This window comes from Caulobacter segnis (genome assembly GCF_023935105.1).
Classification (GTDB): Bacteria; Pseudomonadota; Alphaproteobacteria; order Caulobacterales; family Caulobacteraceae; genus Caulobacter; species Caulobacter segnis_B.
Map to the genome: position 1 here is coordinate 4,135,001 of NZ_CP096040.1, position 226,318 is coordinate 4,361,318.

The window sequence follows — 226,318 nt, forward strand, 5'->3', positions numbered from 1 at the left end:
GCCATGACGGAGCGCCGCAAGCCCGAAAGGATTCGATTGAGGCTGCGGAACTTAGCGGTCCACTTTCCGAAACGCAAGCCCCGAAGGCCAAGGTTTCGTCCGGCGGGCCGTGGCCCCGAAGCGAGGGGCGGCTTCTAGAGGTCGATTTCCCACCTCGCAAGCAGGGAATCTCGATTCCATCCCCAGACGGCCCATTCCCCTGTGCATGAACGGCGTCACATGGACCCTTGCATAGAGGCCGCGCCTCCCTCAGAAGGCTGAGCACTCCACGAAGCGTCGCCTGGGCGTGGCGCTTATATAAGGTGACCCATCCAAAGGTAGCTGGCGTCCATGTTGTCCCAGAAGGCGCGCTACGCTCTGCGCGCGATGATCGAACTGGCCCGCGAAGACGGTCAGGTCACCGCCGGCGAACTGGCCGAACGCGCCGACGCTCCGCGCAAGTTCCTGGAAGCCATTCTGCTGTCGCTGTCGCGCGAAGGCCTGGTGGTCAGCCGGCGAGGCAAGTTCGGCGGCTATGTTCTGGGTCGTCCGGCGGAGCAGATCAGCTTCGCCGAGATCATCCGTCTGGTCGACGGCCCCCTGGCCCTGACCCCCTGCGTCAGCCGCACGGCGTTCCGCCGCTGCGAGGACTGTCGCGACCTGGCGACCTGCGCCTTGCGCGAAGCCTTGCTGCGCGCGCGCGACGCCACGGCCGCGGTGCTGGAAGGCTACAGCGTCGCCGACGCAGCCCAGGGCGCGGGCGCAGAGCTGATAGAGGGCTGATCGCTCTCTCTATAGAGACGCCCCTTCACGTGATCCTCGCTCAAGCAGCGAAGCGATAGCGAGGATCACACGGCGTGCGTCAGCCCGCCGCGATATAAGCCTTGAGGCCGTCGGCCTCGGCCTGGGTCTCGCTGATCTTGTACTTCACCAGGTCGCCGATCGAGACGATCCCGGCCAGGCGTTCGCCCTTCACCACCGGCAGGTGGCGGATGCGTCGGTCGGTCATGCGCTCAAGCAGGACATCGATCGACTCGTCCGGCTGGGCGAAGACGACGCTGGACGTCATGCATCCGGCGATCGGCTTGGACAGGGCCGAGGCCCCTTCCTTGGCGATGACCCGGACGATGTCGCGTTCGGAAAGAATCCCGACCACCGCCTCCTTGTCGTCGACCACCACCATGGCCCCGACACGCCTTGTATGAAGCAACGCCGCCGCGGCGCCGACGGTCTCCTGCGGGGAGGCCGTGAACACGAGATCGCCCTTGTCCTTGAGGATCTGAGAAACCAGCACTGCGCTTCTCCCTTGTTCTTTAGGGAACGAGGGTCTCGCAAAGCGGCGACTTGATCAATGGGGATCGATCGTCCGCGACGACGGACCGGCCCAGCGCGCGAACGGTCTGATCAGCAGGACGCCGACGACGAAGCCCACGAGATGCGCTTCCCAGGCCACCGCGCCGGTTCCCATGGTCAAGAGCCCGCCGGCCACGGCCATGACCAGATTGACCACCAGCCATCCCAGGCCCAGCGAGATCACGCGCGGCCCCAGGATCGGTCCGACCTGTCCCGGATAGTCCATGGTCCGGGCCGCCGCGCCCATCAGCCCGGAGATCGCGCCCGAGGCGCCGATCACCGCGCCGGCTGAGTCCGGATGGATGGCCGCGTAACCAACGCCCGACAGCGCGCCGCACGCCAGATAGAACAGCCAGAAGATCGCCCCTCCCCGGCCGTTCAGCCCCAGCAGCCGCGCCACCGGCGCGCCGAAGGCCAGGGCGAAGGCGGCGTTCATCACGGCGTGGACCCAGCCGCCATGCACGAACATCATGGTGATCGCGCCGGTCCAGCGGCCGGCCCAGAACTCGCGCGGGATCAGGGCCAGGGACTCGATCGTCGCGTCGCCGGCCTTCAGCAGGAGGACATGCGGCACGATCACGGCCGCCGCCGCCAGCAGGGCCGGCCAGGGGGCGTTGAAGATCGGCTCGGGACGCTGGTCGGTCATGGCCCCTATCTAGGGTCTTTCGCGACGATTCGGACCACGGCCGCGCGCCGGGTCCCTTTTTCTTGGCGATCCGAGCTTCACGGCGCCCCGACGACGATGGGCGGGATCGTCCCGAGGGCGTTCAGTCCGCGCCCGCGAACAGGATCAGGTTTCCGTCCGGATCGCCGACGATGAAGGTGCGCGCCCCCCAGGGCTCCGCCCGCAACGTCTGATGAAAGCTCACGCCGGCGTTCTGGAATTCCAGGAACAGCGGCTTGGCGTCGGCGAGCGTCAGGGTCGCGGACAGGGCGTCCGGTTCGCGCGCGCGGAAGTCCTCGGTGAACACGGGGCTCTCGACCCGACGCAGGTTCAGTTTCGCGCCGTCGCGCGCGACCTGGGCGTAGAAGACGGGGTCGCCCGAGACGAACACGCGACGGAAACCGAGCTTCTCTTCATAGAACGCGAGCGCACGCGCCATGTCGGACACGAAGAGCTGCGGTTCGGCGGTGATGAGTGTCGCGCCTGACGCGGACGCGGTGTTTGCCATCGGCATGGATGAAAGGCCCTGTTTGAGCGCCAGCCAGCTCTCGAACCCCGATTTCCTTGCGACGAGATCCTGGGCGTCCTTCAACTTGAAGGGCGCGGCCAGGATCTCGTGATCCGACAGGTCGCGATAACGCGGCAGCAGCGACCTGATCTGGCTCGCGACCGGGAAATACCGTTCACGATGCCAGCGAAGGTGGAGCTTGGCCTGTTTCCGCAGATTTTCGAGATTCAGCATGGGCGCGTTACGATCGAGGTGTCGTAGGCGGGCTTGGCCCTTCCGGTCTCTGACCGATGCGCCCTACAGCAACTCCTGAAGTCTATGGCCGCGCATTTCGCGGGTCAACGTCCGCGATGGGCCCCACATTCCTAGGCCCGCTCGGCCGGCGCGGACCGGCCGTCGAAACGGCCTTCGCTCCAGAGCGCGACCTTCAGCAGCAGTTCACGCGGGCTGATCGGCTTGCCCACGTGGTCGTCCATGCCGCTGGCGCGATAGAAGGCGATCTGGTCGGGCAGGACGTTGGCGGTCAGGGCGATGATCGGTGTCGCCGCGGCCTCGCCCGCCAGGCCTCGGATCGCGCGGGTGGCGGCCAGGCCGTCCATGCGGGGCATCCGCACATCCATCAGGACCAGGTCGTAACCGCCCGAGGCGGCCGCCTCGACGGCGGCATGACCATCGGCCACCACGTCGACCTCATGGCCCATGGCGCGGATCAGGGTTCCGATCAGCTCGCGATTGGCCTCATTGTCGTCGGCGACTAGCAGCTTCAGCGGCCGGGCGAGCGCTTGCGCCTCCTCGGCCTCGGCCTGTTCGGGGGGGACGGCCAGCGGCAGGTCCAGCACGCACCAGAAGCGCGCGCCTTGCCCGGCGATACTGTCGACGCCAATCTCTCCGCCCATCAGCTCGACGATCTCCTTGCTGATCGCCAGGCCAAGCCCGGTCCCGCCGAACTTGCGCGAAACCTCCGGTCCCGCTTGGGCGAAACGGTCGAAGACCGTGTCCAGCATGGCCGCCGGCACGCCGACGCCGGTGTCCGACACGGCCAGTTCGAGACGCGCGAAGCCGGGCGCGGCGCCATCCCGATGCTTGACGCCGAGGGTCACCGAGCCCGTCCCCGTGAACTTGACGGCGTTGCCCAGGAAATTGACCAGCACCTGGCGCAGGCGATCTCCATCGCCCTCCAGCCATTCGGGACAGGTCGGGTCGACGCGCAGGCTCAGGTCCAGACCCTTGGCCAGGGCCTGGGCCTCGAACATGCCGGCCACCTTGTTCAACAGCGTCCGCAACGCGAACGGCCGGCGGTCCAGGTCAACGCCGCCCGCCTCCAGCTTGGCGAAGTCGAGGACGTCGTTCAGCGTCTCCAGCAGCACCGTCCCGGCGTCGTGGATGCGGCCCAGGCGTCGCTGTTGCTCGCCGTTCAGCGGCGAGGCCGCCAGCAGATCGGTGAAGCCCAGGATGCTGGTCAGCGGCGTGCGCAGCTCGTGGGACATGTTGGCCAGGAAATCCTGGCGCGCCGCCATGGCCGCCTCGGCCCGCTCGCGCGCGTCGGCCAGGGCCGACTGGGCCTCGACCTCTTCGGTGATGTCGGTCTCGTTGACCAGCACGCACAGCTCGCCGGTGACGGGATCGGGGGTGCGGCGGGCGGTCAGGCCGTGCCAGCGCTCGCCCTCGAGGGTGATCACCCGGTAGGCGCCCTCGACCGCCTCGCCGGCCAGGGCCGAACTCCACAGCGCGCCGGCGGCGTCGCCATTGGCGAAGATATCGACGAACCGCACGGTCTCGCCTGGATAGGCGGCCAGGGACGCGGGATTGCCGAACACGCGGAAGCCATCGGCGTCATAGAGGGAGACGAGAGCACTGGTGTGTCGCAGCGCCTCGATGGCGCGTTGCTGCTCGGCCTCGGTCTCGATCCGCGCGCCTTCGAACAGCATGGCGTGACCACCGCCCGGCAGGGCGATGCGCGAAATGGCCGTCTGGACGACGACGGGCACGCCGTTCGGATAGAAGGTCCAACGCTCCTCGACAGACGCCCCGCCCTCGATGCGGCCGGCGATGTCGTCCATGCGCGTGCGCACGGCGGTCGACTGGTCGGCGAAGTCCCGCGCCAACAGCTCTTCCAGCGTCTCCGCGCCCCACAGGTCCAGCGCCGCGCGGTTCGCATAGACCTTGCGCTTGCGGGCGTCGTCGAACACCCAGATCGGCCGGCGCAATTGATCGAAACCCAGGCCCAGAAGGCCGGGAATATCAGAAGCAGCAATCTTCTCCGGGCTCGACGTCAAGGCGAGTACTTGTGCTCCGTCAGGTCAAGTTTGCAGCAGGCGCGCGCTTGGCGAGCCGTTAACAAGCCAAATTGTCGCCGTCGCGGACCAACGTTCCTCGACCGGACTCTCGTCAATCTGCGCCGTGATTTTGACGTTTCCTCGGCGCGTCGCCTGCTATACGCCCCACACCTCCGCGACATTCCGCCGCCTAGCTTCGAAGACCAATGGCCTCTCCCACTCGCGCGCCCGTTCTCGCCCTCAAGGACGTCCGTCTGGCCGACGGCGCCAAGCCGCTGTTCGACGGCGTCGACCTGGCCCTGGAGCCGCGGGTGCGCGCCTGTCTAGTCGGCCGCAACGGCGCGGGCAAGAGCACCCTACTGAAGGTCCTGGCCGGCCAGGGCGTCGAGGCCGACAGCGGCGAACGCTCGGTCCAGCCCGGCGCCAGGATCGTCTATGTCAGCCAGGAGCCCGAAATCATCGGCGAGACGCTGCTGGACTACTGCACCGCCGGCGGCGCCCAGGACTACGAGGCCCAAGCCGCCCTCGCCGACTTTGGCCTGGATCCCGAGAAGGGCACGCAAGGTCTGTCGGGCGGCGAGAAGCGTCGCGCCGCCCTGTCCCGGGCTTTCGCCGAACAGCCCGACGTCCTGCTGCTGGACGAGCCGACCAACCACCTGGACATCTTCGCGATCCAGACGCTGGAAGAGGAACTGGCCGGCTCCAAGTGCGCGGCGCTGATCGTCAGCCACGACCGCGCCTTCCTGAACCGAGTCACTCAGCGCACCTTCTGGCTGGAGCACCGCAAGGTGCGGCGCCTGGACAAGGGGTTCGGCGAGTTCGAGACCTGGAGCGAACAGGTGCTGGCCGCCGAGGCCGACGAGGAGCGTCGCCTCAACAAGGTGCTGGAGCGCGAGAACGCCTGGCTGGCCCGCGGCGTACAGGGGCGCCGGGCGCGCAACGAGGGCCGTCGCCGCGCCCTGATGGACCTGCGCGCGCAGAAGAAGGACCTGCAGGGCGACAAGCGCGGCGCGATGTACATGGCCATCGAGAGCGCCGCGACCTCGGGCAAGAAGGTCGTCGAGGCCAAGCATGTCACCAAGAAGTTCGGCGAGCGCGTGATCGTCGAGGACTTCTCGACCCGAATTATGCGCGGTGATCGCGTGGCGCTGGTCGGCCCCAACGGCGCCGGCAAGACCACCCTGGTGCGCATGCTGCTGGGCGAGCTCGCGCTGGACGCCGGCACGGTCACCTTGGGGACCAATCTGGAGGTCTCGTATATCGACCAGGGCCGCATGGCGCTGTCGGACAAGATCACCCTGTGGGATTTCCTGACGCCAGGCGGCGGCGACTCCATCATCGTGCGCGGCCAGGCCAAGCACGTGGCCGGCTACGCCAAGGAGTTCCTGTTCACCGAGGCCCAGCTGCGCCAGCCCGTCACCAGCCTGTCGGGCGGCGAGCGCAATCGCCTACTCTTGGCCAGGGCGTTGGCCAATCCCACCAACCTGATGGTGCTGGACGAACCGACCAACGACCTGGACATGGATACGCTGGACCTCCTGGAGGACCTGCTGGCCGACTTCGACGGCACGCTGATCCTGGTCAGCCACGACCGCGACTTCATCGACCGTCTGGCCACCTCGACCATCGCCATGAACGGGCACGGCAAGGTGCTGGAGACTCCGGGCGGCTGGACCGACCTGATCGACCAGAGCCCCGACTTCTTCAAGGGCGCGCGCGGCGCGGCGGCGGGCTCCTCCTTCACGCCGGTGGCCCGCGACACCAAGGCCTCCGCCCCGGTCGCACCGCCACCGCCCAAGAAGGCCGGCAAGCTGACCTTCAAGGACCAGCGTCGTCTGGAAGAGTGCGAGGCCCTGATCGCCAAGAGCCCGGCCATCATCGCCAAGTTCGAGCAGACCCTGGCCGACCCCAATCTCTACAGCCGCGATCCGGCGACCTTCGACAAGACCATGAAGGCCTTGGACAAGGCCCGCGCCGACCTCGAGCAGGCCGAGATGGAATGGCTGGAGCTGGAAGAGAAGAAGGAAAGCCTGGCCAACGGCTAGAGCCTTTGGCATTCAGCATCCCGTCGGCCTCTACCCCGCTTCCCACCTCCCCCGCTTTTGCCGGGCGAGAGCGGATTTGGCGTCGCTTTAAGGCCGAATGTCGATCCGCCCCAAGCCTGCGACAGAACGCCGCATAGCGGGCTCGCGAGCCGGCTTTGGCCCTTCTTTTTGGTCGCTTAGCGGTGGATCGCGCTACGCGGGCGTCCCCTTGAATTGTGAACGTGGCCATGCATTGTCAGCGCGTCACAACGTAAGCGCGATGAGAATACAATCGCTTAGGCGTCGGTGCGCGGCGGAGGCGTCCTGCGGCGAAACGACACAGAGGCCGGTAACCCGGCAACCGGGTCGCGCGCGTACGGATTGAAGGTGACGTCGTTCCGGCGATCAAGGCGCGCGGAGCGAAGCGAGTGGCGATGTGGTCGTTCGGCGCTTCCGCGTCTGGTCGCCGCATGCGCGCGCACGGCGTATTGGGGGACGGAAACGGTATGCCGCACAGGCTGGCCGCACAGGAACGGAGACGGCAGGCCGCCTTGTTGCTGGGCCTGTCCGCCGCCGTCGTCGTCAGCCTGGCCTTCAGCGAATATCTGACCCGCACCGCCCTGGGCGTCGCCGCCTTCTGGCCCGCCAACGCCCTGCTGGCCGCCGGCCTGATCACCCTGACGGGATCGCGCGGCCTGTCCCTGACCATCGTCTTCGTGGTCTTCCATCTGATCGTCGACCTGCTGGTCGGCGACAGTCCCGTGCGGGCCCTGCTCTACACGGCGGTCGACACCGGCGAGGCCTTGGCCATCTGGGGCCTGTGCCAGAGGTTCTGGCGCGGAGCCCCGCGCATCCGCACGATGCGCTCGCTGGCGCTGCTGCCGGCCGTCACCACGCCGGTCGCGGCGATCGTCGCCCTGCTGGTCGCCTGGGTCCTGCATCTGGTCGACGGCGAACCGCTGGTGCGCGGCCTGACGGACTGGTTCCTGCGCTGCGCCCTGGGCATGGCCGTCGCTTTGCCCGCGACCCTGGTGCTGATCGACGCGGAGCATCGCCGCTCGTTCCACCGCCCCTGGCCTGAACAGCTGATGCTGCTGTTCGCGGTGTTCGCCGTGACCCTGCTGTGCGCCCACCCGGCGTCGGGCGCGCCGCCGTTCCTGATCTTCCCGATCGCCCTGGCCACCGCCTATCGTCTGGGAGCCCGCGGGGCAGCCATGGCCTCGGTGATCGTGGCCGTGGTCACCCTGCCGATCGCCATGTCCGGCGCCTCGCCGCGCTTCAACGCTATCCTGGGTCCCGTCGCCCAGGCGCGGACCATCCAGGTGTTCATCACGGTGCTGTTCTATACCAGCCTGGCCGCCGGCCTGGCCCTGGCCCAGCAGGATCGCCTCAAGCGCCTGTTGCTGCGTCGCGAACAGCTGACCCGCGCCGCCCGCAGCCGCGCCCTGGCCGCCACCGAGGCCAAGACCGAGTTCCTGGCCACCATGAGCCATGAGATCCGCACGCCGCTGAATAGCGTGCTGGGCTTCGCCCAATTGCTGGCGACCCGTCAGGACCTGCCGCCGGACGTGCGCCGTCAGGTCAATCTGATCGACAGCGCCGGCGCGGCCCTGCTGACCGTGGTCAATGACATCCTGGACTTCTCGCGAGTCGAGACCGGCCAGATCGAACTGCTGCCCCAGCCGACCTCGGCCGCGGCCCTCCTTCGCGACACCGTGGCGATCATGGCCCCCGAGGCGCGCGCCAAGGGCCTGTCGCTGGACGTGGAGATCATCGATCCGGTCGACGCCCTGCACGACCTGGACGCCGACCGCCTGCGCCAGGTGCTGATCAACCTCCTCAACAACGCCGTGAAGTTCACCGAGGAAGGCCGCATCGACGCGCGCCTGATCGTCGAGCCCGGCGACGTCGAGGACCGCCTGCGTTTCGAAATCATCGACACCGGTGTCGGCATCGACCTGGACAAGCAGTCCCTGCTGTTCCAGCGCTTCTCGCAGGCCGACAGTTCGGTGAGCCGGCTGCACGGCGGCGCGGGGCTTGGCTTGGCTATCTGCCGGGCCCTGGTCGAGGTGATGGGCGGCAGGATCGGCGCCGACAGCGTGCCAGGACGCGGCTCGTGCTTCTGGGTCGAGCTGTCGGCCCCCACCGCCGAGCCGATCGTCGTTCCCGAACGGCCCAAGGCTTCGGCGCCCGGCGCGGCCAAGGTGCTGATCGTCGATGACCATCCGGTCAATCTGGAGATCGGCGAAGCGCTGCTGACCCTGGTCGGGTGCGAGGTCGACGTCGCCGAGAACGGTAAGCAGGCCGTCGAGAAGGCCACCAGCGGTCGCTACGACGTGATCCTGATGGACATCCACATGCCGCAGATGGACGGACTGCAGGCGACCAGGGCGATCAAGGCCCTGCGCGGCGAGGCCGGCAAGGTCCCGATCATCGCCATGAGCGCCGACGCCCTGCCCCGCCAGGTCGAGCGCTGCTACGCCGCCGGCATGGTCGACCATATCGCCAAGCCCATTCAGCGCGATGTGCTGTACGCCAAGGTCGAACGCTGGATGAACCACGGGCGCGGCGCCGAGACAGCCTCTCTCTAACCCGTCTCGGGTTCTCGCTTGGAACTCTCCTCGCTCCCCCCTAACTTGACCGCGATCAAAGGGAGCCTCTTCCGATGCAGCGCCGCGCTTTTGTCGCCCTGGCCGTCACGGCCCTGCTCGCCGCCTGTTCGCCCGCGAAGAAGGAGGCCACACCCGCTGGCGTCACCAAGCTGAAGCTGGCCACCGACTGGCGGGCCGAGGCCGAACTGGGCGGCTACTACCAGGCGCTGGCGACAGGCGAGTACAAGAAGCGTGGCCTGGACGTCACCCTGATCCAGGGCGGGCCGGCCGTGAACGTGCCCCAGTTGCTGGCCACCGGCGCGGTCGACGTTGGCGTCGGCTCCAACAGCTTCATCGTCATGAACCTGGCCAAGGAGAACGCGCCGGTCAAAGCCGTGGCGGCCTTCATGCAGAAGGACCCGCAGGTCCTGATCGCCCACCCGGATCAAGGGATCAACGGCATCGCCGACATGAGGGGCCGGCCGATCCTGCTGTCCGACGCCTCGATCACCGCCTTCTGGGTCTGGCTGAAGGCCAAGTACCAGTTCACCGACGACCAGGTGCGCAAGTACAACTACTCGTCCGCGCCGTTCCTGGCCGACAAGCGGGTGATCCAGCAGGGCTACGCGACCAGCGAGCCGTACCTCATCGAGAAGGAAGGCAAGATCAAGCCGGCGGTCTTCCTGCTGGCCGACAGCGGCTATCCGGCCTACGGCTCGATGGCCCTGGTCCCCGACAGCCTGATCGCCAAGAATCCCGCGGCCGTGCAGGCCTTCGTCCAGGCGACGGCGGCGGGCTGGAAGTCCTATCTGTACGGCGATCCCAAGCCCGGCGACGCGGCGATCCTGAAGGACAATCCCGAGATGACCCAGGACGTCCTGGACCAGGCCCGCGAAAAGATGCGGTCCTACGGCATCGTCGGCAAGGACGGCGAGATCGGCCAGATGTCCGACGCCCGTTGGGCCGAGTTCTTCAAGGTCGCCTCGGAGCAGGGCGTCTATCCCAAGGCCATGGACTTCAAGAAGGCCTACACGCTGCAGTTTCTGCCCAAGGGCCAATGAGTCCCTCAAGCAAAATGGAATATGTCGCCAGCCTGTCCGGCGTCGAGGTCGACTACGCCCGGGGACGCGCCTTGGGGCCTGTCGACCTGACCCTCGCGCCCGGCGAGATCGTCGCCCTGGTCGGACCGTCGGGCTGCGGCAAGTCCACGGCTCTGCGGCTGCTGGCCGGGCTTGAAGCGCCGACGCGCGGAAGCGTGACCCGCGCCGCCGGCAAGGGCGAGACCTCGGTCGTCTTCCAGTCCCACACCCTGGCCCCGTGGCTGGCGGCGCGCGACAACGTCGCCCTGCCGCTGGAGCTGGCCGGCGTCGGCAAGCGCGAGGCCCTCGCCTCGGCCGACGAAGCGCTGCGCAAGGTCGGCCTTGGCCAAGCCCTGACCGCCCGCCCCGCCCAGCTGTCGGGCGGCATGGCCATGCGCGCCGCCCTGGCTCGCGCCCTGGTCACCCGGCCGCTCCTGCTGTTGCTGGACGAGCCTTTCGCGGCTCTCGACGAGATCACCCGCCGCGCCCTGGCCGATGACGTCCTGGCCTTGGCCGATGAACTGCGCCCCGCCGTCGTCTTCGTGACCCACAATGTCGAGGAGGCCGTCTACATGGCCCGCCGCGTGGTGGTCATGACCCCGGGTCCCGGCCGCATCGCCGGCGAGGTCGCCATCGACGGTCCGCTGGTCCGCCCGCCGGATTTCCGCTCGACCGAAGCCTTCCGCGCCGCCGTGGAGATGGTCTCTGGCCTGCTCGCGCGGGCGACGGAGCGGGCGGCGTGAAACGCGTCCTCGCGCCCCTGATCCTGATCGCCGTCCTGCTGGGCGGCTGGGAGATGGCCTGCCGCGCCCTGGCCGTCCCCGCCTACTTGCTGCCTGCGCCGAGCGCGATCGGGTCGGCGTTCCTGGCCAACTGGCCTCTGCTGCTGGGTTCGGCCTGGGCGACGCTGTCGACGGCCCTGCTGGCCCTGGTCATCGCCAGCCTAGTCGCCTGCGCCTTGGCCCTGACCGTCAGCCTGAACAGCCTGCTGGAAGACGCCATCCGGCCGATCGCGGTAACCTTGCAGGTCACGCCCCTGGTCGCCATCGCACCGCTGGTCACCATCTGGGCCGGCATCGAGCATCCCGAACGGGCGGTGATCGGCCTGGCGGCCGTCGTCGCCTTCTTCCCGATCTTCTCGGGCGCCCTGACGGGCCTGAAGGCGGTCGATCCCGACCTCGCCCGGCTGTTCGATCTTTATGGGGCGACGCCGTGGCAGCGCCTGATCCGCCTACGCCTGCCCTCGGCCGTCCCCGCCCTGCTGGAAGGACACAAGGTCGCGGCGGGCCTGGCCGTGATCGGCGCCGTGGTGGCCGAGTTCGTGGCCGGCTCGGGTGGAGCGCAAGGCCTGGCCTGGCGGATCCTTGAGGCCTACAATCGTTTGCAGACCGCCAAGGTGTTCGCGGCTCTCGTGACCCTGGCCGTTCTGGGCGTCGTCCTGCACGCGGCGATGGAGTGGATCGAGCGTCGCCTTCTGGACACTTGGCGCGGCCGTTAGCCCAAGATTAAGCGCCGCCAGCTAGGACAGGAGCCAGAAGATTCCGTCCGGGACCGCCCATGCGCCGCGTCGCCCTCACCGCCGCCCTTGCCCGCGCCAACGCCGCGCCGGGCGCGCGCGACGTCCGGCCGGCCAGACTCCACAGGGGCGGTTCGTGAGCCAATCGCGCCTGCATGACCTGATCGCGCTCGCCAACGAGCCGTCCAGCGCCAAGCGCCGCGAACTGCTGCGCGGCGTCACCGACATGCTGTTCGCCGCCGACAGCGGCAACGCCGTCGAGATGGCCCTGTTCGACCAGATCCTGAGCCAGTTGGCCGACGACATGGAAGAGGCCGTGCAGGTCGAGCTGGCCCAGCGCCTGGGCGCGGCGCCCGCCGCGCCGCGCGGCGTGTCGCGCACCCTGGCCTTTGGCTCGATCGTCGTGGCCGAGCCCATCCTGCGCGGGTCCACGGCTCTGACCGACGAAGACCTGCTGCACGTGGCCCGCACCCAGGGCCAGGACCACCTGCGCGCCATCTCGCAACGCTCCAGCGTGTCCAGCGTCGTGTCCGACGCCATCGTGGCGCGCGGCGACGACGACACCCTTGGCGTCCTGCTGCGCAACGAAGGCGCGGTGCTGTCGCGCGCCGCGCACGAGACCGTCGTCGACCGCGCCGCCGCCAACCCGGCCCTGCACGAGGCCGTCATCGACCGTCACAGCCTGCCGGTCGACCTGCTGAACGAGATGTACTTCGTGGTTGAGGCGCGCCTGCGCGAGCGGATCATGGAGAAGAACGCCGGCGTCGATCCCGCGACCCTGGAAGCCGCCCTGGCCGCCGGCCGCAAGCGCGTGGCCACCCAGGACGGCGCCCTGCCGCCCGACCACGCCGAGGTCGAGGCCGAGTTCCGCGCCTTGCGCGCCAGATCCCAGGTCTCGCCGCAGATGCTGGCCAACATGCTGCGCGGCAAGAAGACCACCCTGTTCCTGGTGGCCCTGGCCGACATGGCCGGCGTCGACTTCCATACCGCCCGCCGCATCCTGGAGCGGCGCGAGATGGACGCCCTGTCGGTGATCTGCAAGGCGGCGGACTTCGACCGCTCGCTGTTCCTGACCTTCGCCCTGCTGATCCTCGAGCCGACCGACGACGTCATGCTGAAGGCCAAGACCTATGGCGAGCTCTACGCGGCCCTGCCGCGCGAGTCGGCCATGCGCACGATCCGCTTCTGGCGCCTGCGCCGTCAGACCGGCGACGTCGCCGCCGCCTGACGCTCCACTCTCGCGGGAATAAGGCGCAAACCCGCCTCTCTCGCGCCTTGCGTGCGCCATGCCGGACGGTCAAGGTGCCGCCCTCTTAATTCCTCCTGCCCTGGATTCTCGATGATCAGCGCTTCGCGCTTGGCGCTCGTCGCCGCCGCCGGCCTTTCGCTCGCCGCCTGCTCGCATCTTCCCAAGACTCCGTCCCTGCCCCTGCTAAACAAGGAAGCGTCCGCGCCGAGGATCCCGGAGCCGCCGCCGCTGGCGGGCCCGAAGATCACCGACCTGAAGCCGGGTCAGTGGGCGCAGGAGATCTCGGACATCGCGCCCGATCCGGCCTGGCGCTTCGGCGTGCTGCCCAACGGCATGCGCTATGCGATCCGCAAGAACGCCACCCCGCCCGGCCAAGCCTCGTTGCGCCTGTGGTTCGACGCCGGCTCCCTGATGGAGACCGACGACCAGCAGGGCCTGGCCCACTTCCTGGAGCACATGGCCTTCAACGGCTCCAAGAACGTGCCCGAAGGCGAGATGATCAAGATCCTGGAACGTCACGGCCTGGCCTTCGGCGCCGACACCAACGCCCAGACCAGCTTCGACGAGACGTCTTACCAGCTGGACCTGCCCAAGACCGACGATCCCACGGTCAACGACTCGCTGATGCTGCTGCGCGAGGCCGCAGGCGAGTTGACCATCGCCCCCGAGGCGGTCGACCGCGAGCGCGGCGTGGTGCTATCGGAGGAGCGCGCCCGCGACACGCCAGGCTATCGCGTCGCCATCGCTACCTTGTCGGCCCAGATGGAAGGCCAGCTGCCGCCCAAGCGGATCCCGATCGGCAAGACCGACGTCCTGAAGACCGCCCCCGCCCAGCGCATCCGCGACTTCTACGAGGCCTACTACCGTCCCGAGCGAGCAGTGTTGGTGGCCGTCGGCGACTTCGACGTCGACGCCATGGAAGCCAAGATCAAGGGCAAGTTCGGCGACTGGGTCGGCAAGGGCGCGAACGGCAAGAACCCGGACGTTGGCCCCGTCGCCAAGCGCGGCCCGACCGCCAAGCTGATCGTCGAGGCCGGCGCGCCGTGGTCGGTGCAGATGACCTGGACCCGCAAGCCCGACGGCTTGGTGGAGACCAAGGCCGTCGACGAGCGCGACATGCTGGAGAACCTGGCCTTCGCCGTGGTGAACCGCCGCCTGCAGGCCATCGGCCGCTCGGCCGAGCCGCCCTTCATCGCCGGCGGCGCCTTCAAGGGCGACCAGTACGGCGCGGTGCGGGTCAGCACCTTCGCCGCGACCGCCCAGCCCACCCGCTGGCGCGAGGCCCTGGCCGCCCTGGACGCCGAGCAGCGCCGCGCCGTCCAGTACGGCGTGCGCCAGGACGAACTGGACCGTGAGATCGCCAGCATGCGCGCCGGCCTGGTCGCCGCCGCGGCCGGCGAGGCGACCCAGCGCACGCCCCAACTGGCCAACCAACTGGTCGGCACCCTCGGCGACGCCGAGGTGATCACCTCGCCCAGCCAGAACCTGGCGTTCTTCGACCAGCTGGTGAAAGGCCTGACCGCCGACAAGGTCAACGCCGTGCTGAAGACGTCCTTCGCCGGCTCGGGTCCGCTGATGGTCATCGCCGCGCCCAGCGCCATCGACGGCGGCGAGCCGGCGATCCTCAAGGCCTATGACGAACTCAAGAGCCAGCCCGTCACTCCGCCGGCCGCGCCGGGCGTGACCGTCTGGCCGTATTCCAGCTTCGGCCCGACCGGCAAGGTCGCCGAGCAGAAGGACGTCACGGATCTGGACACCGTCTTCATCCGCTTCGAGAACGGCGTGAAGCTGACGGTCAAGCCGACCAAGTTCCGCGACGACCAGGTGCTGGTGAAGGTTCGCGCCGGCCACGGCCTGCTGGACATGCCGTCCGACGCCCAGAGCCCGCTGTGGTCGGGCTCGGCCTTCGTCGAGGGCGGCCTCAAGCAGATCTCGTCCCAGGACATGGAGCGGGTGCTGACCGGCAAGATCTGGAACGCCAACCTGGGTGTCGAGGACGACGCCTTCGTCCTCAGCGGCCGCACGCGCCCCGAGGACCTGTCCACCGAATTGCAGGTGCTGGCCGCTTTCGCCACCGAACCCGGCTGGCGTCCCGAGGCTTTCACCCGCATCAAGACCGCCTATGCCACGGTCCACGACCAGCTGCAGAGCACGACCGGCGGCGTCCTTAGCCGCGACCTGGGCGGGCTGATGCACAATGGCGACCAGCGCTGGACCTTCCCGTCGCGCGAGCAGATCGCCGGTGCGTCGCTGGACCAGTTGAAGGCCGCCGTCGCCAACCCGCTGGCCAAGGGCGACCTGGAGGTCGTCATCGTCGGCGACACCACGGTCGACAAGGCCATCGCCGCCGTCGCCGACACCTTCGGCGCCCTGCCCGCTCGTCCGGGCGACCCCGCCCTGCCCGGGGCCGAGAAGGCGCCCTTCCCCGCCCCGGCCGCCCAACCGGTGCTGCGCACGCACAAGGGTCGCGCCGATCAGGCGGCTCTGTTCATGGTCTGGCGCACGGACGACCTGTTCTCGAACCTGCAGCGCTCGCGCGACGTCTCGATCCTGGGACAGGTCGTACAGCTGCGGCTGATCGACGAACTGCGCGAGAAGCAAGGCGCGACCTATTCGCCGAACGCTTCGTCGACCGCCAGCGTCACCTTCAAGAACTGGGGCTATCTTGGCGTCAGCATGGAAGTGCCGCCTGAAAAGCTGGACGGCGTGGTCGCCTCGATCCGCAAGATCGCGGCCGACCTGCGCGACAAGCCGATCACCGCCGACGAACTGGAGCGGGCCAAGAAGCCGCGCATCGACCAGATCGAGAAGGCCCGCGTCACCAACGAATACTGGCTGGGCGCGCTGTCAGGCGCCCAGACCGATCCGCGCCTGTTGGACGCCACCCGCTCGGTGCTGGCGGGCCTCGAGCGCGTGAGCCCCGCCGACGTCCAGAAGGCCGCCAGGACCTATCTGGGCGACGATCAGTCGTGGCTGCTGCTGGTGAAACCAGAGGCTACAGCCGCCAAGTAGAGCGCCAAAAGCAGGACGCCGAAAAGAAGGCCCTCCCTAACGGGAGGGCCTTTTAAGTTTCCAGGCTCCCCCTTTCCGTGTGTCGGAATGGGACAGCCCGGCCTCTGGCCCGCTTCTCCCAGCAAGCTTCGTGCGGTCGAAGAAGCGGCCGCGAATGGCCCGCCAGGGGACGACCATGTTCCATCCCAGCACGGAACGGCTGATAGACTATTGGCGAGACAAGCGGGGCGCCGCCGCCCTGCCTCGCCGCGCGGACGTCGATCCAGGTGACTTCCTGGAACTTCTGCCGCAGGTGTTCGTCCTGGGCCGAGACGCCGGCAAGATGCCGTTCCGCCTGGCCGGCGGCTTCGTCACCGACCTGCACGCCCGCGACCTGCGTGGCCACGACGCCCTGTCTCTATGGGCCCTGGCCCACAGGCTGGACCTGAAGAGCGCCCTGGACGTGGCGCGCAAGCGCCGCACGCCGGTGGTGGTCGCCGCCGACATCCGCGCTCATGGCGTGCCGTCGGTGGGCATGGAGGTGCTGTTCGCGCCGCTACAGGGCGCCTCGGGCGAGACCGACCGCTTCCTGGGCCTCTACCAGCCGACCGCCATGATCAACCGCCTGATGGGCCGGCCGGCCTATGAGCTGGGCGTTCGCGAGATCAAGCCGCTGGGCGATGGCAACGAGGACCAGCCGCGCCTGCGCCTGGCCACGCTGGACGGCCGGCGGATCGCCTAGCGTCCCGCCTCGTCCAGCCGCTTCCACACCTCGGCCGGCAATTCCAATCGCGCCGCCCCCATCAGCTCGTCCAGTTGCGCCACCGAGGTGGCGCTGGCCAGCGGCGCGGTGATAGCCGGATGGGCCATGATCCAGGCGAGCGCCACCTGCGCCTGGGACGCGCCGACGGTCTCGGCCGCCTCGTCCAGCGCCGCCAGCACGGCCCGTCCCTTGTCGTTCCAATAGTCGCGCCGGATGGTGCTCGCCCGCGCCTTGCCCTCGAAATCGGCCTCGGTGCGGTACTTGCCGCTCAGGAAACCCGCGCCCAGGCCGTAATAGGGAATGATCCCTAGCCCCTCGGCGGCGGTCAGGTTCGCCAGCGCCCCCTCGACCTGGTCGCGATCGACCAGATTGAACTTCGGCTGGATCGTCTCGTAGCGCCGCGAGCCCTTGGCCTTCGAGGTCTCCAGGCTGGCCCTGAGCCGCTCGGGCGAGAAGTTCGACGCCCCGATCGCCCGCGCCTTGCCGGCCTTCACCAGGCGATCGAAGGCCTCCAGCGTCTCGTCGATCGGCGTCTCGGCATCGTCCTGGTGCGACTGATAGAGGTCGATGTAGTCGGTCCGCAGCCGCTTCAGCGAGCCCTCGACCGCCGCCTCGATGTTGGCGGCCGACAGGCCCGGCTGCCTGGGCCACATGGCGACCTTGGTCAGGATCAGCACCTTGTCGCGCTTGCCGCTCGCCGTTAGCCAGCGGCCAATCACGCTTTCCGACTCGCCGCCCTCGTGGCCCGGAACCCAGGCCGAATAGACGTCGGCCGTATCGATGGCGTTGAAGCCGCCGTCGACGAAGGCGTCCAGCAGGCGGTGCGAGGTCGTTTCGTCCGCCGTCCAGCCGAACACATTGCCGCCGAACACCAGCGGCGCAGTCGAGAGGCCGGAACGGCCGAGGGGGCGATGCTTCATGCGCTTCCTCTATTCGGCCGCCACCGCGCGATCGTCCTCGAACACCGGGACGTCCAAGGCCGGCAGCGTCGCCTTGCCCCTTATCAGGTCGGAGGCCCGCTCGGCGATCATGATCGTGGGGGCGTTGGTGTTGCCGCCGATCAGGTTGGGCATGACCGAGGCGTCGATGACGCGCAGGCCCTGCAGGCCCTGCACCTTCAACTGGTCGTCGACCACCGCCAGCGGATCCCCCGCCACGCCCATGCGGCAGGTCCCGACCGGGTGGTAGATCGTCTCGGCGTTGGCGCGGATCCAGGCGTCCAGCTCAGCGTCGGTGCGGACATCCGCCCCCGGCGCGTATTCGGCGTCGCGATAGGGATCGAAGGCGGCCTGGGCCACGGTCTCGCGGGCGATGCGGACGCCTTCGCGGATGGCGCGGCGGTCCTCGTCCGTGGCCAGATAGTTGCCCAGGATGGTCGGATCCGCGAACGGATCGGCCGAGCGCAGTCCGACCTTGCCCCGGCTCTCCGGGCGCAGCTGACAGACGTGCAGGGTGAAGCCGTCCTTCTCGACCACGACCTTGCCGTGGTCCTGCATGATGGCCAGCACGCCGTGGATCTGCAGGTCGGGCCGGTCGAGGTCGGGCCGCGACTTCAGGAACGCCCCACTCTCCAGGAACTGCTGCCGACCCAGCCCCTTGCCGAAGATCATGTAATTGAGGCCCACGCCCAGCTTGTTCAGCCCCTTGTTGGCCGAGAAGGCGGTCTTGAGGTTCTTGCTGGTCCAAGAGACACAGACGTCCAGGTGGTCCTGCAGATTGGCGCCGACGCCCTTGGATTCGTGGACGACCGCGATTCCGTGGGCCTTCAGGTCCTCCGGCGCGCCGATGCCCGATAGCTGGAGAATATGGGGCGACTGGACCGCGCCGGCGCTCAGCAGCACTTCGGCGTCGGCATAGGCGATCTTGCGCTCGCCGCCCTTGCCGACGGCGTATTCGACCCCCACCGCGCGGCGCTTCTCGACCAGGATCCGGGTGGTGCGCGCCTCGGTCACGCAGGTCAGGTTCGGACGCGCGAGCGCTTGGGACAGATAGGCCATGGCCGCGCTCCAGCGCTGGCCATCGCGGATGGTCAGGTCATAGGGTCCGAACCCCTCCTGCTGGAAGCCATTGAAGTCCTTGGTGGTCTTGTGGCCCGCCTGGCGGCCGGCCTCGACCAGGGCGCCGTAGAAGGGGCTGTCGCTTTCGCCCTTCGAAACATGCAGCGGACCCTTGTCGCCATGATAGGCGTCGCCGCCGCCGTGGTGATGTTCCGAGCGCTTGAAGTACGGCAGCACCTCGGCATAGGACCAGCCGGTCAGGCCCATCTGGCGCCACTGGTCGTAGTCGCGGGCATGGCCGCGGATGTAGATCATGCCGTTGATGGCCGAAGAGCCGCCCAGGCCCTTGCCGCGCGGCCACCAAAGTTTGCGATTGTCGAGATGGGGTTCGGCCTCGGTCCAGAAGCCCCAGTTCTGGTCGCCCTTGTCCTTGATCAGTTGACCGACGCCCGCCGGCATCTTGACCAGCACCGAGGTGTTCTTGCCGCCGGCCTCCAGCAGCAGGACCTTGATGTTGGGGTCCTCGGTCAGGCGCGCGGCCAAGACGCAGCCGGCGGATCCCGCGCCGATGACGACGTAATCATAGCGTTCGCTGGCCATGGCCCCGACGCCCTCCCTCGAAGGTTATCGTTGTTAAGGAGAACAGTGATCCGGCTTCGAGGCCCGCGCAAGCTTCGCGCGACGTCATGCCGGAAAACGCGAGTTGCACATTCCAATGCAACTCGAAACGCGATAATACTACCTATGGACGAAACGGAATGCGGCGAGGCCGCATCGTCTCGCCGTGGACCGGACGCCTCCTCCCGGCGAGTCCTTCTCGTGCATGTGCCCCGCGCGAGGAGCGGGAGCGCCGCCTCGCATCCCCCCAAGCAGCAGGCGGCGCTCCCGAGAGGGGCCAGGACGACGTCAGGTCTCGGCGATCGCCTTCAGATCGCGGACGTAGCGCTTCCAGTTCTCGACATAGTGCAGGGCCGAGCCCTGCAGGATCATCGTGTGGTGCTCGGAAACCTCGCGCACCACCTTGCCCGGCGCGCCCATCACCATCGAATTGTCCGGGATCTCCTTGCCCTCGGTGATCAGGGCTCCGGCCCCGATCAGGCAGTTCTTCCCGATCTTGGCTCCGTTCAGGACAACCGCCCCGATGCCGATCAACGAGCCGTCACCGATTGTGCAGCCATGCAGCATCACCATGTGACCGATGGTCACGTTCGCGCCGATGGTCAGGGGAACGCCAGCATCCGTGTGAAGAACAGATCCGTCCTGCACATTACTATTCTCGCCGATCGTGATCGGATCGTTGTCTCCGCGCGCCACCGCGCCCCACCAAATACTCGCGTTCTTCTTGAGAATCACACTGCCTATCACGCTTGCCGTGGGCGCGATCCAGTATTCGCCTTGCGCCGGAAGCGTGGGCGCCACGGCGCCCAGGGAATAGACAGTCATCCGTATGCCTCGTTTTCTTGGGCGCGATTTTCCGGTTAACCACCCGGAAACCATGATGCCCCATTGTAGTCAGGCGATTCGAGAGGGAACATTCCCCAAGCGGGAATCATTCTTCTCTCGTTCGGGTCGGGGGCGACCTTACGCCATCGGCCCACCCGCTGACGAAGACGAGGTGTCGCTCTTGGCGTTCAGGCGTACAGCACCGCCCTCCCCAAGCTCTCAAGGGGGAAGCTCTCCGGAGCCGCCCCGCGCACGCGACTTCGTTGTGTCAATCCAGCTCACCGACAAGGACGACGCCTTTTGGCCTCGTCCTTTTTTCATGCCCGAATGGAGGCTTTGATGACCAAGCGAGCCCTGAAGCGGATGGCGCGCGAAGGCGCGTACGAGACCGGCCACTACGGTGATGACGCCAAGGTGCGTCGCCTGCCGATCGATGTTCGCGACCGGGGAAACAGCTGGAACCCGCTGGGCCACGATGGAGCGCCAAGCAATCCGGAGCGTGATCAGAGCTACCTCAAGACGATAAAACCGAAATCGCCAGGCCAGGCCCAGTTGATGGAAGCCATCGACGAGAAGAACCTGGTCATGGCCCTGGGTCCGGCCGGCACCGGCAAGACCTACATCGCCATCTCCAAGGCCGTGGAGGCGCTGGAGGCCGGTCGCGTCAGCCGCATCGTGCTGTCGCGCCCCGCGGTCGAGGCCGGGGAATCGATCGGCTACCTGCCGGGCGACATGGAGGACAAGCTGGCGCCGTATCTGCGCCCGCTCTACGACGCCCTGACCGATCGCCTGTCGGTCAAGCGCATGCGGGCCCTGATGGCCGAAGGCGCCATCGAGATCGCCCCGGTCGGCTTCATGCGCGGCCGGACCCTGAACAACGCCTTCGTGGTGATCGACGAGGCCCAGAACTGCACCTACATGCAGCTGAAGATGCTGCTGACCCGCCTGGGCTGGCACTCGACCATGGTCGTCACCGGCGACCCGAACCAGTCGGACCTGCTGCCGGGCATCTCGGGCCTGGCCGACGTCGCCGCCCGGTTCGAGGAGGTCGCCAACATCGCCGTCGTCCGCCTGGCCGACCGCGACATCGTCCGCCACCCGCTGGTCGCGGAGATGCTGGGCGTGCTGTAATTTGGTAACAGCGGTTTGAACTGAAGACTTGAGTTTGGGGCGGTCGGATGTGCAAGGTCCGACCGCCTTAATACTTTTTTGGACACGTTCATGGCCGACCTATCCGCGCCGCGCACGGAATTGACCCTCAGGGGCATCCTCCTCGGCGTCGCCATCACCCTCGTCTTCACCGCCGCCCAGGTCTATCTGGGCCTCAAGGTCGGCCTGACCTTCGCCACCTCGATCCCCGCCGCCGTCATCTCGATGGCCCTGCTGCGGGCGTTCAAGACCTCGACCATCCAGGAAAACAACATCGTCCAGACGATCGCCTCGGCGGCGGGGACGCTGTCGTCGGTGATCTTCGTCCTGCCGGGCCTGCTGATGATTGGCTGGTGGTCGAACGTGCCGTTCTTGCCCACCTTCGGCGCCTGCGCCGTCGGCGGCATCCTGGGCGTGATGTACACCATCCCCCTGCGCCGGGCCCTGGTGACCAACTCCAACCTGCCCTACCCCGAAGGCGTCGCCGCCGCCGAGGTGCTGAAGGTCGGCACCGGCTCGCGCGAGGGCGCTGCCGAGGGCAAGGCGGGCCTAGCCGCCGTCAGCATGGGCGCGATCGCCTCGGCCCTGTTCGGCGCCCTGGCCGCCGCCAAGCTGTTCGCCGCCGAGGTCGCGGGCTACTTCAAATTCAAGGCTGGCGCCGGCGCGTCGGGCCTGGGCGCCTCAAGCTCGCTGGCCCTGATGGGCGCGGGTCATCTGATGGGCATCACCGTCGGCGTCGCCATGTTCGCCGGCCTGTTCATCGCCTGGGCCATTCTGGTGCCGATCCTCACGCTCGCCACTCCGATGCCGGACGCCGACGCGGCCACCCACGCCCTGACCGTCTGGAAGACCCAGGTGCGCTTCCTGGGCGCGGGCGTCATCGGCGCGGCCGCCATCTGGACCCTGGCCAAGCTGGTCGCCCCTATCATCGCCGGCCTGAAGTCGGCGCTGGAAGCCGCCAAGGCCCGCAAGAGCGGCGGCGGCGAACTACCCCGCGTCGAGCAGGACATCCCGATCGGCATCGTCGGCATCGTCTCGCTGATCCTGATGGCCCCGGCCGGTTGGTTCCTGGCCCACTTCCTGGCCGGCGGCCCGATCGTCAGCCTGACCGCCCCGCTGGTCGCCATCGGCATCGGCTATCTGATCGTCGCCGGCCTGCTGGCCGCCGCCGTCTGCGGCTACATGGCCGGCCTGATCGGCTCGTCCAACAGCCCGGTCTCCGGCATCGCCATCCTGACCGTGCTGGGCGCCTCGCTGATGGTCGGCGTGGTCGGCCGCGGCGTGGTCGGCCCCGACGTCACCAAGGCCCTGGTCGCCTTCGCCCTCTACGCCACCACCTGCGTCCTGGCCGTGGCCGTGGTCGCCAACGACAACCTGCAGGACCTGAAGACCGGCCAGCTGGTCGACGCCACCCCGTGGAAGCAGCAGGTCGGCCTGGTGATCGGCGTCATCTCGGGCGCTGTGGTCATCCCGTTCGTGCTGGAACTGCTGAACCGTTCGAACGGCTTCGCCGGCGCGCCGAACCTGCAGGCCATCTCGGACCAGCCTCTGGCCGCGCCGCAAGCGACGCTGATCTCGACCCTGGCCAAGGGCGTGCTGGGCGGTGACCTGAACTGGACCCTGCTGGGCGTCGGCGCCCTGATCGGCCTGGCCCTGGTCGCCGTCGACACCATCCTGCGCAAGACCAGCAACGACCGCTATAGCCTGCCGCCGCTGGGCGTGGGCTTGGCCATCTACCTGCCCAGTTCCGTCACGGCCCCGGTCGTGGTCGGCGCCGTGGCCGGCTGGTTGTTCGAGAAGATCGTCGCCAAAGACCGCGCGGCCGAGCCGGCCAAGCGCCTGGGCGTGCTGATCGCCTCGGGCTTCATCGTCGGCGAGAGCCTGTTCAACGTGGCCCTGGCCCTGCTGATCGTCACCACCAACAAGGGCGAGCCCTTGGCCCTGCCCTTCGCGCCGCCCGAGCACGTCGGCATGATCCTGTCGCTGATCGCCGCCGCCATCGTGGTGGTCGGCCTCTACCGCTGGGCCCGCAAGGCCGGGGCGAAGGCGCTGGAGGCGTAAAAGGCGATGTTGAAGGTCTGGGGTCGCCGCTCCGCCTTCAACGTCCAGAAGGTGTTGTGGCTGGTGGGGGAGCTTGGCCTTCCCCACCAGCACATTCCCGCCGGCGGCGATCACGGCGGCCTCGACGATCCCGACTTTCTGGCCATGAACCCGCACGGACGGGTCCCGGTCATCGACGACGACGGCGTGGTCGTCTGGGAATCCCACGCCATCCTCCGCTATCTGGCCGCGCGACATGGCGGCCCCGCCTGGTGGCCCGAAGCCGCAGCCGATCGCGCCGAGGCCGATGGCTGGATGGACTGGGCCCAGACCAGCCTGCAGCGCGATTTCCTCAGCGGCGTCTTCTGGAGCTGGTACCGCACGCCGCCCGAGCGACGCGACAATCAAGCCATCGAGATCGCCCTCGCCGCCTGCGCTCGTCACTTTCGATTGCTCGACAGGGTGCTGACCGACCGGCCGTTCCTGGGCGGCGACGCGCTTGGCCTGGCCGACATCCCAGCTGGCGCGCACCTCTATCGCTATTTCGAACTCGAGATTGACCGACCAGCGACGCCGAATGTCGAGGCTTGGTATGCGCGGCTGTACGAGCGCCGAGCCTATCAGGAGGCCATCATGGTTCCGTTCGGGGAGATGAAGGGCCGGTTGGCGTATTAGCGCCCCCTCCGTCTCGCCGCGTATTCGCGGCGATCCACCTCCCCCGCAGGCGGGGGAGGATGAGCGGCTTCCTCCTCACCCGTGAAACGGGGGGAGGTGGCGCGATGCGGATACGCATCGCGACGGAGGGGGCGCTCCCTACTCCACCGCCCCCAAAATCGTAAATCGCACCTCGGCCCGCCCGCGATAGCCCAGCGACTCGTAGAGTCCGATCGCCGTGGCGTTGTCGGCGTAGCTGTGCAGGAAGGCCTTCTCGCCCCGCGCCAGGATCTTGGCCGTCACCTCGCGCAGCAGGCGGGCGGCGTAGCCCTTGCCCCGGTGATCCGGATGGACGCAGACGCCGCTGGCCTCGGTATAGCCGTCGGGCCGCATCCGCTCGCCGGCCATGGCGACCAGTTGGCCGTCCACCCGCACGCCGATGAACGCGCCCAGCTGGTGAGTGCGGGCGAAGAACGGGCCGGGCTTGGTCAGGCTGGCGAGGGCCAGCATCTCGGCCGCGTCGGCGTCATCCAGGACCAGCATGTCGAACCCGACGTCCCAGGCGGGGGCGACGGTCTCGGCGACCATCTGCAGGCACAGGGCGCTGGACAGGATCTCGGTCCCGGGCGGCGGAGGAGGCGTGAAGGTCTCGACCAAGCCCACCGTCCCCTTGTCGCTAACCAGTTCGCCCAGGGCGGCCAGGCTCTCGGGATTCTGGTCGACCGTCGCGGCGAAAAGGCCGTAGGCCGGGTCCATCCGCACGGCGCCGCCGTGGCGCAAGGCCAGATGGCCCTGGCGGCCGCCCAGGGTGGCGAAGACGGGACGGTCGAGGATGTGGGCGCTCATCCGCCCATTCAAGCGGGGCAATAGGCCGCGATCAACGCCTTCACGGCGCCGACGGCCGCCTTGGCAGGCTTATCGTCGCCGTCGAACATCTGGCTGGAGGTGAAGATCCCCTCGATCAGCAGCATCATGGCGTCGCCCATGGCCTTGGGATCACTCGCGCCCATCTCGGCGGCCTTGGCGTGCAGGCGTTCGCGCAGCTGCTGCTTGTGCGCCTGAGAGACCTGGCGGCCGGCGTGCTGGCGATCGGGATATTCGACCACCGCGTTGGAGAGGTTGCAGCCGCGATAGTCATCGCCATCCGAACGGTCGGCCAGCCCCTGGAAATAGGCGACCATCTGGGCCTTGGGATCGTCCGGATACAGCGCCTCGGCCGCCTCGTAACGGTCCCAGAAGCCCGCCTCGACCTCGCGCAGCACGGCGGCCACGAGCTCGTCCTTGGACTTGTAGCTGCGATAGAGGCTGGGCTTGGTGACACCGGCCTTGGTGACGATCTCGTCGACGCCCACCGCGCGGATGCCCTCGCGATAGAACAGCTCCCGCGCCGTGTCGAAGATGCGCTCGGCGGCGCGCGGACCCGGGCCGTAGGGCCCCTTCAGAATGTCTTCCGGCGATCGTTCGGACATTTTCAGACTTTACGCTTGACGATGTTACTTACCGGTACGTATGTAGCCAATCAAGACCGTACCGATCGGTTACATCGCGAGGCCGCATGACGACCGCCAGCCGCCAGACCAGCCGCCGCCCCTTCGGCCAGAACTACGCCTTCGTGGTGGCCGGGGCGATCTTCCTGGCCCTGCTGGCCGCCGCCGCCCTGCGCGCCGCGCCCGGGGTGCTGATGCTGCCGCTGGAGAAGGCGTTCGGCTGGGATCGGGCCTCGATCTCGCTGGCCGCCGCCGTCGGCATCTTCCTCTACGGCCTGACCGGACCCTTCGCCGCGGCGCTGATGAACTCGTTCGGACTGCGTCGGACCGTGACCCTGGCCTTGCTGCTGATGGCGGCCTCCACGGGCCTGTCGGCCTTCATGAGCGCTTCGTGGCAGTACGTGGCCACCTGGGGCGTGCTGGCGGGCTTTGGCAGCGGCGCGGTGGCCATGGTGCTGGGGGCGACGGTGGTGAACCGCTGGTTCGTCGCCCGGCGCGGCCTGATGCTGGGCCTGCTGACCGCCTCCACCGCCACCGGCTCGCTGATCTTCCTGCCCGCCATGGCCTTCATCGCCGAGCACGGCGGCTGGAAGCCGGTCGTCATCACCATCGCGACCGTCTGCCTGGTCCTGGCGCCGCTGATGTGGCTGCTGATCCCCGAACGCCCCTCTGACGTGGGCCTGAGGCCCTTCGGCGCGCCGGACGACTACGAGCCTCCCGCCCCGATCAACGCCGGCAGCGCCTTGACCTACGCCTTCGCGGCCCTGGGTCGGGCCGCCAAGACCCGGACCTTCTGGCTGCTGTTCCTGGGCTTCTTCATCTGCGGCCTGACCACCAACGGCCTGGTGGGCGTGCACATGATCGCCTTTTGTGGCGACCGGGGCATGCCCGAGGTCAAGGCCGCCGGCCTGCTGGCGCTGATGGGCCTGTTCGACCTGTTCGGCACGACGGCGTCGGGCTGGCTGACCGACCGCTATGACAGCCGCAAGCTGCTCTTCGTCTACTACGTGCTGCGCGGGCTCTCGCTGATCTACCTGCCCTTCTCGGACTTCTCGGTGATCAGCCTGTCGGCGTTCGCGGTGTTCTATGGGCTGGACTGGATCGCCACCGTGCCGCCGACGGTGCGCCTGGCCACCGAGGCGTTCGGGGACCGCGACGGGCCCATCGTGTTCGGCTGGATCGCGGCCGGCCACCAGCTGGGCGCGGCCACGGCGGCCATCGGGGCGGGCGTCATCCGCGCCACGCAAGGCCAGTACGTCGAGGCGTTCATCATCGCCGGGACCGCGGGTCTGGTCGCCGGCGTCGCCTCGCTGATGATCCGCCGCGCGGTCCCCAGGCCAGCGATGGCCTGAGGCGCGCGACGATCAAGCGGAGCCTAGTCCAGGTCTTCGCCGAGGATGGCCATCTCGAACATGAACGAGCCGTCCTCGTCCTCGTCCTGGAAGACCACGCCGATGAACTCACCAGCCACCTCGACCTCGGCCGAGTCCTTCTGCTTGGGACGCGGCTTCACGGCGATGTGCGGGTTGCCGAAGGTGCGCTTCAGGTGCTTTTCGAGCTTGGCGACGGTCGTGGCGTCCACGGGGGGCCTCTTTCTCAGCTGAGCGCCCGGGAGCGCCTTGTTCGCGCGAAACTAGCGTCCGGGGCGAGAGTCGCAAGCAGGTTCCGGCGGATGAGGTGTGGACGCCCCTTCTTGCAGCAGCCAGTCGCGGAAAAGGACAGCCGCTTTCGTGGCGCCGTCGCGCGGCGTCAGGGCCACGATCAGGGTCTGTCCAAGGGCAAAGCCCAGGGGCGCCACCAGCCGCCCGCTGGCTAGGTCGCGCTGCACGAAGGCCCACGGACCGACCGCGACGCCCAGGCCGGCGGCGGCGGCTTCCAGCATGTAGAAATAATGGTCGAACTCCTGCTCGCTGACCGCCGGCGGCAAGCTTTCGGCGCCGCTGTCCTGCACCCAGTCGGACCAGCTCTGCGCATAGGTGCGGGTCAGCAGCCGCGGCAGGCCGCAGATGCGATCGAACGTCGCCGGCCCGGCCGCGGCCAGTTCCGGCGCCATCACCGGCCCGTGGAAGTGGCGCAGGAACGGCGCGGCGATCGAGTCCGAATAGTCAGGCTCGCCGGCGCGGCGCATGCGGATGGCCAGGTCGATCCCGTCGTCCTTGAAGTCGAAGGGCCCGTTGGACTCGGCCACTCGCACTGGGATGTCAGGATAGGCGGCCTGGAAGTTCGGCAGCCGCGGGATCAGCCACTTCATGGCGAAGGTCGGCAGGCACGAGACGACCAACGGCCGAGGACCGGCCTGGACGGGACGCGGCACCGCCGCCTCGATCTGGTCGAAGGCCGGCGACAGGGCCTGGGCCAGCTTCAGGCCGGCCTCGGTCATGCGAAGGCGCGAGCGCGGCCCTTCGGTCAGGGCCACGCCCAGATGCTCCTCCAGCTGGCGGATCTGGCGGCTGACGGCGCCGTGGGTCACGCACAGCTCATCGGCGGCGAGCGTCATGCGCCCGTGCCGGCCGAACGCCTCGAAGGCGCGCAGGGCGTTGAGCGACGGCAGGTGGCGGCGGGCCATGTGAAGAAATCTCACAGAAGGCCGACCGATAAGTCGTTATTCCGAGCGGCGCAACCGGGGGATAGTCGCGCGCATGCCGCTTCCCGCTCCTCGCTCCGACGGCCAGAAGGTCACCCTGCCCCAGGTCCTGGCGCTGATGGCGATCTGGACCGCCGTCATCTACGGGCTGACCGCCAAACGGCCGCCGGATGTCGAGCAAATCTCACTGAAGAGCAGAACCCCCGCCTGCGCCCCCAACGAAGGCTAGGCTCCAGATAAGGTTTGGGCCCCGGCGGCGTCTCGCGGCCGGGGCCCAAGGTCCGCCCACTAGGTCGGGGGGGCGTAGAGGGGCGGACGTGAGGTAAACGCCAGCCCCCGAACGTGGTTCCGCCACCTACTTCGGCGGGAGCAATTTTATTTCGAACAGCTTGGGCCAGAGCTTGCCGGTGACGAACAACCGATCCCTGGCGGCATCGTAGGCGATGCCGTTCAGCACGTCGTCGCGCTGGCCGGTGACGCCAGCCTCCTTCAGCAGGCCCGCCAGTTCCACCCAGCCGGTGACTTCCCCCGTGGCCAGATTGATGCGGGCGATGCGGGTGGTCTGCCAGACATTGGCCAGCAGCTCGCCCTTCACATATTCCAGCTCGTTGAGGTTTCGCACCGGCACGCCGTGGTCGGTGACCTCGATGCGGCCGGTCTCCTTCAGGGTCTCCGGATCCAGGAAGCGGATGAACGAGGTGCCGTCGCTCATGATCAGCCGCTTGTCGTCGCGGGTCAGGGCCCAGCCCTCGCCCGGATAGCTGAACTCGCCGATCTTCTCGAAGGTGTCGATGTCGTAGATGAAGCCGATCTCGTCGGTCCAGGTCAGCTCGTAGAGGCGGTTCTTCCAGTCGACGATGCCCTCGCCGAAATAGCGGCTGTCCAGCAGGCGCTCCTGCTCGGAAAAGCCTGTCTCGAGGTTCCACTTGCGGATGAACGAGCGGTCCTTCAGGCCCGTGCTCTCGAACATGAAGCCGTCGCGATAGAACAGGCCCTCGGTGAAGGCGTTGGCGTCGTGCGGATAGGCCTTCACGACCGTATATCCGCCAACGGGCGCGGTGGCGGCGCGCGAGACAGGCGCGCAGGCGGTCAGGGCGACCGCCAGCAGGGCGCCGCTCAGACGACGAAGCAGGCGCACCTAGATTTCGTACGAATAGACGGTTTCGGCCAGGGTGTGGTCCATGGTCCGGGCCGGCTCCTCGCAGGTCGGGCAGTTGACCAGGCGGGCGGGCACGCCGGCGGCCGTGCAATGGGCCGGCACCGGGCGCAGCACCACAGAGCCGGAGGCTATCTTGGCGTAGTCGCCGACCGTGATGTTGCCCAGCACCTTGGCGCCCGCGCCCAGCAGGACGCCGTTGCCGATCTTGGGATGACGATCGCCGCGATCGGCGCCGGTGCCGCCCAGGGTCACGCCGTGCAGCATCGAGACGTCGTCGCCGACCACCGCGGTCTCGCCGATGACGATGCCGGTGCCGTGGTCGATGAACACGCCCTTGCCGATGCGGGCGGCCGGATTGATGTCGACCTGGAAGACCTCGCTGGCCCGGCTCTGCAGGTAGAAGGCCAGGGTCTCGCGCCCTTGCGTCCACAGCCAGTGCGAGACGCGGTGGGTCTGCAGGGCGGCGAAGCCCTTGAAGAACAGGAACGGCTGGACATAGCCCTTGCAGGCCGGATCGCGCTCGAACACCGCCTTGAGGTCGGCCTCGGCCGCCTCGACGATCGAGGGATCGTTCTTGAACGCGTCGGCGGCGAACTCGCGCGCGGTCATGGCTCGCAGTTCCTGGTCGCCCAGCTTGCGCGCCAGCTGGAAGCTCAGCGCGTCGGCCAGGTTGTCGTGGCTCAGCACCACGGCGTTCAGCAGCGAAGCCAGGGCCGGCTCGGCCTTGGCGGCGTGTTCGGCCTGGTTGCGCAGCGCCACCCAGACCGGGGTCTCGGTGTCAGGCGTCACGACTTCCAAAGGCTTGGCCATCGGGCTCTCCCTTCCCAGAAGGCTAGCGGATAGAGCATCCTTATACGAAATGCTCCACAAATCCCTCACGGAAGTTCGGCGTCCAAGGACGCCGCGCCAAACATGCGGACATCGCTCAGATCAGGGCTGAAGCGCCGGCGTCAAGGTCTCGACGAAGAAAGAAACGATCTCGCCGGTGCGTTCCAGCGGGTTCAAGCCCTCGCCGCCGCCGGCCAGCATGGCCGAAAGCGTGCTGCTGGACTTCGTGTCAGGGCCCATCGGAACGACGTCTGAAATCACCCCGCACTGCATCGTCCGCATCGCTCGCCCCGACGAATTGATCCGCGCGGCGGCGTAGAGGTGGGCGCAGTCCAGGTTGACGATATCGCACCCTTCCAGCCGATAGGCGTCCAGCGTGGCGTCATATTCGCGATAGATCGCATCGCCCGTGGCCACGCGCACCGGGTGCAATGGGGCCGAGCCAGGCCATGCGGCCATCGTCGCGTCGATCAGTCTCTGGTCCGCTCGCAGGATGCGCGCGCCGGTGTAATGCGGGGTCGTGCCGTCCGCCGCCAGAGTGTCCTCGGCCAGATAGAAGTCGCCCATGCCCAGGTCGCGGGTCCCCAAGCCTCCGGCCAGGCCATAGGCCAGGATCAGCTCGATCCCGTAATAGGCCAGTTCCTCGGCCGTCGAGCTGGACACCGGTCCGCCATAGACGTGGGCAAGGGACAGGAACCGTCGCCCGCCGTGGCTCAGCAGCCGGACGCTGTCGGGCGACACGTGAATGAAGTGCTGGTCCTCGACCCGTTCCGGATTATAGCGGTCCAGGGCCGAAGGCGGCGGGCAGTAGCCGACCAGGGCCACCTTGACGTCGCCGAAGACATCGGGCGCGAACCGGCGACCGACCAGGGATTGTGGCGTCAGGTGGGGCGTCTTGGAGATCTGCATGGCCGCGCTTCTGGCCGAAAACGCGGCCAGCAAACACGATCAGGATCAATTCCGCGCCTAAAGGATCAGGGCCGCCAGTTCGGCGGGCAGGTCGCCGCGCACCGCCATCAGGTGGACCCGCAGCAGCAGCGCCACGGTGATGGCGTCGGGCATGTGGCCGTCGACCGCCGCGTCCAGCGCCTCGCGGAACGGCACGCGGGCCACGGCCAGGTCCTCGGTCTCGTCCGGCGCGGTTTCGGTGGGCGACAGATCCATCGCCAGGAAGCCGGTCGCGATCTCATCGGTGACCGAATTGGACAGCTCCATGCGCAGGATCTGGCGCCAGTCGGCGGCTCGCAGCCCCACCTCCTCGGCCAGCTCACGTCTGGCGCCGTCCAGCGGATCTTCGCCATGCGGCGCGCCGCCCTCGGGCAGCTCCCAGCTGTAGTTGGCGAGGCTGAAACGGTTCTGGCCGACCAGGGTCACTGTGCCGTCGGCGTGCAAAGGCAGAACGCCGATCGCCTGGTTCTTGAAGCCGATCTTGCCGTACAGCGCCGGGCGCCCCGTTGGCGCGATCGCCTGGTATTCGGTCACGGTGATCCAGGGATTGTCGTACACGACTTGACTGGACGAGACTCCCCACGGCCTTCCGTGCGGCTTCAACCAGGCGGGCTTTTCGGACATCGGGCGCTCGCGACTTGTGGCGGCCGGGGCGCGGCCATAGGTGTGCGGTCTATAACGCTTCGGAGATGACGTCTTGGCAGGTTCCGTTCCCCCCGCCCCCGAATTTGGCGAAACGCTGCCGGTCGAGGCGTCGCCCGAGGTTGTCGCCTTCCTGGCGCGCCGCCGCTCGGCCAGCGCCATGGCCCTGGCCGCGCCGGGTCCGGACGCGGACCAGCTGGCCGACATCCTGCGCCTGGCCGCCCGCGTGCCCGACCACGGCAAGCTGGCCCCCTGGCGGTTCGTGATCCTGCAAGGCCCGGCCAAGGACGTCTTCGCCGAGCGGATCACCCAGCTGGCCGACAGCCAGGCCAACCCGACCAAGGCCAAGGCCGCCCTGCGCAAGCTGACCCGACCGCCTGTCGCGGTGGCCGTGATCTCGCGCTTCATTCCCGGCGAGATCCCCGAGTGGGAGCAGCGCCAGAGCGCCTCGGCGGTCTGCCACCAGATGCTGCTGGCCGCCGCCGCGCTGGGCTGGGGCGCCAACTGGATTACCGACTGGTACAGCTATGACCCGCGCGCCACGACGATCCTGGGCCTGGCCGAGGGCGAGCAGGTCGCCGGCTATCTCTACCTGGGCACGACCACCGAGCAGCCGCAGGAACGCGTGCGTCCCGACGTGGCGGCGATCACCAGCGAATGGAGCCCAGCCTGAGGCTGGAGCGTTCGTTCTTCGACAGACGCAGGAGACCAAGATGGCGCGACGCAAGGATCCCTGGACCAGCCTGGCCTTCGACACATGGGCCTTGGGACTGGAGGCCTCCAGCGTCATCGGCCTGCGCATGATGAAGCTGGCGGCCGGCGGCGCGGCCGCCCAGGCCGAGGCCCAGCTGATGGTCGGCGAAAAGGTGACGGCCGCCATGACCCTGCCGATGATGGCCATGACCGGCCAACTGGGCGCCTCGGCCCCGGCCATAGCTTCGGGATCGCTGGCGCATCTGCGCAGGAAGGTGCGGGCCAATAGGCGTCGGCTGGCGAAGAGCTAGGCGCCCTCCAGGCACCCCAGCCCCAGCCGCGCCTGCACCGCCTTCACATAGGTCGGCCCCACAGGTACGGCGACGCCGTCGCGCAGCACCAGGGCGATCAGGCCCTTGCCCAGGCGGTTGACCGCCTCGACCCGATCCGGACTGACGAAGGCGGAGCGGTGGACGCGGATCATCTTGGCCGGATCCAGGGCCTGTTCCAGCGCGCTCATGGTGATGCGGTGGATGTGGCTGCGGGTAGCTGTATGCAGCAGGACGTAGTCCTTGGCCGCCTCGATCCAGTCGATCTCGGCGACCGCGACGCGCACATGACCCTGGCGCGTGGCGACCCAGATGCCGTCCAGATCGTTCTCGCGCACCGGCGCGGCCTCTGCCAGCTCGAAGGCCTTCCGCAGGGTGCGGCGACGGCGCGCCCGCTCGACGGCCTGGCGCAGCCGGTCGAACCGCACGGGTTTCAGCAGGTAGTCGGCGGCCTCCACCGCGAAGGCGTCGGCGGCGTAGACCTCGAAGGCGGTCACGAAGACGATCTCCGGCCGGGTCTCGGTCGCCAGCTCGGAGGCCAGGGCCAGACCGCTCAGTTCGGGCATCTGGATGTCCAGCATGACCAGGTCCGGCGCCAGTTCGGCGATCGCCTGGCCAGCCTCGCGGCCGTTCCGGGCCACGCCGACCAGCCGGGTGTCGGGGATCTGGGCGAACAAGGCCGACAGTCGTTCCAGCGCCGCAGGCTCGTCGTCGACCAGCAGGACCTTCAGCTCCATCACGCCGCCCTCGCCCGGGTCGTGGCGTCCAGTTGCAAGGGAATACGGACCAGCACCAGGAAGCCGCGCTCGCGCGGGGCCGCCTGCAGCACGCCCCGCGCGCCGTACAGCGCTTCCAGCCGCTGACGGACATTGGTCAGACCCACGCCCATACCCTCGGCTTTCCGGCCCTCCGCTTGATGCGTCAGGACCTCGCCGTCGTCCTCGACGATCACCACCAGATCCTCGCCGTCGCGCGAGACCTCCAGCCGGATGGTCACCGGCCGGCTGGTCGGGGCCACGCCGTGCTTGACCGCGTTCTCGATCAGCGGCTGCAGGATGAAGCTGGGCACGACCGCCACGCTCAGCGCGTCGGGGCACGAAAACTCCAGCCCCAGGCGGTCACGGAAGCGCACGCTTTCGATCTCCAGATAGGCCTGCAGGGTGGCCAGTTCGTCCTCCAGCGGGATCATCGCCTGGGGATCGGCCGCCAGGGTCAGGCGCAGGAACTCGGCCAGGCGCGCCAGCATCGACTCGGCCTCGTCGTTACGGCCGGTGATCACCGACGCGGAAACGGCGTTCAGCGTGTTGAACAGGAAGTGCGGATTGAGCTGGTAGCGCAGCGCCGCCAGACGCGCGGCGCTGGCCTGGGCCTCGGCGGCCAGGGCCTGGGCGCGGGCGTCGGCCAGCTGTCGTTCGCGCTCGCGGGTCACCCGCACGGCGATCATCATCAGATACAGCGCGCCCAGTAGGGCGAACATCCAGGCGCCGATCATGAACTCGCTGGCGGCGCGCGCGGCCACAACCCGCCAGGTCGGATGGGCCCCATCCAGCACCGCCCGCAGGCGTCCGCCGATCAGCAGGTCCGACACGGCGAGCACCAGGCCCAGCCCCACCACGGCCGGCGCCAGGGCCGCGAAGCGCACGGGCTGGTCGGCCTCCAGCGTGCGGCGGGCGCGGATATAGATCACCCCCGAGAGCAGCGCCCCCAAGGCCATGAATAGCAAATGGCTGGCCAGGACGCCCGGCGGCGGCGCCTTGCCGCTGGCCAGGTACGGCAAGCCAAACAGCAGCGTGTCCAGCCCCCATACGCCCAGCGTAAGGGGCAGCGCCTGCCTGAAAAGGTCCGACTTCAGCCCGACGTCGACGTCTTTCATGAACGCAGTCTAGCCGAAGCGCGGCCGCGCGCAGCCCCCGCCCGACGCGCCGTCGTCCCGTTTCGTCGCTTCGCCGCCGCTTCGCGCTTGCTGGTCGCACGACCGCTGACGGCGCGAACCGGGCGGGCGATGAGAATGAAGTCCTTCCGGACGTTGGCGCGCTGCCCTCATGCGCGCCCTACCGCTTCCAAGCCAATTTTGGAGATGGGCGTGCGGAAGGACGCTCCTCACTCGCGCGTCGCGACCCCATCTGCGACCGCAATCCTTGGCGCGGCCAAGGAAAAAGGGCGCGCCGGGGAGGCGCGCCCTTCTTTTTGGTCCATCAGCCTCGGCCGCGGTACGGGGCCACGCCCTGGTCGGGGACCCACAGGCCTTCCGGCGCCGGTCCGGTCTGCCAGAAGACGTCGATCGGGATGCCGCCGCGCGGATACCAGTAGCCGCCAATGCGCAGCCAGCGGGGAGCCGCGATTTCGACGATCTTGCGGGCGACCTTGACGGTGCAGTCCTCGTGGAACGAGCCGTGGTTGCGGAAGCTGGTCAGATACAGCTTCAGCGACTTGCTCTCGATCAGCCAGTCGCCCGGCGCGTAGTCGATCACCAGATGAGCGAAGTCGGGTTGCCCCGTCACGGGGCACAAGGACGTGAACTCCGGCGCGACGAAGCGGGCCAGATAGAGCACGTCGCTCTGTGGATTGGGCACGCGCTCGAGGACGGCGGCCTCGGGGGTCTCCGGGGCGTCGACGACGCGGCCCAGCTGGGTGACGTTCAGATCGGTCATCGCCGCGATTTAGGCCTCCCCGCTCCGCGAGACAAGAAGGGGCCCGCGAGACAAGCCGCGCACGCCTCGCTACAACATCGCGAACAGTTGTTCGGGAGAGCGGCGATGCGGGACTTCGACGGTTACACGGTGGTGGTCACGGGGGCCTCGACGGGCTTGGGCCGCGCGATCGCGGTCGAGGTGGCCCGGCGCGGCGCGGCTCTGGTGGTCGTCAACTACGCCAGCAGCGCCCAGGAAGCCGAGGAGACCGCTCGTCTCGTCGAGGCCGAGGGCGCCAAGGCCGCGCTGGTCCAGGGCGATGTCGCCATCGACGAAGACTGCAAGAAGATCGTCGCGGCCGCCGCGAGCACGGGCCGGATCGACGCCCTGTTCAACAACGCCGGCGTCACCAAGTTCGCCCCGAACCACGCCGACCTCGACGCGGTGAACGCCGACGACTTCCTGCGGCTCTATTCGGTCAATGTGGTCGGCGCCTTCCAGATGGTCCGCGCGGCCCGCGCGCTGCTGGAGGCCGCGCCGCAGCCAGGGGCCGTGGTCAACACCGCCTCGATCGCGGGCGTTGTCGGCAATGGCTCGTCCGTGCCCTATGCCGCCTCCAAGGGCGCGATGACCACCATGACCCTGTCCCTGGCCAGGGCGCTGGGTCCGAACATCCGCGTGAACGCCATATGCCCGGGCTTCATCGACACGCCTTGGTTCAGCAAGGTGATGGACGATGAACGCACCGAGCGCCTGCGAGCCGCCTCGAAGGCCGCCACGCCGCTGAAAGTCGCCTCGACGGCCGAGGACGTCGCCGCTTCGGCGGTGTTCTTCGCCTCGCCGGCCTCGCGCCACGTCACCGGCGAGACCTTGCTGATCGACGGGGGCCTGCACTTGGGCGGGGCGAGTCTGCGGCTGCGCTAGCCCCGCCACAGCCAAGCTGAATTCGACTTTCCGGCGCCTGTGGCCGAACTGCGTGCGTTCTGAAGCAAAATCGTCACACTACGCCCAAATCTTGGGCGGTAGGCGCCCTTCTCGCTGGCGTTCGGATTCCCTTGATTGCAACTAGAAGCGCGCCCTCGACTAATCGACCGGGGACGCAACGCGCTTGCAGGCGCCGTCGGGGCTCGGGAACCAACCCGGGAGACGACACAGAAAAGGGGATAGAATTTATGAAAGCCATGAAGATCGCGCTGGCCGCCGCCGCCGCCACGGTCGCCCTGAGCGGCGCCGCGATGGCCGAGGAGCTGAAGCTCTCGTACAACGTCGGCGTCACCAGCGACTACGTGTTCCGCGGCGTGAGCCAGACCCAGGAAGATCCGGCCATCCAGGGCGGCGTCGACGCCACCTACGGCATCGGCTACGCGGGCGTCTGGGCCTCGAACGTCGACTTCGGCGCCAATGATCCGAGCGCCGAGATCGACCTGTACGCCGGCGTCCGCCCGACCATCGGCGACACCTCGCTGGACCTGGGCGTCCTGTACTATGGCTACAGCAAGGACAAGGGCCTGACCCCGGGTTCGTACAGCTACGTCGAGCTGAAGGCCGCCGCTTCGCGCGCCGTCGGCCCCGCCACCTTCGGCCTGGCCGTGTACTACTCGCCCGAGTTCCCGGGCAAGACCGGCGACGCCGTCTATTATGAAGTCAACGGCGCTGTGCCCGTGATGAAGAAGCTGACGCTGAGCGGCGCCCTGGGCCACCAGGAAATCGACAAGGCCGGAGACTACGCCACCTGGAACCTGGGCCTGACCTACGCCGTCACCGACCGGCTTGGCCTGGATGTCCGCTACTCGGACACCGACGAGCATGGCTACGGCAAGATCTACGGCAGCCGCGTCGCCGTCGGTCTGAAGGCCGCGTTCTAAGTCTTACGACTTGGGTAGACGAGATCAGCCGCTCCGGTTCGCCGGAGCGGCTTTTCTTTTGTCTGTCAGGTCACCGGGGTCTTCGGCGGGCGCATGGCCAGCACGGCCACGAACACTACCGCCGTGACGGCCGCGAACAGCTGGAAGGTCGGGGCGAAGCCGCCCAGACGATCGCGCATGGCCCCGGCGATGAACGGCCCCGCCGCCGACACCGCGCCGACCAGGCAGGTCAGCGAGAAGAGCTCAAGATTGCTCTGGCGTCCGTAGTAGTTCAGCAGCAATACCGTGACGGCCAGGACGGTCAGGCCGAAGCCGACGCCCGTGCCGATGGCGTAGACCAGCATCAGCACCGGCGTGGCCGCGTGGGCCAGGGCCAGCAGGCCGACCACTAGCATCCCTTGCGCCAGGACCAGCAGCCAGCGCGGATCGACACGATCGCCCAGCGCGCCGCCAGCCAGCCGCGCCAAGGTCTGCATCAGCGATTCCAGACTCAACATCTTGGCGGCCAGCGCGCCAGCCGCGACGACCGCGACACTGGCGGCGACGCCCAGTTCGGTCAGGTGGGTCACCGAGACGCTGGCCACGGTCACCCCAACCAGCAAGTGGCTGAAATAGGCGGCGACCAGGATGTAGAACTGCGGTGTGCGCAAGGCTTGCTGGACGGTCCACTCGTGGGCCGTGCGATAGACGCGGGCGTTGGCGGGCGCCTCGCGAGCTTCCTGCTCCACCTCCAGATCGACCTCGTGGGCGGCGCGCGCCAGCCACTTCGAGCCGCCGACCATCACCGCGCAGACCAGACCCACCCCGGCGGCCAGCGCGGCCTGGACGATCCAGTAGTGCCGCCAGTCGTTCCCGCTGCCGCCCATCAGGGTCAGGGCCATCCACGGTCCCGCCGCTCCGCCCAGCGAGCCAAAGGTGAAGTAGATCCCGAAGGGGAGCGCGCGCTTGCGAAACAGCGACGACAGCACGTGGGTGCCGGGGATCAGCGCCGCCATCTGGAAGCCGACGCCGCACGCGGCCGCGCCGGCGTAGTAGCTGAGCAGGCTCTCGGAATTGGCCAGCCCCACGAACCCGCCCGCCAGCACCGCCGCGCCCGCCAGCAGCGTGCCCCGCACGCCGATCTTGCGGATCAGGATAGCCGGCAGCCACGATGAGGCGCCGGTGAAGACGCCCAGCACCGAGAAACCCAGGAACGCCTTCTCGAAGCTCCATTTCAACTCGCCGATCATGGCCGGCAGAACCACGCCCAGCGAGCCGTAGGTCGAGGCGGTGATCAGAAACAGCAGCAGGCTGAAGGCGGCCAGCAGCACCCAGGGGCGGAAGCGGTCTTCGGAAGGCGTGATCACGATCAGAACGTCCGCTTCAGGGTGGCTCGCCATTCCCGGCCCCTGCCGGGCAGGGCGCCGAGGTTGGCGTAGGTGTCGGCGTCGGGAGTGAAATAGAACGTGTCGAACAGGTTATCGACATTGACCGACAGGGTGTAAGGCCCGCGCTGCACGAATGCCGAGGCGTTGACCAGGCTGTAGGCCGGATAATGCACCCCGTTCTGCACCGTGCCCGCCGTGCGGCTGACGTGGCTGACGCCGACCGTCGCCCCCGCCTGGCCCCAGTCGTAGCCCTTGCTGGTGTAGGTTCCATACAGGCTGACCACCGACTTCGGCGTCAGGGTGTAGGCGTAGTCGCCGCTCCGCCCCGGCAAGGACGCGAAGCTCCACACCACGTACGAGCCGCCATAGCCCTGCGCGCCCGTCACCCCGGCGGCGTAGGCCGGGATGTACTGGAACGACGCGTCGGGCCCCTTCACGGTCGTGCGCTGGCTGTTGCCGGCGAAGGTGAAGGACAGGCGCTCGGACGCCAGCCAGCGGACCTCCAACTCGACGCCCTTGGCGCGCGTGCCCTGCACGGCCGGCGGCGCGATGGCGCCGGCGATCTGGGTGCGGTTCTGCCGGTACGCCGCTAGCGAGCCGATCAGCGTCCCGTGCAGCAGCTGGAATTTCACGCCGGCCTCGGTCAGGTCGGAGCCCGAGAGCCACGAGCCGTCGGCCACCAGGTTTGGCGCGACGTCGCCCGCCTGACTCATCTCCAGCGCCGCGGCCTTGGCGTAGCTGATGTACGGCATCAGCCCGATCGGCAGCTTGTAGGTCAGGCTGGCGCTGTAGGTGGCCTTGTCACGGTCGCCCGTCTGAAGTCCGGCCGGAACGAAGCTGAGGATCCCCGTGTCCTGACTCTCGACGCTGTAGTGGTCCCAGCGGCCGCCCAGAACGAGGTTCAGGCGGCCGACATCGATGTCGGAGGTGACGAAGACGCCCGACTGCTTCCACTTGGAGCGGTTGTCGTTCTCCCACTGCACGCCGACCCCGCCGGGCTCGTCGTCGAACGGGCTGTCGATGGTGTCGGTGGCGGTCGCGCCGAAGCTGATGTCGCGGCGGTCCAGGGTGATCAGGCCGCTGTTGTAGCTCTCGCGCCGGCGGCCCTCGAACCAGCGGTGCGAGCCACCGACCAGGGTCCTGGCGTGCACAATCCCGACATCGGTCGGGAAGGCGTAGGTCAGGCGAACCTCGCTGACCTTGGCGTCGACGGCCGAAGGATAGCCGTAAGAGACGAACCGCTTGTTGTCCTGGCGGTCGTGGAACAGCTGCAGCTTGATCGAACGGTCGCCGCCCAGGTCCTTGGCCAGGTCGAAATAGAGGGTCTGGGTGTTGGTCTTCGAGAAGTCGGCCGGGCTGATATAGACCGTGCGCCGATCCAGCTTGGTCACGCCGACGCCGGTGTCCAGGGTGTGGACCGCGTCCGTGCTGGGAAAGCCGTAATAGGCCAGGTAGAGGGCGCTGGCGTAGGGGTACGATCCGATCTCGTTGGGCGTGAGCTTGCCGTTGCCGTCCAGGTCCCGCAGCGTCGTGTCGCGGCCCGTGACATAGGTGCGATTGTCGATCAGATCCTGGGTCAGGCGGTTCCAGCCCGGCGTCTGCACGTCGCCGTCCGAATGGAACGCCATGCCGCCGAAGGCCGTGCTCCAGCCGTTCCCCAGGTCGAAGTCGGACGAGATCTCCAGCGTCTGGTGACGCGGATAGATCCCACGATAGTAGCTGTGGCTGTCCTCGGCCTCGCCATAGACCCAGACGCCGCCCTCGGCCTTGCCCAGGCTAACGGGCGCGCCGAACTGGCCGGTGACCAGCTTCTTGTTGTAGCTGCCGAAGGTAGCGGTGACCTCGCCCTCCGGCTGGGCCAGGAAGCGACCCTCGTCACGGGCCGACTTGGGGATGAAGTTGACCAGGCCGCCGACCTTGCCGGCGCCATAGACCGGGGTCGGCGGACCGCGCAGGATCTCGATGCGCGCCGCCCCGCCGATCGGGGTCGAATAGGTGCCGCGGTTCTCCACCCGCTTGAAACCGCGGAAGTAGTTCTCGGCCAGGGTGCCGCGGATGTTGAGCGCGCCCGGCACCCCGTAGAAGCTGGCCGTGTGGGTCCCCGGCGAGACCTTGGTCGCCCCGTCCAGGGTCAGGACGCCGTAGCGTTCCAGGGTCAGGTCGCTGACCAGGCTGGCCGAGCGCGGGGTCTCGATCAGCGGCTTGTCGATCCCGAACACCGTGTCGCTGGGCCGTTTTTCCAGCAGACCCGCCTTGTCGCGCGCCACGATCACCACCGCGTCCACCTGATCGGCAACCTGGGTCTCGGCATGGGCGGCGAGCCCGCTCAGGGTCGAGAACGCCAGGGCGCTGGCGGAGAGCAGGACGTGTCTAAGCGGCATCGCGATCGGACCTTCACGCCGCCAGACAGGACTCCCCGGCGGTTCGGTCGCCGATATCTGGTGATCCCTTGATGTTCGTCAAAATGCCTTCTGACATTTTACAGGAGATTGCGAAGAGGCTGTGGCGGGGAAGCCTCACCTTACGTAGGGTCTAGGCGGCCCCGACGTGGGGCCGTGTCTGCGCCTCGGGCTGGACGTTCAGAATGCGCAGCATGGCCTGGCGCGAGGCCTCGGCGTCGCCGCCGGCGATGACGCGGGCCACTTGGCGGTGCTCCTCGATCTCGTCCATCAACTCCTGCTCGGTGGCGCCGTTGAACGAGAACACCCAGAAACGGGCCGCCTTGTGCTGCAGAGGGATCAGGATCCGCGCCAGGGCCAGGTTGCCCGAGGCCCGCGCCACGTGGGCGTGGAAGCGCAGGTCCATGGCCACCAGGGCCGGCAGGTCGCAAGTGCGGGCGGCCTCCTCGCCATCGGCGAAGACCTCGTACATCGCCTGGGCTTCGGCCTTGCTGGCGTTTCGGGCCGCCAGGGCCGCGCAGTGCGGCTCGATCAGCACCCGCGCCTCGTAGCCTTGGCGCAGCTCGACCAGGTCCAGCGGCGAGACCAGGGTGCCCGAGCGGGCGCGGCGCACGACCAGGCCCTCCAGCGCCAGGCGGCCCAGGGCGTCGCGGACCCCGGCCAGTCCTGTCTCGTAGCGCGCGGCCAGCGACTGCTCGTCCAGCCGCGCCCCGGCCGGCAGCTCGCCCAGGATCAGATCGAGCAGAATGCGTTCGTAGACCTTGGTCTTCTGCAGGTCGGGCGCCCAGTCTTCCAGGCCCGACGAATTGGCCACGTCCAGCACCAGCATGCGGCCGGCGGTCGATTTCAGCGAAGGCGAGGCCATGCGGGCTCCGAGGCGTGCGGTCGCTGATAGGTACGGTGAAATGTCAGGAGTAGCGAGTCCCCCTTCTCCCCTTGCGGGAGAAGGTGTCGCTGAAAGCGACGGATGAGGGGTCGCACAAACGCAAACCGCCGCGACGGCGGATAGGCCGGTCGCGGCGGATCTCGTCTTCACCCCCTCACCCGACCGCCTTCGGCGGCCCCCCTCTCCCGCAAGGGGAGAGGGAAATCCCTAGAACGCCGGGACCACCGCGCCGGCGTACTTCTTCTCGATGAACGCCTTGACCTCCGGCGTGGTCAGGGCCGCCTCCAGCTTCTTGACGCGCGGGTCGTCCTTGTTGTCCGCCCGGCCGACCAGATAGTTCACGTACGGGCTGGTCTTGTCCTCGATGACTAGGGCGTCCTTGGCCGGGTTCAGCTTGGCGTCGAGGGCGTAGTTGGTGTTGATCACCGCCAGGTCGACCTGGTTCAGCACGCGCGGCAGGGCCGGCGCCTCCAGCTCCTTGAACTTCAGGTTCTTGGGGTTGCTGGTGATGTCCTTGACGGTCGACAGGGCGTTGCTGGGGTCCTTGAGGCCGATGACGCCGTTCTTGGCCAGCAGGATCAGCGCGCGGCCCTCGGTGCTGCCGTCGTTGGGGATGGCCACCGTGGCGCCGTTCGGCACCTCGCCGATGGTCTTCCACTTGGCCGAATAGGCGCCGATCGGCTCGACGTGGACGCCCAGCAGCGGGATCAGGGCCGTGCCCTTCTGGCGGTTGAAGTCCTCCAGATAGGGCAGCGTCTGGAAGTAGTTCACGTCGATGCGCTTCTCGGCGACCTGGGTGTTGGGCTGGACGTAGTCGTTGAAGACCTTGATCTCCAGCTTCAGCCCCTCGGCGGCCAGCTTCGGCTTGATGAACTCCAGGACTTCGGCGTGTGGGATCGCGGTCGCGGCGATGGTCAGGGTGTCGGGCGCGCTAGCCTTGGGCTCCTTGGGACCGCAGGCGGCCAAGGTCAGGGCGGCGAGGCCGAGAACGAGAATAGCGCGGCGGGCGACCATGAACGGCTCCATAAGGCGATCGAACGGGTAGGCTTTTGCCCGGTTAGCGCCCCCGGAGGAAATCAGATTTCCTGGGGAGAGGTCGAGAAGAGTCCGAACTTCGCCCGCGCCCCAACCCGCCCTTCCTAGGCCTTGCGCCTGGAGGCGAAGAAGGCTTACGCGTCGTCGTTGGCCGCATCCGGAACGTCCGGCAGGCCGTGGATGATCCAGTTGGCCACGAAGTCGGGCTTCTCGCCCTCGAGGGTGGTCACGCCCGGCTCGGCAGGCTCGATGGCCGAGGTCTGGGGCGGCAGGGTGTAGGTGTCGCCGTCGTGCTCGCCCAGGAGGTCCAGCACGATGCCCTCGTCCTCGGTCGCGTCGATGACCACGCCGAAGAACTGCTGGCGCTCGCTCACCTCGCCGTCGTCATCGAGGAAGGTCAGGTTCATCAGCAGGGTCTTGCCCAGCAGGGTCTTGGCGAAGGCGGCGTCCCAGTGGCGATCTTCGTTCTCGTCGGTCATTTGTGAGACACCTTTCGCACCACCGTGTCGCCGATCATCTGCAGCACCTGCACCAGCACCAGCATCAGGACGACGGTGACGATCATCACGTCGGTCTGGAAGCGCTGGTAGCCGAAGCGGATGGCGAGGTCCCCGAGGCCGCCGGCCCCGACCACGCCGGCCATGGCAGTGTAGGAGACCAGGGCGATGGCGGTCACCGTCGCCGCGGCGATCAGGCCCGGCAGGGCCTCAGGCAGCAGCGCGCCCAGCACCACCTGACGCCGCTTGGCGCCCATGGCGAAGCTGGCCTCGATCACGCCCTTGTCGACCTCGCGCAGGGCGGTCTCGACCAGGCGGGCGAAGAACGGCGCGGCGCCCGCCACCAGCGGCGGGATGGCGCCGGCCACGCCCAGCGAGGTGCCGACCAGGGCCACGGTCAGCGGGATCATCACGATCAGCAGGATCACGAACGGCACCGAGCGCAGCACGTTGACCAGCAGAGACAGCGCGCCGTTGGCCAGGCGGTTCTCGAGCATTTGGCCCTTGCCGGTCAGGAACAGGATCACGCCCAGCGGCAAGCCCAGCAGGACGGTCAGGACCATCGATCCACCCAGCATCGCCAGGGTGTCGAGCGTGGCCTGGCCGATTTCGCTCCAGTCTATGTTTTCCATCACCGGCCCTCCCCTGCCCCATGGGGTGCGCCGAGATCATCGACGCGGACGTCGGCCGCCTGGAACTGGGCGATGGCGGCGTTCACGTCGCCGCCGGTCAGGGCCAGGGTCAGCTGGCCGTAAGGCGTCTCGCGCAGGCGGTGGATGCGGCCGCCCAGGATCGAATAGTCGACGCCGGTGGCGCGGGCGACCTCGCCCAGCACCGGCTTGTAGGTCGCCTCGCCCTTGAAGGTCAGGCGCACGACGCGGCCCTCGAAGCCCGGCGCGCTGGCCACTTCGCCATCCGCCTCGCTGACGAAGCGGCGGGCGGTGTCGCTGGCCGGATGCAGGAAGACGTCCTCCACCGGCCCCTCCTCGACCACGCGGCCGGCCTCCAGCACGGCGACGCGGTCGCAGACGCGGCGAACCACGTCCATCTCATGGGTGATCAGCACGATGGTCAGGCCCAGCTCGCGGTTCAGGCCCGAGACGAGGTCCAGGATCTGCTCGGTCGTCTCGGGGTCGAGGGCGCTGGTGGCCTCGTCGCACAGCAGGATCTTGGGGCCGGTGGCCAGGGCGCGGGCGATGCCCACCCGCTGCTTCTGGCCGCCCGACAGCTGGGCCGGATACTTGGCCGCGTGATCGGAGAGGCCGACGCGCGCCAGCAGCTCGGCCGTGCGCGCCTTAACCTCGGAGGCGGGTCGGCCGGCCAACTTCAGCGGGAAGGCGACGTTCTGGGCGACCGTCTTGCCCGACAAGAGGTTGAAGTGCTGGAAGATCATCCCTACCCGCCGACGCAGGGCCCGCAGGCCCTCAACGCCCAGGGCCGCCACGTCGTCGCCGTCCACCACCACCCGACCGCCGGTCGGGGTTTCGAGCCCGTTGATCAGCCGGATCAGGGTCGACTTGCCCGCGCCCGAGGCGCCGATCACGCCGAACACCTCGCCGGCCTTCACCGATAGGGTGACCTCGCTCAGGGCGGCATGCGCGCCGGCGGCATAGGTCTTGGAAACGGCCTCGAAGGCGATCACGTCGAAGGTCCTGTGAAGGGGGAGCGCTGCATCTAGGCGCTCCGCGCCCGATAGTCGAGACCGGCGCGCCCTAAGGCTGCTTCACCACGTCGCCGCCCTTCATCACGAACACCGGCCTCTCCAGAGTCGTCACGTCGGCCAGCGGGTCGCCCGCCACCGCGATGATGTCGCCATAGCGGCCGACGGCGACTTGGCCGACGTCCTTGGACTGGCCCAGGGCCTCGGCGGCGGTGATCGTCGCGGTCTGGATCGCCTGCAGCGGCGTGGCCCCATAGCGGACCATGATCGCGAACTGCTTGGCGTTGTCGCCGTGCGGATAGACCCCGGCGTCGGTGCCGTAGATCATCTTCACCCCGGCTTTCAGCGCCTTCTTGAAGTTCTGGCGCTGGATCTCGCCGATGTCGCGGTCCTTGCGCAGATTGTCTTCCAGCACGCCGTTCTTCTTGCCCTCGGCCTGGGTGTAGTCGGTGTTGTAGATGTCCATCGAGAAGTAGGTCCCGTGCTGGACCGCCAGCTTGATGCCCTCGTCGTCGACCAGGCTGGCGTGCTCGATGGTGTCGATGCCGGCCTTGATGGCCTCGCGGATGCCCGCCGCGCCGTGGGCGTGGGCGGCGACCTTCAGCCCGGCCATGTGGGCCTCGTCGGCCACGGCGTGCATCTCGTCATAGGTCAGCTGCTGCTGGCCCGGCTCGTCACCGCGCGAGAACACCCCGCCGGTCGCGCAGATCTTGATCACCTGCGCGCCGTACTTCTTCAGCGTCCGGACGACCTTCCGCGCCTCGTCCGGGCTGTCGATGTTGTAGGGGCCCTTCTGGTCCATCGATGGCGGGAAGAAGGTCGAGTCACAGTGGCCACCGGTCGCGCCGATCGCCCAGGTCGCCGTGACCACGCGCGGCCCGACCACATAGCCGGCGTCGATCGCCTCGCGCAGACCCACATCGTCGAAGTCGGCCGACCCGACATTGCGGATGGTGGTGAAGCCGGCGTCCAGAGTCTTCCTGGCGTTGGCCACCTGGACCACGCTCCAGAAGCGGTCGCTGTACTGCAGGCTGTTATAGCCGCCCACCTCGGCCAGGCCGTCGATGTGGGTGTGCATGTCGATCAGGCCCGGCAGCAGGGTCGCGCCCGGCAGGTCGACGAGCTTTGCGCCGGCCGGGACCGCGTCGCCCTTCTTGCCGATGCTGGTGATGCGGCCATCGGTGACGATCACCAGCGGGTTGTCGACATATTTGCCCGTCGCCACGTCCAGCAGCCGGGCGGCGCTGACGGCCTCCACCTGCGCCGCGCTGGCCGCGCTGGTCGCCGACACACCGGCCAGCAAACCCGCGGCCAGAACCGCGGCCTTGAATCCCTCACCCATCGATCGTCCCCGTCCAAAGATTGAGCACGGCGACGCTAGCACGGCGCGGCTCAGCGTCGAGCGTCCGTTGGCGGGTTGGAACGGAGTCTGCGTGGCCGCTACGCAACAGGCCAAGCGCCACAACAAGCTTCGCCACACAATTGTTGAACGGTCGAGGAACCGACACAGCATAACTTCGCTAATTCTCCAGTTTCCCCCCGAGTAACTTGACCATTAACTAAACTACTCGATCAAAATCTATGGAGAGTTAGACATGCTGAATAGCAAAGCTATTCTCGTGACGGCGGCGTTTGGCCTCGCGATTGGCGGCGCCTCGTCGGCCCTGGCCCGCAGCGACGCTCAAACCAACTCGGACAAGGCCCAGTACGAACTGGCGCAAGGCAACTACTGGCTGGCCACCAATCTGCAAAAGCGCGTGGTCGCCGAGGCCCCGACGGTGGTGAACCGCTTCAACCTGGCCACCGCCTATCAGCAGACCGGCCGCCTGAACACGGCCAAGTCCTACTACCAAGCCCTGGCTACCGAGGGCGAAGGCGTGGGCATGGAGCAAGGCTGGCGCAGCCGCAACTTCGACGTCGGCATGACCTCGGCCGACCGCCTGCTTTATATCGACTGGCTGCAGAACGGCGCGACGCGCCGCGGCGGCGCCGTGGCCGCGACCGAAGCGGCCTCGAACGTTTCGGCCACGGTCGGCGGCGCCGGCAATGGTGACGCCGAGGTCACGGACGAACAGGCCCGCGCCCTGGATCGCCAGGCCCGCGCGGCGATCCGCTAACGAACCCTACGGTCCGTCCTCGACCCTGATCGCCTCACGGCCGCAGGGTCGAGGACGACGGCTTTAGCGCTCGGCGACCTGGCAGCTGAAGCTGGTCGCGACATCGGTGGAGCCCCTGCCATCCCATTGCGCCACCTTGGGATAGGCGCACAGGGGCCGGGTCCGCACCGTCTTGGCGGGCATGCCCAGCAGGTCGGCGTAGTCGTTGTCCAGCTTGGACGCGATCACCGTGTCGGGCGCCCGGCCACCCTCGACCCAGGCATCCAATGTCGCCAGCATGTCGAAGCTGTTGGGACCCGGACCGCCGAAGCAGTGCGACATGCCTGGGACCATGAACAGGCGCGAGAAGCTGTCGACCGACTTCACGCCCATCCTGGCGCGCACCGCGTCATAGTACTGGATCGTCGCCAGCGGCGTGATCGCCGCGTCGGACCAGCCGTGGAACAGGATCAGCTTGCCGCCCCGCGCCTTGAAGGCCGAGAGGTCGGGATTGTCCGAGGCCACGGTCGGTTCGATCGCCTTGGCGGCCTTGAGGTCCTTGTCGAGGTTCAGCTGGGTCAGCTGCCAGCGGGTGTTGGAATAGACAAAGTTGGCGAAGAACGAGCGCGCGAACGACGGGTGCTGGGCCTTGTCGCCGGTGATCCACAACGGCCAGGCGCCGGGCGTAGCCTCGCCGCCAGCCGGATAGCCGGGCAGGATCGACCTGCCCCTGGCGTCACGCGGGCCCTGGTACAGCTTGCGCAGCCCCGCGACCTGAGCCGGGGTCAGGCATTCCTTGGTCTGCCCCTCCTTGCACTGAACGACGCCGGGGTCGAAGCGGCAGCGGCGCGGATCCTCGACCACGCCGTCGGCGACGCCGTCCAGCTGGTCGCACTGAGCTAGGGCCGCCTTCTGGACGATGGCCAGGCTGGCGTCAGGGATGCGGCTTTCCGGGACCTCGTGCACGGCCTTCCACGACCAGGCGAAGCTGCCCATCAGCCGTGTCCAGGCGTTGGCCGGCGCGCCGGCCACGACGCCGTCGAAGTCGCCCGGATAGCGCTGGACCTCCATCAACGCCTCGCGGCCGCCGTCCGAGCAACCGGTAAAATAGGCGCGGCGCGGGCCCTTGCCATAGTGGGCGGCGATCAGGGCCTTGGCGAAGACGGCGGTCTCGTGGTTGGCGCGATGGCCCCAGTCGGCGATCTTCTCGGGCTGGTTCAGGGCCCAATCGGCCGAGCCGCCGGCCCCGTCCTCGGTATGGCCCATGTCGGTCCCGGCCACGGCATAGCCGGCCTTGACCGCCGGGCGCATGGCCAGGCGCGGCCCGCCGAGCGTGCCGCCGTAGCCGCCGTTGCCGGTGGCCATCAGCTTGCCGTTCCAGGCGGCCTCGGCCGGCAACCAGACCTCGACCCGGATCGACGAGGCGGGGGTCGGCGACAGGGTGGCGTTGACCCGGCAATAGGCGGCCGCGGCGGGCAGAGGCGGTATGCCGAACACCTCGATCTCCTGCGGCGCGCCGATCGCCATCGCCTTGACGGCGGTGATCCTGGCGCCGGCGATCTGGACCTTGGCCAGGTCGTCGCAGGGCGTGGCGGCGTGGGCCTGCCCCGCCAGGGCCAGAGCGCCCGTGAGGGCCAGGGGAGCGGCCAGATGAGCGGCCAAATGGACGGAACGCGTCATTGAATCACCGTTTCCTGGAGCGACAGCTTGGTGGGGGCGACGGGCGCGTCGGCCGAGCGGGCGGCGATCTCGGCCACCATCCGTTCGTGCGAGGCGCGGGTGATGGGATAGAGGGCGATCAGCCCGGCCGAGACCAGGCCGCCGGCCAGCGGGATCCAGAACATCATCGCCTTGATGCCGGCCAAGGTCTCCGGAGTCTGGGCCGCGTTAGGCGCGTAACCGACGTGGGTCAGGGCGATCCCCAGGAACCCAGCGCCCAGGCCCAGGGCCGCTTTCTGGCCCAGCACGACCAGGCCGAAGACCATCGACTCGGTGCGCACGCCCGTACGCCATTCGCCGTACTCGACGGTGTCGGGCAGCATGCCCCAGAAGCAGACCACGTAGGAGGCCAGGCCCATGGCCTGCAGCACCACGGCGGCGAACAGCAGCACCACGCCCTGGCCGTCGGCCAGATGCCACAGCACCAGGCCCGCCAGGCCCGGGACCGCGCCGATCAGCCAGGTCGCGCGCTTGCCCGCCAGGCGGACCACGACCGCGAAGGCCGGCACGCAGATCGCCGCCGTCAGGGCGCCGATGGCCAAGGCCACGCTGCCCAGTTTGGCGTCGCCGACCACATACTTGAAATAGTAGAGCAGGTTCTTGGAGAACATCGTGCCCGAGAAGGCGCTCAGCACCACCGCCCCCAGCACCAGCATCAGGGCGCGGTTGGCGGCCAGGCTGCGCAGCACGTCGCGCAGCGGGCGCGGCGGCGGGGCCTCGTCCTCGGCCACGTCCAGCCCGCGCGCGGCCCAGGCCACGGCCAGCAGGCAGAAGGCGGCGATAACGCCATAGACCGCGGCCAGGATCAGCCAGCCTCGGCGCGGCGCCTCGGGTGTCGAGAGGGCCTGGGCCACGGGCAGGGTCAGGGCGGCCACCGCGATGGCCGCCAGGGTCCCGAACACCATCCGCACACCGGCCATGTCGCCCCGCTGGGCGCTGTCGCGGGTGATGCGGGCGAACAGCGCCGCGTAGGGGATCGAGACCACCGCGTAGAGGGTGCGGAACAGCAGGTGGGCGATCGCGGCGAACACCACCGCCCCGGCGCCGGGCCAGACCGGTCCGGCGAACACCGACACGAACCCGAGCGCCAGCGGCGCTCCACCCAAAAGCAAATAGGGCCGGTAGCGGCCCATCCGCGTGCGGGTCCGATCGACCACCACACCCAGCACCGGATCCAGCGCCGCGTCCCAGATCAGGGCCGCCATGTAGATGAAGCCGGCCGTCGCCGCCGGCAGGTCCAGCACGTCGGTATAGAAGAACAGCAGGTAGAGCCCGGCCGTCTGCCAATACAGGTTGAAGCCGAAATCGCCGATGCCGATGGCCGCCTTCCGGACAGCCGTCAGCCTGGGCGCATCGCCCCCCGCAACGCTTGGATTTCCCAACTCCGCCTCCCCGTTCGGGGCTGGACCAACCGGCGCGCCCCGTTTATTCACCACTTGTATAACGAAAATCACCATGCCTCCGGGGGAGTGGAATGTCAAAGCCGTCGATCGATGTTCGTGGAAGCCGGTTCGTCGATGCGCACGGACGCCACGCGATCCTGCGCGGGGTCAATCTGGGCGGCGACTGCAAGGTCCCCTGGCCCGACGGCGGCACCGATCGGCCCAGCGACTTTTCCGACCACCGCGTGGTCAGTTTCGTGGGCCGACCCTTCCCGCTGGAGGAGGCCGACGCGCATCTCGCCCGGATCGCCCGCTGGGGCTTCAACACCCTGCGCCTGCTGACCACCTGGGAGGCGGTCGAGCACGCAGGGCCGGGCCAGTACGACGAGGACTATCTCGACTATTTCGCCGCCGTCGTGGAACGCGCCCAGTCTCACGGCCTATTCGTCTTCGTCGACTTCCACCAGGATGTCTGGAGCCGGATGAGCGGCGGCGACGGCGCGCCCGGCTGGGTGTTCGAGGCCCTGGGTCTGGACTTCACCAAGTTCGACGCCGCCGACGCCGCGCACGTCATGCAGCACCGCTACGACTACGCCCGCGAGGAACGGCGCCAGGAAGACCGCTATCCGATGATGAGCTGGGCCAGCAACTACCGGCTGGCGGCCAACGGCATTGCCTGGAGCGCCTTCTTCGCCGGCGAGATCCTGACCCCCGACTGGATCGTCGAGGGCCGCAACGTCCAACGCTTCCTGCAGGACCACTATCTGGGGGCCATGGCCGCCGTGGCCCGCCGGGTGGCGCACCTGGACAACGTCATCGGCTTCGACACCTTCAACGAGCCCGGCCTGGGCTGGGTCGGCCTGCCGATGAGCCAGCCGCGTCTGAAGGCCACGCCCGAGGATCCCTTGCCCGTCTGGCCCGGCCCAGCCTGGACGCCGCTGGACGGCCTGCGCGCCGCGCGCGGCCGCACCGTCGAGGTCGCCACCCTGGGCTGGAGCGACGAACGCGGCATGTTGCGCGTGCTGGGCCACGAGACGGCCAATACGGCGGGCGTCTCGATCTGGCGCGACGATGGCCCCGACCCCTTCGAACAAGCCGGCGCCTGGCGCTTCGATCCGGGCGGCGACCTAGTGCTGGACGAGGATTTCTTCCGCGGTCGCGACGGCCAGCCGATCGACCACGAGAACCAGTGCATGGGCCCGTTCTTCGCGCGGGTGGCCGAAACTGTCCGCGCCGTGCGGCCGGACTGGCTGCTGTTCGCCGAGCTGTGCCCCTATCTGATCGGCACCGGACGGATGTTCCCCGACGCCATGCCCGAGCGCAGCGTCAACGCCAGCCACTGGTACGACATCGACATCCTGCGCAAGAAGCGCTTCGACCCCGACCTGCCCCCCGACCCGCTGAAGGCCAAGTACTTCAACCAGATGGCCTATATCGCCTGGCTGGGGAGCAAGTTCGGCGACGACGGCGCGCCGACCCTGATCGGTGAATTCGGCATCCCCTACGACCTCAATCACGGCGAGGCGTTCGAGGCCTGGGCGCGGGGCGAACGCGGCGAAGGCGTCTGGACTGCCCACGCCCAGTCCCTTTCGCTGATGTACGACGCCCTGGACGCTCTGAAGCTGTCCTCGACCCAGTGGAACTACACCGCCAGCAACCGCAACGACCTGCGGATCGGCGACGGCTGGAACCAGGAGGACCTGTCGATCTTCTCGCCCGACCAGGTCGATGGCCCAGCGCCGAACGATCCCGACGCCGGGGCCCGCGCCCTGCTGGGCTTCTGCCGCCCCTACGCGCCGCTGACCCAGGGCGTCGTCACGACGATGCGCTACGCCGACGAACGCTTCGAACTGGAACTGGAGGCCGATCCGACGATCGTCGCGCCGACCGAGATCTACGTCCCGGAGGCGCGCTTTCCGAACGGCGCGATCGTGCGCCTGTCTCAGGCCGCCGCCCGCTGGACCCACGATCGCGCCGCCCAGAAGGTGCTGGTCTGGGCCGCCGAGGCCGGGCCGCTGTCGGTCGTCATCGAGCCGGCCTGAGCGCAAGAAAAAGAGGCCGGAGAGCCTGCGCTCTCCGGCCTTTGGCAGCGTCGGGCGTTCGGGACAAGATCACACCCGTCGCATCGCGAAGGCCCGGCGCGGGAGAGCCGGCGCCGGACCTCGCGATCTGGTCAGTAGCGCAGGTTCAGGGTCACGCCGTAGCGCCGGAAGGCGTCGCCAGTCAGGACCTGGCTGTAGTCGCCCTTGCCGCCGAACGGGGTGGTGAACAGGGCGCTGGGGAAGCGTTTGTCGGTGAGGTTCTTGCCCCACACGGCCAGGCGCCAGCGGTCGTTCTCGGCGCCGATGCCGACCGTCCCGCCCAGGATGCCGTAGCTCTTGATCGCGGTGTTGGGATCGCCCGTGGCCGAGGCGTTGTAGCCGTCGCGCCAGCCGTAGTCGGCCGAGGCGTTGACCTGCAGGCCGTGGCCAATCGAGCGCTCGTAGACCGCCGCCAGGCTGGTCTTCCACTTCGACACGCCGCTCAGCGCCTTGCCCGAGGCGTTGAAGCCGTACAGCCCCGGCGCGATCAGCACGCAGCCCGAGGGCGTCGTCACCGGGTCGCACGAGATCGGCGCGAAGGTCCCGTACTGGGCGTCGATATAGGCCGCCGAAGCGGTGACTAGCAGGCCCGGCGCCAGGACGGCCGTCAGGTCGCCCTCGATCCCCTTGGTCTTCAGCTCGCCGGCGTTGATCGTCCGGAAGGCCGGCGGGGTCAGGGTGAAGTCGACAGTCTGGGCCTGGTAGTCCTCGAACTTGGTCGAGAAGGCCGCCAGGTTCAGCATCGCCAGGCCGCCCAGCAGGGTGGTCTTGACGCCCAGCTCGTAGCTGGTCGGGATCTCGGGACCGACCGCCTGGCTGGTCGTGGCGTTGGAAACCCCCGTCTGGTTGAAGCCCGGCCCCTTGTAGCCGCGCGACACCGTCGCATAGCCCATGGTCCGCTGCGCCAGCTGGTACTGGACGCCGACCTTCCACGAAAAATTGGTGTGATTGGCGGTGTCGTCGAAGGTCACCGTCGGGTTGATCCCGAAGAAGCCCGGCCGGGTGAACTGGCGGAAGTCCAGGCTGACCTTGTCGCGGGTCAGGCGGGCGCCGCCGATCAGGGCCAGCTTGTCGGTCAGCTGGTAGCTGGCCTGGCCGAACACCGCGTAGCTCTCGGTGTCCACCAGGCTGTTGATCGTCGAGTTGATGATCGGAACAGGTGAAACGCCGAACGTGCCGGTCTGGTCGGTCACCTGGTTGGTCTTCTGGCGGTAGTAGTAGAGACCCGCCACGTACTCCAGCTTGCCGCCCGTCGGCGAGGCCAGGCGTAGCTCCTGGCTGACCTGGCGCAGGTCCTGGTTGGAGATGTTGTTGTTGAGGATATTGACCGGCAGACTGTCGGAGTCGCCGTTGCTGAAGTCGAAGTCACGCCGTCCGGCGCTGATCGAGGTCAGGGTCAGGCCGCCCGGTAGGCTCCAGTCGACCTGGGCCGAGAAGCCGTAGTTCTCGCGGTTCTTGTACTGGGCCCCGTCGATACAGAGGTCGGCGTTGTCGGGCGAGGCCTTCACCCCGCAGGCCGCCAGGGTCAGACCCATGACGCCCGTCGGGTTCAGCTTGTACGGCGACCAGGTGATCGACTGATCCTGCTTGGCATAGTCGGCGGTGATCAGGACCTCGACCGTGTCCGAGGGCCGCCACAGCAGCTTGGCCCGCGTTCCCCACTCGTCGTTGCCGTTGAACCGTCGGCCGTCCTTCTTGTTGGTCAGCACGCCGTCCAGCTCGTTGACGAACGCCCCGACGCGCAGGGCGGCCTTGTCGCCCAGCGGCAGGTTCACCGTGACGTCGGACTTGTTGTAGCCGTCCTGGCCGGCGTTGATGTTGGTGATCGCCTCCAGGCGGCCGATCTTTGGCGCGTTGGTGGTGATGCTGACCAGACCCGCCGAGGCGTTCTTGCCGAACAGCATGCCTTGCGGCCCGCGCAGGATCTCGACCCGGGCCACGTCGTAGAAGCTGCCCAGCGCCATCTCGGGCCGGCCCAGCACCACGCCGTCCAGCACGGTCGACACCGTCGGCTCGATCGAGGTCGAGAAGGTCGAGGTGCCGACGCCGCGCACCGACACGCCGAATGAAGTGGCCTCGAAGCTGGGCACGACCAGTTTCAGCTGGTCGATGTTGCCGATGTTGCGCCGCTGCAGGTCGGCCTCGCCGACCACGCTGACCGCGACCGGCACCTCCTGCAGCTTCTCCTCGCGCTTCTGGGCGGTGACGACCACCTCGGTGATCATCATCGCCTCGCCAGCCTTGGTGTCCTGGGCCTTGGTCTCCTGCGCCAGGGCCTGTCCGGCCGACAGGGCGCCGATCGAGGCCCCCAGCGCCAATACCGTCTTCAACTGCTTCATCGGATCCCCTCCCTTTGTTGTTGTTCGATATCTCAGCGCGCCTGGGCGTCCCGCAGGGCTCCCAGGGCGCGGATGCGGTCGGGCGTCGCCGCCAGGGCCGCGCCGTCGTTGGTCACGGTCATCCGCTGGTCGCTCGCCGGATCGTAGCGGGCCCAGCCCGGATCGCCGGTCCTGGCGAAGGCGGCCCAGGCGTCGGCCCAGCGCTTGGCCGCGGCCTGGTCGGCGGCGGTCGGCGCGTCCTTTAGCTTGCCCAGGGTGTCGAACGCGAAGCCCAGATCGCCGGAGTGCGGCGTTCCGCGCCAGTCCTTGCGCTTGGCCTCGAGCACATAGCCAAAGCTGTAGGTCCACACCGGCTGGCCGCCCTTGGCCGCCAGCCCGGCCAGGGCGTGGGCCGGCTCGACGAAGGTGGCGTCGCTGGGCAGGTCGTTGTTCAGCGCGCCCTTGCCTCCATAGATCGCCAGCAGCCGGTCCTCGGGCAGACCCAGCTGGGCGATGGTCTTGCCGGCGAACATGCCCTTCAGAAAGCCGGGGATGATGCCCAGCTCGTCGCTGTTGGCCCCGATCAGCAGCGGAACCTTAGCCTGGCGCCCGGCCGCGAAGCCCTCGACCGCCGAGCCCGTCACCAGGCGGCCGTCGACCACCGGGCCGGAGAAGGTCGCCTCCTCCATGTTCAGCAGGTCCAGCTTGCCCAGCAGCTTGGCGGCCGGCAGCGCGCGCAGATCGGCGGCCGTGGCGTTCTTCAGCCCGGCCTTGTCGGCGAAGGCGACGCCGATGGCCTCGGCCGAGACCTTGCCCGGCCGGTCGGCGGCCAGCAGGGGCCAGACGTCGCGGCCGCCGCCCGACTGGGCGATGGCCTGCTGGAACAGGCCGCGCGCCTGCGGGATCAGCATCAGCTGGGTCACCGAACCACCGCCGGCCGACTGGCCGAAGATCGTCACCCGGTTGGGGTCTCCGCCCAGCGCCGCGATATTGGCCTTCACCCAGGCCAACGCCGCGATCTGGTCCATGTAGCCGTAATTGGCCTTGGGCTCGTCGGGATGCTCGGCGTCGAGGGCCGGATGGGCGAAGAAGCCGAAGCGGCCCAGGCGATAGTTGAAGGTCACCACCACGACGCCGCGCCGGGCCAGGGCCGCACCGTCGAACACCGACTGGCTGCCCGAGCCCATCACGTAGCCGCCGCCGTGGATCCAGACCATGACCGGCGCGCGCTTGGCATCGGCGGGCGCCCAGACGTTCAGGGTCAGGCAGTCCTCGCTGACCGGCAGCTTGGTCTGGGTGTCGTCCCAGCCCACGCGGTTCTGCATGCAGTCGGGCCCGAAGACCTGGGCGTCGCGCACGCCGGTCCAGGGCTTGGCCGGTTGCGGCGGCCGCCAGCGCAGATCACCGACGGGCGCCTGCGCATAGGGCGCGCCCTTGAAGATCCGCACCCCGTCCTCGACATAGCCGCGCAGCGTCCCGCCGGTGACCGTCGCCTCGACCGGCGTCAGCGGCGCCGTCGACGCGGCGGTCTGGCCCTGCGCGCGGCAAGCAGCCAGGCACAGGGCGGCGGCCACGACTGGCGAAAGACGTCTTGCGGTTCGGCTCAAATCGAGCATCGGCGTTTCCTTCAGGCTCTGTCGGCCCGTCCCAATGGTTACGTTATGCAGTTGCATAATGAAATGTCGAGACTGATTCACCGATTGGTGAACCAATTTCCTTTCCGGCGCGACTGTTGCTAGTCTCACGCGCTTCGGCCCCGGCCTCTTCGACGAATCCGGCCTTTTCTAAAGGGATCCCCATTTGAACCTCCGCGCGCGTCAGAAGGCCGCCACCCAGGCCAGCATCCTCCAGGCGGCCTTGGAGATCTTCTCCGAACAAGGATTCGAGGGGGCCTCGACGCGCGAGATCGCCGCCAAGGCCGGCGTCCATCACGCGCTGATCAAGTATCACTTCGACAACAAGGACGCCCTTTGGCGCTCGGCCGTGACCTTCCTGTTCCAGCGCCAGGCGCGGGAGCTGCAGCTGCCTGCTCCGGACGATCCGGCCTATCAGTCGTATCGCGACTTCGCCAAGGCGGTGATCCGCTCGGTGGTGCTGTACTCGGCTCGTCATCCTGAGCACGCACGCCTGATGGTCCAGGAGAGCGTGCGCGACAGCGAGCGTTTCCGCTGGGCCGCCGAGGAATTCATCGTCGAGGCCCGCAAGGCCGCCGAGAGCTTCATCCTGCTGTGTCAGCGCGAGGGCATCCTGCCCAAGGTGTCGGTGGCGGCCAGCGTCTACATCTTCGTCGGCGCGGCCCAGCTGTTCTACACCCTGGCGCCCGAGGTGCGGCAGGTCTGGGGCCTGGATCCGTCCGACCCTGAGGTGATCGAGCAGCACGCCGAGGCGCTTTCGGCGATCCTGGTTCGCTGATCCCTCTCGACTTTCATTATGCAGTTGCATAACGTGAACGACGATAACCCACGCGGCCAGTAGCGGCGAAAGCGGCGGGAACGGGGAGTGTGATGATGAAGCGTATGATGACGCGCGTGCTGATGGCGGCCACCCTTTGCGCGGCGCCGTTGGGCATGGCCCAGGCCCAAGTCCAGGCCCAGCAGGCCGCGCCGGCCCAGCCCTACTACACGCTGGACACCAAGATCGCCGACATCTTCGCCGATCCCAACGCCCGCGACGTCTTCGGCGCATTCTTCCGCAAGCGCGGCGAGGCGGCCGGCCAGCCCGAGGCCTCGCCCGAGGAACAGGCCAACATCGCCCAAGTGATCAAGAACTTCACCCCGCGCCAGCTGGCGACCTTCCCGCAAGCCAATCTCGACGAGGAAGGGCTGAAGACGCTGGGCGAGGCCCTGGCCAAGGTGCCGGCCCCGGCCGCGACGGCGACGCCCGCACCCGCCGCGAACTGATCCCGCCATGACCGGTCCCACCCGGCGTGACGCTCTTTCCGGAGCGGCGGCCCTGGCGGCGTGCCTGACGGCCGGCTCGGCCCGCGCGGCGACAGCCCTCACTGCGCCGGAACGGCTGACCAGCGAGCACGCCGCCGGGCCGATCGGGCTGGAGGCGGCCCGTCCGCGCCTGGCCTGGACCCCGCCCGTCGCGCGGCAGAGCGCCTGGCGGGTGCAGGTCGCAGCCTCCGAGGCCGATCTGCTGGCCGGGCGCCTGACCTGGGACAGCGGCAAGGTCGCCGACGCAACGGCGGTCGAGGCCGTCTATGCCGGTCCTCCCCTGCCCGCACGCGCCCGGCGGGTCTGGCGCGTGCGGCTTTGGGACGGCGATGGCCGCCCCGGCGCCTGGAGCGCGCCGGCCGGCTTCGAGATGGGTTTGCTGGCGCCGCGGGACTGGGGCGAGGCCGCCTGGATCGGCCGCCACCTCGCGCCGCCGCGCGGCTGGGCCGATCTGACCCTGGCGGTCGACTTCACGCTGAAGGGCCGGTTCTTCGACGTCCTGTTCCGGGCCCGCCCCGAGGGCAAGACCTATGGCGAGGCCTACACCCTGCGGGTCGGCATGGTGGACGACGTCCCGTCCCTGATGTTGCAGGTCCGGCAATATCCCGGCGGCGCGAGCCCGCAGGTCAAGCTGAAGCGCCTGCAGGTCTGGCCGCTGGCGGCGGACCTGAAGGGCCAGCGTCGCAGGCTGACCATCGAGGCGCGCGGGACCGCGCTGCGCTTCAGCCTGGACGGCGTCCTGATCGGGGCGCTGGACGACGCCACGCAGGCCGAAGGCACGATCGGCTTCCTGGCTCCCGAGGCCGAGGCCGCCGTCATCCACGCCGTGACGCTGCGGGCGCCCGATCGCCCCGGCTTCGAGAGCCGCTTCGAGGACGGCGACAATCCCCTGACCGGCGGCGACGTCGGCCAGGACGGCCTGTTCCTAGCCTCGGGCGTGCCCGGCAAGGACCTGGTCGTCCCCCTGGCCCATCCCGCGCCCCTGCTGCGCCGCGCCTTCGCGGTGAAGGGCGACATCGTTCGCGCCCGCCTCCATGTCGCCGCCGGCGGCTTCGCGACAGTCAGCCTAAACGGCGCGCCCGTCGGCCAGAGCGCCCTCGCTACGGGCTGGACAGCCTACGACAAGCGCGTGCTCTACCAGACCCACGACGTCACCGTCCTGCTGAAGGCCGGCGACAACGTCCTGACCGCCGAGCTGGCGCGCGGCTGGTACGGGATCACCGAACCCAACGAGTGGTACTTCCACAAGGCCCCCTGGACCGCCGAGCCGGTGCTGAAGGCGCGGCTGGAAATCATCCTGGCCGATGGGTCGACCCAGGCGCTGACCACCGACGGCACCTGGCGCGCCGCCGACGGGCCCTGCCTGTGGGACTCGATCTACGCCGGCGAACGCCGCGACGCCCGGCGCGAGCCCACGGGCTGGCGCGAGCCCGGCTTCGACGACCACGCCTGGGATGCGGCCGTCGTGGCCAAGGGTCCGGCGGGCCGCCTGGTCGCCGCCATCCACGAACCGATCGCGCCGGTCGCAAGGCATGCGGCGATCTCGGTCAAGGAAGTCCGCTCCGGCGTCTGGGTGTTCGACTTCGGCCGCATCCGCACCGGCGTTCCCGAGCTGTCGGTCACCGGTACCGCCGGCCGCACCGTCTCGATGGTCCTGGCCGAGAAGCCGCGCAAGGACGGCGGGATCCAGGTCGCCAGCGGCCTGATCGACGCCCAGCTGATGACCTGGCGCTACACCCTGGCGGGCCGGGGCCGCGAGACCTGGCGCCCGGCCTTCGGCTATGGCGGCTTTCGCTACGTGCAGGTCACCGGCCTGGACGGGACGCCGTCCCTCGACACGATCACGGCGGTCGAGATCCACTCGAACGTCGCCAGGATCGGCCGGTTCGAGTGCGCCGACCCGTTGGTCAACACCATCCATGACGCCGCGCGCCAGGGCCTGCTGAACAATCTGCACGCGGCCCAGACCGACACGCCCAGCCTCGAGAAGAACGGCTGGACCGGCGACGCCCAGGCTTCGTCGGCCGCCGCCGCCGTGAACTTCGACGTCGTCCGCACCTGGGAGAAGTGGCTGGGCGACTTCGTCGACGCCCAGGCGGCCAGCGGCGAGCTGCCCGAGATCGTCCCCTCGACGCCCTATTACGGGTTCGAGAACACACCGGGCTGGAACTACGTCTGGGGCCCCACCCCGGCCTGGGACGTCGCCGCCTTCGTCCTGCCCGAGGAACTGGCCCTGCGGTTCGGCGCGCGCGCCGCCGAGCCGGTCCGCGCCCTGCAAAGACGCCTGGCCGATTACACCGCCCGGTTCCTGCAGGCGCCCGACTATCGCTACGATCACGGCCTCGGCGAATACGCCGCCGCCGGGCCGACCGGCCCGGTCGACGCGACCTCGACCGCCTATGTCTTCCACATGCTGAAGGCGACGGGCCAGGCCGCGCTGGCCGCCAAGGTCCGCGCCGCCTACAACGCCCGCTACTGGGACGGGGCCGGTCGCCGCTATGTCGCTCCGCCCGAGGGCGGCAAGCCCGCGCCGTACTGCCAGACCATGAACGTGCTGCCCGTGGCCTTGGGCCTGGTTCCGGACGGCCAGGCGCAAGCGGTGATCGACGGCCTGGCCGCCGACATCGCCGCCAAGGGTCACAGGCTGGACGTCGGGGTCTACGCCCTGCGCTATCTGCCCCTGCTGCTCAGCGACCACGGCCACGGCGAGACGGCCTGGAAGGTCGTCACCCGCACCGACGAGCCCAGTTGGGGCTTCTGGCTGAAGAACGACATCCGCAGCATGCCCGAGGGCTGGGGCCTGGGCTCGCGGTCATGGAACCATCACTACTTCGCCTCGATCAGCAGCTGGTTCTACGAAGGCCTGGCGGGTCTTCGGCCAGCGGCGCCGGGCTATGCCCGCCTGCGCGTGCGGCCGGTCATGCCGAACGGTCTGGGAAGCGCCGGCGCTTCCCAGCGGACGCCGCGCGGCGAAGCCAGTTCGCGCTGGGTCCGACGGGCCGATGGCGGCGTCACGCTGACGGTCGGCGTCCCGGGGGCCTGCGAGGCGGAGATCTGGCTGCCGAACGGCGGACGCCGCCTGGCCCATCCGCCGCCGGGCGCCCTCTGGCGCGGCCCCCGCGACGGCCACGCCGTCTATCGCGTCGGCCCGGGATCCTGGACCTTCGAGATCGCGGCCTTGTGACCCCGCCCGGAAACGCCTACGTCAGCCGCATGGGGACGTGGCGGAATCGGTAGACGCGCCGGACTTAAAATCCGTTGGAGCAATCCGTGTGGGTTCGAGTCCCACCGTCCCTACCATCCGAACCGACGCCGCGATCCACCCTTGACGGTAGGCGTCGCCGGACTTCCCGTCATTCGGGAATAGACATTCCGCGCAGGAATAAACGTTTCTCGGCGCATCGACTCCCGCCAGGATCACGCCGCGTCGCGCAGGGCGAACACCGTTCTCGCGCGGCGGCTCGATGAGCTACCTCCCCACCCGCTGCGTTCGAGTATCTGACCATGGCCGAAGACAAGACCCCTGATCCCGTCGACATCCACGTGGGTCGCCGCCTGCGCATGCGCCGCAAGGATCTGGGCTATTCCCAACAAGCCCTGGCCGACGCCCTGGGCCTGACCTTTCAGCAGGTGCAGAAGTACGAGGGCGGCAGCAACCGCATCAGCGCCAGCAAGCTGCACGCCACGGCCATGTTCCTGAAGACGCCGATCGGCTTCTTCTTCGAGGGCCTGGACGATCCGGAAGGCGAGGACTCCACCGCCGCCGACCTGGCCAACGAGATGGCCGACTTCTGGTCGCTGCCCGGCGCCCCCGACCTGGCCCGCGCGTTCACGACCATCCAGTCGACCGGCATGCGCAAGCACCTGGTCGACCTGGCGCGCGCGGTGGCGGGCGAAGAATAGGGTTCAGCTAAACCCGTATTGCCTCCCTAGGCCTTGTGCCTAGGGCCCAGGTTTCCGCTGGCTAGACTAGACGTCGAACGCGCCCATGCTGGCGGCTTTCACCCTGCAAGGCCCAGCCTGGCCGGCGATGGGTCCTGGGCACAGGGCCCAGGAAAGCGATGATCTGAAACGCTTCTAAAGCGGGAAGCCAATCTAAACCGGATCCGCCAGCAGCTCGATATTGGCGGCCCCCGCCTCGGCCAGGGCCGAGATCAGCTCGCCGACGGCCGCGTCCAGCTCGGCGGCGTCGCGGCCGCGCAGCACCAGGTTGGCGCCGTAGACGTCCGGTGGGCTGAAGAACGGATAGCTGCCCAGCGACATGTCCGGATGGACCTTGGCCACCGCTTCCAGCGGCGCGGCGATCGTGCCCTCGCCCGTGCCCGTGACGCGGACAGTCTTGCTCAACACCACCGCGCCGGTGCGCAGGCGGGGACCGACGTCCTCCAGCATGCCGCGCATGATCGCCGGCACGCCCGCCAGGACGAAGACGTTGTCCTTCTGGAAGCCGGGGGGCCCTGCACCGGGTTCTTCACCAGGCTGCCGCCTTCCGGCACGTGGGCCATGCGGCGGCGGGCGGCGTTCGGCTCGCCCCAGCGCTCGCGCAGCATGGCCATGATCTCGGGATGCTCCGGCGCGGTGACGCCGAAGGCCTTGGCGATCGAGTCGGCGGTGATGTCGTCGTGGGTCGGCCCGATGCCGCCGGTGGTGATGACGTAGTCGTAGCGGGTCCGCAGCGCATTGACCGCGTCGACGATCTCTTCCTCGATGTCGGGCACCACGCGCGCTTCGCACAGGTCGACGCCGTAGGTCGCCAGGTACTTGGCGATGGCCGACAGGTTCACATCCTGGGTCCGGCCCGACAGGATCTCGTCGCCGATGATCATCACGGCGGCCGTGACGCGCTCGCCGGTCCCACTTTGGGTGGTCGTCATCCGCTGGATCCCTTATGTCGCTTCGGTCTTCACCTCCGACTTAGGCCCCGTATGCTGCTCCCGCAACCGCTGATCCACGGCCGGCTGGTCAGCCGCTACAAGCGCTTCTTCGCCGACCTGGTGCTGGACGACGGGCGCGAGATCACCGCCCACTGCCCCAACCCCGGCGCCATGCTGGGCGTCAAGGATCCCGGCCAGGGCGCCTGGGTGTCGTGGTCGGACGATCCCAAGCGCAAGCTGCCCTGGACCCTGCAGTGCGTCGAGCAGGGCAACGCCCTCGTCGGTATCAACACCCTGCTGCCCAACCGGCTGGTGGCCGAGGCCCTGGCCCAGGACGCGATCCCCGAACTGGCCGGCTACCAGACCATCCGGCCGGAGGTGAAGTACGCCGAGGCCAGCCGCGTCGACTTCCTGCTGAGCCATCCCGACCGCCCGCCCTGCTGGCTGGAGGTCAAGAACTGTCACTTCAGCCGCGCCCCGGGCCTGGCCGAATTCCCCGACTGCAAGGCCGAGCGCTCGACCCGGCATCTCGGCGACCTCGCCGCCCAGGTGGCGCTCGGCCACCGCGCCGTCGTGCTGTTCGTCGTCCAGCGCGAGGACTGCGAGACCTTCAGCGCCTGCGCCGACCTGGACCCGAAGTTCGCCGCTGGCCTGGACGCGGCGGCCCGGGCGGGGGTGGAGGTGCTCGTCTATGCCTGTGCGATGAGCACGGAGACGGTTCGGATCGATCGCCGCATCCTGTGGACCAACGCTCACCTAACAGCGATTTAAGCTGCAATCGTCGCGCCTTCGGTTACCCATTCGCCCGGCTCGCGGATGAGGGGATCGCATGAGAAGGACCGTCCTGGCGCTGACCGCACTGGCGCTGGTCTTGTCCGGCTGTGGGCGCACGGATCCCAGCAAGCCTGAGGGCGGCATGATGCTGGGCCTGCGAGCGATCTTCGCGTTCAAGGCCTGCACCGGCGAGCTGGAGGAGCGTTTCGGCCTGGTGAAGGTCGCGGGCATCACCTCGAACGACATGAACCCCATACAGGTGGGCCCGCCCGGCAACTGGGACGTGACGTTCACCGCCGACGTCACCGAAAAGCCCACCGGGCGGGTCACCCGCTACAAGGGCGTCTGCCACGTGCGGCGCGACCGGCCGACCTCGCTGGACGCGACCTTCCTCAAGGAAATCCGCCCCGGCGAGGGCGTCGTGCGACGGATAACCCCATAGAGAGGCGCGCCGAAAAGCGGTCAGGGGTTGAAATCCGTGCTAGGATCGCGAGATACGCCCCTTCCGCCTGAGATCGCCGCGCCGCGGCGGCGACCGCCGAGTAGAGCATGACCTTGGACAACACCCTCGAGATCGAAGCCGAGACCCGTACGGGCCAGATCAAGATCCACAAGGCCGAGGACTTCGAGGGCATGCGCAAGGCCGGCAAGCTGGCCGCCGAGTGCCTGGACATGCTGATCCCGCACGTTCAGCCGGGCGTCTCGTCCGACGAGCTGGACCGTCTGGCCCGCGAGTTCATCCTGGACCACGGCGCCCTGCCCGCCTGCCTCTATTATCGCGGCTATCCCAAGACGGTCTGCATCTCGCGCAACCACGTGGTCTGCCACGGCATTCCGGGCGACTGGGCGATGCGCGAGGGCGACATCGTCAATATCGACGTCACCGTTATCGTCGACGGCTGGCACGGCGACACCTCGCGCATGTACGGCGTCGGTGAAGTCGGCCCGCGCGCCCGCCGCCTGGTCGAGATCACCTACGAGGGCATGAAGCGCGGCCTGGACGCGGTGAAGCCCGGCGCCACGCTCGGCGACATCGGCCACGCCATCCAGTCCTATGTCGAAGGCCAGCGCTGCTCGGTGGTGCGCGACTTCTGCGGCCATGGCCTGGGCAAGGTGTTCCACGACGCCCCCAACATTCTGCACTTCGGCCGCCCCGGTCAGGGCGCGGTGCTGAAGCCGGGCATGTTCTTCACCGTCGAGCCGATGGTGAACCTGGGCAAGCCGGCGGTGAAGGTGCTGAACGACGGCTGGACGGCGGTGACCCGCGACAAGTCGCTGTCGGCCCAGTGCGAGCACTCCATCGGCGTGACCGAGGACGGCTACGAGATCTTCACGGCCTCGCCGGCCGGGCTGTTCCAGCCGGCGATCCTGGGCGGCTAGCCCACGCATCCCAAGCCCGCCAGCCCATCAGGACGATGAACACCGCGCCGTAGATCAGCGGCGGCCGGTGGTCGGCCTTGACCAGCAGATAGTAGTGGACGACCCCCAGAGGGACGATCACGTAGATCAGCCGGTGCAGCCGGCTCCACGCCGCGCGCCCCATGCGGATGACCCAGCCGTTGGTCGAGGTCACCGCCAGCGGGATCAGCAGGACGAAGCCCAGCATGCCCAGGGTGATGAAGGGCCGCTTGAGGATGTCCTTCCACAGCTGCTTGAAATCGAAGAACAGGTCGACGCCGATATAGCTGAACAGGTGCAGCACGACGTAGCTGAAGGCGAACAGGCCGATCGTTCGCCGGAAGCGCACGAGGCGCGGCATCTTCAGGATCTTGGCCGCCGGCGTGATCGCCAGGCCGACCAGCAACAGCCGCAGGCCCCAGACGCCCAGCTGGCGGATCAGCTTCTCGATCGGGTTGGCGCCCAGCTCGCCCGCGTAACCCTTCCAGGCCAGCCAGGCGATCGGCGCGAAACAGGCCGCCCACACGGCGGCGTAGACCAGGTTGTCGCGGAGCTTCGAGGGGCGTTTGCGAGGCGGGCTAGCCAAGGCGCTTCCCCTTCCCCGCCTCCCCGGCGAAAGCCGGGGCCCAGATCGAACCCACGAGCGGTCGTGGACCAGCAGAGGCGCCATGGCGCGAGCATCCCAGACTCTCAGGATGAATCTGGGTCCCGGCTTTCGCCGGGAAAGTGGGTTTAAAGGGCATCGTCAGAAGTTCTTCTTCAGGTCCATGCCCCGGTAAAGGTCGGCGACCCACTCGCCGTAGCCGTTGAACGGCAGGGTGTCGCGACGGCGGAACTCGCCGATGCGGCGCTCGGTGGCCTGCGACCAGCGGGGGTGGTCCACGGCCGGATTGACGTTGGAATAGAAGCCGTACTCGCGCGGGGCCAGCTTGTTCCAGGCGGTCACGGGCTGGTTCTCGACCAGGCTGATGCGCACGATCGACTTGATGCCCTTGAAGCCGTACTTCCACGGCACGACCAGCCGCAGCGGCGCGCCATTCTGGTTGGGCAGGACATCGCCATAGAGGCCCACCGCCATCAGGGTCAGTGGATGCATGGCCTCGTCGAGTCGCAGACCCTCCCGATAGGGCCAGTCCAGGGTGTTCCAGGCCTGGCCAGGCATTTCCGACGGGCGCATCACCGTCTCGAAGGCGACGAACCTGGCCTTGGACGTCGGCTTGACCGAGGTCAGCAGGTCCTTCAGCGGAAAGCCGACCCAGGGGATGACCATCGACCAGCCCTCGACGCAGCGCATGCGATAGATGCGCTCTTCCAGCTTGTTGGCCTTGATCAGGTCCTCGATGCCGACCGTGCGCGGGGCCTCGCAGGCGCCATCGATCCGAACCGTCCATGGACGGGGCTTGAAGCGGCCGGACTTCTCGGCCGGGTCACCCTTGTCGACGCCGAATTCATAGAAGTTGTTGTAGCTGGTGATGTCCTCCTTGGGCGTCGCCTTCTCGGTGGTCGAGAAGCCCTTGGTGAAGGACAGATCCGCCCGCGCTTCTCCCGCCGCGAGGCCGGCCAGGCCCACGCCCGCCAGGCCGGTCATCAGCGTCCGGCGCTTGAGGTACAGGCCATGGTCGGTGACGTCGTTGTCAGTCAGATCGGGGGCGTGGCGGATCAGCATGGGGCGGCTCCGAGGGCGGCGTTCGACGATAGATACGAACCGCGACGCCTCTTGGTTACGCGGGAGACGAAAAATCAGTTCGGCCCCGCTATCGGCCGCGCCGGAGCGTAGACGCGCGACAGTCCCTCGGCCAGCAGGGCGCGCTCCTGTGGCGACAGGGTGGCGGTGAAAGTCGCCAAGGCGGCCTCGACATTGCCGCGCGCCTGCAGCTCCAGGCTGCGGGCCGAGGCCAGACGACGCGCGACCTCGCCGGGGTCGTAGCCGGGCGAGACCAGGGCTGCCAGGGCCGCCTGCCGCTCGGCGCGGGCCTGCTGGGTCAGAGGCCGATTGCGCTTGTTGGTCTCGTTCAGCGCCCGGCGAAACGCCTGACGGCTCTCCGGCGACAGGCCATCGCCGGCCGAGATCAGCGGCGGCCGGGACGGGGTGGCCGAGACCACGACCGGCGCCGGCGGCGCGGCCACGGGCGGGGGCGGATCTTCTCGAGGCGGCGCGTGGGCGGCGGCATGGCGAGCCGGCCTGGGCGCCTCGCCGACCGGCGCCGCGGGGACCGCGGGCTGGACGATGGGCGCGGGACTGGCGGCGACCACGGCCGGCCGCGGCGCCGGCGTGGGCGCGGGCGGCGGGGTCGTCAGGCGCATATAGGTCATGCCGGCCAGCCCCCGACCAGGAAGACGTTGAGCGCCGCCGAGACGGCCAGGCCGATCGCCCACGGGCGCGAGGTCGTCATAGTTCGGCGGGCTCCGCGATGGCGTCCTGCAGCGCCGCCGAGGTGTCGACGGCGGTGACGACGGCCTCGGCCGCGACCGGCGCGGCGACCTCGGCCGGCCGGCCGACCGCCACGCCCACGGCCACGCCGGCGAGGGCGGCGGCGGAAAGACCCAGGGCCGCGCCGAGCCCGGCGATCCAACGGCGCGCGCGGACGGGCGGCGACGGCGCGGCGGCGATCAGCCGGCCCATCAAGGCCGCGTTCGGGGCCTGGGCCGGCGCCAGGTCCAGCAAGCGATCAAGCTGGGCGGCGCTGGTCAGAACTGGCGACAGGCGCTCTGCATGGACGGCCAGCAGGGCCCGCGCGGCCTCGCGCTCGCCCTCGGGCCAGCGGGCGATCTCGCCGCCGTACATCCCGGCCAGGTCCTCGAACCTTTCGAGAGTCATCATGACCACGCCTCCTTCATCCCCGCGTCATTCCCCCGCCCCCCGCAGGTCGGCCAGCGACGCCTTCAGGGCCCGACGCCCACGCGACAGCAGGCTTTCCAGCGCCTCGACGCTGATCTCCATCAGGCTCGCGGCCTCGATATTGCCCAAGCCCTGGTGATGGCAAAGCACGATCGCCTCGCGCTGGCGCGACGGCAGGGCCGCCAGGGCCGCCTCGACCCTTTTCGACAGCTCCGCCCCGATCAGGCCGGCGTCCGGCGCCGGGCCCTGATCGACCTGTTCGGGCGGCGTGTCCGTCGGAACTTCGCGCCGCCGGCGCAGCCGATCGTAGCAGAGGTTCAGGGCCACCCGATGCAGCCAGGTGTCGAACCGGGCCTGTCCCGGCGTCCAGGCCTTGGCCTGTTTCCAGGCCCGCAGGAAGGTCTCCTGTGCCACGTCCTCGGCCTCGCCGGGATCGTTCAGCAGGCGACGGCCCAGGGCCAGGATGCGCGGCAGGCGTCGGTCCAGCAGCTGGCGGACGGCGGTCGGGTCGCCCCGGCCCACCCCCGCCAGCAAGGTTTCGTCGGGATCGTTCCCGTCGGACGCCAAGTCTCAATCCGCCGCGCACGCCGCCATCAGACACCGACCTTGGCCTTGCCGTGCTTGGCCTGCAACTCCTCCAGGGACAGCACGCCGTCGCCGTTCGTGTCCATGCGCTTGAAGCGCCACGCCAGCAGGGCGTCGGCCTCGGTCCGCGACAGCGAGCCGTCCTTGTCCTTGTCGAAGCGCTGGAACAGCTTGGCCCCGCGCTTGCCGGCCTTGGTCGCCTGGGCGTCGACCTTGGCGTTCTGCTCGCGGAAGGCGGCGAACTCATCGGGCGAGATCTTGCCGTCCTTGTTGGTGTCCAGCCGTGCGAACAGCTTGTCGCCGTTGGCCGCCTGGAACTGTTGCAGGGTCATGCCCTCGGCCTTGGCGGGCGCCGGGGCGGCGTTTTGGGCTAGAACGGGCCCGGCCAGCGCGGCCGCCGTCAATGCGATCAGGGCGCCGGCGGCGATCAGGGTGCGCAGGGTCATTGTCGAAGGTCTCCAGAAGTCGGATGCCGTCCCGTGAGAGTGGAACGCCCGAGCGGCGAAATTCCGTCGCTCCGACCGCCAAGAACTTTCAACGGCGCCAACCGCCGACATCAGCCGCTACATCAGCCCCAGCGCCTTGAAGCTGGCCACCCCGTCGCGGGCGACCACCAGGTGGTCGTGGACGGCGATCTTCAGCGCCTTCCCGGCCTCGACGATCTGCTTGGTCATGTCGATGTCGGGCCGCGACGGGGTCGGGTCGCCGGACGGGTGATTGTGCAGGATTATGATGTTGCTGGACGACAGCTCCAGCGCCCGGCGCATCACCTCGCGCGGATAGACCGGGGCGTGGTCGACCGTGCCGCGGTTCATCACCTCGTCGGCGATCAGCTGGTTCTTCTTGTCCAGGAACAGCACCCGGAACTGCTCGCGCGACTCGTTGGCCAAGGCGACGCGGACATAGCCCAGCAGCGCGCTCCACGAGGCGATCACCGGCCGCTTGGCGATCTTGTCGCGCCCGGCCCGCAGCGTGGCCTCGTGCAGCAGCTTGATGTCCATGGCCGCCGCCTCGCCGACGCCCGGCACGGTGGCCAGCTCCTCGACGCTGGCGCCCAGCACCGCGCCCAGCGACCCGAACCGCGTCAGCAGCGCCTTGGCCAGCGGCTTGACGTCCCCGCGCGGGAAAGTGCGGAAGAGATAGAGCTCCAGAAGCTCGTAGTCGGGCAGGGCGACGAAGCCGCCAGTCTTGGCGCGCTGGCGCAGGCGCTCGCGGTGGCCGGCGTGACGGGCATGGGCTGACTTGCGCGGCGCGGGCGCCCGTTTCAGCGCGCCGGCTTCGACCTCGAAGGGCAGCTCGTCCGAAACGCCCAGGGATTTGACGCTGACCATGCCGCCCCCGACTCCAGGCCGACAGTAGGCGCGATCGCGTCAGGGTTGTCCAGGCGGAATTCTCCCCCTTAGGCAACGAAGGGTGCGCCCGCTACTTCGCGACGCTCTTGGCGTAGGCCTGCGCGCCGGCGACCAGGCGCAGGACGTTGCCGCTCCAGATGTCCTGGATGTCGGCGTCGCTGTAGCCCGCCGCCTTCAGGCGGGCGGTGATCTTGGGCAGGTCCGCCACGTCCTCCAGGCCCTCGACGCCGCCGCCGCCGTCCCAGTCGGCCCCGACGCAGACGGCCTTGGGCCCGGCGACCTTCAGGGTGTGCAGCATGCTGGACATGAAGATCTCGAAGTTGGCCCGCACCGGCGGGTACTTGGCGTTGACCTCGGCCAGCTTCTTGGCCCAGGCGCGGACCTCGGCTTCCGTCCCCTCCTCCGGCTGTTTGCCGATGGCCTCCAGGGCGGCCTTGCGCTCGGCGCCGGGGGGCACGCTGGCGCGCAGATAGACCGAGTTGATGCAGACCGCGCCGCCGCTATCGGCGATCTTCTTGATGCGGCCGTCATCCAGATTGCGCGGATGGTCGAAGATCGCCTTGGCGCCCGAGTGCGAGGCGATGATCGGGGCCTTGGACAGGGCCACCGACTGGTCGACGACGTCGTCGCTGGCGTGGCTGACGTCGATCAGGATGCCCAGGCGGTTGGCCTCGGCCAGCCAGCGCAGGCCCAGCGGCGAATAGCCGTTCCAGATCTTGCCCTTGGGGTCGGTCGAGCTGTCGGCGAACTGGTTGTTGCGGAAGTGGACCGGCCCGGCCATCCGCACGCCCGTGTCGTAGAAGGTGCGCAGCAGGGTCAGGTCCTCGCCGATCGGCCAGCTGTTCTCGATGCTCTGGTAGACGAAGCTCTTGCCGGCCTTGTTGATCCTGGCGGCGTCGGCGGCGGTGTAGGCCAGTTCGAACTGGTCGGAATGGGCCGCGACCATCTCGCGGATCTCGGTGGCCCGCTTCAGGGCGAAGTCGCGGGCGTAGCGATAGCCCTCGGCGGTCAGCTCGCCCTGGCCGGTGTAGATCACGTAGAAGCCGCCATCCAGGCCGCCGGCCTTCATGCGCGGCAGATCGACCTGGGTGAGGTCGTCGGGATAGCTGTGACGATCCATCATCGACCAGCCCTGGCGCGCGAAGTGCTCGGGCGTGTCCAGGTGGGTGTCCAGGGTCAGGAAGCCGTCGTGCAGCGCCTTGATCGCCTTCGTGACGCCGCTCGGGGGGACATCGCCCGGCTTGTCCGCCGCGTGGGCTGCGCCGCCCAGCAGGACGGCCGAGCCGAGAAGGACGGTGAGCAGGCGACGCATGGGACGCTCCAAGGCTACGAGTGCGGCCAAGCTCGGGGCGTTGGTCGAAGGCGTCAAGTTTCCGCGCGCGAATATTCACATGGACGTCTGGCCTGCTACTTATCGCGCCCTCGGTTGCTGTCAGTCAGGGGCGCATGCGGTTTCGAAATTCGGCGGTCGTGGACGTCCTCACGCGACCCATGCTGCTGTCGGCCCTGGCGGGCGCCCTACTGTTCGGCTGGACCATAGGCTTCGACGCGCTGCTGGCGTCGGGCCGGGCCTGGGTGACCCCGCGCTTCGACATGGCCGCCATGATGACCGGCTACTACGGCTTTTTGAACGCGCCTTGGTCGTTGCGCCCCACCGTCGTGCAGGGCCTGGGCGGCCAGCCGCTGTCGATCGTGTTCACCGACAGCGTCCCCTGGGTGTCGCTGCTGTTGAAGGCTCTCCACCTGGGGCGGGTCCTCAATCCCCTCGGGCTGATCCTCTTCGTCTCCTACATCCTGCAGCCGCTGGGCGCGATCAGCCTGCTGCGCGCCTGCGGGGTCAAGGACCGCCTGCCGCTGGTGGTGATGGGCCTGCTGGCCCTGGCCCTGCCGACGTGGATCGCGCGCCAGTTCGGACACCCGGCGCTGTGCGCGCACTGGCTGCTGCTGTTCGGGGCCGCGACCGCGGTGGACGCCAGCGCGCGGGGCTTGCGCGGCCGCCATGTCGCCGCCTTCTGCCTGCTGTTCGGCCTGGCGGTGGGGATCCACGCCTATCACCTGGTCCCGCTGAGCCTGCTGCTCGCCGCCGCCCTGGTCGCCGAACTGGTGCGCAGCCGGGGCCGCGCCGTCGGACACGTGTTGGCGAGCGGCGGCCTGGTGGTCGTGGTCGTCGCCGCCTCGGCGGCTTTCCTGGGCTACGACGTCGGCGACGGCGTGGCGGGCAGCGAGAGCAAGCCGGGGTTCTATTCCATGAACCTGGACGCCCCCTGGCGCCCGGCCGGCTCAGGCCTGCTGGGCCAGGCCTGGCGGGGCGGCGCCTTCACGGGCGCGTCCGACGCCACCGGCGGACAGGGCATAGAAGGCTACCAGTACCTCGGCGTCGGCGGGCTGGGCCTGATCCTGGTCGCTCTGGCGCTGGCATGCGCGAACGCCGAGGCCCGACGGCGGATCTGGTCGCGGGCATCGAGCCTCTGGCCGTTGGCCGTCGCGGCGCTGGTCCTGGCGCTCTGGGCCGTCGGGCCGCGCGCCTATCTCGGCGACCGGCTCGTCTACGACCTGAAACTGCCCGAAGCCGCGGTGAAGGCGCTGGGCGTGTTCCGCGCCCACGGCCGCTTCTTCTGGATCCCGGCCTATCTGCTGCTGGTCGGCGCGATCGTCATCGTCTGGCGAACCCTGCCTCGAAAGGCCGCCTCCGGGGTGCTGATCGCCGCCCTGGCGCTGCAGGTCGTCGACTCGGCGCCCGCGCGGGCGACGATCCGGGGCTTCTTTCACATCCCGCTCGAACCGAACCTGCGCGTCGACGCCCAGACCCGCCACGCGCTGACCGGACGCCCCTGGGTCTTCGCGCCCGACTATTTCTGCCTGCTGAACGGCGAGGACATCACCGCCTTCTCCCAGACCGCGCACGTCGCGGCGCGCCTGGGCGGCGCGATCAGCAGCATCGCCACGGCCCACAACGCCAACAAGGGTTGCCAGCAGCCGCGCGGCGCGATGCTCGCGACGGCCCCGGTCGGCGATCGCACCGTGACCGTCATCTTCAACGACGGGGAAAGCCGAGGCGGACGGCTGGCGCTGTTTTCCGAGCGGACCGACTGCTACCGGATGAAGCGCGGCATCCTCTGCGGCCGCGACCTGGGCGGAGCGGGCCTGGCGCCGATGCGGCGCGGCGACTTCCTGTCCGACCCCGACGGCGTGGAGGGCTGGATCCCGACCGACACCGCCGGCCAGAAGCCGCCCGCCCTGGCGGAGGGCTGGGATACGCCCGAATATACGGGGGTCTGGAGCCTGGGGACGCGGTCGGTCCTGCGCCTGGCCGCCGCGTCCGACCGCCCGACCCAGGTGACGCTGCAGGCCCTGGCCTATTCGGAGCAGCCGCCCCGGCCCCAGATCGTCACCGTCCGCGTCGACGGGCGCGCCATCGCCACGCTCGAGATCGACCCCGTCGGCTATCGCCCCTACACGTTCGTCGTGCCGCCGCGCGGCGCGGCGGGGACAGGCCCGGTCGACGTCGTCCTGGAAATTCCCGGCGCCCGGAAGCCCGTCAACGATCGCCGGGCGCTGGGGGTGGGCCTCAAGGAGATCCGCTATCGGACGCTGCCGCCAGAGGCCGCGCCCGCGCTCTAGCCCGGCGCCCGCACGATCGCGGCGTAGGCGGCGCGGGCTTCGGCCTTCGCCTTGGCCAGCTTGGGCTTCAGGGACTTGAACTGGCCGACGTGGCCGGCCTTGGCCATCAGGGCCTTGAAGGCCTTGGGCTCGGCCTCGACGTCGAGGCCGTCCTCCAGGGCGACCTTGATCAGTTGCGAGAGGTCCTGCTCCAGCCGCCAGGCGGCCTCCAGCCGGGCCAGCGCCCCGTCGTCGGCCAGGCCCGCCGCGCGCAGGGCCGCCAGGGCCTCGCCGGTGTTCTGGCGCAGAGGGCCGCCCTTGGCCGCGTGGGCCAACTGCAGGAACTGGGCGGCGAACTCGATGTCGACCAGACCGCCGGGATCCAGCTTCAGGTCCCAGTCGCCCTTGCCGGGCCGCTCGCGCTCCATCAGTTCGCGCATCTCGATGACGTCGGCGGCGGTCTTCTTCCATTCGCGCGGCCGGCGCAGGGCGGCCTCGATCGCGCCCTCGGCGCGGACCTTGAACGCGGGGCTGCTGGCCCAGACCACCCGCGCGCGGGTCAGGGCCAGCAGCTCCCAGGTCTCGGCCTCGCGCTCGTAATAGTCCCCGAAGGCCGCGAAGCTGACCGCCACCGGGCCCTTCGTGCCCGAGGGACGCAGCTTCAAGTCCACCTCGTACAGCGTCCCCTCGCCCGTCGGCGCCGACAGGGCCGAGGTCAGACGCTGGGTGAAGCGGGCGTAGAAGACGTCGGCGCTCCATTCCTTGAGAGCGGAATGGGCCGCTGGTCCATCGGCCGCGTACAGCGTCATCAGATCCAGGTCCGACTTGGCGGTCATTTCGCGCGAGCCGGCCTTGCCCAGGGCCACCACCGCCACCTGGCCGGGGAAGGCGCCGCCCAGCCGCTCGGTCTCGGCCAAGGCGGCGGGGGCCAGGCCGCCGATGATCAGGTCGGCCAGCTCGGCGAACGCCCGGCCGATGTCGCGGGCGTCGGCGCTGCCGCTCATCACCCGCACGCCGATCCGGAAGCTCTGGTCGCGGAACAGGCGGCGCGCGGCGTCCATCGCGCCCTCGAAGTCGGTCGGGTCCCACGGCGCGACGGCGGGCGTCTCGATGGGGCCGAAGAAGCTGGGGTCCAGCAGGGCGTCCAGGGCCGTCGGCCGCTTGGCCATGGTGGTCGCCAGGCGCGGAGCGAAGGCCATGACCTCGACAATCAGCTCAAACAGGCGCGGCTGGGCCAGGAACAGCGACTGGATCTGCACGCCCGAGCTTAGCGAGGCGAAGAAATCGGCGAAGCGGTTGAAGGCCTGGTCCGGCGCGCCGGTCGCGTTGGCCGCGTCTAGCAGGCGCGGGGCCAAGCGGGTGAACAGCTCGCGCCCCCGTTCGGTGCGGGTGGCGGCGATGTGGCCGTGGTGCCAGCCGCGGATGGTGGCGGCCACCCGCTCGGGGCTGGAGAAGCCCATGCGCTTCAGGGTGGCCAGGGTCTCGGGGTCGTCCTCGACCCCGGTGAACACCAAGCTGCCGAACCGCGAGGACAGTTCCTCCTCGCCGGCGAACAGGCGACCGTAGCGCTGGTTGACGCCTTTCAGGATCCGCCCGACCGCCGCATCGAAGGTCCGCAGGTTGTCGTGGTCCCAGAGGGCCGCGACCTTCTTTCGTTCGGCGTCCGATTCCGGAAGCTTGTGGGTCTGGTCGTCGGCGATCATCTGGGCGCGGTGCTCCAGTGCGCGCAGGTCCTTGTAGGCCTCCGTCAGCCAGGCGGCGTCCTCGGGCGTGACGTGGCCGGCCTCGGCCAGGGCCGCCAGGGCGTCCAGGGTGCGCGGGCCGCGCAGGTCCGGCTGGCGGCCGCCCAGGATCAGTTGCTGGGTCTGGACGAAGAACTCGATCTCGCGGATCCCGCCCCGCCCCAGCTTGAGGTCCGCGCCCTTGGCGGTCAGGCGGTCGTCGACCTTGTAGGTGTGGATCTGGCGCTTGATCGAGTGGATGTCGGCGATGGCCGCGAAGTCCAGGTTGCGCCGCCAGATGAAGGGCTGCAACGCCTCCAGGAAGGCCGCGCCCTCGGCGAGGTCGCCGGCCGCGATGCGGGCCTTGATGTGGGCCGCCCGCTCCCAGTTCTGGCCGACGCTCTCGTAGTAATCCATGGCCGCGTCGACCGGCATGGCGGGCGGGGTCGAGGACGGGTCGGGGCGCAGGCGCAGGTCGATGCGGAAGACGTAGCCGTCGGCGGTGCGCTCCTGCAGCACGCGGCCCAGGTGGTTGGCGATCCGCACGGCCACGGCCTGCGGCTCGTGCCCCTCCGCCACCGGCAGCTTTTCGGGCGCGTAGAAGATCGAGAAGTCGATGTCGCTGGAATAGTTCAGCTCGAACGCGCCGTGCTTGCCCATGGCGATGCAGAAGAGGCCGGGCGCGGGCCCCGCCTCGCCCTCTCCCACATGGGTCAAGGCGCCCCGGTCGACCTCCTGGCGCACGGCCTGGGCCAGGGCCGCGCCCAGCACGGCGTCGGCGAAGCGGGTCAGGGCGCCGGTCACCTGGTCCAGGTCCCAGACCCCGCCCAGGTCGCACAGCGCGGTCAGGAGATGCAGGTCGGCCTTCAGCTCGCGCAGCAAGCGGCGGGCGGTCTCGAAGTCCGGTTCGGCGGCGACGGCCTGCGCGTTCGTCAGGATCGCGGCCAGGGTCTGGTCGGGCTCGCCCTCCAGGATCCGGGGCAGGCGCTGGCCGTCGCGGCGCGCCAGGCCGGCCAGATAGGACGAGGCGGCGAAGACCGGGGCCAGGGCGTCCCAAGCCGCGTCGATCCCCGCCATGGCCTCGCCCGCCCGCTTGGCGATCGCCTCGTGCGCCCGTTCGGCCGCCTTGGCGTCGAGGACGGGACCGCAGGGCGTGAGACGGCCACCCAGGGGGCCAGAAGCGAGACGAGTCATGGCCGCACCGTGGCCCGGCGGGCGTTTTCCGACAAGGGACGGAGCGCGCATGGCTTGACGCGGGAAATTACAACCGTAACTATCGCTTTGCTCAATAACGATGCATGGCTGGCGAGGGGAAGCGACCATGATCGAACTGCTGGCCTTGGCGCTGATGCGGGCGCAGGTCGCCGCGTCGTTCGGCGTAGCCCTGGTGCTGATGCTGCGCCTGCCCGCACGCTGGCTGTTCGGGCCGCGCCTGGCCTATTGGCTGTGGGCGATCGCGCCGGCGGCCGCGATCGCCAGCCTGTTCCCCAGCCTGTCGGAGTCGCTGGAGATCGGCGCGACCACCGCGCCGCTGGCCCCGGGCCTGGCGCTGGCGGCGGTGGCGGCCTGGCTGGCCGGCGCGGCTCTGTTCGCCGCTTTCGTCGTGAGGCAGGAGCGCGCCTTCCGCCGGCTGGCCGACCGGGGCGAGGCCGGGCCCGCCGTCATGGGCGCCCTGTGGCCGCGCTTGGTGCTGCCCACCGACTTCGCGGACCGGTTCAGCGCCCGCGAGCGTGAGCTGATCCTGCTGCACGAGCGCACCCACATCCGGCGGGGCGACCCGATGGCCAATCTGATCGTGGCCGGCTGCCGGGCGCTGGGCTGGTTCAATCCGATGGTCCACGTGGGCGCGGCGTTCCTGCGCATCGACCAGGAGCTGGCCTGCGACGCCAGCGTCCTGGCCCTGAGGACCGACATCCGGAGCGACTACGCCCGGGCGCTGCTGAAGGTGTCCATGGTCGGCAAGAGCTCGCCCCTGGCCTGCGGCTGGGGGACCCATCCGCTGATCCTGCGCGTCGGTTTCCTGGGCCGGACCGAGCCCAGCCGGCGGCGCGAGATCGTCGGCTTCCTGGCCCTGACGGTCCTCGCCCTCGTCACCGTATTCGGCGTCTGGACGCTGGCGCCGCGCGGTTTCGACCAGCACGCCTTCGCGCCGGACGCCCTCTACGCCGCCGGCCCCGGCCGCGATTGAGTTCGGGTCCGCGGCGGCGACCGCAATCTCGCCGTCTTGCGATCCGATCGTTCCCCGGGAGCGGCGAGCGCGACGGTTGTGTCACGCCGACTCACGCGCCCGCTTGACGTAAGAATTTACAGTTGTAACCATTCACGCGAGGAAACGGCAGGAACCGCATCCGACGATGATCGAGCTCTTCGCCCTCGCCCTGATCCGGGCCCAGATCGCCGCCGCCGCCGCGGTGCTGCTGGTCGTCATCCTGCGGCCGTCGGCGCGCCGACTGTTCGGGCCGCGCCGCGCCTACGGCCTGTGGGCCATCGTGCCGGCCGCCGCGGCCGCCGCCTTCCTGCCCAGCCTGGCCGAGACCATGGACCTGGGCTCTCCCGCCCGGCCGCTGGGCGTCTGGGCTGGCAAGCTGATCCTGCTGTGGCTGGCGGGCTGCGCCGTCGCCACCACCATCCTGGTCCTGCGCGAGCGCCTGTTCCGCCAGAAGGTCGACCAGGGCCTGGCCGGTCCAGCCGTGATGGGAGCCCTGTGGCCGCGCATCGTCCTGCCGTCCGACTTCGCCCAGCGCTTCGAGCCGCGCGAGCGCGAGATGATCACCTTGCACGAGCGCACCCACATCAATCGCGGCGACCCCATCGCCAACCTGGTCATCGCCGGGGCCGGCGTGGTGGGCTGGTGCAACCCGATGATCGCCCTGGCCTCGCGCCTCGTGCGCATCGACCAGGAGCTGGCCTGCGACGCCACCGTGGTGGCCCTGCGCTCGGACATTCGCGCCGACTACGCCAAGGCCCTGATGAAGGCGCAGATGAGCGTCTCGACCTCGCCCCTGGCCTGCGGCTGGGCCACCCACCCGCTGATCCTGCGCGTGTCGTTGCTGAACCGGCGCGAGCCCAGCCTGCACCGCGACATCGCCGGCTTCCTGACCATGACCTTCCTGGCGATCATGGCCATGGTCATCGTCTGGAGCGTCTCGCCGCGCGGTCCGGACTTCAAGGATCTACGCCCCGGCCTGGCCGCCCAGATGGACGACAACGGCGCGATCTTCTGGGTCCAGGGGAAGTAGGCGCGGCTGACGCGCGGCCGCGATCCGCGGCTGATTTCGTCCAGGCCGCGTCATTTCCGACAATGCGTCTGAAATGACGGCTTTCCGACACCCAAGCGGAGCCATATCGCGGCGAGATCATTTCAGGTCTGCAAACCGGCGCACACGAACGGCCTCTACGGGTCGGAGGACCGTCAGCTTATCCGACGGCTCCTCCAGGGGCGGCCTGTCGCCGCCCGTCCACGCCGCGCCAGGCCGCGGCCCCGCTCGAAGGCTGACGATGACTGACTTTCACGCCCCGCGTACGCCCCCGCGCCGCCGGACGCTGATCCTCGGCGGACTGATCGCCATTCTCGCGCTGGTCGGCGTGGCCTGGCTGGCCTGGGCGTTGCTGCACGGCGACAAGGGCGCGGGCGACGCCGGCGGACCGGGAGGCCCCGGCGGTCCAGGCGGCTTCGGCGGCGGTGGACGGCGCGGTCCGGCCAGCACCGTGGCGGTGGCCACCGCGACCACGACCGACCTGCCGATCATCATCGACGCCCTGGGCACAGTGAAGCCGGCGGCGACCGTGACGGTGCGTCCCCAGGTCTCCGGAACGATCACCGAAGTCATGTTCCGCGAGGGCCAGGCGGTCCAGCGCGGCCAGCCCCTGGTCCAGATCGATCCCCGCCCCTATCAGATGGCCCTGCTGCAGGCGCAGGGGAACCAGACCCGCGACGAGGCCCAGCTGGCCGCCGCGCGCCTGACCCTGACCCGCTACCAGACCCTGCTGACCCAGGATTCGATCGCCCGCCAGGAGGTCGACACCCAGGCCGCCACGGTCAAGCAACTGGAAGGCACGGTGATGGCCGACCGGGCCGCCGTCGGCACCGCGCGGCTGAACCTGGGCTTCGCCCGGATCACCGCGCCGGTCTCGGGCCGCGTGGGCCTGCGCGTCGTCGACGTGGGCAACTACATCGGCGCCGGCGACACGAACGGGGTCGCGGTGATCACCACCGTCTCGCCGATCGACGTCGAGTTCACCGTCCCGCAGGACGACGTGCCGCGCATCGCCGCCCGTCAGGGCCGCGCCAGCCTCCCGGTCACCGCGCTGGACCGCACCCGCGCCCAGACCCTGGATCGCGGGACGTTCTCCACCCTCGACAACCTGGTGGACACCGGTACGGGCACCGTGAAGGCCAAGGCCCGCTTCCCGAACGTCGGCAACACCCTGTTCCCCAGCCAGTTCGTCAATGTCCGCATGGAGCTGGACACCATCAAGGGCGCGATCGTCGTGCCCGCCACGGCCGTGCGCCAGAGCAGCGACGGCTCGTTCGTCTGGCTGCTGAACAGCGACCAGACCGTCAAGAAAACCCCGGTCAAGACCGGCCAGGCTACCGGCGTCCAGGTGCAGGTCACCCAAGGCTTGAAGGCCGGCGACAAGGTGATCACCGAGGGCGGCGACCGTCTGCGCGACGGCGGCAAGGTCCAGCTGCCCGGCGCCAGGCCAGCCGGCCAAGGCAAGGGCAAGGGCAAGGGCGACGGCAAGGGCCATCGCCAGCGCCCGCAGCGTCCGGAATAGTCGGGCCCAGCCGCGATGAACCCCTCGCGTCCCTTCATCCAGAGGCCGGTCGCCACGGCCCTGTTCATGGCCGCCATCGTCCTGGCGGGCCTGGTCGGCTTCCGGCTGCTGCCGCTGTCGGCCCTGCCCCAGGTCGACTACCCCACGATCCAGGTCCAGACCCTCTATCCCGGCGCCAGCCCCGAGGTGATGAGCCAGACCGTCACCGCTCCTCTGGAGCGCCAGCTGGGCGAGATGTCGGGCCTGGCCCGGATGAGCTCGGTCAGCACGGCCGGCGCCTCGGTGATCACCCTGCAGTTCGACCTAGGCGAGACGCTGGACGTCGCCGAGCAGGAGGTGCAGGCGGCCATCAACGCCAGCAACAGCCTGCTGCCCGCCGACCTGCCCGCGCCGCCGGTCTACGCCAAGGTCAATCCGGCCGACGCCCCGGTGCTGACCCTGGCCATCACCTCCGACACCCTGCCGCTGACCGAGGTGCAGAACCTGGTCAACACCCGCCTGGCCCAGAAGATCAGCCAGGTCTCGGGCGTCGGCCTCGTGTCGCTGTCGGGCGGCCAGCGGCCGGCCATGCGCATCCAGGCAGACACCCAGGCCATGGCCAGCTACGGCCTGACCCTGTCGGAGGTGCAGACCGCGATCAGCAACAGCAACGCCAACAGCGCCAAGGGCAGCTTCGACGGTCCCACCCGCAGCTACACGATCAACGCCAACGACCAACTGCTGAGCGTCGACGACTACAAGAACCTGATCGTCACCTACAAGGACGGCGCCCCGGTCCGGCTGAGCGACATCGCCCAGGTCGTGCAGAGCGCCGAGAACACCCGCCTGGGCGCGTGGGCGAACAAGACCCCGGCCATCATCGTCAACGTCCAGCGCCAGCCCGGCGCCAACGTCATCAAAACCGTCGACGCCATCAAGGCCAAGCTGCCCGAGCTGCAGGCCGGCCTGCCCGCCACCCTGGACGTCAAGGTGCTGGCCGACCGCACCACCGGCATCCGCGCCTCGGTGCACCACGTCGAGATCGAGCTCCTGCTGGCCGTGGTGCTGGTGGTGCTGGTGATCTTCTTCTTCCTGCACAGCCTGCGCGCCACGGTGATCGCCAGCCTGGCCGTGCCGATCTCGCTGATCGGCTCGTGCGGGGTGATGTACCTGCTGGGCTTCAGCCTCAACAATCTCAGCCTGATGGCCCTGACCATCGCGACAGGTTTCGTCGTCGACGACGCCATCGTGATGATCGAGAACATCAGCCGCCACCTCGAGAAAGGCGAGAAGCCCATGGAGGCGGCGCTGAAAGGCGCGAAGGAGATCGGCTTCACGATCATCTCGCTGACCATCTCGCTGATCGCGGTGCTGATCCCGCTGCTGTTCATGGGCGATGTCGTGGGGCGCCTGTTCCGCGAGTTCGCCATCAGCCTGGCCATCACCATCCTGATCTCGGCCGTGGTTTCGCTGACCCTGACGCCGATGCTGTCGGCGCGTTGGCTGCACTCGCATCCGGAGCAGGAGCCGCGCGGCCTCAGCAAGAAGGCCCAGAACCTGTTCGAGCGCGTCGAGGCCCGCTACGAGCGCGCCCTGGCCTGGGTGCTGGAGCGCCAGACCGCGACCCTGGTCGTGGCCGTCGTCACCCTGGTCCTGACCGCCCTGCTCTATCTGGTCATCCCCAAGGGCCTGTTCCCGACCCAGGACACCGGCCAGCTGCAGGCGCGCACCGAGATGGCCCAGTCGGTCAGCTACGACCGCATGGCCGACCTGCAGCAGCAGGCGGCCGAGGCGATCATGGACGACCCGGCCGTGGAAAACGTCGCCTCGTTCATCGGCGTCGACGGCGCCAACAACGCCATGCTCCACACCGGCCAGATGCAGATCAACCTGAAGGCCGACCGCTCGGGCTCGCAGGACAAGATCATGCAGCGGCTGCGCGAGCGCGTGGCCCAGGTCCCCGGCGTCACCCTGTACCTGCAGCCGACCCAAGATCTGACCATCGACGCCGAGACCGGCCCGACCCAATACCGCCTGTCGCTGGAAGGCGCCGACACCGCCACGATCAAGGAATGGGCTGGCAAGCTGACCGCGCAGCTGGCCAAGGTCAAAGCCGTCCGCAACGTCTATAGCGACGCGTCGGCCACCGGTCAGGCGGCCTATGTCGACATCGACCGCGACACCGCCGCGCGGCTGTCGATCACAGCCTCCGAGGTCGACGACGCCCTCTACAGCGCCTTTGGTCAGCGGATCGTCTCGACCATCTTCACCGAGACCAACCAGTACCGGGTGATCCTGGAGGCCAAGCCGGGTGTCCTGACCGACCCGACCACCCTGGGCAATCTGAACCTCAAGACCGGCGGCGGCTCGCCCGCCCCCTTGGCGGCCTTCTCGACGATCAAGACCCAGCAGGCGCCGCTGCAGGTCACCCACGTCGCCCAATTCCCGGCCACCACGATCGGCTTCGACACCGCGCCGGGCGTGTCGCTGGGCCACGCGGTCGACGAGATCCGCAAGGCCATGAAGGCGATCGACATGCCGGTCTCGGTCACCACCACCTTCCTGGGGGCGGCCGGGGCCTATCAGAACTCGCTGTCCAACCAGCTGTGGCTGATCCTGGCGGCGGTGGTCTGCGTCTACATCGTGCTGGGCGTGCTCTACGAGAGCTACATCCACCCGCTGACCATCCTGTCGACCCTGCCCTCGGCCGGGGTCGGCGCGCTGCTGGCCCTGTGGATCACCGGCAATGACCTGGGCGTCATCGGGATCATCGGCATCATCCTGCTGATCGGCATCGTCAAGAAGAACGCGATCATGATGATCGACTTCGCCATCGACGCCGAGCGCGAGCAGGGCAAGAGCCCGCACGACGCCATCTTCCAGGCGGCCGTGCTGCGCTTCCGCCCGATCCTGATGACCACCCTGGCGGCCCTGTTCGCGGCCGTGCCGCTGATGCTGGGCTTTGGCGAAGGCGCCGAGCTGCGGCGTCCGCTGGGCATCGCCATCTTCGGCGGCCTGCTGCTGAGCCAGCTGCTGACCATCTTCACGACCCCGGTCGTCTATCTGGCCTTCGACCGTCTGGCGCCCGCCGGCAAGCACAAGTCGCGCGATGACGGTCCGCACCCCGACCGCGTCGATCCGGATCCTATCCCGGGGGCGCCGTCGTGAACCTGTCGGGTCCCTTCATCCGGCGGCCGGTCGCCACGGTCCTGCTGACCATCGGCCTGGCCCTGGCCGGCGTCTTCGCCTTCTTCGTGCTGCCGGTCTCGCCCCTGCCGCAGGTGGACTATCCGACCATCTCGGTGTCGGCCAATCTGTCCGGCGCCAGCCCCGAGACCATGGCCTCCAGCGTCGCCACGCCGCTGGAGCGCCGGCTGGGCGTGATCTCGGGCGTCAACGAGATGACCTCGCAGAGTTCCAGCGGCTCGACGCGGGTCACCCTGCAGTTCGACCTGAACCGCAAGATCGACGGCGCCGCGCGCGAGGTGCAGGCCGCGATCAACGCCGCCCGCGCCGACCTGCCCGCCACGCTGCGCAGCAACCCGACCTATCGCAAGATGAACCCGTCGGACGCGCCGGTGATCATCCTGGCCTTGACCTCCGACACCAAGACGCCCGGCCAGATCTATGACGCGGTGTCGAACGTCGTCGCCCAGCGCATCGCCCAGGTCAGCGGCGTCGGCGACGTCGAGATCGGCGGCGGCTCGCTGCCGGCGGTGCGGATCTCGGCCAATCCGTTCCTGCTGAACAAGTACGGCGTCAGCATGGAGGACGTCCGCGCCGCCATCCAGTCGGCCAACGCCAACCGCCCCAAGGGCGCGCTGGAGGGCGCCGGCCAGCGCTATCAGATCTACACCAGCGGCGCCGGTCGCAAGGCCGCCGACTATGCCGGCCTGATCGTGGCCTGGCGCGGCGACGCCGGCATCAAGCTGTCCGACGTCGCCGACGTCACCGACAGCGTCGCCGACACCCGCACCCTGGGCCTGTTCAACGGCAAGCCGGCGATCATCGTCCTAATCACCCGCCAGCCCGGCGCCAACATCATCCAGACCGTCGACAGCGTCCGCGCCGCCCTGCCCGAGCTGCGGGCCCAACTGCCCGGCGACATCAACGTCCAGGTGGCCAGCGACAGCACCAACTCGATCCGCGCCTCGCTGCACGAGATCGAGGTGACCCTGCTGATCACCATCGTGCTGGTCGTGCTGGTGGTCAGCGCCTTCCTGCGTAGCGCGCGGGCGACGTTCATCCCCGCGACGGCGACGATCATCTCGCTGCTGGGCACGTTCGGCGTCATGTACCTGCTGGGCTTCTCGCTGAACAACCTCAGCCTGATGGCCATCACCGTGGCGACCGGTTTCGTGGTCGACGACGCCATCGTCGTGCTGGAGAACACCCAGCGTCACATCGAGAAGGGCATGGATCGCTTCCAGGCCGCCTTGCTGGGCGCGCGCGAAGTCGGCTTCACCGTGCTATCGATCAGCATCTCGCTGGTCGCCGTCTTCATCCCGCTGCTGTTCATGGGCGGCCAGGTCGGGCGGCTGTTCCGCGAGTTCGCCGTCACCCTGTCGGCGGCGGTGATGATCTCGCTGGTCATCTCGCTGACCACCACGCCGATGATGTGCGCCTACCTGCTGCGGCCCGAGCGCAAGGACAAGGAAGGCCGCGTCGCCCGGTTCTTCGAGCGTGTCTTCGACCGGGTCCATCGGACGTACGAGCACAGCCTGGACTGGGCGCTGGCGGCCAAGCCGCTGGTGATCCTGATCCTGGTTGCCGTCATCGCCATGACCGCCTGGCTCTATATCGCCGTGCCCAAGGGCTTCTTCCCGCAGCAGGACAGCGGCCAGCTGATGGCCGGCATCCGCGCCGACCAGAGCGTCTCGTCCCAGGCCATGCAGAAGAAGCTGCGCCAGGTGGTGAACATCATCCACAAGGACCCCGCCGTCGACACCGTGGTCGGCTTCACCGGGGGCAACCGCGCCGGCGGCGGCTTCATGTTCGTCAACCTCAAGCCGGTCGGCGAGCGCAAGGAGAAGGGCTCGGCGGTCATCGCCCGCCTGCGCCCCCAGCTGCAGAAGGTGACGGGGGTGTCGATCTTCCTGAACCCCGTGCAGGACCTGCGGATGGGCGGCCGGTCCAGCAATTCGACATATCAATACACCCTGACCAGCGACAACAGCGCCGATCTCAAGGAATGGGCCGCCAAGCTGGCCGAGGCGATGAAGGCCCACGACGACGTGCTGACCGACGTCGACTCCGACCAGCAGGAAAACGGCGTCGAGACCCTGGTCACCATCGACCGCGACAGCGCCTCGCGCCTGGGGATCACGCCGCGCGCCGTGGACAACGCGCTCTACAACGCCTTCGGCCAGCGCCAGGTCGCGACGATCTACGAGGACGTCAACCAGTACGCCGTGATCCTGGAATGGCAGCAGAAGTTCGCCCAGGGTCCGGAGGCGCTGAACGACGTCTATGTGCCGACCAGGCCGAGCAGCTCGACGACGACCGCCACCACCTCCAGCCAGGTCAGCGTCAATCCGGCCCTGCGCGACGCCTCGACCGGCTCGGCCCTCAACACCTCGGCCACGGCCATGGCGTCCCTGCCCAGCATCGCCAGCGTCGCCCAGAACGCCACCCCGACCTCGGTCAATCACCAGAATGGCGAGCTGGCGACGACGGTCTCGTTCAACCTGGCCGACGGCAAGACGCTGGACGACGCCCGCGCGGCGGTGACCCAGGCCGAGGCCGAGATCGGCATGCCGACCACCGTGCGCGGCAGCTTCCAGGGCCAGGCCAAGCAGGCCACCGAGCAGAACAACCAGCAGCCCCTGCTGATCCTGGCGGCGATCGTGGCGATCTACATCGTGCTGGGCATTCTCTACGAGAGCTACGTCCACCCGGTCACGGTGCTCAGCACCCTGCCAGCCGCCGGCGTCGGCGCGGTGATCGCCCTGCTGATCTTCAAGATGGAGTTCTCGATCATCGCCCTGATCGGCCTCTTCCTGCTGCTGGGCATCGTCAAGAAGAACGCCATCCTGATCATCGACTTCGCGCTCGACGCCCAGCGCAGCCGGGGCCTGACGGCTCAGGAGGCCGTACGCGAGGCCAGCCTGCTGCGCTTCCGCCCCATCCTGATGACCACCCTGGCCGCGGCCCTGGGCGCCCTGCCTCTAGCCATCGGCTTCGGCGAAGGCGCCGAGCTGCGCCGCCCGCTGGGCGTGGCCATCATCGGCGGCCTGATCGCCAGCCAGCTCCTGACCCTGATCACCACCCCCGTGGTCTATGTCTATCTCGACCGTCTGCGCGGGAAGGCGCGCGACAAGGATGAGCGACATCTGGCCCACCACCCGACCACGCCGGAACCCGCATGATGTCCGCTCCTCTCCGCCTGATCGGCGCCGTTTCGCTCCTCGCTCTCGGCGCCTGCTCGATGACGCCGGCCTACGAGACCCCGACCCTCAAGTCGGCGCCGCCGGCCCAGTTCAAGGCGCTGGAGGGCTGGAAGACCGCCACGCCGTCCGACCACATCGACCGCGGCGACTGGTGGACCCTGTTGGGCGATCCCCAGCTGAACGCCTTGGCCGAGCGGGTGAAGGTGGACAACCAGACCATCGCCGCCGCCGAGGCCGCCTATCGCCAGGCCCGCGCCCTGGTTCGCCAGCAACGCGCGAGCCTGTTCCCGAGCATCGACCTCTCGGGCTCGGCGAGCAAATCGGGCGGCGGCGGCACCAAGACGACCACGTCCGCCGGCGGCGCGACCAGCGCCGGCGACACCCAGCGCTATCAGGTCGGCATCGGCGCCAGCTGGGAGCCCGACGTGTGGGGTCGCATCCGCGCCGGGATCAGCGGGGCCAAGGCTTCGGCGGAAGCCAGCGAGGCCGACCTGGCCGCCGCGCGCCTGTCGGCCCAGGGCGAACTGGCCACCAGCTATCTGGGCCTGCGCCGCGCCGACGCCGAGATCGCCATGGTCCAGGCCACGGTCGAGGGCTATCAGCGCGCCTTGCAGATCACCACCAACCGCTACAACGCCGCCATCGCCCCGAAGTCCGACGTGCTTCAGGCCCAGACCCAGCTGGCCAGCGCCCAGTCGACCCTGGAGGGCCTGGTGCAGGATCGCACGGCCTTCGAGAACGCCATCGCCGTCCTGGTCGGCGAACCGGCCAGCAGTTTCCGCCTGGCGGCCGACGCGACGTGGAAGCCCGTCGTGCCGGAGATCCCCGTCGGCGTGCCCTCGACCCTGCTGGAGCGCCGCCCCGACGTCGCCGCCGCAGAGCGCCGCGTCGCCGCCGCCAACAGCGACATCGGCGTAGCCCGCGCCGCGTTCTTCCCGACCTTCAACCTCAGCGCCAACGGCAATTCGACGGCCAGCAAGATCAGCGACCTGTTCGCCGCCTCGGCCAACACCTGGTCGCTGGGCCTGACGGCGGCCCAGACCCTGTTCGACGCCGGCGCGCGCCGGGCCCAGGTCGCCCAGAGCCGCGCGGCCTACGACCAGGCCGCCGCCAGCTACCGCCTGACGGCCTTGCAAGCCTTCGAGGATGTCGAGAACCAGCTGACCGCCGCCCGCACCCTGGAGCGGCAGTACGCCCTGCAACTGACCGCCTCCCAGGCCGCCGACCAGACCGAGCAGATGCTGCTGAACCAGTATCGCGCCGGCCAGGTGGCCTATACCGACGTGGTGGCGGCCCAGGCCTCGGCCCTGGCGGCGCGGCGGACGCTGGTGACGACGGCGGTGTCGCGTCAGACCACGGCGGTGGCTCTAGTCCAGGCCCTGGGCGGCGGCTGGCGCTGAAATGAGTTGAGGCCCCGGCCGCGCAACTCTAACAGTCGTTTAAGAGCAACGATTGGGGAGCCCGCGCATGTCGACCGCCTATCTCTGTGACGGGATCCGCACGCCCTTCGGCCGCTATGGCGGCGCGCTGGCCAAGGTGCGGGCCGACGACCTGGCCGCGATCCCGCTGAAGGCCCTGGCCGCGCGCAATCCCGGCCTGGACCTGTCGGCCGTCGATGAGGTGGTGTTCGGCTGCGCCAACCAGGCCGGCGAGGACAATCGCAACGTCGCCCGCATGGCCCTGCTGCTGGCCGGCTTCCCGGTCGAGGTCCCGGGCGTCACCGTCAACCGCCTGTGCGCCTCGGGCCTGGAGGCCGTCGGCTATGCCGCCCGCGCCATCGCCAGCGGGCACAACGATCTGGTCATCGCCGGCGGCGTCGAGAGCATGAGCCGCGCGCCCTTCGTGATGGGCAAGGCCGACAGCGCCTTCTCGCGCAACGCCGAGATCTTCGACACCACCATCGGCTGGCGCTTCGTCAACCCGGCCATGCGGAAGGCGTACGGCATCGACTCGATGCCCGAGACCGCCGAGAACGTGGCCGCCGACCATGGCGTGAACCGCGCGGACCAGGACGCCTTCGCCCTGCGCAGCCAGCAGCGCGCCGCCGCCGCCCAGGCCAGCGGCGTCCTGGCCGGCGAGATCACCCCAGTCGAGATTCCCGGCAAGGCGGGACCCACGATCGTCGACCGCGACGAGCATCCGCGCGAGACCACGATCGAGGCCCTGGCCAAGCTGAAGCCCGTCGTCCGCGAGGGCGGCACGGTCACCGCCGGCAACGCCTCGGGCGTCAATGACGGCGCGGTGTCGCTGATCGTGGCTTCGGAAGACGCCGTGAAGCGCCATGGCCTGACGCCCCGCGCCCGCATCACCGGCTACGCCACCGCCGGCGTGCCGCCGCGCGTCATGGGGATCGGCCCGGTTCCGGCCGTGCGCAAGCTGCTGGCCAAGACCGGGCTTTCGATCGGCGACTTCGACACCGTCGAGCTGAACGAGGCTTTCGCGGCCCAGGGGCTGGCGGTCCTGCGCCAGCTGGGCCTGCCGGACGACGGCGCGCACGTGAACCCAAACGGCGGCGCCATCGCGCTGGGTCATCCCCTCGGTGCGTCCGGCGCGCGGCTGGTGCTGACGGCCCTGCGCCAGCTGGAAGCGACCGGCGGCCAGCGCGGCCTCGCCACCCTCTGCATTGGCGTGGGCCAGGGCGCGGCGCTGGCCTTCGAGCGCGTCTAGTGTCGGCGGCCGATCCCGAACTGATCGAGGCCCTGCGCCAGACGGTGCGGGCCCTGTGCCGCGACTTCCCGCCCCCCTACTGGCGCGCCCTGGATCGCGAGAAGGCCTATCCGACCGAATTCGTGGCCGCCATGACCAAGGCCGGCCTGTTGGGCGTGCTGATCCCCGAAGCCTACGGCGGCGGCGGCCTGGGCCTGACCGCGGCGGCGGCGATCCTCGAGGAGGTCCACGCCAGCGGCGGCAACGCTGCGGCCCTGCACGCCCAGATGTACACCATGGGCACGGTCCTGCGGCACGGCTCGACCGCGCAGAAAGAAACCTGGCTGCCCCGGATCGCCGACGGCTCCATCCGCCTGCAGGCCTTCGGCGTCACCGAGCCGACGGCCGGCACCGACACCACATCGATCTCGACCTTCGCCCGCCGCGAGGGCGACACGTACGTCATCAATGGTCAGAAGGTCTGGACCAGCCGCGCCGAGCATTCGGACCTGATGGTCCTCTTGGCCCGCACCACCCCCAAGGATCAGGTCGCGCGCAAGAGCGAGGGCCTGTCGGTATTCCTGGTCGACATGCGCGCGGCGAAGGGCAACGGCCTGACGATCAAGCCGATCGCCACCATGCTGAACCACGCCACCACCGAGATCTTCTTCGACAATCTGGTGATCCCCGCCGACAGCCTGATCGGCGAGGAGGGCAAGGGTTTCCGCTACATCCTGGACGGCATGAACGCCGAGCGGATCCTGATCGGGGCCGAGTGCCTGGGCGACGCCGCCTGGCTGATCGGCAAGGCGCGGGACTACGCCAACAGCCGCGTCGTGTTCGGCCGACCGATCGGCCAGAACCAGGGCGTGCAGTTCCCGATCGCCCGCGCCTACGCCCAGGCCCACGCTGCACGCCTGACCGTCTACGACGCCGCCGAGCGCTACGACGCCGGACTCCCCTGCGGGGAACAGGCCAATATCGGCAAGATGCTGGCCTCGGAGGCCTCGTGGGCGGCGGCCGATATATGCCTGCAGACCCACGGCGGCTTCGGCTTCGCCGAGGAGTACGACATCGAGCGCAAGTTCCGCGAGACGCGCCTCTACCAGGTGGCTCCGATCTCGACGAACCTGATCCTGGCCTATGTCGCCGAGCACGTGCTCGGCCTGCCCCGGTCCTACTGATGGACTGGGTCGGCCGGCGGCGCACCCGCAAGACGGTCCTGGCGGCCCAGGATCTGGCGCGGCTGGCGGCGGTGCTGGATCGCCCCGCGCCGACGGCGGAGGTTCCGCCCGCCTGGCATTGGGCGTGCCTGGCCGAGCCCGTTCGGCGCGCCGACCTCGGCCCGGACGGCCATCCTCGGCGCGGTCTTCACCTGCCGCCGATCGAAGCGCCCCGCCGGATGTTCGCGGCCTCGGACATGACCTTCGCCGGTCCCCTGCGCCCCGACCAGGAGACCGAGGTCACCGACACCATCGCCGCCATCGAGGAGAAGGCCGGCGCCAGCGGGCCGCTGACCTTCGTCACGGTGGACCGGGTCTTCAGCCAGGCCGGCGCGACGCGGGTGCGCGAGCGCCAGACGATCGTGTACACCGCCACCTCGCCCGCGCCCCGGACACCTGACGCCGAGCCCGCGCCGCCGGCCGAGTGGAGCCGCGAGACGCCGACCGATCCGGTTCTGCTGTTCGCCTTTTCGGCCGCCACCGCGAACGGCCATCGCATCCACTATGACCAGGCCTATGCGACGAAGGTCGAAGGCTATGCCGGCCTCGTCGTCCATGGTCCGCTGATCGCCCTGCTGCTGCTGGAGGCGATGCCCAAGCGGCCCCTGATGCGGTTTTCGTTCCGCGCCCTGAAGCCCGCCTTCGCTGGCGAAACCATCACCGCCGAGGGACGTCTGGTCGACGGCGGCGCGGAGCTTTGGGCGCGCAGCGGCGGCGCGGTGCTCATGAGAGCCAAGGCCGCCTTCTAGCCGCCGGCTACTCCTCCAGCGTCGACGTGTCGAACCCGTGATACAGCGACAGGAAGCGGAACGGGTGGCCCGGCACATACTCGCTGAACATCACGTTGTTGATGTCGCTGAAGGTGTCGAAGGTCCCGATCGTCACGGCTGGCGCATGCAGGGCCACGTGATGCCGAGCCAGGTTGAGGGCCACCTGGTCGATCCAACGGGTCACTTCGGCGCGCGACAGCCGCTCATCCAGATAGGCTCGCAGCCAACGCAGCATCACCGACGTCGCCGCCGTCGGACGGGCCAGCAGCAGGTTGGCGGTGATGCGCGAACCGGCCTGGATGTTGCGATCATTCTCGTTGATCACCAGATCGGCGCCGTCCCATTGCGCCAGTAGGTCGGCCACGCCGCGCTGCAGCAGCAGATCGATGTCCGACACGAAGACCGGTCGTTGCAGCGTGTCCAGCAGGCCGCCCAGACGCTGGAAGCGCACCGACTGGTAGTGGGCGACCGGAATCTCGATCAGCCCCTTGGGCGGGGCCTCGTAGCATCGGGTCGTCACGGTCGAGGCGTCGAAATGGTCGCCGGTGAAGATCACGCGCGGATCGTCGATCGCGACGGTCGCGGCCGCTTCCGCCAGACGATCAGCGCCGCCGATCACGTGGACCACCACCAGGAACGGCACGTCGCTGTGCTTGATCACCGAGAGCGCCAGCCAGCGGGCGTAGAGCTCGACATAGCGCGCGTCGGCGGCGGCGAAGAACACGACCTGGGCGCCCAGCGCATCGGCGTGGGCCTTCAATCCCTGGGCGTCCAGCGCCTGGCCATCGCCGGTCAGGAATGCTTGTGGGCCATCATCCGGAGCCGGCGGCGTCGGGCCAGCCACGTTCGACCCGTGCAGCGCCTCCAGCACCACGCGATAGTGGGTGATCCAGGCGTCCCATTCCTCTCCCGGGGACTCCATGTCCATGCCCAGGGCCTCGGCCGTCAGGGTGTCGAACAACGCGAGGCGCTCGGGGGTCACCGGCTCGCACAGGATAAGGCTGACGGCGTCGTGGTAGTACTTCATGCGCCCCAGCGCATGCAGGCCCGACCGCGGGTCGCGGGCGGTGGCCACGGCCTTGGCCAGTTCGGCGGCGATGTCCGGCTTGGGCGCCTCCGGCGCGGCCTCGCGCGGCGAGCTTGGCACGACGCCCTCAAAGAAGCGGCTCGTCATGGCCAGGATCTCGGCGCGCCCGGGCAAGACTCCCTCCCCCAGGATCTCGAAGCGCAGACCGCCGCGCCAACCGACCTGCAGCTCGAAGCGCTGCTCGCCCTGCTCCCAGGACGCTTCCCTCGGGAAGGTCAGGTGCTCGATCATCGGCGACTTGAACGCCAGCGACAGCACGTCGCCGACGTGATCGACGCCCCAGCGGTGATGGGCGAAACCCCGGTGCGCGCCCTCGATCTTCAGGACCTCGAGATAGCGCGAGGGCGTGGTGATCCAGCCGGCCTCGGCGACCAGCGGCAGGCGCTCCAGCAGCGTAGAGGGGCGTGTCAGGGTCTGCAGCACATGCGGCGCGATCGCGTAGTCGAAGCGTCCCTCGCGCGCCACATGGGTCAGGATGGCGCGATAGGTGTCCGGATCGGAGAGATCGCCCGCGAACGGCCCCGTCGCGCCGCCCAGGACCCCGTCGCACAGATCCTCGGGCCAGCCCGACGGGCCGCCGCCGATCAGCAGGATCCGGAACGCCGGGTTCTGGCTCTTGCGCCAGCGGAGGTGGCCGACGATGCCGGCCAGGTCGTTCAGGGCGGTCAGGCGGCCGACCTGCGAGGGCCGCGCGGCGCGGCGCTTGAACAGGAAGTCCATCTGCAGGACCGCGCCGTCATGCAGCTCCTCGAAACGATGGACGTCGGTGACGGCGGCCGGCGCGAAGCCCATCTCGCCCAGCTGCTTGAGCACCGCCTCGGCCCTGGGCGCGCCCTCGTTGAAATCGACGACCGAGATCTCGATCAGGATGTAGTCCGCCTGGCGCAGCACCGTCTCGCCGCCGCGCAGCACGTCCAGTTCCGAGCCCTGGGTGTCGATCTTCACGAAGTCGAAGCGCCGGCCGGCGAACAGGTCGTCGAGGCGGACCTTGGGCACCGTCCGCCGCAGCAGCTGATCGTCGGTGAAGTATTGCGAGTTCTCGCGATACAGCGAGGCGCCGGTGGATTGCAGCCAGCCCTCGCTGAGAAACAGCTCGGCTTCGCCCGTCTCGTCCGAGGCGGCCACCATGTGCCGCTCGTGCGGGAGCTGGCTCAACGCCTCCTCGCAGAACGGATTGGGTTCGATCAGGGTCGGGACGCAGTCGGGAAACGCCTTCAGGAAGCCCTTGGTGAAGTCGCCGACGTTCGCGCCGATGTCGAGGACCGTGCGCGGCGCGTAGCCGTCCAGCTTCAAGGGCTCCAGCTGGTGGTGGTTCACGAAGCCCCGCCCTCCCAGAGCCGGCCGTCCGCGGGAATGGCCTTGACGCTGTCTCGCCGGGCCAGTTGCTGGCGATAGAGCTCGTGCAGGTCGGGTTCGGCCTGCATCTCGCGCTCGTCACGATCCAGCGACAGGCCGATCTCCATATAGGCCGGCAGATTGGCCAGGTTCGGCCGGGGCCGCCGGCCCGCCTGGTGTTCGGCGATCATCTCGCCATAGAGCTCTTCCAGCTTGCCGGCCAGCAGGTCCATGTCGAACAGCACGCACGTGTCGCGATTGGCCTCCAGCGTCGCGCGCAGGGCCCTGGCCTTCTCGCGGTCGGCGCCGATCTCGACGGCCTTGTCGACATAGGCCTGGGCGCTGTCGACCACCAGTTCGGGCAGGCCGGCGCTGCGCACCAGGCTTCCGCAGACGCGCGAGGCGAAGCAGCGGCCCGACCAGGTCAGCACCGGCACGGCCATCCACAGCGCGTCCGAGGCGGTGGTGTGGGCGCCGTAGGGCGTCGTGTCCAGGAACAGGTCTGCGAGGCGATAGCGCGCCAGGTGATGCGAGTTCTGCAGCTTTTGAGCGAAGACCAGGCGCGTGCGATCGACGCCCCGCGCCTCGGCGGCCTCGCGCAGGCGGGCGTTGGTCTCGGGAACGCTGTCCAGCAGCCACAGCACGCTGCCGGGCGTGCGCTTCAGGATCTCCATCCAGCGGTCGAAGACGTGCGGCGTGATCTTCTGCGGACCGTTGAAGCAGCAGAACACGAAGGCGTCCTCGGGCAGGCCGACCTCGGTTCGCGTCGGGCTGGTCTCCTCGACCTTCCGGCGGCTGTCGTTGGGCTGGTAGCAGGGGATGCGGCGGACGGCCTCGGAGTAGTACAGCTCCATCTCCGGCGGCGTGACCCACGGATCGCCGATGATGTAGTGGTGATAGTCGCTGCCCATCGAGCCCGGATAGCCCAGCCAATTGACCAGGATCGGAGCCGGGCGGCGCGCGAAGACGGCCGTCCGAGCGTCTCGGGTGTGGCCGTTGACGTCGACCAGGATGTCGATTCCGTCATCGACGATGCGCTGGACGGCCTCATCGTCCGTCATCGGACGGATGTCGGTGAAATGCTCGACCGCGGCGCGGATGCGGGTGTTGAGGCCATCGCTGGACTCCGGCCCGCAGTAGTAGGCGAAGACCTCGACCTTCGACTTGTCGTGCACCTCGAACAGTTCGGCCATCAGGTAGCCGACGGCGTGGTCGCGCAGGTCCGACGAGATGTAGCCGATACGCGGGCGCCGGCCCGTCAGGTCGATCGGCGCGTCACGCCGGTCGGCGCGGATCTGCTCGGGCGTGGTCTTGGCCTCGCGCTCGATGAACCGGTTGGCGGCCGCCAGCTGCAGCAGCGGATCGTCGGTATAGGCGGCGATGGACAGCGGATTGACGCCCTCGAGCATTCGTTCGCGCAGCACGCGCTCGGTCGGCAGGACGGCGGGCCACTTGCATTGCGTCAGGCGGTTGGCGACCAGCTGGCCGATCACATCCATGGCGTTGGGGTCGATGTCGGCGGCGCGCTGCAGCGCCAGTTCGGCCCGCGCCGGCTGGTGCATGTCGCCCAGCAGCCGGGCGATCTGCTTGAGGCAGGTGAAGGCGTAGCCGACGCCCACGCCATTGATGACCACGGCGCGATTGGCGCCGGCTTCCCAGGTGGCGACGGCCAGCTCATGCAGCCCCGCCCGCTCCTGCAGGCCGCCCAGATTGACGTAGGCCGGCATGAAATCGCCATTCAGGGCGATCGCCTGCTCCAGCGAGGCGGCCGCGCCGGCGTTGTCGCCCAGAACGGCCTGCAGGATCGAGCGGTTGAACAACGCCACGCACAGCTGCGGGTGTTCGCCGTTGAAGCGTATCCAGACCTTGTAGGCCTGATCCGCCAGGGCGACCTGCCCTCCCCCGCTCAGGCTCGCCGCCAGGGTGATCACATCGCCGAGCGGGCACCCTTCGGCCGTCAGCTTGCTAAGGAGATCCAGCGTATCGACGTCGGCCATTGTCTTCCTGAAACCGATGGAGCGTTCGGCGAAGCAGCGGACAGGCGCGCGCGGAAGCGGCGCGAGTCAGCGCGGCGCGATGATGGCATGAGGCTGGGGCCTCGACCAATGGCCGAGACGCGGTCCGCCGCCCGCGCGGTGAGCGCGAGCGGCGGGTCTGTGGTCTAAATCCCGGAGCGCGCCCCGGATCAGGTCACCTTCAGGTACGAAGCGACCTGATCGTCGCTCAGGCTCTGCACCTGGCTCGCGGTCAGGGCGTTCGCCTGGGTGGTGGACAGCGACTCGATGTTGGTCGTCGAGAGGTAGTCCAGCTGGGTCGAGGTCAGGCCGGATAGCTGCGAAGCCTGCAGTTGGCCGATCTGGGTGGTGCTGAGCGTGGCCACGACCGTGGTCGACAGCGCGCCGAGCTGGGTGCTCGCCAGCGCCGCGATCTGGGTGTCGGCGAAGTCGGCCACGTCGGTCGAGGACAGACCCTTCAGCTGCGTCGCCGTCAGACCCTTGACCTGGGTCGTCGAGAGCGCGGCGGTCTGGGTGGCGTCCAGGTTCGACAGGTTGGTCGCCGACAGGGCCGCCAGTTGCAGGATGCTCAAGGCGGCGATCTGGGTGTCGATGAACTGTCCGACATCCGTCGAGCTCAGCGAAGCCAGCTGGGTCGTGGCGATGCCCTTGACCTGGGTGGAGTTCAGCGCCGCGATCTGGGTGCTGTCCAGGGTCGAGAAGGCCGTGGTGCTCAGCGCCCCCAGTTGAGCGCCGCTAAGCGCGCCGATCTGGGTGGTGGACAGCTGCGCCGCCTGGGTCGAGGCCAGGGCGGTGACCTGCGCGTTGGTCAGCGCGGCCACCTGGGTGTCGGCGAGTTCGCCGATGTCGGTGGTCGTCAGACCCTTCACCTGGTCGCTCGTCAGGGCCTTGACCTGGGTGGCGGTCAGGGCGCCCGTCTGGGTGGCGCTCAGAGCCGACAGGTTGGTCGTCGACAGCGCGTTCAGCTGGGCGGTGGTCAGGGCGGAGATCTGGGTCGCGCCCAGCTCGCCGATGTCCGTCGTCGTCAGCGCCTTGATCTGGTCGGTCGACATGCCCTTGATCTGCGTCGCCGACAGGATCGCGACCTGGGTCGCGTCCAGGGCCGAGAAGCCGGTCGTCGACAGCGAGCCGATCTGGGCCGCCGACAGCGCGCCGATCTGGGTGTCGGCCAGTTCGCCGATGTCCGTCGACGTCAGGCCCTTCAGCTGAGCCGCCGTCAGACCCTTGATCTGCGTCGAGTTCAGCGTCGCGACCTGGGTGCTGTCCAGGCTCGAGAAGCCGGCCGGCGTCATGCCCGCCAGTTGGGTCGAGCTCAGCGCCCCCACCTGCGTGTCCGCCAGGGCGGCGATGTTGGTGGAGGTCAGGCCGGCCATCTGGCTGGCCGTCAGGCCCTTGATCTGCGTCGTGGTCAGCGCGCCGATCTGGGTGTCGTTCAGCAGGCTGACATTGGTCGACGAGATCGCGCCCAGCTGGGTCGAGGTCAGGCCGCCGATCTGGGTGGTCGACAGTTCCTGCACCTGGGTCGAGGCCAGGGCGCCGATCTGAGCCGCCGACAGCGCGCCGATCTGGGTCGACGACAGCTCGTCGATATCCGTGACCGACAGGCCCTTCAGCTGCGTGGCGTTCAGCGCCTGGATCTGGGTGTTCGCCAGCGCCGAGACCTGGGTGCTGTCGAGGGCCGAGACGTTGGCCGCCGACAGTTGCTTCAGCTGATCCGCGGTGAGAGCCGCGATCTGGGTGGACGAGAACTCGGCGACGTCGGTCGTGGTCAGGGCCGCGATCTGGCTGGTCGCCAGGCCCTTGATCTGCGTCGCGTTCAGCGTCGCCACCTGGGTCTGGTTCAGGGCCGAGAAGCCGGTCGGGGTCAGCGCCCCCAGTTGGGTGCCCGTCAGGGCGCCGATCTGGGTGTCGGCCAGCTCGCCGATGTCCGTCGTCGTCAGGTTCTTCAGCTGGGTGACGGTCAGACCCTTCATCTGGGTCGTCGACAGCGCGGCGGTCTGGGTGGCGTTGAGCGCCGAGAAGGAGGTGGCGTTCAGCGAACCCAGCTGGGTCGCCGTCAGGGCGCCGACCTGGGTGTCGGCCAGTTCGCCGACGTCCGTCGTGCTCAGGGCGCCCAGCTGCGAGGTCGTCAGACCCTTGATCTGGGTTCCCGACAGGGCGCCGACCTGGGTGGCGTTCAGAGCCGAGAAGGCGCCGGCCGTCAGCGAGCCGACCTGGGTCGCCGTAAGGGCGCCGATCTGGGTCGTCGACAGCTGCGCCGCCTGGGTCGTGGCCAGGACGCCCAGCTGAGCGTTGGTCAGGGCGCCGATCTGGGTGTCGGCCAGTTCACCGATGTCCGTCGTCGACAGACCCTTGATCTGGTCGTTGGTCAGGCCCTTGACCTGGGTGGCCGACAAGGCCGCCGACTGCGTGCCCGACAGGGCCGACAGGTTGGTCGTCGACAGGTTCTTGATCTGATCGGCGGTCAGCGCGCCGACCTGGGTCGAGGACAGCTCGCCGATGTCCGTCGTCGACAGGTTCTTCAGCTGGTCTGCCGTCAGGCCCTTGATCTGGGTCGTCGACAGCGCGCCCACCTGGGTGCTGTCGAGCGCCGAGAAGCCCGTGGTCGAGAGCGCGCCGACCTGAGCGGCCGTCAGAGCGGCGACCTGGGTGGTCGACAGCTCGCCGACGTCGGTCGTCGTCAGAGCCTTCAGCTGGCTGGACGTAACGCCCTTGATCTGGGTCTCGTTCAGCGCGCCGACCTGAGTGGCGTTCAGGGCCGAGAAGGCGGTGGTCGACAGATTGCCGACCTGGGCGGCCGACAGCGCGGCCACCTGGGTGTCGGCCAGGTTGCCGACATTGGTCGTCGACAGGATCTGGACCTGGGCGTTCGTCAGACCCTTGACCTGGGTGGTCGACAGGGCGCCGATCTGCGTCGCGTTCAGCAGCGGCAGGTTGGTGGTCGAGATCGCGGCGATCTGCGTCGCCGAGAGACCGCCGATCTGGGTGGTCGACAGCTCTTGCACCTGGGTCGAGGCCAGGGCGCCGACCTGGATGGCCGACAGCGCGCCGATCTGGGTCGACGACAGCTCGTCGATGTCGGTGACCGACAGGCCCTTCAGCTGCGTGGACGTCAGAGCGCCGATCTGCGTGTTGCTGAGCACCCCGACCTGCGTGCTGGACAGGGCCGAAACGCTGGCCGCCGACAGGTTCTTCATCTGATCGACGGTCAGAGCGCCGATCTGAGTGGTCGACAGCTCGCCGACGTCGGTCGTCGACAGGTTCTTCAGCTGATCAGCCGACAGGCCCTTGATCTGGGTCGTCGACAGCGTGCCCACCTGGGTGGCGTCCAGGGCCGAGAAGCCCGTGGTCGACAGCGAGCCGATCTGCGAGGCGCTGAGGGCGCCGACCTGGGTCGTCGACAGCTCGCCGATGTCGGTCGTCGTCAGGTTCTTCAGCTGCGTGACCGTCATGCCCTTGACCTGGGTCTCGCTCAGCGCGGCGACCTGGGTCTGGTTCAGGGCCGAGAAGCCGGTGGTCGACAGCGCGCCCAGCTGGGTCGCGGTCAGCGCCGCGACCTGGGTGTCGGCCAGTTCGCCGACGTCGGTCGTGGTCAGGCTCTTCAGTTGGTCGGCGGTCAGGCCCTTGATCTGGGTCGCGCTCAGGGCGCTCACCTGGGTGGCGTCCCAAGCCGAGAACTTGGTCGCGCCGATCGCCCCGATCAGGGTCGAGCTCAGGCCCGAGATCTGGGTCGTGGTCAGGTCCTGGACGTTCAGCGCGGCCACCTGGGCCGCCGACAGCGCGGCCACCTGGGTGTCGGCCAGTTCGCCGATATCCGTGGTGCTCAGGCCAGCGATCTGCTGGGTGGTCAGGCCCTTGACCTGCGTGACCGTCAGCGCCGCCGACTGGGTGGCGTTCAGGGCCGACAGGTTGGTGGCCGAGAGGTTCTTGATCTGGTCGGCGCTGAGCGCGCCGATCTGGGTCGAGGACAGCTCGGAGACGTCGGTGGTCGACAGATTCTTGATCTGGTCGGCCGTGACGCCCTTGATCTGGGACGCCGACAGGGCGCCCACCTGGGTCTGGTTCAGGGCCGAGAAGCCGGTCGTCGACAGCGCGCCGATCTGGGCGGTCGACAGGGCCCCGAGCTGGGTCGTCGACAGTTCGCCGATGTCGGTCGTCGTCAGCGCCTTCAGTTGGCTGACCGAGACGCCCTTGATCTGGGTCTCGTTCAGCGCGGCGACCTGGGTCTGGTTCAGGGCCGAGAAGCCGGCCGAGGACAGGTTGCCCAACTGGGTCGCCGACAGGGCGCCGATCTGCGTATCGGCCAGGTTGCCGACATTGGTGGTCGTCAGACCCGCCAGCTGGCTGTTGGTCAGCCCCTTCAGCTGGGTCGTCGTCAGGGCGCCCATCTGGGTGGCGTCCAGCAGGCTGATGTTGGTCGAGCTGATCGAGCCGATCTGGCTCGCGGTCAGGCCGCCGATCTGCGTGGTCGACAGCTCCTGGACCTGGGTCGAGGCCAGGGCGCTCAGTTGGCCCGCCGAGAGCGCGCCGATCTGGGTCGACGACAGCTCGTCGATGTCGGTGGTCGACAGACCCTTAACCTGCGTGGCGTTCAGCGCCTGGATCTGGGTGTTGCTCAGGGCCGCGACCTGAGTCTGGTTCAGGGCCGAGATGTTGGCGGCCGACAGGTTCTTGACCTGGTCTGCGGTCAGGGCGCCGACCTGGGTGTCGGCCAATTCGCCGATGTCGGTGGTCGTCAGACCCTTGATCTGATCGGCCGTCAAACCCTTGATTTGCGTGGTCGAAAGGGCCGCCGACTGGGTGCCGTTCAGGGCCGAGAGGCCGGTCGACGACAGGAAGCCGACCTGAGCGGCGGACAGGGCGCCGATCTGGGTGTCGGCCAGTTCGCCGATATCCGTGGTCGTCAGGTTCTTCAGCTGCGACTGCGTCAGGCCCTTGACCTGGGTCGTCGACAGCGCGCTCACCTGGGTGGCGTCAAGCGCCGAGAAGGCCGTCTGCGACAGGGCGCCGACCTGGGACGAAGACAGGGCGCCGATCTGGGTCGTGGCCAGTTCGCCGACGTCGGCGGCCGACAGCGCGCCGATCTGGGCGCTGGTCAGGCCCTTGACCTGGGTCTCGCTCAGAGCGCCGACCTGGGTGGCGTCCAGCGCCGAGAAGTTGGCGGCCGAAAGCGACCCCACCTGCGTGGCGGTGAGTGCGCCAATCTGGGTGGTCGACAGAGTCTTGACGTTGGTCTGGCTCAGCGCGGCGATCTGCGAGGTCGCCAGGGCGCCGATCTGGGTGGCGGCCAGTTCACCGATGTCGGTGGTCGTCAGGCTCTGCAGCTGGGCCGTCGTCAGGCCCTTAAGCTGGGTCGTCGTCAGGGTGGCGACCTGGGTCTGGCTCAGGGCCGAGAAGCCCGTCGTCGACAGCTGCCCCAGCTGGGTCGCCGTCAGGGCCTGGACCTGCGTATCGGCCAGCTCGCCGATGTCGGTGGTGGTCAGGTTCTTGAGCTGATCGGCCGTCAGGCCCTTGATCTGCGTCGTCGTCAGGGACGCGGTCTGGGTCGCGTTCAGCGCCGAGACGCTGCCGGCCGTCAGCGAACCGATCTGAGCCGTCGTCAGCGACGACAGCTGGGTCGTCGACAGTTCACCGACGTCGGTGGTCGTCAGGCTCTTCAGCTGGTTGGCGGTGAGGCCCTTGACCTGGGTCTCGGTCAGGACCGCGACCTGGGTCTGGTTCAGGGCCGAGAAACCGGTCGTCGACAGCGCGCCAAGCTGGCTCGCCGACAGGGCGCCGACCTGGGTGTCGGCCAGATTGCCGATATTCGTCGTGGTCAGACCAGCCAATTGGCTGGTGGTCAGACCTTTGAGCTGGGTCGTGGACAGAGCGCCGATCTGCGTGGCGTCCATCAGGGTGACGTTGGTCGAGCTGATCGCGCCGACCTGGGTCGCGGTCAGGCCGCCGATCTGGGTCGTCGAGAGCTGCTGCACCTGGGTAGAGGCCAGGACGTTGACCTGGGCGGTCGTCAGAGCGCCCACCTGAGTCGACGACAGCTCGCCGATGTCGGTGGTCGACAGGCCCTTCACCTGCGTCGCGGTCAGCGCCGCGATCTGGGTGTTGGCCAGGACGCCGACCTGGGTCTGGCTCAGGGCCGAGACGTTGGCCGCCGACAGATTCTTGACCTGATCGGCCGTCAGGGCCGCGATCTGGGTGTCGGCGAGTTCGCCGATATCCGTGGTGGTCAGACCCTTGATCTGGTCGGGCGTCAGGGCCTTGACCTGGGTCGTCGACAGGGCCGCGACCTGCGTATTGGTCAGGGCCGAAACATTGGCGGAGCTGACATTCGCCAGCTGCGTGCCGGTCAGGGCCGAGACCTGGGTCGCCGCCAGCTCGCCGACGTCGGTGGTCGTCAGGGCCTTCAGCTGGGTGGCCGAAATCCCCTTGACCTGGGTCTCGCTGAGGGCGGCCACCTGGGTCTGGCTCAGGGCAGAGAACGCGGTGGTGCTCAGCGCGCCAACCTGCGCCGCGCTGAGCGCGCCGACTTGCGTGGTCGCCAGCTCGCCGATGTCTGTGGAGCTCAGGGCGGACAGTTGCTGGGTGGTCAGGCCCTTGATCTGGGTCTCGGACAGCGAACCGACCTGGGTGGCGTCCAGGGCCGAGAAGGCCGACGTCGTCAGGGCGCCCACCTGCGTCGCCGTCAGGGCGCCGAGCTGGGTGGTCGACAGTTGCGCGGTCTGGGTCGTGGCCAGGGCGGCCAGTTGCGAGTTGCTCAGCGCGCCAACCTGCGTGCCGGCCAGCTCGCCGATGTCGGTGGTCGTCAGACCCTTGATCTGGTCGGCCGTGACACCCTTCAGCTGGGTCGCCGACAGGGCGGCGACCTGGGTGTCGGCCAAGGCCGAGAAGTTGGCGGGCGTCAGGGCGGAGACCTGCGCGGCCGAAAGCGCCCCCACCTGCGCGGCCGAAAGCTCGCCGACGTCGGTGGTGGAGAGGGCCTTAACCTGGCTGGTGGTCAGGGCGCCGATCTGGGTCGTGCCGAGCGCGGCGACCTGGGTGCCATCGAGCGCCGAGAGCGCGGCGTTGCTGAGCGCGGCCAGGCGGTCGCCGGAGAGGGCGGCGACTTGGGTGCCGGCGAGCTCGCCGATGTCGGTGGTCGAAAGGCCCTTCGCCTGAGCGGTGGTCAGGCCCTTGATCTGGGTCTCGGACAGGGTCGCGACTTGCGTGTTGACCAGACCCGAGAAGTTGGTCGCCGACAGCGCCCCGATCTGGGTCGAGCTGAGGACGGCGATGTGCGAGGTGTCCAGCGACGCCAGTTGGGTCGAGGTGAGCGCGGAAACCTGATTGGTCGAAAGCTGCTGCAGCTGCGTGACATCGAAGGTCACCGACGTGGCGAACTTCGGGATCTGGGTCGCGGTGAGCGCCTTGACCTGCGTGGTGCTGAGAGCGGCGACCTGGGTGTTGGCGAGCGCGCCAATACCCGTCGCGCTGATCGCGGCGATCTGCGTTCCACTGAGGGACTGGATGTCCGTCGTCGACAAGCCCTGGATCGCGGTGATCGACAGGGCCGAAATCTGTCCGGCGGAGAGACTCGAGATCGCCATACATTCATCCTTGTTGATGAACGCGCCCCTTCGCGCGTCCGAAGCAACATGATGACGCCCCCCAACGCGAGCGCCTTAATCCAGCCACACTACGGCCCGACCCACGTAACCCTATTTCCTTTCCAAGTCGTTTCAACGAGACATGGAGCCGCAGACCAGATGCGCGCGTACACGCGCCTGGAAAGAGCGACGTTGCGGAACGTGAAATTCCGAAAAATCGTTACAAGACAAGGCGGGATGATAATCTTGGCGGCGCGGCGACTATGCCTGCTGAACCAAGATTCACCTAATAGGCGACTAATGCAGACGGCCTTTTGAGGCGTATTTCGCTGACGGGGGGCGGTTTTCGGCCACACGCGCGATTCGTGACGCCCCTCTACCCAGCCGGGAGCAATTCGAACTCGGCCGTCAGCCCATCCACCGAGGAGTTGGCGATCCAGACGTCGAAGACGCCCGGCTCGGCGATCCAATAGTCGTTGTCGCCCACGAACATCAGGTTCTGGCGCTTCAGGTCGAACCGCACCTCCCGCTCCGCGCCCGGGGCCAGGGACACCCGCTGGAAGCCCTTCAGCTCGCGGACCGGCCGGGTGCGGCTGGCGACGCGGTCGCGGATGTAGAGCTGGACGACATGCTCGCCGTGGAGGTCGCCGCTGTTCTTGACCTTGGCCGTCACGTGCAGCGTGTCGTTCCACTCCAGGCGCGGGGTCGACAGCTTCATGTCCGTGACGTCGAAGCGCGTGTAGGTCAGGCCGAAGCCGAACGGATAGAGCGCGTCGTTGCGGATCGAGCGCCACCGCGCCTTGTATTCCTGCGCGTTCGGATCGGCGGGCGCCGGGCGGCCGGTGGTGCGGCCGTTGTAGAAGAACGGCTCCTGGCCGCTGTCGATCGGGAAGCTGACCGGCAGGCGGCCCGAAGGGTTCACCGTCCCGAACAGCACGTCGGCCACCGCGTTGCCCATCTCGCTGCCCAGGAACCAGGTGGCCAGGATCGCCGGCGCGTCGCGGACCACGCCCTCCAGCTGGATGGCGCGACCGTGACGCAGCAGCACGACCACCGGCTTGCCGGTCGCGGCGATGGCCTCGGCCAGGCGCATCTGGACGGGCGGGATGCGGATGTCGGTGCGCGACTTGGCCTCGCCCGTCATGTCCTGGCTTTCGCCGACAGCCAGCAGGACGATGTCCGCGCCTTGCGCCGCGGCCACGGCGCGCTCGAACCCACCGGCGATCATGGCCTCCACGTCGCAACCGCGCTCGACGACCAGGCTGGCCGGATCGGCCAGCTGGGCGCGCAGGCCGCTGGCCAGGTCAACGTTCAGGCGGCGGTCGGCGAAGAAGCCGCCCCAGGCGCCCAGCACGTTGTCGCGGTCGTCGGCGAAGGGCCCGATCAGCGCCAGGCGCTTGCCGGCCTTGGGCAAGGGCAGCAGCGTCTTGTCGTTCTTCAGCAGCACGATCGAGCGCGCGCCCGCCTCGCGGCTCAGGGCCCGCATCGCCGGCGTGGCGGTGTGATAGGCCTCGGCCTTGGGATCCAGCGAGCGGTAGGGATTGTCGAAGAGGCCGATCGCCTCCTTCAGCGCCAGCACCCGGCGCACCGCCGCGTCGACCACCGCCAGGGGCACGGCGCCCGAGGCGACCAGTTCGGGCAGGTAGCGGATGTAGAGGCCGCTCTGCATGCTGATGTCGACCCCGGCCAGGATGGCCAGCCGCGCGGCGTCTCGGTCGTCGGCGGCGAAGCCGTGGGCCACCAGTTCCTGGTCGGCCGTGTAGTCCGAGATGACCACGCCCTTGAAGCCCCACTCCCCGCGCAGCACATCGGTCAGCAGGCGCTTGTTGGCGGTGGCCGGAACGCCGTTCACGTCGTTGAAGGCCGACATCACCGTCATGGCGCCGGCCGCGAACGCGGCCTGGAACGGCGGCAGGTGCACTTCGCGCAGGGTGGCTTCCGAGAGCTCGACCGAATTGTACTCCAGCCCCGCCGTCACCGCGCCGTAGGCGGCGAAGTGCTTGGGTGTGGCCAGCATGCTGTCGTCGGCCTTGAGGTCCTTGCCCTGGAAGCCGCGCACCCGAGCGGCGGCCAACACCTCGCCCAGGAAGACGTCCTCGCCCGAGCCCTCGGCGACGCGGCCCCAGCGCTGGTCGCGGGCGACGTCGACCATCGGCGCGAAGGTCCAGTGCAGGCCCGAGGCGGTGGCCTCGATCGCGGCGGCGCGGGCGGTGCGCTCGGCCAGGTGCGGGTCGAAGCTGGCGGCCTCGGCCAGCGGGATCGGAAACACGGTGCGGAAGCCGTGGATGACGTCGGCGGCGAACAGCAGCGGGATCTTCAGGCGCGAGCCCTCGACCGCGGTCTTCTGGGTCTCGAGCGCGGCCTGGGCGCCGACCCCGTTCATCAGCACGCCGATCCGGCCAGCCTGGAGCTCCGCCGTCAGGGTCTGGGCGTTGCGGATATTGACCAGCGGGTTCATGTCGCCAACCGGCGGCCGGATCATGTCGGCGAAGCACGACAGCTGGCCGGCCTTCTCCTCGATGGTCATCTGGGCCAGCAGGCCCTCGATGCGGTCCGAGGCGCGCGCGAAGGCGCGCGGGGTCGCCACGGCCAGGCCCGCCAAAGCCGCGCCCCCAGACAGGAAGGCGCGCCGGCTCGCCCCGGCGGGGGCGCCGTTCATCGTCTTCAAAGTCATGGAATCCCCCGGGGACGCTTCAACAGGCCGGCAAAATTGCCGCTAAAGCGTCCCCTTGCAACCAACTTGGCGGCGGCGCAACCGCGCTCGACTATTCGGCGGGGTGCAGCTGCGCCTCGGCCGGAACGCGCGCGGCGTTATAGGTCTCCAGGTCGAGGATCCCTTCCCGCTTGGCCACGACGGTCGGGACCAGGGCCTGGCCGGCGACGTTCACGGCGGTGCGGCCCATGTCCAGGATCGGATCGATAGCCAGCAGCAGGCCCGCGCCTTCCAGGGGTAGGCCCAGGGTCGACAGGGTCAGGGTCAGCATCACCGTCGCGCCGGTCAGGCCGGCGGTGGCCGCCGAGCCGATCACCGAGACGAAGACGATCAGGACGTAGTCCGACCAGACCAGGTGCACGCCGAAGAACTGGGCCACGAAGATCGCCGAGATCGCCGGATAGATGGCCGCGCAGCCGTCCATCTTGGTGGTCGCGCCGAACGGCACGGCGAAGGCGGCGTAGGCGCGCGGCACGCCCAGGCTGGTCTCGGTCACCGCCTCGGTCACCGGCAGGGTGCCGACCGACGACCGCGAGACGAAGCCCAGCTGGATCGCCGGCCAGGCCCCCTGGAAGAACTTCACGGGGTTCAGGCCGTTCAGGGCCAGGATCGTCGGGTAGACAACCAGCAGCACCAGGGTCAGGCCGACATAGATCGCGCCGGTGAACGCGCCCAGCTGCCCCAGGGTGGTCCAGCCGTACTGGGCCACGGCGTTGCCGAACAGGCCGACGGTGCCGATCGGCGTCAGGCGGATCACCCACCACAGCACCTTGCGCACGATCGCCAGGGCCGAGGCGTTGAACTTCAAGAAGGCCTCGCCCGCCTCGCCGACCTTCAGGGCCGCGACGCCAGTGACCAGCGAGATGACCACGATCTGCAGCACGTTGAACGACAGGCCCGTCGTGGCGGCGCCGTCGGCGATCTTGGTCGAGGCGGCCAGGCCGAGGACGTTGCTGGGCACCAGGCCGGTCAGGAAGTCCAGCCACGAGCCGTGGGTCTTGGGCGCCTTGGCGGCGGCGGCCTCGACCGTGGTGTGCAGGCCCGGTTGCAGGATCAGGCCCAGGGCGATGCCGATCAGCACCGCGATCAGGGCGGTGACCGCGAACCAGAACAGCGTCCGCCAGACCAGGCGAGCGGCGTTCTGCAGCTGGGCGATATTGGCGATGCTGGCGACGATGGCGGTGAACACCAGCGGCGGCACCAGCACGCGCAGCAGCTGGACGAAGATCGAACCGACCTGATGCAGGGTCTCGGCCAGGGCGTAGCCCGCCTGCCCTTCCGCCGGACCCAGGTTGCGCGCCAGCAGGCCCAGGCCCAGGCCCAGCGCCATGGCGACCAGGACCTGGATCCCGAACCCGCTGATGAAGCGGCTGCTCTTGGGCTGCGCGGCGGCCATGCTCGGTTCCTCGAAAAACTGAGCATTTAATGTCGTGTCCCGAGCTGGGAATTACGACCGCGACTTTCCTAAACGCCCCCTCAGGAAAACTGAAACGGCCGCTGTGCCTAAAGGCGCGGCAGCCACAGGCCGACGATGGCGAAAAGCCCGCCGGCCGCCGTCGCCAGCGTCGCGACCGTCAGCGCACCGGCCATGGCGAACCTGGCCAGCGCACCGCCCCGGTCGCGAGCCCGCAGATAGAGCTCCAGGATCGCCAGCGGCAGGAGCACGTGGGCGAAGGCCAGGAAGATGTCGAACGGACCATCGAACGCGTCTGTGTGGCCGACGGGTCCGCGGTTGGCGACGAACCACAGCATCATGCCCAGGCGGTAGAAGAACACGCCCAGCATCAGCACGAAGGCGCGCAGCGCCCAGCGCCGGTGGACGTCGAACCGCCGCTTCAAGGCGAACCTCAGCGCCAGGGCGGCGCAGGCCATCAGCAGCACCGCGTTCAGCGTGTTGCCGATCGCCATGTACGTCCCGGCCACCGCCCCGCGCGTGAAGGCGATGAAGAGACCCGAGCCGGCGATGGCGAAGGCCACGGCGATGAACACCCGCCCGTTCCAGCGGTGGAAGGCCGGCGCCCTGGCCCGCAGCGCCGGGACCAGCTGCATGGCGCCCAGGAAGGTCACGAACACCGCCAGCAGCAGGTGGACGCCCAGCGCCAGGTTCCCGGCCGCGTCGCCGCGATTGTAGCCGTGGCCGGCGGGCAGCACGGCGTTCCAGCGCTCCCAGTCGCCGGTCGCCGCCCCGACGCCGTACAGGCCGACGATATAGATCCCGAAGGCCCACAACCCCGCGACCAGGGCGACGAACCAGGCGGCGGCCGTGACGCTCAACGCCCGGGCGGCGGTCTTTTCCATGTCAGTGCTCATTCGATCGACGCATCCCTCGGCCACAAGGCTTAGGGCCGCGCCCACCCGATCGGCCATGACGCGCGGCGCCACGAACTTGACCCCAGCGATCACGCTGGTACCGCTCGGGACATGGGTAGCGTACAGACGCAGGCGACGGTGTCGGGCGGGTTCTTCAGGGCCCTGCTGGAGTTCGCGGCCTCGCTGGGCGCGGACCGCGAGGCCCTGCTGGCCGGCGCCGGCGTCACGCCGGACGCCTTCGCCGACCAGGACGCGCGCGTGCCCCTAGCGGCCTACAAGGCCCTCTACCGGACCGGAGAGGCCCTGACCGGCGAGCCCGCCTTGGCCCTCAAGTTTCCCGAGGCCACGCGCTTCGAGCAGATCTCGATCGTCGGCCTGATCTGCCAGTCGGCCGACACCATGGGCGGGGCGCTGAAACAGCTGAACCGCTTCTCGCGCCTGGTGGTCGAGGTCGACGGCGTCTCGGACGGCCCGCGCTTCCAACTGGTCCCACGCGAAGACGGCCTGTGGCTGATGGACCGCTGCACGGTCGACGACTTTCCGGAACTGGTCGAGGCGGCGCTGGCCCGCTTCACCTGCGAGATGGCCCGGCACTATCCGGACTTCACCTTCGTGCTGGCCGCGCACCTGACACGCCCTCGCCCGCCCCACGCCGCCGCGTACGCGCCGATCCTGCGCGCGCCGGTGACCTTCGGCGCGGCGTGGAACGCGCTGAAGATCGAGCCGGCCTGGCTGAACCTGGCGATCCACCGGCCCAATCGCTACGCCTTCGGCATGTTCAACGGCCACGCCGATGCGCTGCTGAAGAGCCTGGAGGAGTCCAAGACCACGCGCGGCCGGGTCGAGGCGCTGCTGATCCCCCTGCTCCACACCGGCGAACTGGCCATGGACGACATCGCCCGCGCGATGGGCCTGTCGCGCCAGACCCTCTATCGCCGCCTGAAGGCCGAGGGCGTGAGCTTCGACCAGGTGCTGGACGCCCTGCGCCGGCGGATGGCCGAGACCTATCTGGAAAAGCTGTCGGTCAACGAGACCGCTTATCTGCTCGGCTTTTCCGAGACCAGCGCCTTCTCCCGCGCCTTCAAGCGCTGGACCGGCGCCAGCCCACGCGGCCGCAAGGGCTAGGGCCAATCAACAATCAGCCTTGAGCCACCCAAAATCCGCCCTCCCCGGCGAAAGCCGGGGCCCAGATCGAACCCACGGGCGGTTCGACGGGATGGCGAAGCGAAAGGGCGCGTCAGCCCCCAACCTCTCTGGATGAATCTAGGCCCCGGCTTTCGCCGGGGAGACGGGGATGGGTCTGGCAGAAATGCTGAACGTCGACCGTCCTAGCTCTTCAGCTCCACCTTCACCGTCGTCGACAGGCCCGGCCGCAGGCGGGCGACGTCGGCCTGGCCGGGATCGAAGCGGATGCGCACGGGCACACGCTGGACGATCTTGGTGAAGTTGCCCGTGCCCGGCTCGAACGGCAGCAGCGAGAACTGCGAGCCCGAACCCGGCGCGAAGCTCTCGACGTGGCCCTTCAGCGCCTTGCCGCCCAGGGCGTCGACCTTGATCGCGGCCTCTTGGCCTGGAAGCATCCGCTCGACCTGGGTCTCCTTGAAGTTGGCGACCACATAGAGCGCCCTCACCGGCACGATGGTCATCAGCCGCGTACCCGGCTGGACATAGTCGCCGGGCTCGGCCTGGCGGTCGCCGACCACGCCGTCGATCGGCGAGACGATCACCGTGTGCGCCTGATCCTGACGGGCCAGCACCAGCGCCGCGTGGGCGCGGGCCACGGCGGCCTCGGCCTGGGCCAGGTTGGCCGAAAGCGTGGCGCGCTTGGCGGCGGTGACGGCGGCCTGGTCCTCGCTGACGGCCAGCTGGGCGCGGCTGCCCTCGGCGGCCGACTGGGCCCCGACGGCGGCGGCGCGGAAACGCTCGACGTCACGCCGGGCCACGGCCCCGCTGTCGGCGAGGTCCTCGTAACGCCTGCGGTCGGCCTGGGCGCGGACGTTCTCGGCGTCGGCGGCGGCGATGGCGGTCCGCGCCGCGCGGATGTTGGAGCCGGCCAGACGCTGCTCGGCGTCCAGCGAGATCAGGGCCGCGCGGGCGCTGGCGGCGGCGGCCTCGGCGTTACCGACATCGGCCTCGGCGGACGCGACGCGAGCGTCGAATTCCTCGGGATCGATGCGGACCAGCGGATCGCCGCGCTTGACCGTCTGATTGTGCCCGACCAGCACCTGGGCCACGAGGCCGCGCACCTTGGGCGCGACGCTGGAGCTGTCGGCCTGCAGATAGGCCGCGTCGGTCGAGACCGAGGCCTTGGGCATGGCGATCAGCGCCGCCCCGCCGGCGGCCACCACGATCGCCCCGCCCACGGCCAGCACCGTCTTGCGCGAGAACGGCGCCTTCCGGGCCTTGGCGGCGGGAGCCTCGACGGGGCCCTCCTTGCCAAGGCTGTCCTTGAACGTGGCGTCGGTCATTGGGCGGGCTCCAGGCCGAGGCGGCGCTTCAGGTGCGCGCGCGAGCGTTCGAGAATGGCGTCGGAGCGGCCGGGATCGGGCTCGGCCCGCGCGAGGGTCAAGGCCCCGACCAGCTCGGCCAGGGCCGAGCTGGCCTCGTCCTCGGCGTAATCGCGGCCCAGGGCGGCCAGGTGCGTGGCGATGATCCCCGTCAGGCGCGCCACGCCGCGCGCATAGCGTTCGCGCGAGGCCTCCGACAAGCGCGGCGCGTCCACCGCCAGATACGGCAGCGGGCAGCCGCCGGACCGCGAGTCGCGGTGTCGGGCCGAGAGATAGAAGTCGATATAGCCGGTCAGGGCCTGGCGCGGCGGTGCGTCCTTGACCTTCTCCAGCATGGCCGTCGGCCCGCCCTCGAACATGTGGGCGATGGCCTCGGCGACGAAGGCCTCCTTCGAGGGGAAGTGGGCGTAGAAGCCCCCGTGCGTGAGGCCCGCGCGAGCCATGACCCCGGCCACGCCCAGGCGGTGCGGCCCGTCCTCGCGGATGGCCCTGGCGGCCTCGTCCAGCACGCGCTGGCGAGTCTTGGCCTTGTGCTCGGCGTCATAGCGCATCTTGCTACTCCCGTTACATGACGCATATAATATTATAGTCATCATACTTTCAAGGGCGACCCATGAGCGGCGCGAACCTGCCTCCGATCGACCCGGGCGCCCTGCCCACCCGGACCAAGTTCCTGATCTTCGCGGTGATGGCGTTCGGCCAGTTCATGGCCCTGATCGACATCCAGATCGTCGCCGCGTCGCTGAACAGCGTGCAGGCGGGTCTCTCGGCCGGACCGGACGAGATCAGCTGGGTGCAGACCGGCTATCTGATGGCCGAGCTGGTGATGATCCCGTTCGCCGCCTTCCTGGCCCAGGCTCTGTCGACGCGCTGGCTGTTCGCCCTGTCGGCCGGCCTGTTCACCATCTCGTCGGCCCTATGCGGCGCGGCCTGGGACATCGACTCGATGATCCTGTTCCGGGTGCTGCAGGGCTTCACCGGCGGGGCCATGGTGCCGACCGTCTTCGCCACCGGCTTCGCGATGTTCTCCGGGCCGCAGCGGGCGATGATCCCGGCGATCCTGGGCATGGTCTCGGTCCTGGCCCCGACCCTTGGCCCCACGGTCGGCGGCTGGCTGACCGACGCCATCGGCTGGCGCTCGATCTTCTATATCAACATCGTTCCGGGCGCCCTGGTCACCCTGCTGGCCGTGGCCGTCATCAAGGTCGACCGCGCCAAGCCGTCGATGCTGAAGACCATCGACTACTCGCACCTCGTGGCCATGGCCGTGGCCCTGGGCGGACTGGAATACGTGCTGGAGGAAGGCCCGCGGAAGCAGTGGTTCGAAGACACGGGCATCGCCATCGTCGCCTGGGTGACGCTGGTCGCCTTCGCCCTGTTCATCGAGCGCTCGTTCCGGTCGGGCGGGCCGATCGTGCGGCTGTCGCCGTTCCGCAAACCGACCTTCGCCTTCGCCTGCGCCTTCAACCTGGTGATCGGCTTCGGTCTCTATGCCTCGACCTATCTGATCCCGGTGTTCCTGGGCCGGGTGCGCGGCTACGACAGCCTTGAGATCGGCACGACGGTCTTCGTCACCGGCATCGCCCAGATCCTGTCGACGGTGATCGCCGCGCGGCTGTCGACGCGGGTCGATCCGCGCCTCGTGGTCAGCGTCGGCCTTTCCCTGTTCGCCGCCGCTCTGTGGCTGACCTCGCACATGACCAGCCAGTGGGGCTTCATGGCCCTGCTGGGTCCGCAGGCCCTGCGGGGCTTCGCGATCATGCTGTGCATCGTGCCCAGCGTGACCCTGGCCCTGGGCGGGTTCGAGATGGCCGAGCTGCGCTACGCCTCGGGCCTGTTCAACCTGATGCGCAACCTGGGCGGGGCGATCGGCATCGCCGTGGTCAACACCTGGCTGGGCGACAACGCCCGCATCCACGCCGCCCGCTTCGGCGAGGCGCTGGGTGAGGCCGGCCGCTCGGGAACCGAGGCGCTCTCGACCCTCGCCGCCCGCATCGCCGAGCGCACGCCCGACGCCGCCCAGGCGGCGCTGATCATGCAGGGGGAACTGGCGAAAGTCGTCGGCCGCGAGGCGCTGACCCTGGCCTTCAACGACGTCTTCCGGGTGATGAGCATGCTGTTCCTGGCGGCCCTGGTCATGGCCCCGTTCTGCAAGCCCCCGCCCCTGGCCGGGGCCAAGCCGCCGCCGGATGCTCACTGAAAGGGTGCGCCCTGACAAAAAAACCCCGGGAGGACGGACCTCCCGGGGGTGCTTGCAGGTAGTTCCTTGAAGTCCTTCGAGGCTTAGTGGCCGCCGGCCACGCCTTCCTCGATCTCGTGCGTCGGAGCCTTCTTGGCCACGATCGCGAACCACAGGACGTAGACGTAGCAGACCAGCGGGGCGGCGAAGCCCATCGAGATCGAGCCGGTCAGCTCCTCGATCTTGGCGAAGGCCAGGGGCAGGAAGGCGCCGCCGACGATGGCCATGCACAGCAGGCCCGAGGTCGCCGAGGTCGGCGCCGAGGAACGCTGCAGGGTCAGGGTGAAGATGGTCGGGAACATGATCGAGTTGAACAGGCCGATCAGCAGGGCCGCGAAGGCCGGGATCAGACCGGTCGTCACCGGGGCCGAGGCCAGCAGCAGGTTGACCGTGCCGGCGTGGGCGGTCGGGGTCATGTCCTTGGTCAGGATCACCACTAGGCTGAGCGCGATGGCGCCGACGGCGACCAGGGCCAACAGGAAGTAGTCCTTGAACACCTTCAGCAGCGCCGAGCCGCTGAAGCGGCCGATCATGGCGAAGACCATGTAGAAGGTGGTCAGCTTGCCGGCCTGTTCCGACGGGATGTCCAGGATGCGGGTCTGCTCCAGGAACAGCAGCAGGTGCAGCGAGATCGCCACTTCCGCGCCGACATAGAGGAAGATGCCGATCGCGCCCAGGTTCGCCCACTTCGAGGTCAGGGCCGTGAAAGGGTTGACCAGGTGGCCGGTCTTCGGGGCGGCGTCGGTGATCTTCTGGCGGACCAGGAAGATCAGCAGGATGAACAGGGCCAGGCCCACGCCGATGGCGAAATAGACGTTCGAGACGAAGCCCAGAGCCTGTTCGCGCAGGACGTCGGTGATCACGATGTCCTTCTTGAAGATGTCGCCCTTCAGCAGGAAGTTCGCGCCGAACCACAGGCCGCAGGCCGCGCCCAGCGAGTTGAAGGCTTGCGACAGGTTCAGGCGGAACGACGACTCTTCGGGCTTGCCCATCGAGGCGATCAGCGGGTTGGCGGCCACCTGCAGCAGGGTGACGCCCGAGGCCATCACGAACAGGCCGACCAGGAACACGCCGAACACGTGCAGCTTGGCCGCCGCGATGGCGATGAAGCAGCCGGCGACGATGCCGCTGAGGCCGACCATAACCGACTTGGCGTAGCCGAACTTGGACAGGAACGCCGCCGAGGGCAGCGACATGATTCCGTAGGCGATGAAGAAGGCGAAGCCGGTCAGGCTGGCCTCGACGGGGCTCAGGGTAAAGACCGTCTTGAAGGTCTTCAGCAGCGGGTCGAGCAGGTTGGTGACCAGCGCCCAGATAAAGAACAGGCAGGTCACATAGACGACGGCCAGCTTGACGCCGTTACCCTTCGTCGTGGTCTTCGCGATCGCGGCGTCGGTCATCGGCCGACACCTCCGAGGTTGAACTTCAGCACCGCAATCACTGCACCACTCCCTAGTGACGATATTCGTGGAATCCGTCTTTGCGCGGACGCGCCATTCACCGGAAGCGTGACAACGTTGTCAACCAATTAGATTACTTTTGGCGGTCTGGAAGCGCTGCCACTGGAACCGAAGTTCTCCCCCGTCGCTAAGTCGAACGCGCAGGAGATGACGATGTCGGTTGTGGCGGTCCTGGTTATTTCGAGCTTCTTCGTTCTGGCGGCGATGGCCGGTCTCGCGGACGCCATCGTGCACTTCGCCTGCTGGAGCGTGAGTCGCCTGACGACTCCCCAGCCGGCCGCCGAGCCCGCTCAGCCGCCGACACAGGGAATCACCGCTTAGCGCCTGGCCCTCAGCGCGTGGGGAAGGCCCAAGCTCAGGCGGCGACCTTCCTGAGCACGGCGCGCTCGCCGCGTGGGACCTCGCGAGCGCCCGAGACGCCGTACTCGGCGTCCTCGCTGACCGCCCAGACGTCGTGGACGATCTCGCCGGCGATGATGTTCTCGGCCGTCAGCAGGCCGGTCATCATGGCGTGATCCTGGTTGTTGTACTTGTGCATGCCGTTGCGGCCGACCAGGTGCAGGCCCGGGAAGTGCATCTTCAGGTCCAGGCGGATCATCTTAATGTGCTCGGCATAGGCGTCGTCATAGACCGGATAGGCCTTGTGCTGGCGCACCACGCAGGCGTCGTGGACGTCGGCCGGATCCATCAGGCCGATCTTGCCGATCTCGCGCTTGGCCTGGGCGACCAGGTCCGCGTCGGAGGTGGTCCACAGGCCGTCGCCCTCGAAGCAGAAGTATTCCAGCCCCAGGCACGTCGAGACGTCGTCCGGGATCATCTCGGGCGACCACGAGCGGAAGTTCTGCACGCGGCCGACCTTCAACGACGGGTCGTGGATGTAGATCCAGTTGTCCAGCAACACCTTCCGCGACGGGCCGATCAGCACCACGGTGATGAAGTCGCGGTACATCAGTTCGCCGGCGTGGAACACGCTGATCGGGGTCGGGCTGACCGCCTGCATCAGCTCGCGGATGGGCGCCGAGGAAACCACGTCGTCGGCCGTGTAGATCTCCGTCTCACCATCGGCGCAGGTCACCGAGACCGTCCAGATCTTGGCCAGCTTGTCGTAGTGCAGGCCGTCGACCTTGCGGCCCATGCGCACGTCGCCGCCCAGGGCCAGGATCTTGTCGGCGCAGGCCTCCCACATCATGCCGGGACCCTTGCGGGGATAGCGGAAGCGCTCGATCGGGGTCTTGGGCGCGCCCTGCCCGCTCGACTTGGCGCGGACGCCCAGCGAGCGCTTGACGCCGTCGATGATCGCCGCGCCCAGGTCCAGACCCTTGATGCGCTGGCTGGCCCAGTCGGCCGAGATCTCGTCGCAGCTCATGCCCCACACCTTCTCGGTGTAGGTCTTGAAGAAGATCGAGAACAGCGTCTCGCCGAATTGGTTGCGGACCCACTCGTGGAAGGTGGCCGGCTTGTCGATCGGCCTGACCTTGGCCCAGCCGAACGAGGCCATGCACTTGGCCGCCGTCCAGACGCCCAGATTGGCCAGGGCCTCGAAGGCCTTCAGCGGATAGGCGTAGAACTTCTCGCGGTAGTAGATCCGCGACAGGCGCGGCCGGTCGATGAAGTCGTCGGGCAGGATCTCGTTCCAGAGGTCGACGATCTCCTGGCTCTTCGAGAAGAAGCGGTGACCGCCGATGTCGAACTTGAAGCCCTTGTAGTCCACGGTCCGGCTGATGCCGCCGACATAGGTCGGGTCCATCTCCAGCACGGTCACCTCGCGCCCGGCCTTGGCCAGGGCATAGGCGGTCGTCAGGCCGGCCGGACCGGCGCCGATCACCAGGGTTTCCACGTGCTGCGCCATCCGCGCCCCTCCAAATCGCGTTTCGACACGAGGATGGGGCGGGATGGTTAAGGTCGGCTCCTCGCGCTTGGTGAATCGCGATTAATCGTGAATGCGGGACGATCGGTCGCGGGCTCGCCGCTTCACCTCCCCCCAGAGGAAAGGCGATCGCGCAGCGGTCCGGTGTGCCCCGCGTCGCTCGCGGAACCTCCCCACCAAGTCGTGCAGTCGACTTTACCTGCATCCTTCCACCGACGAGGCGCGTTGTGACGCTGAGGGACCTTCACTGGCGAGGATAGAAAAAATGCCCCGTCTCATCATCATCGGCCTGGCTGTCGGCGCCATGGCGATTCCGGCCGTCATGGCCCCCACCGACGCCAGCGCCGCGACGTGCCGCAGCCGCAAGGCCACCGGGACCGTGATCGGCGGCCTGGGCGGCGCCCTGGTCGGCAACGCGATCTCCAAGGGCGGCGGCGGTCTGCTGATCGGCGGCGTCGGCGGCGCCCTGGTCGGCCGCGAGATTGGCAAGAGCGGCTGCCATCGCACCCGCACGGCCTATTACAGCTCCGGCTCCGGCGCGCGCGGCGCGTCCTACCAGCCGTCCCAGCCCGCGCCGGTGCGGCAGGTCTATTACGACCACATGGGCAATCCGGTCGCCAGCGGCCAGGTCCAGAACGGGACCTTCCAGCAGGTCTCCGCGCCGGTCAGCGGCGGCGTCTGCCGCGACGCCAACATCTCGTACTACGACGACCGCGGCCAGCTGAACCAGCGCGCCGTCCAGATCTGCCCCCGCTAAGACGCTAAGAACAGACGGAAATCAAAACATGATCCGCAAACCCGTGATGGCCGTCGCGGCCCTCGCCGTGCTCGGTCTGGCCGCCTGTGGCGACCGTCACGACGGCATGGCCAACCCCAAGATCTGCACCGACTTCAAGGCCGCGCCCAGCGTGACGGCCGCGAGCGATCCGTCGACGCCCGTCGAGGAATGCACGCGCCGCTGGGCCTACAGCCTGGCCGGCTCGAGGGACAGCGCCGAGGTGGTGTCCGACGCCGTGGTCGCCGCCTGCGCCGCCCAGCTCAGCAAGTGGAACCAGGCCTCGCTGGGCCAGGCCGCGCCGAGCGCTGGCGAGCAGGCGCTGAGCCTGACCACCGGCCAGCCGACCAACCCGCTGGCCGAGCACAGCGCCTTCGCCCAGGGCCGCGCCCTGTTCTACGTGGTCCAGGCCCGCGCGGGCCGGTGCAGCCCGCCGCCCGTCAAGAACGGGGTTCCGGAAGGACTCTAGGACTCGTCATCTCCCTGTGGCAGGGTCGGAGGCGGACACCGCTCCACATCGGGCACGCGCACCGCCGCCCCTGCCCTCCTGCTCTTCCACGGGGAGACCGCGAGCGATGACCGCATCGATCTCGAACATCACGTTCGGCCGCCTGGCCGCGTCCGCCTTCACGCGCGACATCCAACTAGCCCACGCCTTCTACCGCGACGTGCTGGACTTCGAAAAAACCTTCCAGAACGGCGACCCGGTCGGCTTCATGATCCTGGAGAAGGACGCGGCCGAACTGCACCTCAGCCTCGTCAGGGACCACCACCCCTCGACCACCAATATCGCCCATCTGATGGTCGATAACGTGGACGCGCTGCACGACCGTCTGGTCGCCGCCGGCGTCAGGATCATCAAGTCGCTGGCCGACAAGGACTACGGCCTGCGGGCATTCGTCTTCGCCGACCCGGACGGCAATCGCATCGACGTCGGCCAGCCGACGACGCCCGCCGCGCCGCCGCGTTTCGCGAAGCGCAACATGGCCGGGGCGACCTTCGACGACGTGAACCTGGCGAACGCGGTGTTCGGCGACGTCAATCTCGCCGGCGCGCGCCTGGCCAACGTCAATCTCAGCGGCGTCTCGATCGACGACGCCAGGATCGACGGCCTGACCCTCTTCGGCATGGACATCCAGGCCCTGATCCGGGCCGAACTGGCCCGGCGACGCGGCGACTAGCCTTTGGCGGCGCGCTCCCATTCCAGAAACTCGGGGGTCTCCAGCAGGCGCTCGGCATAGGCGCCGGCCGCGCCGGCGTCGCCGTAATCCGACAGATGGATCTCGTAGGTGCGGAAGCGCGTCGCCACCGGCGTGTAGAACGCGTCGGCGATCGACCACTCGCCCAACAGGAACGGCCCGCCCGAGCGGTTGAGCAGCTGGTTCCAGCGCTCGACGATCTTGCGGACGTCCTTCTGGGTGGCCTCGGAGATGTCCAGCTTGCGCGGCGCCTCGTTCAGCGCCATCGGGCACTCGCCGCGCAGCGATTGGAAGCCCGAATGCATCTCGGCGGCCGCCGAACGGCCCAGGGCGCGCAAGGCCGGATCGGTCGGCCACAGCTTCGCGTCCGGAAACGTCTCGGCCAGGTATTCGCAGATCGCCAGCGAGTCCCAGACCACCAGGTCGCCGTCCTTCAACGCGGGCGCCAGCTTGCTGGGCGAATGGGCGGCGATATCGGCCGTGGTCGCGTCGCCCCGGCGCAGCGCGATCTCGATCTCCTTGAACGAAGCGCCCGTGCGCTTCAGCGCCAGCCACGGGCGCAGCGACCAGGTGGACCAGGCCTTGGTGCCGATCACGAGTTCCATGACGCTCTCCTCAACGGGCGCAAATGCCGGATGGCCTTGGGCCTTAGCCTGCGTCTAAGGTGGCCTCAACGATTAGAACAAATGTTCGAGGGAGTGAGCCCATGGCGAAGGACGCGATCCCGTCCCCGGTCATCAACCCCGTGTCGACGGGTTATCGTCGCTACGCCCTGTGGGTGCTGCTGATCATCTACACCCTGAACTTCCTGGACCGGCAGGTGGTCAACATCCTGGCCGAACCGATCAAACGCGACCTTGGCCTGGCCGACTGGCAACTGGGCATGATGACCGGCCTGGCCTTCGCCGTGTTCTACACCGTGCTGGGCATCCCTATCGCGCGGATGGCCGAGACGAAGAACCGGCCCTTCATCATCGGCGCCTCGGTCGCCGCCTGGAGCGCCTTCACGGTGCTGTGCGGCTTCACCCAGAACTTCTGGCAGCTGATCCTGGCGCGGATCGGCGTGGGCGTCGGCGAGGCCGGCTGCACCCCGCCTGCCCACTCGCTGATCACCGACTACGTGCCCAAGGAGAAGCGGGCCAGCGCCATCGCCTTCTATTCGATCGGCACGCCGCTGGGCACGCTGGCCGGCATGGCCATGGGCGGATTGATCGCCGACGCCTACGGTTGGCGCGTCGCCTTTATGGTCGCCGGCGCGCCGGGCGTGCTGTTCGCCCTGGTCGCGGCCTTCACCCTGGTCGAGCCCCGCAAGCAGATGGCCGCCGAGATGGCGGCCCGCGCGCGCTCGCAAATCAGCTTCGCGGCGGCCTTGGCGGTGCTGGCGACCAAGAAGACCTTCTGGCTGGTGGCCCTGGCCGCCTCGATCAAGGCCTTCATCGGCTATGGCCACGCGCCGTTCACCGCGTCGTTCTTCTTCCGCAACCACGGGCCCGAGCTGGCCCAGCTGGCAGCGATGTTCGGCCTGAAGTCGGCGGGCTTCCTGGGCCTGGCTCTGGGGCTGGTCGGCGGCACGGCCGGCATGATCGGCGCCTGGCTGGGCGGTGTCTTCGCCGACCGCCTGGGCGCCAAGGACCTACGCGCCTACGTCACCGTGCCGGCGATCGCCTCGCTGATCACCATCCCGATCTACATCGCCGCCGTCAGCCACCCGGCGCCGATGACCGCCATCGGCTTGCTGGCCATCAACGCCCTGCTGGCCACACTGTGGTACGGCCCGGTCTACGCCACGGCCCAAAGCATCGTCGACCCGGCCCTGCGGGCGACGGCCTCAGCCGTGCTGCTGCTGATCATCAACCTGATCGGCCTGGGCCTCGGCCCGCTGGCCGTGGGTCTGCTCAGCGACGTGCTGGCTGGCCATGTCGGCCTCGGAGAAGCCCAAGGCGTGCGTTGGGCGCTGATCGTCTCGGCCACACTGGGCCTGGCCGCCTTCGCTCTGTTCTGGGCGGCGCGGAACAGCATCCGCGAGGAGATGGTGGCCTGACGAAGCGCCCCCGCGCCGCGGCGTAGGGCCTTCGGAAATAGCCCCTGGCGCTTTGCCTTCCGCTCCGTCACAGTCCCCTCAAAGATTAGAACAAATGTTTGAAGGGAGAGAGTCAGGATGGCCGACGCGCGTGCGTCCGGCGGCGATCGGCCGCTTTACTCAAATGGCTACAAGGCCGCGGTGCTGGGGCTCCTGCTGGCCACCTACACCTTCAACTTCATCGACCGGACGATCATCGCCACCATCGGTCAGGCGATCAAGGTCGACCTCAAGCTGACCGACACCCAGCTGGGCCTGCTGGGCGGGCTCTATTTCGCCCTGCTCTACACCCTCCTGGGCATCCCGATCGCGCGGCTGGCCGAGCGCTGGAACCGGGTGACCATCATCTCGGTGTCGCTTGTGATCTGGTCGGGCTTCACGGCCCTGTGCGGCGCGGCCGCCAACTTCGGCCAGTTGGCCCTCTACCGCTTCGGCGTGGGCGTCGGCGAGGCCGGCTGCTCACCGCCCAGCCACTCGCTGATCAGCGATTATTACGAGCCCAAGAAGCGCGCCTCGGCCCTGTCGATCTACTCGTTCGGCATCCCGCTGGGCACCATGTTCGGCGCGGTGGCCGGCGGCTGGCTGGCCCAGGAGTTCAGCTGGCGCGTCGCCTTCGTCATCGTCGGCCTTCCGGGCCTGCTGCTGGCTCTGATCGTCAAGCTGGTGGTCAAGGAGCCGCCGCGCGGCCATTCCGAGATCGTCGAGCGGCCGCTGGAGGCCGAAGACGTGGTGGTGGAGCCCGCGCCCAAGCCGGCCTTCTCGATGGCCAACGAGTTCGCCGAACTGTGGGCTGTCACCAAGATTCTGTTCGGCAAGTGGCCCGTGCTGCACATGGTGCTGGGCGTCACCATCGCCTCGTTCGGCTCCTATGGGTCGGGCGCGTTCGTACCGCCCTACTTCGTGCGCACCTATGGCCTGGGTCTGGCTCAGGTGGGTCTGATCGTGGGCCTGATCGGCGGCTTCTCGGCCGGGGTTGGCACCTTGGTCGGCGGCTTCCTGACCGATTGGGCCGGCAAGAAGAACGTCAAGTGGTACGCCCTGACCCCCGCCATCGGCCTGATCGTCGCCACGCCGATCTATATCGCCGCCTATCTGCAGACCAGCTGGCAAACCACCGCTCTGATCCTGCTGGTCCCCGGGATCTTCCACTACACCTATTTGGCACCGACCTTCGGCGTGGTGCAGAACTCGGTCGAGCCACGCCGCCGGGCGACGGCGACGGCCCTGCTGTTCTTCTTCCTGAACCTGATCGCCCTGGGCGGCGGGCCGGTCTTCACCGGCTGGTTGATCGATCACCTGGCGCAATTCAACTTCAACCATCCGGGCTCCAGCGGCCTGCTACACGCCCTGGGCGGCTCCTTCAGCGACCCCGGCGCCCAGAGCTTCTCGGCCAGCTGTCCCGGCGGCCTGGCGCCCAAGGGCTCCGCGCCTGAACTGGCCAAGGCTTGCGCCGGGGCCATGGCCCGCTCGACCCAGCAGGGCATCATCGTGTCGCTGTGCTTCTACGCCTGGGCCGGCGTCCACTACGGCCTGGCCGCGATCGGCCTGGCCAAGCACATGCGCGAGAGCGCCGGGACCAAGTAATAAGCCTCTTCCCTTGACTCCGGGGGCGGTCGGGCCGAAACGGCCGCCCCATGATCAGCCGCTACGCCCGCCCCGAAGCCGCCGCCATCTGGTCCAGCCAGACCAAGTACAAGATCTGGTTCGAGATCGAGGCCCACGCCGCCGACGCCATGGCCGAGATCGGGACCATCCCGAAGCTCGCCGCCGAGACGATCTGGGAAAAGGGCCGCGACGCGGTCTGGGACAGCGACCGCATCGACGAGATCGAACGCGTCACCAAGCATGACGTCATCGCCTTCCTGACCCATGTGTCCGAGATCGTCGGTCCGGAAGCCCGCTTCCTGCACCAGGGCATGACCAGCAGCGACGTGCTGGACACGTGCTTCGCCGTGCAGCTCAGCAAGGCCACTGACCTGTTGCTGGAAGACGTCGACCTGGTTCTGGCCGCCCTGAAGCGCCGCGCGCTCGAGCACAAGATGACCGTCTGCGTCGGCCGCAGCCACGGCATCCATGCCGAACCGATCACCTTCGGCCTGAAGCTGGCCGGCTACTACGCCGAGTTCCAGCGCGCCAAGGAGCGCCTGGCCATGGCCCGGTTCGAGATCGCCACTTGCGCGATCTCGGGCGCCGTCGGCACCTTCGCCAATGTCGACCCGCGCGTGGAACAGCACGTCGCCGACAAGATGGGCCTGGCCGTCGAGCCGGTCTCGACCCAGGTCATCCCGCGCGACCGCCACGCGGCCTATTTCGCCGCCCTGGGCGTGGTCGCCTCGTCGGTCGAGCGCCTGGCCACCGAGATCCGCCACCTGCAGCGCACCGAGGTCCTGGAGGCCGAGGAGCCGTTCGATCCGGGCCAGAAGGGCAGCTCGGCCATGCCCCACAAGCGCAACCCGATCCTGACCGAGAACCTGACCGGCCTGGCCCGCCTGGTCCGCTCGGCCGTGGTCCCGGCGATGGAGAACGTCGCCCTCTGGCACGAGCGCGACATCAGCCACTCGTCGGTCGAGCGCGGCATCGGCCCCGACGCCACCATCCACCTCGACTTCGCCCTGCGCCGCCTGGCCGGGGTGATCGAGCGCTTCAACATCTATCCCGACAATATGGCCAAGAACCTGGACAAGCTGGGCGGCCTGGTGTTCTCGCAGCGCGTCATGCTGGCCCTGACCCAGGAAGGCGTCAGCCGCGAGGACGCCTATGCCGCCGTCCAGGGCAACGCCATGAAGGTCTGGCGCGGCGAAGGCCGCTTCATCGACTTCCTGAAGGCCGATCCGGTGGTCTCCAAGGCGCTGTCCGACAGCGTGCTCGAGGAGCTGTTCGACTACGGCTACCACACCAAGAACGTCGACGTGATCTTCAAGCGGGTGTTCGGCGAGCAGGCCTAACGCGCCAATGGCGCGCAAGGCGGGCTTCCCACCGGTCGCCGACGCCAACACGCGCGTCCTGATCCTGGGCAGCCTGCCGGGCGAGGCCTCTCTGGCCGTCCAACAGTACTACGGCAATCCGAGGAACGCCTTCTGGCGGCTGATGGAGGGCGTGCTGGGCGCGTCCCTCGTCCCGCTGGCCTACGAGGCGCGGCTGGCGGCGCTGCGGGCGCATGGCGTCGGCCTGTGGGACGTAATCGCCGAGGCGGAGCGGCCAGGCAGCCTGGACGCGGCGATCCGCGATCCGGCGGCGAACGATCTGGTGAAGCTGATCGAGGGGCTGCCGGCCTTGCGGGTCGTGGCGTTCAACGGCGGGACCGCGGCGAAGCTCGGCGGGCGGCTGATCGACGAGCGCATCCCGACGATCGCCCTGCCCTCGTCTTCTCCGGCGCACGCGGCGCGGAGTTTCGAGCAAAAGGCGCAGGCTTGGAGCGCCCTCAAAACCCCTCTCTCATAGAGAGAGGGAGGGGCCCGCGCCGAAGGCGTGGGAGGGTGAGTGGTTACGAGGTCTCCGGAGAATCCCGGATCGTCCCGCCGCGCGTTTCGTCAGAGCTCTATTCTGAGAGGGGGAAACCACTCACCCTCCCATGCTGCGCATGGGCCCCTCCCTCTCTCTATGAGAGAGGGATTTTTAGGGCGCCGCCTACTTCGCGCTCTTCCAGTTGATCACGTGATAGACCGCGTTCCCTGGCCCCACATTCCGCAGCGCGTGCGGGCTGTTGCTGGCGTTGAACACCACCCCGCCGGGGCCAACCTTCTTCCAGACGCCGTCCGACAGCACCTCGACCTCGCCTTCGCGGATGATCACCAGCTCCTCGTTCGGATGGGTGTGCGGCGCGTGCGAGCTCAACCCCGGCTTCAGCGTCGTGACGTGCATCTCCAGCTCGTCGAGGGTCGCCGTCGGCGCGCGGACGAGCTGGGCGTAGGCGCCGACGTCGGTGTCGTGGAACTTGATCTCGTCCCAGCGCCACACCGACGGCCCCAGCAACGCCGGCTTGGGCGCCTGGGCGACGGCGACGCCGGCCAAGGTCAGGACCGCCGCGCCGGCGGCGATGGCGAGGTCTCGCTTGGTGATCATCCCAACACCCTTCATGAGACGGCTTCCTAGAACGTGTACGGCTTGCGCTGCGGGCGGCTGAGCATCGCATTGGCCTCGTCGTCGCCGATGAAGCGCTCGGCCTTGGGGTCCCACTTCAAATGGCGGCCGGTCTTCATGGCCGCGTGGTGCAGCAGGCAGGTCGAGCAGGCGCGGTGACCGACCTCGGCCGTGGCGGCCGGCGGCTTTCGGGTCCGGATCGAGTCCAGCCAGTCACCGTGCTGCTCTTCCGACCGGCGCAGATGGATCTCGTTGGGCCCGATCACGCTGTCCAGGATCCTAGGATCGCTGGCCGCCAGCGAAGGCGTCGGCTTCTGGCCGAAGCTGGGGTCGCTGGACGTCACCGGCGCGTCGCGAGCCACGAAGATCCAGCCCTCGGTCCCGATGAACTTCACCCCGTTGGGGAAGTCGCCCGAGATGTCCATGGTCACGCCATCGGCGTAGCGGGCGTGGGTCAGGAACTTGCCGTGCACGTTCCACAGGCCGCTCTTGGGGAACTCGGCCGAGCCCCAGACCTCGACCGGGCCGGAATGCTCCATGTCCATGCCCCAGTGGGCGGTGTCGACGTGGTGCGCGCCCCAGCCGGTGATCATGCCGGCGGTGAACTGCTCGCAGCGCAGCCAGCCCGGCCGGTCGAAGCTGTCCTGCGAATGCACGCGCATCTCGGTGTAGTAGGCTTGCGGCGTCGACCCCAGCCAAGCGTCGTAGTTCAGGTTGGCCGGGATCGGCTGCTGCGGGGCCTCGGGACCGGAAGGATCGCCCGGAAGCCCGACCTCGACATGCTTGAGCTGGCCGATGCGGCCGTTGCGGACCAGCTCGCAGGCGCGGCGGAACTGCGGCCATGGCTTGTCGGACCGCTGCTGCGAGCCGATCTGCAGGATGCGCCCCGTCGCGGCCACGGCGTCGGCCATGGTCCGCCCCTCGGCGATGGTCAGCGAGGCCGGCTTCTGCAGATAGACGTCCTTGCCCGCCTTGACCGCGTGCACGGCCAGGATGGCGTGCTGGTGGTCGGGCGTGGCGATGATCACCGCGTCCAGGTCCTTGGCGGCCAACAGCTCGTGATAGTCGCCATAGGTCCGGGCGCTGTCCCAGGGACGACCGAACTTCTTGCTATAGGTCTCGTCGACCAGTTGCTTGCCCAGGGCCAGACGCTTGGAGTCGACATCGCAGACCGCCAGGATCTGGGCGTGGTCGTACTTGAAGGTCTCGGCCATGTCGTGGCCGCGGGCGATGCGGCCCACGCCGATGACGCCGATGTTGATCCGGTTCGACGGCGCGTTCTGGCCCAGCACCGTGGCCGGCACGACGGTTGGAAAGGCGATGCCGGCGGCCATCACGCTGCGGCGGGTGAGCTTGCTCATCGTCCCCTCCTCCTAGCCCAGCACCGGACGGGTCGCGTTCTTCTGCGCCGTCAGCACCAGTTCCGCCGCCAGCAAGGCCTGGTCCTGATCCTGCGCCACCGACGTGCGCTCGACGATGTCGCTGACGAACTGTGGCCCGAACGGCAGCTGGACTTGGCTGCAGTCGATATAGCGGGCCGACTTCTTGTCGACGATCAGCAGGTGGTTGGCGCCCGGGCGGCCGGTGGGGTCGATATATTTGCGCAGCTCGATATAGCCCTCGGTCCCGAGGATGAAGAGCCGCCCGTCGCCCCAGACGCCCAGGCCGTCGGGCGTGTACCAATCGACCCGCACATAGCCCGTGCCGCCGCTGCCCACGCAGGTCATGTCGCCGAAGTCCTCGAACTTCGGATGGCTGGTATTGGCGATATTGCCGGTCTGGCTGGCCACGACCTTGGCGGTCTTGCTGCCGGTGTAGAACAGGAACTGGTCGGCCTGGTGCGAGCCGATGTCGGTCAGGATGCCGCCGTAGCGAGCCTTGTCCCAGAACCAGTCCGGACGCCCCTGGCCGATGCGGTGCGGGGCCAGGTTCACAGTTTGCACGACCTTGCCGATCGCGCCAGCCTGGACCAGTTCGCCGGCCTTGATCGCCGAGGGCACCTCGAGGCGCTCGGAGTACATGATCGCGTACTTGCGACCGGTCTTCTTCACCGCCGCGCGGACCTGCGCCAATTGCTCCAGGCTGATGATGCCCGGCTTGTCGGAGAGGTAGTCCTTGCCCGCCGCCATCACCTTCAGGCCCAGCGGCGCCCGCTGGTCGGGGATGGGCGCGGCGGCGACCAGCTGGATCGACTTGTCGTTCAGGATCTGGTCGATGCTGGCGGCGACCGGCACGTCGCCGTGCTGCGTCTTGAAGTCGGCCAGCTGCTTGGCGTCGTCGCCATAGGCATAGACCCACACGCACTCGCCGCCGCCCCGCTTCACGGCCGCCGTCATGCTCATGATGTGGTAGTGATCCAGGCCGATCACCGCGAACTTGATCCTGTGCTTGGGCGTCAGGGCCGGCCCCGGCGCGGCGACCTCCTGGGCGATGGCTGTTCCATTCGCCGCCAAGGCCGCGCCGCCGACACCGGCCGCCATCAGGAACGTGCGACGGCTCGCGAGATCGTTCATCGTTTCCTCCACGCGTCAGCTTGCCTGACCACTCGTTGACAGTGACCAGACCACTAAACGGCGGCGGAGAAAATACCTCTCGACGTCGTAGACGCCCAACCAGAGGTCGCAGGATCGCCCGCTCTCACATTACGGGAAATTCATCTGCGCGCGGCCCACGCTTAGGGCAGCATCCCGCCACATTAGGGGCATTGGGATCCTACACATGCGCATCTTCCTGCTGGCCGCCGTCTCGGCGATTGCTATTTCTGGGGCGGCTCTTTCGGGCGCGGCGCTGGCCGCCGACAAGCCGATGTACGGCGCCTGGGGCGTCGACCTGACGGCCGGCGACAAGACCGTCAAGCCGGGCGACGACTTCAACAAGTACGCCAACGGCGCCTGGGAAAAGCGCACGACGATCCCCGCCGACCAGCCCTCGGCCGGTGTCGGCTACGACGTCTTCAACCGCTCCCAGGACCAGCTGCGCACCCTGATCGAGACCGCCGACGCCTCGACGCCGATCGGCGGCCTCTACAAGAGCTTCTTCGACGAGGCCAAGGTCGAGCAGGTCGACGACGCGCCGCTGAAGGTCGACCTGGCCGCCGTCGCCGCCGTGTCGTCCAAGGCCGAGATGGCCAAGACGATGGGCCAGGCCCACGGCGGGTTCGGCCCCGACCTGTTCTCGCTGGACATCTATCCGGACGCCAAGAACCCCGAGCTCAACACGCTGTACATCGGCCAGTCGGGCCTCGGCTTGCCCGACCGCGACTACTATCTAACCGACGGCTTCAAGCCGCAGTTGGACGCCTATAGGGCCTTCGCCGAGCGGGCGCTGAAGATGGCGGGCTACGCCGACCCGGCCAAGTTCGCCGCCGACGTCATCGCCTTCGAGACCGCCATCGCCAAGGTCAGCTGGCCGGTCGCCGACCGCCGCGACATCGACAAGGTCTACAACCCCGTCAGCCTGGCTGAGCTGCAGGCCTACGCGCCCGAGGTTCCGTGGGCGGATTATCTGGCGGCCGCGGGGATCACCGGCCGCGACCAGGTGGTGCTGGGCGAGAAGACCGCCGTGCGCGACATCGCCAAGCTCTTCGCCGACACCTCTCTGGACACCCTGAAGGCCTGGCGCGTCGTGCAGGGCGTGCAGGAGATGTCGCCCTACCTCTCCAAGCGCTTCGTCGACAGCCGCTTCGAGTTCGTCAAGGCGCTGAGCGGCCAGACCCAGATCCGCCCGCGCTGGAAGCGCGGCGTCACCCTGGTGGACGGCAGCCTGGGCGAGCTGGTCGGCCAGGCCTATGTCGCCAAGTACTTCCCGCCGTCGTCCAAGGCCCAGATGGTCGAGCTGATCGGCAATCTGAAGGTCGCCATGGCCGAGCGCATCCAGAAGGCCCCGTGGATGGCCCCGGCCACCAAGCAGGCGGCCCTGACCAAGCTGTCGAAGATGTCGGTGATGGTCGGCTATCCCGACAAGTGGCGCGACTATTCGGGCCTGAGGATCGACGCCAGCGACCTCTACGGCAATGTGCGCCGCAGCGGCGCCTTCGAGTGGGCCTATCAACTGAACGACCTGGGCAAGCCGGTCGATCACGGCAAGTGGGGCATGACCCCGCAGACGGTGAACGCTTACAACGGCGGGCTGGAGAACAAGATCGTCTTCCCGGCCGGCATCCTGCAGGCCCCCTATTTCGACCCGGCCGCCGACCTGGCGGTGAACTACGGCGCGATCGGCGCGGTGATCGGCCACGAGATCAGCCACGGCTTCGACGACCAGGGCCGCAAGATCGACGACACCGGCAAGCTGCGCGACTGGTGGACGGCCGAGGACGCCAAGCGCTTCGAGGCCCAGGCCGCCGTGCTGGGCGCCCAGTACGGCACCTACGAGCCGGTGCCCGGCATGAAGATCAATCCCGCCCTGACCATGGGCGAGAACATCGCCGACCTGGCCGGCCTGCAGGTGGCCTATGACGCCTATCACGCCGCCCTGAAGGGCAAGCCCGCCCCGCTGATCAACGGCATGACCGGCGACCAGCGCTTCTTCCTGGCCTTCGCCCAGAGCTGGCAGGACAAGTCGCGCGACGACTCCCTCAAGCAGCAGATGGCGTCGGATCCGCACTCGCCGTCCAGCTTCCGGGTCATCGGCCCGACCCGCAACGTGGACGCCTGGTACGCCGCCTTCGGCGTCAAGCCGGGCGACAAGTTCTACCTGCCGCCGGAGAAGCGCTCGCGCATCTGGTAGGCGCTGGACTGGTCAACCAAAGAGCACGGGCGGGGGCGTCGCATCGGCGCCCCCGCTTCGTGTTTGCGCGCCGGGCTTTCCGAGTCATCCTTGCGTGATCCTGGAGGGCGCATGGGCTTCGCCTCGACCATCGGCGCGACGACATGGCGGTTCGACGGCCTGGCCGACCTGATGGCCAAGGCCTCGCCGCCGCGTTCGGGCGACGCCCTGGCCGGGATCGCCGCGACCAGCGCCCAAGAGAACGTCGCCGCCAAGCAGGCCCTGGCCGATGTTCCGCTGAAGACCTTCCTGTCCGAAGCCCTGGTCCCCTACGAGACCGACGAGGTCACCCGGCTGATCCTGGACGGCCACGACGCGGACGCCTTCGCGCCAGTGGCGTCCCTGACCGTCGGCGAGTTCCGCGACTGGCTGCTGTCCGAGGCCGCCTCGCCCGCCGCCCTCGCCCGCCTGGCGCCGGGCTTGATCCCCGAGATGGCCGCCGCCGTCAGCAAGATCATGCGCAACCAGGACCTGATCCTGGCGGCCAGCAAATGCCGGGTGACGACCAAGTTCAGAAACACCATCGGCCTGGCTGGGACCATGGCGGTGCGGCTGCAGCCCAACCACCCAACCGACGATCCGGCCGGGATCACCGCCTCGATCCTGGATGGCCTGCTGTACGGCTGCGGCGACGCGGTGATCGGCATCAATCCGGCCAGCGACAATCTCTCGACCCTCGGCGACCTGCTGCGGCTGATGGGCGACCTGATCCAGCGGTTCGAGATCCCCACCCAGTCCTGCGTCCTGACTCACGTGACCAGCGCCATCGAACTGGTCGAGCGGGGCGCGCCGGTGGACCTGGTGTTCCAGTCGATCGCGGGCACGCAGGCCGCCAACGCCAGTTTCGGCATCACGCTCTCGCTGCTCAAGGAGGGCCTCGACGCCGGCCGCTCGCTGAAGCGCGGCACAGTCGGCGACAACGTCATGTACTTCGAGACCGGCCAGGGCTCGGCCCTATCGGCCGGCGCGCACCACGGCGTCGACCAGCAGACGCTCGAGGCCAGGGCCTACGGCGTCGCCAGGGCGTTCCAGCCCCTGCTGGTGAATTCCGTCGTCGGCTTCATCGGCCCTGAGTACCTGTACGACGGCAAGCAGATCATCCGGGCGGGGCTGGAGGACCACTTCTGTGGCAAGCTGCTGGGCGCGCCGCTGGGGGTGGACGTCTGCTACACCAACCACGCCGAGGCCGACCAGGACGACATGGACAGCCTGCTGACCTTGCTGGCCACGGCGGGCGTCACCTTCGTCATGGGCGTACCGGGCGCCGACGACGTGATGCTGAACTACCAGTCGACCTCGTTCCACGACGCCCTCTATGTCCGCGAACTGCTGGGCCTGAAGCGCGCGCCCGAGTTCGAGGCCTGGCTCGCGCGGCTGAAGATCACCGGCGCCGACGGCCGCCTGGCCCCGCCGCGCGCCGGCCACCCGCTGCTGGCCAGCGCATGACCCGCCCCGTCCCGCCCGATCCGTGGAGCGCCCTGCGCGCCCGCACCCCGGCCCGCATCGCCATCGGCCGCTCGGGCGCCAGCCTGCCCACCCGCGAGGTGCTGGCCTTCTCCCTGGCCCACGCCCAGGCGCGGGATGCGGTCCACACCCCGTTCGACGCGCGCGGCGTGGCCCAGGCGATCGCGGCGCTGGAGGTCGCCACCGTCCAAGTCGACAGCGCCGCCGGCGACCGCGCCACCTATCTGCGCCGGCCGGACCTGGGCCGCCGCCTGTCCGACGCCAGCCGCCTCGCCATGGCCGCCGCGCATGGCCCGTGCGACCTGGCCATCGTCGTCGCCGACGGCCTGTCCAGCACCGCCGTCCACGCCCACGCCGCGCCCCTGATCGCCGCCCTGCTGCCCGTCGCGCGGGCCGAGGGCTGGAGCCTGGCCCCCATCACCGTCGCCAGTCAGGCCCGCGTGGCCCTGGGCGACGAGGTCGGCGAGGTTCTGGGCGCGCGGCTGGTGCTGCTGCTGGTCGGCGAGCGGCCCGGCCTGTCCTCGCCCGACAGCCTAGGCGCTTATCTGACCTTCCAGCCGCGCGTCGGCTGCACCGACGCCGAACGCAACTGCGTCTCCAACATTCGCGCCGAAGGCCTGACCTACGACCAGGCGGCCTTCAAGCTGGCCTGGCTGATGCGCGAGGCGCTGCGCCTGTCGGTGACCGGCGTGGCCCTGAAGGACGAGAGCGACACCGCCGCCCTGCCCCACGCCGCCACCCCATCTCTTTCCTAGGCCGGCGATCGCCCGCGATTTGGACGAACCGCGTTCGCCATGATCAAATAGTGACCGGCCGTCGGGACCGGGCGCCGAACCTATCTTCCAGGACTCGTCTCCCGACGAACGGGGCGCAAGCTTGGCGCTCAGGCCATGGAGGGACGGGTCATGAGCGAACCGGTAGGCGGCGGCGTCAGCTACGAAAAGGTCGAGGACGGCTATTTCGAGAAACGCGGCCTCAAGCGCTATGCGGGGGTGTTCTCGCTGTGGGCGCTGGGGGTCGGGGCGGTGATCTCGGGCCAATTCTCGGGGTGGAACCTGGGAATGGGGACCGGCGGCTGGGGCGGCATGTTCGTCGCCACCCTGATCATCACCGTCATGTACCTGGGCCTGACCTTCTCGATCGCAGAGATGGCGGCGGCCCAGCCGCACACCGGCGGGGCCTATTCCTTCGCGCGCTCGGCCATGGGTCCGTGGGGCGGCTTCATCACCGGCCTGTGCGAGAACGTCGAGTACGTGCTGACGGCGGCCGTGGTCTGCTTCTTCATCGGCAGCTATCTGGGCGGCATCTTCGAGACGCCCAGCTGGGCCCAGCCCCTGTACTGGATCGGGGCCTACATCGTGTTCGTCGGCCTGAACGCCGGCGGGGTGGCGATGTCGTTCCGCTTCACGGTGTTCATCACCCTGCTGGCCCTGGCGTGCCTGGCGGTGTTCTGGATCAGCGCCCTGCCCCACGCCGACTTCGGCAAGTACGCCCTGAACGTCGGGCCCGGCGGGACCGAGCTGAAGGACGGCCACGGCCCGTTCCTGCCGGCGGGCGTCGGCGGCGCCCTGGCCCAGCTGCCGTTCGCCGTCTGGCTGTTCCTGGCCATCGAGCAGTTGCCCCTGGCCGCAGAGGAATCCCACACGCCCCAGCGCGACCTGCCCAAGGGCATCATCCTGGGCATGCTGACCCTGATCGTCTCGGCTCTGCTGGTGCTGTGGCTGAACAGCTCGATCCCGGCCGGTGCCTTCGCCCTGGCCAAGTCGGGCGAGCCGATCCTGGACGGCTTCCGGGCGATCTATGGCGGTTCGCTGGCTAAGGTGCTGGCGGCGGTGGCCGTGGCCGGCCTGGTGGCCAGCTTCCACGCCATCATCTTCGCCTATGGCCGGCAGATCTATTCGCTGTCGCGGGCCGGATACTTCCCCCGCGCCCTGTCGGTGACCCACGGCGTGCGCAAGACGCCGGACGTGGCGCTGATCACCGGCTCGCTGGCCGGCCTGGCGGTGATGCTGGTGGTCTGGTTCGCCCTGGGCGCCGAGAAGGGCGCGGCGGTGATCGGCGGGACCCTGCTGAACATGGCCGTGTTCGGGGCCATGCTGTCCTATGTGGCCCAGGGCCTGTCCTACATCCTGCTGCGCCGCAAGTTCCCGCTGATGGAGCGCCCCTACAAGAGCGTGTTCGGCGTCGGCGGTGCGGCCCTGACCGTAGTGATCTCGCTGGTGACGATCTTCTACCAGCTGAAGGACCCAGTCTATCGGACCGGCGTCATCGGGGTGGCGATCTGGTTCGCCCTTGGCGTCGCCTATTTCGCCGCCATCGGCCGCAAGAAGCTGGTGCTGTCGCCGGAGGAAGCCTTCGCCCTGAACGGCGGCAAGACGGCCTACGAGACGCACTGAGGCGGATCAGCATTCGGCATCCTGCCGGAACCAGCCCCGGCCCCGTCTCCCCGGCGAAAGCCGGGGCCCAGATTCATCCGGAGAGGTTGGAGCTGACGCGCCTTTTCGCCTCGCCTGCCGGTAAACGCCCATGGGTTCGATCTGGGCCCCAGCTTTCGCCGGGGAGACGGATTTTGGAGCGCCTCGAAGCTGAACTCTGATCGGCGTCAGCTCCGGACATGAAAAAGGCCGCCCGAAGGGGCGGCCTCGTTCAGAACGTCAAGGCGGGCCGAGGCCTACTCGCCGGCCTTGATCTGTTCGCGGGCCACGGCCAGCAGTTCCTGCATCTTCATGCGGACCTCGCCTTCGGTCGTGGCGACGCCCGAGCCCTTCAGGTCCTCGAAAACCTTGCGCAGCACGTCCTCGTCGCCCGGCTGTTCGAAGTCGGACTTCACCACGGCGCGCGCATATTCCTCGACCGTCGCTAGGCCCATCAGGCCGGCCGCCCATTCGCCCAGCAGGCGGTTGCGGCGCGCGGTCGCCTTGAATTCGATTTCCTGGTCGTGCGCGAACTTACGTTCGAAACCCTGTTCGCGTTCGTCGAAGGTGGTCATGAAGGCCCCAAAGTCGCCTAGAGTCCGTCGCGGCAAGATAAGTCCATCCGGCCGCGGCAGGCTCCAATTCTAAACATTTAGAGCATGATGGTCGCCGAAACCGGCGTCCACTTTCTTCGATCATGCTCTTACGCCGGCTGCATATATCGTGGCGGTCTCCGCCGCAATCGGCGGATAAGCCGCAGTCGACGTTTCCCGCCCGACCATAGACCAAAAGACCCGGGTTTGTTTGCGCGGTCGCGCTCATTCGGGTAGGTTCCACAGGACATTTTTTAGTGAGCGGCCTTGAGTCGAACGCCGCGCGCAGCTATCCGCCGCGCGCGCTTTTCGTTTCTTCAAGCGGGCGCGCGCTTCCAGAAGGGCCTCGACGAGAGCCATGACGACCCGTCGCAAGAAGATCTACGAAGGCAAGGCCAAGATCTTGTACGAGGGCCCCGAGCCCGGCACCCTGATCCAGTATTTCAAGGACGACGCGACCGCCTTCAACGCCCAGAAGAAGGCGATCCTGGAAGGCAAGGGCGTCATCAACAACCGGATCAGCGAGTACATCATGACTCGCCTGAACGGGATCGGCGTCCAGAACCACTTCATCCGCCGCCTGAACCTGCGCGAGCAGCTGATCAAGGAAGTCGAGATCGTCCCGCTCGAGGTCGTGGTGCGCAACATCGCCGCCGGCTCGATCGCCACGCGCCTGGGCCTGACCGAGGGTCAGCCTCTGCCCCGCTCGATCATCGAGTTCTACTACAAGGACGACAAGCTCGGGGACCCGATGGTCTCCGAAGAGCACATCACCGCGTTCAACTGGGCCGCCACCCAGGAGATCGATGACATGATGGCCATGGCCCTGCGGGTGAACGACTACCTGTCGGGCCTGTTCAGCGGCGTCGGCATCACCCTGGTGGACTTCAAGGTCGAGTTCGGCCGCGTCTACGAGGGCGACTTCTCGCGGATCATCCTGGCCGACGAGATCAGCCCCGACAGCTGCCGCCTCTGGGACGTCGCCACCAACGAGAAGCTAGACAAGGACCGCTTCCGCCGGGACCTGGGCAACGTCATCGAGAGCTATACCGAGGTGGCCCGCCGCCTCGGCATCATGAAGGAAATGCCGACCGTCATCCAAGGCGGCGTGCACTAACTGTCCGGATCGGGAATATCGCGGCGCCGCGCGCGGCGAGGGAGAAACTGTAAGTGAAAGCCACCGTCCACGTGTTCCTGAAGCCCGGCGTGCTCGACGTCCAGGGCAAGGCCGTCGAGAACGCCCTGCATGGCCTGGGCTGGCCGTCGGTCAAGGACGCCCGCGTCGGCCGCGTGATCGAGTTCGACCTGGACGCCACGGACGCCGAGGCCGCCAAGGCCGAGGTCAAGGCGATGTGCGACAAGCTTCTGGCCAACACGGTCATCGAAAGCTACCGCATCGACGTGGCCTGAACGACCGGTCGCGCGCCGGCGTCGACAAGCAGCGCCCTAACTCAACAGGCCGTCATTCTCGCCCCGAAGTGACGGGCGCCGCCTCACGCTAGCTTCGCCCCTGCACGGTTCCCCGGATGAGCCAGAGGTGAAGCGCGTGAACGCCGAGGATGACGAGCGCGGTCAAGATGACGACGGGTATCGCGAGGTGTTCCTGACCCGGCTTCGGCTTCAGGAAGAGCGCCGGCGCCAGGCAGACCGCGGCTAGCACCGGCATGAACGCCAGCGCGACCGGACGGGGCGCGGTCCAGGTCACGGAGCCATCGAGCCACCATTGCATCGGTAGCTGACGCTCCCTCTTGAAACGACGGTTCGCACGCAGCGACATCGCCGTGAGAAGCCCCAAGGTCACTATCGCCACGATCGCGACCACCGCTTGCGTCATGACACGGCCTCCAGTCTTCCCGAGATTAAGCTGGTCGAGGGATTGTCCGCAACAAATCCGCCGGGTCAGCACCGCACGGCGGACGTGGATCCGAGGACGGCGTCGAATAGCCTCCCGCCGCGCGAAGGTTCGACATCGACCGCGAGCCATGGGGCTACGTGTTCTTCGTCGGATGGCTTAGGCTCGCCGCATGGGCCTCTTGACCTTCAGCATCAACGTCACCCTGGACGGCTGCGTCGACCACCAGGAGGGCATAGCCGACGACGAGACCCACGCCTTCTTCACCCGCCTCATGGACGAGAACGGCGCGATGCTGTGGGGTCGCGTCACCTACGAAATGATGGAAAGCCACTGGCCCGCCGTCGCCCGCGGCGACCTGGAGGCTCCGCCGGCGGTGCGCGACTGGGCCATCAAGCTGGAAACCAAGCCCAAATACGTCGTGTCCTCGACGCGTACGGCCTTCCCGTGGACCAACAGCCACCCCGTCGTGGGCGACCTGCGCACGAGCATTCAGGCGCTCAAGGACGCGACCCCGGCTGGCGTGCTCCTTGGCAGCGGCAAGCTGGCGACCGAGCTGGACCGGCTGGACCTGATCGACGCTTACCAGTTCCTTGTCCATCCCAGGATCGCCGGCCATGGACCGACCCTCTACCAAGGCGGGTTGCCCGGCGCACGACGGCTCGAACTGATCTCGGCCAAGCCCCTCCGCTGCGGCGCGGTCGCCATGCATTACAGGCGCGCGGACCGATAGCGGCCAGTCGCCCCCTCCAGTCGTCCCCTCAGGCGGCGAAGCTGGCGCGCAACGCCGCCAGGCTGGTCTCGCGGATGGGCTCCAGGTCCATGCCGGGATCGACCAGCAACTGGGTCGATAGGCCCAGCAGCAAAGCCCCCACCATCAGCGCGGCCGCGTCGGCGTTCAGCCCGGCGCGGATAACGCCTTGCGCCTGGCCGCGCAGGAAGAGGGCCTCTAGCCGCACCTCGACGTCCTTGTGCGCGGCCGCGAACGGCGCGCGCAGCTCCGAGACGTCGGCGACCGCTCCGGCCATCAGCACGAAATAGGCCCGCATCTCGCCGTCCTCCGCCAGGTTGCTCAGGAAGATGTCGACGAAGCCCAGCACCGCTTCCAGACCGTCCAGCGCGTCGAGGTGGCGCGCGTCCAGCAGCGCCTCCATCCGCGCCTGCAGGCGGGCGATCAGGGCCTCGATCAGCCCCTGCTTGGAGCCGAAACGCTGGGTGACTAGGCCACGGCTGTATCCGGCCCGCAGCCCGATGTTCTCGAACGTCGCCGCCGCCACGCCCCGCAGCGCGATCAGTTCGGCGGCGGCGCGCAGCAGTTCGCTCTCGGACTGGAGGCGGCGGTCGGTCTGGGTGCGGCGCGCGGACGCCTTAAGGGCCGAGTTCATCTTGCGGACCATAGTTATTTGTTGGACAACAAGTAAATAGCAGAGCGGCCAGAGAGCCGCCGCGGGAGGAACGAGGAAGCGCCATGACGATCCCGACCGACATCGCCAACACCATCGTGGATCCGACGGCCTATGCCGATGGCGACCGCGTCGACCGCGCCTTCGCCCAGCTGCGGCGCGAGGCGCCCCTAGAGATGGCCCAGCCCGATGGCTTCGATCCGTTCTGGGTGGTCACCCGCCACGCCGACATCCTGGAGGTCGAGCGCCAGAACGCGCTGTTCCACAATGGCGACCGCGCCACGGTGGTGACCACGATCGAGGCCGACAAGAAGGTCCGCGAAATGATGGGCGGCTCGCCGCACCTGGTCCGGTCGCTGGTCCAGATGGATAACCCCGACCACTTCGCCTATCGCAAGATCACCCAGGGCGCGCTGTTGCCCCAGAACCTGCGGGCGCTGGAGGCGCGGATCCGCGAGATCGCGCGCGGTTTCATCGACCGCATGGCCGAGCATGGCGACCGCTGCGACTTCGCTCGCGACGTGGCCTTCCTCTATCCCCTGCACGTGATCATGGAGGTTCTGGGCGTGCCCGAGGCCGACGAGCCGCGCATGCTGAAGCTGACCCAGGAACTGTTCGGTAACGCCGATCCCGAGCTGAACCGCGCCGGAAAGTCGATGACCGACGTCGATGAAGGCATCGCCAGCCTGCAGTCGGTCGTCATGGACTTCATGATGTACTTCAACGCCATCACCGAGGACCGCCGCGCCAAGCCGCGCGAGGACCTGGCCAGCCTGATCGCCAACGGCAAGATCGACGGCGAGCCGATGGGGCACCTGGAGGCGATGAGCTACTACATCATCGCCGCCACGGCCGGTCACGACACCACCTCCTCGACCACCGCCGGCGCGCTGTGGGCCCTGGCCGAGAACCCCGACCAGTTCGCGCGGGTCAAGGCCGATCCGTCGCTGATCCCGGGCCTGGTCGAGGAATCGATCCGCTGGGTGACGCCGGTGAAGCACTTCATGCGCACGGCCACGGCCGACGCCGAGCTGGCGGGCCGCAAGATCGCCAAGGGCGACTGGATGATGCTGTCCTACCCGTCCGGCAACCGCGACGAGGCGGTGTTCGAGGATCCCTTCACCTTCCGCGCCGACCGGACGCCCAACAAGCACGTGGCCTTCGGCTATGGCGCCCATGTCTGCCTGGGCCAGCATCTGGCGCGGATGGAGATGCGGGTGCTGTGGGAGGAACTGCTGGCCCGCCTCGACAAGGTCGAGCTGGACGGAACGCCCACCCGCATGGTCGCCAACTTCGTCTGCGGCCCGAAGTCGGTGCCGATCCGCTTCAAGATGCATTGAGGCGGCGATGAGCGCGGCGCCCTACAAGGTCTGGCAGTGCCGCACCTGCGGCTACCTCTACGACGAAGAACAAGGCGATCCGAACGAGGGCCTCGCCCCCGGCACGCGCTGGGCCGACCTGCCCGCGACCTGGATCTGCCCGCTGTGCGGCACGCCCAAGTCCGACTTCGACATGATCGAGCTCTAGGAAATTCGACCGGTCCCCTTCCGCCGGAAGCTTCGCAACACAATGTTCGGCGCGACACGGAAGGGAGACCGTCGATGAGCGCGAAATTCCAGCTGGCCCAGGTCAATGTCGGACGACTGAAGGCGCCGATCGATCATCCGATGATCAAGGACTTCGCCGACAATCTCGACCGCATCAACGCCCTGGCCGAAGGCTCGCCCGGCTTCGTCTGGCGCCTGAAGGGCGACGGGAACAACGCCACCGACCTGGCCATCGACGACGACCCGCTGTTCATTCCGAACCTGTCGGTCTGGGCGGACATCCCCTCCCTGGGCGCCTTCGTCTATCGTAGCGGCCACATCGAGATCATGCGTCGCCGCCGCGAGTGGTTCGAGCACATGGACCTCTACATGGCGCTATGGTGGGTTCCAGCCGGACACACCCCGACCGTCGAGGAGGCGCTGGAGAAGCTGGCGCTTTTGGAGACCCACGGCCCCACGCCGGCGGCCTTTACGTTCAAGGCTCCCTTCCCGGCCCCGACCGGCGAACCCGTCCAGCCCGAGCTGGACGAATGCGCCTGACTTTCCCGCCGCGCGGGCCTGACATCCCGCGCGAACGGTGCTACAGGCCCGCGCCATGAAAGCCGCCGTCGTCGTATTCCCCGGTTCGAACTGTGACCGCGACTGCAAGGTCGCCATCGAGCGCTCCGCCGGCGCCCGCGTCGAGATGGTCTGGCACCAGGAGACGGCCCTGCCGGACGACCTGGACCTGATCGTCCTGCCCGGCGGCTTCTCGTACGGCGACTATCTGCGCTGCGGCGCCATGGCGGCCCAGAGCCCGGTCATGAAGGAAGTCGTCGCGGCCGCGAACAACGGCGTCGCCGTCGTCGGCATCTGCAACGGCTTTCAAGTGCTGACCGAGGTGGGCCTGCTGCCCGGCGCCCTGCTGCGCAACGCCGGCCTCAAGTACGTCTGCAAGCCGGTTGGCCTGGACATCGTCAACGGCCAGACCCGCTTCACCGCCGGCTATGGCGAGCAGCGCCAGGCGGTGATGACCGTCGGCAATGGCGAGGGCAACTACTTCGCCGACGAGGAAACGCTCGACCGGATCGAGGGCGAGGGCCAGGTGGTGTTCCGCTATCAGGAAAACCCGAACGGCTCGGCGCGCGCGATCGCCGGCATCGTCAACAAGGGCGGCAACGTCCTGGGCCTGATGCCCCACCCCGACCGGGCCTTCGACGCGGACCTGGGCTCGGAAGACGGCGCGGTGCTGTTCCGCAGCATCTTCCAGAGCGCCTGACGGGCGCACGCCTCCGCTCACGGACAAAAAGTGGGCGGGCGAGCGCTGTTATAGTGTAGCAGCTCGCCAGGCCCGAGCCTAAGGTGCCTCCACTATTGGAGGGCCAATCCATGAATCTCGTTTCCACCCTGCGCGGCGGCCTGCTGGCCGCGGCGGCCATATCCGTTTTCGCGACCGCCGCCGCTCACGCGCAGATCACCGCGATGACGCCGGACATCGACGGCAAGTACGTCGCCACCCCGGTCAACGCCGACTACGACAAGCGCGTCGTGATGATCCCGATGCGCGACGGGACCAAGCTGTACACCGTCATCGTGGTCCCCAAGGGCGGCAAGAACCTGCCGATCCTGCTGACCCGCACGCCCTACAACGCCGCCAAGCGCGCCGCGCGCGCCGACAGCCCGCGCATGGTCGCCGCCCTGCCGCAGGGCGACGAGCCGTTCGTGGCCGACGGCGGCTATATCCGCGTCTTCCAGGACATCCGCGGCAAGTATGGCTCGGAGGGCGACTATGTGATGACGCGGCCGCTGAAAGGGCCGCTGAACTCGTCCGAGGTCGACCACTCCACCGACGCCTACGACACCATCGACTGGCTGGTGAAGAACGTGCCCGAGACCAACGGCAAGGTCGGCATGCTGGGCAGCTCGTACGAGGGCTTCACGGTGGTGATGGCCCTGGTCAATCCGCACCCGGCCCTGCAAGCCGCCGCCCCGATGAGCCCGATGGTCGACGGCTGGATGGGCGACGACTGGTTCCAGTACGGGGCGTTCCGCCAGATCAACTTCGACTATTTCAGCGGCCAGACGGCGGTGCGCGGCGCGGGCGACAGCGTCCAGCGCCAGGGCTACGACGACTATTCCAACTTCCTGCGCGAGGGCTCGGCCGGCGACTACGCCAGGAACCACGGCCTGGACAAACTGCCCTGGGTCCAGAAGCTGTTCGCCCACCCCGCCTATGACAGCTTCTGGAGCGAACAGGCGCTGGACAAGACCATGGCCAAGACGCCGCTCAAGGTGCCGACCATGTGGATCCAGGGCCTGTGGGACCAGGAGGACATCTGGGGCGCGGTGCACTCGTATCCGGCCCTGGAGTCCAAGGACACGAACAACGACATGAACTACCTGGTGCTGGGCCCCTGGCGGCACAGCCAGGTCAATTACGACGGCTACAACCTGGGCCCGTTCAAATGGGACGGCGACACCGCCCTGCAGTTCCGCCGCGACGTGCTCAAGCCCTTCTTCGACCAGCACCTGAAGGACGGCCCCAAGGCCGACACGCCGCCGGTGCTGATCTACGACCCGGGCCAGAACAAGTGGAACCGCTACGCCAGCTGGCCTCAGGGCGGGACCGAGGCCAAGGCCGGCAAGAACCTCTATCTGGACGCCAAGGGCGGCCTGTCCTTCACCGCCCCGGCGGCGGCCAAGGGCGCGGCGGCCTATGACGAATACGTCGCCGATCCGGCCAAGCCGGTGCCGTACATCCCGCGCCCGATGCAGTTTTCCGACCGCAGCCGCTGGACGCCTTGGCTGGTGACCGATCAGCGCGGGGTCGACGGCCGTCCCGACGTCCTGACCTATACGAGCGAACCGCTCAAGGAGCCCCTGAAGATCGCCGGCGTGCCCAAGGTGAACCTGGTCGCCTCGACCAGCGGCACGGACAGCGACTGGGTCGTCAAGCTGATCGACGTCTTCCCCGACGAGGTCCCCAGCCAGCCGGAGTTGGGTGGTTATGAGCTGGCCGTGGGCATGGACATCTTCCGCGGCCGCTATCGCGAGAGCTTCAGCCAGCCCAAGGCCCTGACGCCCGGCAAGCCGCTGAAGTACCAGTTCATCCTGCCGACCGCGAACTACACCTTCCAGCCGGGCCACCGGATCATGGTCCAGGTCCAGTCCAGCTGGTTCCCGCTCTACGACCGCAATCCGCAGACCTTCGTGCCCAACATCTTCTTCGCCAAGCCGACCGACTACGTGAAGGCGACACAGCGGGTGTTCCACGCGGGCGACACGGCCAGCTTCATCGAGCTGCCGGTGGTGGAAGCGAAATAGACGGCGAAAGTCCTCCCCCCACCTGACCGCTTCGCGGTCGTCCGCCCCCAAGGGCGGGCGGAAGGTTCTCCTTCTTCCCCCTCCGGGGAAGGAGCGCCAAAGGCGCGGAGGGGGCAAGTAACCGAGCGTAAAAAAGGGCCGGCGGTGACCATCCGCCGGCCCTTCCTTCTACGGAGAGGAAATCTTCAGGTCAGCGGTCGCCGCGCCTGACGTTTTCGTCCTGTGGGTTGGCTTGACCGCCGGGATTGCGGCCCTGCTCGTTCTGGCGCTGCTGATCCTGGCGTTCCTGGCCCTGCTGTTGCTGCTGGCCGGGCGCTCGGCGCTGCTGGTCATTCTGCTGTTGCTGCGGGTTCCGGTTGTTGTCAGCCATTGGCCTTACTCCTTTTCACCGCGCGCTCACGGCGCACGATGACAAAACGGCCCGGGACTCGCCCTGTTCCTACGGCGGAGTCGCTTAATTCCGGCTAAGCTCCAGAATTCTCACGGGTTTCATGATCATCTGCCCCTTCATGTAGGGGTCGTCGGCCCGCGTTTCGGTCGCCGCCTCGTGGATGGCGCGGACCACGTCCATGCCTTCGACCACCTTGCCGAAGGCCGCGAAACCCTGGCCGTCCTTGTTGCGCGCGCCGCCGTAGTCCAACGACGGATTGTCGCCCAGGCAGATGAAGAATTCCGAGGTCGCCGAGCCGGGCGTGTCGCGCGCCATTGAGATCACCCCATCGGTATGACGCAGGCCGGTGCGCTTCGTCGTCTCCAGCGGAATCGGCGGCAGCCGCTGGCCGCCATCGCCCGGCCCGCCCTGGATCACGCTGATCGTGGCCGGGTTGTTGTCGTTCTTGGGCGAGACGGTGCGGTAGAACGCTCCGCCCTTCATCAGCCCCTTGTCGGCATAGGCCAGGAAGTTGGCGACGGTGATCGGGGCGCGGTCGGGATACAGCGCCAGGACGATCGTCCCCCGCTCGGTGACCAGCCGCACCCGCACCGTCCGATCGCGACGGGCGGCCGTCAGCGGCGCGGCCCCTCCCAGGACGCCCAGGCCAACCAAGAAAGTACGACGGTCGAAGCTCATTCGGCGCTCCTGCGATGATCATCCCATGTAGCGGAATCTGACCGACCGGGTTAGAAGGCGCGCCCATGAGCACGCCCCAAAAGCCCATGGCCGAACTGGCCGCCGAATTCGGCCTGAAACCCGCCGAATATGACGTCGTCCTGAAGCGGCTGGGCCGCGAGCCCAACCTCGTCGAGCTGGGCGTGTTCTCGGTGATGTGGTCCGAGCACTGCTCGTACAAGTCCTCGAAGAACCAGCTGAAGAAGTTCCCGATCGACGGGCCGCGGGTGATCTGCGGTCCCGGCGAGAACGCCGGCGTCATCGACATCGGCGACGGCGACGCGATCATCTTCAAGATGGAGAGCCACAACCACCCGTCCTACATCGAGCCCTATCAGGGCGCGGCGACGGGCGTGGGCGGCATCATGCGCGACGTCTTCACGATGGGCGCGCGGCCGATCGCCCTGCTGAACGCCCTGCGCTTCGGCGATCCGGAGCACCCCAAGACCAAGCGCCTGGTGGACGGCGTGGTCGCCGGCATCGCCGGCTACGGCAACTGCGTGGGCGTGCCCACGGTCGCTGGCGAGACCAACTTCCACAAGGGCTACAACGGCAACATCCTGGTCAACGCCATGTGCGTGGGCCTGGCCAAGGCCGACAGCATCTTCTACTCGGCCGCCCCGGGCCCGGGCCTGGCGGTCGTCTATTTCGGCTCCAAGACCGGCCGCGACGGCATCCACGGCGCGACCATGTCCTCGACCGAATTCACCGAGGATAGCGAAGAGAAGCGACCCACCGTCCAGGTCGGCGACCCCTTCGCCGAGAAGCTGCTGATCGAAGCCACGCTGGAGCTGATGGCCACCGGCGCCGTCGCCGCGATCCAGGACATGGGCGCGGCGGGCCTGACCAGCTCGTCGGTCGAGATGGCCGGCAAGGGCGGCGTCGGCATCGAGCTGAACATGGACATGGTCCCGCAGCGCGAGACCGGCATGTCGGCCTACGAGATGATGCTGTCGGAAAGCCAGGAGCGCATGCTGGCGGTCCTGAAGCCCGGCCGCGAGCAGGACGGCCACGCCATCTTCGAGAAGTGGGGCCTGGACGCCGCCGTCATCGGCTACACCACCGACACCGGCCGCCTGGTGCTGAAGCATCATGGCGAGACCGTCTGCGACGTGCCGCTGGCCCCGCTGTTCGACGACGCGCCGCTGTATGACCGTCCGTGGGTGCAGCCCAAGCTCGACGAGCGTCTCGACCCCGGCAAGATCCCCGGCCCCACCGACTGGAACCAGGCCGTTCTCAAGATCGTCGGCTGTCCCGACATGGCCTCCAAGCGCTGGCTGTGGGAGCAGTACGACCGCCACGTCATGGCCGACACGCTGGAAGACAGCGCCACTGGCTGCGACGCCGGCATCGTCCGCATCCACGGCTCGGGCAAGGCCATCGCCGTCACCAGCGACTGCACCCCGCGCTATGTCCAGGCCGACCCCTACGAGGGCGGCAAGCAGGCCGTCGCCGAGGCCTGGCGCAACCTGACGGCGGCCGGCGCCCTGCCGATCGCCATCACCGACAACCTGAACTTCGGCAGCCCCGAAAAGCCCGAGACCATGGGCCAGATCGTGCGCGCCACCGACGGCATGGCCGAGGCCTGCCGCGCGCTCGACTTCCCGGTCGTGAGCGGCAATGTCAGCCTCTACAACGAGACCAACGGCGTCGCCATTCCGCCGACCCCGACCGTCGGCGCCGTGGGCCTGCTGGAAGACTACGACCTGCGCACCGGCTTCGGCTCGGTCACCGAGGGCGACACCCTGGTGCTGATCGGCGAGACGCATGGCGAACTGGGCGCCTCGATCTATCTGCGCGAGATCCTGGGCCGCGAGGACGGCGCGCCGCCGCCGGTCGACCTGGCCCTGGAGCGCAAGAACGGCGACTTCGTGCGTGGCCTGATAAGCTCGGGCCTGGTCGCGGGCGTCCACGACCTGTCGGACGGCGGCCTGCTGGTCGCCGCGGCCGACATCGCCCTGGCCAGCAAGGTCGGCGTCACCCTGAACGCCACCAGCCAGGCCCACGCCCACCCGTACCTGCTGGGCGAGGACCAGGCGCGCTACCTGATCGCCACCCCGGACCCCGACGCGGTGCTGGAAGTGGCCAAGGAGGCCGGCGTCCACGCCAACCTCGCCGGCGTCGCGGGCGGGAACGCTTTCGCCTCCAAGGACCTTTTCAGCGTCTCCCTGGACGCCCTGCGCACGGCCCACGAAGCCTGGCTGCCGGGCTACATGAACGCTCCGAAGGCCTGATCCGCATGCGTCTCCTCCCCCTCCCCGCCTTGGCCGCCGTCGCCGCTCTGATGCTGAGCGCCTGCGCCCCGACCGCCGAACCGGCCGCGCCTTCGGCCCAGACCCTGGCCGCCCAGTGCTCGGCCAAGGGCGGTTCGATCCAGCCGGTCGGCAAGGCCCAGATCCCGACCTGCGTGATCCCCTATGCCGACGCCGGCAAGGCCTGCACCGACAAGAGCCAGTGCGAGGGCGCCTGCGTCCTGGAGGGCAACCTGGAGCCCCAGGAGAACGTCACCGGCGCGTGCCAGAAGACCAACCGCCAATTCGGCTGCTACGCCAAGGTCGTCAACGGCAAGACGACCGGCGCGATCTGCGTCGACTGAGGGCTTCTCCTCCCCCGCCATGCGGAGGAGGTGGCCCAGAGGGCCGGAGGGGACTAACGCGACATAGGCCCAGCCCCGCCCCTACTCCACCCGTGGCAGCACCAGCGCCACGCGCAGGCCTGGGCCCATGCCGTTGAACTCGCCGGGGCCCTCGGCCAGCTCCAGGCGGCCGCCGTGCGAGACGGCGACGGCGCTGACCAGCGACAGCCCCAGGCCGGCGCCCGGCTCGCTGCGGCTGTTCTCCAGGCGGACGAAACGCTGGATCACCCGGGCGCGGTCGGCCTCGGGCACGCCGGGGCCGGTGTCGGTGACCGAGAACTCCAGCTCGCCCGACGAGGTGCGCCGCGCGCGCAGCATGATCGCCCCGCCCTCGGGGGTGTATTTGATGGCGTTGTCCAGGATGTTGGCCAGGGCCTGGGCCAGGAATTCGCGATTGCCCTTGATCGGCAGGGCCGGAACGATCTCGGCCTTGAAGTCCAGGCCCTTGTCCTCGCAGGACAGCTCGTAGAGTTCGGCCATGTCGGTGGCCAGCTCCGAGGCATCGAACTGACGCTGGTCGGGGGCCGAGCCGGCGGCCTGCAGGCGGGCGATGGCCAGCACGGCGTTGAAGGTCTTCAGCACGCCATCGGCGTCCTGCAGGGCGGTCTCCAGCGCCGCCACCGGGTCGCCCTTGCCGTTCTCGGCGTCGATCAGGGCCACCTCCATGCGGGCGCGCAGGCGGGTCAGCGGCGAGCGCAGGTCGTGGGCGATGGCGTCGCCGGCGTGGCGCAGGCCGCCCATCAGGCGCTCGATCCGGTCGAGCATGTCGTTCAGGCCCTCGGCCAGCTCGTCATATTCGTCGCGCGTGCCCCGCACCCGGGCGCGGGCGTGCAGGTCGCCGGCGCGGACGTCGTTGACCACGTCCACCAGCCCTTGCATCGAGCGGCTGACATTGCGGCTGATCAGCACCCCGCCCGACATGCCCAGCAGGATAACCAGCGCCCCCGCGCCCCACAGGGCCCGGACGATCTTGCGGACATAGGCCTCGGAGGCATCGACGTCGGCCCCGACGAACAGGATCTCGCCGTGCTCCAGCCGCTGCTGCACGCCGCGCGCGGCGGCCTTGACCTCCGCGCCGTCCAGGTCGGTCTCGGTGACCTTGAAGCTGGCCCATTGTGGGCCGTCGCCATTGAAGTCGCTGACCGGCGACTCCTCGATCGAGCCCGAGATGCGCTTGCCGGTCTTGTCGGCCAGAAAGTACAGGAACGGCCGCTCGCCCGTGGCCCGCTCGACGATCGTCTGGTTCAGGGCGTCGACGCCGCCCTGGCGATAGGCCGCCTCCAGGCTCTCGAACTCGCGGCTGATCTCGGCCTGGGAGCGGCGGTTCACCTCGCCCGCCGTGGCCACGTAGATATAGCCCAGGAAGGCGCTGGCGGCCGCCGCGAACAGGGCCAGGAACAGCAGGGTCAGCCGGAACGGCGTGGTGCGGAGAAGGCGCGGCAGTCGCATGGGATTCTTAAGTCTTCTTGCCGAATTGGGCGGCGAGGTTCATGCGGCCATCGAGGACGCGGGAGACCAAAACGTCTTCGTCCCGCACGCGATAGAAGACCTCCCAGGACTTCACCGACAGAGCTCGAAGCCCCGGCAACAAGTCTGATCGGTCTCGGCCCAAATTGGGAAAGGAGCCCAATCGTTCGAGCGCAGCCTCAATTCGGTTCAGTTGGGCGACCGCGACGCTGTCGCCATTGTTGGCGGAAATATCCCTGAAAATACGGTCGAGATCGCGGCCGGCCAAGCTGGATCTCAGAACGCGCCCCACGCTGCTGTTTCCCCGTTCAGCGCTTGGCGCCGTTCCTTTTGACGCCTTCGGCGATGATTTCGGCGAAGCTTCGCTCGTCGAATTCGCCCCGCTCGATCTCGGCAAAACCTTCCTCGACCAGCGCGACGATGGCCTCCCGGTTTTGAGCGTACCAAGCATCACGCTCGGCTTCGGTCGGCGTCGGACCCAGGCCATCGTCAAGCGGCTCGCGGTCATCCATCTCGGGCCTGGCGGGCTTGTTCATGGTCTGATCCTACCACGGCCCCGAGCGATCGCCTACGGATCCAGCCGGTAGCCGGCGCCGCGCACGGTCTGCAGCATGGCCCGGTCGAAGCCCTTGTCGATCTTGCTGCGCAGGCGCGAGATGTGCACGTCGATGACGTTGGTCTGCGGGTCGAAGTGGTATTCCCAGACCTTCTCCAGCAGCATGGTGCGAGTCACCGACTGGCCAGCGTGGCGCATCATGAACTCCAGGAGCTGGAATTCGCGCGGCTGCAGGTCGATCTCCTTGCCCTGGCGATGGACCGTCCGGTTGATCAGGTTCATCTCGAGCTCGCCGACCTTGAGGGTCGTGGCCACGGCGCCGGTCTCGCGGCGGCGCGACAGGGCCTCGACCCGGGCCATCAGCTCGGGGAAGGCGTACGGCTTGACCAGGTAGTCGTCGGCGCCGGCGCGCAGGCCGGTGACGCGGTCGCCCACCTCGCCCAGGGCCGACAGGAACAGCACGGGCGTCTGGTCGCCCTCGCGGCGCAGGGTCTCGACCACCTGGACGCCGTCCATCTTGGGCATCATCCGGTCGACGATCAGGACGTCGAAGCCGCCCTTCTGGGCCACGCCCAGGCCGGCCTCGCCATCGGGGGCGTGCTCGACCTCGTAGCCGGCCTCCTTCAGGCCATGCGCCATGGCGCCGGCGGCTTCCAGGTCATCCTCGATAATCAGAATACGCATCGTAGAGCCCCTCATGCGCTCGGGCGAAACAGCGGAACGCTGGACGTTCTCGCGATTCCGCGCATCGCGCGATAGTTGCTCTTGCAATAGCGGTTTCGGCGACCGCCGTAACTTAAACCTTGGACAGATACGAAAAAGCCCCGCTCCGGCGGACCGGAACGGGGCTCTGTCTATCTGGAGATCTATCCGCCTACGGCGCGATCTTCAGCGGCACGAAGACCGGACGGTTCTGGCGGATCACCTTGACCAGCACGCTGCTGCGGCCGGCCTTCTTGGCGTTCGCCACGGCGGCGTTGACGTCGGCCACGCTGGTGACCGCCGCGCCGTTGATGTTGGCCAGCACGTCGCCCTTGGCCAGGCCCTTCTCGCCCGCGTCGCTGTCACCCTTCACGCCGGTGATCAGCAGGCCCTTGATCTCGCTGTCGATCTTGTAGGTCTGGCGCGAGGCCGGATCGATCGCGCCCAGGGTCAGGCCCAGGGCCTCGACGCGCTGGGCGGCGGGGCCCGGAGCCGGCGTGGCGCCGTCCTGGCCTTGATCGTCGTCGTTCTGAGCCAGCGTGCCCTCGGCCGGACGGGTGCCCGACTTGATGTCGACGGCGCGCGGCTTGCCGTCGCGGATGATCGACAGCTTGATCGTCTCGCCCGGACGGGCCTTGGCGACCTCGCGGGTCAGTTCCGAGCGGTTGGCCACGGCCACGCCGTTGACGGCGGTCAGGATGTCGTCGGGCAGCAGGCCGGCCTTGGCGGCCGGGCCGCCGGCGACGACCTCGCTGATGATCGCGCCCTTGACGTCCTTCAGGCCCAGGGCCTCGGCCGCGTCGGCGCCGAAGTCCTGGATGGTCACGCCGATGTAGCCGCGCACGACCTTGCCGCCCGAGATCAGCTGCTTGGCCACGCCCTCGGCGATGTCGGCGGGGATGGCGAAGCCGATGCCGACCGAGCCGCCCGACGGCGAGTAGATGGCGCTGTTGACGCCGATCACCCGGCCGTAGATGTCGAAGCTGGGACCGCCCGAATTGCCCCGGTTGATCGGCGCGTCGATCTGGATGTAGTTGACGAACGACGAGGTCTGGTCGCCCAGGTCGCGGTCATAGGCCGAGATGATGCCGGCCGTGGCCGTGCCGCCCAGGCCGAACGGGTTGCCGATGGTGATGACCCAGTCGCCGACGCGCGGCTTGGCCTGGTTCTCGAAGTTCACATACGGGAAGTCGGCGCCCTTGGCCTTGGGGTCGATGACCTTGATCACGGCCAGATCGGTGCCTTCGTCGCGCCCGACCAGGGTGGCCTTCAGCTCGCGGCCGTCCTTCATCACCACCTGGATGTCGTCGGCGTCGGCCACGACGTGGTTGTTGGTGACGATGTAGCCGTCGGCCGAGATGAAGAAGCCCGAACCGGCCGACTGCTGCTTCGGCGTGGCGGGGCTGTCGCCGTCGTCCTCCTGGCCGTCCTTCTGGCCCGGCTTGCCCTTCTGGCCGCGCGGCACGATGTCGAAGCCTTCCAGGCCCGGGATGCGCAGGCCCTGCGGCGAGGCCTTGGAGGTCACGTTGATCTGGACGACCGCGGGAGAGACCTTCTCGAAGATGTCGGCGAACGACATCGGCGCGCCCGGCGGCGGGGCGAAGGCCGGCGCGCCGGCCATCGAGGCGCGGATCGCCGGGGCCTCGGCGGCCGCCGTCCCCATCCGCATGCCCACGCCCGCCAGGGCCGCGCAGGCCACGCCCGCGCCAGCAACGGCGCCTACAATGAAACCCGACTTCCTAGCGGTCATTCGTCTTTCCTCATCCGCGCGATCCGCGCGGTCCCTTTCGCGTCAACCGCGCGCCCGGCGCGCGATCCCAGTCGTCTTCAGAACCTAGTCCCGACAATAAAAGGTGCAATGGTTCTCGAATTATCTTTCCGTCATCCGAAAGGCGCTTCTTGAGGCTCCTTTTCGGCGCAATCGTGTCAATCGTCTTCGAGCAGGCGCCTGACGCGCTCTTCCTCGTCCTGCGAAAGCTCTGTCGTCTCGGTCTCGCGGCGGCGCAGGAGGCCGAACATCAGCGCCCCCCCGACCAGCAGCACGCCCACCGGCGCCAGCCACAACACGGCGTTGCCGGCCGAGAACACCGGCCTCAGCAGCACGAATTCGCCGTACCGCTGCACAAGGAACGCGCGGATCTCGCGATCGGTGCGCCCGGCCTTGACCTGTTCGCGGACGATCCGCCGCAGGTCGCCGGCCAGCTGAGCCTCGGAATCGTCGATCGACTCGTTCTGGCAGACCAGGCAGCGGACCTCCTTGAAGAGGTCACGGGCCCGCGCCTCCTGGGCCGGATCGGGCAGCCGCTCGGACGGGTCCGAGGCCCCGGCCATCAGGGCCAGGGCGGAGAGGGCGATGGCGAGGGCCCGCCCGCGTCCTTCTTCCCCCTTCGGGGGAGGAGGGCCGAAGGCCCGGAGGGGGCGAGTGATCCAGTTGAGGATGGCGCGGCAGGCCCCTTCCACCGCCGTTCGGCGGTCCCCCTCCCCCAAAGGGGGAGGAAGGTGGAAACCTTCCCACCTCACGACACCACCTCGCCCGCCCGCTTGCCCACGCCCAGGCGCACGCGGCGGTCCGACAGCGAGACGACGCCGCCGATGGCCATGATCAGGGGGCCCAGGAAGATCAGCCGCACCCAGGGGTTCACATAGGCGCGGACCAGCCAGGCCGGCTTGCCGCCCTCGCCCGCCCGGCGCTCGCCCAGCACGACGTAGATGTCGTCCAGCACGCGCGGGCAGATGGCGACCTCGGAGGTGGTCTGCGCGCCGGTCGGGTAGAAGCGGCGCTCGGGTTCGGCGCGGCAGACGACAGCGCCGGACTTGTCGGTGACCTTCACCACGCCGCGCTCGGCCAGGTAGTTGGGCCCCTCGACCGTGCCGACGTCGGTCAGGGTCAGGGTATAGGCGCCCAGGGGCTGGGTCCCGTTCAGGCTGAGGGCCTGGGCCGCCTCGACCCGCCAGGCGGTCTCGAACGACGCGCCCAGCACGAAGATGCCCAGGCCCGCGTGGGCCAGGGTCGTGCCCCAGGCGCCGCGCGGCAGGCCACGGGCGCGGCGAGCGCTCTCGCCGGCGGGGGTGCGGAACAGCTTCAGGCGGTCGGCCATCTCCAGCAGCGCCCCGCCCAGCAGCCAGAAGCCGACGACGAGGCCGCCGCTGGCCAGGGCCTTGCGCGGCTGGACGATCCCGTAGGCGACCAGGCCCAGCACGGCGGCCGCCGCCAGGACGACCCACAGCTTGCGGGCCGCGCCCTTGGCGTCGCCGCGCTTCCAGGCCAGCAGGGGCCCGGCCGGCAGCACGGCGAAAGCCAGCACCATCAGCGGCACGAAGGTCAGGTTGAAGAACGGCGCGCCGACCGAGACGGCCTCGCCGTCCATGGCCTCGCGGATCAGCGGATAGAGGGTGCCCAGCAGCACCACCGCCGTCGCCGTCGACAGCAGGATGTTGTTCAGGACGATGGCGCTCTCGCGGCTGATGGTGCGGAACTGGCCGCCGGGGTTCAGGGTCGGGGCGCGCAGGGCGAACAGCAGGAAGCCGGCGCCGGCCGCCACGCCCATCATGATCAGCAGCAAGACGCCGCGCGTCGGGTCGACGGCGAAGGCGTGCACGCTGGTCAGGACGCCCGAGCGCACCAGGAAGGCGCCCAGCATCGAAAAGGTGAAGGCCGCCAGGGCCAGGAACGCGGTCCAGCCCGGCAGGGCGCCGCGCTTCTCGGTGACGATGGCCGAGTGCAGCAGGGCCGCGCCGATCAGCCAGGGCATGAAGCTGGCGTTCTCGACCGGGTCCCAGAACCACCAGCCGCCCCAGCCCAGCTCGTAATAGGCCCAGAAGGCGCCCAGCGTGATGCCGACGGTCAGCAGGCTCCAGGCCGCTAGGGTCCAGGGCCGCACCCAGCGGGCCCAGGCCGCGTCGATGCGGCCCTCGATCAGGGCCGCCAGCGACAGCGAATAGACCACCGAGAAGCCGACATAGCCCGCGTAGAGGAACGGCGGGTGGAAGGCCAGGGCCGGGTCCTGCAGCAGCGGGTTCAGCGAGCGCCCCTCGATCGGCGGGTCCAGCAGGCGCTCCAGCGGGTTCGAGGCGAAGACGGTATAGGCCAGGAACAGCACGCCCAGCGCGCCCTGGATGGCGATGGCGTAGGCCCGCAGGCGCGGCGGCAGGCTGTCGCCGAAGAAGGCCATGGCCGCGCCGTAGCCGGTCAGCACCACGCACCACAGCAGCATCGAGCCCTCGTGGCTGCCCCAGGCCCCGGCCACCTTGTAGAGCAGCGGCTTGGCGGTGTGCGAGTTGGCCGCGACGTTGGCGACCGAGAAGTCCGAGCCGACGAAGGCGTGGATCAGGGCCGCGAACGCCACCAGCACCGCCACGAACGTCGCCACGGCCGCGCCGCGTCCGGCGCCCGCCAGCACCGGCGAGCGCCGCGCGCCGCCGGCGGCCGACAGGCCCGTCTGGGCGATGGACAGCATCAGCGAGAGGATCACGGCGAAGGCGCCCAGCTCGACGATCATGTGGTCGGTTTTCCGTAGGCGGGAGCCGGCGCACCGTCGCCGCGCCACTCGCCCTGCTTCTTCAGGGCTTTGGCGACGTCGCGCGGCATGTAGCGCTCGTCGTGCTTGGCCAGCACCTGCTTGGCCACGAAGACGCCGCGCTCGTCGAACGTGCCCTCGGCCACGATCCCCTGCCCCTCGCGGAACAGGTCGGGCAGGTCGCCGTGATAGGTCACCTTGGCGGTGGCCTTCTGGTCGGCGACCACGAACTCGACGTCGCCGCCGGGATGCTTGACCACGCTGCCGTGCTGCACCAGGCCGCCCAGCTGGACCTTGCGACCCGGTTCGACATGGGCCTCCTGGGCCTGGGCGGGGGTGTAGAACAGCGAGATGCTGTCGCGCAGGCCGTACAAGGCCAGGCCCACGGCCAGGGCCAGCACCGGCGCGACGGCCAGCAGAATGGTCAGGCGGCGGCGCGCCTTGCGGGACTTGGGCCAGAAACTCATGGCGTGGCGACTTTGGCTTGGGCGGGCGTGTCGGCGGCCTGGCGCAGGGCCGACAGCACCTTGGGCTGGTCCTTGAAGCGGGCGGAGGCCGAGGCGAGCGCGGCGTCGCGCTTGGCGGTCTCGCCCAGCACGGCGTAGGCGCGGACCAGGCGCACCCAGCCGTCGGGATCGTCGGGCGCCTGGGCCAGGCGCGCCGCCAGGCCCTCGACCATGCCGGCGATCATGCCCTTCACTTCCGGGTTCTCGTTCGCGGCGGGCGCGGCGTCCGGCAGGCCGCCGGTGTTCTCGACGCGGGCGATCTCCTGCAGCAGCGCGGCGTGGCCCGCATCCCCCGACGGCAGGCTCTCGGCCAGGGCGCGCCAGTCGGCGAGGCCGCCCTTGACGTCGCCGTCGGCGATCTTGCCACGGGCCAGGTAGTAGCGGGCCCGCAGGTCCTTCGGATCGACCTTCAGCGCCTCGCCGAAGGCCAGCTTGGCGTCGGCGCCGACGCTCCCCTTGGCCTCCATGACGAAGGTCTCGCCCAGCAGGCTCCAGATGTCGGCGCGCTTGGGGGCGACGCGGACGGCGCGGCGCAGGGCGGCCTCGGCGCCGGCCAGGTCGCCGCCGGCGGCGCGGGCCTTGGCCAGGAACACCAGCGGCTCGGCGTCCTTGGGTCGCTCGGCGGCGACGCCTTCCAGCACGGCGGCGATCTGCGCGGGCTCAAGGGTCGACGGGTCGGCGGCCTTCCATTCGTCCACACGCTTGGCATAGGGCTGGTCGGCCATCTCGGGATGGCCCAGCGCGACATAGGCGCCGACGGCGGCGACGCAGGCCGCGCCCAGGGCGGCGACCACGATCTTGCGCGGCCCCTTGCCGTCACGGCTCCAGGTCTCGGACTGGTCGGCGGCGGCCAGCAGGCCGCGACCGGCCTCGGCGCGGGCGGCCTTCAGCTCGTCCTGGGCCAGCAGGCCGTCCAGGGCCAGGCGCTCGACCTCGGCCAGGCGGCGGCGATGCGGTTCAAGCCGGGTCTGGGCGTCGTCGACGGGCCGGGCGCGGGCCGCGCCACGCAGCACCAGGCCCGCCGTCACGGCCGACAGCCCCGTCGCTGCGATCCAGAAAGCGATCATAGCCGCGTGTTAGCTTGTTCCCGCGTCCGCCGTTAGTAGGAAAAGTGCGTAAGGGGCGCGGTTTAGCCGTCGCGTCCGGAAAGACGAAGATCACCGCCATCGCCGGGCCCATCCTGCCACAACGGTGTCAGCTGCGCCGTGCGACCCCTCATCTACGGGCCGATGACGGCCGACAGGGGGCAGGACGTGATCAGAGGCAGTTGTGCGTGCGGCGAGATCGCGTTCCGCCCGTCGGAACCGCCGACGATGATGGCGACGTGTCACTGCGGCCGCTGCCGGAAAATCGGCGCCAGCACTTTCGTCTTCGTCCGGGCCGAAACGTTCCAGTGGGTCAAGGGCCAGGCCGAGGTTCAGCGCCTGAAGGCCCAACCGCCCTATCAGTACGATCGCTGCTTCTGCCGACGCTGCGGCACGGCGCTGGGCGAGCCCGGCGCGGGCGCGTCGTTCCCGATCAACGCCGATTGCCTGGACGACGACCCACAGGTCCGCCTCCGGTTTCACGAGTTCGTGGCGGAAAAGCCGGCCTGGCGTCCGATCTGCGACGACGCCGTCCAATTCGCCGGCCATCCGGTCCAGGCGGCGCCCTAGGGCCTGTCAGGCCGCGATCGCCGCCGCGGCGCGACGGCGCACGATCTCGGCGGTCTTGTCGTCGCGGGTGTAGGCGATGAAGCCGGCCGCGACGTCCAGGTACTTCACGGCCAGGCCGGAGTCGCCGCCGTCGCCCGTGCGGGCCACGTGCAGGACGTCCTCGATATAGGGGTCCAGGCGGCTGTTCAGCTTTTCCAGGACCTTGTTGCGCGAGGTGCCGTAGCCGGCCTTGTCGGCGCACGAGCGCAGCTCGGCGATGAAGGCCAGGGCCGACTGGGCGCGCAGGATCATCGCCTGATCCGGCTCCTCGGTCAGCCGCGCCGCGCCTTTGCTGCCCTTCTTGGACATCATCGAGATCGGGCGGGTCGGCAGGGCCTTTTCCAGTTCCTTGTCGGCCTGGTCCATGCGCTGCTCGCAGACCTTGGCCATCTGCTGCTTGTGGCGCGCCAGGCGCTTGCCCCAGGGGCCGTCCTTGGCGATGTCGACCGACTGCTGGAACTCGACGATCTGCAGCTGCGCGCGGTGGGCGCCCTGGGCGGCGCCGCGACCGGCCGTCTCGCCCTCGGCGAAGTTGAAGGTCTCGATCCGGGCGATAGAGGCGTCGATGTCGGCCAGGATGCGCTCGCCGAACTCGCGCACCTCGGACGAGGCCAGGTAGCGGTCGGTCGGTCGGTCCATGACCGCCGAGATCACCCGCATGATGCGCCACTCGTCGGGCAGGTGGGCCGACAGCACGTCCAGCAGCAGCGGCCCGGCGTCGTCGCTGATGCGGCAGGCGTCGCGATAGGCCAGCTTGGCGGCGAAGGCGCGCTCGTCCGACATGCGGCTGACCCATTCGGCCAGCTTGGGCAGGCAGGTGCGGGCGATGGTCGACACCTGCAGGCACAGGGCCAGATGCTCGGGATCGCACAGCGAGCGCACGCTGTCGAAGGTGGCGTTCTGCGGATCGCGCAGGCCGGCGGCGGCGGCCTTGCACAGGTCGTCGAAGACCTCGGGCACGCCGTTCTCGAGGTCCCACGGATTACACTTGGCCGCCGCTTCCTCGACGCGGTCCGGCGCGATGATCTTCAGCGCCTTCCACAGGCGCGACAGCACCGGGCTGGGGAACGCCACGCCGCTTTCCACGCGGCGGCCGCACAGCGGGACGATCGGGGCCAGGACGTTGTTGCGGACGAAGCGGCTGGTGGTCTCGTCCTCGATCAGACCGCGCACCAGGGCCAGGGCGCCCTGCGCCCCGGCGCCGGACAGGGCGAGCTCGAGGCTGCGCAGCGCCGCGTCCGGAGCGGTTTCCACCAGCGTCCGGATGATCTGCAGTTTGTGCGCGGCGATAGCGGCCATGGTCCCCCGTGTCGGACTCGCACGGCCGACGGACGTCAACCATGTTCGAAACGAGGTTAAGGATTTCCGAAACGCGCCAAAATTCCCGCGCGGCGCAACGAGATGTCGCGACTGGAAAGTCTTTGTCTACCAGAGGTTTAGCCTGAAAGCGCCGTAACGGGCCGTCAAACGATCGCGACAAGTCGCCGCGATCGGCGCCTCAGGCTTCGGCGCGCGGCAGGTCCAGCGTCACGCGCAATCCGCCCAGGGGCGATTCACCAAGCTGGACTCCGCCGCCGTAGGCGCGGGCCAGTTCGTCGACGATGGAGAGGCCCAGGCCGGAGCCGGGCGCGTTCTCGTCCAGCCGCTGGCCGCGCTTCAGCGCCTGGGCCCGCTCCTCGGGCGGCAGGCCGGGACCGTCGTCGTCGACGGTCAGCAGCATCCGCGCCTCGCCGGACGGCGCGGCCTCGACCCGGATCTTGCCCTTGCACCACTTGCCGGCGTTTTCCATCACGTTGCCGGCCAGCTCCAGGAAGTCCTGCTTCTCGCCCTGGAAGGTCAGGTCCTCGGGGCAGCGCCAGTCGATCTCGACACCCCGCCCTTCCGACTTATCCTGGAAGATCCGCTCCAGGGTCACGGCCAGCTCGTCCAGGATCGGCTCGACCGGCGTGCGCTCGCCGCTGGTCTGCGAGCGGGCGGCGGCGCGGGCCCGGCGCAGGTGGTGGTCGACCTGCTCGCGCATGGTCTGGGCCTGGCGCTCGACCACCTCGGCCAGTTGGCCCGGCTGCTGGCTGGCCTCGGTCAGCATCACCGACAGCGGGGTCTTCAGGGCGTGGGCCAGGTTGCCGACGTGGGTGCGCTGGCGCTCGACGACTTCCTGGTTGTGGGCCAGCAGCGCGTTCAGCTCGACGGCCAGCGGCTCCAGCTCCTCTGGATAGCGCTCGTCCAGCCGCTCCTGCTTGCCCCGTCGCACCCAGGCCACCTCGCGGCGCAGGCGAAACAGCGGCTGCAGGCCGAAGCGCACCTGCCCCACCACCGCCAGGATCAGGCCGCCGCCCAGGATCAGCAGGGCGAAGGCGGTGATGCGGGCGAAGTTGTCGGCGTCGTCGTCGATCGGCGAGCGGTCCTCGGCGGCTAGGAACACCACGGGATCGGCCAGGCCCGGCAGACGGGCCAGGATGGCGGCCGCGCGCAGCGGCTTGTCCTGCGGACCGCGCATGTCGAAGAACAGGGTCTTGCCCGGCGCGGCGTCCAGACGATCGATCTGGTCCGAGGACAGCATCAGGTCGCTGTCCCACAGCGAGCGCGAGCGCACCAGCTGCGGCAGCGACCCGTCGGGCCGCTTGGCCAGGATCAGCCAGTAGCGGCCGGAATAGGCCCGGGTGGCCCGGATGTCGGTCAGGAAGGGCGCCTTCAGCTGCCCGTTCTCGATGGTCGAGCCCGCATAGAGGTCGTCGGTCAGCACCGCCAGCGACTGGTCGAACCGGCGGATCGCCGCGTCACGGAACTGGGCGGTCAGGAAGACCCCGGCGACCAGCACCACCAGCAGCGTCCAGCCGCCGGCGATCAGGACCATCCGGCGAACCAGCGAGAGGCGGCGCAGGCTGAACAAAGGCTATTCCGTGCTCTCGCCTTCCAGCGGGGTGAGGCGATAGCCCAGGCCGCGGACGGTCTCGATGCGGTCGGCGCCCAGCTTTTTCCGAAGGCGACCGATGAACACCTCGATGGTGTTGCTGTCGCGGTCGAAGTCCTGGTCGTACAGGTGCTCGACCAGCTCGGTGCGGCCGATCACCCGCCCCTGGTGCATCATCATGTAGTGCAGCAGGCGGTATTCCAGCGAGGTCAGGCGCAGCGGCTCGCCATTGACGCTGGCCCGCGCGGCGCGCGGGTCCAGGCGCAAGGCTCCGCAGGAGAGGGAGGGCGCGGCATGGCCGGCCGAGCGGCGCAGCAGGGCCCGCAGGCGAGCCAGCAGCTCCTCGGTGTGGAACGGCTTGGCCAGATAGTCGTCGGCCCCGGCGTCGAAGCCGGCGACCTTGTCGCTCCAGGCGCCGCGCGCGGTCAGGATCAGCACCGGCGTCGTGACGCTGCCGCGCCGCCAACGCTCCAGCACCGACACGCCGTCCACCTTGGGCAGGCCAAGGTCCAGGATCACCGCGTCGTAGGGCTCGGTCTCGCCCAGGAACTGGGCCTCTTCGCCGTCCGGGGCGTGATCGACGGCGTAGCCGGCGTCGGCCAGGGCCAGCTTCAACTGGCGCGTCAGGTCGGGATCATCCTCGACGAGCAGGATTCGCATACGTACTCCTTAGCCCCCGCTGAGGATCTGTCCGGTGCGGGCGTCGACGATGAAGTCGATGCGGCGACCGTCGGCCGCGGCCCAGCGCACGCGATAGTTGGAGCCTTCCAGGCCCGCGTCGAGCACGCGGCCCGGGACGCGGCGGGCGATCATGTCGATCACGCGCGACAGCGGCACCAGCTGGCCCGACTGCACGCCGCCCCGCGCCTGGTCCGACTGCGCGCGCCAGTCGGCGCCCAGCGAGTCGGGACCCCGGTCACGACGCTGCGCCGAAGCCCCGCCCGGAAGGGCGGCGACCAGCGCGGCGGCGACAAGAAGGACACGGATCGTTTTCATGCTCTCCGGTCTAAAGGAACGCGGCTGAATGGAGACTGAACGCCCGGGTTATGAACGGGCTGCGTCGTTCTGTCACGGTTAGACACGCTTCGAGCGCGTTCACCACTATCAACTCCCGGCGAGCGGTCACGGAGCGATCAGACACTTAGCAAGGCCTTCAGCTTGGCGCGGGTCTCGGCAAGGACACCAGGCGGCGCCACATCCTTGCGCGCCGCGCGGCGAGCGACCCAATCGACGCTTTTGATCTGATCAGCCAGTACGGCGCTGGGCGAGACGCCTGGAACAACGACTTCGAATGGGTAGCCCTTGATCCGACTAGTCATCGGACAACACAACATCATGCCGCGCTTGCCGTTGTAAGCGGCCGGCGAGAGCACCAACGCGGGACGGTGGCCAGCCTGCTCATGGCCTGCTTGAGGATCAAATTGCAGCCAAACAATATCGCCGGCGTCGGGGACATAACGCGCGCTCACCAGACTTCCTTCCCGGCAGGCGCGCCAAAGTCGACATCCTCGTGAAACGTATCGGGCTCCATCTCCGCCAGCATCGCGTCCAGATCGTATTCCGGCTCCCGGATCGGCTCGATGATGATGCGTCCGTTCTCTTCGCGAACGTCGACCGCCTGATCGATACTCAGATCCGCCGCCGCCATCACGCGGGCCGGAATGCGGACCGAAGCGCTGTTACCCCACTTCTTCACGACGACGTGCATGGTCGACCTCCAGCGCAAGAAGATCGGTCCAGGACGCTCACGTGTCAACAAATGTCGACACATTAAAGCGCGATCAAGCTCTTCCGCAGCGTCAGTTTCACCGTCCTGCCCAGCGGGTCCAGGTAGTCGGGCTGATAGGCCTGGGGCGTCATGCCCTTGGCGTCCCGCACCACGGGGCGGCTGTAGAACAGGTTGTCGGCCGCCAGGGTCAGGCGGGCGCCGGCCAGCCAGCTGGACGCGGGGCCGGCCTTCACGTCTCGCGGGACCTCGTAGAAAGCCGACAGGTTGACCGTGGTCTGGTCGTCGAACCGCAGGGCGCCGTTGCTGGGTCCGGCGTCGATCGTGCTGGCGCCGCGCCAGGCGCCGTTCAGGTTGACGCCGACGCCTTGCCGGAAAGCGTTGAGGCGGAAGTTCAACTCCTCGCGCGGCTGGCCCCGGCGGCTGGTGCTGGCCCCGTTCAGCAGGTCCAGCGGGGGCAGGCCGTGGCGTAGGGTGGTCTCGTCGCGCAGGCGCAGGACGTAGTTCAGTGACAGCTGCACCTGGCCGGCGTTCTTCAGGTCCGGCTTGGTCCCCTTGGGCGCGCCCTTCTTGGGGCGGCCGATGAAGCGGGTCAGGTTGAAGCCGCCGCGCAGCTCCTCGCGGTCGATGGCGTCGAAGTTCAGCGGCCGGCTGTCGATTGCGGTCAGATGGCCGTCGGCGCCGCGCGTGAAGCGCTCGGGAAAGGCCGCCTCCAGCGCCGGGGTGATCTGCGGGAAGTTCGAGATCGGGTCGTCGATGTGGGTGCGCACCCAGTTGGCGTTGACCGTCAGGCGCGTGGGGCCGCCGTCGCGACCGATCGGCTTGACGTTGACGCCCGCCCGCAATGTGCGGCGGCGATCGTTCTCGAGGCCGGTATTGCCACCCTCCAGGCGCGCGACCGTCACGCTGCTCCCGGTGGCGAAGTCGAACACCGTGACGCTGGGGGTCAGCACCACGGGGTCGACGATCTGGCTGGCGTTCGGGGCCGACTGCTCCTCGTTGAAGCTGACATTGACCTGCACCAGCCGGTCGGGGGACCAGTTTAGGCCCGCGCCGAGCGCCAGGCGGTCCTTGAAGGTCTCGAGGTTGTAGCCGGCGTTGACGCTGGCGGTCAGCTCGCCCAGCACCGGCAGCACCGCGTGCGAGCGACTGGCCAGGGGCACGTCGATGTCGCCCTGCATCGTGAGGGTGCGGCGCTCGTAGACGGTGCGCAACGGCGCGCCGTTGCGGACGGCGTCCGAGGTCTGGCTGACCTGCTCGCCGCCCAGCTTGACGGTCGAGGACACCCGGCCGGCCGGGATCTCGGCGACGTCGCCGTTCAGGACGAGTTCGGCCTTGGCGCCGCGCGACCGGGCCTTGGCCACGTCGCGAGCGTTGGCCTTGAGCAGGGCGCGAGGGACGGGGCCGAACGGATTGACCGCCGGGTCCAGGGCCGCGATGGCGGTCTTCCAGGCGCTGGAGTCGACGCCTCGGCCGGTGACGGTCTGGCTGTCGCTGCGGTCATAGGCGCCGTTCACCGCCCAGCGCCAGTCGCCGATATAGCCGTTGGCCGCCAGGGCCAGCTGGCCCTTGGAATTGTCTTGCTCGCGCAGCTGCGACCAGGGCGCGTCCAGATACCGATAGACGGTGACGTCCCCCGTGAACGGCGAGAACGGACTGCCGGCCGGCAGTCTCACCGAGGTCGCGGGCAAGCCCAGGAAGCTGGTGCGCTTGGCGTCCTCCAGGTCCAGGCTGAGCGTGACGCTGACCTGGCGGGCCAGGTCGCGGGTGATGGCGGCCTTGAAATTGCCCTGGCCCAGCGACGGCAGGAGGCTGCGGTTGGCGATGATCCCGGACAGCTCCGGATCGCCGGCCCCCGCCGCGAACCGCGCCAGCGACACCGGGCCGTCCCAGGCGCCGGCGGGCGCGGCGGCGACCGTGACCGGGCCGCCGGCCAGGGCCGACAGGGCCGGATCGATCTCCGCGCCGAAGGTCACGGCCGCCAGGTTGCCGACCAGGCCGTAGGGCGCGGTGGCCGAGGGCACGCGATAGATGTCGCGCTCGGCCTCGAACAGGGCCGACTCCTGGCGCCAGTCCAGGCCCACGGTGGTGCGCTCGTCGCCGGCCAGGCGGAAGACGTCGCCATCGAAGCGCTCGGCCGTGCGGCCGTCCGCCGTGGTCGCGTTCTCCTCCAGCTCGACCGCCGCCGAGCGGAAGCGCTTGCGCAGCACGAAGTTCACGACCCGCTGGTTGGGCCGGTAGCCGTAGGCCAGGGCGGTGGCCGGCGGCAGCACGTCCATGCGCTCGATCGCCTGGCTCGGCAGCCCGCTGATCTCCGAAAAGCCCGAAATCCGTCGGCCGTTGGCCAGGTAGATCGGCGGCGGCGCGTCCGGCTCGCCGGTGGTGATCTCGGGCGCCAGCAGGGCGACCAGGTCCTCGATGGTGCTGGCCCCGGTGGCCTGGATCTCGGAGGCGTCCAGCGTCAGTTCCGGTTGGGCCGGCCCCCGCGCCTTGCCGCGCGTCCCCTTGACCACCAGGCTATCGACGAGGCCGGTCTGCTCGCTCTCCGGCGGAGGCGGGTTGGTAACCGGTGTCTCCTGCACCGGCGCGGCGACCTGCAAGAGCGCCAGAACGCTGACCAGAACCATGGAAATCGCCCCAACGCGGTTCGCTGAAAGCCCTTGGGTTTCCTATGTCGAGCTTGAGGAACTCGCAAGCGCACAAAGACGTGTCATCCCGGCCGCAGCGCAAGCGGAGAGCCGGGCCCCAGGGCGACCGCCTTGCGCCGGCCCCTGGGTCCCGGATCGCGCAAGCGCGTCCGGGATGACACGATTTGCGTGGAGCGACCTACTTCCGCTTCGGCGTGTAGGGCTTCTGTTCGCGCCAGGCCTGGGCGAATTTCTCCAGGTCCTGGTCGACGGTGTCGGGCAGCGTCACGACCAGGCGGGCCAGGAGGTCGCCGCGCTTGCCCTTGGCGTCGGGCATGCCGCGCCCCTTCAGGCGCAGGGTCTGGCCGCTGTTGCTGCCCCTGGGCACGTTCAACATGACATTGCCGTCGGGGGTCGGGGCCTCGACCTTGCCGCCCAGCACCGCGTCGGGGATCGAGATCGGCAGGTCCATGACCAGCGCCTCGCCCTCGCGGCGATAGATCGGGTGCGGCTTGACGGCCAGTTCGATCAGGGCGTCGCCCGCCCCGCCGCGACCGGCCTGGCCCTGGCCCTTCAGCCGCAGGGTCTGGCCTTCCTGGGCCCCGACCGGGATGGTGACGTCGATCGTGCGGCCGTCCGAGAAGGCCACGCGCTTCTTGCCGCCCTTGATCGCCTCTTCCAGGTCGATGTCCAGCCGCGCCTTGATGTCCGCGCCCTTGGGCGAGAAGCCCGCGCCGCCGCCACCGCCGAACGGGCCACGCCCGCCGCCCGCGCCGCCGCCGAACATGCCGCCGAACAGGTCGGAGAGATCGATCTCTGGCCCCTCGTTCGAGCGATGGAAGCCGCCCTGGCCGAAGCCCCCGCCGCCGAACGGGCCGTTGCCGGGCTGGCCGCCGAAGCCGCCGCGCATGGTCTCACGACCGTCGGCGTCGATCTGGCCCAGGTCGAACTTCTTGCGCTTCTCGGCGTCGCCGACGATGTCGAACGCGGCGCTGACCTGCTTGAACTTCTCTTCCGCCTTCTTGTCTCCCGGATTGGTGTCCGGGTGATGCTGCTTGGCGAGCTTGCGGAACGCCTTGCGGATCTCGTCCGCGCTCGCGGTCCGGGAAACGCCGAGTTCCTGATAGGGGTCGCGCGCCAAGGAAGGTCCTCTTGAAGGTGGGCCCAGCGAATGGGGAAGGTTGGGTAACGCCCTCCATCTAGAACGTCCAGCGCGGCGCGCAAGGGCAGATGTTGCAATTTTATCACAGAACTATGCTCGCCGAGGCGCCCCAGCCGTAAAGCGCGCCGCCTTGCGCCATTTCCAGACGCGCCGAAGCCGACGGCGCGTCGGCAGTCCGCATGGCGGCGGTGTAGACGAAGGCGGGCGTCGCGACCTCGACCTCGCGCAGCACGGCCGCGCCGTCCAGCACCCGGATCCGATAGCGCTCGACGCCTTCACTCAAGGGGATCTCGCCTTCCCAGACGTCGCCACCGGTCCGGGCGCGGCGGATCCACGAGACGCGCAGGTCGCCACCGACCAGGCGCTTGCTCAGGTGCGCCGGAGCCAGCGGCCGCAGAGCCCGGCCGGACCAGACGGTCGACACCTCGCTCATCGCCGCGCCCGAGGGCGGCCCGCCCGCCGGGGCGGCGCGAACCAGAAGCGGCGTCCCGCGCTCGAAGGCCGCCACGCTCATCGGGACCACCGCCTCGTCCAGCAGCACCACGGGCGCGCTGGCCGGGATCACGGCCTCGGTCGCCGCCCCGTCGCGCTGGCCACGCAGCAGGCCCGACAGCCGCCAGACGTCCGGCGCGATAAGCTCGGCGGCCTGGAAGGCGATGACTTCCCAGTCGCCGGACGCGGCGCGGATCGCCAGGGCGTTGCCGCCAGCCAGCACGGCGGCCAGCCGCGCCGAAGCCAGGGCCGTTCCCTCCATCCGCACGGTCAGGCTCTGGCGCGAGACGCGGTGCGGCGAGGCCGGCGGCAGGTCGGTCACGGTCACGCCCAGGGTGGCTGGCGCGGCGAGCCGGGCGCGGACGGTCAGGGTCTCGACCCCGGCCCCGGCGTGGACGTCCAGCGGCCGCCACGGCTCGCCGGCGGCGGCGACCAGGGGCCTTACGTCGTCGGAAAGCGCCCCGTCAGAGGGCAGGTCCAGCACGTAGAACACCGGCGGCGCGGCCGGGTCACGCGGCGGGGCCGGCGTCCAGTCGACGCCGCCGACCACGCCATAGCCGGCCAGGGCTGGGACCAGGGTGGCGCGCGGCCGCTCGTCCAGGTCCAGCCGCTGGACCCGCCAGGTCGCGCCGTCCAGCGCCAGGCGGTCGCCGGCCTCGAAGCGCAGCGCGGCCGAGGGCGACAGCCGCACGATCCGCGCGCGCCGGGCGGCCTCGTCGGCGGCCAGCATGCGCTGGGCCACGGCCTGGGCCTCGGACGCGGCCAGCAAGATCGGCGCGTCGGCGTCGCGGGTCCCCTGCCCCGCCTCGCGGCGCACGACCAGGGCCCCGACCTGATAGTCGCGGGCGGCGTCGATGAAGCGCAGGCGCAGGGCCTCCGCGGCGGGCTCCAGCACCCGCGCCTCGGTTTCGGTCGCCCCATCATCCGGCAGCGCCAGGTCGTCCTCGACGAGCGCCGCCGTCGGACGACCGGCGCGGCTGAGCATCTTGACGTGATCGCCGCGCTCGACCGGGTCCAGGGCGAAGGCCTCGGTCAGCGGAGCCAGCGCGTCGCGCAGCCGCATCGGCCGGTCGACGACATAGCCGCCGACGGCGCCGCCCGCCTCACCGGGATCGATCGTGACGCCGGCCCGCGCGCCCAGGGCCTGGATCAGCTCGGGCAGCGGCGCGATCCCGGCCCGGCCGGTCAGCCAGTGGCCCAGAACCCAGTTGCCGCCGTCGCTCCAGACGTCGGAGCGGGCCGGAAAGTCGGGGAACGGCCGGGCGTCCCAGCACCAGGCGCTGGCCGCCTCGACCATCGGCCCGCCATAGACGCTCGACACCGGATTGGCCGCCGGCTCGGCCAGCCAGGCCAGCACGGCCTCCAGGTATCGCCGCTGACCGAAGTCGTCGCGCTCGCCGGTCGAATAGGGCGGCAGGAAGCTCTCCGAACTCTTGGGGTCGATGAACAGGTTCGGGGAATTGCTGCCCTTGTCGACGGCCGGACAGCCGAACTCGGTCAGGCGGATCGGCTTGGACATCGGGACCCAGGCCGTGGGCGTCGCCGCGCGCACGCCGGCCGGGCGGTCATGGTGCGGGTTGCTCCACCACGCCTTCAAGTCCTTGGCCCGGAACATCCAGGCCTCGCCATGGGCGCCGTCGGTGATCGGGCTGCGGACCTGGGCGTCGCGGGCGGCTTGACTGGCATAGTACCAGTCGAAGGCCTCGCCGCCGGTCAGGCCGGCGCGCAGATAGGCGCCGTCGTGCGGGCCGAGGAAGCCGGCGGTGGCGTCCAGATGCGTCTCGCCCTCGCGCCAGTCGGTCACCGGCGGATACCAGTCGACGCCGACGAAATCGATGTTCGAATCGGCCCAGAGCGGATCCAGATGGAACACCGCGTGGCCCGTGCCGTCAGCCGGCTGGTGACCAAAGTACTCCGACCAGTCGGCGGCGTAGCCCAGCTTGGTCGCCGCGCCCACGACGGCGCGGACCTCGGCCGCCAGGCTCTTCAGCTTGGCGACCGCCGGATAGGTCCCGCCCGCGCCGCGCACGGTGGTCAGGCCGCGCAGCTCCGAGCCGAGGACGAAGCCGTCGACCCCGCCCGCCTGGACCGCCAGCGACGCCTGGTGCAGCACCATGCGGCGCAGGCCCCACGCGCCGTCGAAGAAGGCGGCGACCTGGCTGGTCGCGGCGGCCGTCCCGTCCGCGCCGGCCTCGCAGGTGATGCGGCCGCGCCAGGGATAGGTCGGCGTGTCCATCAGGATGAACGGATACAGCGTCACCTTCAGCCCGCGTCGCTTCAGCTCGGCGATGGCCTGCAGCACCACCGCGTCGGCCGGCGTGCCGTCATAGGCCGGAGCCCCGTCCTTCAGCGAGATCAGGTGCGCGCCCGCGCGGTCGACGCCGGCCACGCTCCAGGTCAGCGGCAGGGTGTCCTTGACCGCGCCCTCGACGCCCGGCCGGATCTGGCACGCGCCGCAGCGCAGGTCGGTCCCGAACCAGGCGACGACCAGGGTGACGTGATCGACATTGGGCAGCTGGGCCTGCAGCTGGTCCAGAGCCACCACCAGATCGGGCCGGCCCTCGGCGTTGTGAACGCTCTCGGACGCCGTCCGGGTCAGGCCCTCGCGGCGCAGAACCGTTTCGGTGGCGTAGACGAATTCACCCGCGCCCGGGATCAGACACACGCCGTTCAAGCGATCTTCCAGCCCCGGCGGCGCGCCGCTGGCGCGCGGCCGGCGGAACACCTCGAACGACAGCTGCGGCGGGCGGTTGCCATAGGGCTCCAGCGGCAGATCCTCGAACACCACATAGGCCACGCCGCGATAGGCCGGGGCCTCGCTTTCGATCGCGGCGATCAGCGGGTCGGGCGCCTGGTCCTCGGTCCCGCGATGCACGCGCATCGTCGCGCCCGACAGGTCCATGACCTTGCCGTCGGCCCAGACCCGCCCGATGCCGTCGATGGGTCCTTCGGCCACGGCGACGGCGAAAGACAGGCTGTAGGCGTAGCTGGTAGTCTTCTGGCCCTTGGAGCCGCCGACCCGGCCCTCGACCCGCTTCTCGCGAAAGCGCGCGGCCCAGATCACCTGGCCGCCGACGCGGGCGCGGCCGAACACGCAAGGCAGGGCCGCGCCCTCGGCCGCCCCGGTCAGGCGCAGCTCGGGGATACGCGGCCCGACCTGGCGGCCCGACCTGGCGGGCGGGGCTGAGCGCGCTGATCGCCGCCTGGTCGACCGCCGCGCCCAGGGCCGCCCCGACCACGGCCCCTAAGGGTCCGCCGATCGCCGAGCCGACGCTGGAGAGGATGACTTGGGCCATGAGGGCTCCTAGCGGGAGGGAAAACGGAAGGCCGCGACCAGGCGCTCGCGCCACCAGCGGCCCGGCACGCTCTCGACGCACGCCCGGCCCCAATAGGCATGGATCATGCGGTCAGGGCCGGACTGGATCGCGCAGTGCTTGGCGGCCGCGCCAGGGGCCATGCGGAAGGCCAGGACGTCGCCGGGCCGGGCGGCGGATAGCGGAACGGGCTCGAGCCAGCGGCCGAACGCCTCGAGCAGCAGCTCACGCTCGCCGACCTCGGCCCAGTCGGGACGGTAGGGCGGCGGCGCCTCGGGCTCGACGCCGTGGAGCGCGCGCCAGACGCCGCGCACCAGGCCCAGGCAGTCGCAGCCGGCGCCGAGGGCCGAGGCCTGGTGGCGATAGGGGGTGCCGAGCCAGGGGCGGGCGTGGGCGAGGACGGAAGTCTGAAAATCCTCCCCCCAGCGGGGGAGGTGTCGGCCCGCCAGGGACGACGGAGGGGGAAGCGACAAGGCCGCGAGATCTTCCCCCTCCGGCCCTTCGGGCCACCTCCCCCGCTGGGGGGAGGATTGGAGAGCGCCCCTCACCGCCGCCCGCCGTCGTTGCGTTCGCCCTCGGCGGGGTACAGCGTCAGGAAGTCCTCGCCGGGCGCGGTCGGGAAACCCCGGAAGTTGACGCCGTTGGCGAAGGTCCCCACGCAGGTCGCCCAGCGCTTGTCGCAAGTCGCGCCGGCCGGTGGGGTGATCCCGCAGCGGCCGTCACCCAGCCGCGCGTCGCAAAGCCGGGTGAACGTCCGCCCCGCCACCCGCTCCAGCTCGGCCAGCGGCCCGGCCAGGGTCGCCTTGAACGCCTCGCCGTCGCGCGACACCGCCGCGATGGTCGCGGTCCACAGGCGCACCAGCCGGCTCGGCGCGCGCCAGTCTACGCGCAGCGCCGCGACGCGAGCCCCGTCATAGAGCCCGGCGGCCAGGTCGGTTTGGGTGATCCCGGCGTCGTCCAGCACGCCCAGCACGGCGTTCTGCCCGGCCGCATAGCCGGCGGCGCTCTCGCTAGCGCCCGGGCTCCAGCCGCCGCCGGCCCGGCAGGTCACCCCGTCGACGATCAGGTCGCGGTCATGGTCGGTGAACCCCAGCCTGACCCCGTCGGCGCGGATGACGATCCAGGCCTGGCACAGCCGGGCGGGATCCAGGCCTTCGGGAAGCGCGCGCATCAGACCCGCACCTCGACCAGGGCGCAGGCGGCCACCCGGCCGGCGGCGAAGCCCTCCAGCGTCACGTCCAGCCGATCGAGGTCGAAACGCACCGGCGTGTCGAACTCGAACCCCGCCGTCACCGCCGCGCCGGCGGCCGGGGCCGTGGTCAGGGTCACCAGGCCCGTCGTCGCGTCGACCGCGAAGGCGCCGGCAGCCAGGGTGAGGCCGGCCACCGCGACCTTCACCGTGCCGGCGACCGGCTTGGCGATCGGCCGGACCACCGCCTCGGGCCCGGTCCCGTAGATCTTGGCCAGTTGGAACACCTTGCGCGCGCCGTCGCCGGTCCCCAGCGCCTGGTCGCTCGCCGTCGGCTGGGCCGAAGGGAGACAGGACTTGAAGTCCGTCGGGTCGCGGAACCGGAAGCCCGACAGCCGCCCGCCCCGCGCCTCGAAGAAGGCGACCAGCTCGGCCACCTCGTCCAGCGGCCGGGCGGCGGTGGCGATCAGGTAGCGGCGGCGGCCCAGGGTCCACGGACTGGTGCGCCGTTCGAAGCCGGACGCCAAGGTCACGATCTCGGTCCGCCGCTCGATCCCACCGGTGCAGCCGAACGCCAGGCGCGCGGGCAGGCGCGCCTCATGGAACTCGCTCATGGCGATCCTCCACTCACGAAAAGGTTTGCGAGAAATTTGACGGGAAGCGGAGCCGTAGCGGGTCGAACGCCATTAAGACTGCGTCATGACCCGCTTTTCACTTCAAGCGCGGGTCGCCCGGCCCTAGGTATGGGGTCGAGATTGGAGACCAAGATGGATTGGAAGACCCTGTTCCTGTCGCCGGAAGGCCGCATCGGCCGCCAGGCGTTCTGGATCGGTTGGCTTTGCCTGCTGGGCGCGAACGTCGTGGCCAACGCCGTGCCGGTGTTCGGCCATGTCGTGGCCCTGGCGCTGATCTATCCCAGCGTCTGCATCCACTCCAAGCGCCTGCACGACATGGGTCAGACCGGCTGGTGGCAGCTGCTGCCGTGGGTGCTGGGCCCGGTCCTGGTGTTCGGCGCCGTCGCCTCGGTCGGCATCTCCGCCGTGATGACGGCCTTCAGCGGCGGTGAGCCTTCGGCCGCCTTGTTCGCCACGATCGGCGGCCTGGCCATGTCGATCTTCATCGCCTTCGCCATCTGGCTGGCCTTCACCCTGTGGGTCGGCTGCAGCAGCGGCCAGGCCGGCGACAACCAGTACGGCCCGCCGCCCACCGACACCGCGGCGGTGGCGCTGTAGCTACAGGCGCCGCGCCCCCAGGCTCACCGCCCGCGCCAGGGCCTGGGCGATCTGGGCGTCGGAGCGGATCAGGCCGGGCGCGTCGCCGCCCTGGACATTGACCGTCACCGACACCCCGCCGGCCGTTCCGACCGGCTCAACGCTTCCGGCCGAGGCCGGACGGAACAGCTCCGGCCCGCGCTCGCCGACCAGATAGGCGCCGCCGGGCAGCACGGGGCCGCCGTCGGCCCTCGCGCCCGAAAAGCTGTTCGACAGAACCTCCGCAAGGCCCCCGCCCTTCAGCGCCGCTCCGGCCGCGCCCAGGACCGCGCGGGCCAGTTCGGCCAGCGAGACCTGGCCGTCCGAGGCCGCCCGGGCCAGCGACCGGGCCAGAGAGGTTCCGGCGCGGGCGAAGGCCTCGTCGATCGAGCGCGCGGCCCGCTCGGCCGGGGCCTTCAGGGCGTCCAGGGCCGCCGCGGCCTCGGCGGCGCGGGCGGGGACGGTTCCAAGCCCATCCTGTTCAAAGCTCATGGGGGCGTCTCCTCGTCGGGATAGCGGGCGATCAGGGCGCAGAGGTCGGTTCGCGACAGGACCGGCGCGGGCGGGGCCTCGGTCAGGACGCGCCACTCGACCAGCGACAGGCGCCAGAAGGCCTCGGGGGCCAGGCCCAGATGCAGCGCCAGCCGCAGCGGCTGGACCCAGCTCATGCGCTGGCCATCAGCGCGGCGGCCAAGGCGCTGGCGGCCTCCTGGACCGTGGCGCGGGCGCCGATACCGGGATCCTCGCCGCCGCCGTCCAGCAGGGCGGCCAGGATGGCGAACAGCTCGGCCGCCGACAGGGTCGCGATGCGCTCGGGCAGCTGCGACCAGTCCGACAGGCTCAAGGCCGCCTCGATCCGCGCCAGGGCGCCCAGGGTGAGGCACAGGCGACGCGGCGCGCCGGCGATCGTCACGACGACTTCGCCGCGCGCGGGGTTGGGGGGCAGCATGGGACAACTTTCGCAAATCCTCCCCCAGCGGGGAAGGTGTCGACGCAGTCGACGGAGGGGGAAAAGGCCGGGCCAGGAGAACTTCCCCCTCCGGCCTTCGGCCACCTCCCCCCTTGGGGGAGGATTTAGATCGCCGTGAACGTCACCGCCCCGGCGCTCGCCAGGCTCAGCGCGAAGGCGGCCTCGCCGTCGTGTTCGCCGGCGTATTCCAGCGCCGCGACGACGAACGGCCCCTCCAGCTGGCCGAAGTCGGGGATCACCAGCCGCCACACACGCGCCGACTGGTCGAAGAAGCTGGTCCGCACCTGGGCGTCCGAGGCGGCGTCGCGGAAGATCCCCGAGCCCGACACGGCCACCGACTTGACCCCCGCCCCGGCCAGCAGCTCGCGCCAGCGGCCGGTGCTGTCGCTGTCGGTGGCGTCGATGGTCTTGGCGTTCAGGCTGATGGTCCGGGCGCGCAGGCCCGCGACGGTGTGGAAGGTCGGGGTGGCGGCCCCGTCGCTGATCTTCAGCAGCATGTCCTTGCCGGCTTGGGCGGCCATGGTCGTCTCCGTATGTCAGGGAAGCTCGGTGACCGCCCGCACGCGGACGATCCCCAGGGTGGTCTCGCGGTCGGCGCCGGCGAAGCAGTCGGCGTAGGGCACGCGCAGCGTGACCAGCCGCCGGCCGCTCAGGGAGGGCTTGGCGTCGTGCAACGCCGCGCGGACGGCCGCGACCAGGGCGCGGGCCTCCTCGGGTCCGCCGAAGCGGCTGGCGCAGGTCAGGGTCAGGACGTGCTCGATCCCGTCGCCCTCGGGGAGCGGCCGGCCCTCCGACCGGGTGACGACGACGCAGGGATAGGTCGGCAGGCGCGGACTGGTGGCGTGGATCCGCTGGCCGGCGAGGGCGGTGACGGCGGGCGCGGCCTTCAGCGTCGCGACCACGGCGTCGATCAGGGGCTTGTCGGTCACAGCCGGGCCTTTCGATAGGGGGTCAATCACGGCTCGACGAGCGCGAGCGAGGGGTCGCCCGCATCACCCAAGGACGAGCGATGCTCGTAGGCGTGGGCGACCAGGGTCAGGACGGCCAGGCGCAGCGGCGCGGGGCTCGCGGCGGTCAGGGCGACGCCGGCGGCGGCCGCGACACGCGCCTCGGCGGCGTCGATCAGGATCGTGAGGACGGCGTCCTCCGCCGCGTCAGGCACGCGCAGGAACGCCCGGGCCTCGGCCAGGGTGAGGGATTGGGGCATGTTGGGGGTGCTTTCGGGAAATCCTCCCCCCAGCGGGGGAGGTGTCGGCCCGGAGGGACGACGGAGGGGGAAGAGGCAAGCGCTCAAGCCCTTCCCCCTCCGTCCGCTTCGCGGACACCTCCCCCGCTAGGGGGAGGATGGGATCACGACGCCGCGAATTTCAGCAGCTTCACGGCGTCGAAGTTCTGCACGCCGCCGCCGACGCGCTTGGTGGTGTAGAACAGCACGTGCGGCTTGGCCGAGTACGGGTCGCGCAGCACCCGCACGCCGGCGCGGTCGACGATCAGATAGCCCTTCTCGAAGTCGCCGAACGCCACCGACAGGCTGCTCGCCGCCACGTCGGGCATGGCCTCGATCTCGGTGACCGGGAAGCCCAGAAGGGACGCCGACTGGCCCGGCTGCAGGGCCGCGTTCCAGATGTAGTTGCCTTGCGCGTCCTTGAACTTGCGCACCGCGCTGACCGTGCGGCGGTTCATCACGAAGCGGCCGTTCTGGCGGTACTGGGTCTTGGTCGCGTAGATTAGGTCGATCAGCTTGTCGGTCGGGTTCGACGCCGTCCAGCCGCCGGCCACGCCGGTCGCCAGATAGCCGACCTGGCCCCAGGTATAGGTCGCGTCCGGCGCGGCGGTGTAGGCCAAGAGGCCCTTGGGTTTGTTGACCCCGTCGCCGGTCACGAAGGCCGTGGTCTCCTGGGCGGCGAAGGCGTCCTGCACCTCCTCGGCCAGCCACTCGTCGATGCTGACATAGGCGTCGTCCAGCAAGGCCTGGGTCGCGGCCGGGCTGGCGTAGAGTTCGCCGGCCGGGAAGTCGATGACGTCCAGGGTCGGCGCGGTGGTCTCGGGCCGCGCCGCGGTCTCGGCCACCCAGGCGGCGGCCAGGCCCGTCGGCGACACCGGCTTGCGGAACGTCCCGGCGCCGATGGTGCGGACCTGGCAGATCTCGCGCATCGGGCTGGTCGCCGCCAGGCGACGCAGGATCAGCCGTTCCAGCTCCGGCGGGGCGACATAGCCGCCGGCGGTGGCGACGCCTTCGGACAGACCCTTGGCCTCCAGCAGGCTCGCGGCGGTCTCGCCGGTCTTCACGTAACGGTCGAAGGCGGCCTTGCGCTCGTCCACCTGCGCCAGCGGCGCCTCGCCCGAAAGCGAAGGCCTGCGCAGATCGCTCATCAGCCGGTCCAGCCGCGTCTGGGCCTGGGCGACGGCCTCGTCGATGCGGCCGACCTTTTCTTCCAGCAGGACGTCGGCCCGCTTGGTCTCGATCGCGGCCAAGCGCTGGTCGTTGGCGGCCTTGAAGCTCTCGAACGCCGACAGGACGTCCGCCAGCGCCGCGCGGGCCTCGGGCGAGGCCGCGTGTTTGGTTTCCTTCATGGGGATCTCCGGAAAAGCCCCTCCCCTCGATGGGGAGGGGTTGGGGTGGGGTGATGCGGCGATGGCCGCGTCCCGGGTTTCGGAATGGAGGCCGCGGCGCCGGCGGGGACCTTCCGGAACCGCCGCGTCACCCCCATCCCTGCCCTTCCCCCATCAAGGGGGAAGGGAATTTCAGCCGACCGTCAGACGCGCGCCCGGCAGCATCGGAAACGTCACGATCGACACCTCCCACAGCTCGACGCGGGACAGCACGCGCAGGCGGCCTTGCGTCCGCGCCTTCACCTGGCGGAAGCCGATGGAGAGGCCATCCAGGGCCCCGGCCTCGACCAGGGCGGCGACCAGGCGGCCGCGCGGGGTGGTCCGCAGGATCCGCCCCCGCACGAACAGACCCTTGGCGTCCTCGACCACCGCGTCCCAGACCCCGACCGGCTCGGTCTCGTCGTGCTGGTGCAACATGGCAACCGGCGTCCCTTCGGCCAGGCTGGCGGCGAAGGCCCCCGCGGCGGTGACGTCGTCATTGAGGTCGCGCGTCCAGAACAGCGACGCGTAGCCCTCGATCCTCAGGTCAATGTCCATCGGCGCGCTCCAGCCTGGCTTCGATGCGGGCCAGGCTCTGGCGGCTGGCGGTCGCCTGCTCCTCCAGCCGCGCCAGGCGCTCGGCGACCGGGGCCTGGACCTCGAGCCGGCGCTGCATCTCATCGATCCGGGCCGAGGCCTTGCCGGCCCACAGCAGGGCGGCGGCGGCCTGGATGGCCAGGGCCACCAGCACCGCGGCCGAGACCGAGCGATCCAGGCGCCAGTTCCCCGGCATCTCGGGGGAACGCGCGCTCAAGACGCCGCCTCCAGTCCCGCCAGCCGTCGCCGCTCGGCGTCGGTCAGGAAGGACGCGGTCTCCAGCCGGCTCCACAGGGCGTCGCGCTCGGCCGACAAAGCCGGGACAGCGTCCAGGTCGGGCGCGATGCGCGCGCCGGGGAACTTGGCGGCCAGCCAGCCGGTCAGGGCCCGCGCCGCCCGCTCGGCCAGCGGAACCACCGTTCCGCGCCAGAAGGCGGCGTTGGCCTCGCGATAGTTGGCGTAGGTGTTGTCGCCGGGAATGCCCAGCAGTTGCGGCGGCACGCCGAACGCCAGGGCGATCTCGCGGGCGGCGGCGTGCTTGCCCTGCGTGAAGTCCATCTCGGCCGGGGTCAGCGACATGGCCCGCCAGTCCAGCCCGCCTTCCAGCAGCAGCGGCCGGCCGGCATTGGCCTGGCCGGAATGGGCCGAGGCCAGCTCGGTCTTCAGCCGGTCGAACTGCTCGTCGGTCAGGCGGTCGCCGGCGTCTTTGCTGGAATAGACCAGCGCCCCTGAGGGCCTAGCGGAGTTGTCCAGCAGCGCCTTGTTCCAGGCGCTGGAGGCGTTGTGGACGTCGATCGCGAAGGCGGCCGCCTCCAGCGGCGAGAAGCCGTAGTGGTCGTTGGTGGGGTTGAACAGCTTCAGGTGCAGGACGGGCAGCCAGCCGTCGGCGTCGCGGCCGATCCGCGCGGTGCGTCCGGCGGCCTGGTAGTCGTAGGCCAGCGGCCAGCCGCGCGGCCCGGGGATCACGGTCATCCGGTCGGGCCGCAGGGCGTAGAGCTCGCTGGGCTGAGCCTCGCCGGCCGCCTCGAGATAGGCGTTGCCGGCCACCTGCAGGCTGCCGAAGAACGCCTCCATCAGGTCGGGCCCGCCCTGCTCGGGGTTGGGCCGGTCCAGCAGGCGCTTCAGCGGATGGTCGTCAGCGCGGCGTCCCTCGACGAACACCGCCAGCGGCGTCGCCGCTGCGGCCTCGGCGATCATCCGCGTGCAGCGATAGGCCACGGGGTTCCTGGCGAACCCTTCGGCCGCCAGCGCGCCATAGTCCCGCGGCGTCCACTGGGGACGGCCTCCGGTGGTCAGCGCGATCAGCCGCGCGGCGCGGGAGTCCTTCGCCTCACGCTGGGGCGTGGGCGGGCGGGGTTTGAAGAGGGGCATGGTGATGGGCTCCGGGGTTCGGAGTTGAGAACAAATAGGAAACACGATAGGGTGGCGGCGAGACAGATGCTCGCTCTCCTCCCCCTCTGGGGGAGGTGTCGGCGAAGCCGACGGAGGGGGAAGTGACACGACCCGAGAAGTCGCGGATCGCCCGCGCACGGAAGCTCCGCCGCGAGATGTCGTTGCCGGAGGTTCTGCTGTGGACGGCATTACGCGGCGCTCGCCTGGACGGTCTCAAGTTCCGTCGCCAACATCCCGTCGGTCCGTACGTGCTCGACTTCTATTGCCCGGCGGCTCATCTGGCCGTCGAGATCGACGCCTGGTCACACGGCGCGGAAGATCGTCCAGAACAGGACGCAATCCGTGACATGCGGCTGGCCGAACGCGGCGTTCACACGCTGCGGATTCCTGCCGGCGAAGTCCTGCGATCCGTAGACGACACGCTGGCGACCATTCTCGAAACGGCCCGGCCCTGGACACTCAATCCTCCCCCCAGCGGGGGAGGTGTCGGCCCGTAGGGACGACGGAGGGGGAAGAGGCCGGGCCAGGACAACTTCCCCCTCCGGCGCTGCGCGCCACCTCCCCCGTTGGGGGGAGGATCTTGATTACAACGCCCTCAATCTCGGTCTGTGGGTCTGGCCCAGCATCAGCTCGCTCATCGCCCAGACCAGGGCGTCCGCGCGGTCGGGGCTGTGCTCCAGGTCCCCAGACCCCAGCGCCATCAGCTCCTCCTCCAGCGCCGCGAAGGCGCCGCAGTGGAGGACCCTTCCCTGCTCGTACAGGGCCGCCACCGGTTCGGCCCGCGCGCGCTTGCCGATCGAGGCCCTCACCAGCTTGACCCGGCACGGCGGGTCGGCCTGGGCCAGCACCGCGCGGACCATGTCGCCGCCCTGGTTGGCCTCGGCCACGAGGGCGTCGGCGCTCCAGGCGCGGGCGGCGGCCACGGCCTTGGCGGCCCAGCCGGCGGGCGAGAGACCGCGCGCGGTCTCGTCGGCCAGGACGAAGGCGCGGTCGTCGCGCCGGCCGACCACGACGATCCCGCAGGCGTCGCCGGTGGCCGTGGCCGGCGGGTCCACCGCCACCACCACGCGGTCCAGCCGCGCCGGCCGGGCCGCCCGGCAGCGGGCCAGGTCCTCGGCGCGGAACAGGCCTCCGTCGGTCTCGACGATGATCCCGTCCAGTTCCTGGGCGGCCAGGCGCGTGCCGCCGTAGAGGCCTTGCAACGTGCGCAGGAAGGCCGGCGCCAGGTTGCTGGCGTTCAGCGACGTCCCGGCGCGGGTCAAGGACACGCCCGGCTCGGCCATCAGCATCTTCAGGGCCCTGATCGGGCGCGGCGTCGAGGTCACCACCAGGCGCGGATCCCCGCCCAGCCGCAGGCCGAAGCGCAGCATGGCCAGGGTCTCGGCCGGCTTGGGCCAGGCGCAGAACTCGTCGGCCCAGGCGGCGTGGAACTGGGGCCCGCGCAGGCTGTCGGGATCCTCGGCCGAGAAGGCGTAGGCGACCGCGCCGTTGGGCCAGACCAGACGCCGGCGCGAGGCTTCCCAGCGCGGGCGGAACAGCGGCCCGCCCATCGCCTTCAGCCCCGACGGCCCCTCGATCATCACCTCGCGCACGTCGTGCAGGGTGGAACCGACCAGGGCCAGGATCGGATGGGCCAGGGCGTTTCGGGTGATCCAGCCCGCGCCGGCGAAGGTTTTGCCCGCGCCACGCCCGCCCAGCAGCAGCCAGGTGCTCCAGGGCTTATGCTCCGGCGATTGCTGATGCTCGAGTGGTTCAGCCAGGATCGCGCTGAGCAGCCGCTGCTGGTCCAGCGGAACCAAGTCCGCCGTCGCCGCCGCCATCAGCCTGATCAGTTCGCCGCTTTCTCTCGACGAGATCAGCGATGCGAGCGAAGCGGGCGACAAGAGCGGCCTGAAGTTCCTCGGGGTCGTCCGGGATGTCGGCATGCATGGAAGCCTCGTCATCGTCATTGGCCGCCTCGTCGGCGGCGGGTTTGGCGTTGGGCTCGGGGACCATGGTCGCGATCGCCTTGGCCGATCGGGCGAAGACCCCGCAGGTGCGGGCCTCCTTCTCGACCTGGGCGATTTCGGTGGGATCCTTGGTCTCTTCGAGCCGGGTCCAGAGGGCGCTCAGTCGCCCCATGAGGCGGTCCTGCAGCGTCTCGCTCCAGTCCCGAACCTCGTCGCGTCTTCCGGCCATGACACAAAGATACGGCGCCAGCGGGCGCGGATCATTCAGGGGGCTGTAAAAGTGAGAAGCCGTTGATTTCGTTGGAGTCGATCTCGCGAATTCCGGGGATTGAGGGGGCTGAATGCTCGTGGTCGGGTCACTTGCCCCCAATCCTCCCCCCAGCGGGGGAGGTGTCGGCGCAGCCGACGGAGGGGAAGAGGCCGGGCCAGGACAAGTTCCCCCTCCGGCGCTTCGCGCCACCTCCCCCGCTGGGGGGAGGATTTTGGGCCCTCACCGCCGATAGAGCCACGCCCCCGGCAGGCCCAGCCGCTCGCACGCCGCCCACGGCGGCGCGCCGGAGATCGGGGTGCGGTCGGCGATCCGGGCCGCCGCGCGGATGACCGGCAGCTCCAGCGGCCGGGGCAGCCATTCGCGGCCCAGGCCCAGCACCGCCCTCGCCTCGCCTGGCACGAGCTCCACCGCCGCCCGGATCAGCGGATGCTGCAAGCGGCTCAGCGGACCGGCGACCTTCACCCCCCGCATCAGCGCCAGGAACTCGAACACGATGTCCGAGCGCTCCAGCCTGGGCAGCATGGCCGCCAGCTGCGCCTCCCATTCCGCCTCCGACGTCGGCGCGCCCAAGGCGCCGTACAGCCGCGCGGCCGGGGCGGCCTCGGCGTAGAAGCGGTCGCGGTCGGCGGCCGACAGCGGCTGGACCAGGGCGTGGTAAGCGTTCAGGAAGCCGAAGCTGGCCGTGGCCTGCACCCAGTCCAGCAGCGCGACGTCGTCGGCGCGATAGGCGGCCCCGTCCGGCGTGGTCCCCGCCACCCGCGCGTGCTGACGGCCGACCCCGGCGATCATCGCCTCCGCCGTCGAGCGCGCGCCATAGACCGTGACCATCGCCGCCAGGCCGGTGCGCTTGAGCCGGCCCAGCGGGTCGGTCTTGAACGAGGAGTATTCCCACACCCCGGTGCGCACCCTCGGCTCGGCCAGCTCCAGGATCACCGCCGTGACCCCGCCGACGAACAGGGCGACCGGGTTCTTGAACACCCGCCATGACACCGAGTCCGGCGCCGCCAGGGCCGGTTCGCCCGCCGGCGCGGTAAAATCGACGCGCGGACCGCCTTGAATCTCGAACAGGGACTTGGCGGCGTCGGCGAAACGGGCTTTCAAGGGCGCCTCCGGCGAAGGGTTTCCTCAGACATAATGCTCAAGCCGGCCGGCGCGCGCATGGACATGTCATGTTAGCGCTCCCATCTATTGGCGCACCAGCAACAGCGGGACGACGAACGTGCATCTGACGGGCGAGCTTCTGATCGGCGGCGAGAGCCGCAAGGGAACCAACGGCGAGATCAAGGGGATCAATCCCGCGACCGGCGAGACCCTGGAGCCCGCGTTCGGCGGCGCGACCAAGGCCGATGTCGAGGCCGCCGCGGCCTTGGCGGCCGAGGCCTTCGCCAGCTACCGCGCCCTCTCGTACGAGACCCGCGCCACGTTCCTGGAGGCCATCGCCGAGCACATCGAGGCGATCGGCGACGATCTGATCGTCCGGGTCATGGCCGAGACCGGCCTGCCCCGTCCCCGCCTGGAAGGCGAGCGCGCCCGCACCACCGGCCAGCTGCGCCTGTTCGCCAGCGTGCTGCGCGACGGCGGCTTCCTGGAGGCCCGCGTCGATCCAGCCCTGCCCGAGCGCAAGCCGCTGCCGCGCCCGGACCTGCGCCTGCGCAACGTGCCGCTCGGCCCGGTGGCCGTGTTCGGCGCCTCGAACTTCCCGCTGGCGTTCTCGGTGGCCGGCGGCGACACCGCCTCGGCCCTGGCGGCCGGCTGCCCGGTCATCGTCAAGGCGCATCCCGCGCACCCCGGGACCTCGGAACTGGTCGGTCGCGCCATCCAGGCCGCCGTCGCCTCGGTCGGCCTGCATCCGGGCGTGTTCTCGATGATCCACGACAGCGGCTACGAGGTCAGCCAGGCCCTGGTCGCCGATCCGCGCGTCAAGGCCGCCGGCTTCACCGGCTCGCGCCGCGGCGGCCTGGCCCTGCTGGCCATCGCCCAGGGCCGTCCCGAGCCGATCCCGCTGTACGCCGAGATGAGCAGCATCAACCCGGTGATCCTGCTGCCCGAAGCCCTGAAGGCGCGCGGCGACAAGATCGCCCCCGACTTCGTGGCCGCCCTGACCCTGGGCGCGGGCCAGTTCTGCACCAATCCCGGCCTGATCCTGGCCATCGACGGCCCCGAGTTGGACGCCTTCGTCGCGGCCGCCGGCCAGGCGGTCGAGGCCGCCCCGGCCGCCGTCATGCTGACGCCAGGCATCTGCAAGGCCTTCGCCCATGGGGTCGCGGCCCTGACCGAGGCCTCGGAAGTGACCACCGTGGCGCGCGGCGTCCCCGGCCCGGACGGCAGCCACACCGGCCGCGCGGCCCTGTTCAGCGTCGCGGCCAAGGATTTCCTGGCCAATCCGCACCTGCACGAGGAAGTGTTCGGCGCGGCCTCGGTGGTGGTCCGCGCCGCCGACCAGGCCGAGCTGGCCAAGGTCATCGACGCCCTGGAAGGCCAGCTGACCATCGCCGTCCACCTGGACGACGGCGACCACGCCCTGGCCGGCGCCCTGCTGCCCGCCCTGGAGCTGAAGGCCGGCCGCATCCTGGTCAACGGCTTCGGCACCGGCGTGGAGGTGGCCAACGCCATGGTCCACGGCGGCCCGTTCCCCTCGACCAGCGACGGCCGCACGACCTCGGTCGGCACCCTGGCCATCGCCCGCTTCCTGCGCCCGGTCAGCTACCAGAACCTGCCGGAAGCCCTGCTGCCGGCCGAGCTGCGGAGCGACAACCCGCTGGGCATCGCGCGGCGGGTCGATGGGAAGGTGAAGCTGGGCTGAGGGGGCGTTAACGCCCCCTCCGTCTCGCCGCCTATCAGCGACGATCCACCTCCCCCGTTGCACGGGGGAGGATGACGCTCCCTCTCCTCCCCCGCTTGCGGGGGAGGTGGCCCGGAGGGCCGGAGGGGGCGTCTCTTTTGCCAGAACACTTAAGCAATCACTTGACCATCCACCCACGCCCCGATACTTAATCCCATGCCTAACCAACAGCCCTCGCTCGACCTGATGTTCCAGGCCCTCGCGGACCCCGCCCGGCGGAGCATGGTCGAGCGGCTCAGCCGGGGTCCCGCCTCGGTGAGCGAGCTGGCGCGGCCGCTGGACATGTCGCTGCCGGCGGTCATGCAGCACCTGGCCATGCTGGAGGCGGGCGGGATCGTGGCGTCGGAGAAGGTCGGCCGGGTGCGCACCTGCCAGATCCAGCCCGACGTCCTGAGCCTCGCCGAACAGTGGATCAACCAGAGGCGCACCCAGTGGGAGCAGCGCCTCGACAGGCTCGGGGCCTTCCTGGCGGCCGAGGACGAGGACACCCAATGACCGACCGCAGCTGCATCCACGCCACCTTCGTCGTCGAGCGCGTCTACGCCGCCTCGCCCGCCCGGGTGTTCGCCGCCTTCGCCGATCCGGAGAAGAAGAAGCAGTGGTTCAAGGGCCCCGACGAATGGGGTCCGCCGGACCAGAAGTACGACTTCCGCGTCGGCGGTGAGGAGCACAGCATCGGCGGACCACCCGGCGAGCCGCCGCACCGGTTCTACAACCGCTACCTGGAGATCATCCCCAACGAGCGGATCGTCTACACCTACTGGATGCACCACGGCGAACCGCTGGCCTCGGCCTCGGTCGCGACGCTGGAGTTCCGGGCCGAGGGCGCCAAGACCCGCGTGGTCGTCACCGAGGTGGGGGCGTTCCTGGACGGCTACTACTCGGCCGAAGGGCGCGAGGAGGGCATCCGGTGGCAGATGGAGGCGGTAGCGAAGGTGGTGGAGGGGTAGGCCTCATCCTTCCGCCCCCTCCGGGGGCGGACGACCTCGCGGAGCGAGGTCAGGTGGGGGCAAGTAACGGGAGTGCGCTCCGAACTTGCCCCCTCCGCGCCTTCGGCGCTCCTCCCCCGGAGGGGGAAGAAGGAGCGCCCCCGCCCCTCAGTGGCTCCCCGCCGCCGGCGGTTTCGCCACCTTGGCCACGTCAGCCTCCGTCACCGGCTTGGCGTAGGTGTTGCCGAAGTGGGTCCGGACATAGGTGATCGCTTCGGCCATCTGGGCGTTGCTCAGCGTGCCGACGAAGCCGGGCATGGCGCCCTTGCCGCCGGTCACCACCATGATCGGATAGGCCGCGCCGGCCAGCTTGGGGTTCTTGGCCAGGGCGGGAATGGTCCCCGCCCCCGTCCCGCCCTTGGCGTCGGCCATGTGGCAGGCCTGGCAGACCGCGCCATAGACCTGCTCGCCGGTCACCGGCTTTGGCGCGCGGACGATGCCGCCGCCCGTATCCCCGCTGGCGGGGGTCTGGGCCATGGCCGGAAAAGCGGCCAGCAGGGCCGTCAGGACGATGAGTTTCCGCATGACCTCAGGCCTCCAGCGCGCGCTTGTGCAGACGGGTGATGGCGTCAATGGAAGACAGCAGCGCCCCCTCCATCCAGCAGCCGACATAGCTGGCGTGCTCGCCGGCCAGCACGATCCGGCGGTCCAGGCCGACCAGGGTCTGGTAGTGCTCCTTGCGGGTGTCCTCGTTCCAGCGGGCGCAGCAGCCCAGGGTCCAGGGCACGCGGCTCCAGGCCACCGAGGCCCCGCTGGCGAACTCCTTGCGGTAGCTGGTCGGGTGGATCACCGAGCCCTGGGCCAAGGCCGCCTCGATCCGCTGTTCGGGCGTCAGGCCGGCCAGGCGATAGGCCCCCATCTCGCGGGCGAAGGCCCCCAGCAGCACCGCCGGCCCGTTCCCGAACATGTTGTTGTTCGGATACGAGATCAGGGCGATCTCCTGGTCGGTGAAGCTGTGGCCGCCATAGATGAAGTCGTCCTCCTCCCAGAAGCGGCGCTTCATCTCCAGGCCGATCTTGACCTGGCCGGAGTACGGCACGGCCTTGATGGCGGCCATCATCTCGTCGGTGACCTGCAGGTCCATCTGGCCCAGGACGCCCAGCGGGATGGTGCAGACGCAGAAGTCGGCCTTGGCGTCGGCGGTCTTGCCGGTGACCGTGTCGGTCCAGGTCACCGCCACGCCCTTGTCGTCCTGGGCGATCTTGCTGACCTTGGCGTTGTAGGTGATCAGGCCCTCGACCTGCTTGGCGAAGGCCTTGCCGATCATGTCCATGCCGCCCACCGGCTGGAACATGGTGGTCTGCATCTCGTGGCCCATGAAGAAGGCCATCGAGGTCCAGACCTGGGGATCCAGCACGTCGTGCAGGCTGTAGAGGTCCTTGGACGGGATCGGCGCGCCGTTCACCCCGCCGCCGCCCGGCCGCTCGAAGCCCCGGTGCGAGGAAGCTCGCAAGCTGGCCGAGTACTTGTAGTCGTTGTCCAGCATCCCCCAGCCCTTCAGGGCTTCCAGCAGCTTGTCGCGGTCCTCCTGGGTGACGGTGTCGTCCAGGGCCTTGGCGTTGACCGACTTGGCCAGCAGCTCGGCGATGTTGCCCTCGAAGTCGGCGGCGGCGGCGTTGAAGCGCACGGGCTTGCCGCCGAACGCCTCGGACGAATGGACCCAGCCCGAGTGGTTGAACTGGATGAACGGCTCCAGGGCCACGCCGAACTGCTTGCAGTAATGCAGCAGGGTGCGGTGGTGGTGGGGGATCCGCCAGGGTCCGGGGTTCAGGTAGTTGCCGGGCGAGAAGGCCACCTTCTGGGTCGCGCCGCCCAGCTCGGTATAGGTATCGCCGCCGCGCAGCGACCAGTTGCGGCCGCCGGCCCGGTTCTGGAACTCCAGGATGGTGACCTTGTAGCCGGCCTTGCGCAGCTCGAACGCCGCCAGCATGCCGGCCAGGCCCGCGCCCAGCACGATCACCGACGCGCCCGGCCGCGCGCCCTGCAGGCTGGGCGGACCGTGGAACTGGGTCTCGGCCGCGTGGCCCAGCGTGGTCATGGCCTGGTACAGCGCCGCCGTGCCGCCGACCTTGGCGATGGCGGAAAGAAGCTGACGCCGGGTCGGCGCCCCTGAACGCGAATCCATCGAAACCCCATCCCCAACTGACAGGGCCTCAGGGGCGCACGCGGCGGCGGGCGGGCGCGAGGGGCGCGGGGCCAGAAGTGGGCTGACGGGGGCGAGGTTTCCGAATTATCGGGCGCCGCGAGGGGGAAGGTGCGCGCGGAGTGGGCAGGTCGAGAAGATCCCCTCTCTCTTAGAGAGAGGGAGGGGCCCGCCGCGAAGCGGTGGGAGGGTGAGTGGTTTCACCCTGTCCGAACGAAGTGCTGAAAGATCGTCCGCGAGCCTGCAAGGTTTCCAGGAGAGCTTCGGGACTGCCCGGCTGACCGCGTACCCACTCACCCTCCCACGCCTTGCGGCGTGGGCCCCTCCCTCTCTCCATGAGAGAGGGATTCCCGCTACGGCAAGGCGTACGCCACCAGGACGTCGTTGATCTTGGTCTCCATGAAGTGGTGGCCGCCGGCCATGATCACCAGGTACTGCTTGCCGCCGACCTCGTAGGTCATCGGCGTGGCCTGGCCGCCGCCCGGCAGGACGTCGGTCCACAGGGTCTTGCCGGTCTTGAGGTCGACCGCGCGGATCAGGTCGTCGGTGGCGGCGGCGATGAAGATCACCCCGCCGGCCGTGACCACCGCCCCGCCGTTGTTGGGCGTGCCGATCTCGATCGGCAGGTGCGAGGCGATCCCGAACGGGCCGTTGTTGCGGGCCGAGCCGAACGGACGATCCCACAGGGTCTTGCCGGTGCGCAGGTCGATGGCGGTGAGGCCCCCGTACGGCGGCTCCTTGCACAGCAGGCCCGTCAGCGGCAGGCGCCAGCCGGCGTTGACGTCGATGGCGTAGGGCGAACCCCACTGCGGATCGCCCGCCCCTTCGGCGCTCTTCTTCATCGAGCCGCCGCGCTCCTCGCCGCGCGGGGCCCAGCCCTTCTTGTTGGCCTCGTCGCGCGGGACCAGGCGGTTGTAGTTGGGCATGTCGTTGTAGTTGGCGACGATCACGCCGCGCACCGGATCGACCGCGATGCCGCCCCAGTCCGAGCCGCCGTTGTAGCCGGGATATTCGACATAGCGGCCCTTGGTCTCGGGCGGGGTGTAGAAGCCCTTGTAAGTCGCCCGACGGAACTGGATGCGGCATATCATCTGGTCGATCGGCGACATGCCCCACATCTTGGCCTCGGTCAGGTCGGGCTTGCGCAGGGTGTGGTACAGTGAGTGGGGCTGGGTCGGCGCGCGCTGCTCGGGCTCGACGCCGCCTTGCGGGACGGGCTTTTCGACCACGCCGGTCAGGGCGCGCCGGTGCGGCGGTCCAGCACGTAGAGGTCGCCCTGCTTGCCAGGCAGCACCAGGGCCGGAACCGTGGCCCCGCCGGCCGGGAAGTTGACCAAGGTCGCCTGCGAACCGAGGTCGTAGTCCCAGACGTCGTTGTGCACGGCCTGGAACGACCAGACCTTCTTGCCGGTCATCACGTCGAGGGCGACCAGCGAGGTCGAGTGGGCCTTCTCCGGCGGCGAGCGCGAGCCGCTCCAGTAGTCGACGGCGCTGTTGCCCAGCGGCAGGTAGACCAGGCCCAGGGTCTCGTCGCCGCTGGCCGTGGTCCACATATTGGGCGTGCCGCGGGTGTAGGTCTGACCGGCCGGCGGGGCGCCGGTCAGGTCGGGGCGCGCCATGTCCCAGGCCCAGCGCAGCTGGCCGGTGACCGCGTCATAGCCCTGGATCACGCCGGAGGGCGCGTCGCGCCGCTGGCCGTCCAGCACTTGGTGGCCGGTGACGATCACGCCCCGGACGATGGTCGGGGCCGAGGTGATCGAGAACATGCCGGCCGCCGTCGGGCCGATCCCCTGGTTGGTGTCGACTTGGCCGCCGAAGCCGAAGTCGGCGCAGGGCCGGCCGGTGGCGGCGTCCACGGCGATGAGGCGCGCGTCCAGCGTGCCTTCGATGATCCGCTTGGCGCAGGCCTGCTCGGGCGCCGCGCCGGGCACGACATAGTACGACACGCCCCGGCAGGCGGCGGTGTAGGGGATGTGGATGTCCGGCACCTTGGGGTCGAAGCGCCAGCGCTCCTTGCCCGAGGCCGCGTCCAGGGCGATCAGGATGTTCTTGGGCGTGCAGACATAGAGGGCGTCGCCGACCTTCAGCGGCGTGGTCTCGGCCCCGTACTGCTTGCGGGCCTCGGCGGTGTCGGGCAGGTCGCCGGTGTGGATCAGCCAGGCGCGCTTCAGCTGGCCGGCGTTCTGCGGCGTGATCTGGGCCAGGGTGGAATAGCGCTGGGCGCCGTAGGTGCCGCCATAGGCCGTCCAGTCGGCGCCGGCGGTCATCGTCCCGTCGCCGGCCAGGGCGGGACCGGTCGGATCGCCCGGGCGGCCGGGCGCCGAGGCGATCCCGACCACGATCAGGCCGACCACCAGCAGCGCCGCCGAGCCCAGGAACAGGCCGCCCGCCAGCTTGCGTTGGCCGCGTTCCAGCGTCAGCAGCGGCGCGCAGGCCAGGGTCAGCCACAGCAGCACCAGCGGCCCGACCAGGCGCGGGACCAGGGCCCAGCCGTTCAGCCCGACCTCCCACAGCGCCCACACCAGGGTGGCGGCGAAGACCGCGGCATAGACCCAGATCCCGGCGATGCGGCGCAGGATCAGCAGCACGCCCGAGACGATCAGGCCCAGGCCCGCCAGCAGGTAGTAGGGGGATCCGTGCAGGGCCAGCAGCCAGCCGCCGCCGGCCGCCAAGGTCAGGCCGATCAGGATCAGCACGACGCCGAGAATGGCCGCGAGCACGCCCATGGGGCCGCGCGGCCTTACGCTGTCGAGGGGCATCGGTCCGTCCTCACGCTGATACGAGACTAGAACCTCGGCCGTGAACGTTTGTTCCGAGGCGGGTCATCGGCGACCAGATTGCCGTGGCCTGCTTGGCGCGATAGCTTTGGGGCCGCTCCGGAGGCCCTCATGCCGACGACGATCAGTGTTCAAAAGCTTCAGGCGCTGCTCGGCGTCACGTATTCCTGGTCGCTTCCGTCGCCCTGCTGAGATCGCGGAGCCTCGAGCTGACCCTCGTCGCGGTTGGATTGATGGTGGGCGCGTACCTCACCAGCCGAACCGTACCGGCGTCCTTCGTGTCGCGAGATGCGGCGCTGAAACTGTGCGCCGTGGCCGCTATCGTCATCATCATCGGGATCGTCGCCGACGTGATGGCCGATCGTCATGCCTTGGTGTGGGCCGCCGCCGTGATGGGATATTGCGCCGGCAATCGGTTTAGAGCGGCAGGCGTGGGGCCCGCGCGCTAGGCGCCGGCTTCGGACGGTCCCCTACCGCACCACCCGCAGCGTCGGACGGTCGGCGCTGGCCTGGGTCAGGGGGATGGTGAAGTGGAAGCTGGAGCCCAGGCCCAGGGCGCTGTGCACGCCGATCGTCCCGCCCATCAGCTCGACCAGCTCGCGGCAGATCGACAGGCCCAGACCGGCCCCGTCATGGACGCGGGTCGTCGAGGTGTCGACCTGCGAGAAGGTCTTGAACAGCGCCGGCTGATGCTCGGCCGCGACGCCTTGGCCGGTGTCCTCGATCTCGAAGCGCAGGCCGCCCTTGGCCACGGGGCGGACCCGGACGGTCACCCCGCCCTCGTCGGTGAACTTGATCGCGTTGGCCACCAGATTGCCCAGCACCTGGCGCAGGCGCATCGGATCGCCGGTCCAGCGACCGCGCAGCTCCGGCGCGATGTCGACGATCAGACCGAGGTCCTTGGCCGCCGCCGCGCCTGAGAAGGCCGCGCACGAGGCCTCGACCAGGGCGGCCAGGTCGAAGACCTCGGCCCGCAGGCGCACGGCCCGGGTCTCCAGGCGGGCGATGTCCAGGATGTCGTTCAGAAGGGCCAGCAGCGACTGGCCGGACTCGGTCAAGACCCGCAGCCGCTTGGCCTGGGGCTCGGACAGGGTGTCGAGGGCCATCACCTGGGCCATGCCCAGCACGCCGTTCAGCGGCGTGCGGATCTCGTGGCTCATATTGGCCAGGAAGCGGGTCTTGGCCTCGTTGGCGGCCTCGGCCTGCTCCTTGGCGGCGATCAGGTCCAGGCGCCCGGACTTCAGCTTGCGCAAGGCCTCGGCCACGCGGGTCATCAGCAACCCGCCGGCGAGGATCAGGACCAGGAAGGCCGCCGCGATCCAGGGGGTGACGGCCTCCAGCAGCTTCAGGCCGGGGTTCTCGGGCTTCCAGGCCAGGGCCGCCAGCGGCCGGCCATGAATATCGGACAGCGTCACGCGTGGCGGCTTGCCCTCGGGGGCGTCCACGAGGGTCAGTTCGTCCAGGCCCAGGTCGTCGGACAGCTGGCGGATGAAGGTCGCGTCCAGGCGGCGGGCCGAGACCACGACCGCGGGCGGGCCGTCATAGGCGTCGGCGACTGCCCGGCTTTCGGGCGTGACGGCCGCGAAGGCGGTCAGATAGACCGCGCCGTCGACCCGCATCAGCCCGGTGCGCGTCACCTCGCCGGCGGTGCTGAGCCGACCGGCGCGACGGGCGTCGCGCGCCTCGGCGGCCACGACCGCGGCGATCGGGGCGGCCTCGTCCGGGAAGCCGCCCAGCGCCGTCGCCGCCACCCGCTTGCCGCCCCGCGAGGCGTAGGCCACCTGGCCCGAGCGGACGACGAAGGTCAGGTCGTGGTCGAACTGGTCGTGATAGTAGCTGGCGAAATCGGTGTCGGCCCAGGCGGCGTCGATCGTCCAGCCCGTGGTCTTGTAGGCCTGGTCCCAGACCGTGGCCGAGGTCACCTCGCGCTCCAGGCGCTCCAGCGTGCGGACGATGGTGCGTTGGGTGATCTCGATCTCGTCGACCGCCTCGATGCGGTCCAGCTGGCGCGCGGCCACGGCCATCAGGGCCACCGCGCCCAGGATCGAGACGAGCACCAGCACCGCGGCCGCCCCGACGATGCCGACGATCAGACGCAGCGGGCGCGCGTTCCGGTCGGGAGAAGAAGAGATCGGCGGCGCCATCGCCTTCACCATGACCGCTCGCGCGCAATCGCGACACGTGACGCGTGGTCGCGGCTTCCGCCTGGGAAGGCCCTACCGCGCCCTCACCCCATCCAGCACCAGGGCCGTCACGGCGGCCAAGGTCTCGTCCATGAAGGTCTTGTCGGACAGCGCCTTGCCCGACAGCGCCCGCACCTGCACGGCGAAGTCGGCATAGTGCTGGGTCAGGGCCCAGATGGCGAAGATCAGGTGCGGCGGATCGACCGGGGCCAGCTTGCCCGCCGCGACCCAGGCCTGGATCACCGCGACCTTGGCGTCGAACACCGCCTTCAGCGGCCCGGCCAGCACGGGTTTCAGCAGCGGCGCGCCGCGCAGCATCTCCAGGGCGAACAGCCGCGAGACCTCGGGATGGTCGCGGCTCAGGAACAGCTTGGCGGCGATCAGGGCGGCGATGGCCTGCTCGGGATCGTCGGCCTCGGTGAAGCGGCTCAGCGGGGCCAGCCATTGCGCCAGGCCCTGCTCCAGCACCGCCACGTACAGCGCTTCCTTGGACGGGTGGTAGTAGAGGAGATTGGCCTTCGAGATCCCGGCCGCCTGGGCGATGGCCTCGACGCTGGCTCCGTCCAGCCCTTGGCGGGCGAAGACGGCCAGGGCCCCTTTCAGGATCGCGGCCTTGCGCGCCTCGCCGGCCTTCTCCCGGCGACCGGGCGTCCGGCGGTCCCCCGAAAAGTTATCCACAGCCCCCGCTTCATCGCCTAGGCTTTGAGCGGCCTTGACCAGCTTGCGGGCGCCCGAGGCCGGCTTGGCGGGGGGACGGGCCGGCGCGGCGCGCGGCGGCTTGACGGTCTTGGCGGACGGGCCGGTCATGGCGATCTCAAATTGGACCATTTGGTCAGACTTTGACCGAACGGTTCGGATTGCAACGTTCTGCGGGATGGTATTCCATGCCGTCCGGACTTCACAAGGCGGCCCAGTCGATGAGTTCTCCGATCACCCCGCTCTCCCCCGACGCGATCATGCTGCCCGCGCGGCCCGAGCCGCTGCCGATGGATCCCAAGACCACGGCGGTGATCGTCATCGACATGCAGAACGCCTACGCCTCGCCCGGCGGCTACCTGGACCTGGCCGGCTTCGACATCTCGGGCGCGGCGGCGGTGATCCAGCAGATCAAGGGCGTGCTGGAGGTGGCCCGCGGCGCCGGCATGCAGGTGATCTATTTCCAGAACGGCTGGGACGACCAGTACGTCGAGGCTGGCGGCCCCGGCTCGCCCAACTGGTGGAAATCCAACGCCCTGAAGACCATGCGCGCCAAGCCCGAACTGCACGGCAAGCTCCTGGCGCGCGGCCAGTGGGACTACGAGCTGGTCGACGAGCTGACGCCCCAGCCGGGCGACATCCGGCTGCACAAGACCCGCTATTCCGGCTTCTTTAACAGCCAGCTGGACAGCGTGCTGCGGGCGCGCGGCATCCGCCACCTCGTCTTCGTCGGCATCGCCACCAATGTCTGCGTGGAGTCGACCCTGCGCGACGGCTTCATGCTCGAATATTTCGGGACCGTGCTCGAGGACGCCACCCACCAGGCGGGCCCCGACTTCGTCCAGAAGGCCGCCCTGTTCAACATCGAGAGCTTCTTCGGCTGGGTCTCGACCACGGCCGACTTCAAGGGGGCGTTCGGACAGCTTCCCTAACCCGTTTCCCCGGCGAAAGCCGGGGCCCAGATCGAACCCACGAGCTTTTGAGAGGCTGACAGGCCGATAGGCGCGAACACCCCAGACACCCCGGATGAATCTGGGTCCCGGCTTTCGCCGGGAAGACGGGGTTTGGTGAGGAAGAGGAGATTTCAGATGCCCAAGACCGTCATCATCCCGCCCGGCACGGGCACGCCGATCGCGCCGTTCTCGCCCGGGACCCTGGCCGACGGCGTCGTCTATGTCAGCGGCACCCTGGCCTTCGACAAGGACAACAACGTCGCCTTCCCCGACGACGCCGAGGCCCAGACCCGCCAGGTGCTGGAGACCATCAAGTCTGTCATCGAGACCGCCGGCGGGACCATGGAAGACGTGACCATGAACCACATCTTCCTGACCGACTGGAGCAACTACCAGACGATCAACAAGGTCTATGCCGAGTACTTCCCCGGCGACAAACCGGCTCGCTACTGCATCCAGTGCGGCCTGGTGAAACCCGGCTTCGTGGTCGAGATCGCCTCCGTGGCGCACATCGGCAACAAGTGATGACCTCCGGAACCGTCGACGGTCTCCATTACGAGCTCCACGGCGGCCCGATCGCCGGGCGCGAGGTCGTGCTGCTGTCGTCGGGCCTGGGCGGTTCGGGGGCGTTCTGGGCGCCGCAGATGGCGGCCCTTACCGAGCGTTGGCCGGTGGTGCTGTACGATCATCGCGGCACGGGCCGCAGCGTCCGCGAGCTGCCCTCCGGCGACTACACGGTCGCCGACATGGCCGACGACATGGTCAAGGTCATGGACGCCCTGGGCCTGGCCAAGGCCCATGTGGTCGGCCACGCGGCGGGTGGCAACGCCGGGCTGCAGCTGGCCCTGGATCACCCCGACCGCCTGGCCAAGCTGGTGGTCGTCAACGGCTGGTCGCGGCCCGATCCGCATATCAAGCGCTGTTTCGACACCCGTATCCACCTGCTGAACGACACGGGCCCGCAGGCCTATGTCCACGCCCAGCCGATCTTCCTCTATCCGGCCGACTGGATCTCGCGGAACCACGCCCGCCTGATGGCCGAGGAGGCCCACCACGTGGCCGGCTTCCCCCCGCGCGAGGTGATGCTGGCCCGGATCAACGCCCTGCTGGCTTTCGACGTCGACGCGCGGCTGGACGAGATCACCCACCGCGTGTTGGTCAGCGCCAGCGCCGACGACATGCTGGTCCCGATGAGCTGCTCCCAGCGCCTGGCCGGCCGCCTGCCCAACGCCGACTTCCAGCAGGTCCCCTGGGGCGGCCACGGCTTCACCGTCACCGATCCCGAGACCTTCAACGAGGGTCTGGTGTCGTTCCTGGGGGGAGGATGATCGCTATCCCCTTCCCGTCTCCCCGGCGAAAGCCGGGGCCTAGATCGAACCCAGAGCCTTTCGGAAGCTGGCCGGCCCGAAGGCGCGAGCACTCAAACCTCTCCGGATGAATCTGGGGCCCGGCTTTCGCCGGGAAGCGGATTTAAGGAACTAGAACAGGAATCCCACCCAATGCAGGTCGGCGTCTTCATCCCCATCGGCAACAACGGCTGGCTCATCTCCGAGACCTCGCCGCAGTACATGCCCAGCTTCGAGCTGAACAAGGAGATCACCCAGAAGGCCGAACAGTACGGCTTCGACTTCGCGCTCTCGATGATCAAGCTGCGCGGGTTCGGCGGGAAGACGGAGTTCTGGGAGCACAATCTGGAGAGCTTCACCCTGATGGCCGGCCTGGCGGCCGTGACCAGCAAGATCAAGATCTTCGCCACCGTCGCCACCCTGACCATCCCGCCGGCCATCGCGGCGCGCATGGCCTCGACCATCGACTCGATCGCCCCCGGCCGGTTCGGCATCAACCTTGTCACCGGCTGGCAGAAGGCCGAGTACAGCCAGATGGGCCTGTGGCCGGGCGAAGAGCACTATACGGACCGCTACAACTACCTGGCCGAATACACGACCGTGCTGAAGGACCTGCTGGAGACCGGCGTCTCGGACTTCAAGGGCAAGTACTTCACCATGGACGACTGCCGGGTCAGTCCGCACCCCAAGGAGACCAAGCTGATCTGCGCCGGCTCGTCCGACGAGGGCCTGGCCTTCACCGCGCAGTACGCCGACTACAGCTTCGCCCTGGGCAAGGGGACCAACACCCCGACCGCCTTCGCCGGCGTCAATACGCGCCTGGAGGCCGCCGCCGCCAAGACCGGCCGCGACGTGCAGTCGTTCATCCTGTTCATGATCATCGCCGACGAGACCGACGAGAAGGCGATGGCCAAGTGGCAGAAGTACCGCGACGGCGCGGACCAGGAGGCCCTGGCCTGGCTGACCCAGCAGGCCGCCCCCAACGCCAAGGCCGGCGCCACCACCAACACCCAGCAGCTGGCCGCCCCGGAATCGGCGGTGAACCTGAACATGGGCACCCTGGTCGGCAGCTACGAAAGCATCGCTAGGATGATGGACGAGATCGCCGCCGTGCCGGGGACGGCGGGGGTGCTGCTGACGTTCGACGACTTCGTAAAGGGGGTCGAGGACTTCGGGACGAAGATCCAGCCGCTGATGAAGTCGCGGGCGATGTAGATCCGGTCACTTGCCCCCACCTGACCTGCTGCGCAGGTCGTCCGCCCCCGGAGGGGGCGGAAGGGCGATCCGTCTTCCCCCTCCGGGGGAGGAGGGCCGAGGGCCCGGAGGGGGCAAGTCAGTCCCTCAATCCACCGCCAGCATGCCCTCCAGCTTCAGGCGGAACACCAGCACGCTGTCGGGCGGGATCTCGCCCATGTCGCGGGGGCCGTAGCCCAGCTCGGAGGGGATGTAGAGGGTCCATTCGTCGCCGACATGCATCAGCGGCAGGGCCTGCAGCCAGCCCTCGATCAGGCCGTCGGCCGGCATGATCGCCGCCTTGCCGCGCGCGAAGCTGCTGTCGAACACCGCGCCGTTCAGCAGCTTGCCCTCATAGTTGACCTTGACGATGTCGCCCAGCTTCGGCGACGGGCCGGTCTTGGGGCCGCTGGTGGTGATCTTGTACTGCAGGCCCGAGGGTAGGACGACGACGCCCGGGGCCTTGGCGTTCTTCTCCAGGAAGGCCTTGCCGGCCACGGCGTTGGCGGACGGACCGGCGTTCAGCTGCGGCGGCGCGGTCGGCGTGACCTGGGCGTGGGCCGCGCCGGCGGCGAGGAAGGCGGCGAGTGCCAGAGGAGCGAGAAGGCGCATCAAGGGGTCTTTCAGGAGTCAGAAGACGATGTCGGAGGCGACACCCTAGCCGGGGTTCATCGCAACATCGCGGCGAAATTTGGGGTCTGCATTCCAATCCTCCCCCCAGCGGGGGAGGTGTCGGCGCGTAGCGACGACGGAGGGGGAAGAGGCAAGCTCTCCAGCACTTCCCCCTCCGGCCCTTCGGGCCACCTCCCCCGCTAGGGGGAGGATTTATGAACTACTGCTCCGCCCCGTGCGCGTAGACGCCCAGCATGGTCCCGACGAAGCCGCCGGCGACCTTGGTGCTGAGGCTCGCGCCGTCCGCGTCGGCCTTCAGGGTCTCCCACTGGCCCGGCGCGGTCCCATAGGCGAAATCCAGGCCGCCGCCCTTGACGTTGATCCGCAGGTTCAGCCCTTGGCCCTTTGCGAGGGAAACCGGCTTTTCCGCCACCACCACGCCGTCGGCCGGATCGCCCGCCCCGGTGCGTTTCTCGACCCGCACCAGGGTCTTGCCGCCGTCGCGGACCAGACCGACGAACCAGTAGAAGGCGTCGTTCTGGATCGCCGCCAGCCCGGCCTTGTCGCCGTCGGCCTTGGGTTCGAAGCGCACCGTCGTCGAGACCGTGGCGTTCATGTGCTGCTGGCGGCGCGCCCAGACCGAGGGCTGCTCGTTGCCGCCCAGGCGGTCCTTGCGCGCCTCGACGCTCAGGATCCCGCCCTTGACGCTCCACCAGCGCGCGGTCGGGATGCGCATGGTCATCCACCCCTTGGGCAGCTCGGGTCCGGCGAAGGTCTCCTTGGCCGTGAACGGCCCCGAGGTCGGGGCGGTCTTCAGCGCCGGCAGCTTGGGCGCGGTCTTCACGTACGGGATGGTCTGGCCGTTCTCGAGGATCACGGGCCAGCCGTCCTTCCACTCGACCGGCAGCAGGAAGGTCTCGCGGCCGGTATTGTAGAGGTCGTCGCCATAGGGCCGCACGGCCAGGAAGGTCGCCCACCACTTTCCGTCCGGCGTGTCGACCAGGTCGGCGTGGCCGGCCGAGGTGATCGGCAGCGGGCGATCCTTGGGCAGGCCGCGCTGGGTCAGGATCGGATTGTCCTTGTACGGAACATAAGGCCCGGTGACCGACTTGCCGCGCAGCACCACCTGGCTGTGGCCCTCGGCGGTGCCCCCTTCGGCGGCGACCAGATAGTACCAGCCGTCCTTCTTCAGGATGTGCGGCCCCTCGGGCCAGATCGGCTTGGCGGCGGGGTTCACGCCCTTGTCCAGCAGCACCGAGCGTGGGCCGATCGTCTTTTGGGCCTTGGGGTCGTATTCCTGGATCCAGATGGCGCGGTGGCCCTGGTACTCCGGCTGGCCCGGCGGGTTGTCGTTGTTGACGATCCAGGCGCGGCCATCCCCGCCCTCCCCTTCGTCGAAGAACAGCGAGGCGTCGATGCCGCCGACCTCGGGCAGCCAGACCGGATCGGACCACGGCCCCTTCGGGTCCTTGGCGGTGATCAGGAAGTTGCCGCCGCAGTCGACGCAGGTGTTGAGGATGTAGAACAGGCCGTCGTGATGGGTGATGGCCGGGGCGAACACCGCCCGCGACAGGCCCAGCCGCTTGAAGTCCAGCATGCCTGGCCGATCCAGGGCGTTGCCGATCTGCTCCCAGTGCACCAGGTCGGTCGAGTGATGGATCGGCAGGCCCGGGAACCAGGCGAAGGTCGAGTTGACCAGGTAGAAGTCCTTGCCGACCCGCACGACGCTGGGGTCGGGATAGAAGCCCTGCAGGATCGGGTTGCGGTACTGGTCCGGCGCGGCGCGGACGGCGTCGGAGGGATCCGAGCCGCTGTAGACGAAGTTTGAGAACTGGGCGGTGTTGGGGGCGGCCAGGGCGGCGGCGGGCGCGGCGCTCGCGAAGAGGGCCAGGGTCAACATCGTACGCATCATTCGCCTTACTCCTAATCCCACCTTCCCGGCGAAAGCCGGGATCCAGATTCACCCCGGGCGTTCGCCATCCTGACACGCCCTTGCCTTACGATCTGGGCCCCGGCTTTCGCCGGGGAAACGGAGCGTCTTCGCCCCTTCCCAGCCCCTACCGCGCTGGCGCCGCCCGCAGCGCCGCGGCCACCGCTTCGCGCAGGGGCTTTGGCCGGTAGTCGTCGTCGTACAGCGTCGGCCGCTTGGGCTTCCTGTCCTCGCGCAGCCATTGGTTCTGCAGCCAGGAATACTTGTCGACCATGCCCCAGGCCAGCACCTCCTTGGTCTGGCGGTAGTCGAGAATCTGGTCGAGGAAGGCCTTGGCGTAGGCCGCCACCGCCGCGTCGCGGGCCGCGAAGTCGTAGGGCAGGCCCTTGTCGTGGACGTCGAACTCGGTGACCAGCAGGTCGTAGCCCATGCCGGTGACGTCGTTCAGGAACGCCGTCCAGTCCTTGGACTGCGGCTTGCCGAAGCCGGTGAAGCTGTCGGCGTTCTCGGCCCCGATGTGGCTCTGGATGCCCAGGGCGTCGACGGGCGTCCCACGCTTCCTGAAGCCTTCCAGCAGCTTGAGCACGCCGTAGCGGTGCTTCTCGTTGCCGGCCTCCTGGCTCATATAGTCGTTATAGACTAGGCGCGCCTTGGGCGCGGCCTCGCGGGCGACATGGAACGACAGGTCCAGCACCGGCTCCTTGCCCATGGCGTCGGACAGGAAGGTCGAGCGGATCGAGCCATCCTTGGGATCCACCGTCTCGTTGACCACGTCCCACGAGATCATCTGCGGATAGCGCTGGCACAGGGTCTGGATGTGCTCGGTGACCATGCGGGCCGCCGCCTCGGCCGGACGCGGGCCGAAGTCGTAGGTCTTGGTCCAGGCCGGGAACCACTGCGGGTGATGCCACAGCAGGGTATGGCCGCGCAGGGCCTGGCCGTTGGCCTTGGCGAACTCGGCGATGCGGTCGGCGCGCTCGAAGTCGAAGGCCTGGGGCCCGCGCGCCCGGACCACGTACCACTTCAGCTCGTTCTCGGGGACCAGCACGCCGCACTCGCGGGCCAGGATGGCGCGGTACTTCGGATCCTCGAACGAGCCGGTCAGGGATCCCTTCGGCCCCGCCCCGACGGCGCTGCCGAAATAGAGGCCCTTAGCCTTGGCCAGGTCGCGCAGCGGCGTCTCGGCCTCTTCACCTCGGGCCAACCCGGCGGATCCGGCGAAGGTCGCGGCCGCGCCCAGGGCCAGGATGTCTCTGCGGGAAAGGCTCATGGTCGGGCTCCAAGAAAACGCGCGCCGTCCCGTCAGGACCGGCGCGCGCTGATCAGGGCCGGCCCGGGACGAACCCGGGCCGGCGAGCGGCTAGAAGCTGGCCCGCAGGACCACCGTGTAGCGGCGGTCGTTGACGAACCAGGACCGGCCGGTCTTCAGGAGGTTGCTGTTCAGGATCTGCGTCGTGCGCGTCGTCTCGTTCAGCAGGTTCACGCCCTGGACGCCGATCTTCACGTTGTCGTTCAGCGTGTAGAAGAACGAGCCGTCCAATTGGCCAGTCGCCTCGTTCATGATCGGGGCGTACGGGATGATCACGTCGCGCACCGTCAGCAGGAAGTCCGAGCGCCAGTTGTAGGCCAGGCGCGCCGAGACCTTCTTCTTCTCGTAGATCAGGGCGAAGTTGGCGTTGTGCTTGGACAGGCCTTGCAGCGGCAACTTGCTGGTGTCGACCGTCGTCACGCGGCCGGCGGCCACGTCCGGATCGGTCGCCGACAGCGTGCTCTGCGGCACGCCCGAGCTCTCGATATAGCTGTAGTTGGCGTTGATCCCGAGGCCGTCGAGGGGCTTGGGCAGGAAGTCGTAGAACTGCTGGTAGCCGACCTCGAAGCCCTTGACCGTGGCCTTCTTCTCAGAGTTGCCCGGCGTGGTGACCAGCACGTCGAACGTGGCGCCATTGTTGGTGAACGGCAGGCGCGCCGTCGAGTTGAAGGCGACGTCGGTCAGCTGCTTCCAGAAGGCCGCGACCGTGATCGAGCCGACCGGCGCGAAGTACCACTCGACCGAGGCGTCGATGTTCTTGGACTGGGTCGGCTTCAGGTAGGGATTGCCCACCGTCACGTTGCCCGTCGGCTGGCCGTTGGTGATGCCGTCGTTGTTCGTGTTGAGGGCCAGGTTGTAGTAGTTGCGGGTCAGGCCGATGTCGGGCGGCGTGATCGTCTTGGACAGACCCAGGCGATACTGCACCCCGTGCGGGGCCATGACCTTCAGGTTGAAGCTGGGCAGCCAGTACTCGAACGAGGCCTTGGCCGTCGTCGGGGTGGCGGCGCCGTTCTGCCAGGCGCGGGCCGCGGCGCGGACCTGCGGCGTCAGCGAGCAGAACGACGAGGGCGTGAACGGGTCCTTCGGCGAAGGCTGGTTCTGCCACTGGGTGAAGGCGTCGACGCAGTCCTGGTCGCTGGCCAGACCCGTGGCGATCGGGAACGCGGTGTAGCCTTTCGCCACGCGGTCGGTCTTGGTGTAGCGCAGGCCGATATTGCCGCTGATCCGCAGCTCGCCCATGTCGCCCTTGAACCGGCCCATCAGATAGGCCGACTTGGTCTTCTCGTTGACCGGGTTGATCTCCTGCGGAAGGAAGGGCGTGCCGGCGATGACGTTGCAGCGCTGAGCCAGCGGCACCCAGTTCTGCGGGCACGAGCGGCCATTGGCGTCGGTGGCGTTGCGGTCGCGCCACTCGTCGCCGATCGCCATGGCGAACTGCGAGACCGCCGCGTAGTTGTCGGCGGTGTTCTGCGAGAAGAACAGACGCGGTTGCGCGCCGGTCGGAACGCCGGTGGCGCCGCGCATGAAGTTGCTGAACGCGTAGGGTTCGACCACCTGAGCGCCGGCGGTGGTGTAGCCGCCGGGCGTGTTCGGATTGCCGTTGATCTGGTCGTCCATCCAGACCGGACCGTTATTGCCCCAGATCTCGGACAGGACGCCCCAGTTGTAGGTCGAGAAGCGCGTGGTCTGGTCACGCTCGGACCAGCGCACCCCGCCCTTCACCGAGTCGAACCAGGTGTCGTCGTTGAACTTGTATTCGACGTCGAACTTGACCGCGTCTTCCGTGCCGTCCGACTGCTCGATGTGGTCCATCGCGGACCGCCAGAAGTTGTTGTACGGGTCGCTGAAGCTGGTGTGCGCCCCGCGCAGGTACGAGGTGCAGTTGGCGTCGAACGGCGCGCAGCTCGAGATCGACGCGCCGCTGGCCGGGGCGGTGAACGCGATGTCCGGCACGTCGTTGCCGTGCAGGGTGATCGCCGCGTTCTGGAAGGTCGAACCCCAGATGCCCATGCTGATGGCGTCGACCTTGGAGTCGACGTGCTGGGCGTCGAACAGGAAGCCCCAGTGCTCGTTCGGCGTCCATTTGAAGTTGAAGCCGTAGTCGGTCGTCTCGTTGACCTGATTTTCGTCGCGGCGGACGTTGTTCGACTGCAGGCCGTTGATCGGCGTGCGCGGGTCCGAGCCCTGCTGGTCCGCCCGCCAGCCCGTGGAGCCGGTGATCACGCCGTTGGTGAAGACGCCGCTGTCGTCGAAGGTGAACGAGGTGCCGTCGATCGGACGCGAGTCGCCGTTGCCGGCGACGTTGTCGGTGGCGATTTCCACCGCGTGCTCGGTCCACTTGGCGCGCGACTTCGAGCGCAGGTACTGGAACGCGGCCTGCATCGTGCCGTCGGGGCTCTTCCACTGCACGGCGGCCGCCTGGCCTTCGCGCTTGCGGTCGTTGGTGGTCGAGCGGAAGGCCGCGCCGCGCGGGAACCACACGCCCTTGCCCGCCGCGCCGCAGTCGGCCACGGCCACGCCCAGGTTGGTGCGGCAGCCGAAGTTCGACACCTGGATGGCGTCGCTGCGGCTGGCCAGGCGCGAGCTGACGAAGCTGCCCAGGATGCCGAACTCACCGATATTGGTGTCGAAGCGGTTGCTGTAGAGCACCGAATAGGTCGGCTTCCAGGTCTTGACCATGTCGCCGTAGCTGGACTCGATCGACAGCGACAGGATCCGCTTCTTGCTGTCGAACGGCAGGCGCGTGCGCAGGTTCACCGTGCCCGAGATGCCGCCCTCGATCAGGTCGGCCGAGGGGCTCTTGAACACGTCGACGCCGCCCATCAGTTCGGAGGGCACGTCGGCGAAGCTGAGGATGCGGCCGTTGTTGGCCGTGAAGGTGTCGCGCCCGTTCAGCTCGGAGCGGACGAAGTTCAGACCGCGGACGACCACGCCCGAGCCTTCGACCGAGAAGTGGTCGGGGTCGACGCCGGCGGCGAAGCGGTTGATCGACACGCCCGGCACGCGCTGCAGCGCTTCGGTCACCGAACGGTCCGGCAGGGCGCCGATGTCCTCGGCGGTGATCGAGTCGCCGATGATCTCCGACGACTGCTTTAGCTGCTGGCTGCTCTTGAGGCTCTGTTTGATGCTGGTGACGACCACCTCGTCGACGGTGTCGTCGGCCTTGGTCTGCGCCATGGCCGGCGCGCCGATCACCAGCGCCCCAAGCGCCAGCGCCGAGACGCCATATTTTAGATTGTTCGCGATTGAGTCGCGCCCGCGCATTGCGGACGACCTGTCGGCCGTGCCCATTTAGTCCACCTCCCCAATTATATCGTTGTGGCAGCAAGTTAGCGCTACCATTGGTCATGTTACCGTGACCATTGTTGTCAGATCACATGACAGACCAACGGTCGTCAAGCGTTGCTACAAGCGCCCGGCTCGCCTGACCCTAAGGAATGGGATCGGTACCATTTTAGGTAGAACGCCAGCGCCCCGCGCGCTTTCACGACGTTCAGCCCGTCCTGGTTCCCCCCATTCGTGGTTTGACCACGCGAACCGGATCCTTTGTAAGTCCGGCTTGAATGACTACACGATGACATACAGGACAGCGTTGTCAATTTCTGTTTTGTAATGTTCCGCAGCCTTGCTTCGGGGCCAACAAGAACGACACGGGAGGGACGCCTCGATGACGGACATCAATGTTCGCGCGGGCCGAAGGATCGAAGGTCCGGCGCGCGCCGGGCGCGCGGGGACGCCGTTTACCGCGCCGCCGGTTCCTGGCTACGCTGGGCGCCGCATGACAGGCAGGGCGCGCCCTTGAACGCTTCCATCCGCAAGATCGTCATCGTCGGCGGCGGCACGGCCGGCTGGATGACCGCCGCCGGCCTCTCGGCCATGCTCAACGGCCTGGGCGTCGACATCACCCTGATCGAGTCGGCCGAGATCGGCACGGTCGGGGTCGGCGAGGCGACCGTCCCGCACATCCGCCACTACAACGCGCGCCTCGGCCTGGACGAGGCCGACTTCATGAAGCGGACCCAGGCCACCTACAAGCTGGGCATCGAGTTCCGCGACTGGGGCCGTCCCGGCGAGACCTACATCCATCCGTTCGGGGCGTACGGCCAGCCGATCGGCGGTGTCGCCTTCCACCAGCACTGGCTGCGCGCGCGAATGGCGGGCGGCCTGGCCGAGCCGATCGAGGCCTACAGCCTGCCGGTCATGGCCGCCTTCGCGGGCAAGTTCGTACCACCCGCCGCCGACCCGCGCTCGCTGGGCTCGACCTACAACTACGCCTACCAGTTCGATGCGGCGCTCTACGCCCTGTACCTGCGCGAATACGCCGAGGCGCGCGGCGTGGTCCGCACCGAGGGCAAGGTCGTCAGCGTCCAGCAGCGCGGCGAGGACGGCTTCGTCACCGACGTCACCCTGGAAGGCGACCGGGCCATCGAGGGCGACCTCTTTATCGACTGCTCGGGTTTCCGGGGCCTGCTGATCGAAGGCGCGCTGAAGGCCGGCTACGACGACTGGACCCCGTGGCTGCCGTGCGACCGCGCCGTGGCTGTCCCGTGCGAGTCGGTCGAGCCCGCCAAGCCCCTGACCCGCGCCAGCGCCGACGCGTTCGGCTGGCGCTGGCGCATCCCGCTGCAGCACCGGGTGGGCAACGGCTACGTCTACTGTTCCAGCTTCATCGCCGACGACGCGGCCGCCGACGTCCTGCTGGCCAAGCTGGACGGCAAGCCCCAGGCCGACCCGCGCGTCCTGCGGTTCGTCACCGGTCGGCGCAAGAGGCAGTGGTCCAAGAACGTGGTCGCCATCGGCCTATCCTCCGGCTTCCTCGAGCCCCTGGAAAGCACCTCGATCCACCTGATCCAGGTGGCCATCACCACCCTGCTGGAGCTGTTCCCCCACCGCGGTTTCGACCCCGCCGACCAGGATGAGTACAACCGGGTCATGGACCTGGAGTTCGAGCGGATCCGCGACTTCCTGGTGCTGCACTATTACGCCAACCAGCGCGACAATTCCGACTTCTGGCGGGACCGGCGCGACAAGCCCATCCCCGACAGCCTGGCCGAGAAGATGGCGCTGTGGCGCGAGCGCGGCGTGGTCGCCGCCTACAAGGACGGCTTCTTCAAGGAGCCCTCGTGGGTGGCCGTCTATCTGGGCCAGAACATCATGCCGGGTGGCTACGACCCGCTGGTCGAGGCGATCGATCCGGCCCGTTCCGCCCAGGCCCTGGCCGAGGCGAAGGCCGCCGTCTCGCGGACGGTCCAGGCCATGCCGGCGCACGAGGACTTCCTGCGCGCCTTCATCGCGGGGAGGACGCGGGCATGAGGATCCTGATCGTCGGCGGCGGCGTCGACGCCTGGATGACCGCCGCCGTCCTGGCGACCGCCGGCAAGGGCGCGGCCGAGATCGCCGTGGCCGAGACCGTTCCGCCCGCCGAGGGCCGGCTGGTCGCCCTGCCCGCCTTGCGAGGCCTGCACGCCCGGCTGGCCGTCGAGGCCGGAACGCCGCTGCTGGGCCTGCGCCACGGCGGCGCGGTCGAGCCGTTCGGCGACACCGGCGCGGCGCTGGAGGGGCTGGCCTTCCATCACTACTGGCTGCGGGCCGGCGACGGGGAGCCGCTGCAGGCCTGGAGCCTGGCCGCCCAGGCCGCCGCGCGCGGCCGCTTCGCGCCCGCCAGCAACGACCCCCGCTCTCCGCTCTCGACGCTGGATCACGGCCTGCTGCTGGACGCGGCGGCCTATGCGGAAGTCCTGAAGACCGCCGCGCTGAAGGCCGGGGCCGTGATCGTCGAGGACCGTCCCGAGGCCGACCTGGTGGTCGACGCCTCCGGCGAGGCCGGCCACGCCGCCTGGGAAGACTGGAGCGCCTGGCTGCCGACCGGCGCGCGGCTTTCCGGCGTGGAGGGCCGGGTCGCGACCTTCGCCCACGACGCGCCGCTGACGGCCGGCCGCCGGGTCCGGGCGGTCGAGGGAAACGTCGTGGCGGTCGGGTCCGCCCTGGCGCGCCTGGGCGCGACCGACGGCGGCGACCTGCACCTGCTGCAGACCACCGTCTCGCGCCTGGTCGCCCTGCTGCCGACCAGCCCCGCCGCGATCGCCGAGTTCAACCGCCTGACCGCCCTGGCCGTCGAGCGAACCCGCGACATGGCCATGCTGCGCTGGGGCGACCTGTCGAACCCGCCGCCCGAACTGGCCTGGAAGCTCGCCCAGTTCGAGAGCCGCGGCCGCGTGGTGATGTACGACGAGGAGACCTGGCCGGAGGGCGCCTGGGTGCATGCCTTCCTGGCTCGCGGCGTGGTTCCCAAGCGCTGGGACCCGCTGGCCGAGCGCCTGCCGCTGGAGCGGACGCGGGAGATGCTGGGGCGAATGAAGGCCGTGATCGAACGGACGGCGGAGGAGATGCCGGGTGGGTGAGGTCGTTCCGAAAGCCCCCTCCACCACCGTTCGGCGGTCCCCCTCCCCCAAAGGGGGAGGAAGGTTCTCCTTCTGCCCCCTCCGGGGGCGGACGACCTGCGTCGCAGGTCAGGTGGGGGCCTGCGGCGTTGGCGGGTTCGCACCATGACCACCCCCATCCGCGAGGTCCTGGTCGTCGGCGGCGGCACGGCCGGCTGGATGACGGCGGCGGCCCTCTCCAAGGTGCTCGACGCCAAGGGCGTGCGGGTCACGCTGGTCGAGTCCGATGCCATCGCCACGGTCGGCGTGGGCGAGGCGACGATCCCACCGATCACCACCTTCAACCAGATCCTCGGCCTCGACGAGGCCGAGTTCATGCGGGCCACGAAGGGCAGCTTCAAGCTGGCCATCCAGTTCGTCGACTGGAAGCACAAGGGCCACCGCTACCAGCACCCGTTCGGCAATTTCGGCCTGGATATCGAGGCGCTGAAGTTCCACCAGTTCTGGCTGCGGTCGCTGCACGAGGGCTGGTCTCGCGACATCGACGACTACAACCTGTCGGCCACGGCGGCGAACCGGGGCCGCTTCGCCCTGCCGTCCAAGGATCCGGGCCAGGTGATGTCGGCCCTGAAGTACGCCTTCCACTTCGACGCCAGCCTCTATGCCAAATACCTGCGCGGCTATGCCGAGCGGCGCGGCGTCACACGCGTCGAGGGCAAGATCGGCGGCGTCCAGCAGCATGGCGAGACCGGCTTCGTCACCGGCGTCACCCTGGAGGACGGCCGGGTGCTGGAGGCCGACCTGTTCGTCGACTGCTCCGGCTTCCGGGGCCTTTTGATCGAGCAGACGCTGAAGGCCGGTTTCGAGGATTGGAGCCATTGGCTGCCAAACGACCGCGCCGTGGCCATGCCGTGCGTCACCGGCGGCGACGGCCTCACCCCTATACCCGCGCCACCGCCGATGCGGCCGGCTGGCGCTGGCGGATCCCGCTGCAGCACCGCACCGGCAACGGCTATGTCTATTCGTCCAGGCACATCAGCGACGAGGACGCGCTGGCCCGCCTGCGCCAGACCCTGGACGGCGCCCCGCTGGCCGAACCCAATTTCCTGCGGTTCCAGGCCGGTCGTCGCAAGGACGCCTGGGTCAAGAACGTCGTGGCCATCGGCCTGTCGTCGGGCTTCCTGGAGCCGCTGGAGAGCACCAGCATCCACCTGATCCAGACCGGGATCACCAAGCTCCTGGCCCTGTTCCCCGACCGCGGCTTCGACCCCGTCGAGATCGCCGAATACAACCGCCTGACCGCCCTGCAGGTCGAGCTGATCCGCGACTTCATCATCCTGCACTTCCACGCCAACCAGCGCGACGAGCCGTACTGGAAGGCGCTGCGCGAAATGGAGATCCCGGCCGAGCTGTCGCGCAAGATCGCGCTGTTCCGCAGCTCCGGGCGCCTCTTTCAGTCCGACTACGACCTGTTCGCCGAGCCCAGCTGGATCGCCGTGCTGCTGGGCCAGGGGATCATCCCCCAGCGCCACGACCCGCTGGTCGACCAGTACGACCAGGCCTTCGTGAAGGGCCAGATGGACCGCCTGTCGGCGCTGATCGGCCGAACCGCCGAGTCGATGCCGACCCACGAAGCCTTCATCGCCCGCTATTGCGCGGCGCCCCAAGATACGGCTCCAGAGTTCAAGACATGACCCAGAACCACCGCCTGCGCCGCGTCGTCATCGTCGGCGGCGGCACCGCCGGCTGGATGACCGCCGCCGCCCTGGGGCGCTTCCTCAAGGACGGCTACACGAAGGTCACCCTGGTCGAATCCGAGGCCATCGGCACGGTCGGCGTCGGCGAGTCGACGATCCCGCAGATCAACATCTTCAACCGCATGCTGGGGCTGGACGAGAACGAATTCGTCCGCAAGACCAAGGCCACCTTCAAGCTGGGCATCGACTTCGTCGACTGGAAGGCGATCGGCCACGGCTACCACCACCCGTTCGGCCCCTATGGCGTCGACATGGAGGGGGTGTCGTTCCACGCCTATTGGCTGAAGGCCCGGGCGATGGGCCTGACCGACGACCTGGGCGACTACAGCCTGCAGACCGTGGCCTCGCGCCAGAGCAAGTTCATGCGCCCCAACGGCCAGGCCAACTCGCCGCTGGGCCAGATCGCCTACGCCTTCCAGTTCGACGCCGGGCTCTATGCGCGGTTCCTGCGCGAGTACGCGGAGGCGCGCGGCGTGACACGCCAGGAGGGGAAGATCGCCTCGGTCCAGCAGGACGGCGAAAGCGGCCACGTGACCTCGGTGACGCTGGAGAGCGGCCAGGTGATCGAGGGCGACCTCTTCATCGACTGCTCGGGCTTCCGCGCCCTGCTGATCGAGCAGACGCTGAAGGCCGGCTACGAGGACTGGTCCAAGTGGCTGCTGAACGACCGCGCGGTGGCCATGCCGTGTACGCTAGGCGGCTCGCTGGCCCCGGTGACGCGGGCGACGGCGCGGCCGCACGGCTGGCAGTGGCGCATTCCGCTGCAGCACCGCCTGGGCAACGGCTACGCCTATTCCAGCGCCCATGTCAGCGACGACGAAGCCCTGGCCGACCTGATGGGCAATCTCGACGGCCAGCCCCTGGCCGATCCGAATTTCCTGCGCTTCACCGCCGGCCGGCGGAAGAAAAGCTGGGACCGGAACGTCGTCGCCATCGGCCTGTCGGCCGGCTTCATGGAGCCGCTGGAGAGCCAGTCGATCCACCTGATCCAGGTCGGGATCTCGCGCCTGCTGGCCCACTTCCCCGACCGCCGGTTCTTCCAGGCCGACATCGACCGCTACAACCGCACCATGACCTTCGAGTACGAGAAGATCCGGGACTTCCTGATCCTGCACTTCAAGGCCACGACGCGTAGCGACACCCCCTACTGGGACTATCTGCGCGAGATGCCGATCCCCGACTACCTGGCCGACAAGATCGACCTCTTCCGAGGCTCGGGCCGGGTGTTCCGCGAGAACGAGGAGCTGTTCAACGACACCTCGTGGTTCGCCGTGTTCATCGGCCAGGGCATCGTCCCGGAAAGCTGGGACCCGATGGCCGACGCCATGGACGAGGGGCTGTTCCGGGCCCGCATGGCCGAGATCAAGGCGGTAATCGCCCGGTCGGCGCAGGCGATGCCGGGGCACATGGACTTTATCGCGGAGAACTGCGCGGCGGAGTGACACCGCAATCCTCCCCCTAGCGGGGGAGGTGTCGGCGCAGCCGACGGAGGGGGGAAGTCCTGCAGATCCTGCCGCTTCCCCCCTCCGGCGCTTCGCGCCACCTCCCCCGCTAGGGGGAGGATTTTGAAGCCTAGATCCCCGGCGCCCAGGGGAAGGTCATCGCTTCGTACTCCTGCAGCGTCTTCGGCGGGGCCTTTTCGCCCGGCGGCAGGGGGCGTTTGGAGAAGCTGCCGAACCAGGCGACCGAGGCGTCGCGCCACCATTGGGCTTCGTCGCGCTGGATCTTCAGGTAGTCGGTGACCTCGGCGTGGCGCGGGGCGTCGACATAGGGCGCCATCGCGGCCCAGGTCGTCTCCATGCCGTCGACGTATTTCACGCCCTGGCCGTAGCGCTTGACCAGGCCGTTCCACAGGGTGTCGCCCGACTTCAGGCGGTAGTCCCAGGACAGGTGGTGGAACCACAGCAGGTCCTTCTCGTCGACGCACTTGAGGTCGGCGTAGCAGGCGCCCACCGCCGGGGCGTACTGGGCGGTGGCGTTGCTGCCGCTGGGCGTGCGGTCGAAGCCCAGGCCGTCGGGACCGGCCTTGGCGTAGTAGACGCTGGTCCAGTCGGCGCGTTCGCCGCCGGCGACCCAGGGGCCCGGGCCGTAGTGGTGGCTGCGGCCCATCTGGTGGTGCAGACCCAGCGGGGTCATGTAGTCCACCGCCGCCTCGCGCGAGCCCATCATCATGTCGACGACCGGTTTGACGAAGCGCGGGTCATTGGTGAAGGTCATCTTCGCCCAGTCGGCGGCGATCGCCCGGGTGTCGGCCTCCGGGTCCCAGGCCAGGCGGCCGAAGACGTACCAGTTGGCCTGGTCGAACTGCGAGCCGCTCCAATTGCGGTCCGTGCCGATATTGGCCACGCCGGCCATCACCGTCAGCTTGCGCCCGTCCAGCGATCCGTCGACCACCTTGGCCACGGTCGAGCCCTTGCCATGGGCCTGGGTGTCGCTGCGCAAGGTCTCCTCGTAGAGCGGGCCGAGATAGACGAGGTGGGTCGAGAAGCCGAGATATTCCTTGGTGATCTGGAACTCCATGCCGAGGTTCGATTTCGGCATCGCCCCGAACAGCGGGTGGAACGGCTCGCGCGGCTGGAAGTCGATGGCCCCGTTCTTGACCTGGATGACCACATTGTCGCGGAACTGGCCGTCGAACGGCTTGAACTCGCTGTAGCCCTGCTTGGCGCGATCGTCGGGCTGCTCGTGCGAATAGACGAAGGCGCGCCAGATCACGACGCCGCCGTGCGGCCCCACCGCGTCGGCCAGCATGTTGGCCCCGTCGACATGGGTGCGGCCATAGTCCTGCGGACCGGGCTGGCCTTCCGAATTGGCCTTCACGAGAAAGCCGCCGAAGTCGGGGATGGTCTTGTAGATCTCGTCCGCTTTCGCCTTCCAGAAGGCGGCGACGGCGGGGTCCAGCGGGTCGGCGGTCTTCAGCCCGCCGATCTCGATCGGGGCCGAGAAGCGGGCCGAGAGATAGACCTTGATGCCATAGGGCCGGAACGTGTCGGCCAGGGCGGCGGCCTTGGCGATGAACGGCGGGGTCAGGCTGTCGGCCTTGGCATTGACGTTGTTCAGCACCGTTCCGTTGATGCCGATCGAGGCGTTGGCGCGGGCGTAGTCGACCATGCGCGGGTCGACATGGCCGGGCAGCCGCCACCAGTCGAAGATCGACTGGCCGGAATAGCCGCGCTCGACCGTGCGGTTCAGGTTGTCCCAATGGTTCAGCATGCGCAGCTTGACCTTGGGACTGGAGGCGATGTCGAGCTTGTCGACCGGCTGGCGGGTCTGGATCAGTTCCAGGTAGCGGAACACGCCGTAGAGGACGCCGATGTCCTTGCTGGCGGCGATGACCGTGGTGGTCTTGCCGTTCACCGCCTCGGTGCGGATCCGGTAGCCCTCGTCGCTCAGGCCCGCTTGCGGCGCGACGCTGAGCTGGATGACGCCGTCACGCGAACCGGCGGCGGCGCGGATGGGCTTGCCGACCAGGCCGGTGAGGCCGCGCTCCAGTTCGGCGCGGGCGACCTTCAGGGTCGGCGTCTCGGCGGCGCGCGCGGGCGCGATGGCGGCGGCGCGGGCGGCATAGGGCCCCTTCGCGGCGGCCTCGACCGGCTTGTAGCGCAGCCACAGGTCATAGCCGTCCTCGGCCCGGGCGGCGGGGGCGACAAGCAGCGCCAAGCCCAAGGCGATCGCCAGCAAACGCATCCATTCACTCCCAATGTCTCTTCCGTTTCCCCGGCGAAAGCCGGGGGCCCAGCCGACGGGGCTGTGCGGCGCCAGGACGACCCCAACTCAGCCTTACGATCCGGGTCCCGGCTTTCGCCGGGAAGAGCGGTTATTTTGTACGGTCCGACCCGTGCCGAACGTTTCTAGCCTAGCAACACCGTCAAAGGTCGGGACACCCTTCCTTAGTGGTCTGACCACCGGGTTGACAACCCCAATGGTAGCGGTACACCGATAGGCAGGGAGGAAGATGGACGTCGCGCGCCCGCGAATGGCGCGCCCTCGATCTTTCGGCCCGCGCGGGTTCAGCACAGCGTCCAAGGCCTCCATGCCCAAGATCATCGCCGCCAAGACCATCGTCACGTGTCCGGGGCGCAATTTCGTCACCCTGAAGATCGTCACCGACGAGGGGGTGTACGGCATCGGCGACGCCACGCTGAACGGCCGCGAACTGGCGGTCGAGGCCTATCTGACCCAGCACGTCATCCCCTGCCTGATCGGCCGCGACGCCCACCAGATCGAGGACATCTGGCAGTTCCTGTATCGCGGGGCCTACTGGCGCCGGGGGCCGGTGACCATGGCCGCCATCGCCGCGGTCGACACCGCGCTGTGGGACATCAAGGGCAAGATCGCCGGCCTGCCGGTCTACCAGCTGCTGGGCGGGGCCTGCCGGACCGGGGTCATGGTCTATGGCCACGCCAACGGCGAGACCATCGACGAGACCCTCGACAACGCCGCCCACTACGCCGAGCAGGGCTACAAGGCCATCCGCCTGCAGACCGGCGTGCCGGGGATGAAGGGGACCTATGGCGTCTCCAAAGACAAGTTCTTCTACGAACCGGCCGACAGCGACCTGCCCAAGGAGACGGTGTGGTCGACCGAGCGCTACATGCGCAGCACGCCGGCCCTGTTCGAGGCGGCCCGCGCGCGGCTGGGCGACGACCTGCATCTGCTGCACGACGTCCACCACCGCCTGACCCCGATCGAGGCCGGCCGCCTGGGCAAGGACCTGGAGCCCTACCGCCTGTTCTGGATGGAGGACGCCACGCCCGCCGAGAACCAGGCCAGCTTCCGACTGATCCGCCAGCACACGACGACACCGCTGGCCGTGGGCGAGATCTTCAATTCGGTCTGGGACTGCAAGCAGCTGATCGAGGAACAGCTGATCGACTACATCCGCGCCACGGTCGTCCACGCCGGCGGGATCACCCACCTGAAGAAGCTGGCCAGCTTCGCCGACCTGCACCACGTGCGCACCGGCTGCCACGGGGCCACCGACCTGTCGCCGGTCTGCATGGGCGCGGCCCTGCACTTCGACCTGTCGATCCCCAACTTCGGCGTCCAGGAATACATGCGCCACACGCCCGAGACCGACGCGGTGTTCCCGCACGCCTACACCTTCGCGGACGGCATGCTGCACCCCGGCGAGGCCCCCGGCCTGGGCGTCGACATCGACGAGGACCTGGCCGCCAAGTATCCCTACCAGCGCGCCTACCTGCCGGTGGCCCGCCGCCTGGACGGCTCGATGCACGACTGGTGAGCGCCGGGGTCACGCCCGTGGTCGCACACCTCGTCGCCCAAGATCTGGCCAAGGAGGCCTGCAAACTCTGACCATCCGGGCTAGAAGGGCGAGAAAGTTGGTCAATCGCCACCGGCGTCCGTGGTAGTGATTCGCCGATCCGACTAATCGCCAGCGCTTTCCACGCCCTTCCGAGCCCCCTCGCGTCTCATGTCCGACAACGTCAAGCTCTACCGCAAGATCGCCGACTCGGTGGCCGACTCCATCGAGGCGGGCCAGTACAAGATCGGCGACCGCCTGCCGACCGAGCGCGAGCTGGCCGAACAGTTCGGGGTCAGCCGGCCTACCCTGCGCGAGGCGATGATCGCGCTCGAGATGCTGGGCATGATCGAGGCCCGCCATGGCCTGGGCATCTACGTCACCGGCAATGTCCGCCCCGTGGCCCCGTCGGCCGAGATCGACTTCGAGATCGGCGCCTTCGAGCTGATCGAGGCCCGCCGCCTGTTCGAGGGCGAGGCCGCCGCCCTGGCCGCCACCTCGATCAGCGACGAGCAGATCGCGACCCTGGAGGACCTCCTGGAGCGCATGCATGTCGAGGAGGAGATCCGGGGCGAGGACGCCGACCGCGAGTTCCACCTGACCATCGCCCGCGCCACCGGCAACGGCGCGATCATCGCCACGATCGAGAACCTGTGGGACTGGCGCAACCGCTCGCCCCTGGCCCGCAACATCCTGACCCGCGCGCGCGGCATGGGCCTGGAGCCGCGCATCGTCGAGCACCGCCGCGTGGTCGACGCCCTGAAGGCCCGCGACCCGGCCGCCGCCCGCCAGGCCATGCGCGACCACCTGGAACGCGTCATCGACCACCTGCTGCACGCCACCGAGACCGAAGCCGTCCAGCGGGCGCAGCAAGAGACCAAGGCGCGCCGCAACGCGATCGCGAAGCGGGTGGCGATCTAGGCACGTGTCAATCCTCCCCCTAGCGGGGGAGGTGGCGCGTAGCGCCGGTGGGGGAAGTGCTTGATGCCTTGCCTCTTCCCCTCCGTCGTCTCTTCGAGCCGACACCTCCCCCTCTTGGGGGAGGATTGGGAACATGCCACTCTTCCCCATGCTGAAGCTCCCCCCGCTCAAGCCCGACTCCGACCAGATGCTGCACCTGGACGCCCTGCGGATCGTGGGGGCGGTGATGATCGTGGTGTTTCACTTCAACCGGTTCATCAACCTGGACGGCCGCTGGCAGCTGGCCGATGACACGATCAAGAGCTTCAGCCTGATCGTCGACCTGTTCTTCCTGATCTCCGGCTACGTGATGGCGGCGATCTACACCGGGCGGCTCTCGACCTTCGCCAAGTACCGCGACTTCCTGCAGAAGCGGGTGGCGCGGCTGGGGCCGCTGCACTGGGCGACGATGCTGGTGTTCGTGGTCATCGCCGCCCTGGGCTGGGCCGGCGTGCTGAACGAGCGGGATCCCTCGCGCTACGACGTGACGTGCATCCCGCAGAACATCCTGTTCATCCACGCCTGGGGGACGTGTCATGCCCAGACCTGGAACTTCGTCAGCTGGGCGATCAGCGCCGAGATGGGGATGTACATCGCCCTGCCCCTGCTTTTTCGCATTACCGCTTTGGGCCGCTGGCCCACCGCCATCGTCGCGATCGGCAGCCTGGTCCTGCTGCTCTGGATCTCGCGGACCGGCGAGCCCTTCTCGCAGTGGACCTACGACTTTGGCGTCGCCCGCGCCGTGCCCGGCTTCATGCTGGGCATGCTGGCGTTCCAGCTGAAGGCCGTCCTGGCCCGCCTGCCCCTCGCCCGCTTCGTGATGTGGGCCCTCTTGGCGGCGTTCTTCGTCGCCTCGGGCATGGGGGCGTCGCGGACGAGCCTGCTCTTGCTGATCTACGCCATCGGCCTGGCGGGGGTGGCGGCCGACGCGGCCGGCGTCCAGGGCGGGGTCAGCAAGGCCCTGGCCCCTTGGGCCCAGCTCAGCTTCAGCCTCTACCTGCTGCACCCGATCGCACTGAAGATCGCGCTGAACTGGGTCGGCTTCGGGATGTGGGGCCTCACTGGCGACGCCATGCGGCTGTGGTGCCTGGTCTGGATCGTGGCCCTGTTCCCGATCGCGTATTTCTCGCTGATCGGCTTCGAGCGCCCGGCGCGCGATTGGGTGGCGAAGCTGGGGAAGCGCTGAGCGAGCTCCCTCTCTCTCTTAGAGAGAGGGATTACGACTGAGCGATCCCGTCCACCCACGCCGCCAGCTCACGGATACTCCCCAGCTCCGCATAGCGCTCATGTCCCACCGGAGCCTCGGCCGCCTCGTGGGCCCAGACCAGGGGGTACGGGATCAGGGCGCCCCAGCAGCCGGCCTCCAGGGCGGGCAGGATGTCGGACCTCATCGAGTTGCCGGCCATCACCGCCTGGTCGGCGCCCGTGCCGTAGCGGTCGAACACCCGGCGATAGGTGCCGGCGTCCTTCTCGGACACGATCTCGACGGCGACGAAGTAGTCGCCCAGGCCCGACGAGGCCAGCTTCTGCTCCTGATGCAGCAGGTCGCCCTTGGTCACCAGGATCAGGCGGTAGCGCTTGGACAGCTCCGACAGCGCCAGCTCGACGCCCGGCAGCGGCTCGATCGGCTCGGTCAGCATCTCGCGGCCGACGGCCAGGATCTCGCGGATCACGCGCGTGTCGACCGCGCCGTCGGTAACCTCCAGCGCCGTCTCGATCATCGACAGGGTGAAGCCCTTGGCCCCGTAGCCATAGACCCGCAGGTTGCGCTTCTCGACCGCCGTCAGCTGGGCCTCGATCCTCTCGGGATCTCCGTGCTCGGACAGCAGCTCCAGGAAGCGCTGGTGCGACAGGCGAAACAGGCTCTCGCAATGCCAGAGGGTGTCGTCGGCGTCGACGCCGACGGTGGTGATGGTGCTCATGGCGCCGGACATATCATCGGGCCGGAGGCGGAGCCTATCCCACGCATGATTTATGCGCGGCGGACGTCAGAAGGTCAGCACCGCGAAGACCACCAGGCTGACCGGAACGGCCGCCGACAGGGCCAGGTTCAGCACGGTCTCGCCGACGCCCAGGGCGAACTTGGCGGACAGGGCGGCGAACTTGGCTGTGGTCGGGTCGGCGGGGGTCATGGCGGCTCCTTGCGCGCTCGACCCTGCCACGGCGAAGGTTAACAGCGAGACCGCCCGCCCCTGCGGCGGATTGTCCCCGCACGCCCGCAAAAGAATGGCGCGCCCTCGATGGCAGGGCGCGCCGGAAACCACGCGATGGCGGCGATGAGGTGGTCGACCGCGCGCGGCGAACCGAAAAGGTCCCCGCCGGCCCAAGGAAAGCAGAACCGGCGAGGTAGAGGGAACAGAGGGACTTTAGAAGCTCATCCGCAGACCCATCAGGTATTGGCGGCCGGGCTTGTAGTAGGTGAACGTCGCGTTGTCGTACTGGAAGTGCGAGCGCAGCTTTTCATTGGTGATGTTGGTCACGTTGAAGGTCAGCTGCGGCGCGTTCTTGAAGCCGAAGATCTTCTCCAGGTCGTAGCTGGAGGAGAAATCGGTCTGCTTGTAGTCGTCGTTGAACAGGGCGGCGGCGGTGACGCCGTTCTGGTTGGCGCCGCTGGACTGCGAGCCCTTCCGGTAGACGTGGCTCAGACGCAGGCTGACGCCGTTGTGCTCGTAATAGCCCGTCAGGTTGTAGGTGTACTTGGCCACGCCGTAGGCGATCGCCGGACCGTTGCTGGTCTGGTCGACGATGGTGGCGTTGGCGTTGACGCCCAGGCCCTCGACGCCGAAGCGGCTGGTCAGGAAGTCCAGCGGTTGCACCCACTGGAATTCCAGGCCGTTGATCGTCAGCTTGTTGGGCACGTTGATCTGCGACTGGACCTGGACTTGCGCCTGGGTCGGGCCGCCACGCGCGTTGATGGCCGTCTTCTGGGTGTCGTTGATGGTGTCGTAGGTGATGCCGTACTGGGCCAGGGCCGTGAACGGCAGGGTCACGACGTTGTTGGTCGTGAAGCCGGTCAGCGACTTGCGGAACGCGTTGACCGCGATGACGCCTTCCTGGCCGGTGTAGAATTCAAAGCCCAGGTCGATGTTCTTGGAGAAGTAGGGCTTCAGGGCCGAGTTGCCGATCGTGGCCTGGTCGGCCGACGGGGCGCCGAAGCTGACGCCCGGCAGCTGGGCGGCCGGATCCGGACGGGTCATCGTTTCCGAGACCGCGACGCGGGCCACGGCGTGCTCGCCGACGTCATAGGCGATGTTCGCGGCCGGCAGCCACTTGGAATAGGTGTTCTCGGTGTAGACGAAGTTGGTGATGTTCGGATAGCGCGCGCCGTCCGGCAGCTGGGCGCCGCCCGGCAGGGTGTTGCGCGGATCCGCCAGCGAGACGCGGCCGCCGATCGTCTGCTTGGTGTGGACGTAGCGGACGCCGACGTTGAAGCGCAGGTCGCTGTCCATGACCTGGGTGACGCCGTTCAGCTCGGTATAGGCCGCGCTGTTCTTCTCGTTGATGTAGCCGCCGCTGGCGCCGGTGTTCGAACCGCCGCTCTCGACGTACGCGTTATGCAGCTTGTCGTAGCCGGTGGCCTGCTTGACCTTGTCCCAGTCGACGGTGACGAAGCCGGCCGGACCGGGCTTGAGGTAGTTGGCCAGGCTGGCGGTCGGGATCAGCGAACCGCCATAGGTCAGGGTTCCGGTCTGGCCGGCCGTGGCGCCGGTTCCGTAACCCGGATAGGTCGGATAGCCGGCCGGCGCGGCGCCCGGCTGGTTCAGGCCCTGGCAGGCCGGGCCGCTGTTGGGCGAGGGCAGGTTGATGCTGGGATTGTTGCCGCAGGTCGCGTTCTGCCACGGGCCAGTGTTGTCGTAGCCGCGGATGGTGCGCGAGACGTCGTCATAGTTGCCGCCGAACTTCAGGTTCAGCTTCTCGTCGCCCCAGGTGACGACCGCGCGGGCGCCCTTGGTCTCGTACCAGCGCTTCTCGTCCTGCATGTTCAACCGGCCGCCGGTCCAGACGAAGTTGGCGGGGTTGTTCAGGTCGACGCTGCTCTTGATCGTCGGGATGCCGTTCGGGTTGTAGGTGTAGTCGACCGTCGTGCCGACGCCCAGCGCCGTCACCGGACCGAAGGTCGGGCTTTCGCGGTGGAAGTTGCTCTTGGTGTAGTTGGCCTGGGCCTCGACCTTCAGCTTGTCGGTGATGCGCCATTCGCCGCCCGGATTGATCCCCCACAGCTCGGTCTTCTCGATGTAGGGGCGGAATTCCAGGAAGAACTGCGAGTTGGCGTAGGTGCCTTGCGTCACCGTGCAGCCGGCGGAGCAGTCGGTCTTGTCGTACTTGGTGTTCATCGGGATGATCGCGCCGTTGCGCACGATCCAGGCGATGTCCTCCCGCAGCAGGTCGTTCTTCTTGTAGCCGTACATCCCGTCGACATAGAAGTTGATGCTGTCGTTGGGACGCCATTCCAGGCTGCCGACCAGGTTCAGGCGGTCGCGGCGGCCGTACTCGGCCGACGGGCGGCCCAGGCGCGGCAGCAGGCCGTTGTCGATCTGCTGGATCGTCGCGCCGGGGTTCTTGGACAGCAGGAAGGCCTGGTCGATGACCGTGCCCGCCACCAGGCCGCCGCCGGCGCCGACCGGCACCGTGCCCGGGATCGTCCAGTTGCCGCCGCCCGTGAGGTTACAGCCGCTGGTCGCGCCGCACTGGGCCGCCGACAGGTTCGGGTTGGTGAAGCCGATGGTCTCGTAGCCGCGCGTGTCGGTGTGCAGGCGCTGGCCCGAAACCCCGAACAGCACGCCGAAGGTGTCCCAGGTCTTGCTGGCGATCAGCGAGCCCTTGCCGCCCAGCTTGGCGCCGTCCGGCTTCACGCCCTGGACGTTCATGGTCAGGTGCTGGCCTTCGCGATCGAACGGGCGGGCCGAGCGCATGTCGATGTTACCCGCCGCGCCGCCTTCCAGCAGGCTGGCCGAGTAGCTCTTGTTGACCGTCAGCTTGGTGAACAGATCGGTCGGGAAGAAGCTGAGGTCGACCGAGCGGTCGGTGCCCTGAGCGTCGGTCGCGCCCGACGAGGCCACGGCGATCGAGGCGCCGTTCAGCGTCACGTTGGTGAAGTTGCTGCCCAGGCCGCGGATGGCGACGTTCGTGCCTTCGCCCGTGATGTCGCGGGTGATGGTGATGCCGGGGATGCGGTTGAACGACTCGGCGATGTTGGAGTCGGGGAACTTGCCGATGTCTTCGGCGAAGATGGCGTCGGCGAAGCCGGTGGTCTCGCGTTTGGCGACGGTCGATTGCGCCAGGCTCTTACGATAGCCGGTGACCACGATCTCTTCGACGGCGTCGTTGGACACGGTCGGCGCGGCGGCGGTCTGGGCGTAAGCGGCCTGACCGATGAACAAAGTGGTCAGGCAGGTCGCGCCGATCAGCGCGGCGCGGGCGGAACGGTTTTGTCGAGTGGACGGCATTGCTTCTCCCCCTAATGTGTCGGCGCTCAGCGCCCGTGTTTTGTCGCTCGCGACCCGCCAGCCCCTTTGGAGTCTGACGCCCCGCCGGAAGGCAGTGGTAGCGGTCACACTCCAAGCGTTACGAGGTATGTCCTTGAGTGTCAATGTGGTCAGACCACGCAATCTTGGCGGGGTCCGACCTTTGGTAGGCCACTGCGGCGCCGGCGCCACGGTCAGCGCGCGCGATTTGGCAACCTCTTTTTTAAAGAGCGCCTATGGGGAGGGTTTGGCTGTTCGCGACGGCGGACAGGAAGCGGGAGGGCTCAGGCCCAGCCCGTCGGTCGCTCCGGCTCGCGCCGGGGCCGGATCGGGGTCGCATAGCGGTGGCCGCGGTTCACCCGCCTCAGCGAGGCCGGGAAGCGGTGCAGCTGGCTTTCGGGTCGGATCGGCCGGGCGACCAGGCCGCCGCCACAGTCGGGACAGGCCCCGTCGAAGCGCAGATCGGCGCATGAGGCGCAGAAGGTATGCTCGAACGTGCAGATTCGGGCGGCGTCGCTGTCGGGCGGCAGGTCCGCGTCGCAGCACTCGCAATTCGGGCGCAGTTCGAGCATGGGTCCGTCCTCCCGTGTTCGTCTGGTCATTCTTGCCTGGAAGCCTTTCACCATAAGGGCTTTTCAGGCCTCCGCGCGAGGGGGCCCGGTCGCATATCACGGGAATGTGGAGCCAAGCGAAATCCGCGTGATCAGCCGAGGGCGCGCGAGGGGTTGACCCCCTCCCCCATACCCCCTAGACACCGCGCCGTTTGCGCGGCGGACGGGCCTAAAGCCCGTCCGCTTTTTTAAAGGTAACGCCCCGGCTCGCTGGGGCTGGGCCGGGGTTACTCCCCGCCCGCTTTTTTGCAAAAATAGACCGCCCAATTCCGGGCCACCGCGTGCAGGAGCGCTCCACAGAATGTCCCAAGACCTTCTCCCCGGCGTTACCGGCGTTCTGGCCCTCGCGGACGGCACGATCCTGCAAGGCGTGGGCTGCGGCGCGGTCGGCGACGCGGTCGGCGAGGTGTGCTTCAACACCGCCATGACGGGCTATCAGGAGATCCTGACCGACCCGTCCTACATGGCCCAGATCGTCGCCTTCACCTTCCCGCACATCGGCAATGTCGGGACCAACGCCGAGGACGTCGAGCAGATCACCGGCGTGGCCGAGACGGCCGCCCGCGGCGCCCTGTTCCGCGAGGTTCCGACCGAGCAGGCCAACTGGCGCGCCAACAGCGACTTCGACGCCTGGATGAAGACGCGCGGCGTCATCGGCCTGGCCGGGATCGACACCCGCGCCCTGACCCGCAAGATCCGCGAGACCGGCATGCCGCACGGCGTCATCGCCCACTCGCCCGACGGCCAGTTCGACCTGCCCGCCCTGGTCGCCAAGGCCAAGGCCTGGGCCGGCCTGGAAGGCCTGGACCTGGCCAAGGACGCCTCGACCACCCAGACCTTCACCTGGGACGAGGGCCTGTGGTCGTGGCCGGAAGGCTACGCCAAGCTGGACAAACCCAAGTACGACGTCGTGGTCGTCGACTATGGCGTCAAGCGCAACATCCTGCGCGCCCTGGCCCATGTCGGCGCCCGCGCCACGGTGGTGCCGGCCGACACCAAGGCCGAGGACATCCTGGCCCGCAACCCGGACGGCGTGCTGCTGAGCAACGGCCCCGGCGACCCGGCCGCGACCGGCCAATATGCCGTGCCCGAGATCCAGAAGCTGGTCGAAAGCGGCAAGCCGGTGTTCGGCATCTGCCTGGGCCACCAGATGCTGGCCCTGGCCCTGGGCGCCAAGACCGTGAAGATGGAACAGGGCCACCACGGCGCCAACCACCCGGTCAAGGACCTGACCACCGGCAAGGTCGAGATCGTCTCGATGAACCACGGCTTCACCGTGGACAGCGCCTCCCTGCCCGCCCCGGTCCAGGAGACCCACGTCTCGCTGTTCGACGGCACCAACGCCGGCATCCAACTGGCCGACAAGCCGGTGTTCTCGGTCCAGCACCACCCGGAAGCCTCGCCGGGCCCGACCGACAGCCTCTACCTGTTCGAACGGTTTGCTGGGCTGATGGACGCGGCGAAGTAAGGACGAGAGAACCCTCTCTCATAGAGAGAGGGAGGGGCCCGCGCCGTCAGGCGTGGGAGGGTGAGAGGTTTCACCGCTAGCCGGTAAAAATCTTCGCCCCCTATCCCCTTTGAAAGCCAGCGTCCCGCGCCTCGTCCTGAGAAGGTGTAACCTCTCACCCTCCCATCGCTGCGCGATGGGCCCCTCCCTCTCTCTATGAGAGAGGGTTTTCAGGTTTTGACCGCCCCTACGTCACCCGCGCCTAATCCTTCGAAAACGGAGGATTGCGCGATGACCAACGACACCGACTTCACCGGCCGGCGGGTGCTGGTCGTGGGCGGGTCCAGCGGGATCGGCAACGGGATCGCGCACGCGTTCAAGGCGCGGGGCGCGGAAGTCGCCGTCTGGGGCACCCGGGCCAGCGCCGCCGACTATGATCCCGCCGAGGGTTCGGACCTGACCGGCCTCGCCTACGCCGCCGTCGACGTCGGCGATCCCGACGCCATCGAGGTCGCCCCTACCCCGTTCGAGGATGGCCTGGACGTGCTGGTGCTGTGCCAGGGGACGGTCGTCTACAAGCGCGGCGAGTTCGAGCGGGCCGGCTGGGACCGGGTGATGGCGGTCAACCTCGACAGCCTGATGCACTGCGCCCGGCGCTTCAAACCGGCACTCACCGCCAGCCAGGGCAGCGTGATCATCGTCAGCTCGATCTCGGGCCTGAAGGCCAATATCGGCAATCCCGCCTACGCCGCCTCCAAGGCCGGCGCGATCAGCCTGACCAAGACCCTGGGCCAGGCCTGGGCGCCCGAGGGGGTGCGGGTCAACGGCCTGGCGCCGGGCCTGGTCGAGACCAAGCTGACGAAAGTCACTACCGCCAATCCCGAGCGCCTGGCCGGCGCCCTCGCCGCCATCCCCCAGCGCCGGATGGGAACGCCCGCCGACATGGCCGGGGCGGCGCTGTTCCTGGCCTCGCCCCTGGCCGCCTACGTCACCGGCCACACCCTGGTGGTCGACGGCGGCCTGTCGCTGTGACTCCCTCTCCCCTTGCGGGAGAAGGTGTCGGCGAAGCCGACGGATGAGGGGTCGCACAAACGAAAACCGCCGCGACCGGCGGTGAAGCCGTCGCGGCGGTCTCTTTCTTCAACCCCTCACCCGACCCGCTTCGCGGGCCACCCTCTCCCGCAAGGGGAGAAGAGGCGGCGGCGACGGCGTCCAGGATCGCGCCCAGAACGCCGTCGGAGGCCGCCATCTGCTCGTTCTTGAAACGCAGCACGCGGAAGCCCTGGGTCTTTAGCCAGGCATCCCGCATGGCGTCATGCGCCGCGTCGTGATGCGGGCCGTCCAGCTCGACGATAAGCCGATGCCTCAGGCACACGAAGTCGGCCACGTACCGACCAATCGACAATTGCCGCCGGAACTTCAGCCCCTCGAGGCGGCGGTCGCGCAACAGACCCCACAGCAGCCGCTCGTTCGACGGCGCGTCGGATCGCAGCCGTCGCGCGAAGGCGAGTTGTCGCGAGCGCTCCACTATGAATGGAACAATACAAGAACGCCTATATCGCACAATCCCTCTCCCCTTGCGGGAGAGGGTGGCCCGCGAAGCGGGTCGGGTGAGGGGTTGAAGAAAGAGACCGCCGCGACAACGGATAAACGGGATGCGGCCGACAGGACTATCGACCCCTCATCCGGCCCTTCGGGCCACCTTCTCCCGCAAGGGGAGGAGGAAACACGAATGGGGGCCGCCTCCCGCGAGGCTAGGGGGCAATGCGGGAGGCGGCTGCCGAACGCCCTCGGCAAAGGGGGGCGCGCCTGAAGGCGTCCGGCTGCTAGAGCCCGTCCGCTCCGGTGGAAGACCGAACCGGCTGGCCAGGCTCTAACCTCGAAAACTCGAGAATCGAGAAGGATCCGGCAAGCGCGCGGCGCGCGCCCGGGACCTGAAACGGGCGCTAGACCTTGAGGTTCAGCAGCGCCCCGGCCATCTCGTCGGCGGTCTTGATCACCACCGCATTGGCCTTGAAGTCGTTGGCGGCGCTGATCTGCCCGACCCGCTCCGAGACGTAGTCGACGTCCGCCGCCCCCCCAGTGGCCGAACCTTCGGCCCGTTCGGCCTGGGCGTCCGCCGCCGCCATGCGGTGAGCGCTGGCGGTGAGACGGTCGGCGGCGGCCATCATGCCGGCCGCGGCGATCGATATTGCCTGCATCGGATGTCCCCCGGAAAAGCGTTGGAAATCAGCGTTTGTTGACGTTGGTTATCGCGGCGGTTGGGTTAAGAAGGTGCAACTAAAGATGGTAAAATTTACAGTTTGGTCATAATTTTTTACGCCGGTTAACCCTGTTTCGCGGGCCGTTTCCGAGGGTTGCGGCAGGGTTAATCCGTCGCTAACCGAACCTCGGCGGGGCCTGGGCTGGCGGGCGTTTTCCCGTATCGCGCGAACCCATTGCCGGAACGCCGCTCCCAGCGACAAATCCTGCCCAACATTACAAAACGTTCAGGCTGGGCCGTCTCGACAAGCCGTCAGCACACCGACATGGTTCGGCCCTCGCGCGGGCCGGGGGCGGCTCGTTCACTCCAACCTTGGCATGACGACCATCCGAGCCCCGCGCTCCGGGGTCGCCGCGTCCCAGAAGGCTCAAACACACATGTCGTTCACGCGTCGCGCCGCGCTCGCCAGCGCCGCCCTGCTCATGGTCGCGCACCCCGTCCTGGCCGCCGCGCCCGCCAAGACCGCCGCCGCGGCCAAGACCACCGCGCCCGCCTCGGACTTCGTCCCCTCGCCCGAAGCCATCAAGGCCCACATGACCTTCCTGGCCGACGACGCCATGGAAGGTCGCGAGGCCGGCACGCGCGGCTATGACATCGCCGCCAACTACGTCGCCGCCCAATACGCCCTGCTGGGCCTCAAGCCGGCCGGCGACAAGGGTCCAAATGGGGCGGTATCCTATCTGCAGCACGTGCCGCTGCTGGCCCACCGCCCGGCCACCGACGGCGCGATCAGCATCACCGGCGCCGATGGTCAGAGCGTGGCCCTGAAGTATGGCGAGGACTACCTGCCAGGCTCCCAGGCCCAGGCGGCCGACGTCAATCTCGAGGCCCCGCTGGTCTTCGTCGGCTTCGGCGTGGTCGATCCCTCGCGCGGTCGCGACGACTACGCGGGCCTGGACGTGAAGGGCAAGATCGTGGTCGTGCTGACCGGCGCCCCGACCGCGATCCAGACCGAGGAACGCGCCCACTTCAGCAACCCCAACACCAAGCGCGCCGAAGCGGCCAAGCGCGGCGCGATCGGCGTGATCACCATGCCGACCACCAGCGGCGAGAAGCGCCGCCCGTTCGCGCGCGGCCTGAACGGCATGAAGGAATGGCGGGTGATCTGGCGCAACGCCCAGGACGTCGGCGCCATCCGCGCGCCGTCGGCCCCGGCCCTGGCCAATGTCAGCCTGGGCGGCGCGGAAAAACTCTTCGCGGGCGCTGCGACGCCGCTGGCGTCCGTCCTGGCGCAGGCCGAGACGCCCGAAGGCGCGGTCAAGGGTTTCGCCCTGCCCGCCAAGGCCAAGATCGCGCTGAAGACCGAGATCGAGAAGCGCGAGAGCAGCAACGTCGTCGGCCTGATCGAGGGCTCCGACCCGACGCTGAAGGCCCAGACCATCATCCTGTCGGCCCACCTGGACCACATCGGCATCAAGGAAGACGCCAAGCCGGGCGAGGACCGCATCAACAATGGCGCGCTCGACAATGCTTCGGGCATCGCCACCCTGCTGGAGGTGGCGCGCGGCTTCAAGAACACCAAGGTCCGCCCCAAGCGCTCGATCATCCTGCTGGCGGTGACCGGCGAGGAGAAGGGCCTGGTCGGCTCGGACTACTTCGCCAACAACCCGACGATCCGGAAGGCCGACATCGCCGCCGACGTGAACCTGGACATGCCGGTGCTGCTGTACCCGTTCACCGACGTGATCGCGTTCGGCGCCGACCGCTCGACCGTGGGCGAGGCCGTCAAGCACGCCGCCGGTCGCGTCGGTGTGGCCCTGTCCGGCGACCCGCTGCCGGAAGAAGGCCTGTTCACCCGCTCGGACCACTACCGCTTCGTCGAGCAGGGGATCCCGTCGGTGTTCCTGATGACCGGCTTCCAGAACGGCGGCGAAAAAGCCTTCACCACCTTCCTGAAGACCAACTACCACCACCCGGGCGATGATCTGAACCAGCCGATCGACTACCAGGCGGCCGCCAAATTCGCCCTGGTCAACTACGAGATCGCCCGCGAGCTGGCCAACGCCCCGGCGCGGCCGGTGTGGAAGAAGGGCGACTTCTTCGGCGCCACCTTCGCGCCGGCGGGGCATCCGTCCTCCGCCAAGTGATAGGGGCGGCGGAGTAGCTCCCCGCCAAACCGTCTCCCCGGCGAAAGCCGGGGCCCAGATCCCGGGGCGCTTGGGCTGACTGGAAAATCTCCGAGCCTTTAGAGCCCACCCCAGCGCTCTTCCATCTGGATCCCGGCTTTCGTCGGGAAGACGGAGTTTGGGGATCGGAAAACGAGGTTTGGGGATTGAGCCATTGACCCGGAGGGCGGCGGAAGGGATTCTGCCGCCTTCTCCTTTTCGTGATCCTGGATACCCCCTCGCGTGACCGCCCGCACCGGCGCCTTCCTGAAGATCGGCGTGATCGCGCCGGCCATCATGGTGGCCGACGTGTGGATCGCCCAGCGGCTGTTTCCCGGTTTCGACGCCGGGGCCCAGTTCATCAGCGAGCTGGGCGGGCCCAAGGCGCCCCTGCCCGAGGTCTTCAACTACGGCATGATCCTGGCCGGCATCGCTGGCCTGTTCGCCGGCGCGGGCTTCACCCACGCGCTGGAGCACGCCGGCGGCCGGCGGCGAGTCTCGGCCTTCGCGGGGCTGTTCGTGGCCCTGACCGGCCTGGGGGCGTTCTTCGCCGGGGTGTTCCACTGGCCCGACCCGATGCACCGCGCCTGCGGCGTGGGCCTGGCCATCCAGTTCGCGCCGCTGTTCACCGCCTGGGCCCTGTGGGACAGGCCGGGCTACCGGCGGCTGGCCCATTTCTCGCTGGGCTGGTTCCTGGGCCTGCTGCTGGTCTTCGCCCTGCTGACCGGGGTGTGGAACGTGCGCACCGGCTACGACGTCGGCTACTGGCAGCGCGGCCACGCGTTCCTGGGCCTGCTGTGGCTGGCCATCGCCGCCTGGACCCTGGAGAAGGGCTGGCGCAAGGCCGCCGCGCCCCCTGTCGAACCGACGCCGGAACCGGCGGTCGTCTAGACCCGTTGGCCAGGGCCGACGACAGAGGGAAGCTCCCGATGATCCGCCCCTGGATGCTGGCCGCCGCCGCCCTGGCCGTGACCGCCTGTTCGCCCCGCGAGGCCGAGAAACAGCCCGCCCCGTCCGAGCGCCAGACGACGACCGCGCCGGCGGCCGCGCCCCGACCGCCGCGACGCCCGCCTCCAGCGCCGGCGCCACCGTGGGCGGCGACGGTTCCGAGATCCGGCTGTCCAACCTGGGCGAGGCCGATCTCGAGGCCAATCCGCTGGCGGGCGAGCTGGCCTGCGGCTTCACCGCCGACGGAGCCACGCTGCTGATCGCCAAGGGCGTGGTCGCGTCGAAGGACCCGGCCTTCGGCCTGGTCAAGGTCGGCGACTATGTCGAGCGCGTCGGCGCGCCCGGCGGCTTCGACGGCATGCTGAAGGGGGCCAAGTTCTCGGGCGCCGGCAAGACGGTGATCATCGCCGTCACGGGCCCGGCGAAGGGCGGCGGCGAGTCCCCGCCCAGCCCCGCCACCCTGACCTACCAACGGGCGGATGGCGCCGAACGGGTCTATCCCGGAACCTGGACCTGCGGGCCGTAGCCGCGAGGCCGCGGCGCCGGCCCGCCACCCGTCAGGACATCGCCTTGACCGCCGAGGCCAGCAGCACCGAGGGCGCGCGGTCGTGCCGCGTGACCGCCGGAATGGGCCGGTCGACGCCCATCAGCTGGTAGATCGCCATCTGGGCCGCCCGCACCGAATATTCGACCGTGAAGACGACGTCGTCGGGGACCTCGACGAACTGGCTGACGAAGGCCAGGTTCCGCGAACTGGCCGGGACCGGAAGGGGTCGATCGGTCTTGCGGCGCGGCATGAACATCGAGGTGATGTAGGGCAGCCGGCAGGGCACGCAGGTCGCGGTCTCGAACACCTCGACGCCCAGGCCCAGGTGGCCGCACAGCTCCTGCAGGATCTCGCGCCCGCCGCACTGGCTCATCGGCTTGGCCACGAAGTCGCCGACCCGGTCCGGGTGCAGGGCGTAGCCCCAGAACACCGACCAGCCTTCCGGCTGATCCCGGAAGTGCGGCTGGTGGTACAGCACGATCGACATCAGCCAGCGCGAGTCCTTGAACGTCACCAGGCCGCCGGTGCCGGCGGCGTTGCCGCTGAAGGCCTGCATGGCGTCGAAGAACTTCGGGTCGCGACAGGTGACGGTGAACGACTCCCATAGGCTGCGTTCGATAGCGGTGTTGAAGGCGGCCGGATCGCCGAACTCGGGGCGGCCCGCGGCGATCTTCTCCCACAGGGCCCAGCCCTGGCTGTCGGCCTTGGTCATAGCCGGCGGCGGGGCGTCCATGGTCCCCAGGCTGGTGGCGTCGGTCATCGAGCCGTTCTGGAAGAAGACCAGGTCGTCCTCCGCCAGCGCGACGGTCTCCGCCTTGCCCTCGCGCTCCAGGGTCAGGCCGGTGACGCGATGCCGTCCGGCCTCGGTGACGATGGTCATGTCGGTGACGGCCGTGTCGCCGACGAAGTTGACGCCCCGCGCGCGCAGCCAGTGCTCCAGCGGCGCGACGATGGCGTCATACTGATTGTAGACGGTGCGCTTGACCCCGCCGAGCGTGTCGATGCGCGGGAACTCGTTCAGGAACCGGTGCAGATACCGCTTCAGCTCCACGGCGCTGTGCCAGGGCTGGAAGGCGAAGGTGGTCTGCCACATGTACCAGAAATTGGTCTCGAAGAACGGCGGCGACAGCCAGTCGGTGATGGCGCTGTCGCCCAGCCTGTCTTCCGGCGTCTCCATCAACCGGATCAGCTCCAGCCGGTCGTGCGTCGAGAACCCCATGTGGCTGACGTCGACCTTGTGCAGGTTGCGGTCGACCAGCCGGGCCTGGGAGTGGGCGACGTGCTCCGCGTTGAACGCCACGGTCTGCTCGCGCACCGTCTGGCCCGGCGCGTCGAGGCTGGGGATCGAGGACAGCAGGTCCCAGGTGCATTCGTAGTGATCCGTCGTCAGCATCCGGCCGCCGCGCAGCGAATACGATCCGTCGGGCAGGCGCGAGCCGTCCAGCGAACCGCCGAACACCGTGGGGTTCTTCTCGTAGATCGTGATGTCGGCCCCATCGACGCCGGCGTCGCGGATCAGGAAGACCGCCCCGGCCAGGGCGCCCACGCCGCCACCGATGAAATAATGCTTCATGGCCTTGCTCCTCGCGATCATCGCGGCGGCAAGCTGGGCCTTCGGAAGGGCGGCGTCGTTGATCCCGGGCAAATACCGCGGGACCGGCCTACCGCCAGGCGTAGTTGAAGCTGACGCTGATCCGCTGTTCGTCGGCCTGGTTGGGCGTCACCTCGTGGCGCAGCCAGCTCTCCCACATCAGGATCGCGCCCGGCGCCGGCTGGACGTAGACGAACGGCTGCAGGCCCTCGGGCGCGTCCGCCTCGCGCGTGGGGGCGGCCATCATCATCGGCAGGCGCGGATCCTCGAACTTGATGGCCGAGGCGCCGGGCGGGATGGTCACATAGACCGTGCCGGAGATGACGCTGTGGGGGTGGATGTGGCCGGTGTGCTGGCCGCCGGGCTCCAGGATGTTGATCCAGAAGCTGTCCATGACCAGCTTGCCGCCGGCCAGGTCGAAGCGCAGGTCCTTGGCGAAGGCGAGCGCGTGGCGATCCAGCTTCTTCTTCAGCTCGCCGAACAGGCTGTCGCGCTGGGCCAGATCGTTCAGCGAGGCGTAGGAGGTGTAGCCCAGATAGCCCTTGTTGTAGGCCCAGGCCTGGCCGGCGTCGTCGTCCTCGGCGATGGCGATGCAGGCGTCGTGCAGTTCGTCGACGAAGGTCTCGAACCCCTTCTCGCCGGCGAGGGTGGCTTCATAGAGCGGGGTGACGAACAGGCTGCGCGGGGTCATGGGCGGCGTCATAGCGCCGGAGCGCGTTGACGACAAACCCCGGATGGAACATAGTCAGAACATGGCCGACGGTGATCATACGCTGAAGATCAATGCGGCGCTCGCTGAGCGGATGAAGACCGTGTCCGACGATCTCGGCAAGAGCCTCGATGAGTATGCGACCCAGCTTCTCGACGCCTTCACGGGCCTCGATCCACGCAAGCATGACGAAGCCTATTGGGAAGAGCTCCAGCGTATCTGCGATGAGACTGAACGCGACGGCGGCGTTCCATGGGAGCAGGTGCAAGCCAGACTGCGCAACTTCGGCCAAAA

The 226,318-nt window shown here is 69.0% G+C and carries 188 protein-coding genes, 1 tRNA gene and 12 pseudogenes (1 of these 201 only partly in view); 87 read left to right on the top strand and 114 right to left on the bottom strand.

What is annotated here, in order from left to right:
- Positions 1-330: 330 nt before the first annotated feature.
- Positions 331-762 carry an RrF2 family transcriptional regulator gene (locus tag MZV50_RS19335; protein WP_252630903.1) on the top strand — a complete coding sequence of 144 codons (432 nt, stop codon included), beginning with the start codon at positions 331-333 and terminating at the stop codon, positions 760-762.
- 79 nt (positions 763-841) lie between these two features.
- Here MZV50_RS19335 and MZV50_RS19340 read toward each other — a convergent pair whose 3' ends face one another.
- From MZV50_RS19340 to MZV50_RS19355, 4 genes are all read right to left on the bottom strand, one after another.
- Positions 842-1,273 (bottom strand): CBS domain-containing protein, encoded by a 432-nt coding sequence (locus MZV50_RS19340; protein WP_252630904.1) that lies wholly within the window; start codon positions 1,271-1,273, stop codon positions 842-844.
- A 54-nt stretch (positions 1,274-1,327) separates the two neighbouring features.
- Positions 1,328-1,978 (bottom strand): rhomboid family intramembrane serine protease, encoded by a 651-nt coding sequence (locus MZV50_RS19345; protein WP_252630905.1) that lies wholly within the window; start codon positions 1,976-1,978, stop codon positions 1,328-1,330.
- Between the two features lie 121 nt (positions 1,979-2,099).
- Positions 2,100-2,738 (bottom strand): bleomycin resistance protein, encoded by a 639-nt coding sequence (locus tag MZV50_RS19350; protein ID WP_252630906.1) that lies wholly within the window; start codon positions 2,736-2,738, stop codon positions 2,100-2,102.
- Positions 2,739-2,869: 131 nt separating this feature from the next.
- Positions 2,870-4,780, bottom strand: a complete 1,911-nt coding sequence (locus tag MZV50_RS19355; protein ID WP_252630907.1) for a PAS domain-containing hybrid sensor histidine kinase/response regulator — start codon at positions 4,778-4,780, stop codon at positions 2,870-2,872.
- Between the two features lie 206 nt (positions 4,781-4,986).
- Here MZV50_RS19355 and MZV50_RS19360 point away from each other — a divergent pair, with 206 nt between their 5' ends.
- From MZV50_RS19360 to MZV50_RS19395, 8 genes are all read left to right on the top strand, one after another.
- Positions 4,987-6,825, top strand: a complete 1,839-nt coding sequence (locus tag MZV50_RS19360; protein ID WP_252630908.1) for an ABC-F family ATP-binding cassette domain-containing protein — start codon at positions 4,987-4,989, stop codon at positions 6,823-6,825.
- Positions 6,826-7,310: 485 nt separating this feature from the next.
- Entirely contained in the window at positions 7,311-9,395 is a 2,085-nt protein-coding gene (locus MZV50_RS19365) for an MASE1 domain-containing protein (RefSeq protein WP_252630909.1), read from the top strand.
- Positions 9,396-9,469: 74 nt separating this feature from the next.
- Positions 9,470-10,456 carry an ABC transporter substrate-binding protein gene (locus tag MZV50_RS19370; RefSeq protein WP_252630910.1) on the top strand — a complete coding sequence of 329 codons (987 nt, stop codon included), beginning with the start codon at positions 9,470-9,472 and terminating at the stop codon, positions 10,454-10,456.
- 14 nt (positions 10,457-10,470) lie between these two features.
- Complete coding sequence (locus MZV50_RS19375) at positions 10,471-11,217, top strand: ABC transporter ATP-binding protein (RefSeq protein WP_252630911.1); 747 nt, start codon at positions 10,471-10,473, stop codon at positions 11,215-11,217.
- Entirely contained in the window at positions 11,214-11,972 is a 759-nt protein-coding gene (locus tag MZV50_RS19380) for an ABC transporter permease (RefSeq protein ID WP_252630912.1), read from the top strand. The genes MZV50_RS19375 and MZV50_RS19380 overlap by 4 nt, the downstream gene beginning before the upstream one ends.
- 154 nt (positions 11,973-12,126) lie before the next feature.
- Positions 12,127-13,218 carry a DUF2336 domain-containing protein gene (locus MZV50_RS19385; protein WP_252630913.1) on the top strand — a complete coding sequence of 364 codons (1,092 nt, stop codon included), beginning with the start codon at positions 12,127-12,129 and terminating at the stop codon, positions 13,216-13,218.
- 111 nt (positions 13,219-13,329) lie between these two features.
- Positions 13,330-16,251 carry a M16 family metallopeptidase gene (locus MZV50_RS19390; protein WP_252630914.1) on the top strand — a complete coding sequence of 974 codons (2,922 nt, stop codon included), beginning with the start codon at positions 13,330-13,332 and terminating at the stop codon, positions 16,249-16,251.
- A gap of 175 nt (positions 16,252-16,426) precedes the next feature.
- A complete protein-coding gene (locus tag MZV50_RS19395; RefSeq protein ID WP_252635279.1) occupies positions 16,427-16,972 on the top strand; it encodes a PAS domain-containing protein in 546 nt (181 codons plus the stop codon).
- Here MZV50_RS19395 and MZV50_RS19400 read toward each other — a convergent pair.
- The 3 genes from MZV50_RS19400 to MZV50_RS19410 form a co-directional block, all read right to left on the bottom strand.
- Positions 16,969-17,913 (bottom strand): aldo/keto reductase, encoded by a 945-nt coding sequence (locus MZV50_RS19400; RefSeq protein WP_252630915.1) that lies wholly within the window; start codon positions 17,911-17,913, stop codon positions 16,969-16,971. The two genes, MZV50_RS19395 and MZV50_RS19400, sit on opposite strands and share 4 nt — an antisense overlap.
- Before the next feature lie 9 nt (positions 17,914-17,922).
- Entirely contained in the window at positions 17,923-19,590 is a 1,668-nt protein-coding gene (locus tag MZV50_RS19405; RefSeq protein WP_252630916.1) for a choline dehydrogenase, read from the bottom strand.
- Positions 19,591-19,896: 306 nt separating this feature from the next.
- On the bottom strand, positions 19,897-20,433 hold the full coding sequence (locus MZV50_RS19410; protein ID WP_252630917.1) for a gamma carbonic anhydrase family protein: 537 nt from the start codon (positions 20,431-20,433) through the stop codon (positions 19,897-19,899).
- A 327-nt stretch (positions 20,434-20,760) separates the two neighbouring features.
- Here MZV50_RS19410 and MZV50_RS19415 point away from each other — a divergent pair, with 327 nt between their 5' ends.
- From MZV50_RS19415 to MZV50_RS19430, 4 genes and pseudogenes are all read left to right on the top strand, one after another.
- The gene (locus tag MZV50_RS19415) at positions 20,761-21,564 is read left to right on the top strand and encodes a PhoH family protein (RefSeq protein WP_252630918.1); all 804 of its coding nucleotides are present in this window, start codon (positions 20,761-20,763) and stop codon (positions 21,562-21,564) included.
- Between the two features lie 90 nt (positions 21,565-21,654).
- Positions 21,655-23,643 (top strand): OPT family oligopeptide transporter, encoded by a 1,989-nt coding sequence (locus MZV50_RS19420; protein ID WP_252630919.1) that lies wholly within the window; start codon positions 21,655-21,657, stop codon positions 23,641-23,643.
- Between the two features lie 6 nt (positions 23,644-23,649).
- On the top strand, positions 23,650-24,297 hold the full coding sequence (locus tag MZV50_RS19425; protein WP_252630920.1) for a glutathione S-transferase family protein: 648 nt from the start codon (positions 23,650-23,652) through the stop codon (positions 24,295-24,297).
- Positions 24,287-24,487: pseudogene (locus tag MZV50_RS19430) on the top strand (hypothetical protein); the annotation flags it as partial. The gene MZV50_RS19425 and the pseudogene MZV50_RS19430, both read left to right, overlap by 11 nt.
- Here the strand turns inward: MZV50_RS19430 and MZV50_RS19435 are convergent.
- Entirely contained in the window at positions 24,436-25,122 is a 687-nt protein-coding gene (locus tag MZV50_RS19435; protein ID WP_252630921.1) for a GNAT family N-acetyltransferase, read from the bottom strand. The pseudogene MZV50_RS19430 and the gene MZV50_RS19435 sit on opposite strands and share 52 nt — an antisense overlap.
- Positions 25,123-25,130: 8 nt before the next feature.
- The gene (locus MZV50_RS19440; RefSeq protein WP_252630922.1) at positions 25,131-25,745 is read right to left on the bottom strand and encodes a TetR/AcrR family transcriptional regulator; all 615 of its coding nucleotides are present in this window, start codon (positions 25,743-25,745) and stop codon (positions 25,131-25,133) included.
- A gap of 86 nt (positions 25,746-25,831) precedes the next feature.
- Here MZV50_RS19440 and MZV50_RS19445 point away from each other — a divergent pair, with 86 nt between their 5' ends.
- A complete protein-coding gene (locus MZV50_RS19445) occupies positions 25,832-27,115 on the top strand; it encodes an MFS transporter (RefSeq protein WP_252630923.1) in 1,284 nt (427 codons plus the stop codon).
- A gap of 23 nt (positions 27,116-27,138) precedes the next feature.
- Here the strand turns inward: MZV50_RS19445 and MZV50_RS19450 are convergent, their stop codons facing one another.
- Positions 27,139-27,345: a DUF3126 family protein gene (locus MZV50_RS19450; RefSeq protein WP_223391281.1), complete on the bottom strand. Its 207-nt coding sequence runs from the start codon at positions 27,343-27,345 to the stop codon at positions 27,139-27,141.
- Positions 27,346-27,396: 51 nt separating this feature from the next.
- Positions 27,397-28,329, bottom strand: coding sequence for a LysR substrate-binding domain-containing protein (locus tag MZV50_RS19455; protein ID WP_252630924.1), 933 nt, complete (start codon positions 28,327-28,329; stop codon positions 27,397-27,399).
- Positions 28,330-28,402: 73 nt separating this feature from the next.
- On the opposite strand from MZV50_RS19455, the gene MZV50_RS19460 reads away from it, so the two are divergent.
- The gene (locus MZV50_RS19460) at positions 28,403-28,576 is read left to right on the top strand and encodes a hypothetical protein (RefSeq protein ID WP_252630925.1); all 174 of its coding nucleotides are present in this window, start codon (positions 28,403-28,405) and stop codon (positions 28,574-28,576) included.
- Positions 28,577-28,702: 126 nt separating this feature from the next.
- On the opposite strand, the gene MZV50_RS19465 is transcribed toward MZV50_RS19460, so the two are convergent.
- From MZV50_RS19465 to MZV50_RS19480, 4 genes are all read right to left on the bottom strand, one after another.
- A complete protein-coding gene (locus tag MZV50_RS19465; protein ID WP_252630926.1) occupies positions 28,703-29,485 on the bottom strand; it encodes a glutaminyl-peptide cyclotransferase in 783 nt (260 codons plus the stop codon).
- The gene (cysE, locus tag MZV50_RS19470; RefSeq protein ID WP_252630927.1) at positions 29,486-30,316 is read right to left on the bottom strand and encodes a serine O-acetyltransferase; all 831 of its coding nucleotides are present in this window, start codon (positions 30,314-30,316) and stop codon (positions 29,486-29,488) included.
- 120 nt (positions 30,317-30,436) lie between these two features.
- On the bottom strand, positions 30,437-31,243 hold the full coding sequence (locus MZV50_RS19475; RefSeq protein WP_252630928.1) for a phosphorylase family protein: 807 nt from the start codon (positions 31,241-31,243) through the stop codon (positions 30,437-30,439).
- A gap of 57 nt (positions 31,244-31,300) precedes the next feature.
- Positions 31,301-31,906: an NUDIX domain-containing protein gene (locus tag MZV50_RS19480; protein WP_252630929.1), complete on the bottom strand. Its 606-nt coding sequence runs from the start codon at positions 31,904-31,906 to the stop codon at positions 31,301-31,303.
- A 73-nt stretch (positions 31,907-31,979) separates the two neighbouring features.
- Between MZV50_RS19480 and MZV50_RS19485 the strand changes: the two genes are divergently transcribed.
- Positions 31,980-32,597, top strand: a complete 618-nt coding sequence (locus tag MZV50_RS19485) for a nitroreductase family protein (RefSeq protein WP_252630930.1) — start codon at positions 31,980-31,982, stop codon at positions 32,595-32,597.
- A 40-nt stretch (positions 32,598-32,637) separates the two neighbouring features.
- Entirely contained in the window at positions 32,638-32,928 is a 291-nt protein-coding gene (locus MZV50_RS19490) for a hypothetical protein (RefSeq protein WP_252630931.1), read from the top strand.
- On the opposite strand, the gene MZV50_RS19495 is transcribed toward MZV50_RS19490, so the two are convergent.
- The 3 genes from MZV50_RS19495 to queF all read right to left on the bottom strand — a co-directional run bounded on the left by MZV50_RS19495 (position 32,925) and on the right by queF (position 35,597).
- Positions 32,925-33,683, bottom strand: a complete 759-nt coding sequence (locus MZV50_RS19495) for a LytR/AlgR family response regulator transcription factor (RefSeq protein WP_252630932.1) — start codon at positions 33,681-33,683, stop codon at positions 32,925-32,927. The two genes, MZV50_RS19490 and MZV50_RS19495, sit on opposite strands and share 4 nt — an antisense overlap.
- Positions 33,683-34,819, bottom strand: coding sequence for a sensor histidine kinase (locus tag MZV50_RS19500; RefSeq protein WP_252630933.1), 1,137 nt, complete (start codon positions 34,817-34,819; stop codon positions 33,683-33,685). The genes MZV50_RS19495 and MZV50_RS19500 overlap by 1 nt, the downstream gene beginning before the upstream one ends.
- A 322-nt stretch (positions 34,820-35,141) precedes the next feature.
- Positions 35,142-35,597 (bottom strand): preQ(1) synthase, encoded by a 456-nt coding sequence (queF, locus tag MZV50_RS19505; RefSeq protein ID WP_252630934.1) that lies wholly within the window; start codon positions 35,595-35,597, stop codon positions 35,142-35,144.
- A gap of 87 nt (positions 35,598-35,684) precedes the next feature.
- Between queF and MZV50_RS19510 the strand changes: the two genes are divergently transcribed.
- Positions 35,685-36,500 (top strand): SDR family NAD(P)-dependent oxidoreductase, encoded by an 816-nt coding sequence (locus tag MZV50_RS19510; RefSeq protein ID WP_252630935.1) that lies wholly within the window; start codon positions 35,685-35,687, stop codon positions 36,498-36,500.
- A gap of 248 nt (positions 36,501-36,748) precedes the next feature.
- Entirely contained in the window at positions 36,749-37,441 is a 693-nt protein-coding gene (locus tag MZV50_RS19515; protein WP_252630936.1) for a TorF family putative porin, read from the top strand.
- A gap of 65 nt (positions 37,442-37,506) precedes the next feature.
- Here MZV50_RS19515 and MZV50_RS19520 read toward each other — a convergent pair whose 3' ends face one another.
- The 8 genes from MZV50_RS19520 to MZV50_RS19555 form a co-directional block, all read right to left on the bottom strand.
- The gene (locus MZV50_RS19520; RefSeq protein WP_252630937.1) at positions 37,507-38,820 is read right to left on the bottom strand and encodes an MFS transporter; all 1,314 of its coding nucleotides are present in this window, start codon (positions 38,818-38,820) and stop codon (positions 37,507-37,509) included.
- Positions 38,790-41,189, bottom strand: coding sequence for a TonB-dependent siderophore receptor (locus tag MZV50_RS19525; protein ID WP_252630938.1), 2,400 nt, complete (start codon positions 41,187-41,189; stop codon positions 38,790-38,792). The genes MZV50_RS19520 and MZV50_RS19525 overlap by 31 nt, the downstream gene beginning before the upstream one ends.
- A 151-nt stretch (positions 41,190-41,340) precedes the next feature.
- Entirely contained in the window at positions 41,341-42,072 is a 732-nt protein-coding gene (locus tag MZV50_RS19530; RefSeq protein WP_252630939.1) for a GntR family transcriptional regulator, read from the bottom strand.
- Positions 42,073-42,300: 228 nt separating this feature from the next.
- A complete protein-coding gene (locus MZV50_RS19535) occupies positions 42,301-43,119 on the bottom strand; it encodes a MetQ/NlpA family ABC transporter substrate-binding protein (RefSeq protein ID WP_252630940.1) in 819 nt (272 codons plus the stop codon).
- 143 nt (positions 43,120-43,262) lie between these two features.
- Positions 43,263-43,607, bottom strand: a complete 345-nt coding sequence (locus MZV50_RS19540) for a hypothetical protein (RefSeq protein WP_252630941.1) — start codon at positions 43,605-43,607, stop codon at positions 43,263-43,265.
- Positions 43,604-44,257 carry a methionine ABC transporter permease gene (locus MZV50_RS19545; RefSeq protein ID WP_252630942.1) on the bottom strand — a complete coding sequence of 218 codons (654 nt, stop codon included), beginning with the start codon at positions 44,255-44,257 and terminating at the stop codon, positions 43,604-43,606. The genes MZV50_RS19540 and MZV50_RS19545 overlap by 4 nt, the downstream gene beginning before the upstream one ends.
- Positions 44,257-45,267 (bottom strand): methionine ABC transporter ATP-binding protein, encoded by a 1,011-nt coding sequence (locus MZV50_RS19550; protein ID WP_252630943.1) that lies wholly within the window; start codon positions 45,265-45,267, stop codon positions 44,257-44,259. Before MZV50_RS19550 ends, MZV50_RS19545 begins: the two co-directional genes overlap by 1 nt.
- A gap of 70 nt (positions 45,268-45,337) precedes the next feature.
- Positions 45,338-46,627: a Xaa-Pro dipeptidase gene (locus tag MZV50_RS19555; protein ID WP_252630944.1), complete on the bottom strand. Its 1,290-nt coding sequence runs from the start codon at positions 46,625-46,627 to the stop codon at positions 45,338-45,340.
- 253 nt (positions 46,628-46,880) lie between these two features.
- Here MZV50_RS19555 and MZV50_RS19560 point away from each other — a divergent pair, with 253 nt between their 5' ends.
- Positions 46,881-47,402, top strand: a complete 522-nt coding sequence (locus tag MZV50_RS19560; protein ID WP_252630945.1) for a hypothetical protein — start codon at positions 46,881-46,883, stop codon at positions 47,400-47,402.
- 63 nt (positions 47,403-47,465) lie between these two features.
- On the opposite strand, the gene MZV50_RS19565 is transcribed toward MZV50_RS19560, so the two are convergent.
- Together MZV50_RS19565 and MZV50_RS19570 are read right to left on the bottom strand one after the other, a co-directional pair.
- Positions 47,466-49,061 (bottom strand): tannase/feruloyl esterase family alpha/beta hydrolase, encoded by a 1,596-nt coding sequence (locus MZV50_RS19565; protein WP_252630946.1) that lies wholly within the window; start codon positions 49,059-49,061, stop codon positions 47,466-47,468.
- Entirely contained in the window at positions 49,058-50,482 is a 1,425-nt protein-coding gene (locus MZV50_RS19570; RefSeq protein WP_252630947.1) for an MFS transporter, read from the bottom strand. Before MZV50_RS19570 ends, MZV50_RS19565 begins: the two co-directional genes overlap by 4 nt.
- A gap of 92 nt (positions 50,483-50,574) precedes the next feature.
- Between MZV50_RS19570 and MZV50_RS19575 the strand changes: the two genes are divergently transcribed.
- Complete coding sequence (locus tag MZV50_RS19575) at positions 50,575-52,524, top strand: glycoside hydrolase family 5 protein (protein ID WP_252630948.1); 1,950 nt, start codon at positions 50,575-50,577, stop codon at positions 52,522-52,524.
- Positions 52,525-52,655: 131 nt separating this feature from the next.
- Here MZV50_RS19575 and MZV50_RS19580 read toward each other — a convergent pair whose 3' ends face one another.
- Together MZV50_RS19580 and MZV50_RS19585 are read right to left on the bottom strand one after the other, a co-directional pair.
- On the bottom strand, positions 52,656-54,902 hold the full coding sequence (locus MZV50_RS19580; protein WP_252630949.1) for a TonB-dependent receptor: 2,247 nt from the start codon (positions 54,900-54,902) through the stop codon (positions 52,656-52,658).
- Positions 54,903-54,934: 32 nt separating this feature from the next.
- Positions 54,935-56,497: a carboxylesterase/lipase family protein gene (locus tag MZV50_RS19585; RefSeq protein WP_252630950.1), complete on the bottom strand. Its 1,563-nt coding sequence runs from the start codon at positions 56,495-56,497 to the stop codon at positions 54,935-54,937.
- Positions 56,498-56,681: 184 nt separating this feature from the next.
- Between MZV50_RS19585 and MZV50_RS19590 the strand changes: the two genes are divergently transcribed.
- The 5 genes from MZV50_RS19590 (at position 56,682) to MZV50_RS19610 (ending at position 61,723) form a co-directional block, all read left to right on the top strand.
- On the top strand, positions 56,682-57,293 hold the full coding sequence (locus tag MZV50_RS19590; protein WP_252630951.1) for a TetR/AcrR family transcriptional regulator: 612 nt from the start codon (positions 56,682-56,684) through the stop codon (positions 57,291-57,293).
- A 95-nt stretch (positions 57,294-57,388) separates the two neighbouring features.
- Entirely contained in the window at positions 57,389-57,781 is a 393-nt protein-coding gene (locus MZV50_RS19595) for a hypothetical protein (RefSeq protein ID WP_252630952.1), read from the top strand.
- 7 nt (positions 57,782-57,788) lie between these two features.
- Complete coding sequence (locus MZV50_RS19600; protein WP_252630953.1) at positions 57,789-61,004, top strand: alpha-L-rhamnosidase; 3,216 nt, start codon at positions 57,789-57,791, stop codon at positions 61,002-61,004.
- 31 nt (positions 61,005-61,035) lie between these two features.
- Positions 61,036-61,120 (top strand) — tRNA-Leu (locus MZV50_RS19605).
- Between the two features lie 204 nt (positions 61,121-61,324).
- Entirely contained in the window at positions 61,325-61,723 is a 399-nt protein-coding gene (locus MZV50_RS19610; RefSeq protein WP_252630954.1) for a helix-turn-helix domain-containing protein, read from the top strand.
- A 192-nt stretch (positions 61,724-61,915) separates the two neighbouring features.
- On the opposite strand, the pseudogene MZV50_RS19615 reads toward MZV50_RS19610, so the two are convergent.
- Positions 61,916-62,694: pseudogene (locus MZV50_RS19615) on the bottom strand (competence/damage-inducible protein A).
- Between the two features lie 51 nt (positions 62,695-62,745).
- Between MZV50_RS19615 and sfsA the strand changes: the two are divergent.
- The 3 genes from sfsA to map all read left to right on the top strand — a co-directional run bounded on the left by sfsA (position 62,746) and on the right by map (position 64,848).
- Positions 62,746-63,465 (top strand): DNA/RNA nuclease SfsA, encoded by a 720-nt coding sequence (gene sfsA / locus MZV50_RS19620; protein WP_252630955.1) that lies wholly within the window; start codon positions 62,746-62,748, stop codon positions 63,463-63,465.
- Positions 63,466-63,523: 58 nt separating this feature from the next.
- On the top strand, positions 63,524-63,910 hold the full coding sequence (locus MZV50_RS19625; protein ID WP_252630956.1) for a hypothetical protein: 387 nt from the start codon (positions 63,524-63,526) through the stop codon (positions 63,908-63,910).
- Positions 63,911-64,017: 107 nt separating this feature from the next.
- Positions 64,018-64,848, top strand: coding sequence for a type I methionyl aminopeptidase (gene map, locus MZV50_RS19630; protein ID WP_252630957.1), 831 nt, complete (start codon positions 64,018-64,020; stop codon positions 64,846-64,848).
- Here the strand turns inward: map and msrQ are convergent.
- The 8 genes from msrQ to MZV50_RS19670 all read right to left on the bottom strand — a co-directional run bounded on the left by msrQ (position 64,799) and on the right by MZV50_RS19670 (position 70,954).
- Complete coding sequence (gene msrQ, locus MZV50_RS19635) at positions 64,799-65,536, bottom strand: protein-methionine-sulfoxide reductase heme-binding subunit MsrQ (RefSeq protein WP_252630958.1); 738 nt, start codon at positions 65,534-65,536, stop codon at positions 64,799-64,801. The genes map and msrQ overlap by 50 nt on opposite strands.
- Positions 65,537-65,611: 75 nt before the next feature.
- Positions 65,612-66,532 carry a protein-methionine-sulfoxide reductase catalytic subunit MsrP gene (msrP, locus tag MZV50_RS19640; RefSeq protein WP_252630959.1) on the bottom strand — a complete coding sequence of 307 codons (921 nt, stop codon included), beginning with the start codon at positions 66,530-66,532 and terminating at the stop codon, positions 65,612-65,614.
- 74 nt (positions 66,533-66,606) lie between these two features.
- Complete coding sequence (locus MZV50_RS19645) at positions 66,607-67,179, bottom strand: periplasmic heavy metal sensor (protein WP_252630960.1); 573 nt, start codon at positions 67,177-67,179, stop codon at positions 66,607-66,609.
- Between the two features lie 76 nt (positions 67,180-67,255).
- Positions 67,256-67,687, bottom strand: coding sequence for a hypothetical protein (locus MZV50_RS19650; RefSeq protein WP_252630961.1), 432 nt, complete (start codon positions 67,685-67,687; stop codon positions 67,256-67,258).
- A 24-nt stretch (positions 67,688-67,711) separates the two neighbouring features.
- On the bottom strand, positions 67,712-68,272 hold the full coding sequence (locus tag MZV50_RS19655; protein ID WP_252630962.1) for an RNA polymerase sigma factor: 561 nt from the start codon (positions 68,270-68,272) through the stop codon (positions 67,712-67,714).
- A gap of 26 nt (positions 68,273-68,298) precedes the next feature.
- The gene (locus tag MZV50_RS19660) at positions 68,299-68,736 is read right to left on the bottom strand and encodes an EF-hand domain-containing protein (RefSeq protein WP_252630963.1); all 438 of its coding nucleotides are present in this window, start codon (positions 68,734-68,736) and stop codon (positions 68,299-68,301) included.
- Between the two features lie 117 nt (positions 68,737-68,853).
- Positions 68,854-69,621, bottom strand: a complete 768-nt coding sequence (gene radC, locus MZV50_RS19665) for a RadC family protein (RefSeq protein ID WP_252630964.1) — start codon at positions 69,619-69,621, stop codon at positions 68,854-68,856.
- A 91-nt stretch (positions 69,622-69,712) separates the two neighbouring features.
- Positions 69,713-70,954, bottom strand: a complete 1,242-nt coding sequence (locus MZV50_RS19670) for a dipeptidase (RefSeq protein ID WP_252630965.1) — start codon at positions 70,952-70,954, stop codon at positions 69,713-69,715.
- A 158-nt stretch (positions 70,955-71,112) separates the two neighbouring features.
- Between MZV50_RS19670 and MZV50_RS19675 the strand changes: the two genes are divergently transcribed.
- Complete coding sequence (locus MZV50_RS19675) at positions 71,113-73,263, top strand: hypothetical protein (protein ID WP_252630966.1); 2,151 nt, start codon at positions 71,113-71,115, stop codon at positions 73,261-73,263.
- On the opposite strand, the gene MZV50_RS19680 is transcribed toward MZV50_RS19675, so the two are convergent.
- Complete coding sequence (locus MZV50_RS19680) at positions 73,260-76,157, bottom strand: bifunctional [glutamine synthetase] adenylyltransferase/[glutamine synthetase]-adenylyl-L-tyrosine phosphorylase (protein WP_252630967.1); 2,898 nt, start codon at positions 76,155-76,157, stop codon at positions 73,260-73,262. The two genes, MZV50_RS19675 and MZV50_RS19680, sit on opposite strands and share 4 nt — an antisense overlap.
- A 127-nt stretch (positions 76,158-76,284) precedes the next feature.
- On the opposite strand from MZV50_RS19680, the gene MZV50_RS19685 reads away from it, so the two are divergent.
- The 9 genes from MZV50_RS19685 (at position 76,285) to MZV50_RS19725 (ending at position 90,728) form a co-directional block, all read left to right on the top strand.
- On the top strand, positions 76,285-77,151 hold the full coding sequence (locus tag MZV50_RS19685) for a M56 family metallopeptidase (protein ID WP_252630968.1): 867 nt from the start codon (positions 76,285-76,287) through the stop codon (positions 77,149-77,151).
- A gap of 166 nt (positions 77,152-77,317) precedes the next feature.
- Positions 77,318-78,202 carry a M56 family metallopeptidase gene (locus MZV50_RS19690; RefSeq protein WP_252630969.1) on the top strand — a complete coding sequence of 295 codons (885 nt, stop codon included), beginning with the start codon at positions 77,318-77,320 and terminating at the stop codon, positions 78,200-78,202.
- 259 nt (positions 78,203-78,461) lie between these two features.
- A complete protein-coding gene (locus tag MZV50_RS19695; RefSeq protein WP_252630970.1) occupies positions 78,462-79,742 on the top strand; it encodes an MdtA/MuxA family multidrug efflux RND transporter periplasmic adaptor subunit in 1,281 nt (426 codons plus the stop codon).
- 15 nt (positions 79,743-79,757) lie between these two features.
- Positions 79,758-82,889, top strand: a complete 3,132-nt coding sequence (locus tag MZV50_RS19700; RefSeq protein WP_252630971.1) for a multidrug efflux RND transporter permease subunit — start codon at positions 79,758-79,760, stop codon at positions 82,887-82,889.
- Positions 82,886-86,089, top strand: a complete 3,204-nt coding sequence (locus tag MZV50_RS19705) for an efflux RND transporter permease subunit (protein WP_252630972.1) — start codon at positions 82,886-82,888, stop codon at positions 86,087-86,089. The genes MZV50_RS19700 and MZV50_RS19705 overlap by 4 nt, the downstream gene beginning before the upstream one ends.
- Positions 86,089-87,510, top strand: coding sequence for an efflux transporter outer membrane subunit (locus MZV50_RS19710; RefSeq protein WP_252630973.1), 1,422 nt, complete (start codon positions 86,089-86,091; stop codon positions 87,508-87,510). Before MZV50_RS19705 ends, MZV50_RS19710 begins: the two co-directional genes overlap by 1 nt.
- A gap of 67 nt (positions 87,511-87,577) precedes the next feature.
- Complete coding sequence (pcaF, locus tag MZV50_RS19715; protein WP_252630974.1) at positions 87,578-88,777, top strand: 3-oxoadipyl-CoA thiolase; 1,200 nt, start codon at positions 87,578-87,580, stop codon at positions 88,775-88,777.
- Positions 88,777-89,940, top strand: a complete 1,164-nt coding sequence (locus tag MZV50_RS19720; protein ID WP_252630975.1) for an acyl-CoA dehydrogenase family protein — start codon at positions 88,777-88,779, stop codon at positions 89,938-89,940. Before pcaF ends, MZV50_RS19720 begins: the two co-directional genes overlap by 1 nt.
- Positions 89,940-90,728 (top strand): FAS1-like dehydratase domain-containing protein, encoded by a 789-nt coding sequence (locus tag MZV50_RS19725; RefSeq protein WP_252630976.1) that lies wholly within the window; start codon positions 89,940-89,942, stop codon positions 90,726-90,728. The genes MZV50_RS19720 and MZV50_RS19725 overlap by 1 nt, the downstream gene beginning before the upstream one ends.
- Before the next feature lie 7 nt (positions 90,729-90,735).
- On the opposite strand, the gene MZV50_RS19730 is transcribed toward MZV50_RS19725, so the two are convergent.
- The 6 genes from MZV50_RS19730 to MZV50_RS19755 all read right to left on the bottom strand — a co-directional run bounded on the left by MZV50_RS19730 (position 90,736) and on the right by MZV50_RS19755 (position 107,777).
- Positions 90,736-93,171 carry an FkbM family methyltransferase gene (locus MZV50_RS19730; RefSeq protein ID WP_252635280.1) on the bottom strand — a complete coding sequence of 812 codons (2,436 nt, stop codon included), beginning with the start codon at positions 93,169-93,171 and terminating at the stop codon, positions 90,736-90,738.
- Positions 93,150-95,168 (bottom strand): O-linked N-acetylglucosamine transferase, SPINDLY family protein, encoded by a 2,019-nt coding sequence (locus MZV50_RS19735; protein ID WP_252630977.1) that lies wholly within the window; start codon positions 95,166-95,168, stop codon positions 93,150-93,152. Before MZV50_RS19735 ends, MZV50_RS19730 begins: the two co-directional genes overlap by 22 nt.
- 188 nt (positions 95,169-95,356) lie before the next feature.
- Positions 95,357-102,766 (bottom strand): ice nucleation protein, encoded by a 7,410-nt coding sequence (locus tag MZV50_RS19740; RefSeq protein WP_252630978.1) that lies wholly within the window; start codon positions 102,764-102,766, stop codon positions 95,357-95,359.
- A 376-nt stretch (positions 102,767-103,142) separates the two neighbouring features.
- Positions 103,143-105,440, bottom strand: coding sequence for a glycoside hydrolase family 3 N-terminal domain-containing protein (locus MZV50_RS19745; protein ID WP_252630979.1), 2,298 nt, complete (start codon positions 105,438-105,440; stop codon positions 103,143-103,145).
- A 91-nt stretch (positions 105,441-105,531) separates the two neighbouring features.
- Positions 105,532-106,875 (bottom strand): dicarboxylate/amino acid:cation symporter, encoded by a 1,344-nt coding sequence (locus MZV50_RS19750; RefSeq protein WP_252630980.1) that lies wholly within the window; start codon positions 106,873-106,875, stop codon positions 105,532-105,534.
- 107 nt (positions 106,876-106,982) lie between these two features.
- Complete coding sequence (locus MZV50_RS19755) at positions 106,983-107,777, bottom strand: DUF2306 domain-containing protein (protein ID WP_252630981.1); 795 nt, start codon at positions 107,775-107,777, stop codon at positions 106,983-106,985.
- A 123-nt stretch (positions 107,778-107,900) separates the two neighbouring features.
- Here MZV50_RS19755 and MZV50_RS19760 point away from each other — a divergent pair, with 123 nt between their 5' ends.
- Positions 107,901-108,914: an AraC family transcriptional regulator gene (locus MZV50_RS19760; protein WP_252630982.1), complete on the top strand. Its 1,014-nt coding sequence runs from the start codon at positions 107,901-107,903 to the stop codon at positions 108,912-108,914.
- A 203-nt stretch (positions 108,915-109,117) separates the two neighbouring features.
- Here MZV50_RS19760 and MZV50_RS19765 read toward each other — a convergent pair whose 3' ends face one another.
- Together MZV50_RS19765 and MZV50_RS19770 are read right to left on the bottom strand one after the other, a co-directional pair.
- Positions 109,118-110,257, bottom strand: a complete 1,140-nt coding sequence (locus tag MZV50_RS19765; RefSeq protein WP_252630983.1) for an HlyD family secretion protein — start codon at positions 110,255-110,257, stop codon at positions 109,118-109,120.
- Positions 110,254-110,847 (bottom strand): TetR/AcrR family transcriptional regulator, encoded by a 594-nt coding sequence (locus tag MZV50_RS19770; RefSeq protein ID WP_252630984.1) that lies wholly within the window; start codon positions 110,845-110,847, stop codon positions 110,254-110,256. The genes MZV50_RS19765 and MZV50_RS19770 overlap by 4 nt, the downstream gene beginning before the upstream one ends.
- A 62-nt stretch (positions 110,848-110,909) precedes the next feature.
- Between MZV50_RS19770 and MZV50_RS19775 the strand changes: the two genes are divergently transcribed.
- Complete coding sequence (locus MZV50_RS19775) at positions 110,910-112,496, top strand: DHA2 family efflux MFS transporter permease subunit (protein WP_252630985.1); 1,587 nt, start codon at positions 110,910-110,912, stop codon at positions 112,494-112,496.
- Between the two features lie 83 nt (positions 112,497-112,579).
- Here the strand turns inward: MZV50_RS19775 and MZV50_RS19780 are convergent, their stop codons facing one another.
- Both MZV50_RS19780 and MZV50_RS26750 read right to left on the bottom strand, forming a co-directional pair.
- Positions 112,580-113,935 (bottom strand): sugar MFS transporter, encoded by a 1,356-nt coding sequence (locus MZV50_RS19780; protein ID WP_252630986.1) that lies wholly within the window; start codon positions 113,933-113,935, stop codon positions 112,580-112,582.
- Positions 113,932-113,976, bottom strand: coding sequence for a hypothetical protein (locus MZV50_RS26750; protein ID WP_436792231.1), 45 nt, complete (start codon positions 113,974-113,976; stop codon positions 113,932-113,934). The genes MZV50_RS19780 and MZV50_RS26750 overlap by 4 nt, the downstream gene beginning before the upstream one ends.
- A gap of 172 nt (positions 113,977-114,148) precedes the next feature.
- Between MZV50_RS26750 and MZV50_RS19785 the strand changes: the two genes are divergently transcribed.
- Positions 114,149-114,316 (top strand): hypothetical protein, encoded by a 168-nt coding sequence (locus MZV50_RS19785; protein ID WP_252630987.1) that lies wholly within the window; start codon positions 114,149-114,151, stop codon positions 114,314-114,316.
- A gap of 34 nt (positions 114,317-114,350) precedes the next feature.
- Here the strand turns inward: MZV50_RS19785 and MZV50_RS19790 are convergent, their stop codons facing one another.
- Positions 114,351-115,844, bottom strand: coding sequence for an NAD(P)/FAD-dependent oxidoreductase (locus tag MZV50_RS19790; RefSeq protein WP_252630988.1), 1,494 nt, complete (start codon positions 115,842-115,844; stop codon positions 114,351-114,353).
- 283 nt (positions 115,845-116,127) lie between these two features.
- Here MZV50_RS19790 and MZV50_RS19795 point away from each other — a divergent pair, with 283 nt between their 5' ends.
- From MZV50_RS19795 to MZV50_RS19805, 3 genes are all read left to right on the top strand, one after another.
- Positions 116,128-116,619 carry a hypothetical protein gene (locus MZV50_RS19795; protein ID WP_252630989.1) on the top strand — a complete coding sequence of 164 codons (492 nt, stop codon included), beginning with the start codon at positions 116,128-116,130 and terminating at the stop codon, positions 116,617-116,619.
- Positions 116,620-116,647: 28 nt separating this feature from the next.
- The gene (locus MZV50_RS19800) at positions 116,648-117,106 is read left to right on the top strand and encodes a hypothetical protein (protein WP_252630990.1); all 459 of its coding nucleotides are present in this window, start codon (positions 116,648-116,650) and stop codon (positions 117,104-117,106) included.
- A gap of 106 nt (positions 117,107-117,212) precedes the next feature.
- On the top strand, positions 117,213-117,818 hold the full coding sequence (locus tag MZV50_RS19805; RefSeq protein ID WP_252630991.1) for a VOC family protein: 606 nt from the start codon (positions 117,213-117,215) through the stop codon (positions 117,816-117,818).
- Here MZV50_RS19805 and MZV50_RS19810 read toward each other — a convergent pair.
- On the bottom strand, positions 117,815-118,441 hold the full coding sequence (locus MZV50_RS19810; RefSeq protein WP_252630992.1) for a glutathione S-transferase family protein: 627 nt from the start codon (positions 118,439-118,441) through the stop codon (positions 117,815-117,817). The two genes, MZV50_RS19805 and MZV50_RS19810, sit on opposite strands and share 4 nt — an antisense overlap.
- A 101-nt stretch (positions 118,442-118,542) precedes the next feature.
- Between MZV50_RS19810 and MZV50_RS19815 the strand changes: the two genes are divergently transcribed.
- From MZV50_RS19815 to MZV50_RS19830, 4 genes are all read left to right on the top strand, one after another.
- A complete protein-coding gene (locus tag MZV50_RS19815) occupies positions 118,543-119,877 on the top strand; it encodes a spinster family MFS transporter (RefSeq protein WP_252630993.1) in 1,335 nt (444 codons plus the stop codon).
- Positions 119,878-119,994: 117 nt separating this feature from the next.
- Complete coding sequence (locus MZV50_RS19820) at positions 119,995-121,500, top strand: spinster family MFS transporter (RefSeq protein ID WP_252630994.1); 1,506 nt, start codon at positions 119,995-119,997, stop codon at positions 121,498-121,500.
- A gap of 50 nt (positions 121,501-121,550) precedes the next feature.
- Positions 121,551-122,861: an adenylosuccinate lyase gene (gene purB / locus MZV50_RS19825; protein WP_252630995.1), complete on the top strand. Its 1,311-nt coding sequence runs from the start codon at positions 121,551-121,553 to the stop codon at positions 122,859-122,861.
- Between the two features lie 7 nt (positions 122,862-122,868).
- Entirely contained in the window at positions 122,869-123,357 is a 489-nt protein-coding gene (locus MZV50_RS19830; RefSeq protein WP_252630996.1) for a DNA-deoxyinosine glycosylase, read from the top strand.
- Between the two features lie 186 nt (positions 123,358-123,543).
- Here MZV50_RS19830 and MZV50_RS19835 read toward each other — a convergent pair whose 3' ends face one another.
- Genes MZV50_RS19835 through MZV50_RS19845 form a run of 3 tightly spaced genes read right to left on the bottom strand, consistent with a single transcriptional unit; the run spans position 123,544 to position 126,509 of the window.
- The gene (locus MZV50_RS19835; RefSeq protein WP_252630997.1) at positions 123,544-123,978 is read right to left on the bottom strand and encodes a cupin domain-containing protein; all 435 of its coding nucleotides are present in this window, start codon (positions 123,976-123,978) and stop codon (positions 123,544-123,546) included.
- Between the two features lie 26 nt (positions 123,979-124,004).
- Positions 124,005-125,357 carry a Gfo/Idh/MocA family protein gene (locus MZV50_RS19840; RefSeq protein WP_252630998.1) on the bottom strand — a complete coding sequence of 451 codons (1,353 nt, stop codon included), beginning with the start codon at positions 125,355-125,357 and terminating at the stop codon, positions 124,005-124,007.
- A 12-nt stretch (positions 125,358-125,369) separates the two neighbouring features.
- Positions 125,370-126,509 (bottom strand): Gfo/Idh/MocA family protein, encoded by a 1,140-nt coding sequence (locus MZV50_RS19845; protein ID WP_252630999.1) that lies wholly within the window; start codon positions 126,507-126,509, stop codon positions 125,370-125,372.
- Between the two features lie 205 nt (positions 126,510-126,714).
- Here MZV50_RS19845 and MZV50_RS19850 point away from each other — a divergent pair, with 205 nt between their 5' ends.
- The 4 genes from MZV50_RS19850 to MZV50_RS19865 all read left to right on the top strand — a co-directional run bounded on the left by MZV50_RS19850 (position 126,715) and on the right by MZV50_RS19865 (position 132,623).
- A complete protein-coding gene (locus MZV50_RS19850) occupies positions 126,715-128,724 on the top strand; it encodes a M13 family metallopeptidase (protein ID WP_252631000.1) in 2,010 nt (669 codons plus the stop codon).
- Between the two features lie 111 nt (positions 128,725-128,835).
- Positions 128,836-130,209, top strand: a complete 1,374-nt coding sequence (locus tag MZV50_RS19855; RefSeq protein ID WP_252631001.1) for an ethanolamine ammonia-lyase subunit EutB — start codon at positions 128,836-128,838, stop codon at positions 130,207-130,209.
- Positions 130,206-130,982: an ethanolamine ammonia-lyase subunit EutC gene (eutC, locus tag MZV50_RS19860; protein ID WP_252631002.1), complete on the top strand. Its 777-nt coding sequence runs from the start codon at positions 130,206-130,208 to the stop codon at positions 130,980-130,982. The genes MZV50_RS19855 and eutC overlap by 4 nt, the downstream gene beginning before the upstream one ends.
- A gap of 150 nt (positions 130,983-131,132) precedes the next feature.
- Positions 131,133-132,623: an amino acid permease gene (locus MZV50_RS19865; protein ID WP_252631003.1), complete on the top strand. Its 1,491-nt coding sequence runs from the start codon at positions 131,133-131,135 to the stop codon at positions 132,621-132,623.
- 275 nt (positions 132,624-132,898) lie between these two features.
- Here the strand turns inward: MZV50_RS19865 and MZV50_RS19870 are convergent, their stop codons facing one another.
- Positions 132,899-133,216, bottom strand: a complete 318-nt coding sequence (locus MZV50_RS19870; RefSeq protein WP_252631004.1) for a DUF1476 domain-containing protein — start codon at positions 133,214-133,216, stop codon at positions 132,899-132,901.
- Between the two features lie 376 nt (positions 133,217-133,592).
- On the opposite strand from MZV50_RS19870, the gene purC reads away from it, so the two are divergent.
- Both purC and purS read left to right on the top strand, forming a co-directional pair.
- Positions 133,593-134,351, top strand: coding sequence for a phosphoribosylaminoimidazolesuccinocarboxamide synthase (purC, locus tag MZV50_RS19875; protein ID WP_223393904.1), 759 nt, complete (start codon positions 133,593-133,595; stop codon positions 134,349-134,351).
- A 53-nt stretch (positions 134,352-134,404) separates the two neighbouring features.
- On the top strand, positions 134,405-134,644 hold the full coding sequence (gene purS, locus MZV50_RS19880) for a phosphoribosylformylglycinamidine synthase subunit PurS (protein WP_252631005.1): 240 nt from the start codon (positions 134,405-134,407) through the stop codon (positions 134,642-134,644).
- Positions 134,645-134,732: 88 nt separating this feature from the next.
- Here purS and MZV50_RS19885 read toward each other — a convergent pair whose 3' ends face one another.
- On the bottom strand, positions 134,733-135,068 hold the full coding sequence (locus MZV50_RS19885) for a hypothetical protein (protein ID WP_252631006.1): 336 nt from the start codon (positions 135,066-135,068) through the stop codon (positions 134,733-134,735).
- 190 nt (positions 135,069-135,258) lie between these two features.
- On the opposite strand from MZV50_RS19885, the gene MZV50_RS19890 reads away from it, so the two are divergent.
- The gene (locus MZV50_RS19890) at positions 135,259-135,819 is read left to right on the top strand and encodes a dihydrofolate reductase family protein (RefSeq protein ID WP_252631007.1); all 561 of its coding nucleotides are present in this window, start codon (positions 135,259-135,261) and stop codon (positions 135,817-135,819) included.
- 28 nt (positions 135,820-135,847) lie between these two features.
- Here MZV50_RS19890 and MZV50_RS19895 read toward each other — a convergent pair whose 3' ends face one another.
- On the bottom strand, positions 135,848-136,471 hold the full coding sequence (locus MZV50_RS19895; protein WP_252631008.1) for a TetR/AcrR family transcriptional regulator: 624 nt from the start codon (positions 136,469-136,471) through the stop codon (positions 135,848-135,850).
- Positions 136,472-136,554: 83 nt separating this feature from the next.
- Between MZV50_RS19895 and MZV50_RS19900 the strand changes: the two genes are divergently transcribed.
- From MZV50_RS19900 to MZV50_RS19920, 5 genes are all read left to right on the top strand, one after another.
- Positions 136,555-137,829 carry a cytochrome P450 gene (locus MZV50_RS19900; protein ID WP_252631009.1) on the top strand — a complete coding sequence of 425 codons (1,275 nt, stop codon included), beginning with the start codon at positions 136,555-136,557 and terminating at the stop codon, positions 137,827-137,829.
- 7 nt (positions 137,830-137,836) lie between these two features.
- A complete protein-coding gene (locus MZV50_RS19905; protein ID WP_252631010.1) occupies positions 137,837-138,016 on the top strand; it encodes a rubredoxin in 180 nt (59 codons plus the stop codon).
- A 74-nt stretch (positions 138,017-138,090) separates the two neighbouring features.
- On the top strand, positions 138,091-138,576 hold the full coding sequence (locus tag MZV50_RS19910; RefSeq protein ID WP_252631011.1) for a DUF3291 domain-containing protein: 486 nt from the start codon (positions 138,091-138,093) through the stop codon (positions 138,574-138,576).
- Between the two features lie 55 nt (positions 138,577-138,631).
- Positions 138,632-139,294, top strand: a complete 663-nt coding sequence (purQ, locus tag MZV50_RS19915; RefSeq protein WP_252631012.1) for a phosphoribosylformylglycinamidine synthase subunit PurQ — start codon at positions 138,632-138,634, stop codon at positions 139,292-139,294.
- A gap of 110 nt (positions 139,295-139,404) precedes the next feature.
- Positions 139,405-141,339 carry a CocE/NonD family hydrolase gene (locus MZV50_RS19920; protein WP_252631013.1) on the top strand — a complete coding sequence of 645 codons (1,935 nt, stop codon included), beginning with the start codon at positions 139,405-139,407 and terminating at the stop codon, positions 141,337-141,339.
- 190 nt (positions 141,340-141,529) lie between these two features.
- Here the strand turns inward: MZV50_RS19920 and MZV50_RS19925 are convergent, their stop codons facing one another.
- Together MZV50_RS19925 and MZV50_RS19930 are read right to left on the bottom strand one after the other, a co-directional pair.
- On the bottom strand, positions 141,530-141,709 hold the full coding sequence (locus MZV50_RS19925; RefSeq protein ID WP_252631014.1) for a hypothetical protein: 180 nt from the start codon (positions 141,707-141,709) through the stop codon (positions 141,530-141,532).
- 84 nt (positions 141,710-141,793) lie between these two features.
- Positions 141,794-142,408: a peptidylprolyl isomerase gene (locus MZV50_RS19930; RefSeq protein WP_252631015.1), complete on the bottom strand. Its 615-nt coding sequence runs from the start codon at positions 142,406-142,408 to the stop codon at positions 141,794-141,796.
- 65 nt (positions 142,409-142,473) lie between these two features.
- Between MZV50_RS19930 and purL the strand changes: the two genes are divergently transcribed.
- Entirely contained in the window at positions 142,474-144,681 is a 2,208-nt protein-coding gene (gene purL, locus MZV50_RS19935; protein ID WP_252631016.1) for a phosphoribosylformylglycinamidine synthase subunit PurL, read from the top strand.
- Positions 144,682-144,686: 5 nt separating this feature from the next.
- Positions 144,687-145,043 (top strand): hypothetical protein, encoded by a 357-nt coding sequence (locus tag MZV50_RS19940; protein WP_252631017.1) that lies wholly within the window; start codon positions 144,687-144,689, stop codon positions 145,041-145,043.
- An 81-nt stretch (positions 145,044-145,124) separates the two neighbouring features.
- Here the strand turns inward: MZV50_RS19940 and uczS are convergent, their stop codons facing one another.
- The 9 genes from uczS to ccmI all read right to left on the bottom strand — a co-directional run bounded on the left by uczS (position 145,125) and on the right by ccmI (position 153,897).
- Positions 145,125-146,531: a two-component system sensor histidine kinase UczS gene (uczS, locus tag MZV50_RS19945; protein WP_252631018.1), complete on the bottom strand. Its 1,407-nt coding sequence runs from the start codon at positions 146,529-146,531 to the stop codon at positions 145,125-145,127.
- 7 nt (positions 146,532-146,538) lie between these two features.
- The gene (locus MZV50_RS19950) at positions 146,539-146,841 is read right to left on the bottom strand and encodes a type II toxin-antitoxin system RelE/ParE family toxin (protein WP_252631019.1); all 303 of its coding nucleotides are present in this window, start codon (positions 146,839-146,841) and stop codon (positions 146,539-146,541) included.
- Between the two features lie 16 nt (positions 146,842-146,857).
- A complete protein-coding gene (locus tag MZV50_RS19955; protein WP_252631020.1) occupies positions 146,858-147,085 on the bottom strand; it encodes a hypothetical protein in 228 nt (75 codons plus the stop codon).
- A 32-nt stretch (positions 147,086-147,117) separates the two neighbouring features.
- Positions 147,118-147,789 (bottom strand): two-component system response regulator UczR, encoded by a 672-nt coding sequence (uczR, locus tag MZV50_RS19960; protein WP_252631021.1) that lies wholly within the window; start codon positions 147,787-147,789, stop codon positions 147,118-147,120.
- Positions 147,790-147,979: 190 nt separating this feature from the next.
- Complete coding sequence (locus tag MZV50_RS19965; RefSeq protein ID WP_252631022.1) at positions 147,980-149,557, bottom strand: Do family serine endopeptidase; 1,578 nt, start codon at positions 149,555-149,557, stop codon at positions 147,980-147,982.
- Positions 149,558-149,733: 176 nt separating this feature from the next.
- Positions 149,734-150,138, bottom strand: coding sequence for a cytochrome c-type biogenesis protein (locus tag MZV50_RS19970; RefSeq protein WP_252631023.1), 405 nt, complete (start codon positions 150,136-150,138; stop codon positions 149,734-149,736).
- Between the two features lie 185 nt (positions 150,139-150,323).
- Complete coding sequence (locus tag MZV50_RS19975) at positions 150,324-152,306, bottom strand: heme lyase CcmF/NrfE family subunit (RefSeq protein WP_252631024.1); 1,983 nt, start codon at positions 152,304-152,306, stop codon at positions 150,324-150,326.
- Positions 152,303-152,791, bottom strand: a complete 489-nt coding sequence (gene ccmE, locus MZV50_RS19980) for a cytochrome c maturation protein CcmE (protein ID WP_252631025.1) — start codon at positions 152,789-152,791, stop codon at positions 152,303-152,305. Before ccmE ends, MZV50_RS19975 begins: the two co-directional genes overlap by 4 nt.
- A complete protein-coding gene (gene ccmI, locus MZV50_RS19985) occupies positions 152,788-153,897 on the bottom strand; it encodes a c-type cytochrome biogenesis protein CcmI (RefSeq protein ID WP_252631026.1) in 1,110 nt (369 codons plus the stop codon). Before ccmI ends, ccmE begins: the two co-directional genes overlap by 4 nt.
- A gap of 162 nt (positions 153,898-154,059) precedes the next feature.
- Between ccmI and MZV50_RS19990 the strand changes: the two genes are divergently transcribed.
- Positions 154,060-154,485 carry a GFA family protein gene (locus MZV50_RS19990; RefSeq protein ID WP_436792188.1) on the top strand — a complete coding sequence of 142 codons (426 nt, stop codon included), beginning with the start codon at positions 154,060-154,062 and terminating at the stop codon, positions 154,483-154,485.
- 6 nt (positions 154,486-154,491) lie between these two features.
- Here the strand turns inward: MZV50_RS19990 and MZV50_RS19995 are convergent, their stop codons facing one another.
- From MZV50_RS19995 to MZV50_RS20050, 12 genes and pseudogenes are all read right to left on the bottom strand, one after another.
- Positions 154,492-155,862, bottom strand: coding sequence for a hypothetical protein (locus MZV50_RS19995; RefSeq protein WP_252631028.1), 1,371 nt, complete (start codon positions 155,860-155,862; stop codon positions 154,492-154,494).
- Positions 155,863-156,022: 160 nt separating this feature from the next.
- On the bottom strand, positions 156,023-157,378 hold the full coding sequence (locus tag MZV50_RS20000) for an ATP-binding protein (protein ID WP_252635281.1): 1,356 nt from the start codon (positions 157,376-157,378) through the stop codon (positions 156,023-156,025).
- Positions 157,379-157,417: 39 nt separating this feature from the next.
- Positions 157,418-158,095: a response regulator transcription factor gene (locus MZV50_RS20005; protein ID WP_252631029.1), complete on the bottom strand. Its 678-nt coding sequence runs from the start codon at positions 158,093-158,095 to the stop codon at positions 157,418-157,420.
- Between the two features lie 9 nt (positions 158,096-158,104).
- The gene (locus tag MZV50_RS20010; protein WP_252631030.1) at positions 158,105-158,431 is read right to left on the bottom strand and encodes a PepSY domain-containing protein; all 327 of its coding nucleotides are present in this window, start codon (positions 158,429-158,431) and stop codon (positions 158,105-158,107) included.
- Between the two features lie 137 nt (positions 158,432-158,568).
- Entirely contained in the window at positions 158,569-158,904 is a 336-nt protein-coding gene (mazF, locus tag MZV50_RS20015) for an endoribonuclease MazF (protein WP_252631031.1), read from the bottom strand.
- Positions 158,901-159,143 carry an AbrB/MazE/SpoVT family DNA-binding domain-containing protein gene (locus MZV50_RS20020; protein WP_252631032.1) on the bottom strand — a complete coding sequence of 81 codons (243 nt, stop codon included), beginning with the start codon at positions 159,141-159,143 and terminating at the stop codon, positions 158,901-158,903. The genes mazF and MZV50_RS20020 overlap by 4 nt, the downstream gene beginning before the upstream one ends.
- 62 nt (positions 159,144-159,205) lie before the next feature.
- Positions 159,206-161,788, bottom strand: coding sequence for a TonB-dependent receptor (locus tag MZV50_RS20025; RefSeq protein ID WP_252631033.1), 2,583 nt, complete (start codon positions 161,786-161,788; stop codon positions 159,206-159,208).
- Positions 161,789-161,987: 199 nt separating this feature from the next.
- Positions 161,988-162,929: a DnaJ C-terminal domain-containing protein gene (locus tag MZV50_RS20030; RefSeq protein WP_252631034.1), complete on the bottom strand. Its 942-nt coding sequence runs from the start codon at positions 162,927-162,929 to the stop codon at positions 161,988-161,990.
- A gap of 103 nt (positions 162,930-163,032) precedes the next feature.
- Positions 163,033-166,738: pseudogene (locus MZV50_RS20035) on the bottom strand (baseplate multidomain protein megatron).
- 8 nt (positions 166,739-166,746) lie between these two features.
- Positions 166,747-167,304: pseudogene (locus MZV50_RS20040) on the bottom strand (NlpC/P60 family protein).
- On the bottom strand, positions 167,301-167,927 hold the full coding sequence (locus tag MZV50_RS20045) for a baseplate hub domain-containing protein (RefSeq protein WP_252631035.1): 627 nt from the start codon (positions 167,925-167,927) through the stop codon (positions 167,301-167,303). Before MZV50_RS20045 ends, MZV50_RS20040 begins: the two are co-directional and overlap by 4 nt.
- Entirely contained in the window at positions 167,927-168,559 is a 633-nt protein-coding gene (locus MZV50_RS20050; protein ID WP_252631036.1) for a DUF2460 domain-containing protein, read from the bottom strand. Before MZV50_RS20050 ends, MZV50_RS20045 begins: the two co-directional genes overlap by 1 nt.
- A 153-nt stretch (positions 168,560-168,712) precedes the next feature.
- On the opposite strand from MZV50_RS20050, the gene MZV50_RS20055 reads away from it, so the two are divergent.
- Positions 168,713-169,177 carry a DUF805 domain-containing protein gene (locus MZV50_RS20055; RefSeq protein ID WP_252631037.1) on the top strand — a complete coding sequence of 155 codons (465 nt, stop codon included), beginning with the start codon at positions 168,713-168,715 and terminating at the stop codon, positions 169,175-169,177.
- On the opposite strand, the gene MZV50_RS20060 is transcribed toward MZV50_RS20055, so the two are convergent.
- From MZV50_RS20060 to MZV50_RS20110, 11 genes and pseudogenes are all read right to left on the bottom strand, one after another.
- On the bottom strand, positions 169,178-169,687 hold the full coding sequence (locus MZV50_RS20060) for a phage tail tape measure protein (protein ID WP_252631038.1): 510 nt from the start codon (positions 169,685-169,687) through the stop codon (positions 169,178-169,180).
- Positions 169,684-169,863, bottom strand: a complete 180-nt coding sequence (locus MZV50_RS20065; protein ID WP_252631039.1) for a phage tail assembly chaperone — start codon at positions 169,861-169,863, stop codon at positions 169,684-169,686. The genes MZV50_RS20060 and MZV50_RS20065 overlap by 4 nt, the downstream gene beginning before the upstream one ends.
- Complete coding sequence (locus MZV50_RS20070; RefSeq protein ID WP_252631040.1) at positions 169,860-170,144, bottom strand: GTA-gp10 family protein; 285 nt, start codon at positions 170,142-170,144, stop codon at positions 169,860-169,862. The genes MZV50_RS20065 and MZV50_RS20070 overlap by 4 nt, the downstream gene beginning before the upstream one ends.
- 21 nt (positions 170,145-170,165) lie before the next feature.
- Positions 170,166-170,269: pseudogene (locus MZV50_RS20075) on the bottom strand (NlpC/P60 family protein); the annotation flags it as partial.
- The gene (locus MZV50_RS20080) at positions 170,270-170,686 is read right to left on the bottom strand and encodes a phage major tail protein, TP901-1 family (RefSeq protein WP_252631041.1); all 417 of its coding nucleotides are present in this window, start codon (positions 170,684-170,686) and stop codon (positions 170,270-170,272) included.
- Positions 170,687-170,701: 15 nt separating this feature from the next.
- Positions 170,702-171,094 (bottom strand): DUF3168 domain-containing protein, encoded by a 393-nt coding sequence (locus MZV50_RS20085; RefSeq protein WP_252631042.1) that lies wholly within the window; start codon positions 171,092-171,094, stop codon positions 170,702-170,704.
- A 26-nt stretch (positions 171,095-171,120) separates the two neighbouring features.
- The gene (locus MZV50_RS20090) at positions 171,121-171,372 is read right to left on the bottom strand and encodes a head-tail connector protein (protein WP_252631043.1); all 252 of its coding nucleotides are present in this window, start codon (positions 171,370-171,372) and stop codon (positions 171,121-171,123) included.
- 143 nt (positions 171,373-171,515) lie between these two features.
- Complete coding sequence (locus tag MZV50_RS20095) at positions 171,516-172,739, bottom strand: phage major capsid protein (protein ID WP_252631044.1); 1,224 nt, start codon at positions 172,737-172,739, stop codon at positions 171,516-171,518.
- A 171-nt stretch (positions 172,740-172,910) separates the two neighbouring features.
- The gene (locus tag MZV50_RS20100) at positions 172,911-173,315 is read right to left on the bottom strand and encodes an HK97 family phage prohead protease (protein ID WP_252631045.1); all 405 of its coding nucleotides are present in this window, start codon (positions 173,313-173,315) and stop codon (positions 172,911-172,913) included.
- On the bottom strand, positions 173,305-173,550 hold the full coding sequence (locus MZV50_RS20105) for a hypothetical protein (RefSeq protein ID WP_252635282.1): 246 nt from the start codon (positions 173,548-173,550) through the stop codon (positions 173,305-173,307). The genes MZV50_RS20100 and MZV50_RS20105 overlap by 11 nt, the downstream gene beginning before the upstream one ends.
- A 17-nt stretch (positions 173,551-173,567) precedes the next feature.
- A pseudogene (locus MZV50_RS20110) lies at positions 173,568-174,793 on the bottom strand (phage portal protein).
- 54 nt (positions 174,794-174,847) lie between these two features.
- Between MZV50_RS20110 and MZV50_RS20115 the strand changes: the two are divergent.
- Positions 174,848-175,243: an endonuclease domain-containing protein gene (locus MZV50_RS20115; RefSeq protein WP_252631046.1), complete on the top strand. Its 396-nt coding sequence runs from the start codon at positions 174,848-174,850 to the stop codon at positions 175,241-175,243.
- On the opposite strand, the pseudogene MZV50_RS20120 reads toward MZV50_RS20115, so the two are convergent.
- The 4 genes and pseudogenes from MZV50_RS20120 to MZV50_RS20135 form a co-directional block, all read right to left on the bottom strand.
- Positions 175,209-175,330: pseudogene (locus tag MZV50_RS20120) on the bottom strand (NlpC/P60 family protein); the annotation flags it as partial. The gene MZV50_RS20115 and the pseudogene MZV50_RS20120 overlap by 35 nt on opposite strands.
- The gene (locus MZV50_RS20125; protein WP_252631047.1) at positions 175,331-176,695 is read right to left on the bottom strand and encodes a DNA-packaging protein; all 1,365 of its coding nucleotides are present in this window, start codon (positions 176,693-176,695) and stop codon (positions 175,331-175,333) included.
- A 369-nt stretch (positions 176,696-177,064) separates the two neighbouring features.
- Positions 177,065-177,196, bottom strand: a pseudogene (locus MZV50_RS20130) (NlpC/P60 family protein); the annotation flags it as partial.
- Positions 177,186-178,067 carry an oxygenase MpaB family protein gene (locus tag MZV50_RS20135; protein ID WP_252631048.1) on the bottom strand — a complete coding sequence of 294 codons (882 nt, stop codon included), beginning with the start codon at positions 178,065-178,067 and terminating at the stop codon, positions 177,186-177,188. The gene MZV50_RS20135 and the pseudogene MZV50_RS20130, both read right to left, overlap by 11 nt.
- Before the next feature lie 118 nt (positions 178,068-178,185).
- Here MZV50_RS20135 and MZV50_RS20140 point away from each other — a divergent pair, with 118 nt between their 5' ends.
- The 3 genes from MZV50_RS20140 (at position 178,186) to MZV50_RS20150 (ending at position 180,758) form a co-directional block, all read left to right on the top strand.
- Positions 178,186-179,769, top strand: coding sequence for an aldehyde dehydrogenase (NADP(+)) (locus MZV50_RS20140; RefSeq protein ID WP_252631049.1), 1,584 nt, complete (start codon positions 178,186-178,188; stop codon positions 179,767-179,769).
- 195 nt (positions 179,770-179,964) lie between these two features.
- Entirely contained in the window at positions 179,965-180,303 is a 339-nt protein-coding gene (locus MZV50_RS20145; protein ID WP_252631050.1) for an ArsR/SmtB family transcription factor, read from the top strand.
- Complete coding sequence (locus MZV50_RS20150) at positions 180,300-180,758, top strand: SRPBCC family protein (RefSeq protein WP_252631051.1); 459 nt, start codon at positions 180,300-180,302, stop codon at positions 180,756-180,758. Before MZV50_RS20145 ends, MZV50_RS20150 begins: the two co-directional genes overlap by 4 nt.
- 147 nt (positions 180,759-180,905) lie before the next feature.
- Here MZV50_RS20150 and MZV50_RS20155 read toward each other — a convergent pair whose 3' ends face one another.
- From MZV50_RS20155 to MZV50_RS26755, 3 genes and pseudogenes are all read right to left on the bottom strand, one after another.
- Complete coding sequence (locus tag MZV50_RS20155) at positions 180,906-181,322, bottom strand: c-type cytochrome (RefSeq protein ID WP_252631052.1); 417 nt, start codon at positions 181,320-181,322, stop codon at positions 180,906-180,908.
- 4 nt (positions 181,323-181,326) lie between these two features.
- A complete protein-coding gene (locus MZV50_RS20160; RefSeq protein ID WP_252631053.1) occupies positions 181,327-182,922 on the bottom strand; it encodes a flavin monoamine oxidase family protein in 1,596 nt (531 codons plus the stop codon).
- A gap of 371 nt (positions 182,923-183,293) precedes the next feature.
- Positions 183,294-185,698 (bottom strand): annotated as a pseudogene (locus tag MZV50_RS26755) (membrane-bound PQQ-dependent dehydrogenase, glucose/quinate/shikimate family).
- 254 nt (positions 185,699-185,952) lie between these two features.
- Here MZV50_RS26755 and MZV50_RS20175 point away from each other — a divergent pair.
- Positions 185,953-186,165 carry a hypothetical protein gene (locus MZV50_RS20175; RefSeq protein ID WP_252631056.1) on the top strand — a complete coding sequence of 71 codons (213 nt, stop codon included), beginning with the start codon at positions 185,953-185,955 and terminating at the stop codon, positions 186,163-186,165.
- Between the two features lie 21 nt (positions 186,166-186,186).
- On the opposite strand, the gene MZV50_RS20180 is transcribed toward MZV50_RS20175, so the two are convergent.
- Positions 186,187-187,872: a sensor histidine kinase gene (locus MZV50_RS20180; protein WP_252631057.1), complete on the bottom strand. Its 1,686-nt coding sequence runs from the start codon at positions 187,870-187,872 to the stop codon at positions 186,187-186,189.
- Between the two features lie 60 nt (positions 187,873-187,932).
- The gene (gene rutR, locus MZV50_RS20185; protein ID WP_252631058.1) at positions 187,933-188,706 is read right to left on the bottom strand and encodes an HTH-type transcriptional regulator RutR; all 774 of its coding nucleotides are present in this window, start codon (positions 188,704-188,706) and stop codon (positions 187,933-187,935) included.
- Positions 188,707-188,816: 110 nt separating this feature from the next.
- Here rutR and rutB point away from each other — a divergent pair, with 110 nt between their 5' ends.
- The 4 genes from rutB to rutA all read left to right on the top strand — a co-directional run bounded on the left by rutB (position 188,817) and on the right by rutA (position 192,109).
- On the top strand, positions 188,817-189,527 hold the full coding sequence (gene rutB / locus MZV50_RS20190) for a pyrimidine utilization protein B (RefSeq protein WP_252635283.1): 711 nt from the start codon (positions 188,817-188,819) through the stop codon (positions 189,525-189,527).
- A 156-nt stretch (positions 189,528-189,683) separates the two neighbouring features.
- A complete protein-coding gene (rutC, locus tag MZV50_RS20195; protein ID WP_252631059.1) occupies positions 189,684-190,073 on the top strand; it encodes a pyrimidine utilization protein C in 390 nt (129 codons plus the stop codon).
- The gene (gene rutD, locus MZV50_RS20200) at positions 190,073-190,876 is read left to right on the top strand and encodes a pyrimidine utilization protein D (RefSeq protein WP_252631060.1); all 804 of its coding nucleotides are present in this window, start codon (positions 190,073-190,075) and stop codon (positions 190,874-190,876) included. Before rutC ends, rutD begins: the two co-directional genes overlap by 1 nt.
- Positions 190,877-191,047: 171 nt before the next feature.
- Positions 191,048-192,109 carry a pyrimidine utilization protein A gene (rutA, locus tag MZV50_RS20205; protein ID WP_252631061.1) on the top strand — a complete coding sequence of 354 codons (1,062 nt, stop codon included), beginning with the start codon at positions 191,048-191,050 and terminating at the stop codon, positions 192,107-192,109.
- A gap of 126 nt (positions 192,110-192,235) precedes the next feature.
- Here rutA and MZV50_RS20210 read toward each other — a convergent pair whose 3' ends face one another.
- From MZV50_RS20210 to MZV50_RS20225, 4 genes are all read right to left on the bottom strand, one after another.
- Positions 192,236-192,739, bottom strand: coding sequence for an FKBP-type peptidyl-prolyl cis-trans isomerase (locus tag MZV50_RS20210; protein WP_252631062.1), 504 nt, complete (start codon positions 192,737-192,739; stop codon positions 192,236-192,238).
- 220 nt (positions 192,740-192,959) lie between these two features.
- A complete protein-coding gene (locus MZV50_RS20215) occupies positions 192,960-194,651 on the bottom strand; it encodes a glycoside hydrolase family 43 protein (protein WP_252631063.1) in 1,692 nt (563 codons plus the stop codon).
- 145 nt (positions 194,652-194,796) lie between these two features.
- The gene (locus MZV50_RS20220) at positions 194,797-195,939 is read right to left on the bottom strand and encodes an endo-1,4-beta-xylanase (protein WP_252631064.1); all 1,143 of its coding nucleotides are present in this window, start codon (positions 195,937-195,939) and stop codon (positions 194,797-194,799) included.
- A gap of 90 nt (positions 195,940-196,029) precedes the next feature.
- Positions 196,030-199,269, bottom strand: coding sequence for a TonB-dependent receptor (locus MZV50_RS20225; RefSeq protein WP_252631065.1), 3,240 nt, complete (start codon positions 199,267-199,269; stop codon positions 196,030-196,032).
- Between the two features lie 507 nt (positions 199,270-199,776).
- Here MZV50_RS20225 and MZV50_RS20230 point away from each other — a divergent pair.
- The 4 genes and pseudogenes from MZV50_RS20230 (at position 199,777) to MZV50_RS20245 (ending at position 205,557) form a co-directional block, all read left to right on the top strand.
- On the top strand, positions 199,777-201,291 hold the full coding sequence (locus tag MZV50_RS20230) for a tryptophan halogenase family protein (RefSeq protein WP_289781880.1): 1,515 nt from the start codon (positions 199,777-199,779) through the stop codon (positions 201,289-201,291).
- Positions 201,288-202,379: a tryptophan 7-halogenase gene (locus tag MZV50_RS20235; protein WP_252631066.1), complete on the top strand. Its 1,092-nt coding sequence runs from the start codon at positions 201,288-201,290 to the stop codon at positions 202,377-202,379. The genes MZV50_RS20230 and MZV50_RS20235 overlap by 4 nt, the downstream gene beginning before the upstream one ends.
- A gap of 144 nt (positions 202,380-202,523) precedes the next feature.
- Positions 202,524-204,052: pseudogene (locus MZV50_RS20240) on the top strand (tryptophan halogenase family protein).
- Positions 204,049-205,557 (top strand): tryptophan halogenase family protein, encoded by a 1,509-nt coding sequence (locus MZV50_RS20245; RefSeq protein ID WP_252631067.1) that lies wholly within the window; start codon positions 204,049-204,051, stop codon positions 205,555-205,557. Before MZV50_RS20240 ends, MZV50_RS20245 begins: the two are co-directional and overlap by 4 nt.
- Before the next feature lie 130 nt (positions 205,558-205,687).
- Here MZV50_RS20245 and MZV50_RS20250 read toward each other — a convergent pair whose 3' ends face one another.
- Positions 205,688-207,802, bottom strand: coding sequence for an alpha-glucuronidase family glycosyl hydrolase (locus MZV50_RS20250; RefSeq protein ID WP_252631068.1), 2,115 nt, complete (start codon positions 207,800-207,802; stop codon positions 205,688-205,690).
- 346 nt (positions 207,803-208,148) lie between these two features.
- On the opposite strand from MZV50_RS20250, the gene manD reads away from it, so the two are divergent.
- The 3 genes from manD (at position 208,149) to MZV50_RS20265 (ending at position 211,524) form a co-directional block, all read left to right on the top strand.
- Positions 208,149-209,360, top strand: coding sequence for a D-mannonate dehydratase ManD (gene manD / locus MZV50_RS20255; protein WP_252631069.1), 1,212 nt, complete (start codon positions 208,149-208,151; stop codon positions 209,358-209,360).
- A 189-nt stretch (positions 209,361-209,549) separates the two neighbouring features.
- On the top strand, positions 209,550-210,299 hold the full coding sequence (locus MZV50_RS20260) for a FadR/GntR family transcriptional regulator (protein ID WP_252631070.1): 750 nt from the start codon (positions 209,550-209,552) through the stop codon (positions 210,297-210,299).
- A gap of 148 nt (positions 210,300-210,447) precedes the next feature.
- Complete coding sequence (locus MZV50_RS20265; RefSeq protein WP_252631071.1) at positions 210,448-211,524, top strand: acyltransferase family protein; 1,077 nt, start codon at positions 210,448-210,450, stop codon at positions 211,522-211,524.
- Positions 211,525-211,555: 31 nt separating this feature from the next.
- Here the strand turns inward: MZV50_RS20265 and MZV50_RS20270 are convergent, their stop codons facing one another.
- The 4 genes from MZV50_RS20270 to MZV50_RS20285 form a co-directional block, all read right to left on the bottom strand.
- Entirely contained in the window at positions 211,556-212,260 is a 705-nt protein-coding gene (locus tag MZV50_RS20270) for an HAD family hydrolase (protein ID WP_252631072.1), read from the bottom strand.
- Positions 212,261-212,326: 66 nt separating this feature from the next.
- On the bottom strand, positions 212,327-212,470 hold the full coding sequence (locus MZV50_RS20275) for a hypothetical protein (RefSeq protein WP_252631073.1): 144 nt from the start codon (positions 212,468-212,470) through the stop codon (positions 212,327-212,329).
- Positions 212,471-212,704: 234 nt separating this feature from the next.
- Positions 212,705-215,785: a TonB-dependent receptor gene (locus tag MZV50_RS20280; RefSeq protein WP_252631074.1), complete on the bottom strand. Its 3,081-nt coding sequence runs from the start codon at positions 215,783-215,785 to the stop codon at positions 212,705-212,707.
- Positions 215,786-216,087: 302 nt separating this feature from the next.
- Positions 216,088-216,375, bottom strand: a complete 288-nt coding sequence (locus MZV50_RS20285; protein ID WP_252631075.1) for a DUF1272 domain-containing protein — start codon at positions 216,373-216,375, stop codon at positions 216,088-216,090.
- 340 nt (positions 216,376-216,715) lie between these two features.
- Here MZV50_RS20285 and carA point away from each other — a divergent pair, with 340 nt between their 5' ends.
- Positions 216,716-217,882: a glutamine-hydrolyzing carbamoyl-phosphate synthase small subunit gene (carA, locus tag MZV50_RS20290; protein WP_252631076.1), complete on the top strand. Its 1,167-nt coding sequence runs from the start codon at positions 216,716-216,718 to the stop codon at positions 217,880-217,882.
- 270 nt (positions 217,883-218,152) lie between these two features.
- Positions 218,153-218,893: an SDR family NAD(P)-dependent oxidoreductase gene (locus MZV50_RS20295; protein WP_252631077.1), complete on the top strand. Its 741-nt coding sequence runs from the start codon at positions 218,153-218,155 to the stop codon at positions 218,891-218,893.
- A gap of 139 nt (positions 218,894-219,032) precedes the next feature.
- On the opposite strand, the pseudogene MZV50_RS20305 reads toward MZV50_RS20295, so the two are convergent.
- Together MZV50_RS20305 and MZV50_RS20310 are read right to left on the bottom strand one after the other, a co-directional pair.
- A pseudogene (locus MZV50_RS20305) lies at positions 219,033-219,410 on the bottom strand (DUF559 domain-containing protein); the annotation flags it as partial.
- A gap of 397 nt (positions 219,411-219,807) precedes the next feature.
- Positions 219,808-220,062, bottom strand: a complete 255-nt coding sequence (locus tag MZV50_RS20310) for a flagellar basal body rod C-terminal domain-containing protein (protein ID WP_252631078.1) — start codon at positions 220,060-220,062, stop codon at positions 219,808-219,810.
- Between the two features lie 439 nt (positions 220,063-220,501).
- Here MZV50_RS20310 and MZV50_RS20315 point away from each other — a divergent pair, with 439 nt between their 5' ends.
- The 3 genes and pseudogenes from MZV50_RS20315 (at position 220,502) to MZV50_RS20325 (ending at position 223,703) form a co-directional block, all read left to right on the top strand.
- On the top strand, positions 220,502-222,211 hold the full coding sequence (locus MZV50_RS20315; protein ID WP_252631079.1) for a M20/M25/M40 family metallo-hydrolase: 1,710 nt from the start codon (positions 220,502-220,504) through the stop codon (positions 222,209-222,211).
- Between the two features lie 193 nt (positions 222,212-222,404).
- Positions 222,405-223,120: pseudogene (locus tag MZV50_RS20320) on the top strand (DUF998 domain-containing protein).
- Between the two features lie 199 nt (positions 223,121-223,319).
- Positions 223,320-223,703: a hypothetical protein gene (locus MZV50_RS20325; protein ID WP_252631081.1), complete on the top strand. Its 384-nt coding sequence runs from the start codon at positions 223,320-223,322 to the stop codon at positions 223,701-223,703.
- A 31-nt stretch (positions 223,704-223,734) separates the two neighbouring features.
- Here MZV50_RS20325 and MZV50_RS20330 read toward each other — a convergent pair whose 3' ends face one another.
- Both MZV50_RS20330 and MZV50_RS20335 read right to left on the bottom strand, forming a co-directional pair.
- The gene (locus MZV50_RS20330) at positions 223,735-225,297 is read right to left on the bottom strand and encodes an oleate hydratase (protein ID WP_252631082.1); all 1,563 of its coding nucleotides are present in this window, start codon (positions 225,295-225,297) and stop codon (positions 223,735-223,737) included.
- 88 nt (positions 225,298-225,385) lie between these two features.
- Positions 225,386-226,006 (bottom strand): TIGR02466 family protein, encoded by a 621-nt coding sequence (locus MZV50_RS20335; RefSeq protein WP_252631083.1) that lies wholly within the window; start codon positions 226,004-226,006, stop codon positions 225,386-225,388.
- A 61-nt stretch (positions 226,007-226,067) separates the two neighbouring features.
- Here MZV50_RS20335 and MZV50_RS20340 point away from each other — a divergent pair, with 61 nt between their 5' ends.
- Positions 226,068-226,318, top strand: partial view of an antitoxin gene (locus tag MZV50_RS20340; RefSeq protein ID WP_252631085.1) — the 5' portion only. Its footprint extends 7 nt past the window's final position; only the first 251 of its 258 coding nucleotides appear in the window; its start codon is at positions 226,068-226,070; the stop codon falls past the right edge of the window.

What these genes read in the sequence shown, in the direction of transcription:
- MZV50_RS19335 (WP_252630903.1), top strand. Translation starts at nt 331, where the DNA reads ATGTTGTCCCAGAAGGCGCGCTACGCTCTGCGCGCGATGATCGAACTG.
- MZV50_RS19345 (WP_252630905.1), bottom strand. Translation starts at nt 1,978, where the DNA reads ATGACCGACCAGCGTCCCGAGCCGATCTTCAACGCCCCCTGGCCGGCC.
- MZV50_RS19350 (WP_252630906.1), bottom strand. Translation starts at nt 2,738, where the DNA reads ATGCTGAATCTCGAAAATCTGCGGAAACAGGCCAAGCTCCACCTTCGC.
- MZV50_RS19360 (WP_252630908.1), top strand. Translation starts at nt 4,987, where the DNA reads ATGGCCTCTCCCACTCGCGCGCCCGTTCTCGCCCTCAAGGACGTCCGT.
- MZV50_RS19365 (WP_252630909.1), top strand. Translation starts at nt 7,311, where the DNA reads ATGCCGCACAGGCTGGCCGCACAGGAACGGAGACGGCAGGCCGCCTTG.
- MZV50_RS19370 (WP_252630910.1), top strand. Translation starts at nt 9,470, where the DNA reads ATGCAGCGCCGCGCTTTTGTCGCCCTGGCCGTCACGGCCCTGCTCGCC.
- MZV50_RS19375 (WP_252630911.1), top strand. Translation starts at nt 10,471, where the DNA reads ATGGAATATGTCGCCAGCCTGTCCGGCGTCGAGGTCGACTACGCCCGG.
- MZV50_RS19390 (WP_252630914.1), top strand. Translation starts at nt 13,330, where the DNA reads ATGATCAGCGCTTCGCGCTTGGCGCTCGTCGCCGCCGCCGGCCTTTCG.
- MZV50_RS19395 (WP_252635279.1), top strand. Translation starts at nt 16,427, where the DNA reads ATGTTCCATCCCAGCACGGAACGGCTGATAGACTATTGGCGAGACAAG.
- MZV50_RS19400 (WP_252630915.1), bottom strand. Translation starts at nt 17,913, where the DNA reads ATGAAGCATCGCCCCCTCGGCCGTTCCGGCCTCTCGACTGCGCCGCTG.
- MZV50_RS19405 (WP_252630916.1), bottom strand. Translation starts at nt 19,590, where the DNA reads ATGGCCAGCGAACGCTATGATTACGTCGTCATCGGCGCGGGATCCGCC.
- MZV50_RS19410 (WP_252630917.1), bottom strand. Translation starts at nt 20,433, where the DNA reads ATGACTGTCTATTCCCTGGGCGCCGTGGCGCCCACGCTTCCGGCGCAA.
- MZV50_RS19415 (WP_252630918.1), top strand. Translation starts at nt 20,761, where the DNA reads ATGGAGGCTTTGATGACCAAGCGAGCCCTGAAGCGGATGGCGCGCGAA.
- MZV50_RS19420 (WP_252630919.1), top strand. Translation starts at nt 21,655, where the DNA reads ATGGCCGACCTATCCGCGCCGCGCACGGAATTGACCCTCAGGGGCATC.
- MZV50_RS19425 (WP_252630920.1), top strand. Translation starts at nt 23,650, where the DNA reads ATGTTGAAGGTCTGGGGTCGCCGCTCCGCCTTCAACGTCCAGAAGGTG.
- MZV50_RS19435 (WP_252630921.1), bottom strand. Translation starts at nt 25,122, where the DNA reads ATGAGCGCCCACATCCTCGACCGTCCCGTCTTCGCCACCCTGGGCGGC.
- MZV50_RS19440 (WP_252630922.1), bottom strand. Translation starts at nt 25,745, where the DNA reads ATGTCCGAACGATCGCCGGAAGACATTCTGAAGGGGCCCTACGGCCCG.
- MZV50_RS19445 (WP_252630923.1), top strand. Translation starts at nt 25,832, where the DNA reads ATGACGACCGCCAGCCGCCAGACCAGCCGCCGCCCCTTCGGCCAGAAC.
- MZV50_RS19455 (WP_252630924.1), bottom strand. Translation starts at nt 28,329, where the DNA reads ATGGCCCGCCGCCACCTGCCGTCGCTCAACGCCCTGCGCGCCTTCGAG.
- MZV50_RS19460 (WP_252630925.1), top strand. Translation starts at nt 28,403, where the DNA reads ATGCCGCTTCCCGCTCCTCGCTCCGACGGCCAGAAGGTCACCCTGCCC.
- cysE (WP_252630927.1), bottom strand. Translation starts at nt 30,316, where the DNA reads ATGGCCAAGCCTTTGGAAGTCGTGACGCCTGACACCGAGACCCCGGTC.
- MZV50_RS19475 (WP_252630928.1), bottom strand. Translation starts at nt 31,243, where the DNA reads ATGCAGATCTCCAAGACGCCCCACCTGACGCCACAATCCCTGGTCGGT.
- MZV50_RS19480 (WP_252630929.1), bottom strand. Translation starts at nt 31,906, where the DNA reads ATGTCCGAAAAGCCCGCCTGGTTGAAGCCGCACGGAAGGCCGTGGGGA.
- MZV50_RS19490 (WP_252630931.1), top strand. Translation starts at nt 32,638, where the DNA reads ATGGCGCGACGCAAGGATCCCTGGACCAGCCTGGCCTTCGACACATGG.
- MZV50_RS19495 (WP_252630932.1), bottom strand. Translation starts at nt 33,683, where the DNA reads ATGGAGCTGAAGGTCCTGCTGGTCGACGACGAGCCTGCGGCGCTGGAA.
- MZV50_RS19500 (WP_252630933.1), bottom strand. Translation starts at nt 34,819, where the DNA reads ATGAAAGACGTCGACGTCGGGCTGAAGTCGGACCTTTTCAGGCAGGCG.
- queF (WP_252630934.1), bottom strand. Translation starts at nt 35,597, where the DNA reads ATGACCGATCTGAACGTCACCCAGCTGGGCCGCGTCGTCGACGCCCCG.
- MZV50_RS19515 (WP_252630936.1), top strand. Translation starts at nt 36,749, where the DNA reads ATGAAAGCCATGAAGATCGCGCTGGCCGCCGCCGCCGCCACGGTCGCC.
- MZV50_RS19520 (WP_252630937.1), bottom strand. Translation starts at nt 38,820, where the DNA reads ATGGCGAGCCACCCTGAAGCGGACGTTCTGATCGTGATCACGCCTTCC.
- MZV50_RS19525 (WP_252630938.1), bottom strand. Translation starts at nt 41,189, where the DNA reads ATGCCGCTTAGACACGTCCTGCTCTCCGCCAGCGCCCTGGCGTTCTCG.
- MZV50_RS19530 (WP_252630939.1), bottom strand. Translation starts at nt 42,072, where the DNA reads ATGGCCTCGCCTTCGCTGAAATCGACCGCCGGCCGCATGCTGGTGCTG.
- MZV50_RS19535 (WP_252630940.1), bottom strand. Translation starts at nt 43,119, where the DNA reads ATGGAGCCGTTCATGGTCGCCCGCCGCGCTATTCTCGTTCTCGGCCTC.
- MZV50_RS19540 (WP_252630941.1), bottom strand. Translation starts at nt 43,607, where the DNA reads ATGACCGACGAGAACGAAGATCGCCACTGGGACGCCGCCTTCGCCAAG.
- MZV50_RS19545 (WP_252630942.1), bottom strand. Translation starts at nt 44,257, where the DNA reads ATGGAAAACATAGACTGGAGCGAAATCGGCCAGGCCACGCTCGACACC.
- MZV50_RS19555 (WP_252630944.1), bottom strand. Translation starts at nt 46,627, where the DNA reads ATGGGTGAGGGATTCAAGGCCGCGGTTCTGGCCGCGGGTTTGCTGGCC.
- MZV50_RS19560 (WP_252630945.1), top strand. Translation starts at nt 46,881, where the DNA reads ATGCTGAATAGCAAAGCTATTCTCGTGACGGCGGCGTTTGGCCTCGCG.
- MZV50_RS19565 (WP_252630946.1), bottom strand. Translation starts at nt 49,061, where the DNA reads ATGACGCGTTCCGTCCATTTGGCCGCTCATCTGGCCGCTCCCCTGGCC.
- MZV50_RS19575 (WP_252630948.1), top strand. Translation starts at nt 50,575, where the DNA reads ATGTCAAAGCCGTCGATCGATGTTCGTGGAAGCCGGTTCGTCGATGCG.
- MZV50_RS19580 (WP_252630949.1), bottom strand. Translation starts at nt 54,902, where the DNA reads ATGAAGCAGTTGAAGACGGTATTGGCGCTGGGGGCCTCGATCGGCGCC.
- MZV50_RS19585 (WP_252630950.1), bottom strand. Translation starts at nt 56,497, where the DNA reads ATGCTCGATTTGAGCCGAACCGCAAGACGTCTTTCGCCAGTCGTGGCC.
- MZV50_RS19595 (WP_252630952.1), top strand. Translation starts at nt 57,389, where the DNA reads ATGAAGCGTATGATGACGCGCGTGCTGATGGCGGCCACCCTTTGCGCG.
- MZV50_RS19600 (WP_252630953.1), top strand. Translation starts at nt 57,789, where the DNA reads ATGACCGGTCCCACCCGGCGTGACGCTCTTTCCGGAGCGGCGGCCCTG.
- MZV50_RS19610 (WP_252630954.1), top strand. Translation starts at nt 61,325, where the DNA reads ATGGCCGAAGACAAGACCCCTGATCCCGTCGACATCCACGTGGGTCGC.
- sfsA (WP_252630955.1), top strand. Translation starts at nt 62,746, where the DNA reads ATGCTGCTCCCGCAACCGCTGATCCACGGCCGGCTGGTCAGCCGCTAC.
- MZV50_RS19625 (WP_252630956.1), top strand. Translation starts at nt 63,524, where the DNA reads ATGAGAAGGACCGTCCTGGCGCTGACCGCACTGGCGCTGGTCTTGTCC.
- map (WP_252630957.1), top strand. Translation starts at nt 64,018, where the DNA reads ATGACCTTGGACAACACCCTCGAGATCGAAGCCGAGACCCGTACGGGC.
- msrQ (WP_252630958.1), bottom strand. Translation starts at nt 65,536, where the DNA reads ATGGCGCCTCTGCTGGTCCACGACCGCTCGTGGGTTCGATCTGGGCCC.
- msrP (WP_252630959.1), bottom strand. Translation starts at nt 66,532, where the DNA reads ATGCTGATCCGCCACGCCCCCGATCTGACTGACAACGACGTCACCGAC.
- MZV50_RS19645 (WP_252630960.1), bottom strand. Translation starts at nt 67,179, where the DNA reads ATGACCTATATGCGCCTGACGACCCCGCCGCCCGCGCCCACGCCGGCG.
- MZV50_RS19650 (WP_252630961.1), bottom strand. Translation starts at nt 67,687, where the DNA reads ATGATGACTCTCGAAAGGTTCGAGGACCTGGCCGGGATGTACGGCGGC.
- MZV50_RS19660 (WP_252630963.1), bottom strand. Translation starts at nt 68,736, where the DNA reads ATGACCCTGCGCACCCTGATCGCCGCCGGCGCCCTGATCGCATTGACG.
- radC (WP_252630964.1), bottom strand. Translation starts at nt 69,621, where the DNA reads ATGGTCAGCGTCAAATCCCTGGGCGTTTCGGACGAGCTGCCCTTCGAG.
- MZV50_RS19670 (WP_252630965.1), bottom strand. Translation starts at nt 70,954, where the DNA reads ATGCGTCGCCTGCTCACCGTCCTTCTCGGCTCGGCCGTCCTGCTGGGC.
- MZV50_RS19680 (WP_252630967.1), bottom strand. Translation starts at nt 76,157, where the DNA reads ATGACTCGTCTCGCTTCTGGCCCCCTGGGTGGCCGTCTCACGCCCTGC.
- MZV50_RS19685 (WP_252630968.1), top strand. Translation starts at nt 76,285, where the DNA reads ATGATCGAACTGCTGGCCTTGGCGCTGATGCGGGCGCAGGTCGCCGCG.
- MZV50_RS19690 (WP_252630969.1), top strand. Translation starts at nt 77,318, where the DNA reads ATGATCGAGCTCTTCGCCCTCGCCCTGATCCGGGCCCAGATCGCCGCC.
- MZV50_RS19695 (WP_252630970.1), top strand. Translation starts at nt 78,462, where the DNA reads ATGACTGACTTTCACGCCCCGCGTACGCCCCCGCGCCGCCGGACGCTG.
- MZV50_RS19700 (WP_252630971.1), top strand. Translation starts at nt 79,758, where the DNA reads ATGAACCCCTCGCGTCCCTTCATCCAGAGGCCGGTCGCCACGGCCCTG.
- MZV50_RS19710 (WP_252630973.1), top strand. Translation starts at nt 86,089, where the DNA reads ATGTCCGCTCCTCTCCGCCTGATCGGCGCCGTTTCGCTCCTCGCTCTC.
- pcaF (WP_252630974.1), top strand. Translation starts at nt 87,578, where the DNA reads ATGTCGACCGCCTATCTCTGTGACGGGATCCGCACGCCCTTCGGCCGC.
- MZV50_RS19725 (WP_252630976.1), top strand. Translation starts at nt 89,940, where the DNA reads ATGGACTGGGTCGGCCGGCGGCGCACCCGCAAGACGGTCCTGGCGGCC.
- MZV50_RS19735 (WP_252630977.1), bottom strand. Translation starts at nt 95,168, where the DNA reads ATGGCCGACGTCGATACGCTGGATCTCCTTAGCAAGCTGACGGCCGAA.
- MZV50_RS19740 (WP_252630978.1), bottom strand. Translation starts at nt 102,766, where the DNA reads ATGGCGATCTCGAGTCTCTCCGCCGGACAGATTTCGGCCCTGTCGATC.
- MZV50_RS19745 (WP_252630979.1), bottom strand. Translation starts at nt 105,440, where the DNA reads ATGACTTTGAAGACGATGAACGGCGCCCCCGCCGGGGCGAGCCGGCGC.
- MZV50_RS19750 (WP_252630980.1), bottom strand. Translation starts at nt 106,875, where the DNA reads ATGGCCGCCGCGCAGCCCAAGAGCAGCCGCTTCATCAGCGGGTTCGGG.
- MZV50_RS19755 (WP_252630981.1), bottom strand. Translation starts at nt 107,777, where the DNA reads ATGGAAAAGACCGCCGCCCGGGCGTTGAGCGTCACGGCCGCCGCCTGG.
- MZV50_RS19760 (WP_252630982.1), top strand. Translation starts at nt 107,901, where the DNA reads ATGGGTAGCGTACAGACGCAGGCGACGGTGTCGGGCGGGTTCTTCAGG.
- MZV50_RS19765 (WP_252630983.1), bottom strand. Translation starts at nt 110,257, where the DNA reads ATGACCGACGCCACGTTCAAGGACAGCCTTGGCAAGGAGGGCCCCGTC.
- MZV50_RS19770 (WP_252630984.1), bottom strand. Translation starts at nt 110,847, where the DNA reads ATGCGCTATGACGCCGAGCACAAGGCCAAGACTCGCCAGCGCGTGCTG.
- MZV50_RS19775 (WP_252630985.1), top strand. Translation starts at nt 110,910, where the DNA reads ATGAGCGGCGCGAACCTGCCTCCGATCGACCCGGGCGCCCTGCCCACC.
- MZV50_RS19780 (WP_252630986.1), bottom strand. Translation starts at nt 113,935, where the DNA reads ATGACCGACGCCGCGATCGCGAAGACCACGACGAAGGGTAACGGCGTC.
- MZV50_RS19785 (WP_252630987.1), top strand. Translation starts at nt 114,149, where the DNA reads ATGTCGGTTGTGGCGGTCCTGGTTATTTCGAGCTTCTTCGTTCTGGCG.
- MZV50_RS19790 (WP_252630988.1), bottom strand. Translation starts at nt 115,844, where the DNA reads ATGGCGCAGCACGTGGAAACCCTGGTGATCGGCGCCGGTCCGGCCGGC.
- MZV50_RS19795 (WP_252630989.1), top strand. Translation starts at nt 116,128, where the DNA reads ATGCCCCGTCTCATCATCATCGGCCTGGCTGTCGGCGCCATGGCGATT.
- MZV50_RS19800 (WP_252630990.1), top strand. Translation starts at nt 116,648, where the DNA reads ATGATCCGCAAACCCGTGATGGCCGTCGCGGCCCTCGCCGTGCTCGGT.
- MZV50_RS19805 (WP_252630991.1), top strand. Translation starts at nt 117,213, where the DNA reads ATGACCGCATCGATCTCGAACATCACGTTCGGCCGCCTGGCCGCGTCC.
- MZV50_RS19810 (WP_252630992.1), bottom strand. Translation starts at nt 118,441, where the DNA reads ATGGAACTCGTGATCGGCACCAAGGCCTGGTCCACCTGGTCGCTGCGC.
- MZV50_RS19815 (WP_252630993.1), top strand. Translation starts at nt 118,543, where the DNA reads ATGGCGAAGGACGCGATCCCGTCCCCGGTCATCAACCCCGTGTCGACG.
- MZV50_RS19820 (WP_252630994.1), top strand. Translation starts at nt 119,995, where the DNA reads ATGGCCGACGCGCGTGCGTCCGGCGGCGATCGGCCGCTTTACTCAAAT.
- purB (WP_252630995.1), top strand. Translation starts at nt 121,551, where the DNA reads ATGATCAGCCGCTACGCCCGCCCCGAAGCCGCCGCCATCTGGTCCAGC.
- MZV50_RS19830 (WP_252630996.1), top strand. Translation starts at nt 122,869, where the DNA reads ATGGCGCGCAAGGCGGGCTTCCCACCGGTCGCCGACGCCAACACGCGC.
- MZV50_RS19835 (WP_252630997.1), bottom strand. Translation starts at nt 123,978, where the DNA reads ATGATCACCAAGCGAGACCTCGCCATCGCCGCCGGCGCGGCGGTCCTG.
- MZV50_RS19840 (WP_252630998.1), bottom strand. Translation starts at nt 125,357, where the DNA reads ATGAGCAAGCTCACCCGCCGCAGCGTGATGGCCGCCGGCATCGCCTTT.
- MZV50_RS19845 (WP_252630999.1), bottom strand. Translation starts at nt 126,509, where the DNA reads ATGAACGATCTCGCGAGCCGTCGCACGTTCCTGATGGCGGCCGGTGTC.
- MZV50_RS19850 (WP_252631000.1), top strand. Translation starts at nt 126,715, where the DNA reads ATGCGCATCTTCCTGCTGGCCGCCGTCTCGGCGATTGCTATTTCTGGG.
- MZV50_RS19855 (WP_252631001.1), top strand. Translation starts at nt 128,836, where the DNA reads ATGGGCTTCGCCTCGACCATCGGCGCGACGACATGGCGGTTCGACGGC.
- eutC (WP_252631002.1), top strand. Translation starts at nt 130,206, where the DNA reads ATGACCCGCCCCGTCCCGCCCGATCCGTGGAGCGCCCTGCGCGCCCGC.
- MZV50_RS19865 (WP_252631003.1), top strand. Translation starts at nt 131,133, where the DNA reads ATGAGCGAACCGGTAGGCGGCGGCGTCAGCTACGAAAAGGTCGAGGAC.
- MZV50_RS19870 (WP_252631004.1), bottom strand. Translation starts at nt 133,216, where the DNA reads ATGACCACCTTCGACGAACGCGAACAGGGTTTCGAACGTAAGTTCGCG.
- purC (WP_223393904.1), top strand. Translation starts at nt 133,593, where the DNA reads ATGACGACCCGTCGCAAGAAGATCTACGAAGGCAAGGCCAAGATCTTG.
- MZV50_RS19885 (WP_252631006.1), bottom strand. Translation starts at nt 135,068, where the DNA reads ATGACGCAAGCGGTGGTCGCGATCGTGGCGATAGTGACCTTGGGGCTT.
- MZV50_RS19890 (WP_252631007.1), top strand. Translation starts at nt 135,259, where the DNA reads ATGGGCCTCTTGACCTTCAGCATCAACGTCACCCTGGACGGCTGCGTC.
- MZV50_RS19895 (WP_252631008.1), bottom strand. Translation starts at nt 136,471, where the DNA reads ATGAACTCGGCCCTTAAGGCGTCCGCGCGCCGCACCCAGACCGACCGC.
- MZV50_RS19900 (WP_252631009.1), top strand. Translation starts at nt 136,555, where the DNA reads ATGACGATCCCGACCGACATCGCCAACACCATCGTGGATCCGACGGCC.
- MZV50_RS19905 (WP_252631010.1), top strand. Translation starts at nt 137,837, where the DNA reads ATGAGCGCGGCGCCCTACAAGGTCTGGCAGTGCCGCACCTGCGGCTAC.
- MZV50_RS19910 (WP_252631011.1), top strand. Translation starts at nt 138,091, where the DNA reads ATGAGCGCGAAATTCCAGCTGGCCCAGGTCAATGTCGGACGACTGAAG.
- purQ (WP_252631012.1), top strand. Translation starts at nt 138,632, where the DNA reads ATGAAAGCCGCCGTCGTCGTATTCCCCGGTTCGAACTGTGACCGCGAC.
- MZV50_RS19920 (WP_252631013.1), top strand. Translation starts at nt 139,405, where the DNA reads ATGAATCTCGTTTCCACCCTGCGCGGCGGCCTGCTGGCCGCGGCGGCC.
- MZV50_RS19925 (WP_252631014.1), bottom strand. Translation starts at nt 141,709, where the DNA reads ATGGCTGACAACAACCGGAACCCGCAGCAACAGCAGAATGACCAGCAG.
- MZV50_RS19930 (WP_252631015.1), bottom strand. Translation starts at nt 142,408, where the DNA reads ATGAGCTTCGACCGTCGTACTTTCTTGGTTGGCCTGGGCGTCCTGGGA.
- purL (WP_252631016.1), top strand. Translation starts at nt 142,474, where the DNA reads ATGAGCACGCCCCAAAAGCCCATGGCCGAACTGGCCGCCGAATTCGGC.
- MZV50_RS19940 (WP_252631017.1), top strand. Translation starts at nt 144,687, where the DNA reads ATGCGTCTCCTCCCCCTCCCCGCCTTGGCCGCCGTCGCCGCTCTGATG.
- uczS (WP_252631018.1), bottom strand. Translation starts at nt 146,531, where the DNA reads ATGCGACTGCCGCGCCTTCTCCGCACCACGCCGTTCCGGCTGACCCTG.
- MZV50_RS19955 (WP_252631020.1), bottom strand. Translation starts at nt 147,085, where the DNA reads ATGAACAAGCCCGCCAGGCCCGAGATGGATGACCGCGAGCCGCTTGAC.
- uczR (WP_252631021.1), bottom strand. Translation starts at nt 147,789, where the DNA reads ATGCGTATTCTGATTATCGAGGATGACCTGGAAGCCGCCGGCGCCATG.
- MZV50_RS19965 (WP_252631022.1), bottom strand. Translation starts at nt 149,557, where the DNA reads ATGACCGCTAGGAAGTCGGGTTTCATTGTAGGCGCCGTTGCTGGCGCG.
- MZV50_RS19970 (WP_252631023.1), bottom strand. Translation starts at nt 150,138, where the DNA reads ATGGCCGGGGCCTCGGACCCGTCCGAGCGGCTGCCCGATCCGGCCCAG.
- MZV50_RS19975 (WP_252631024.1), bottom strand. Translation starts at nt 152,306, where the DNA reads ATGATCGTCGAGCTGGGCGCCTTCGCCGTGATCCTCTCGCTGATGCTG.
- ccmE (WP_252631025.1), bottom strand. Translation starts at nt 152,791, where the DNA reads ATGAGTTTCTGGCCCAAGTCCCGCAAGGCGCGCCGCCGCCTGACCATT.
- ccmI (WP_252631026.1), bottom strand. Translation starts at nt 153,897, where the DNA reads ATGATCGCTTTCTGGATCGCAGCGACGGGGCTGTCGGCCGTGACGGCG.
- MZV50_RS19990 (WP_436792188.1), top strand. Translation starts at nt 154,060, where the DNA reads ATGACGGCCGACAGGGGGCAGGACGTGATCAGAGGCAGTTGTGCGTGC.
- MZV50_RS20000 (WP_252635281.1), bottom strand. Translation starts at nt 157,378, where the DNA reads ATGGTCCTGATCGCCGGCGGCTGGACGCTGCTGGTGGTGCTGGTCGCC.
- MZV50_RS20005 (WP_252631029.1), bottom strand. Translation starts at nt 158,095, where the DNA reads ATGCGAATCCTGCTCGTCGAGGATGATCCCGACCTGACGCGCCAGTTG.
- MZV50_RS20010 (WP_252631030.1), bottom strand. Translation starts at nt 158,431, where the DNA reads ATGAAAACGATCCGTGTCCTTCTTGTCGCCGCCGCGCTGGTCGCCGCC.
- MZV50_RS20020 (WP_252631032.1), bottom strand. Translation starts at nt 159,143, where the DNA reads ATGCACGTCGTCGTGAAGAAGTGGGGTAACAGCGCTTCGGTCCGCATT.
- MZV50_RS20025 (WP_252631033.1), bottom strand. Translation starts at nt 161,788, where the DNA reads ATGGTTCTGGTCAGCGTTCTGGCGCTCTTGCAGGTCGCCGCGCCGGTG.
- MZV50_RS20045 (WP_252631035.1), bottom strand. Translation starts at nt 167,927, where the DNA reads ATGCGCGCGCTTCCCGAAGGCCTGGATCCCGCCCGGCTGTGCCAGGCC.
- MZV50_RS20050 (WP_252631036.1), bottom strand. Translation starts at nt 168,559, where the DNA reads ATGAGCGAGTTCCATGAGGCGCGCCTGCCCGCGCGCCTGGCGTTCGGC.
- MZV50_RS20055 (WP_252631037.1), top strand. Translation starts at nt 168,713, where the DNA reads ATGGATTGGAAGACCCTGTTCCTGTCGCCGGAAGGCCGCATCGGCCGC.
- MZV50_RS20060 (WP_252631038.1), bottom strand. Translation starts at nt 169,687, where the DNA reads ATGAGCTTTGAACAGGATGGGCTTGGAACCGTCCCCGCCCGCGCCGCC.
- MZV50_RS20065 (WP_252631039.1), bottom strand. Translation starts at nt 169,863, where the DNA reads ATGAGCTGGGTCCAGCCGCTGCGGCTGGCGCTGCATCTGGGCCTGGCC.
- MZV50_RS20070 (WP_252631040.1), bottom strand. Translation starts at nt 170,144, where the DNA reads ATGCTGCCCCCCAACCCCGCGCGCGGCGAAGTCGTCGTGACGATCGCC.
- MZV50_RS20080 (WP_252631041.1), bottom strand. Translation starts at nt 170,686, where the DNA reads ATGGCCGCCCAAGCCGGCAAGGACATGCTGCTGAAGATCAGCGACGGG.
- MZV50_RS20090 (WP_252631043.1), bottom strand. Translation starts at nt 171,372, where the DNA reads ATGCCCCAATCCCTCACCCTGGCCGAGGCCCGGGCGTTCCTGCGCGTG.
- MZV50_RS20095 (WP_252631044.1), bottom strand. Translation starts at nt 172,739, where the DNA reads ATGAAGGAAACCAAACACGCGGCCTCGCCCGAGGCCCGCGCGGCGCTG.
- MZV50_RS20100 (WP_252631045.1), bottom strand. Translation starts at nt 173,315, where the DNA reads ATGGACATTGACCTGAGGATCGAGGGCTACGCGTCGCTGTTCTGGACG.
- MZV50_RS20105 (WP_252635282.1), bottom strand. Translation starts at nt 173,550, where the DNA reads ATGCCGGGGAACTGGCGCCTGGATCGCTCGGTCTCGGCCGCGGTGCTG.
- MZV50_RS20125 (WP_252631047.1), bottom strand. Translation starts at nt 176,695, where the DNA reads ATGACGATGACGAGGCTTCCATGCATGCCGACATCCCGGACGACCCCG.
- MZV50_RS20145 (WP_252631050.1), top strand. Translation starts at nt 179,965, where the DNA reads ATGCCTAACCAACAGCCCTCGCTCGACCTGATGTTCCAGGCCCTCGCG.
- MZV50_RS20150 (WP_252631051.1), top strand. Translation starts at nt 180,300, where the DNA reads ATGACCGACCGCAGCTGCATCCACGCCACCTTCGTCGTCGAGCGCGTC.
- MZV50_RS20155 (WP_252631052.1), bottom strand. Translation starts at nt 181,322, where the DNA reads ATGCGGAAACTCATCGTCCTGACGGCCCTGCTGGCCGCTTTTCCGGCC.
- MZV50_RS20160 (WP_252631053.1), bottom strand. Translation starts at nt 182,922, where the DNA reads ATGGATTCGCGTTCAGGGGCGCCGACCCGGCGTCAGCTTCTTTCCGCC.
- MZV50_RS20180 (WP_252631057.1), bottom strand. Translation starts at nt 187,872, where the DNA reads ATGGTGAAGGCGATGGCGCCGCCGATCTCTTCTTCTCCCGACCGGAAC.
- rutR (WP_252631058.1), bottom strand. Translation starts at nt 188,706, where the DNA reads ATGACCGGCCCGTCCGCCAAGACCGTCAAGCCGCCGCGCGCCGCGCCG.
- rutB (WP_252635283.1), top strand. Translation starts at nt 188,817, where the DNA reads ATGAGTTCTCCGATCACCCCGCTCTCCCCCGACGCGATCATGCTGCCC.
- rutC (WP_252631059.1), top strand. Translation starts at nt 189,684, where the DNA reads ATGCCCAAGACCGTCATCATCCCGCCCGGCACGGGCACGCCGATCGCG.
- rutD (WP_252631060.1), top strand. Translation starts at nt 190,073, where the DNA reads ATGACCTCCGGAACCGTCGACGGTCTCCATTACGAGCTCCACGGCGGC.
- rutA (WP_252631061.1), top strand. Translation starts at nt 191,048, where the DNA reads ATGCAGGTCGGCGTCTTCATCCCCATCGGCAACAACGGCTGGCTCATC.
- MZV50_RS20210 (WP_252631062.1), bottom strand. Translation starts at nt 192,739, where the DNA reads ATGCGCCTTCTCGCTCCTCTGGCACTCGCCGCCTTCCTCGCCGCCGGC.
- MZV50_RS20215 (WP_252631063.1), bottom strand. Translation starts at nt 194,651, where the DNA reads ATGATGCGTACGATGTTGACCCTGGCCCTCTTCGCGAGCGCCGCGCCC.
- MZV50_RS20220 (WP_252631064.1), bottom strand. Translation starts at nt 195,939, where the DNA reads ATGAGCCTTTCCCGCAGAGACATCCTGGCCCTGGGCGCGGCCGCGACC.
- MZV50_RS20225 (WP_252631065.1), bottom strand. Translation starts at nt 199,269, where the DNA reads ATGGGCACGGCCGACAGGTCGTCCGCAATGCGCGGGCGCGACTCAATC.
- MZV50_RS20235 (WP_252631066.1), top strand. Translation starts at nt 201,288, where the DNA reads ATGAGGATCCTGATCGTCGGCGGCGGCGTCGACGCCTGGATGACCGCC.
- MZV50_RS20245 (WP_252631067.1), top strand. Translation starts at nt 204,049, where the DNA reads ATGACCCAGAACCACCGCCTGCGCCGCGTCGTCATCGTCGGCGGCGGC.
- MZV50_RS20250 (WP_252631068.1), bottom strand. Translation starts at nt 207,802, where the DNA reads ATGCGTTTGCTGGCGATCGCCTTGGGCTTGGCGCTGCTTGTCGCCCCC.
- manD (WP_252631069.1), top strand. Translation starts at nt 208,149, where the DNA reads ATGCCCAAGATCATCGCCGCCAAGACCATCGTCACGTGTCCGGGGCGC.
- MZV50_RS20260 (WP_252631070.1), top strand. Translation starts at nt 209,550, where the DNA reads ATGTCCGACAACGTCAAGCTCTACCGCAAGATCGCCGACTCGGTGGCC.
- MZV50_RS20265 (WP_252631071.1), top strand. Translation starts at nt 210,448, where the DNA reads ATGCTGAAGCTCCCCCCGCTCAAGCCCGACTCCGACCAGATGCTGCAC.
- MZV50_RS20270 (WP_252631072.1), bottom strand. Translation starts at nt 212,260, where the DNA reads ATGAGCACCATCACCACCGTCGGCGTCGACGCCGACGACACCCTCTGG.
- MZV50_RS20275 (WP_252631073.1), bottom strand. Translation starts at nt 212,470, where the DNA reads ATGACCCCCGCCGACCCGACCACAGCCAAGTTCGCCGCCCTGTCCGCC.
- MZV50_RS20280 (WP_252631074.1), bottom strand. Translation starts at nt 215,785, where the DNA reads ATGCCGTCCACTCGACAAAACCGTTCCGCCCGCGCCGCGCTGATCGGC.
- MZV50_RS20285 (WP_252631075.1), bottom strand. Translation starts at nt 216,375, where the DNA reads ATGCTCGAACTGCGCCCGAATTGCGAGTGCTGCGACGCGGACCTGCCG.
- carA (WP_252631076.1), top strand. Translation starts at nt 216,716, where the DNA reads ATGTCCCAAGACCTTCTCCCCGGCGTTACCGGCGTTCTGGCCCTCGCG.
- MZV50_RS20295 (WP_252631077.1), top strand. Translation starts at nt 218,153, where the DNA reads ATGACCAACGACACCGACTTCACCGGCCGGCGGGTGCTGGTCGTGGGC.
- MZV50_RS20310 (WP_252631078.1), bottom strand. Translation starts at nt 220,062, where the DNA reads ATGCAGGCAATATCGATCGCCGCGGCCGGCATGATGGCCGCCGCCGAC.
- MZV50_RS20315 (WP_252631079.1), top strand. Translation starts at nt 220,502, where the DNA reads ATGTCGTTCACGCGTCGCGCCGCGCTCGCCAGCGCCGCCCTGCTCATG.
- MZV50_RS20330 (WP_252631082.1), bottom strand. Translation starts at nt 225,297, where the DNA reads ATGAAGCATTATTTCATCGGTGGCGGCGTGGGCGCCCTGGCCGGGGCG.
- MZV50_RS20335 (WP_252631083.1), bottom strand. Translation starts at nt 226,006, where the DNA reads ATGACCCCGCGCAGCCTGTTCGTCACCCCGCTCTATGAAGCCACCCTC.